Here is a 230,686-nt window from a genome sequence, read left to right as displayed (position 1 = left end):
GGCATGGTGCGGCACTTCGCCGACGACATCGCGGTGATGTACCTCGGCAAGATCGTCGAGATCGGCCCGTGGGACGCCGTGTCCGACGAGCCGCTGCACCCCTACACCCGCGCCCTGCAAGCCGCCGTGCTCATCCCCGACCCCACCCGCGACGCGGCCGTCGCCGAAACCGGCGTCACCGGCGAGGTGCCGGACGCGGCCGCGCCGCCCACGGGCTGCCGCTTCCACCCGCGCTGCCCGCTCGCCGAGGACGTGTGCCGGACCGAAGAGCCCGTGCTGCTCCCCGTCCCGGTGCTCCGGAAGGACGGCAGCCGGCCGTCCGGGGAACACCGCCTCGCCTGCCATGTGGTGCGCCGCCGGTTCGCCGACGCGGCGGAGGCTGCACAATCACCTGCGCAGGCGACGGCGCACACGGCCGCACCGGCCGTACGGGTTGGGAAGGAGACGGGGGAATGACGAAGGCTACCGCGCGCAAGGGGGCATCCGCGGATCCCGCCGCGGAGGACCGGGCACCGGCATCCGGCACCCGGACGGGCTCACCGTCCGGCCGCCACGATCTGCTCACGCGACTGCGCGGACTGGCACCGTCGCTGGTGCCGTCGAAGCGCCGGGTCGCGGCGTGCATCCTGCGCGACCCGGCGACGGTCGCCGCCCAGACGATCACCGAACTGGCGCGGGCCGCACAGACGTCCGAGACGACCGTGCTGCGCCTGTGCCACGAACTCGGCCTGCAGGGCTACCGCGACCTGCGCGTGGCCCTCGCCACCGAGTCGGGGCGCGAGCAAGAGCGCGCCGACGGCAAGCGCACGGTCGGCGGCGACATCGGCCGCGACGACGACCTCGACGCCATCATCGACACGATCACTTACCACGACCGGCAGGCGATCGCCGACACCGCACGCATCCTCGACCGCGCGGCGATGGCCGAGGCGGTGCGCCTCACTTCCGCGGCCCGCCGCATCGACATCGTCGGGGTCGGGGCCAGCGCCGTGATCGCCCTCGACCTCCAGCAGAAGCTCCACCGCATCGGGCTCATCGCTTACGCCTGGCACGACACGCACGCCGCACTCACCGCGGCGGCCCTGCTCGGCCCGGACGACGTCGCCATCGGCGTCTCGCACACCGGCGCCACGCTCGACACCGTCGACGCCATCGGCGAAGCGGCCGCCCGCGGCGCCCACACCATCGCCTTGACCAGCGCACCGCATTCGCCGCTCGCCGGCGTCGCCGATGTGCTGCTCACCACCGCCGGCCGCGAGACGACGTTCCGCTCCGGAGCGACCGCCTCGCGGATCGCCGCCCTGAGCGTCGTCGACGTGCTGTTCGCCGCCGTCGCGCAACGCAACTACGACCGGGCGATCTCCGCGCTCGAAATCACCCGCAGGGCCGTCGTCAGCCGCCGCGCCGACATCGACGAAGGCCCCTGGGAGGAAGACCGCACGTGAAACAGACCCGCATCCGCGTGATCTCCCCTACCGAGGAGGTCAACACCCGCACCCACGACCTGGACATCGTGCCGACGCTCGAACTCGTCCGGCTCATCAACGCCGAGGACGATCGCGTGCCCGGCGCCGTCGCCGCCGTGCTCCCCGAACTCGCCGCGCTGGTCGACGTGTCGGCCGCCCGCGTCCAAGCCGGCGGACGCGTCCACTACTACGGCGCCGGGACCTCCGGGCGCCTCGGCGTCCTCGACGCCGCCGAGCTCACCCCCACCTTCGGCAGCACCGGCACGGTGGTGGCCCACCAGGCGGGCGGCGCCCGCGCCTTCGTCACCGCGGTCGAAGACGCCGAAGACGTGATGGACGGCACCGACACCGACGACATCCGCTCGGGGGACGTCGTCATCGGCCTGGCGGCCTCCGGCCGCACGCCCTACGTCGGCGCGGCCTTGACCGCCGCCCGGGCCCTCGGCGTCCCCACCGCCCTGGTGACCTCCAACCCGTCCGCGCCGCTGGCCGACCTGGCCGACCATCTCCTCGTGGCCGACACCGGCCCCGAGGCGCTGACCGGCTCGACCCGGCTCAAGGCGGGCAGCGCCCAGAAGCTGATCCTGAACACGTTCTCGACCGCGCTGATGGTGCGGCTCGGGCACACGTACGGGAACCTCATGATCGACCTCCAGGCCACCAACGCGAAGCTGCGCGGACGTTCGCTGGAAGTCCTGGGCCAGGCCACCGGCGCGGACCGGGGGGAGGCCGCCGAGGCACTCGACGCGTGCGGCGACATCAAGACCGCCGTCGTCTACCTCCTGGCGCGCCGCTCCGATGTGCCCGCACCGAGCCCCGAACGCTGCCGGGCCGCGCTCGCCGACGCCGGCGGCTACGTCCGCCGGGCACTGGCCGTGTTGGAGGGACGGCCCGCCCCGCTCGTCCCCCCGGCGAAGCAGACATGACCGTGCCGCTCGCCCACCGCCGCGGGCGACGGTCCGCACCCGACCGCCCGCTCACCGGTCTCCCCACCGCCGATCCCGCCCTGCGGGACACCCTCGACCGCGTACTGCCGGGCGCCGTCGCGGCGCGGGCGAGCGACCGGCTCGCCGCCGCGCACGACGCGTCGCACTACCTCATCGTGCCGCAGGCGGTGGTCCGGCCCCGGGATGTCCCGCACATGGCGGCCCTGTTCCGGGCCACCGCCGCGCACGGCGTGGCGGTGACGTTCCGCTCCGGCGGCACCAGCCTGTCGGGGCAGGCCGGCGGCGACGGGGTACTCGTCGACACCCGACGCCACTTCCGCGGCATCGAGGTCCTCGACGACGGCGCCCGCGTCCGGGTCCAGCCCGGAGCGACCGTCCGCGCCGTCAACACCCGGCTCGCCCGGTACGGCCGGAAGCTCGGCCCGGACCCGGCCAGCGAGACGGCCTGCACCATCGGCGGGGTCGTCGCCAACAACTCCAGCGGCATGGCCTGCGGCACCGAGAGCAACACATACCGCACCCTCGAGTCGGCCGTCCTCGTCCTGCCGAGCGGCACGGTCGTGGACACCGGCGCGCCGGACGCCGACGACCGCCTCCGCGCGCTCGAACCCGCCGTCCACGCGGGACTCGTCCGGCTGCGCGACCGGGTCCGCTCGAACCCGTCGTCGCTGGCCACGATCCGCCGCCTGTACGCCCTCAAGAACACCATGGGCTACGGCGTGAACTCCTTCGTCGACCACACCCGCCCGGTCGACATCCTCACGCACCTGGTGATCGGCAGCGAAGGCACGCTCGCCTTCGTCGCCGAAGCCACCTTCCGCACCGTGCCGTCCCATCCGCACACCGCAACCGGCCTGCTGCTCTTCGACGACCTGACGGCCGCGACCGCCGCCCTGCCGGACCTGGTCGCCGCCGGGTTCGCCGCCGTCGAACTCCTCGACACGACAAGCCTGCGCGTCGCGCAACGCGACCCGAAGGCCGCCGACCATCTGCGCCGCCTCGACCTCCGCACCCACGCGGCCCTGCTCGTCGAACACCAGCAGCCCACCACCGAAGCCCTCCGGGAACGGGTGGACGCAGCCGACCGGCTCCTGCGCGAACTCCCGCTCGCCGAGCCCGCCGCCCTGACCGGCTCGGCGGAAACCCGCGCCGCCCTGTGGCACATCCGCAAGGGCCTGTACGCCACCGTCGCGGGCGCCCGCCCCTCGGGCACCACCGCGCTGCTCGAAGACATCGCCGTCCCCGTCGACCGCCTCCTGCCCGCGTGCACCGAACTCACCGAACTGTTCGGACGCCACCGCTACACCGACAGCGTCATCTTCGGCCACGCGAAAGACGGCAACATCCACTTCCTCCTCAACGAGGACTTCGACGACCCCCGGCTCGTCGAGCGGTACCTGGCGTTCACCGAAGACATGGTCGACCTGGTGCTCGGCCACGGCGGCACGCTCAAAGCCGAACACGGCACCGGCCGCATCATGGCGCCCTACGTCCGCCGCCAATACGGCGACGAGCTGTACGACGTCATGCGCGAAACCAAGCAACTCATCGACCCGCAAGGCCTTCTCAACCCGGGCGTCCTGCTCTCCGACGACCCGGCCGTACACCTCGGCCACCTCAAATCCACCCCGACCGTGGAAGCCGAAGTGGACCGGTGCGTCGAATGCGGTTACTGCGAACCGAGCTGCCCGAGCCGCGACCTGACCGTGACACCCCGGCAACGCATCGTGCTGCGCCGCGAGATCGCCCGCGCGCAGGCGGCCGGGGACACCGAACTGGCGGCCCGCCTCGAAGACGAGTACCAGTACGACGGCGTGGACACCTGCGCGGTGGACGGCATGTGCCAGACCGCCTGCCCCGTCCTCATCGACACCGGCGACCTCACCCGCCGCCTGCGCGCCGAACGACTTGGCCGCACCGCGCAGAAGCTCGGCACCACGGCCGCCAAGCACTGGGACGGCGTCACCCGAGCCGCCGCGGCCGCCCTGACCGCCGCCGACGCGCTGCCCGCCGGCCTGCCCCGCACGGTCGCGGCCGCAGGCCGGGCGGTGTTCGGGCCGGAAGCGATTCCCGCCTGGTCGGCCGAACTGCCGCGTGGCGGGACCGCGCGCCGGGCGCGCCCCGTGACCGCCCCGCAAGCCGTCTACTTCCCGGCGTGCGTCACCACCATGTTCGGCCCGGCCGGGGCCGACGACACGGGCGGCGGTGTCCGCGACGCCTTCCTCGTGCTCTGCGAGCGGGCCGGCATCGACATCCGCATCCCCGCCGGCATCGCCTCGCTCTGCTGCGGAACCCCCTGGAAGTCCAAGGGCCTGACGGACGGCCACACCGCCATGAGCGACCGCCTCGTCCCCGCCCTGCGGCATGCCACGGACAACGGAGCACTGCCGGTCGTCGTCGACGCGGCCTCGTGCACCGAAGGCCTCACCCAGGTGCTCGCGGAACACGGCATCATCGTGGTCGACGCCGTCGCCTTCACCGACACCGTCGTCCTGCCGCGCCTGCCCCGCGCGCGGCGGCTTTCCTCCGTGGTGGTCCACCACACGTGCTCCGCCACCCGCCTCGACCTCCGCGCGGCATTCCTCCGCGTGGCCGCCGCGACGGCGGACGACGTCGTGGAACCGGACGACTGGGACTGCTGCGCCTTCGCCGGCGACCGCGGCCTCCTGCACCCGGAACTGACGGCATCCGCAACGACCGCGGAATCCCGTTCCGTCGCCGCACACCCCGGATCCGCGCACGTGTCCCTGAACCGGACCTGCGAACTCGGCATGACCCGGGCCACCGGGCACCGGTACCGGCACGTCCTCGAACTCCTCGAGGACGTGACGCGCCCGATGCCGTAGGGCAGGACGGTCCCTTGCCGTACCCGTCGGCGATCGGCGACGGCCCGGGGGACCCGCGCGTGTCGGCCCGGAAGCGGGCAGATATGACTGTCCGCGTGGCCGATCAGAGGAACACCGCGCGTTTTGTCATGGCAACGTCCTCGCTCGTCCTCGCCGCCAGCGCGGTCGCGGTGGCGGTCAAAGTGGTGGGCAGTGACTTCGGTTCGCCGCCACCGCCGCGCCTCATGGACCCCGGGGCGCTGCAGCAGCGGGTGGCCGACCAGGTCCAGGGCTACCGGGACACGCCCGTCACCAGGGTGAGTTGCCCCGCCTCCATCGTGGTGAAGGTCGGCACCCGGTTCACCTGCCACTTCTGGGACGGACGCATGGGCGAAGTCCCGGTGACGATCTCCACCGACCAGGGCGACATCACCCTGGGCGAACCGACGCGGTTCTGACACCGGGCGTTCCCGGCGGTATCCCGTATGCGCGGCAATCGCCGCGGGGAATGGACATCGCGGGAGCGGCAAGGGGGGCACGCTATCGTCGGGAACCGTGACTCAGCCGCCCGCCCCGCCGCCCCATCCGCCGGGGAACCCGCCTGGCGGCGCCACCCCTCCGCCGCCCGCGGGACCGCCGACGGGACCGCCCGCGCCTCCGCCCCGCCCGCCTGCCGGGCGGCCGCCCGGCGGGCCGCCCCCGAGGCCGCGCCGCGGGCGCGCGATGGCGATTGCCGCGGTGGTCGTGGTTCTCGCGGTCGTCGCCGGGGTCCTGGTCGTCGTGCTGCGCGACGACGACGCGGAGCCGGCGGCGGGTATCCGGGCCGCCGACGTGCTGACCGAGCGTCAGTTGGCGCTCGTCCGCAAAGCCGTACCCGACCCGAAGTGCGACGCCGGTGCCGGACGGGCCGCCGGCGACCCGTCGTCGGTCGCGCTCGATGTGATGCGCGTGGACGGCACGTGCCTGAAGGTCACCACCGAGTACCTGCCCGCCGACCGGGTCGCCGCGCGCCGCGCCGAACTGGCCAAGGACCCCTCCGTCGTGGAATCCGCGGTCGCACCCCTGATGACGACCGACGCCACGCCGCTGCTGCCGGCCGTCGAGGACCACCGCGACGACCAGTGGCCGCTGGACATCCTCGGCGTGCCGAAGGGCGCGGACCGGATGCCGTGGCCGGACGGCACGGGCGCGGTGGTCGCCGTCCTCGACACCGGCATCGACGCCGCTCATCCCGACCTGGCGGGCGCGGTGATCGCCCGCCGCGACTACCCCGGCCAAGGCGCACCGGACCCGGACGGGCACGGCACCCATGTGGCCGGCATCGTCGCCGGCCGCAGCGGCAACGGCGGCATCACCGGCGTCGCTCCCGCGGTGTCGCTGCTCGACGTGCCGGTCCGGCTGGAACAGGCGAACGACACCGGGCCTTCGTGGCTCGTCGGCCTGCCTTGGGCGGTCAACCACGGTGCCGACGCGGTCAACATGTCGTTCGGCATCGCGTACGCCGAGTACACCAAGCCGGAGAACGACGGCGCTCTCGCACTCGGCGCGGCAGCCGTCGAGTTCGCGCGCAACTCGCAGGTCGTGGTGGTCGCCGCGGGAGGCAACTGCGGCGGCGGCGCGAGCACCCGGGACCCCAGCTGCGAGGCCCGCGACGAGCGGCAGCTGCCCAGCGGTTACGACGACGTCGTGGCCGTGGGCGCGGTCGGCCCCGGCCGCGACCTCTCCGCCTTCTCGAGCAGGAACGACGACATCGACCTCGTCGCGCCGGGCGGCAACCACGGCAACCGCCCGCCGAACATGTCCGGCAACGAAGTACTCTCCGCCAAACCGGGCGGCGGCTTCGCCCGGATGGAGGGCACGTCGCAGGCGGCCCCGCACGTCGCCGCGGCCGCGGCGGTCGCCCGGTCGCTCCGGCCCGACGCCACCGCCGACGAGATCGCCGACGCACTCGTCGGCACCGCCGACATGAACGGCATCGCGAAGGACGACCGCGGCAAGACCGGCTCCGGCCACGGGCTCCTGAACATCCCGGCCCTGGTCGACCGGCTGCGCAGCGGCCCGACGGCTTCGCCGTCCGGGCCGGCGCCGGGCCCCGGCGCCTCCGGATCGCCGGGAGCCGCCGCCGCGCGCACCCAGGCCGCGTACGTGCACGACGGCACGCTCTACGCCTTCGACGGCACCACCTCGAACCCGGTGCGCCGCGTCGATCCGCAGTCCCCGCTGCGGTGGGTCGCCTGGTCGTCCGACCACACGCTGCTCGTCGGCGCCGACGACACGACGCTGTTCTCGTGGGCAGGACCGGGCAGCCGGATCGTGGAGAAGCCGTGCGACTGGTGCGGCGAACCGCGGGAGAAGCCGGCACTCGTCGACGACGCGGTGATCGCCGACCCGCTGGCCGGAACACCCACCGCGGACCTGGTGATGCGGGTCTCCTACGACGGCACGCTCACCCGCTACAGCGCCCGGACGCTGGAGGAACTCGGCTCGGCACGGGCAGTCTTCCCCGACGGCGAGGCCGGCGACAAGTCGCTCCAGGGCACCGTCGCCGGGAAGCTGATCGTGCACGCGTCGGGCGGCGCCCACGCCTCGGAGCGGCTGTGGCTGGTGGACCCGGTGTCCGGGCAGGCCGGCGCGTTCCACGACGTCACCGGATCGGTGCTCGGCGGCGCCGCGGTCTCCGCGGACGGCGGCAAGGTCGCGCTCGTCACCGGATACGGCACCTGCGGTCGGCCGGACGGGATGTACGTCCTGGCCGGGAACGACCTGCGGGAGATCGCCAAGCCCACCCCGCCCCCGGGCGTCATGGTCGACGAACTGTTCTTCAACGGCGGCACGTTGCTGGCGAGCATGGCGACCTACACGATGGCGCCGGGGACGCCGTGTGTGCGGCTCGCCTCTGCGGGCCTGTGGCAGCTGAACGGCACCACATGGCAGCGCGTCGACCCGTCCATGACCGCCGGGCGCCCGCTGGAAGGCCGCCCGGGGACGTTCCCGACCGGCTGGCTCACCGTCCGCGGCACCGCGGGCGCCGTCGAACCGGCCGCCGCCATCGACCTCGACAAGGGCGACCTGGGCACCGTCCAGGGCCGCGTCTGGGCAACGCCCACCCGTACGGAGGTGCCGATCCCGCCCCCGCGCTGACCCGATGGCGTGCCTCGCGCGCCGGTGGTCGACTGCGGCTTCGTTGTTCCCGCGGGGGTCGCACGCACGCGAAAACGGTCCGGTCGGCAGCCGCCGACCGGACCGTCGTTTTCAGGGCCTCGGACCGCCGCCGGCGGCTCCGGCGGCGGTCCGCTGGTCACGCCCGAGGGGTCACGCGGGGGTGCCGCCCGAGTTGCGGCGCCGGCTCCAGAGCAGGGCACCGGCTCCGCCGACCAGCAGCGCGCCGGCGGAAACGCCCACGATCAGGGAGGTGTTGCTGTCCCCACCGGTCTGCGCGAGGGAGGCCGGGGCGATGTCCGTGACCGGCGGCACCTCGGGCTTGCCCTCCGGCGGCGTCGTCTCGCCGCCGCCCGCGGCGGGCGCGGTGGTGCTGCTCGTCGGCTTGACCGTCGCGGGCGCCGACGTGGCCGGCGCGGACGTGGTGGGCGCCTCGGTCGGCGGCTTCGACGTGGCCGGGGCCGTCGTCGGCGGCTTGGCGGTGGTCGGCGGGGTGGTGGGAGTCTCGCACTTCTCACCGCCGTTCCACGCGGTGATCAGGTCGTTCGGGAAGACCCCGTTCGGGTATTTCGGGAGCGGGTTCTCGGTGCCGTCGAACTTCTTGCCGTTCCCGTACAGGTCGACCTGGCCGAAGCACTTGGGCACGAACGCGCTCACGTCGAGCGTGTCCTCGCGCTGGTCCCGGCTGAGCTTGGTGGTGTCCCAGCCCAGGAAGGTCTGCTTGCCCGACTTCGCCCAGGTCGGGCCCTCGGTGCTGTAGGAGGCCAGCGAGACCGCGTATTCGCACGTGTTCTCGACCGGCGTCTTGAGACGCACCTTGATCTTCGTCACCAGCGCACTGTCCATGCGGCCGGCCGTGGTCCAGGTCTTGCCGTCGTTCAGGGAGTACTCGATTGCGGCCTTGCCGCAGCGTTCGCCGCCGCTCGCGAAGGCGGCGCCGCTCGCGAGGACGGGGAGGGCGACGCCGACGGCGCCGACGCCGACCGCGCTCGCTATGAACTTCTTCATGCCTTGTCGCACAGGACACTCCGGTTGTTCGGCACGACGGCCGAGGTTGACGGATACCGTTCGCCCTTGGGGGAACCGGGGCTTCGGTCAGGCGCCGCGCATCGCGATCCGGCGACCGCGGCGCACAGGATTATGCCGCCTCCGAGGCATCGCCCGATCCGCAGGTGTTCGCGGACGGGATGTTGACCCTCCCGCCTCCGACACCCGGCAGCGCCGCAACCCACCCCCCCGGTGCACCGCGACCGGGGAGTGGTGTTCGCCCATCACGACGTCAATCCTCGTCCGCGTACAGCCGCATGACGTCCTCGGGTGTGACGTTCGGCGGGAGAATCACATGCGCCCAATATCCTTCGTCCGCGAACACGACCTCGATCTCGTCCGGCACCAGCTTGCGGAACCAGGCCGCGAATTGCGCCACAAGCTCGTCGTCTCCGTCCAGCACGATCGCGTTGTGCGGCCGCTGCAGCCAGCCCTCGACCGCGAGGTCCCGCTCCGCGTACGTCCAGGTGGCGTCGCGCACACCGCCCGGGCGCGCGTCGCCGATCGGGTCCACGACCGCCCGCGGCCATGCGCGGGCGAGCCGGTCCAGTAAGTCGTCGCGGTCGACCGACCAGCCGTCCGCGGGCGGCTCGAAGCCGCTGACATGACGTGGCATCGGACGACGGCTTTCAGGGTCCTTCGGGGAGCGCGGCGAGGGCGGCCGCCGCGCGGGATTCGAAGTGCGGGGCGCGGGCGGTCCGGGCGAGGGCGAGGGCTTCGGCGTAGTGCGCGGCGGCGGTGCCCGGGTCGCCGAGATACGCGGCGACATCGCCCAGGTACTGCGCGACCGGTGCGAGGGTGATCGATCCCGACACGGCCCCGGCAAGGTCGGCGCGGTGCGGTTCCAAAGCGGCGTACGCGGCCTTCGCCGCCTCGGGGAGATCCAACGCGATCGCGATGCGGGTGCGCAGCGCATGGCACATGTGCGCGAAGAAGTCGCGGGGAACCGGGGCGTCGGGCAGCCAGAACCGGCGTGCCTCGGCGAGGTCGCCCACGGCGACCAAGGCCATGGCGAGCGGCTCGCGCTGGGTGAGCGGTGCCTGGGCGTGCAGGGCCCGGAGCAGGGGGAGTAGTTCGGCGACGCCGCCGGCGGTCTCGCGGACGGCGAGGCGGCCGAGGATCGCAAGGCCGAAGCCGCCGTGGCCGCCCTGCGCGTCCATGAGCCGCGCCAGTTCGCCGTATTCGTGCTCGGCCTCGGCGGTTTGTCCGGCCAGTGAGGAGCGCAGCGCGCGGGCGGCTTGGAGGGGCTGCGCGGCGCTGCCGAGCCGGTAGGTCCGGGCGGTCGCCTCGACTTGCGCGAGGTGCCGGTCGAATTCGTCGATACGCCCGCGTGCGGCGGCGGCCTGATAGGCGCTGTAGTGGCCGAGTACGAACATGTGCGGGCGCCCGTGCCGCCGGCCGGCGTCGAGGAGGCGCTCCGCGACGGCGCGGCGTTCGGCCACCGGTTCGGAATACGTGACGCGCAGCCGCGCCGCCCCCGCCAGCCCGATGAGGTCCGGGTCCCCCGATTCGGCGGCGAGGACCTCGGCCGCCAAGGCGGCTTCCGACATCGCCGGATCGCCGGCCGGCTCCAGTTCGTTGACCAGCGCGCACAGCAGCCGGCAGCGGTCGGACGGGTCCTGGACGTCGGCCAGCAGGCCGCGGATCTCGGCGATGAGCACCGGGTCGTGGTCCCGGTAGCGGCGGTGCATCCACGGCGTCGGCACACTCCAGGCCGTGACCGCCCGGGTGAGCAGGTCGCGGTCGCCCAGCGGCCGGGCGAGTTCCAGAGCCTGGTCGCGGGCCTGAATGGCACCTTGCGCATTGCCCCGCACACCCTCGGCCCGGCACAGCGCCACGAGCAGCGGGAGCCGTCCCGCGGGGTCGGCGGTCGCGGCGACGGCCTGCCGCCACAAGGCGGCGGCTTCGGCGAACGCCGATCTGCTCTCGGCCTGTTCGGCGGCGCGCACCGCGTGGGCGCGCGCCCGGTCGGCATACGCGGGGCCCGCCGCGGCGTAGTGGCGGGCGAGCGCGGGGGAGTCGTCGGACCGCAGGCGTTCGAGGGCTTCGGCGACCTGGGCGTGCCGACGGGAGCGGCGGACCGGCGACGTCTGCCGGTACAGCGCTTCCTGGACCAGCACGTGGTGGAAACGCAGCCGGTCGCCGTCGGCCTCGACGAGCCCGGCGACGTGCGCGGCATCGAGGGCGTCCAGCACGTCGTCCTCGGGGAGGCCGGACAATTCGGTGAGCAGGTCGACGTCGATGTCGCGCCCGGCGATGGCGGCCAGCCGCAGGACCACCGGGGCGCCGGAAGGCAGCCGGGCCACCCGGTGCGCGACGACGTCGCGGATGCCCTCAGGCACGTCGTCGAGGCTGCCCTCGGCCGCCAGCACCCGGCCCAACTCCTGTGCGTAGAAAGGGTTCCCGTCGCAGCGGGCGGCAGCCGCGGCCACTATCGCGGCATCCAGCGGCCGGTCCGCGGCGTGCCGGACGAGCACGGCGATGTCGGCGTCGGGCAACGGGCCCAGGTCGATGCGCAGCGGGCGCCGGTCAGCCAACGCGGCGAGGACGGCGCGGAACGCGTCACCGGCCGCGGTCGCGCGGTATGTCAGCAGCAGGCGGACGGGCACGTCGGCAAGCGCACCGAGAACGTGCGCCAGCATGCCGAGCGTGTCCTCGTCGGCGCGGTGCGCGTCGTCGACAACCAGGAGCAGAGGCTGCCGACGGGCCTCGGCGCCGAGAAACGCGGCGGCGGCCTGGTGGAGGCGGTAGCGGCGCGCCAGCGGGTCGGAAGCGTCGGCCGCGGCATCCGCGTCGGGCGCCTCCGGTCCGAGAAGCGCGGAGAGACCGGGAGTCGCCGCGTCGGCGCCGAGGGAGCGCAGGAGCGCGGGCCACGGGCCGAGGGCCGGGGCACCCTCGACTTCGGGGCAGCGGCCCCAGGCGACCCGGCAACCGGCCGCGGCCGCCCGCGCGGACACCGCCTCCGCCAGCACCGTCTTCCCGCACCCGGCCTCGCCGGTGACCAGGCCGATGCGGACGGCCGGAGACATCGCCGTGGGGGATACCGGACGGGAGCCGCCCGCGGGCCCCTCGCCCCCGCCGAGCGCGAGGTCCACCAGCGCGGCGAACGCGGTGTCGCGGCCCACGAGCCACGGCTCCGGAACGGAAGGAACCCGCGGTGGGGTGTCCGCGGACGCAGGCGGCACGTCGGGGGCCAAGGACGGAGAAACGGCGGGCGCGTCCACGGGCCGCCAGTCCAGATCCGGAGCATGGGCCAGGACCGCGGCTTCCACGGCACGCAGCACCGGCCCGGGCTCCACCCCCAGTTCGTCGGCCAGGACCGCCCGGCAACGGCGCAGCGCGGCCAACGCCTCACCTTGGCGCCCGGCGCGGTACAGCGCCAGCACGAGCAGTCGCCAGCGCTCTTCGCGCAGCGGCTCCGCATCCGCCATCTCCGTCAACTCCGGTACCAGCAGAGCCGACTCGCCCGCGGCAAGCCGCGCCTCGGCGACCGCTTCGCGGGCCAGCAGACGCAGCTCCGCCAGCCGGGCCGACTCCGCGGCGGCCCACGGGTGGTCGGGGCAATCCGCATACGCATCGCCGCGCCACAGGCCCAGCGCCGCGGTCAGCGCGGCCCGCGTCGGCCCCGGAGACGCGGCGGCCCGCCCCGCCCAGTGCGCCACGGCGTCCGCGAAGCACCACGCGTCCACGGCCTCCGGGCCGGCGAGAAGCACGTAACCGGGAGCCCGGCTGGCGATGAGGCCCCCGCGGGAACGGGCCGGCCGGTCCGGCTCCAGGGCACGCCGCAACCGCGACACATAGGCGTGGAGCGTTTCCAAGGCCCGGGCAGGCGGGCTGTCCCCCCACAGCGCATCGACCAACCGCTGCGCCGAGACGACGTCCCCGCGTGCCGCGACGAGCATCGCGAGGACCGCGCGCTGGCGCCGCCCGCCGAGATCCAGCGGCACACCGTCCCGCCGAGCCCACACCGGCCCGAACACGCCCATCCGCAGCCCGGAATCACCGACCGACACCGTGCACCCCCACCCCGCGCCCACCCCCGAGCGCGTCGACAATAGCGCCGCCCCGCCCCGCCCACCTGCGATGCAAGCAACCTGCAAGAACCCCGCAAGGCGCCCGCAACCGACCCGCATGGCGCGGCACGCACCGTGGATCCCGCACCGGCCGCCGAGGCCGCCCGATCGGGGGGTACCCATGAGCACCGCATCCGAGACCGACCGGCACGTCGAACCCGACCTGACCGCCTTCCTGATGGCGCACGCGGGATTCCGCACCGAGTTCGGCCTCCTCGCCGAGGTCGTCGAACGGCCGCGGGACGAGGCACACCGGGCGCTGATCGAGGACCAGATCACCTTCGTCGTGTCCCACCTGCATCATCACCACCACGAGGAAGACACCTTCCTCTGGCCGCTGATCGTGAGCAGGGCGCCGCAGACCGCCGCACTGCTCGACGTGCTCACCGAACAGCACGAGGAGATCGACCCGTACGTCACCGCCGCTACGGACCGCACCCGCCCGGTCGTGGAACGCGCCACCGCCATGCGCCGCCTGCACGACGCGCTGGGACGGCACCTCGACGACGAGGAGCGCATCGCCGTCCCGCTGATCCGGACGCACATCACCGCGGCGGAGTGGAATTCACACGGCGAGCAGGTGATCCGCTCCTTCGGACGCAAGGGCATCCCGATGCTGTTCGGCTGGGTGTGCGCCGCGTCCGACTCGGCGGCGGTGCGCCGCAGTGCCGACCAACACCCGCTCCCTGTACGCCTGTTGTTCCGCTTCGTATGGTGGCCGAAGTACCACCGCCGGCACACCGCTTTGTACGGCCCCGGCCTGCGCCGCAGCCCGGACCGCGGCTGAGCGCACGCCGGGCCGCCGCGCTGGGGGAGGGAGACAGCGCGTCGGCCCGGCAGGCACCTCCCGGCCGTGGAAACCCGTGAGGGCGGTGCGGGCCATCCGGCCCGGCACCGCCCTCACGGCTCGGCTCGACTCGAACCCGGTAGCGCACCGGGTCCTGCCGGCCTCGTCGCCGCTCCCGCGGCGGTCGGTGCGCTTGTCCGCACCCGCCGAAGCCCGTCGCGGCCGGCCGCGCTGCAGACCTGGCAACGCTGGTGGGCCGTCGCCGCGCTCGGGTGCGGCAGCCTGTGGATGACGGCGGCCTTCCTCGTCGGGCCTGACGCGATGGCCGAGGCCATCGGCTTCACCCGCAGCCCGTTCCAGTTCGAGATCGCCTTTGCCAACCTGGGCTTGGCCGTCATGGGCTTCCGTGCGGCCTCGCGCTCGTCCACGCCCCGCGAGCGCATCATTACCGGCCTCGGCGCCGGCATGTTCCTGTGGGGCGCGGCTGTCGGTCACGTCCACCAGTGGTTCGCCCATGGCGACCACCAGCCGGGCAACACCGGCGGCGTGCTGGCCACCGACATCCTGATCCCCGCGGTCCTGATCCTCCTCGCCTGGCGGGAGCAGCGACTCGGCGCGGCCGAACAGCCTGCCGGGCAGGCCGCGGAGCAGTCCCACGGCGCCCCGGGCCCTCCGCCGACGCGACTCGCCCACCGCGCGTGACCATGGCGGCGCCCGCAAACCCGCTCAGGGCGCGGGCGCCGCAACCGGCCGCGGTTCGCCCGCCGCGCCGGGGCGTTCGCGTCGCGCGGCCGACCGCGCGGCGTTGGCGCGCGGCGAGCCGACGGGTGGTCTCCGGCACATGCGGCCGCGTTCCGTTCGCCCGACGCGTAGCCGGTTCAGCCCGTCGCGACGGCGAAAGGCCCGTCGTTCGCGAAGACGCGCTTGGCGAAGTTCTCGCCGATGCGGCGGTGGCCTTCGGGACTGGGGTGGATCGCGTCCGGCAAGGGCAACTCGTCGTGGTCGCTCTCGCCGTAGAGGTCGAGTCCGTCGAGGTAGTGGAGGTGGGGGTCCTCGGCGGACCGCTGCCGGACGATGTCGGCGAGGACGTCGCGGATGACCGTGAGCGTCAGTCGTCCGGCGGCGGTCTCGACCGGGTCGCCGGTGGCCTTGAACTTCAGGGTTCCACCGGAGAAGTCCGGCATGAGAGGTCCGGGCGTGTGCTCGTGGGTCGGACACAGGAGGGGGGAGACCACGAGCAGCGGGGTGGTGGGGTGGCCCTCGCGGATGGTGTCGAGGAAGCCGTGGACGGCCGGGGCGAAGGCGCGCAGGCGCATGGCGTCGCTGTTGACGACGTTGATGCCGAGCTTGACGCTGATCAGGTCCGCGGGGGTGTCGCGCATCGCGCGGGCGGTGAACGGGTCGACCAGCGCGCTGCCGCCGAAGCCGAGGTTGATCAGGTCCACATCGCCCAGCGAGGCGGCCAGAGCGGGCCAAATGCTGCTGGGGAACACGGCGTTGGATCCGTGGCTGATCGAGCTGCCGTGGTGCAGCCACACCCGGCGCCCCTGGTCCGGGAGGGGCGCGACCGGGGCGTCGGTGCGCAGGGCGATGACCTCGGTGATCTCCGTATGCGGGAGCCAGATCTCGATGTCCTTCTCACCGGCAGGCAGTTCGCCGAAGCGGGCGGTGCCGGCCGGGCCCGGGGTGAATTCCGCGGTCTGGGCCTGCATGTCGGTGATGGTGCGGAGATTCCCGCCGTCCACGGTGGCCTGGGCGGTGAGGCGGCCGTCGACCAGGAGGTCGTAGACGCCGTCCGGCAGGGGCGGGACGCCCCGGTAGGCGCGTTTGGTGGGCAGGGTGTCCAGCCGGACCGTGGTGGCGCTGGTGCGGAAGGCCAGCCGGACACCGGAGGGCTGGGCCTCGGCCACGGCCAGCAGGTCGTCGGGGATCTGGCGGCGCGCCCGGGCGGGCAGCCGGTGCGGCAGCAGGCCGTGCGCGGTCTCTTCCACGTCGAGGTGCCCGCGCAGGAAGTCGGCGGTGACGGGGGTGGTGATCAGGTTCTCTTCGGTGCTCACTGGCTCAAGCCTTTTGCTTCCGGGGTGGGGCGGCCGGTCAGGGGGTGGGCCGGCTTCGCAGGGCGGTGTCGAGGCAGTCCAGGGTCCAGGCCCAGGACTCCTCGGCGGCGACGTCCGTGTGGGCGAAAGCGCCGGCCGCTTCCAAGGAGGCGTAGCCGTGGAACACGCTGCCCAGCATGCGGACCGCGTGCGTCTGGTCCGGCTCCGGCAGGTCGTAACCGCGCAGGATCGCCCGGGTCATCTGCGCGTGCCGGACGCCCGCACTGGCCGCGGCGGTCTGCGGGTCGAGCCGGTACCGCGCGGCCTCGTACCGGCCGGGGTGCGCACGGGCGTAGTCCCGGTAGGCGTTCGCGAATGCCGTCAGCGCGTCCTTGCCCGCGCGCCCCGCCACCGCGTCGGCGACCCGGTCGGCGAGTTCCTCCAGCGCGAACAGCGCGATCCGCGTCTTGAGTTCGTGGGAGTTCCGCACGTGCGCGTACAGGCTCGCCGGCTTCACGCCGAAACGCCGGGCAAGCGCGGACAGGGTCACCTGCTCGAATCCGGCCTCGTCGGCGAGTTCCGCCCCGGCGAGCGTCAGCCGCTCCGGACTCAGCCCTGCCCGAACCACAACCATCACCTACTCTCAGCTTGCCTATGTCTAGTATGCATTTACCTACATCCTATAGGCAAATGCCGCAGCAAAATACCGCTGCGGCTAGGAGCCCCCCTGCGCTCGCCGACCACACGCCCAGGTCGCCGCTGGCGCGAGCCAGGGCGGGCCTGGGCGTCTACACCGACGAGGAAGCCCGAACCGCTGGGACCTGTCCCCCCGACACTGCACGGCCCCGACGCCTACCGGAACAACCACCCGTCGGCCACGCCCGACGAACCGCGCGAACTCGTATCTGCATTCGCGGGGGAACCGCACGGAGAACCGCGGCATCCGCGGCCCTGTGGCCGCCTCAGCCCCGGGCCCCGCCAGGCTGCAGTGCGGCGGCGCGGGTGAGGCCGTAGCCGCCGGCGCGGGGCTCGGTCGCGTGGGAAGGCTGCGGGTTGCGGCGCTCGGCCCACCCGGGCGGCACGTCGAACACCGATGGCGCGGACCACAGCGGACCCATGCCCAACGCGGCGACGCCGAGCGCGCGGCGCTGTTCCACGGCGGGGAGGATCTTCGCCTCGCAGGTCTCGACGAACTGTTCCCGGGCCATTTCGCCGGTGCCCAGGATTTCCCTGGCCCTGTTGATCCGCCCAGTCATATAGAGCGAGCTCTGCTCGATGTGGCGCAGCGCTTCCGAGCGGTTCATGTGCGCGCACCGGCTGGCCAGCCTGACAGTCTGCTTGAGCGGGAGAAACATCTTGCGAAACGTCTCCCAATGGGGCACGTTCCACCGCAGGTTCGCGGCGACCTCGGGTGACGCGATGGTCTGCGCCCGGTGCACCATGCGTTGTCTTTGGTCCGCAGGGCTCAGGCCCCACTCGACCGAGGTGGCCAGCGCGTCATGCGGATCGTGCCAGCCGACCAGCTCCGGGTCCCACAGAAACGCGTGCCCGTCTTTGATGCCGACGTTGCTTCGGTGCATGTCCGGGTAGGCGGGCCTGAGCGACCCGTCCCGCATACGGGAGACCGCGTCGCGCGCCGGAGCGGCGGGATCGAGGGTGAGTCCGAGCGCGGGAAGCAGCCCGTCCCAGCGGAGGTGGAGGAGTCCGACGGTGGCCTCCATCTCGGCGAGGTGCAGACGGCGGTATTCGTCGGCCGTCTTCGGTACCGCAACCGAGGCGTTCGGATCCTGGCTTGCGAGGTACCGCACGAAATCGGGCGGCATGAGGCCGGACGGCTCGCGCAGCGGGATGCTCTGCAGGCGGTGCCAGATGTCCACCATCTCGTCGGCGATCCGGTCCGGAAGCGCCGTCCCGCTGGGCGGAAGGCGCCCGACGTCGGTTTCGTACCGCTGCAAAAGGACACTGCCGTCGGCCGCCGCGTAGTACGTGACGGGGATGTTGGTGAATCGTCCGGCGAGCGCCTGGTAGATCTCGCCCTCCTGGTAGCAGGTGCGCCAGGCCATCGGCTCCCGCTCACCGACCGGCAGGGGCCGGCGGACGTTCACCTCTTCGCCGAGGTCCGGGTCCGACACGGCCACGTTGCCGTTGAACAACCCCGATTTCTCGGTGTCCGGATCCGCCGCTATCCGCTCGTCGGCCCGGCGCACGAACCACCGCACCCGGTCATCGGTGTACACCGGCATCGGTGAGCGTTCCTGCCCCGCCACAGCGCGAGGCTAACACCCCCAGGTCGCGCGGTCAGTGGTCCCGGTTCGCGGTCCAGGCCGGCAAGTGCTCGAAGAACGTCGCCGCGTCCGCCCGCCAGCGCCCGTGCCAGGTGGCCGCGACCTCTGCCGCCTTGCGGGCATGCCGGTCCGCTTCGGCCTGGACGGACCGGTCGACGCCGTGCCGGCGGGCGATGCGGCGGACCCGGTCGATGGTGTCCTCGCCGCTTTCGGCATCCCCCAAGACAGCCTCCAGATAGGAGCGTTCGGAGGGGTCTGCGGCGGCCAGAAGCTCGCGGACGGCGTAGCTGCGACGGCCGGACCTGATGTCGGCCCCGAGCGGCTTGTCCACGGTGCCGGGGTCCCCGAACAGGTCGAGCCAGTCGTCGCGGAGCTGGTTGGCGATGCCGAGCGCGGAGGCGTAGCGGCGCAGTTCACCGTCGTACGGCGCCGGATCGACACCCGCGGCGAGCAACCCGAGGCGCAGCGGCGCGAGCACGGAGTACCGGGTGGACTTGAACTCGGTGACCGCGTGCAGCAGGTCCAGATCGGGCACCGGGCCGAAGTCGCGTTCCAGGTCCAGGAACTGCCCGAGGACCGCGGCGGCGCCCACGTCGGCCTGCACGGCGGCCATCGCCGCCGCCCGGTCCGGCGGCAGTCCGGAACTCAGCAGCACCCGCTGCGCGAGGAACGCCGCAAGGTCGCCGGCCAGAACGGCCAAGGCCAGGGCGGTGTCCTGCTGGTCCGGTAACCGGTCGCGGTAGGCGTAGTAGACCGACCGGCCGCCGCGGCGCATCGGCGAGTCGTCGATGATGTCGTCGTGGATCAGACCGTGGGCCTGCAGGAGCTCGACGCTGATGGCGGCCTCGTCGAGGCCCGGCACCGGCTCGTCGGCGACCAAAGCCGCGGCCTCGTGGAGGAGGGCGACGCGCAGACGCTTCCCGCCGCGCATCGCCATGTCCCGGAGGAGCGCGAGCGCATCCCGGGGGAACTGCCCGCGCGGCGGGAGTTCGAGCGCGCCGCCCGCGGGGTCGGTCAGCGAGTCGAAGTACGCCGCGAACCGGTCGTCGAACCGGCGCTGATGCCCGGCCGCACGCCGCCGGGCTGCAGTGATCGTGTCGTTCACCGGTCCAGCTTTCCAGTGGTCGGGTCGTAGGCGGCGCCCGGACCGGTGACCGTGCGGCGAAGCCGTCGGCGAGAAGGTTCCGCGACCGGCTCGGCCGGGCCTGGTGTCAGGCCCCCGCGGCTACACTTCTCGTGGCGTTGCGGGGCGCCACCGGTCCGCGGACAGGGCTGAGCCCACCCGTCGGTGTTGCCTCGTCGGTACGGCCTCGTACCTCCTTTCAGCTCGGCGTAGCGGACCGCGGGCGATGGAAGGAGGTCGCGCCGACTCGGTGCACGCGGCTGCCGCCGCGGCCGACCCCCAAACGCTGGGCTCGGGGGCACCACGCGTTCGTGCGTATCAATCGGCATGCACGGCATCCCTCGGCTGTCAATCCGGCCCCGGGAACGCCACCAGGATGCAGGCGGCAAGATCACGAGAAACCATGGGAGTGATGTGGTGTCGGCCGTGGCCTGAAGCCCACAGCGGGAGATCCCGCGTTGCCGGGCGCGTGCCGGCCTTCCCGACAGCAAGGAACCCACCATGTCCGCACAACCCGCACGACCCGCACAACCCGTGGAACACAAGCGCAGGGGCGTCACCGCGAAGCTTGTGGTGGCCGTGCTGCTCACGGCCGTCGCGCTCATCTTCATCTTCCAGAACACCGGGTCCCAGGAGGTCCACTTCCTGGGCTGGTACTTCTCCATGGCCACCTGGCTCTGGATCCTGGTGATCTTCCTCCTGGGGGCCGTGGTCGGCTCGATCTTCCCCTGGCTCCGGTCGCGCAGACGCTGAGCGACCCGAGGTGTCCCCGCACGGCTGAAGGCGCGAACGCCGCCTGCCCGCAAGACCCGAACCCGAGACCCGTCCCGCACGGGCGTGTAGCGATGCCCGCAAGGCCCCAACCCGCTCCGCAGCGGGCGTGCGGGCGTATCGCCATGCCTGCGCCCGTCCTCCCCATGTGCCGCCGTTCGGGCGAACCGGCCTGCCGCAAGCGGCGATTGGGGCACACGGGTGAGGGATTCGGCATACGGGGGATCCCGGGGCCCCGTCACCGCGACGGCCGGTGTCTCGGCTGATATGAAGTTGTCTGGGCGTTTTGTCCCAAGCTCTCGTGTCTGAGGAGGCATCCTCATGGGTGCTGCAGCGACCACCGCCTCCGATACCGACGTGGTGCACATTCTGTGGATCAACGCCGGACTCAGCTGTGACGGCGACTCGGTGTCACTGACCGCCGCGATGCAGCCGAGCATCGAGGAGATCGTCACCGGCGCGCTGCCAGGCCTGCCGCCGATCGCGGTGCACTGGCCGCTGATCGACTTCGAATGCGGCCCCGTCCAGGGCGCCGACAACTTCGTCGAGTGGTTCTTCAAGGCCGACCGCGGCGAACTGGAGCCGTTCGTCCTCGTGGTCGAAGGCTCGATCCCCAACGAGTCGATCAAGCCCGAGGGCTACTGGTGCGGCTTCGGCGACGACCCGGAGACCGGCCAGCCGATCACCACCAGCGAGTGGCTGGACCGGCTCGCCCCCAAGGCGACCGCGGTCGTCGCGATCGGCACGTGCGCGACGTACGGCGGCATCCACGCCATGGAGGGCAACCCGACCGGCGCCATGGGCGTTCCGGACTACCTCGGCTGGGACTGGACGTCGAAGGCTGGCCTGCCGATCGTGTGCGTGCCCGGTTGCCCGATCCAGCCGGACAACTTCGCCGAGACGCTGACCTACCTGCTGTACCAGCTCGCCGGGTCGGCGCCGATGATCCCGCTCGACGACAAGCTGCGTCCGCGCTGGCTGTTCGGGGCCACCGTGCACGAGGGCTGCGACCGCGGCGGCTACTACGAGCAGGGCCAGTTCGCCGACGAGTACGGCAGCCCGGAATGCCTGGTCCGGCTCGGCTGCTGGGGCCCGGTGGTCAAGTGCAACGTGCCCAAGCGCGGCTGGATCAACGGCGTCGGCGGCTGCCCCAACGTGGGCGGCATCTGCATCGCCTGCACGATGCCCGGCTTCCCGGACAAGTTCATGCCCTTCATGGACGCGCCGCCCGGATCGATCGTGTCGACCGACGCCAGCTCGGCGTACGGCGCGGTCATCCGCCGCCTGCGCGCGATGACCCTCAAGACCGTCGACAAGGAACCCAAGTGGCGGCACACCGGCGAGCGCATCACGACCGGCTACCGCCCACCCTGGTGACCGCCCCGGCGACCGCCGCCACGCACGCAGCCGTGGCGGCGGTCGCCGCATACCCGAGTCATCTCGCGCACCCGAAGCACTCCGCGGACCCCACCGGCTCCGCACGCTGACACTCCCGGCACGAAAGGCAGCACGAACGCAATGGCACCGACGACCACGGCCGGGGACGGCAGCGGCCTTGTCGAGATGTCCTGGGATCCGATCACCCGGATCGTGGGCAGCCTCGGCATCCACACCAAGATCGACTTCAAGCAGAAGAAGGTCGCCGAGTGCTACAGCACTTCGTCGGTCTTCCGCGGCTACAGCGTCTTCATGCGCGGCAAGGACCCGCGCGACGCGCACTTCATCACCAGCCGCATCTGCGGTATCTGCGGCGACAACCACGCCACGTGCTCGGTCTACGCGCAGAACATGGCGTACGGGGTGAAGCCCCCGCACCTCGGCGAGTGGATCATCAACCTCGGCGAGGCCGCCGAGTACATGTTCGACCACAACATCTTCCAGGAGAACCTGGTCGGGGTCGACTACTGCGAGCGCATGGTCCGCGAGACCAACCCCGGCGTGCTGGAGCAGGCCGAGCGCACCGAGGCGCCGCACGCCGCCGAGCACGGCTACCGCACCATCGCCGACATCATGCGCTCGCTCAACCCCATCGAGGGCGAGTTCTACCGCGAGGCGCTGCAGGTAAGCCGCTACACGCGCGAGATGTTCTGCCTGATGGAGGGGCGGCACGTCCACCCGTCCACGCTGTACCCGGGCGGTGTCGGCACGGTCGCGTCCGTGCAGTTGTTCACCGACTACCTCACGCGCCTGATGCGGTACGTCGAGTTCATGAAGAAGGTCGTCCCGCTGCACGACGACCTGTTCGACTTCTTCTACCAGGCGCTGCCCGGCTACGAGGAGGTCGGCCGCCGCCGGATCCTGCTCGGCTGCTGGGGCAGCCTGAACGACCCGGACCACTGCGACTTCACCTACGCGAACATGACCGACTGGGGCCGGCGCATGTTCGTCACCCCCGGCGTCGTCGTGGACGGGAAGCTGGTCACCAACGACCTGACCCGCATCAACCTGGGCATCCGGATCTTGCTGGGCAGTTCGTACTACCAGGACTGGGAGGGCCAGGAGCAGTTCGTCACGCACGACCCCCTCGGCAACCCGGTCGACCCGCGGCACCCGTGGAACCAGCACACCATCCCGGCCCCGCAGAAGCGCAACTTCGACGAGAAGTACAGCTGGGTCATGTCGCCGCGCTGGTTCGACGGCACCGACCACCTGGCGCTGGACACCGGCGGCGGCCCGATCGCGCGCCTGTGGTCGACGGCGCTGTCCGGGCTGGTCGACATCGGGTACATCAAGGCGACCGGGCACAGCGTGCAGATCAACCTGCCGAAGTCGATGACCAAGCCCGAGGTCACGTTCGAGTGGAAGATCCCGCAGTGGAGCAACGCCATCGAACGCAACCGGGCGCGCACCTACTTCCAGGCGTACGCGGCCGCGGCCGCACTGCACTTCGCGGAGAAGGCGCTCGCCGAGGTCCGCGCCGGGCGCAGCCAGACCTGGGAGCGGTTCGAGGTCCCGGACGAGAGCATCGGCTGCGGCTTCACCGAGGCGGTGCGCGGAGTGCTGTCGCACCACATGGTGATCCGCGACGGCAAGATCGCGAACTACCACCCGTACCCGCCCACGCCGTGGAACGCGAGCGTGCGCGACAGCTACGGGACTCCGGGGCCGTACGAGGACGCGGTGCAGAACACCCCGATCTTCGAGGAGAACAGCCCGGAGAACTTCAAGGGCATCGACATCATGCGCGCCGTGCGCAGCTTCGACCCGTGCCTGCCGTGCGGCGTGCACATGTACGTCGGCAACGGCCGCACGCACAAGCAGCTCCACGTCCCCACCGGCCTCAGCGGACTCGGCGGATGACGGCCGAGCAGACGGGCCTCCGGGTCCAGGAGGCCCTGGACCGGCTGACCGGGACCGGGGCCCAGGCCGCCGCCGAGGACCTGGTGCGCGAGATGATGGCGTTCTACGGCGAAGGACTGGCGGCGGTCGTCCGGCTGCTGCCGGGCGACGCGCTGGAACCGCTGCTGGACGACCCGACGGTGGCCGGGCTGCTGGTGCTGCACGACCTGCACCCCGAGGACGTCGCCGCAAGGATCACCCGGGCGATCTCGGCGCTTCCCGAACAGTCCCTGGACATCGCGGAGTTCGACGCGGACACCGGCGTTCTGCGGCTGCGTCGGCGAGGCGGCGGCGAGGGCGGATGCGGCTGCGGCGGCGCGGCGGAGCGCGAGGCCGTCGAAGGAGTCCTCGCGTGCCATGCGCCGGAGGTGGCCTCCGTCGAGATCGCCGAGCCGCCGAAGCTGCTGCAGATCGGTGTCCGGCCGCCGGAGCCGGCGCGCCGCGGCGAGCCCGTGGACGCCGCACACCGTGCCGTGGAGAGCGCTCGGTGAGCGGCAGCTCTCCCGGCTCGGGGGCCGCGCTCCTGCGCCGGCTGCGCACCCCCGCGGCACCCCCGCACGACGCCTGCGCCTTGTGTGGTGTTCAACTACCTTCCGAACACCGGCACTTGGCCGACGTCGAGCGTCGGGCCCTGGCCTGCTGCTGCGGCGCCTGCGCGATGCTCTTCGACCGGCCGGGTGCGGCCGGCGGGCGGTTCCGCTCGCTGCCGAACCGCGTCCTGGTCGACCCCGACCACCGTCTCGACGCCGCCGTTTGGGCCGCGCTCGGGATTCCGGTGGGGACGGCGTTCGTCCTGCGCGACGCCGCGCAGGACCGCGCCGTCCTGTTCTACCCCAGCCCCGCCGGGGCCACCGAAAGCCAAGCCGACGACGACGCCTGGCGGAACCTGCGCCAGGCCACGCGCCTGGCCGGGCTGCTGGAACCGTCCGTCGAGGCGCTGCTGCTGCGCCGCGACGGCGACCGGGTCGACTGCTACCTCGTGCCTGTCGACGCCTGCTACGAACTCGTCGGCCGCATGCGGCTGCACTGGCACGGCTTCGACGGCGGCTCCGTCGCCCGCTCCGAACTCGACGCGTTCTTCGGCCGGCTGGCCGACCGCGCCCACCACCTCGCCGCTCGGGAGTCCGCGTGACCGGCGTTTCCTTCGCGTGCACCGAGGTGCGCGCAGATCCGTACGCGGCCGGGCCCACCCTGGTGTTCCGGCTGCGCATCACCGCCTCCGAGGGCGAGCGCGTGCACGCGCTGGCGCTGCGCTGCCAGTTGCGCATCGAACCGGCACGGCGCTCCTACTCGGACACCGAAGGCGCGGGACTGGGGGACCTGTTCGGCGAGCGCTCGCGCTGGGCGACCTCGATGAACCCGGTGCAGTTCGCGCAGGTCTCGCTGATGGTCCCGTCGTTCACCGGCGAGACCGACATCGACATGCCGGTGCCGTGCACGTACGACATGGACATCGCCTCGACCCGCTACCTGCGCGCCCTGGAGGTCGGCGACGCGTCGCTGCTCCTGCTGTTCTCCGGCACGGTCTTCTCCGGGCCGGCCGGCTTCCAGGTCGCGCCCGTCGGCTGGGACCAGGAAGCGCGTGTCCGCATGCCGGTGAAGGTGTGGCGCGACATGATGGAGCAGCACTTCCCCGGCTGCGGCTGGGTGCGGCTGCCGGCCGACGTGATGGACGCACTGATGGCCTACCGCTCGCGCCGCGCCCTCCCGACGGTGGAGGCGGCCGTGTGCGAACTGGTCGAGGCGAACGCCCGGTGACCGCCCCCGTGCTGCCGCCCGATGTCGAGGAACGCTTCGCCGCGGCCCGCCAGATCGCCGACGCGGTCCTCTTCGAGGGCTACGTCCTGTATCCCTACCGCGCCTCCGCGGCGAAGAACCGGCTGCGCTGGCAGTTCGGCGTCCTGGTCCCGCCCGGCTACGGCGCCGACCGGGCCGAGCACGCGTACCAGCGCACCGAATGCCTCGTCGAGCCGCGCGGCGCGGACGCGCGGCTCGCCGTCGAGCTGCGGTTCCTGCGCGCCCGGCGGCGCACCGTGCAACGCGTCGCCGAGGGCGGCACGTTCGGCCCCGTGGCGGCGCTGGAGCTGCGGGACCGGCGCCTGGTGCCGTGGGACGAGGGCGTCGAGGAACGCGTCGTCGTCGACGTACCGGTGGCCGGTCTGCACGGAGACGGCATCGAGCACCCCTTCTCGCTCGCGGCCGCCGACGACGAGGAAGCGGTGCACGAGGACGGCGTTCTCGTCGGCCGTCTGCTGTACCGCCGCGAGCGTATCGACGGCGTCATCCGCCTCACGGCCACGGAAGTACCAGGCCCGTACGCGGCCTTGCGGTTGTCGGCGGTGGTCGCCAACACCTCCGCATGGGCTCCGCACGACGGTGCGGAGCGCGACGACGCGCTCGCGCACTCCCTCATCTCCGCCCACGTGCTGCTGGGCCTGGCGCCCGGCTCGTTCGTGTCGGTCACCGACCCGCCCGAGTGGGCCAAGGCCGCGGTCGCCGAGTGCCGCAACGAGCACTGCTGGCCGGTGCTCGTGGACGGCCCGGGACGCGACGACGTCATGCTCGCCTCGCCCATCATCCTCGAGGACCGCCCGCAGGTGGCGCCGGAGAGTCCCGGCGTGCTCTACGACGCCACCGAGATCGACGAGATCCTCGCCCTGCGCACGGCGGCGCTGACCGACGAGGAGAAGCGCGAGGCACGCGGCACCGACGCGCGCGCCGGCGCGGTCGTGGACCTCGCCGACTCCCTCCCGCCCGAGGTGCTGGACCGGCTGCACGGCGCCGTCCGGGCGCTGCGCGAGGTCACCGACACCCGGGCGGCCGCGACCGAACGGCCGGAGACCCCGTGGTGGGACCCGGGCGGCGACCCCCATGTGGACCCGGAGACCGACCACGTGGTGGTCGACGGCGTCCACGTGGCCGCGGGCAGCCGCGTGGTCCTGCGCCCGGGGCAGCGGCGCACCGACGCGCAGGACGCGTTCCTGCACGGGCGTACCGCGCTGGTCGAAGCCGTCCTGCACGACGTGGACGGCGCGGTGCACGTCGCGGTGACCGTCGACGGCGACCCGGGCGCCGACCTGTGGCGCGCCCAGGGACGGTTCCGGTACTTCCAGCCCGACGAGATCGCGCCCGTGCCGGAGGCCGCCGGATGAGCGCGTCCGCCACGCCCGGCCGCGTCCTGGTGGCCGGGATCGGCAACATCTTCCTGAGCGACGACGGCTTCGGCGTCGAGACGCTGCGCAGCCTGTCCGCGGGCGAACTGCCGGACCACGTGGAGGCCGTCGACTTCGGCGTGCGCGGCGTGCACCTCGCCTACCAGGTTCTCGACGGGTACCACACGCTCATCCTCGTCGACGCGGCCGCGCGAGGCGGCCCGCCGGGCACCGTGTACCTGATCGAACCCGAGGCGGGTCCCGTGGAGTCCGCGGCCGACGAGCCGCTGCTCGACGGCCACCGCATGGGCCCGGACGCCGTCCTCGCCCTCCTCGGCACGCTCGCCGCCGGAACCGGTACCGAGCCGCCCGCGCGGATTCTGGTCGTCGGGTGCGAACCCGAGTCCCTCGACGAGGGCATCGGCCTCAGCCCGGCCGTCGCGGCGGCCGTCGGCGAAGCCGCCGCCCTGGTCCGCCGGCTCCTGCACGGCGACGTACCGACCCCGGACACGCCGCGCGGCGACGTGGCGGTCGCGGAGACCGAAGCAGAAAGAAAGGCAGCATCGTGCTGAAGAAACTCGTCGTCCTGAGCGTCGCCGCCGCGGCCGCCGTCGCTGTCGTCCGCAACCTCCCCGAGCTGAAGCGCTACCTCAAGATCCGCCAGATGTGAGACCGCGTGCGTCCCCCTGCTGCGAACGGGTGGTGCTGCGGGCGTGGCGGACGCGTCGTGGGGGTCGGAGGGCGGGCGGACGCCTCTAATAGACGCGTCCGCTCGCCGAACCGCCCAGGGAGTGAGGCCGATGCACGAGATGTCCGTCGCGCTGGCCCTGGTCGACCATGTCGCCGAGGCGGCCCGGGCCGACGGCCGGGAGCGCGCCTTGGCCGTGCACGTGCAGATCGGCGAGCTGGCGGGCGTCGTGGCGGACGCCTTGGACTTCGCGTTCGAGCTTGCGCGGGAGGGCACGCCGTTGGAAGGTGCCCGGCTGGTCGTCGAGACGGTGCCCGCACGGGCACGGTGCCGCGACTGCGCGGCCGAGTTCGCGGTCGGGGCCCCGCCGGATCTGGCCTGCCGCGGCTGCGGCGGGACGAACGTCGAGTTGTCGCACGGACGCGAACTGCGGATCACCGCCGTCGAGTGGGCCGACGGGCCGGCGTACGCCGCGTCCGCGGACCGGAAGGGCTGAGCCATGTGCCGCACCCATGAGCTTCGGCTGGCACTGCTGGCCCGCAACGACGGAAGCGCCGCCGAGCTGCGGGAGGAGCTGGCGGCGCGCGGGACGGTGGTGGTCAATCTGCTGTCGAGCCCGGGGAGCGGCAAGACGGCACTGTTGGAGGCCGAGCTGACCCGGGCGCGGGAGCGCGGCCTCGCGGTGGCGGCACTGACGGCGGACCTCGCGACGGAGAACGACGCAACGCGGCTGTCCCGCTCGGGAGTTCCGGTCAAACAAGTGCTCACCGATGGGCTGTGCCACCTGGAAGCATCCATGCTGCGAGGCCAGTTGGACGGCTGGCTGCCGGACGGCACGCGGCTGGTGTTCGTGGAGAACGTCGGGAACCTGGTGTGCCCGGCCTCGTACGACCTGGGCGAACGGCTCCGCGTGGCGCTGATGTCCGTGACCGAGGGCGAGGACAAGCCGCTCAAGTACCCCACGGCCTTCGGGCTGGCGAACCTGGTGGTGGTGACGAAAGCGGATCTGGCCGCGGCGGCGGAATTCGACGAGGCGGCCTTCCTGGCGAACGTCCGGCGGGTGAATCCCGGTGTGGAGGTGGTGTTCACCTCGGCACGCAAGGGGCAAGGCATCGGGGAACTGCTGGAGCGCGCCGTCGCGGTGGCGGAGGGAGCCGAACCGCACCACCCGGTGATGGCGAATGAGCCGGTGCCGCACACAGGCTGTACGGACGCGCACGGCCACGAAGCCGACCACGTCCACGCGCACTCCCGGCCGCGGCCGAACCTGGCGGTCGGGGAACTGTCTTGACGCTGAGTCAGGAGCGCGGACCGGCAGTCCGCGAGCGCCGCCGGGTGGCCGTCGGCGGTGTGGTGCAGGGCGTCGGCTTCCGCCCCTTCGTGTACGCACTCGCCACCGGTCTCGGGCTGGACGGACACGTCACCAACACCGGTGACGGGGTCCTCGCGGAGATCGAAGGCCCGGCCGAGATGCTGGACCTCTTCTGCACGCGCGTCCGCTCCGAGGCCCCGCCGTTGGCCCGCGTCGTGTCGGTGGTCGCCGAGCCGCTCGCCCCGGTGGGCGCAACAGGATTCTCGATCGCCGCGACCGTCCAGGGGACCGCGCGGACGCTGTGCCCGCCCGACACCGCCACCTGCGCGGACTGCCTGGCCGAACTCGCCGATCCCGCCGACCGGCGGCACCGCCACCCCTTCATCACCTGCACCAACTGCGGGCCCCGCCACACGATCGTGACGGGGCTCCCGTACGACCGCGCGGCCACCACGATGGCCGGCTTCGCGATGTGCCCGGACTGCGCGCGCGAGTACGCCGACCCGGCCGACCGGCGGTTCCACGCCCAGCCGATCGCCTGCCACGCGTGCGGCCCGCGTCTGTCGCTCGTCGTTCCGGACGCCTCCGTGCGGGAGGGAGACGCCGCCGTCGTCGCGGCGCGGGCGATGCTCGCCGACGGTGCGATCCTCGCGGTGAAAGGCATCGGCGGCTACCACCTCGCGTGCGACGCCCGGAACCCGGATGCCGTCGCCGGGCTGCGGCGCCGGAAGAACCGCGGCGACAAGCCCTTCGCCGTTCTGGCCCGGGACCTCGACGAGATCACCCCGTGGGTCGAGGTCGACGAGACCGAACGGGCGCTGCTGACCGGCCCCGAGCGTCCCATCGTCCTGCTGCGCCGCCGGCCCGGGACCGCCCCCGCGAGCCGCGACACGCGTACGGCCGCCGCCCTCGACCACGTCGCGCCACGCTGCCCCGACCTGGGCGTCATGCTGCCGTACGCCCCCGTCCACCATCTGCTGCTCGGCCTCCCCGGCGATGCCCCGGGGCCGACCCTGCTGGTGCTGACCAGCGCGAACCTGTCCGGCGAACCGATCGTCACGGACGACGACGAGGCCCTCGACAAGCTGGCGCCGATGGTCGACGGGTGGCTCACGCACGACCGGCCCATCCACGTCCCCTGCGACGACTCGGTGGTGCGGGTGGTGGACGGCGCGCCGTCGCCGGTACGCCGCTCGCGAGGCTGGGCTCCGCTGCCCCTCGCGCTGCCGCTCCCTGTGGTCCCGTCGCTCGCGGTGGGCGGGGACCTCAAGTGCGTGCTCGCCCTGGCCGAAGGCGAACGCGCCTGGCTGTCCGGCCACATCGGCGACATGGACGACCTCGCGACGCTGCGTGCGTTCGACCGCGCGGTGGAGCAACTCGGCGCGGTCACCGGCGTCGTCCCCGAACGCGTGGTCGCCGACCTGCACCCGCGGTACCGCTCCGCGCAGCGGGCGCAGCGCCACGCCGGCGAAGGCCTCGTGCGCGGAGTCCAGCACCACCACGCGCACGTCGCGTCCGTCATGGCCGAGAACGGGCTGGACGGCCGCTCCCCGGTCGTCGGCGTCGCCTTCGACGGCACCGGGTACGGCACGGACGGCGCCGTGTGGGGCGGCGAGATCCTGGTGGCGGACTACGCGGGCTTCGACCGCTTCGCGCACGTGGCGTACGTCCCGCTCCCAGGCGGCGACGCGGCGGTGCGGCGGCCGTACCGGATGGCCCTGGCGCACCTGTACGCCGCGGGCCTCGACTGGGCCCCCGACCTGCCCTGCGTCCAAGCCTGCCCTGCCGATGAACTTGTGCTGCTGAGAAAGCAGTTGGACCTCAACCTCAATTGCGTGCCGACGTCGGGTATGGGACGCCTTTTCGACGCCGTCTCCTCGCTCGCCGGGGTCTGCCACCACAGCGAGTACGAGGCCCAGGCGGCGATCGAGCTGGAGGCGGCGGCGCTGCGCAACGGCGCGGGAGAACGCGGCGCCGACGGCGCCGCGGACGGCTACCGCTTCGAACTCCGCTACGCGGAAACCCCGTTGCGTGCCGATCCCGGGCCGCTGCTGGCCGCCGTCGCGGCGGACGTACGCGCGGGCGCGAGAACCGGCGAGATCGCGACGCGGTTCCACACGGCCGTCGCGGACCTGGTGGTCCGCGTCTGCCGGGCCGCCCGCGAACGGTACGGGACCTCGATGGCCGCGCTGTCCGGCGGCGTCTTCGGCAACGCGGTCCTGGCATCTGCCTGTGCGCGTTTGCTGCGTGCGGACGGGTTCACGGTGGTGCGGCACCGGGCTGTCCCGCCGAACGACGGAGGACTGGCACTCGGCCAGTTGATGGTGGCGGCCCGCGCGGCCGCCGACGAGGAGGAAAGCCCATGTGCCTGGCAGTGCCCGGCAGGGTGAAGCGGATCCTGGAGCGGGACGACGGCACCCGCATGGCGGTGATGGACTTCGGCGGCGTCGAGAAGGACGTCTGCCTGGAGTACCTGCCGGATCTCCAGGTCGACGAGTACGCGATCGTGCACGTCGGTTTCGCGCTGCAGCGCCTCGACGAGGAGTCGGCGCGCAAGACCCTGGGACTCTTCGAGGAACTGGGCTTGCTGCAGGAGGAGTTCGGCGATCCGTGGGAGGCGGCCGAGTCCGCCGGCCCGGCCCTGGAGTGGGCCGCGGCGGATGCGGTGGCGGCGGCAGAGGGCGCGGGAGCGGCGTCGGCCGCGACGGCGAGTGCGGAGGCGGACCGGTGAAGTACCTTGCGGAGTTCCAGAATCCCGACCTCGCCAAGGGCCTCCTGGACGACATCCGGGCCACGGTCACCCGGCCGTGGGCCCTCATGGAGGTGTGCGGCGGCCAGACGCACACGATCATCCGGCACGGCATCGACCAGTTGCTGCCGGACGAGGTCGAGCTGATCCACGGCCCGGGCTGCCCGGTGTGCGTGACGCCGCTCGAAGTCATCGACAAAGCCTTGGAGATCGCCTCCCGGCCGGAGGTGATCTTCTGCTCGTTCGGTGACATGCTGCGCGTGCCGGGCACCGACCGGGACCTGTTCCGGGTGCGCGGCGAGGGCGGCGACGTGCGGGTCGTGTACTCGCCGCTGGACGCGCTGGACATCGCGCGCGAGAACCCGCACCGCGAGGTCGTGTTCTTCGGCATCGGGTTCGAGACCACGGCGCCGCCCAACGCGATGACGGTCCACCAGGCCCGCAAGCAGAACATCCGCAACTTCAGCATGCTGGTCTCGCACGTGCGGGTGCCGCCGGCGATCGAGGCGATCATGACCTCGGCGGACTGCCGCGTCCAGGGCTTCCTGGCCGCGGGGCACGTGTGCAGTGTCATGGGCATGGCGGAGTACCCGGGGCTCGCTGAGAAGTTCCGGGTGCCGATCGTGGTCACCGGGTTCGAGCCGCTGGACATCCTCGAAGGCGTGCGGCGGACCGTGCGGCAGTTGGAGCGCGGCGAGCACACCGTGGACAACGCGTACCCGCGCGCGGTCCGCCCCGAGGGCAATCCCGCGGCGCGCGCGATGCTCGAGGACGTCTTCGAGGTGACCGACCGGGCGTGGCGCGGCATCGGCGTGATCCCGCAGAGCGGCTGGCGGCTCGCCGACAAGTATCGCGACCAGGATGCCGAACACCGCTTCGACGTCACCGGGATCACCACCTGCGAGCCGAGCGCGTGCCGCAGCGGCGAGGTGCTGCAGGGGCTGCTCAAGCCGCACGAGTGCGAGGCGTTCGGCACGACGTGCACGCCGCGTACCCCGCTCGGCGCCACGATGGTGTCCAGCGAGGGCGCGTGCGCCGCGTACTACCTGTACCGGCGGCTCGGCACCCCGACGGCGAACCGGGAGGCGAGCCCCGTTGGCTGACACCACAGTCGGCACCACAACCGGCACCACAACCGGCACCGTGTCCGCTACCGCGACCGTCCCCGGGGCCGCGCCGGCGCCGGATTTCTCCGGCTGGAGCTGCCCGGTCCCGCTGCGCGACCATCCCCGGGTGGTGATGGGCCACGGCGGCGGCGGCGCGATGTCCGCCGAACTGGTGGCCAACCTGTTCGCCCCGGCGTTCGGCGGCACGACCCTGGCGGCGCTCGCCGACTCGGCAACCGTCGACCTCGGCGGTGCCCGGCTGGCGTTCTCCACCGACTCGTACGTCGTCCGGCCGCTGTTCTTCCCCGGCGGCTGCATCGGCGACCTCGCGGTCAACGGCACGGTGAACGACCTGGCCATGAGCGGGGCCCAGGCGGCGTACCTGTCCTGCGGGTTCATCCTCGAAGAGGGCGTCGAGACGGCCGTGGTCGGCCGGATCGCCGAGACCATGGGTGCGGCGGCGCGCGCGGCCGGGGTGGAGATCGTCACCGGCGACACCAAGGTCGTCGAATCCGGGCGCGGCGACGGCGTGTACGTCAACACGGCCGGCATCGGGCTCGTCCCGGCCGGCGTCGACATCCGGCCGCAGCGCGCGGTGCCGGGAGACGTGGTCATCGTGAGCGGCGAGATCGGCCTGCACGGCGTGGCGATCATGAGCGTGCGCGAAGGCCTGGAGTTCGGCGCGGGGGTGGAGAGCGACTGCGCCGCGCTCGGCGGCCTGGTCGAGGCGATGCTCGCGGTCACGCCGGACATCCACGTCCTGCGCGACCCGACCCGCGGCGGGCTGGGCGCGGCGGTCAACGAGATCGCCTCGGCGGCGGGAGTCGGGGTCGCGCTGCGGGAACGCGCGATCCCCGTCCCGGACCAGGTCGCCAGCGCGTGCGCGATCCTCGGCCTGGACCCGATGTACGTCGCCAACGAAGGCAAGCTCGTCGCCTTCGTGCCGCGCGACCAAGCCGATGCCGTCCTGGCCGCGATGCGGGCGCATCCGCTCGGTGCCCGCGCCGCGGTCGTCGGCGAGTGCGTGGACGACCACCACGGCATGGTCGTGGCCCGGACCGCCTTCGGCGGCACGCGCGTGGTCGACCTCCCGTTGGGGGAGCAACTCCCGCGGATCTGCTGAGCGCAAGCCCGCCGCGCGGAGCGCGATCGCAGGGGCGGTACGGCCGAGACCGTACCGCCCTTGCGCGTGCGGGGCCGTCACACGTTGGCGCGGTTCGCCCGCAGGGACGGCTCGGGGGAAGCGGGGGAGGGCTGTGCGGGGTAGGTGTCGGCGGCCGTCCGGTCTGCCAGCGCCCGCGCGAACGCCGAGACGGCGGCGGACGCACGCACCGGCCTGCCCGGCCAGACCAGGGCGAGTGCGGATTCCGGCAGACCGTCCACCGGCACGAAGGACAGGGCCCGCCGGGCGTGGTACTCCGCGGTGGTCTGGCACAGCAGCATCACGCCGCGGTTCGCCGCGACCGCCGTGAGCCCCTCCTGCAGGGTCCGCACGGCCGGGCCCCGCGGGATGTCCCGCCCCCGGGGCGTACGCGCCGGGGCGTTCGCCCGCCGCCAGTAGTCGGGGGCCGGGCCCTCGAATCCGATCAGCTCGAAAGCGGCGATGTCCTCGGCGTCGACCGACGCCCGGCCCGCCACGGGATGGCCGGCGGGCACCGCCAAGCTCTGCTGCCGACGGGAGAAGACCGGCCCTACCGCGATGTCGGGCTCCTCCGCCGGGAGCAGGACGATCGCCGCATCGACCTCGCCGCGGCGCACCCCTCCGAACGGGTCGCTCAGCGGCACCTCGGTGATCTCCACCGTGCTGCCGGGGTGCCGGGACTCGAAGAGCGCGACCGCGTCCATGACCTGGTCGTCGGCCGTCCCCTGGAAGCCGAGGCGCAGCACTCCGCCGCCCGCCGCCGCCCAGCGGGCGTCGTCCACGGCGGCGTGCAGCGCCGTGTACGCGGGGGTCAGCGACGCGAGGAAGCGCACGCCGAGCGGGGTCAGGCGCACGCGACGGCTCGTCCGCTCGACCAGTTCGCCGCCGGTGCGGCGCTCGAGCGCACGGAGGAGCTGGCTGACCCGGCTCTGCGAGATGTACAGGCGTTCCCCGGCGCGCCCGAAGTGCAGTTCCTCGGCCAAGACCAGGAACGCCTCGATCTCCCGCATGTCGATGCCTTGGGCCACGGCGTCCCCTTCCTGGAGTTCCTGGAGTTCCTGGAGTTCCTGGAGTTCTGGAGTTCTGGAGTTCTGGAGTTCCTGGAGCCGCCGACCGGCGGCACGGTCACGATCGATGAGCCGCGCTTATGGAAAGCATGAGAGATCGCCCGTTGTTCCTCCGCTCGGCGGCCGGTTGCCTGGGGACATGGTTCTTGTCGATCAAGTCGGTGCATCCGTGGGCCGCGGCTGGTCCGCCGTCGCGGTCGTGGCCGCCGCCACGTTCACCGTGGTCACCTCCGAAATGCTGCCCGTCGGCCTGCTCAGCCCGATCGGCGCGTCGCTCGGCGTGACGGAGGGCACGGCCGGGCTCGCGCTGACCGTGACCGGCCTGTCGGCGGCCGCCGCCGCGCCGTCCCTGGCCCCGCTGTTCGCACGCCACGACAGGCGGCGGCTCCTGTGCCTCCTCATGGCGCTGGTCGGTGCCGGCAACCTGCTGAGTGCGTGGGCGCCGGGATTCGCGGTCCTGACCGCGGCGCGGCTGCTGGTCGGCGTCGGCATGGGAGGGGTGTGGGCGCTCGCGGCGGGCATCGCGGTGCGTCTGGTTGCGGCGAAGTCCGTCGGTACCGCCACCTCGCTCGTGTTCAGCGGCATCGCCGTGGCCTCGGTCCTGGGCGTGCCCGCCGGCGCGTACGTGGGGGAACTCCTCGGGTGGCGTGCCGCCTTCGTGGCGGCCGGGATACTCGGCCTGGGTGTCGCCGCGGCGCTTGCCGCGGTCCTCCCGCCGCTTCCTCCGGAGGACGCACGCCCGCGGCTGACCGAGCCGCTTGCCGAGGGCCGGGTCCGGGTCGCCTTGGCGGTGGTCGCGCTCTTGGTGACCGGGCATTTCGCGGCGTACACGTACGTGCGCCCGGTGCTGGAGGAAGTGTCGGGCGTCCGGAGCGGACTGGTGGGCGCACTGCTCCTGGTCTACGGAGTCGCCGGTATCGCCGGCAACTTCGCGGCCGGGTACGGCGCGACGCGCTCCGCGCGGGGCACGCTCCTCGTCCTGGCCAGTCTGCTGTCCGTCACTGTCGTCCTCGTCCCCGCGCTCGGCGACTCCACGGCCGCAGCCGCCGGGCTACTGGTGCTGTGGGGGATCGCCTACGGCGGTGTCTCCGTGTCCGTGCAGACCTGGCTGCTCGCCGCCGTGCCCCACGCCCGCGAGGCGGCTTCCGCCCTGCTCGTCGCCGTCTTCAACATCGCCATCGCCGCGGGTGCGTTCGCGGGCGGCCGGATCGCGGACGGCCGCGGCGCCGCCTCGGTCATGTACCTGGGCGGCGCACTCGCCGCCGCGGCCGCCGCGACGCTGGCGGTCACGCGCCGCCGCACCACCGACACGTGACCGGCGCAGGGCCGCACCGGACCGCCACGGACAAGCCGACCGTGGACAACCCAACCGTGGACCGGTGCGTCCCTGCGACACCCCGGCCGCCCGGCCGTGTCCTTCCCCCGCCTCCCGGCCGACGCGTGCGAGCATCGGTGCCGTGGTCTGCGTGATCTTCGCCATCCTGACCTCGCTCAGCAACGGCACCGCCTCGGTGCTGCAGCGCCGTGCCGCGATGACCGTGGGCGACGACAAGGCGCTGCATGTGTCGCTCATCGGCGCACTGCTGCGCCGTCCCGTCTGGCTGGCCGGGATCTTCCTGGTGGTCCTCGCTGCGGCATTCCAGGCGGTGGCGCTGGCGACCGGCCCGATCTCGGTCGTACAGCCGATCTTCGTCATCGAACTGCCGGGCACGATCCTGCTGGGCGCCTGGGTCTTCCGGCACCGCCTCCGCCGCGGCACCTGGTGGGCGATCGCCGCGGTGACCGGCGGGCTCGCCCTCGGGCTGGCCGCCGCGGCGCCGAGCGGCGGGACGGCGGGCGTGCCCGGCTGGCAGTGGGGTCCGGCGTTGGTCGGCACCGGCGGCGCGATCCTGGTCCTGACGGCCGCCGGGATCCGCTTCCCCGGGGAACCCAGGGCCGCGCTGTTCGGGCTTGCCGCGGCATTCGGCTACGCGCTCACGGCCGCGCTCCTCAAGGACGCCACCGCGCAACGCCACGGCGGTATCGCCCACCTCGCCACATCCTGGCAGGTGTACGCGACCGCCGCGGTCGGCCTGGGCGCGGTTTTCCTGCTGCAGAACGCCCTCCAGGCCGGGTCGTTGGTGGCCTCGCAGCCGATGCTGACGCTCGGCGACGCGCTGCTCAGCACGGTGTTCGGCGTGGTGCTCTTCTCCGAACACATTCGGCTCGGCTGGTGGTTGCTGCCCGAGATCGCGGCCTTGGCCGCCATCGCGGCGGGTTGTGCCACGCTGGCACGGCAGTTGCCCCGGCCGGCCTCCTGAGCCGAGTCGCGCTCGTCGGCCGAAGACCCACGCGATGCGGCTTCCTCGGCCGCTTCGCGTCAGCCGTCGTGTCCACCCTGTGGGCGCTGATCCACCGGCCGATGGCTTCCGCCATCCGCGGACCAGCTCTGCGACGGACTGACCGGTGCCGCCTTGTGGGCTCTTCGTTTGCCGAGCAGGCCAGTGAGGAGCATGACGAGCACGCCGATCGCCACACCGCAGAACGTCCACAGCACCCGGTAGCCCTCGGCCTGATAGTCGGAGGGCTGCGGCAGGTCCATCAGAATCAGCACCCCGGCGGCCACGGCCGCGGTGTAGGCCGCGTAGTTCCAGAAGCGCACGGCCACCGCGTGCATGAACAGGACGAGCGCGACCATTTCGAGCCCGCGCTCGACCACCAACAGCTTCGCTCCGTGCTCGCTCGCGGGAATCAGCAGCAGCAGCGCGGCGGCCACGGCGCCGACCGCCGCGCCGATCAGCCGCTGCGCGCCCACCAGTGCGGACTGCTCCAGGCTCGGCTTCATCGCGATGATGGCCGCGATCGGCAGCCACAGGCCGTGCGACAGCTCCAGCCCGAACGCGAGCGCGACCGTGCCGAACATGACCAGGGCGCGGACCGCCGCGTAGACGACCATCGGCGCGGTCAGTTTCCGGCGCGCGGTGTCGCCGGGGATTTCCTGGACGGGCGGGGGACGGTCCGACCGTCCCCGGATCAGCCATTCGAGGAACGACGCCGCGATCCACAGCGCGGCCCCGCCGGACCAGGCGGCCGTCTGCGCCCACGTGTAGCTGCTGATGTGGGCGTCGTGGTGGAGGCCGGAGGAGACCGCGAGGGCGATGACGAACCAGATGTTGAGCAGCAGGGCGCTGGCGTACCGGTGCGCCCCGAACGCGGCCGCGAGCCCTGCCACCAGCGTGATTGCGAATGCCGCCAGAGCCAGCCAACCCCAGGACTGCGCCCCGACGTAGAACCCCAGCGCCGTCAGCCCCGCGCCGATGAGCCCGAACAGGGCCGTGTGCGACACACGGCGTGGGAAGCTGCCGCCCGGGTCGGCCACGACCGAGAAGAGCAGGCCGAACAGTGCGCTGAGGAGGTACTGCTCGTATCCGGTCGCCCACAAGACGATCAACGGCACCAGCGCAATGTCCAGGACCAGGACTCCGCGCGCCCAGTAGAGCCCGGCGGGGTTGCACTGGATCACTTTCGACCACCAGGTCGTGAGCTTTCCCTTGGGCGCCCGGTGAACTTCCGGTTCGCTCGCCGTGGCCATGGCCCTCTCCGCTCGTCACCTGCTAGTGGTGGAAGCCGCCGCGCTTGGCGTCGTGGGGGTGCCCGCTGTCGAGCTGCTTGATGGCGCGGCGCATGTCGTCGGCGAGGAGGTCGATCTCGTCCCGGTCGACGCCGTGGCGGATGAGCACACGTTGGATGACGGTGTCCTGCCGGTCGGGCGGCAGCGGATACGAGGGGACCTGCCAGCCGCGCATGCGGAGCCGGTCGGACAGGTCGTACAGGCTCCAGCCGACCGCGTCGGGGTCGGTGAGGCTGTAGGAGACGCCGGGCAGGGCGCCTTCGCCGTCGTAGAGCAGGGTGAAGGGACCCATGTCGGCGATCTGCCGGGCGAGGTGCTGGGCGGTGTGCGCGCATGCCTCGTAGACCCGGCGGTACCCTTCCCGGCCCAGGCGCAGGAACAGGAAGTACTGGGCGATGACTTGCCCGCCGGGGCGGGAGAAGTTCAGGGCGAGCGTGGGCATGTCGCCGCCGAGGTAGCTCACATGGAAGACCAGGTCGTCCGGCAGCGCCGCCGCATCGCGCCACAGAGCCCAGCCGACGCCGAGCGGTGCCATGCCGTACTTGTGGCCCGAGGCGTTGATGGAGGCGACCCGCGGAACCCGGAAGTCCCAGGCCCGGTCGGGGTGCAGGAAGGGGGCGATGAACCCGCCCGAGGCGGCGTCGACGTGCAGGGGGATGTCGAGTCCGGTGTCCGCCTGGATCCGGTCGAGTTCGGCCGCGATCTCGGCGACGGGCTCGTACGTGCAGGTGTAGGTCACGCCGAGGATCGCCACGACTCCGATGGTGTTCTCGTCGACGTAGTCGCGCAGTTGGTGCGGTAGCAGGCCGGTCGCCCCCGCCTCCACCGGGACTTGGCGCAGCTCGATGTCGAAGTAGCGGGCGAGCTTCTCCCAGCAGACCTGGACCGGCCCGCACACCAGGTTCGGCCGGTCGGCCGGCTGCCCGGCCGCGCGCCGGCGTTCGCGCCACCGCCATTTCAGGGCGAGGCCGCACAGCATCGCGGCCTCGCTGGAGCCGGTGGTGGAACAGCCGACCGCGTTGCCGTCGGCGGCCGGGGCGTGCCACAGGTCCGCGAGGATGTTGACGCACCGCGCCTCGATCTCCGCGGTCTGCGGGTACTCGTCCTTGTCGACGATGTTCTTGTCCAGGCACAGGTCCAGCAGATGGCGCACTTCGTCGTCCGCCCACGTGGTGCAGAACGTGGCGAGGTTCTGCGCGGCGTTGCCGTCCAGGAGCAGTTCGTTGCGCAGCACCTGGTAGACGATGCCGGGGGGCGTGGGGAGGTCGGGCATGACGCGTTTGGACAGGGCGCGCTCGCTCAACGGAGAGGCGAAGACGTCTTCGGCCGTGTCGACGTCCGGTTTGCGGGTCTTGTGGAGAGCCATCGGGCGAACCTCGCCTATCACGTATTTGTCCCTTTTCCGACCATACGTAGGGAGGCTGATGCCCGACACCGGGGCGGCTCCGGCCGGGGCGTCCGGATCTGACACGCGCGCGCCGCCGTGCGAGGGTGGAGGGAGACCGCAACCCCGACGCATGCGTGTCGCAGCCGCGCGAGGGGTTCCAGTTGATGGCCCATCCGGGTGGTCATCCGGGAGGTCGCCATGCGGGCGAGGCACAAATCCCCCGGCAAGTCGCGGCACAGGCAACGGGTTGCCGGGAAGTCGCGGCGGTGGTCGCCGTGACCGCCGACGCGGGTGCGGAGGGCGGGTCCGGGGTTCGGCCCTCGTACCGCAGGATCGTCTGGACCGCGCTGCGCGTGGTCGGCTCCGTCGTCGTGCTCGGGACGCTGTACTACGTGCTGCCGTTGGACCGCTCGTCCACGGCGGCCGTTGTCACCATCCTCCTCATCGGTCTTGCGGGTTTCCTGGCCTTGGTCGTCCTCCAGGTCCGCTCGATCGTCCGCTCCCCACACCCGGCGCTGCGGGCCCTGGAGTCGTTGTCCACCAGCGTTCCGTTCTTCCTGCTGCTGTTCGCGGCCGTATACGTGGCCATGGCCGCGTTGTCGCCGAACAGCTTCGGGCAGCCTCTCTCGCACACCGACGGGCTCTACTTCACCGTCACCGTTTTCTCCACCGTCGGGTTCGGCGACATCACCCCCAAGACCGAGGCCGCACGGCTGGTGGTCACCATGCAGATGCTCGCCGACCTGGTCATCCTCGGCCTGGCCGTCAAGGTCATCCTGGGCGCGGTCCGCCGCGGCCAGGAGTACCGGGCGGCAGAGTCGGATGGGAGTGCGGACCGGAACGAACCGCGGTGAGCCGAGACGCGAAGCAGCCGTCGGATCCGACGCGCGGACGAAGTCCGGGCGGTTTGGTGCCCGTCGGGCGGCTTCGGACGGCGTGGGCGGGGTAGGGCTTGGTCAACTTCGAAGAGGGGGACCGTCATGCCGCAGATTCGGATCGTCAGGCGCCCTGCGCCGCGCCGCCCGTCGTCTCCGCTGGATCTGCGGACCCCGTCCGGGCGGCCCATGCCCTACTGAGCGGACTTCGCGGAACCCGGTCCGGCCGGTTCGGGAGCCGGGCCGGCCGTGTGGTTGCGGCGCGGAGCGGCGGCTCACTCGGATGGCTGCCGCCCGGACGGCCGCCGCCCGGTCGCGGGGCGGAGGGCCGGTGCCGAGACTCGAATGTCAGGGCCCCCGTGCCCGGGTGCCCATCGACAGGGGAGTCGCCGCCATGCCCACCGCCCGTACGCGCGTTGTCGCGGCGCCTGCTCGTCGCCGGAACCGCCGTCGGGGCTGCCGCGTGCGGCAGCGACGACGGCAAGAAGAGCGGTAGTACCCCGCCGGCCTCGGCACCGTCGGCGCCGCAGACCGCGGGGACCTCCGCGTCCGCCCCGTCGGGGCCGACCGTCGGGCAGCCGTTCGACCTGACGACGGCGAACTCCGCCGGGCCCGCCACGTTCCGGATCGTGGTGGCCGAGGTGCTGGCCAACACCACGCCCGACCCGGCGATCGTCCCGCAGTACCGCACCGCCGAGCCGACCCTGCCGCCCGGGCAGCAGTGGGTGATCGCGAAGTTCTTCGCGACGAACACCGGCCAGTCCCGGACCTTCTGGCAGACCTCGAACATCACCCTGAACGTCGGCGCCGACCGGTTCGCGCCCACCCCGGAAGCCCTCCGGGTCGCCCAGGACTACAACAACTCGCTGACCGAGTCCGGGGTGCCGACCACCGCCTTCGACGGCGTGGAGCCCGGCGTGACGGGCACCGTCTACGGCGCCTGGCAGATCCCGCTCGGCGCGAAGCCCGCGTCGATGACGATTCCCGAGACGATGATCGCCGCGAACGTTCCGACGACTCCGGCGGTGACGGTCGCCATCCCGTGACGGTCGCCATTTCGTGACGGCGCGAAGGCTCGGGTCGGACCGGGCGACTGCCGCCGCGCGGTGGTGTGAGCGGAAGATCCGCTTCCCCCCGGGCTGTTCATCAAGTGAGGTATGCCTTACCTTAGTCGAATGTCTGTCGAAGTCGCGGCCGGCCCTGTGCGGCGCCGGGGGACGGTCGTGTTCGGGGTGCTCGTCCTGGCGTTGCTCGCGGCGGTGTTCGCCTCCCTCGCGGTCGGCACGCGGACCAATCCGCCATCGGACGTGTTCGCCATGCTCGGCGGCGACCGCACCGGAACCGCCGGCCTCATCCGGGACCTGCGCGTGCCGCGCACGCTCGTCGGCCTGATGGTCGGTGTGGCGCTCGGCGCCGCCGGTGCCGTCGCGCAGCAGATCACCCGCAATCCACTGGCCGATCCCGGGCTCGTCGGCGTCGCCTCGGGTGCCGCGTTCGCGGTGGCGTCCGGGGTGGCGGTGCTGGGGCTGACCGGGCCGTACAGCGCGGTGTGGTTCGCCTTTGCGGGCGCCGCCGCGGCCGGGGCGCTCGCGTACGCCGTCGGCGGCCGCGGCCGCGGTGGGGCGACCCCGGCGAAGCTCGCGCTGGCGGGCGTCGCGGTGTCCGCGCTGCTGGACGCGGCGACCGGGGCGATGGTGCTGTCCGATCCCGAGGCGCTGTCCCGCTACCGCTCCTGGGCGGTCGGCTCGCTGACCGGCCGCGACGCCGGGCAGGCCTGGCAGTTCGTGCCGTTCGTCGCGGCGGGCCTGATCATCGCCCTCGCCCTGTCCGGTCGGTTCAACGCCCTGGCGTTGGGCGACGACGTGGCCACCGCGCTGGGTGCCCGCGCCGGGGTCACCCGGGCGCTGGGCGGGCTTGCCGTCGTCCTGCTCACTGGTGCCGCGGTGGCCGCCGCGGGGCCGATCGTGTTCCTGGGCTTGGCCGTGCCGCACATCGTCGGCGCGTTCACCGGGCCGGACGCCCGCAAGCTCATCCCGGCGTCCGCGCTCGGCGGCGCGGTGCTGCTGCTGTCCGCCGACGTGGTCGGGCGCGTGGTCGCGCGGCCCACCGAGGTCGAAGTCGGCGTCGTCACCGCGTTCCTCGGCGGGCCCTTCCTCATCGCCCTGGTCAAAACCGGACAACTGCGGGAGCGCACCCGATGACCGCGACGAACCCGGCGACGGTCGCCACGACGCACACCACTTCCACGCGGATCGCGGACTCGGCGAAGGGGCCGAGGAAGAAGGGGCCGAGGAAGACGGGCCGGGGGAAGCTCCGGTTCGCCGCCGGACCCGTCGGCTTCGCGGTGCGCCCGCGCGTGCTCGGCGCCGGCGTGCTACTGCTGGCGCTGATGGGCACGGCTTTCGTCGCATCGCTCGCGATGGGCGACTACGAGCTGTCGTGGGCCGACGTGGTGAAGAGCCTGTTCGGCACCGGGCCGTCCGACGCCGAGCTGGTCGTGCACGAACTCCGGCTGCCGCGCGCCTTGGTGGCCGTCCTCGTGGGCTTCGCGCTGGGCCTCGCGGGCGCCGTCTTCCAGGCGGTCACCCGCAATCCGCTGGCCGGGCCCGACATCGTGGGGATCACCGGAGGCGCGAGTGCGGGCGCGGTGGTCGCGATCCTCGCGGGCGGTGTCGGCACCGGCGCGTCGGCCACCTACGGGCCGGTCCCGTTCGGCGCCCTCCTGGGTGCCCTCGCCACCGGTGCGCTGGTCTACCTGCTCGCGTTCCGCCGGGGGACGGTCTCGGGCTACGGCTTCATCCTCGTCGGGGTCGCCGCCAACGGCATGCTGGTCGCCTTCACCCGCTGGGCGTTGGCCCGCGTCGACATCGACGCGGCCACCCGCGCGACCGCGTGGCTGACCGGCAGCCTGGAGAACCGCGGCTACACCCAGGTGTGGTGGATGGTGATCGGGCTGGCGGTGCTGGTGCCTCCGCTGGTCGCCTTGGTCCGGCCGTACGGCCTGCTCCAGCTCGGCGACGAGATCGCCACCGGCCTCGGGGTGCGGACGGGCGCGGTGCGCACCGTCCTGCTGGTGCTCGGGACGTGCCTTGCCGCGCTGGCCACGGCCTGTGCCGGGCCCGTGGTCTTCGTCGCGCTGGCCGCGCCGCAGATCGCCCGGGGGATTGCCGGGACCGCCGAAGTGCCTTTGCTCACCAGCGGTTTCGCAGGTGCCGCGATGGTCGCGGGGGCGGATCTCGCGGCGCGGACGGCGTTCCCCGAGACGGTCCCGGTGGGGATCGTGACCGGCCTGGTCGGGGCTCCGTACCTGCTGTGGTTCCTCAGCCGCACCAACAAGGTCGGGCGCGGCGGCTGACCGGACGCCTCGCGGCGGGCGTGCCGGGCGGGGAAGAGCCCGGCACGCCCGCCGTTTCCCGGCCGGACACGCCTAAACGGCGGGAACCAAGTGCCGTGCCACCGAGCGGAGTTTCTCGCAGGTCTCCTCGAACTCCCGCTCCGGCACCGACTGCTCGACGATGCCAGCACCGGCCTGCAGCCAGGTGCGGTCGCCGCGCCGGAACAGCGTACGCAGCACGAGCGCCGCGTCGATCGCCCCGGTGTGGTCCGCGGTGACGACCGCCCCGCTGTAGAGCCCGCGCGGCTGCGGTTCGCGCTGGTGGATGACCTGGTACGCGGCCGGCTTGGGCACCCCGGACGCGGTCACCGCGGGGAACAGGGCGGCGAACGCGTCCCACGGGTCCACCCGGTCGGCGAGCCGGCCGGTCACCGCCGAGGCCAGGTGCTGGACGCTGCCGCGTTCCTTGACGTCCATGAACTCGCGCACCACCACCGAGTCCGGGGTGCACAGCGGCAGCATCTCGTCGTAGGCGACCTTGACCGAGATCGCGTGCTCGAAGATCTCCTTCGCGTCGGACAGCAGGTCGGCACGCCGTGCGGCGTCCCGGCCGTCCGCCTCCAACGCCCGTGTGCCCGCCAGCGGTTGGGTGACCACGCGGCGGTCCGAACCGACCGAGACGACGATCTCCGGGCTGAAGCCGGCCGCGTGGAGGCCGCCGACGCCGAGCAGGAACGAGCGTGTCGGGGTGTTGGCGCGGCGCCCGGCGAGGTAGGTGCCGACGAGGTCGACATCGTGGGGGACCGGGAGAACGCGGGACAGGATGACCTTCTGGAGGCGCCGCGACCGGATGTCGTCGACCGCGGCCCGGACCGCCGCCTGGTAGCCCTCCGGATCGGTGCCGGTGACGTCCAGCGGTTCGGGCGCCTTCCGCACGATGGTCTGATGCCCCATCAGAACAGCTGCGGCGGCGTCGAGTTCGTCCGCCGTCGCGGAGCGGATCGTGGCGCCGCCGGCGGTGAGGCGGACTTCGGTGCGCGGCACGACCAGGTGCAGCAGCTTGTGGTCGGCGACCAGCTCGGGCATTCCGGCGTGCACGTAGGCGAGTTCGAACCCGGCCCAGCCGTAGGCGCGCCACTCGGGCACCGGAAGTCCCGCCAGCGCGGCCGATACCGCGGGCAGCGGTGAGTCCGTCCACGTCGCGCTCCGCGTGACCGGCGGGTGTCCCGCGGATTCCGCACCGTCCGGGACGCGGGACACGACCGTCGTCGGGGTGGCCTCGACCTCCGCGAGTGTGCCCAACGCCACCGACCAGCATCCGTCGCGCTCGTAGACGACGTGCGCGCCGGCGCCGAGCGGCGACTCGACGAGTGCCGCTGCGAGTTCCAAGGGGTCGGCGGTTATGGAGAGTTCGCGATGGTGATAGGGCACGGCGGCCTCCAGGAAGCGGGCAGGCAGGGGCCAGAGAAGTTAGGTGAGCCTATCCTTATTTCCGATCCCGCGACAGGCCTGGTGACCGTTCTTTTCTTAGGTTAGCCTCACCTTCATGCCTGACCATCACCATGCGCCGGAATCCGTACGTGACTTCGTCGGCGTCGGCTTCGGCCCGTCGAACCTCGCCCTGGCCGTCGCGGTCGCGGAGCACAACGCGGCAGTGCCGGACGACGACCCGATTGACGCCCTGTTCCTGGAGAAGCAAGCGCAGTTCGGCTGGCACCGCGGCATGCTCGTGGACGGCGCCACGATGCAGGTGTCCTTCCTCAAGGACCTGGTGACGATGCGGAACCCCACCAGCGACTTCAGCTTCGTGTCCTACCTCCACGCCGCCGGCCGCCTGGTCGAGTTCGTCAACCACAAGGCGTTCTTCCCGCTCCGCGCCGAGTTCCACGCCTACCTCGAGTGGGCCGCCGGCCGGGTCGCCGACTCGGTCCGCTACGACGCCGAAGTCATTGCGATACGACCGCTCGTGACGGACGGTCAGGTCGACGGCTTCGAGGTCGACGAGCGCGCCGGCGACCGCACGGTCCGCACCCACCGGGCCCGCAACGTCGTCCTCGCACCCGGCCTGACCCCGTTCCTGCCCGACGGGGTGGCGCGCTCGGCGCGGATCTGGCACAACAGCGAACTCGTGCCCCGCCTCGCCGCCGCCGACCCGTCCGGGATTCGCACGGCCGTGGTCGTCGGCGCCGGGCAGAGCGCCGCGGAGAGCGCCGACTACCTGCACCGGCGCCTGCCCGATGCGGAAGTCCACGCGGTGTTCTCCCGCTACGGCTACGCGCCCGCCGACGACAGCCCCTTCGCCAACCGCATCTTCGACCCGGCCGCGGTGGACGACTACTTCGACGCGCCCGGCGACGTCAAGGACATGCTCACCGCCTACCACCGCAACACGAACTACTCGGTCGTCGACGGCGACCTGATCGTGGACCTGTACCGCACCGTCTACGAAGAGCGCGTCCTCGGCCGGGAACGCCTGCGCATCCGGCACGCCTCGCGCATCACCGCGCTGCACGACGGACCCGACCACGCGAACCTCGACATCGAGTACCTGCCCACCGGCAAGACCGAGACCCTCGGCGCCGACGTGGTCGTGTACGCCACCGGCTACCGTCCCTCCGACGCCCTCGGGCTCCTCGGCGACGCGGCCGGCATATGCCTGCGCGACGACGCCGGACGCCCGCGTCTGGGCCGCGACTACCGGGTGGCCACCGCTCCGCACGTCACCGCCGGCATCTACCTGCAAGGCGGCACCGAGCACACCCACGGCCTCAGCTCCACGCTGCTGTCCAACATCGCGGTCCGCGCCGGGGAGATCCTCGGCTCGGTGCGCGACCGCCGCGGCGCCGGCACACCGCACGCCGCCGCGTACGCGTCGACCGGGCAGCGCTGACCGTGCGCGTGGGGGAAATCGCCGCGGACGTCGCGCCGCTGCGGGAAAGCCGGGAATTCCGCCTGCTGTTCGCCGCCTCCGCGCTGTCGATGCTCGGCACCGCGCTCACCTCGGTGGCGGCCAGCCTCCAGGTGTACGACATCGGCGGATCGTCCCTGCATGTCGGCATGGTCAACGTGGTCATCGCGGTGAGCCTGTGCATAGGCCTGCTGACCGGCGGCGTCGTCGCCGACCGCGCCGACCGCCGCGCCGTCATCCTCTCCACCCGGGCCGGGGCCGCGGTGGTGGTCCTGGCCCTGGCCGGGAACGCGCTCATGGACCGGCCGCAGCTGTGGGTGATCTACCTGCTCGCGGTCGCCGCCGGACTGGTGAACGGGCTCGGCGCCCCCGCGCTCATGGCGGTCACGCCCGCCCTGGTCGGCCGCAAGCACCTCGCCGCGGCCGGCGCCCTGCTGACCCTCACCACGCAGTTCGGCGCCATGGTCGGGCCCACCGTGGCAGGCATCGTGGCGGCCGGACCCGGCGTCGCGACGTGCTACCTCCTGGACGCCGGGGGCTTCGCGGTCGGCGCCGTCCTGCTGTGGCGGCTGCCGGAACTGCGCCCGGAACGGCGGGTCGAGGAGTCCGCGGGAACCCCGGAGGGCACTCCGGCGGGCATCCCGGTCGGCACTGCGGTGCCGGGCACCGCGGAAGCCGGCAGGGCGGACGCCGGCAAGGCCGAGGAAGCGGCCGGGCACCCGCTCCGCGACATCGCCGACGGGCTGCGGCACCTGCGCGGACAGCCCGTCATCCGGGCCCTGATGCTGGTCGACCTGTTCGCGGTCCTCCTCGCCATGCCGTACGCGCTGTTCCCGCAGATCGGCGAACGCGTCTTCGACGGAGGGCCGATGACCGTCGGCCTGCTCTACAGCGCCCCGTCCGTCGGCGCCTTCCTCGGCGCCGCCACCAGCGGCTGGACGGGACGCGTCCTCCGGCCCGGCACGGCCCTGGCCGCCGCCGCGGCCGGATGGGGCCTCGCGGTGGCCGCGTTCGGCGCGAGCGGCGTCCTGTGGCTCGCGCTGCCCCTGCTCGCCGTCGCGGGCTATGCGGACACCATCTCGGAGATCCTCCGCCGTGCCCTCATCCAGACCTACACCCCCGACCACCTGCAGGGCCGGGTGGGCAGCCTGTGGCTCGCCCAGGCGACCGCCGCCCCGTCGGCGGGCAACGCGCTGGCCGGCCTCGGCACCCGGCTCGTCGCCCCCGGCACCGTCCTGGTCGCCGGCGGCGCCGCCTGCGCGGCGGTGGTCGGCGTGGTGACCGCGGGGTCGCCCGAGCTGCGGAACGCGACCCTGCGGTCCGAACACGAAGCCGAACCGGACCACGGACACGCTCGCGAAACCGAACCCGGCAAGCACGGCGCGCCGGAACCCGCGGACATACCCGAACCCGTGTCCGGCGCCGTACCCGAACCCGTCTCCCGTACCGAAAGGCAGGACCCCGATGACCGCCACCAACCCGTTTGACGACGAGGACGGCGAATTCGTCGCCGTGGTCAACGACGAGGGCCAGCACGCCTTGTGGCCGACGTTCCTCGACGTCCCGGCCGGCTGGCGGACCGTGCACGGCCCCGGCACCCGCGCCGCGTGCCTGGAGTACATCGACACGCACTGGACCGACCTGCGGCCGCGCAGCCTCGTCGCGGCCACCGCCGCCGCGTCCGGCCCCGGACCCGCGAACCCCGACCCCACCCAGGACTGAGGAACGACCGTGCTGCGCAACCTGCTCTCCGGCAAGATCCACCGGGCCCGCGTCACCCAGTCCGACCTGCACTACGTCGGGTCGCTGACGGTCGACGAGGACCTCCTCGACGCCGCCGGCATCGTCGCCAACGAGGTCGTGCAGGTCGTCGACATCGACAACGGGGCCCGCCTCACCACGTACGCCATCCCCGGCCCGCGCGGGTCCGGGGTCATCGGCGCGAACGGCGCCGCCGCCCGGCTGGTGCACCACGGCGACCTGCTCATCATCATGTCGTTCGCCCTGGTGGACGACGCCGAACTCGCCGCGCACACCCCGCGGGTCGTGCACGTCGACGCGGCGAACCGCATCGTGGCGCTGGGCGGCGACGCCGCCGAACCCGTGCCCGGGGTCCCCGACCAGATCCCCGGCACCACGGTCGCCGTCGGCTGACCGTCCGCCTGCTCCGCATCGCCGGGGCGGAACAGGAACACGAAGAGGGGCGGCTCCCGATCCGGGAGCCGCCCCTCGGCCGTTGCGCCGGCCGCGGATCAGCCGCGCGGCGCCTTGGCGGCCTGCGAGATCCGCGGCATGACCTTGTCGATCACGTACTCCACGGCCAACGGGGTCGGTGCACGCAGCGCCCAGAAGTCGTTGGAGTCCAGCGGGATGTACGAACCGCGCGTGACCACCTTCAGCCCGGCGAACTGCGGATTGGCCTCGATCGCCTTCTGCAGCGACGCATCGGCGTTGTAGTTGCTCAGCAGCACGTCGACCTCGAGCACGTCCAGCCGTTCCATGCTCAGTTCCGCCGCGAACCCGGCGCCCGGCAGGTTCGCGACGGTGTCCGGGAAGGTCATGCCGAAGCCGCCGAGCAGCTTGACCGACGTGTCCGCCTTGTCCTTGAGCACCGCGATCGTGCCCGCGTTCTGGGCGTTCGTCAGGGCGAACGACTTGCCCTTGATCTCCGGGTAGGTCGTGCCCACCGCGGCGATCTTGCCCTCCAGGCCGACGACCAGCTTGTCGGCTTCCGCCGCCTTGCCGAGCGCCTTGCCGACCTGGCGCGTCACCTGCTGCCAGGTGTCCTGGGACGGGCCGGTCTCGAACGCGGTGGTCGGCGCGATCTTCGAGAGCTTCTCGTACTCCTGCTCGACCCAGTAATCGGTGTTGGCCAGGATCAAGTCCGGCTTGAGCGCCAGGACCTTCTCGATCGGCGCGCCGTTGTCGCCCATCACGATCAGCTCGGGCTTCGACCCGTCGAGCTTGGCCGCCGCCCACGGGGCTATGCCGTCCGGCGGCGTCGTCTCCACCATGCCGGTCAGCTGCGCGGCCAGCGCCAGCGCGGCGTCCTGGTCGCCCTCGCCGAGGGCCACGATCCGCTTGGGCGCCGATTTGATCGTGGTCGTGCCGAGCTTGTGGGTGATCGTCACCGGGTACGCGGCGGCGTCCGGTGCCGAGGCTGCGGGCGCACTCGCGGCCGGGGAGCCCCCGGAGGCCTTGCCGCCCTTGTCGTCCTTGTCGTCGCCGCACGCGGCGAGGCCCAAGGCGAGAGTCGCGGCGATTCCGGCCGCGGCCAGGCGGCGCAGGCCGCGAGGGATACCGGTTCTGTGCATGACGTGAGATCGCCTCTCTGAGGTGGAGTGCAGTGCAGCAAGAAGGCGGCGGTACGGCGGTGGGCCCGGTGGGGGCCGCCGCACCGCCGACGGCGTCACGGCGTGTCGCGGTGCGCCAAGGCGTCGCGCAGCAGCGGGCCGATCCGGCCGACTGCGTCGCGGGACAACAAGTCGTCGTGGTGATAGGGGACTTCGTGAGAGCTGACGGTGCCGGTCACCCGGTCCCGCCAAGCGGCCGCGCCGGTGCGCCGGGCGTTGCCCTCGGCGACGACGCACAGCACGTCGCCGTCGAATGCCGGCAGCGGCGCTTCGGGGGCCAGGAACTCGTGCAGCCTGCGGGCCGCGATCAGGCGCGCGACGACGTCGTCTCCGATCCCGGCCGGCACGTCGACGTCCCCGCCCGGCACCGCGCGGGCCAGGTGGTCGAGGGCGGCATCCGTGCCGAACCCGTCGGCGCCGGAACGGCCTTCGCCGGACGGCAGCGGCGTGGGCGGCTGCGCGTCGAGGACCGCCAGGAACCGGACGTCCTCGCCGGCCTCCCGGAGGAACGCGGCCAGCGTGAACGCCATCTCCCCGCCGAACGACCAGCCCAGCAGGTGGTACGGCCCCCGGGGCTGCACGCGCCGGATCCGCGCCAGGTAGTCCGCGGCCAGCGCCGCGAATCCGGCGGCGGGTTCGGCGCCCGCGACCACCGGCGACTGGAGGCCATAGACAGGCCGTTCCGGCTCCATGTAGGGCAGCAGCGCCGCGTACGGCCAGGCCAGTCCGAACCCGGGGTGCACGCAGAACAGCGGCGGCAGCGCGCCGTCCGGACGCAGCGCCAGCAGCGGCGCGAGTGCCGCGTCGGCGCGGGGACGGCCGTCCCGCAACCGGGCGGCGAGCGCGGCCGGCGTCGTCGCGGTCAGCACCGTCGCCACGGTCACCGCGGCCGGGTCGCCGGACAGGCCCGCGCCGCGGATCAGCGACACCAGGCGCACCGCCAGCAGCGAATGCCCGCCCAGTGCGAAGAAGTCGTCGTCCACGCCCACCCGCGGCAGGCCGAGCACCGCGGCGAAGATCCGGCACAGCTCGGCCTCGTCCTCGTCGCGCGGTCCGCGGGCGGAGACGGCGTCGGCGAGGTCGGGTTCGGGCAGCGCGTCGCGGTCGAGCTTGCCGTTGACGGTCAGCGGCAGCGCGTCCATCGGCACGACGGCGCTCGGCACCATGTAGTCGGGCAGCCGCTCGGCCGACCACGCGCGCAGCGCGGCCGGTTCCACGGCCCCCACCACGTAGGCGACCAGCCGCAGCCGGTCCGCCGTCGGCACCACCGCGGCCTGCGCCACGTCGGGGTGGTGGGTGAGGACGGTTTCGATCTCGGTGGGTTCGATGCGGTGGCCGCGGATTTTGGTCTGGTGGTCGGTGCGGCCGAGGTAGTCGAGGGTGCCGTCGGGGCGGTGGCGGGTGAGGTCGCCGGTCCGGTACAGCCGCGTGCCCGGCGCACCGAAGGGATTCGGCACGAACCGCGCGGCGGTCTGGGCGGGGGCGCGGTGGTAGGCGCGGGCGAGGCCGGCGCCGGACACGTACAACTCGCCGGGCACGCCCGGCGGCACCGGGCGCAGGTGCTCGTCCAGGACGTAGACCTCGGTGTTGTGGATGGGGCGTCCGAGGGCGGGTGTCGTGGATTCGTCGGTGCCCGCGCCGAGCGTGTTGATCGTGTACTCGGTCGGGCCGTACAGGTTGTAGCCGAGCACTCCCGGGGTCTCCCGCAGCGCGGACCACACGTCCCCGCCGACCGCTTCGCCGCCGAGCAGCACCAGGCACGGCCGGTGCCCCGCGTCGAGCAGCCCCAGTTCGACGAGCTGCGCCGCATAGGTCGGCGTGATGTTGACGACGTCGATGTGGTGCGTGTCGAGGTAGGCGGTAAGGGCGTGGGCGTCGCGGCGAAGTTGTTCGTCGCAGATGTGGACTTCGTGGCCTTCGACGAGCCAGAGGAGTTCTTCCCAGCTCATGTCGAAAGCGAAGGACACGGTATGGGCGATGCGCAGGCGACGCCCGGCCTCCCGCACCACCGGGTCGAAGATGTGGCGCCGGTGGTTGTACTGCATATTCGTCAGACCCCGGTACGGGGTGACCACACCCTTCGGCCGGCCCGTTGTCCCCGACGTGTAGATGATGTACGCCGGGTGCTCCATCCGATGGGCGTCCGCCCGGGTGAAGCCCGGGCGTTCGTCGTCGGTCGGATCCGCGTCCGACAGCGCGGCCAGGCGCGCCGCCGTGTGGGGATCGTCCAGGAACAGCGCCGCCGCCTCGTCGGGCAGCCGGTCGGCGGCCGATCGGGTGCCGAGGACGCACACTGGCGACGTGTCCTCGATCAGCAGCGCCAGGCGGTGTGCGGGCAGGTCGAGTTCCAGCGGGAGGTACGCCGCGCCGGTTTTGAGGACGGCGAACAGGGCCGCGACCATGTCGGGCGTGCGCGGCAGCCCGAGGGCGACGACGCGCTCCGGGCGGGCCCCCTCCGCACGCAGCAGCCGCGCAATGCGGTTGGCCCGAGCGTTCAGGTCCCGATAGGTCCACACGACGGCGTCCGGAGTGCCCGGCCGGAACACCAACGCCACGGCGTCCGGTTCGGCGGCAGCACGCTCCTCCAGAAGCTCCGCGACCGTGACGTTCGGCAGGTCGTGCGCGGTGGCATTCCATTCGGCCACCACCTGCCGGTGCTCCTCGGCCGTCAGCAGGTCGTACGAGCCGATCCGCTCGTCCGGAGCGGCGGCGACCCGTTCCAGCACACGCACCAGCCGGGACAGCAGCCGTTCGGCGGTGGCGTGGTCGAACAGGTCGGACGCGTACTCGATCGCGATCTCCAGGGGGCCGACCGGTGCGTCGGTCTCGCTGGTTTCGCGGAACACGAAGTCCAGGTCGAACTTGGCGGTCGGCGGCGTGAACCGCGCGCCTTCCACCCGCAGACCGGGGAAGTCGACGGTGCCGACGGCCTGGTTCTGGTAGCCGACCATCACCTGGAACAGCGGATTGCGGCCCTGCGAGCGCACCGGGTTGAGCGCCTCGACCAGCCGCTCGAACGGCAGGTCCTGGTGGGCGAACGCACGCAGGTCGGTGTCCCGTAGCCGGGCCAGCAGCTCGCGGAATGTCGGATTGCCGGAGACGTCCGCGCGCGCCACCACCGTGTTGACGAAGAACCCGATCAGTCCCGCGAGTTCCTCCTCGTCGCGGCCCGCGACCGGACTGCCGAGGGGAATGTCGTCGCCCGCCCCCATCCGATGCAGCAGCAGCGCCACGGCGCTCTGCATCACCATGAACGAACTCGCCCCGGCCGAGCGGGCGATGCCGCGCAGCCGGTCGGCGACGGCGACGTCCAGGAGGGTCTCGACCGTGCCGCCGCGGTAGGTCGCCCGCGTCGGGCGCGGTCGGTCGGACGGCAGCGCGATCTCCTGCGGAATGCCGGACAACTCGTCTTTCCAGTAGGCGAGTTGTCGGGAGTGGCGGCTTGCCGGGTCGGCCGGGTCGCCGAGCAGGTCCCGCTGCCACAGCGTGAAGTCCGCGTACTGCACGGGCAGCGCGGCCCACTCCGGCGCGCGACCGGCCCGGCGGGCCCCGTACGCGGCCGCGAGGTCGTGGGCGTACGGCCGGATCGACCACTCGTCGACGGCGATGTGGTGGAACACCGACAGCAGTACGTGCTCGTCCGGGGCGACCGTGAACACCGACACCCGTAGCGGCGGATCGGCGGCCAGGTCGAACGGACGCCGCACGGCCTCGCCGATCAGCGCGGTCACCCGGGTCTCCGCCTCGGCCCGCGAGCCCGCGGCCACCTCCACGAACTCGGCCTCGAAGGCCGGGTGGTCTATGGGCACGAGCCGCTGCGTCAGATGGTCGCCGGGGTCGTGGCCGACAGCGGCGTCGGGCGCCTCCTCCGCGGCCTCGACGCAGATGGTGCGCAGCGCCTCGTGCCGCGCCGCCACGTCGCGGACAGCCGTTTGCAGCGCGTCCCGGTCGAGCGGGCCGTGCAGCCACGCAGCGACCGGTTCGTGGTAGGCCGTCCCCGCGTCGGCGAACTGCCCGAGCAGCCACAGACGCCGCTGCGCATACGACAGCGGCACGGCGTCCGGGCGCGGACGCGCCGCGAGCACAGGCCGGGCATCGGCCCGGTCGCCGTCCGCGAGCGGGCCCATGCGGGCGGCGAGCGCGGCCGGCGTCGGCGCCCCGAAGACGTCCCGGATGGCCAGGTCGACGCCCAGCACGGAGCGGGCCTTCGCGGCCAGCCGGGCGGCGAGGAGCGAGTGCCCGCCCAGGTCGAAAAAGTCGTCGTCCGCGCCGACGTCGGCCACGCCGAGCACCTCGCCGAACAGTGCGCAGACGGCCTTCTCCTCGGCCGTCTCCGGGGCCCGGCCGACCGGCCGCGCCGCGGCGTCCGGCGCGGGCAGGGCGCGCACGTCGAGCTTTCCGTTGACGGTCAGCGGCAGCCGGTCCAGCACCACGAAGGCGCTCGGTACCATGTAGTCGGGCAGCCGTTCCCGCAGGTATTCGCGCAGCCGCGGCACCAGCGTGCCCGCCTCGCGGGTCGCCGCCGGGTTGTTCGTGTACGCCGACAGCGACGGCTTCGGCGTGCCGGGTGCGTACGCGCCGAACAGCGGCGCGGCGGCGTCGCGCGGTGCGAACACGGCGTCGCAGGTGCCGTCCGGCCGCGCCGACCAGGTCACCGAGACAGGGCGGCCGTGCCGGGCGCCCAGTTCGTGCAGCGCGTCCGGTTCGACGGCGTCCGGGTGGGCCGCGTCGCGGGCGGCGCGTGCCTCGGCGACGGTGCCGCCGTCGGCCAGCACCCGCGCGGCGGCGGCCTCGCCGGCCAGCCGGGCGTTGGGGATGCCGGTGACCCGCACGGTGTCGGCGGGGCCGTCGTCGAGGAGCGCGGCCACGGCCGCGATGCCGGTGTCCGCCCAGGAGACCTCCACCGCTCCGCCGGCCGGGACGGGCGCCGGCAGCGTGTCGGCGTCGTCCGCGCGCGGATCGGCCTCGCGGTAGAGCACCGCGTCGTACCGGTAGCGGGACAGTTCGTTGTGGTGGCGGCCGCGCTTGATCCGCACATCGACGCCGGCCAGGCCCGGAACATGACGCGGAAGTGCGGTGAAGTAGCCGGGGTCGACCAGAAGCTCCTTCTCCCAGACCAGCGACCGTTCGATCGCCGCCCGGACGTTTGCGTCGCCGGTGTCGCCGGTGTCGCCGGTGTCGCCGGTGTTGTCGGTGTCCGTGCGGGCGAGCTGGATCGCGGTGTGGAAGCTCCGCGCGAGCCGCAGGTCGCGCAGGTCGCCGAGGAAGACCGCGCCGCCGGGGACCACGAGGTCGAGCGCTTGCCGGACGACGTCGGTGAGGTAGCCGGCGTCCGGGAAGTACTGCGCGACCGAGTTGACGACGACCGTGTCGAAGAACCCGCGGGGCAGCCCCGACAGGTCGTGCGCGGGCTGGGCCCGCAGCTCGACCTTGGCGGCCAGCTCCGGGTCGCGGGCGAGGTCGCGGCGCAGCTTGGCGATCACCGGTGCGGCGAAATCGGTGGCCCAGTACGCCGCGCAATCCGGCGCGAGACGGCCGAGCAGCAGCCCGGTACCGACGCCGATCTCCAGGATGCGCCGCGGCCGCGCCGCGTCGGCGGGGACGAGGCCCTCGATGCGGGCGACGGTGGCGTCCCGCCATTCGCGCATGTGCTCCACCGGGATCGGCAAGCCGTCGTAGCTGCTGTCCCATCCGGCGAAGTCCTCGCGGAACAGCGCGGTGCCGATCTCGCGGTACTCGGCGTCGTAGATCTGCTGCCACTCGGCCAGTTGCTCGGCGGCGGCGTCCGCGCCGGCCGAAGCCTCCGGGTCCGCGACCACGTACGCAACCAGCCGCGGCGTGCCGTCGGGGCCGGGCGACGGCACGACGGCGCTGTGCGTGACCCCGGGGTGGTGGGTGAGGACGGTTTCGATTTCGGTGGGTTCGATGCGGTGGCCGCGGATTTTGGTCTGGTGGTCGGTGCGGCCGAGGTAGTCGAGGGTGCCGTCGGGGCGGTGGCGGGTGAGGTCGCCGGTCCGGTAGAGGCGGGTGCCGGGAGGTCCGAACGGGTTGGGGACGAACCGTGCGGCGGTCTGCGCCGGGTTGCGGTGGTAGGCCCGGGCCAGCCCGGCGCCCGCGACGTACAGTTCGCCCGGGGTGCCCTGGGGCACCGGCCGGAGATGGTGGTCGAGGACGTAGACCTCGGTGTTGTGGATGGGCCGTCCGAGGGCGGGTGTCGTGGATTCGTCGGTGCCCGCACCGAGGGTGTTGATCGTGTATTCCGTCGGCCCGTACAGGTTGTAGCCGAGGACGCCGGGCGTGTCCCGCAGGGCCGACCAGACCGTGTCGGAGACGGCTTCGCCGCCGAGCAGCACCAGGCACGGCCGGTGCTCGCCTTCCAACAGCCCTTCGTCCAGCAGGTGTTGGGCGTACGTGGGAGTGATGTTGACGACGTCGATGTGATGGGTGTCGAGGTAGCTGGTGAGGGCGTGCGCGTCGCGGCGGAGTTGCTCGTCGCAGACGTGGACCTCGTGGCCTTCGACGAGCCAGAGGAGTTCTTCCCAGCTCATGTCGAAGGCGAACGACACGGTATGGGCGATGCGTAGGCGTCGTCCTGCTTCGCGTACCACCGGGTCGAAGATGTGGCGGCGGTGGTTGTACTGCATGTTCGTCAGACCCCGGTACGGGGTGACGACACCCTTCGGCCGACCGGTCGTGCCGGAGGTATAGATGAGGTAGGCCGGGTGTTCCATCCGGTGGGCGTCCGCGCGGGTGAAGCCCGGGCGTTCGTCGTCGGTCGGGTCCGCGTTCGACAGGCGGAGCAGGTGTTCGGCCGTCGCGGGCGCGTCGATGAGCACGCGTGCGGCGGTGGGGTGTTCGGGGACGTCCTGGGCCACGCCTCGGGCGGTGAGCACGCAGACGGGTGCGCCGTCGTCCAGGAGCAGCGCCAGCCGCTGCGCGGGCAGGTCGAGTTCCAGCGGGAGGTAGGCCGCGCCGGTCTTGAGGACGGCGAACAGGGCCGCGACCATGTCGGGTGTCCGGGGGAGTGCGAGGGCGACCACCCGCTCGGGTCCCGCGCCGTGGGCGGCGAGCAGCCGGGCGATGCGGTTGGCCCGGGCGTTGAGTTCCCGGTAGGTCCAGGTTGCGGCGTCCGGGGTGCCGGGCCGGAACACCAAGGCCACGGCGTCGGGTTCGGCGGCGGCGCGCTCCTCGAGGAGTTCCGCGACGGTGACGTTCGGCAGGTCGTGGCCGGTGGCGTTCCACGTGGTCAGCGCCTGGTCGTGCTCGGCCGGGGACAGCAGGCCGATCCGGGCGCACGCGGCGTCCGGGACGTCCGCGAAGCCGGCCAGCACCCGGACGAACCGGTCCGCCAGCAGTTCGACCTCGTCGCGGTCGAAGGCCCCGGTGTGGAACATCGCGCGCAGGGTGGTCTCGGCGCCGGGGGTCACCACCATCGAGACCGGGTAGTGCGTGGCGTCGCGGACTTCGTGTCCGCGCACCCGCAGGGCGCCGTCCGGGCCGTACCGGGTCGCGGTGTCCGGGAGCGGCAGGTTCTGCACCACGAAGAAGGTGTCGAACAGCGCTCCCAGGCCGGTGGCCGCCTGGAGTTCGGCCAGCCCCGGTTCGGGGTGGTCGAACAGCTCGGACTTCTCGTCGTGTACCCGGCGCCACAGTGCCCGTGGCGACTCGCCCGCGCGGACCCGCACCCGTACCGGCACGGTGTTGAACAGCAGGCCGACGGTGGTCTCCACGCCGGCCACGTCGGGGTGGCGGCCGGACACCAGGGCACCGAACACGCAGTCGTCGCGGCCGGTCAGGCGGGCGAGCAGCAGCCCCCAGGCGCACTCGTAGACCGTGCCGAGCGTGACACCGGCTTCCCGGGCCCGGGCGGCCAGGCGCTCGGTCAGGTCGGCGGGGAGAGTCCGGACGAACTCCTCGGCGGACGCGGCGGACGCCGCGGCCCCGCCGTCCGCGTCGTGGCCCGCGGGCGCGAGCCGGGTCGGCTCGGCGATCCCGTCGAGGTACGCGGCCCACACGGCGCGGGACCGCTCGGCGTCGCGCTGCCGCAGCCAGTCGAGGTAGGTGCGGAACGGTGTGGTGGGGCGCCGGAGTTCCCGCTGCGCGTCGGTGTAGGCGGCGAGCAGCGACGTGAGCACCACTCCGCTGGACCAGCCGTCGATCAGCAGGACTTGGGACGTCATCACCAGACGGTGCGTGCCGGCGCCGGTGCGGGCGAGCCCGAAGCGGATCAGCGGCGGCCGGGCGGGATCCCACGGGCGGTCGCGTTCCGCGGCCGCGAAGGCGTCGAAGGCCGCGTCCGGTTGCGGATCGGCGTCGGCGTCGGCGGCGGCGGACGGTGCCTCGGTGAGGTCGGTGTACCGGAACGGCAGTTCCCACCGCTGCGGAATCACCTGCACGGTGGTGTCGTCGAGCGGGACGAATCCGGCGCGGAGGTTCGGATACTTCTCCAGCACGGCGCGGACCGCGTCGGCCATCGCCGCCGGGTCGACCGGGCCGTCAAGGTCGAGGACGACCTGCTGGGTGTAGATCCCCTGGGCGGTGTCGTCGGCCAGGTCCATGAGGAAGTGGAACAACAGGCCCTCTTGCAGCGCCGACAGCGGCAGCACGTCGGCGACGCCCGCGCCGCCCAGCGCCCGGTCGAGTGCGCGGAGCTGCTCCGGGGCGAGGCCGGGGGCCGCGGCGGCGCCGTGGGCGGCCTCGGGTGACGCTTCGTCCGCGGTGGCCCGGTTGGCCGCCGCGGTCCGCGCGAGCGCGGCCACGGTCGGGTGGCGGAACACGTCGCGGACCGTGAACGGCAGCCCGGCCGTCCGGGCCCGGGAGGCGAGCAGGGTGGCGCCGATGCTGTCGCCGCCGAGGGTGAAGAACCCGTCGTCGACACCGACGCGCGGCAGGCCGAGCACCGCGGCGAACACCTCGGCCAGGGCGGCTTCTTCGGGTGTGCGCGGGGCGGTGTGCGGGCCGGTCGGCGCGAGGTCGGCGGCGGAATCGGGCAGCGCGGCCCGGTCGGTCTTGCCGTTCGGCAGGAGCGGGAGTGCGGCCACGAGCACCACGACCGCGGGGACCAGGTGTTCGGGCAGCCGGTCGACCAGGTGTGTGCGCAGCGCTTCCGCGTCGGGGGCGGCGGCGGCCGGGTCGGGGACCGCATAGGCCACCAGACGCGGTGTGCCGGACGCGGCCCGGCGGACGGCGACCACGGCGGCGGCGACGTCCGGGCGCGCGGTCAGGCACGCTTCGATCTCGGCGGGCTCGATGCGGACGCCGCGGATCTTGACCTGGTCGTCCGTCCGGCCGAGGAACTCCAAGGCACCGTCGGCGCGTCGGCGGACCAGATCGCCGGTGCGGTACATCCGGGTCCCGGGAGGACCGAACGGCGACGCGGTGAACCGCGATGCGGTCAGCCCCGGACCCCCCAGATAGCCGTCGGCCAACTGGGCGCCGGTCAGGTAGAGCTCGCCCGGCACCCCGGCCGGGACCGGCGCCAAACGCCCGTCCAGCACCAGCGCGCCGGTGTTCCACACGGGAGCGCCGATCGGCACCGTCCGCGCGTCTTCGGCGCCGTCGTCGGCGGGCGGGGTCCACGAGGTCGCGGTGATGGCCGCCTCGGTGGGGCCGTACGTGTTGTGCGGCCGGACGCCGAGCACCTGCGCGGCCCGCCGGGCGACCCCCGGCGGCAGCGCTTCGCCGCCGCACAGCAGCAGCCGCAGCCGGGCACCGGACGCCTGCGCCCGGCCGGCGGGCGGCCACTCGGCAAGCAGCGCGTCGAGCATCGGCGGGACGAAGTGCGCCGCGGTCACGCCCTGCTCGTCCATGAGCCGGGCGAGGTAGGCGGCATCGCGCTGGCCGCCGGGCTCGGCGACCACCACCGTCGCCCCGGCCGTGAGCGGCCAGAACGTCTCCCAGATCGCCACGTCGAATCCGGCGGGCGCCTTGTGCAGGAACCGGTCGCCGACAGCCAACGGGAACGCGTGCTGCACCCACGCGAGCTGGTTCGCGAGGGCACGGTGGGACACGACCACCCCCTTCGGCCGTCCCGTCGAGCCGGAGGTGTACAGGACGTACGCCGGATCGCCGGCCGTCGCCGGGGAACCGCCGGTCGTCGGCGGCGCCGCGTCCGCCGGGAACGCCGCCACCGCGGGATCGTCGACGGCGATCACCCGGACACCGGATCCGGCGAACCGGGCGGCGTCGCCCGACGTGGTGACAACGCACCGGGGCGCCGCGTCGGCGAGCATGTCCGCCAACCGCGCATCCGGATGCTCCGGGTCGAGCGGCAGATAGGCCGCGCCGCTGCGCAGCACGCCCAGCAAGGCGGCGACGAGCGCCGTGGAGCGCGGCACGGCGACCGCGACGACGGCCCCCGCGCCGATGCCTTTGGCGGCCAGCAGACCGGCCAGGCGGTCGGCGTTGCCGAGGAGTTCGCGGTAGCGGACCTCCGTGCCGTCCGGCCCGACCAGGGCGACGGCCTCGGGTGTGGCGCGGGCTTGCGCGGCGATGCGTTCGTCGACGGGGAGGTCCGGGACGGGATGCGCGGTCGGCGTTGCCGTCAGGGCGGCGTGCTCGTCCGGGGTGAGAATGCCCAGCGCGGACACGGGTGTGCCGGCGGCCGCGGCGGCGTCGGCGAGGAGCCGCACCAGCCGGTCGAGGAGGTCGGCGACCGTGCCGTGGTCGAAACGATCGGCGGCGTAGCCCGCCTGGATGCGGATCCCGTCGCCGTCGGTCTCCACGCAGCGCAGGTCGAGGTCGAACATCGCCGCGCCGGTCGGCGGCGGATATGCCGCGGCCTCGATCCCCGGCAGCGCAAGCCGGACTTCGTCGGCCCGGTGATGCGCCACCGACACCTGGAACAGCGGATGGCGGCCCAGTACCCGCGGCGGGGCCAGCCGGTCGACGACCCAGGCGAAGGGCACGTCCGCGTGGGCGAACGCGGCCCGCGAGGTGTCGCGGACCCGGTCGAGCAGCGTGCCGAACGCCGGGTCGCCGCGCAGGTCCGCGCGCACGACCACGGTGTTGACGAACAGCCCGACGACGTCGTGCAGGTCCTCGTCGGTGCGCCCCGCGACCGGCACGCCGAGGGCGATGTCGTCCCCGGCGCCCATCCGGTGCAGCAATGCGGCGACACCCGCCTGCAGGACCGCGGCCGGTCCGACGCCGTGGGCGCGGGCCAAGGACCGCAGCGCGGCGGTCACCGTGGGCGGGACCAGTGCCTCGGCGACGCCGCCGCGCAGTGTGGGGTCGGCGGGGCGGGGCCGGTCGGCGGGCAGCGCCGCCTCGTCCGGCAGGCCGTCCAGCGCCTTGGACCAGAAGTCGAGCCGGCGCACCGCGATGTCCGTCGCCGACCCGGCGTCGGCGCCCAGGAGCGCGCGCTGCCACGCCGTGTACTCGGCGTAGGTGACGAGGGCGGGCGCCGCCACTGCGGACGGTGCGGTGCCGGCGGCCCGGGCCGTGTACGCGGCGGCGAGGTCGGCCAGCAGCGGCCCGTACGACCACCGGTCGGCGGCCGTGTGGTGCAGCGTGAGCACCAAGTGGGTCGCGTCGGAGGCGGCGAACACGGCCGCCCGCACGGGGAGGTCGTCGGCGAGCCGGAACGGCCGGGCCACTGCGGCAGCGGTCTCCGCGGCCAGTCGCGTCCCCGGTTCCCCGGCGAGGTCCACCACGTCACAGCGCAGCCGGGTGGCCGCTTCGGCGGGAGAAAGGACCCGCTGGACGGGCAGGTCGCCGTCGTCCGCGACGAGCAGCGTACGCAGCGCCTCGTGCCGTCCCACCACGTCCGTCAGAGCGGCGCGGAGCGCGGCGAGGTCCACGGTGCCGGTCAGCTTGAGCCCCAGCGGCAGGTGGTAGGCCGCCGACGGCCCGCGCAGCTGCTCCTCCAGCCACAGCCCGGCCTGGGCGAACGACGCCGGGACCGGGTCGGGCAGTTCGGTGCCGCGCACCGGAGGACGGGCCGGCGCCGCCCGCGCGGCCGCGGCGGCGAGGGCGTGCGGGGTCGGCGCACGGAAGACGTCCGCAAGCGACACCTCCACGCCCAGGACGGCGCGCACCCGGTTGGCCAGCCGCGCGGCCAGCAGCGAATGCCCGCCGAGGGCGAAGAAATCGTCGTCCGGGCCGACCTGCGGCACGCCCAGCAGGTCCGCGAACAGCGCACAGACCGACGCTTCGCGGGCGTCCACCGGAGCCCGCCCGGCCGGCCCGCCGTCGCCGGGACGCGGCCGCGGCAGCGCCCTGCGGTCGACCTTTCCGCTGGCGTTGCGGGGGAGTTCGGTGAGGACCGTGAACGTCGCCGGGAGCATCGCGGACGGCACCAGCGCGGCGAGCGCGGTGCGCACGTCGCCGATCTCCAGGGTGTGCCCGTCCGCCGGGACGAGATACGCGGCCAGCGCCCGCGCGCCGTCGCCGCCCGCGACCGGGGCGACCGCGGCCCGCGCCACGCCGGGCAGGTCCAGCAGGCGCGCCTCGACCTCGCCGGGCTCCACGCGAATGCCGCGGATCTTCACCTGCTGGTCGGTGCGGCCGAGGAACCACACCGCGCCGTCCGCGTCCCGGCGCACCCGGTCGCCGGTGCGGTACATGCGGGTGCCGGGACCCGCGAACGGGTCCGGCAGGAACCGCTCCGCGGTCGCGGCCGGGCGGCCGAGGTAGCCGCGGGCGAGGCCGCTGCCCGCGAGGTACAGCTCGCCGGGCACGCCATCCGGGACCGGGCGGAGCGCCGCGTCCAGCACGTACGCGCGGGTGTTGGCGATGGGACGGCCGATCGGGACGGATCCGGCCGCGGTCCGCGCGTGCGCGAGGCTGTCGCCGGCGGCTTCGGAGCAGCCGTACAGGTTGACGATCCCGGCGTCCGGCCATCGGGCGGACACCGCGTCCGCCAGCGCCGCGGGCAGCGCCTCGCCGGAGCTGATCCAGGTGGTGACGGAAGCGAGCGAGCCGGGGGCCGCGGTGTCCAGGAGCGTGGCGAGCAGGCTCGGCACGACCGTCACGACCTGGACGCGGTGCCGGTCCACGAGCGCGGCGAGCGCCGCGGGATCGGCCGCGGTCGCGTCGTCGGCGACGACGACGGTGTCCCCGGCCACCAGCCCGCCGAGGAGCTCGGTGGTGCCGTCGATGAACGCCAGCGCACTCTTGGCGACCCGCACGCGCGGGGCATCACCGCGCCCCCACCACAGCCGGTTCGCGAGCGCGGCCTGCGTGCCGACAACGGCCTTGGGGCGGCCGGTGGATCCGGAGGTGAAGATCACGTAGGCGGCGGCGTCGGGCGGCGCCGGGCACGCCGGAGCCGCGAACACCGCGGCGGCGGACGGCCCGTCTATCCGGACGCGGGGGATGCCGTCCGGCACCGGCAGGTCGGCCGGCGTGGCGGCGTCGCACAGCACCGCGTCGGGGCGCGCGTCGCCCAGCATGAGCGCGGTGCGTTCGTGCGGCTGATTGAGGTCGAGCGGCAGGTAGGCGGCACCGGCGCGGAGCACGGCGAGCAGCGCCGCGGGGAGATCCGCGGAGCGGGAGAGGGCGAGAGCGATCACCGGTTCGCGGCGCCCGCCCGCGGCGCCGGACGCCGTCCCGAGTGCACCCTGCGGCAGCAGCGCGCGGATCTCGTCGGCGCGTGCGCCGAGTTCGCGGTAGGTCAGGGCGCGGTCTGCGATCACGGCGACCGCCTCGGGGGCCGCGGCGATCCGGCGGTCGATCAGCGCGGCCACGCCGCCGTCGGGCACCGGCACCGGGTCGGGTTGGGCGGGCGGGGCGACCGCGTCGAGCAGCGCGAGAGGGGTGTCCGGGGCGTCGAGCGCCGAGGCGAGCAGTGCTTCGAGGTGCGCCAGCAGGACGTCGACGCTGTGGGGAGCGAGCAGGCCCTGCCGGTAGGTAGCTTCCACGACGAGGGAACCGGGGCGCAGGAAGCATTCCAACGCCAAGTCGAACTGCGTCGTCCCGTTGTGGATGTGACGCCATGCCGCTGTCACGCCGGGGAATTCCGGCGCCGCGAGTTCGTGGGCGAGGAGCCCGAACATGACGTCGAACAGTGGCGTCCGGCCCGGGCTTCGCGCGGGACGCACGGCGTCGAGGACCCGGTCGAAGGGCACCTCCTGGTGGGCGAAGGCGCCGGAACAGGTCTCCGCCGTCCGGCCAACGAGCTGACGGAACGTCAGAGTCGGAGTCCGGCCCGCCGGTTCGGCGGTGTCGCAGCGCAGCACGACGGTGTTGTTGAAGTTGCCGATCAGGCGGGCCGCCTCCGCACGGCTGCGGTCCATCGTCAGGGTGCCGATCGGCAGGTCGTCGGCGCCGGTGTGCCGGTGCAGCACGGCGGCGAACGCGGCGAGGGCCGCGGTGAACGGCGTGGTGCCCGCCTCCGTCGCGAACGCGGCCAAGTAGTGCGCGAGTTCGGGAGCGAAGTGGCGGGTCCGGCGGCCGCCGCGTTCGTCTCCGACAGGCGGCCGGGGACCGTCCGCGGGCAGTTCGGCGGCCTCGGGGAGCGATGCGAGACGCTCGTGCCAGAAGGCGACGCCCTCCGCGTCGGCACCGGCCTCCGGCGCGGCGTTGTCGCGGGCCCGCTCCCAGGTGGCGACGTCCGCGTACTGGATCTTCGGGGCGGCCGGAAGAACCGAGCCTTCCGCGGTCGCCCGGTAGAGCGCGGCGAGATCCCGGGACAGCACGCCCCAGGTGCCGCCGTCCCACGCGATGTGGTGCACGACCTGGACCAGCGCGTGGCGGTCGGCGGCGAACCGCAGCAACTCCCAGCGCACGGGCTGGTCGTGGGCGAGGTCGAAGGGCCGCGAGGCAAGCTCCGCCGCGGCGGCGTCGGCCACCTGCACCCACGCGTCCGCGGGTATCGCGGTGAGGTCCCGCAGCGGGACGTCGAGCCGGGGGACCTCCGCGACGATCTGGCGGGGCTCGCCGTCGTCCGCCACCCGGTAGACCGTGCGCAGCACTTCGTGCCGCACGACGAGCGCGTGCAGCGCGGTCCGCAGCGCCCCGGCGTCCAGCGGGCCGGCCAGGTCGACGACGAGGCAGCCGTTGTACGACGTGCTGCCGGGGTGTGCTTGGTGGTGCAGCCACAGACTGCGCTGCGCGTACGACAGCGGGGCCGGGCCGAGGGCCCGATCGCGGGCCGGGATTCCGCCGCCGGCGTTTCCGCCGAGACCCTTCCCGGCGAGCAGACGCTTCATCAGTTCCCGGCGGCGGTCGGCCGGTTGGCCGTCCCGAGCGGAGGTTTCCTGTCGCAACGTGCCGCCTCCTGGGCGCACCCGGCCCGCCGCACCGGGCGGCGGGGAGAACTTCGGAAAGCCTTGCCTTAGTTAGGTTTGCCTACCCTATATTTGTGACGCCTGCGTGGGGTGTCAACCCACTGCCCGCGGGCTGGACCATTGCCGGGCGGAAGGGGAACACGGTGGACTGGAGCGTCGGCGCCATACGCGGCGAGGTGGCCGAACTACTCGAATGCGCACCCGACTCGGTGCCCGTCGACGGCAACCTCATCGAGCACGGGCTCGACTCGCTCCGGCTCATGCGGCTGGCCGGCGGGTGGCGGCGCCGCGGCGCGGAGATCACCTTCGCGGAACTTGCCGAGCACCCCAGCATCGCCGCCTGGGCCGGGCTCCTGGCCGCCGCCGCGGCCGGTCCCGCCGACGCCGACGCGCCGGCGGCGACCGTCGCGCCGGGTGCCGCGGGAGCGGACGGCGGCACGGCCGATGCGGACCCGCCGACGGATCCGCACGCACCCTTCCCGCTCGCCGCGATGCAGCACGCGTACTGGGTCGGACGCGGCGACGACCAGGTCCTCGGCGGCGTGGCGGCCCACCTCTACACCGAGTTCGACCGGCCCGCCGACGCCCGGGACCCGCTGGACCCGGCGCGGCTGGAGACCGCGGTCCGCGCCCTCGCCGCCCGGCACCCGGCGCTCCGCACCCGCATCACCCCCGACGGCCTGCAGCAGGTCCTCGCCGCACCCCCCGGGCCGCTGCTCACCGTGGAAGACCTGCGCGGCCTCGCCCTCGAGGCGGCCGCCGCCCGGCTCGCCGAACTGCGCGACGCCTGCTCGCACCAAATGCTCGACATCGAAGCCGGGCGCGTGTTCGACATCCGCCTCACCCTGCTGCCCGACGGCGCGACCCGGCTGCACGTCGACGTCGACATGGCGGCCGCCGACGCGCTCAGCTTCCGCCTCCTCCTCGCCGACCTCGCCGCGCTCTACGCCGCACCCGGCACGCCCCTTCCCCCGCTGGCGTACGACCACCGCGCCTACCTCGCCGACCGGCCGCCGCTGCGCGCCGCCGCCGCGGCCCGGGCCCGCGCGCACTGGGACGCCCGCCTGGCCGACCTGCCCGGCGCCCCCGACCTGCCGCTGCGCGCCGAAGCCGAACGCGGCGACCCGGCCCGGGTCACCCGCCGCCACCTCTGGCTCGCGCCCGACGACAAGCAGCGGTGGCTGGAGCGCGCCCACCGGCAGGGCGTCACCCCGGCGATGGCACTGGCCGCGGCCTTCGCCCATGTGCTCGCCGGGTGGACCGCCGAACCGCACTTCCTGCTGAACCTCCCGCTGTTCGACCGCGAAGAGATCCACCCCGACGTGCCCCGCCTGGTCGGCGACTTCACGGGCTCCGTGCTGCTGGACAGCGACCTGGGCCGGCCCGGCACCTTCCTCGACAGCGCCCGTGCGCTCCAGGCCCGGCTGCACGACGACGCCGCACATGCCGACCGCGCCGGACTGGAGGTGCTGCGCGACCTCTCCCGGGCCCGCGGCGGCCAGGTCGTCGCGCCCGTCGTCTACACCAGCGCGCTCAACCTGGGCGAACTGTTCGCCGACGACGTCCGCGCCTTGTTCGGCGAGCCCGAGTGGATCATCTCGCAAGGCCCGCAGGTGCTGCTCGACGCCCAGGTCACCGAAGTGCGCGGCGGACTCCTCGTCAACTGGGACATCCGCGAGGAACTCTTCGCGGACGGCGTCGCGGACGCCATGTTCGACGCCTACCGCACCGTGGTCACCCGCCTCGGCGCCCCCGACGCCGACTGGGACCGGCCGATCGGCGACCTCCTGCCGGACACCCAGCGCACGGTGCGCGCCCGGGCCAACGCCACGACGGCCCCCCGCAGCCGGCGGCGGCTCCACGACCCGTTCTTCACCCGTGCCCGCACCCGGCCCGACGCCCTCGCGGTCGTCGCCGGATCCGACGTGCGCTGGACTTACGGCGACCTCGCCGACCGCGCGCTGCGCGTCGCCGCCGCCCTGACCGCCCGCGGCATCGGCCGGGGCGACACCGTCGCTGTCACCCTTCCCAAGGGTCCCGACCAAGTCCTGGCGGTGCTGGGCGTGTTGGCGGCGGGAGCGGCGTACGTCCCGGTCGGTGTCGAACAGCCCGCGGCACGCCGGGCGCGGATCCACGCCACCGCGGGAGCCCGCCTCGTCCTCGACGCGGACGGCGGCACCGGAGCGTCCCCGCGCGCGGCGGCGATCGCCCTCGCCGAGGCCGCCCGGCACGCCGAGCCGCTCGCCGCACCGGCCGCCGGGGACGAACGGGACGCCGCGTACATCCTCTTCACCTCCGGCTCCACCGGCGAGCCCAAAGGCGTCGAACTCCCGCACAGCGCCGCCGTCAACACCATCGACGACCTCGTCGCCCGGTACGCGCTCGGACCGGACGACCGCACGCTGGCCCTGTCCGCCCTCGACTTCGACTTGTCGGTCTTCGACATCTTCGCGCCCTTCGCGGCGGGCGGCGCCGTGGTGCTGCCACAGGCCGACGAACGGCACGAACCGGCCTACTGGCTGCGCCAGTTGAGCGACCACGGGGTCACCGTGCTCAACTGCGTGCCGGCGCTCCTCGCGATGCTGCTGACCGCCGCCGAGGACGGCGCCGACCGGATCTCCGACACATTGCGCGTCGTCCTCCTCGGCGGGGACTGGGTCACCACCGACCTGCCCGGCCGCCTGCACGCCCAGGTCCCGGCCTGCCGGTTCGCCGGACTCGGCGGCACCACGGAGACCGCCATCCACTCCACGCTGTACGAAGTCCCGCCCGGCTCCCGGCTGCCCGCGTGGTGGCGTGCGGTGCCCTACGGCCGGCCCCTCGCCAACGTGCGCTGCCGCGTGGTCGACACCCTCGGCCGCGATCGGCCCGACCACGTCCCCGGCGAACTGTGGATCGGCGGTGACGGCGTCGCCCTCGGATACCGCGGCGACCCGGCGCGCACCGCCGACCGGTTCGTCGAACACGACGGCGAACGCTGGTACCGGACGGGCGACTTGGCGCGCTATCTGCCGGACGGGACGCTGGAGTTCCTCGGCCGCCGCGACCATCAGGTGAAACTCCGCGGCTACCGCATCGAACTCGGGGAGATCGAAGCCGCGCTCGCCGCGGTCCCCGGCGTCCGGCAGGCCGCGGCCGGCGTGGTCGGCACGCCGGGCCGGGCCCTGGCCGCCGCGGTGGTGGCGGAGCCGGGGCTGACGGAGAAGCAGATTCTCGCGGTGGTGCAGGAGTTGCTTCCGCCGCACATGCTTCCGGACACGGTGGCGGTGCTCGCCGGACTCCCGCTGACGCGCAACGGCAAGACCGACCGGGCGGCTCTGGCCGCGCTGTGGGAGCGCGGCCGGGGCGGCCTCGCCCACCGGCCGCCGCAGGGGCCGGTCGAGGAAGTCGTGGCGGCCGTGTGGCGCGAGGTCTTGAGCCGCGCGGGCACGGCACCGGCAGTGGTCGGCCGCGACGACGACTTCTTCGCGCTGGGCGGGGATTCGGTGCTCGCCACCGCGGCCGTCGGTCGTCTCCGCGAAGCACTCGACACCGACGGCCTGTCGGTCCGAGCCCTGCTCGCCACCCGCACGGTCGCCGCCCTCGCCGCCCGGCTCGTCGCGGAGGAGGGGGAACCGGGGCGCACCGCCGCGGTCGCCGAGGTGTACCTCGCGGTCGCGGCGATGAGCGACGAGGAGGTGGAGGCGGCGTTGGGGTGAGGCGGGCGGCCGGGTGGGGGGTGTGCCCTGGCCGGTGCTTTCGGTGCACCAATGCGGTCGGCCATGTCGCGCCGCCTGTCCGACCGCCGATCGGATGGGGCGCCGAAGCCGCTTTCGCTGCCTCGGACTTGTCGGCGGACAGGGGTCCGTCGGCCCATCGGTGCCCCGGTCTCGGCTTCGCCTCCACCTGCCGATGCGGTGCGGAGCCGCCGGGTCGCTCAGCCGCGTGGCCCGTGCGGTCTCGCGTCGTGCCTGAGGGTGCCGGGGCGGTCTCCCGCGCCCGCGGCAGCCGCCGTCCGGTCCGCCACCGGCCCCGAGTGCTCCGACCCGCCCACCGTCCGCGTCCTTCCCTTCCGCCGCCTTCCGCCCGGCGTCCGACACCCCTCTTCCGGCACCGCTCCGCCGACGCCGGTGCCCCCCGTCACCAGCCCGCACAAGCCAGCAAAGGACAACTCCCGATGCCTTCCGCCGCCGCACCCGATGCCGAGCCGACCCTCGGATCCGAACTCCTCGACGGCTGCACTCCGTGGCCCGCCGACGCCGCCGCCCGCTACCGCGCGGCCGGATACTGGCGCGGCGACACCCTGGGGGAGCTGCTGCGGGGGTGGGCCTTGCAATGGCCCGAGCGGACGGCTCTCGTCGACGACGCCGGGCGGACGTCGTTCGCCGAACTCGACCGGCGCGCCGACCGGACCGCGGCCGGGTTCGCCCGTCTCGGCATCCGGCCGCGCGACCGGGTCCTCGTCCAACTGCCCAACACCGCCGACTTCGTCGTCGTGCTGTTCGCACTCGCACGCCTCGGCGCGGTGCCGGCGCTGTGCCTCCCCGCGCACCGGGCCCACGAGATCGGACACCTCGCGGAGCTGTCCGAAGCCGTCGCCTACGTGGTCCCCGACACCCACGCCGGCTTCGACCACCGTGCGCTGGCCGGCGAGATCCGCACGCGGGTGCCGTCGCTGCGGCACGTCGTCGCCGCCGGCGAGCCCGGACCCGACGCGCTCGCCTTGGCCTCCGTCGACGCGGACCCGGCCGGCCTGCCCCCGGGCCCGCGACCGCACGACGTCGCCCTCCTGCTCGTGTCCGGCGGGACCACCGGGCTGCCCAAACTGATCCCGCGGACCCACGACGACTACGCCTACAACGCCCGCACCAGCGCCGAAGTCTGCGAACTCACCTCCGGAGACGTGTACTTGGCGGTCCTGCCCGCTGCCCACAATTTCCCGCTCGCCTGCCCGGGCATCCTCGGCATCCTCGGAGTCGGCGGCACCGCGGTGCTCGCCTCGGGACCGAGCCCGGACGCGGCGTTCCCGCTCATGGAACGCGAGAAGGTCACCGTCACCGCCGTCGTGCCGCCGATCGCCGACCTGTGGAGCCAGATGTGGGAGTGGGAGCCCGGCGACCGCTCCGCGCTGCGGCTGCTCCAGGTCGGCGGCGCGCGCCTGCCCGCCGCGCTGGCCCGCGAGTTGGGCCCGGGGCTGGGGTGCCGGGTGCAGCAGGTCTTCGGGATGGCGGAGGGGCTGCTCAACTACACGCGGGCGGAGGACGGGGACGACCTCGTCGCAGAGACCCAAGGGCGGCCGCTCAGCCCCGACGACGAGGTGCGGATCGTCGACGGCGACGGTGCCGACGTCGCCGACGGGGAGATCGGGGAACTGCTCACGCGGGGCCCGTACACGATCCGCGGCTACTACCGGGTGCCCGAGCACAATGCGAACGCGTTCACACCGGACGGGTACTACCGCAGTGGCGACTTGGTGCGGCAATTGCCGTCCGGGCACCTCGTCGTCGAGGGGCGGGTGAAGGAGGTCGTCAACCGGGGCGGCGAGGGCGTGCCGGCCGGGGAACTCGAAGAGCAGCTGGCGGCGCACCCCAAGATCCGCCAGGCGGCGGTCATCCCGCTCCCGGACAAGGTCCTCGGCGAACGGGTCTGCGCGGTCGTCGTCCCCGCCGACCCGGCGGACCCGCCGACGCTGCCGGACGTCAAGACGTTCCTCACGACCGCGGGCTTGGCGCCGTACAAGATGCCGGACATCCTCCGCGTCGCCCCGGACCTGCCCCGCACCCCCGTCGGCAAGATCGACAAGCGCACCCTCGCGGAGTCGGCGGGGGAGCCGGGGGTGGGGTAGCGGGATGGCGTGAGCGCCACGACTGGACGGGACCGCGCGCCGTACGGGGCTCTTGTGGCGCTGACATGCACAGATTCCCGTAATCGGCAGCGGATGATCGAAGATGACTTGAGACGCCTTGATTTGAAGGGAAACGTTCCATTATTTGCCGTTGCGCAGCTACCTTTGCGTCGTTGGTACGGCATGGCTCTCTGGAAATCACCGTGCCGACTGGGGGAGTGGATGCTGGTCCCTCGCGCCGCTCTGCCCGCCAAGTCGCGCTGCGCGCGCCTCGAACGCGGGGGCGAGAGCGTCCTGCTTCGCTACTGTTCCGCGGACATCGAGAAGTTCGCCGCGGACATGCTTGTGCTGGAGGGCGACTACGCGCGCCGTCTCCGCCCGTTCGCGGGCAGTCCTACTCTCTCGAGTGAATGAGCGAGTCGTCCCCTGTACGGCTACGACTACGCCCCCTTCGACCAGTCCATCGTGTGGCTCCCTCCGCGTCGCGAGGCGGGCGGATCGGCAGCGGGCAAGCCCGAGTTCGACGGTTCCCTACAGACAGAACAGGACCAGCATCGTGATATCGGGACCGACTCTTCCCGACTGCCGGACGGGTCGCACGGTGACGCCCACGCCACCGTCCCCCTGCAGATCGGCCGAGGCCGCCCCCGGAGCCACCGCCGACCCCGTCGGCGATGGCCCGACGGCCCGGCCGAACCGATCGCGGACCGGCGCGGCCTGACCTGGCTCAGCCGCACGCTGATGGTGGTGAACGTCGCACTGGTCGCGCTGGTCGCCGTCCTCGGCGCGATGGACACGCTGGAGCCGTTGAGGCAGACGTCCGCGCACCGCACCCCCTCGCGATGGTGGCCCGTCCTCGTCTACGGCCCTTGGGCGGTCGCGGCGTTGTCGATCCTGCGGGCGGGCATCTACCGCCGCCACGCACTGCATTCCTGGATCGTCGTCCTGACCTTCGCTGCTCTGTCCATGGCACTGTCCGTCCCCTACGCCTCCACCGACGCGCGTGCCGTCGTCGCCGCGGTCCTGCCCGCCACGGCCATGACGGCCTGCCTCCACCAGCTCGTACGCCAAACCACGCTCACCCGCCCGCCCTTGACCAAGATCCCGGCACAGCGCCGCTGGCGGCCCTAGCCGAGGACTCGGCCACGGCAGGGGCCCGCAGCACGGCGCGGCGTCCGTCGGCGGTGCCGACGGACGTCGGCTGCCGCGTCGGTCGACCAGGTCGACCAGGTCGACCAGGTCGACCAGGCCGACCAGGCCGACCAGGCCGAACCGGCCGGGCGCCGCGCCGTGTTCGTGGTTCAGCCACGGAGCCGTCCGCGGTAGCCGACCGGGCCTTCGCCGGGGAACTGCGCGGTCCCCGGAAAGTTGTTGCCGCCGTCGAAGAACGTCACCGAGCCCCGCAGTCGACCACGAGCGGCTGGTGCGCGCCCGCACCACTCCGCCCACCGCCCCGGACAGGATCCGACCGTGTGTTGTGTGCGGCATCGCACACATCACCCGAGCGGTCGAGCTTTCCCTTTGCGCCGCCGGAGCCTCACGAGGGGGTGCGCACGGCGAGCAGGGCGATGTCGTCGTGGCCGTCGCCGGGGTGATGGGCGGCGAGCGTGCGGCAGAGATGGTCAAGGGGTTCGTCGGCGTGGGCGGTGGCGAGGGCCGCCAGGGCGTCGAGGCGGTTGTCGAGGCTGTGGGCGGGGTGTTCGACCAGCCCGTCGGTGAAGAACAGCACGGTCGCGTCGGCAGGGAGCGGGAAGGTGTGGTCCGGTCGCGGTTGGTCGGGGTCGACGCCGAGGGGCAGTCCCGGGTCGGCGTCCAGGTAGCGGGGGCCGTCGCGGGTGAGGAGGAGCGGCGGCGGGTGCCCGGCATTGCTCCAGTGCAGGGTCCACGGGCTTCCGGCGGGTTCGATGCGGGCCAGGCAGGCGGTCGCGGGCGGCAGGTCGGTGATGGCGTGGATGGTGCGGTCGAGCTGGGTGAGGACCGCGCTGGGCGGGGTGCGCAGGTCGTAGAGCAGGGCGCGGAGCATGCTGCGGATCTGGGCCATCGCGGCGGCGGCGTGCAGGTCGTGGCCGACGACGTCGCCGATCACCGTGGCGCAGACATGGTCCGGCAGCAGCACGGCGTCGTACCAGTCGCCGCCGATGTGCCCGGGAGCGGTGGCCGGTCGGTACACGGCGGCGGCGTCGAACGGGGCCAGGTCCGGCAGGGTGGGCAGGAGCAGGTGTTGGAAGCGTTCGGCGTCGGAGCGGATCCGGTCGACCAGCCTGGCGTTGTCGATGGCCACGCCCGCGGCACCGGCCAAGGCGGTGACGAGGGCTTCGTCCTGGGCGTCGAAGGGCCGTCCGTCGTGGCGGTCGGCCAGGTACAGGTCGCCGTAGACACGGCCGCGCACCCGGATCGCGACGCCAAGCAGCGTTTTCATCGGTGGATGGCCGGGCGGGAATCCGGCCGCGTCCGGATGTGCCGGGATGTCGTCGACGCGCAGGGGCTCGGGGCTGCGGATCAGGTGCCCGAGCAGCCCGCGCCCGTGCGGCAGCGGGATGCCGTCCAGGGCCTTCTTCTCCGCGTCGGTCAGCCCCATGGGGATGAACTGGGCCAGCAGACGGCCGTCCTCGTCCAGGATGCCCAGCGCGCCGTAGCGGGCGTCGACCAGCTCCATCGCGGTCGTGACGATGCGCCGCAGCACGGTGTCGAGTTCGAGATGCGAGCCGATCGCGGTGACCGCGTCCAGGAGGCCGTCCAGTTGGCCCCGGGCTTGTGCCAGCGCATCGACCAAAGGGCCGCTGCGCTCCGGCTCGGCGTCCCTCCGCGGCCGATCCCGGGCACTCTCGTCCGGAGCCATCGCACGATCCCGTCACCGGTTCTTCCCGGGCCGTCGGAACCCGGGGTCTGGCACGACGCGATCCCGTACCGCCGTCGGCGCACACGTGCGCCGCGCATACGAGACCTGCGAGGTGGGCTCCCTTCGCCGGCATTGTCCGGATCAGGTGGTGGAGGTCGCTGTCGGGTCTCTCGACCTTTCAGCCTCTCAGTCCGCTCACCTCGAACAGGGTCGGCGTGGAACCGTGGTTCCTCGTCGTCCACCTCGGTGGTCGAACTCCCTCGCTCGCCCCGCAGGCCACTTCTCACAGTACTCGCGCACCAAAAGGAATAAAACACCCATAGCGGATTGAAGTGGCGTTGCTTGTGCGGCTTCGGTGCGCTGCCCTACAGCTGGGTGGCGCACGAGCGCCGGCACCGGGGCGCCACCCTTACTCCGGGCCCGGTTGGCTGCTCCGGAGAGCCGTGTCGAGCTCGCGCAGCAGTTCCCCGACGCGGCCTCCGCCGGGCGGTGGCGGAGGATAGCGCCGGAGCACGTCGAGGACGCCCGGTGCCGCGCGGCGGCGGGCCTTGCCCACGTGCGCGGCGCCGACCGCCCGATGACCGCCCGCGGCCAGTTCGGCCGCCCGCGCCGCGTGGGCCGCCGCCCCGAGAATGTGCTTCACCTGATGGGCGTCCGCCAACGGATGCAAGTACGCGGCGGATGCCGCGCTCATGGCCGCCCGCGCCGCGTCGCCCGCAGCCGCGGTGTCCGCGTCTCGGGCCGCCTTGTGCGCCGCCCATGCGGTATCGCGCAGTGCCTTCCCGCGTTCGCCGCCCCGGGCGAACGTCCAGGCGGCGTCGATCGCGTCGCGCGGACGCGAGTCGGCCGGATGTGCGCCCTCGAAGATCTCCAGGACTTCCTGCGCGCTCACCGCGGCATAGCGGGTGACTTCACGAAGATCCTGCTTGCTCAGCACGATCGTGCGGGTGTCGTCGGCCACGAGGCGCATCCTCGCCGATGAGGCAGGGGTGCCGCCACCGAACCATCCGGCCGGTCAGTGGACGGGAGCCGGTTCCTTTCCGATCGAGGGCTTCCCCCCGCGCACCAGGAAGGAGACCGCGACCACCGCGAGCCCGAGGCACGCGCCCCACAGGAACGCATCCTGGATCCCGGTGGCCTGGGCCTCGACGGGCGTGGCCCCGGAGTCGGCGCTGCTCTTGGCGCTCTTCGTCATGACCGTGATGAAGAGGGCCGTGCCCGCGGCGCCGGCGAACTGCTGGAGCGTGTTGAGGATGGCGCTGCCGTGCGAGTACAGCTGGGCATCCAGCGACCCCAGCGCCGACGTCATCAGCGGGGTCATGGCGAAACCGATGCCCAGGCAGGTCAGGACGTGGGTCGCGATCACGTAGGCGAAGTGGGTGTCCGAGTCGATGGCGCTCATCATTCCGAGGCCGAGCGCCATGATCATGGTGCCGGGGATGACGAGGGGCCGGGGGCCGAAGCGGTCGGAGAGGCGGCCGACCACCGGTCCGCACAGCCCCATGGCCAGGCCGCCGGGCAGCAGGATCAGGCCGGTCTTGAGGGTGCTCAGGTCCCGCACCTTCTGAAGGTAGAGCGGCAGCAGGATGAGCGCGCCGAACAGGGCCGCCATGGCGAAGACCAGCACGATGATGCCGACGACGAACGAGCGCGTGCGGAACGCGCGCAGGTCCAGGAGTGCGGCGTCGTCGCGCTGGAGGCGCATCTGCCGCAGGACGAACAGCGCGAGTGTCGCCGCACCGATGACGAGCGGAACGGCGGGCGGGACCGGGGTGTGGCCGGCGGCCGACTCGCCGATGGCGCTCAGGCCGTAGATCAGACCGCCGAACGCGACCGCGGACAGCAGCACGGAGAGCACGTCGAATCGGACGGGCTTCGGCTCTCCGGCGTTGCGGACCATGAGCGCCCCGACGACGACCGCCAGGATCGCGATCGGCAGCAGGGACAGGAACAGCCAGCGCCAGCTGAGGGACTTCAGGATGAGTCCGGAGAACGTCGGGCCGATCGCCGGGGCGACGGCGATCACGATCGACACCAGGCCCATGGTCCGGCCGCGCCGGGCGACCGGCACGAGCGTCATGATCGTCGTCATCAGCAGCGGCAATATGAGCGCGGTCCCGGAGGCCTGGACGACGCGGGCGACGAGCAGCACGGCGAAAGCGGGGGCGACGCCCGCGAGGAGGGTGCCCGCGGCGAACAGCGAGGTCGCGGTCAGGAACACGGCCCGGGTGGTGAAGCGCTGGAGGATCAGCCCGCTCGTCGGGATGACCACGGCCATCGTGAGCAGATAGCCGGTGGTCAGCCACTGGGCGGTGGAGGCGTTGACGGAGAACTCGTCCATGAGCTTCGGCAGCGCGACGCTCATGACGGTTTCGTTGAGGATCATCACGAAGGCGGCCATGATCGGCAGGCCGATCGCGATCTTGATGTGGCGGGGCATCGCCGAGTCCGCCTCGGCGTACTCCTCGGTTGCCACTGCCGGACGGACACTTTGTTCCACGGGCGTGCTCGCCTTTCGTTCGTACGCGGTCGAGGCCACCGGCACCGTGCACAGACGTGGACCCGCAACCCCGCGAGAGGCAGTTTATGTCCGTGCTGTCAGTGACTGACAGCCGGGGTGCCGATCCCCGGAATCACCCCGTGCCGGATGCACGTAAATTTGTACGTATCAACTCTCTCTGGATGGCAGTCTCTGCCGTGGTTGTCTGCTGCTAACGTTCCGGTCATGAGCAGTCTGCGCGAACTGTCCCGGCAAGCCGTGCGCGACCGTATTGCCGAGGCCGCGGAGGCGCTGTTCCTCGCCAAGGGCTTCCACGAGACGACGGTCGACGAGATCGCGGCGGTCGTCGGCATGTCCCAGCGCAGCTTCTTCCGGTACTTCGCCTCGAAGGAGGCCGTCGTCCTGGAACGGTTCGAGCGGCAAGCCGAGGAACTGTTCGCCCAGCTGAACTCGCGTCCCCTGGACGAGCCGGAATGGGACTCGCTGCGGGCGTGCTTCGACGTCTTCGTCGCCCATCTCGCCGACGACACCCGTCCGGACCGGGCCACCCAGGAGATCATCGAGAGCTGCCCCTCCCTGCTCGCCGCGCAACTGGCGCGCGTGGACCGTCTGAAGGAGGACCTCGCCCAGCGCCTCGCCGCCCGCGCCGTCGCCCGGGACCCGAAGGCCCGCCCCGACACCTTGGTCCTGAACGCCTTGGTGGGCGCGGCGTTCGCGTGTGTCCAAGCGGCCGTCCGCCACACCCTGTGCGGCGACGACGACCCCGGGCAGCTGGGTGCCTCCCTCGACCACACGATGTGTGCGCTGCGGCCCGTCGGGCACGTCACCGTCGACCGCTGACGCCGCGCGCCGGCCTGTGCGCCAACCCGGCACCAACCCGCCGAGGCGGCACTCGCCCGATGGGTCACGTAGCCCCGGATACGTCGGGTGGGGGCCGCGCGCACGCGCCGGGCGTCAGCCCAACGGGCGACTTCCGCGCGGGGATTCGGGCGGGGGCCGTGTCCGGCTTGCTCGGCGCCGCGGGATTCCGCACGCTCGGTGGATGACTCTCACCGGACGCGAGCTGACCCTTCGCCACGACGACCACGAGGCCGTGGTGGTGGAACTCGGCGCGGCGCTTCGTTCCTACACGATCGGCGACCGGCAGCTGCTCGACGGGTTCGGCGCCGCGGAACGGATCACCGGCGGGCGCGGGCAGATCCTGGTGCCCTGGCCGAACCGGGTGCGCGGCGGCCGGTACCGCTGGCAGGGCGAGGAACTGCAACTGCCGCTGACCGAGCCCACGCACGGAAACGCCATCCACGGGCTGCTGCGCTGGAACGCCTGGGAGGTGCTCGACGCGGGCCCTCGGGACGCCGTGCTGGAGAGCGGCGTCTGGCCGCAGCCCGGTTACCCGTTCGCCCTGCGGGTCCGCGTCGAGTACCGGCTCGGCGACACTGGCTTGGACGTCACGCTGACCGCGTGGAACGTGGGCGGAACGGCGGCACCGTACGGCGTCGGCCAGCACCCGTACCTCACCGTCGGCACCGCCGCGATCGACGAGGCGCTGCTGACCGTCCCGGCCGAGATCCGGCTGCGCACCGATGCCGCGGGTCTGCCGGTCGGGGAGGAACCGGTCGCCGGGACGCCGTACGACTTCCGCACCCCGCGGGCGATCGGCGACCTGCGCCTGGACACGCCGTTCGGCGCGCTCGCCCGGGACGCGCGCGGGCGGACGACCGTGCGTTTGTCCCACCCGTCAGGCGGCCACGGCGCGGACCTGTGGATGGGCGAAGGCGCGAACTACGTGCAGGTGTACACCGGGGACACGCTTCCGGAGGCTCAGCGGCGGCGTGCGGTCGCCGTCGAGCCGATGTCCTGCCCGCCCAACGCGTTCGCCGATGGCAGCGCCGCGGTGCTCGAACCGGGCGGCAGCCACACCCTGCGTTGGGGGATCACGCCCTGGGAGCAGTAGGAGACGAGGCCGGCTCACCCGGCGGCGTCGTGCCAGGCATCGCCGGCTGGGGGCAGCGCGTCGGCCGGGCAGCTCGCAACGTGGGGAATTTCAACGGATTGGCGCTGCCCACCACGAGAAGACCCGGACCCTCTACGTGGCCGGCCTCCACATCGCGGGAACCTTCCCCTGGTTCGCCCGCTGATCCAACGAAACTGCCTGGCTCAGTTCCACGTTGCCCGGTCCGCTGCTGCCGTGTCGTCGTGGGACGGCCGCAGCAGAGCGTCCTTGACCGATCGGTCAGTGCGACCGTACGGTGGCAGTCCTGACCGATCGGTCAGGGTCTGATCGGATCGGAAGGTGGTGGCCGGCATGACGACGATGCGAGCAGCGGTGGTGTTCGTCTCCGGTGGCCCGGAGGTGGTGCGGGTGGAGGACATCGACCGCCCGGCTCCGGGGCCTGGTGAGGTCTTGCTGGAGGTGCATGCCGCGGGGGTGAACCCCTCGGATTTTCGGGGCCGCAGCGGGTTCGCGGATCTGCCGCCGCAGTACCGTCCATCGGTTGCACGCCCGTCAGTTCCCGGCTCGGACGTCTCCGGCGAGGTCGTTGCCGTGGGTGAGGCCGTCGCTGAGTTCTCGGTGGGGGACCAGGTGTATGGCCTGGTGCGCTTTCCGCCCTTCGACGGTCGCGGCCACGGCCGCACGCATGCGGAGTATGTGAACGCTCCGGCCTCCGACTTGGCACCGAAACCGAAGCGACTCAGCCATGTCGAAGCCGCGGCTGTACCGATGGCGGCGCTCACCGCCTGGCAGCAGATCCACCGGCATGGCGCGGTTCACCCGGGAGAGCGTGTCCTGGTCGTCGGCGCAGCGGGCGGAGTCGGCCACTTTGCGGTGCAGTTGGCGCGACTGCAGGGCGCGGATGTCGTCGCGGTCGCGTCAGGTCGGCACGAGAAGTTCCTCGACGCGTTGGGAGTTGAGACGTTCATCGACTACACCGCGGGGGATCCGGTCGCGGCCGCAGGCAAGGTGGACGTGGTGATCGACTGTGTCGGCAGCACTGGGGGACTCGATGCGGGACGATGGCTGCCGGCCCTGGTCGATGGCGGCCGTCTGGTTCCCATCAACCTGGCGTTCTACCCGCCCGAGGAACTTCGGCAGCGCAGTATCACGAAAGCCGGGGGGCAGGTGCAGTCCGGCGGGGCGGACCTGCGCGAGCTGAACAAACTGTTCGAGGCCGGCACGCTTACGGTCGCCATCGACAGTGTCTACCCGCTGGAAGACGCGCGCGGTGCGCACGAGCGCGGGGAACGCGGACACCTCCAGGGCAAGATCGTCCTGACAACGGCGGCGAGCCTGCGGTGACTTCGCGCCGCCGTGAGGAGATCCTGGCTGCCGCCCGTGAGCTGTTCCTGCGCAAGGGGTATGCCGCGACATCGATCGCCGACATCGCCGCAACCGCGGGTGCCAGCAAGGCAGTGGTCTTCTACCACTTCAAGACGAAGGAAAGTATCGCAGCCGAACTCCTCGAATCGCCGTTCACGGCCGTATCCCGGCTGATCGAGCGAGCGGAGGCACGGCAGATGAGCGCAGCTCAGATCCTCACTGAATACATCGACGGCGCAGCCGAAACCGGCGCTCTGTTCGTCGCCTTCGCAACCGACCCCTCGACGGCCGAGCTCATCCCGGAATACGACGCCGATGCCGCATGCCGACGGATCATCGAGCTACTCGCCGGCCCGGCGGCGACGCCGACGGACCGGGTTCGCGCCCGTGCCGCCTTTGCTGTTGCTCAGACCATCGTGCCCGCATTGCAGGAATACGGGGGCCTGCTCGACGACGCCACGCGCTGGGAAATCCGCGCTGCCGCGCTGCGGGCGCTCGGCACCGGATCAGGCACCTGACACCCGCGGGCAGTCCTCGGGGCGGCCGTCTTCGTAGATCTCCCCAGCAACGGCGCCCGCACAGCCCGCGGAATCGGAGGATGCTACGCACGTGGTGCCGGCCTCTTGACCGGGGTACTGCCGGACAATTAATTTTCGACCAAAGCCGACCCATGGTGACCGAAGGAGGCGACCGGCAGATGGATACCGTCTCCGATCTGGGCCGCCTCGCCCGCAGCACGGTCTGGGTCTCGGGCCGCATAGCCCACGGTTGCTGAGCACGTCGCTCTGACGTGCCCGCCTGCGGCACATTCCGGGATTGCCCGCCGTCACTCTCCTGGCACGCCGTTGCCGCGTGCCGTTTCCACGCCCGCCCATGTGCCGCGGCGCGTCCGAACGCAGAAGGCTGCCTGAATTGGCGAACATGATGAATCGATCGATCGCTTACCGAATCGAGGGCTCCTCGTGGTAGCGGCGCGGATCACGGTCAACGGGAAAGAAGCACCGATCGCACCGGCTGCGCCGCACACCACGGCGCTGGACTACCTGCGGGAGCGCGGCCTCACCGGCACCAAGGAAGGCTGCGCCGAGGGCGAATGCGGGGCCTGTTCGGTCCTGGTGGCGCGTCCGGGCGTGCACAAGCCCACCGACTGGGTCGCGGTCAACGCCTGTCTGGTCCCGGTCGCGGCGCTCGACGGCCAGGAGATCGTCACCTCCGAAGGCCTGGCGACCGCCGGTCGCCCCGGGACGCCGCCCCTTCTGCACCCGGTGCAGGAGGAGATGGCGGTCCGCGGCGGATCCCAATGCGGTTACTGCACACCGGGGTTCGTCTGCAGCATGGCCGCCGAGTACTACCGCCCGGGACGCTGCGCGCCCGCGGACGCCGCCGCCGGCCACACCGCCGAGCACGGTCCCAACGGGTTCGACCTGCACGCGCTGAGCGGAAACCTGTGCCGCTGCACCGGCTACCGTCCGATCCGCGACGCCGCGTTCGCCGTCGGCATGCCCGTCGAGGACGACCCGCTGGCGCGGCGCCGGGAACAGGCACCGCCCCCGCCGGCCGCCACCGAGTACACCCAGGGCGACAGCAGCTTCGTGCGGAAGGAAACCCTCTCCGAGACACTGGAGTTGCTTCGCGATCGCCCGGACGCGGTGCTGGTCGCCGGTTCGACCGACCGGGGGGTGGAGGTGAACATCCGCTCCCGCCGGGCCGATTGCGTGATCGCCCTCGACCGGCTCGCCGAACTGCGCCAACTGCGCATCGAATCCGACCGCCTGGAGATCGGGGCGGCGCTCACGCTCACCGAGATCGAACGCCGCCTCGACGGCCGTGTGCCCCTGCTGGCCGAGCTGTTCCCGCAGTTCGCGTCCCGGCTCATCCGCAACAGCGCGACCCTCGGCGGCAATCTGGGGACCGGTTCGCCGATCGGCGACAGCCCGCCGGTGCTGCTCGCCCTGGAGGCGTCGGTGGTGCTCGCCGACGCCGACGGCGAGCGCGAAGTCCCCCTGGCGGACTACTTCACCGGCTACCGGCAGAGCGTGCGCCGCCCGGGCGAGCTGATCCGCGCGGTGCGGATTCCGCTGCCGCTCGCACGGGTCACCGCCTTCCACAAGATCGCCAAGCGGCGCTTCGACGACATCTCCAGCGTGGCCGTCGCCTTCGCGCTCGACCTCGACGACGGGATCGTCCGCAAGGCGCGCATCGGCCTGGGCGGCGTGGCCGCCACCCCGATCCGCGCCCTTCCCGCGGAAGCGGCCCTGGAGGGCCGGGCCTGGTCGGCGGAGACCGTCGAGGCCGCGGCCCTGCTGCTGGAGGCCGAGGGCACGCCGATGAGCGACCACCGCGCCAGTGCCGGCTACCGCTCCGCGATGCTCGGCCAGAGCCTGCTCAAGCTGTACGCGCAGACCACCGAGGCGGTGGCGTCATGAGCGAGCGAAGCGAGCGAATCAACAAGAGGCTGCGTTTGGCGAATGCGGCCGCCGAGCGTAGCGAGGTGGCGGCATGAGCCATCTGTCCGAGCGTCCCGACAAGCCCGCCGTCGGGGTGTCGATGCCGCACGAGAGCGCCGTTCTGCACGTCACCGGCACCGCGCTCTACACGGACGACCTGGTACACCGCACCAAGGACGTGCTGCACGCCTACCCCGTCCAGGTCATGAAGGCCCACGGCCGGATCACGGACCTGCGCACCGAGCCCGCGCTCGCCGTGCCCGGGGTGGTCCGGGTGCTGACCGGTGCCGATGTGCCCGGCGTCAACGACGCCGGCATGAAGCACGACGAGCCGCTGTTCCCCGACGAGGTCATGTTCCACGGCCACGCGGTCGCGTGGGTGCTCGGCGAGACCCTGGAAGCGGCCCGGCTCGGCGCCGCGGCCGTCGAGGTCGAGCTGGACGAACTGCCTTCCGTCGTCACGCTGCGCGAGGCGATCGAGGCCGAGAGCTTCCACGGCGCCCGGCCCCTGATGGCGACCGGCGACATCGACGCCGGATTCGCCGACTCCGCGCACGTGTTCACGGGCGAGTTCCAGTTCTCCGACCAGGAGCATTTCTACCTGGAGACGCACGCCGCGCTGGCCCTCGTCGACGAGGCCGAGCAGGTGTTCGTCCAAAGCAGCACCCAACACCCTTCGGAGACGCAGGAGATCGTCGCTCACGTCCTCGGTCTGCACAGCCACGAGGTGACCGTGCAGTGCCTGCGGATGGGCGGCGGTTTCGGCGGCAAGGAGATGCAGCCGCACGGCTTCGCGGCCGTCGCGGCGCTCGGTGCCAAGCTGACCGGCCGGCCGGTCCGGGTGCGGCTCAGCCGGACCCAGGACCTGACCATGTCCGGCAAACGCCACGGCTTCCACGCCGCATGGAAGATCGGCTTCGACGCCGACGGCCGCATCCAGGCCCTCGACGCCACCCTGACCGCGGACGGCGGCTGGAGCCTCGACCTGTCGGAGCCGGTGGTGGCCCGCGCGCTGTGCCACATCGACAACACCTACTGGATCCCGAACGCGCGCGTCGCCGGCCGCATCGCCAAGACCAACAAGGTGTCCAACACCGCCTTCCGCGGCTTCGGCGGTCCCCAGGGCATGCTGGTGATCGAGGACATCCTGGGCCGGTGCGCGCCGCTGCTCGGCCTGGACCCGGCGGAGCTGCGCAAGCGCAACTTCTACCGGCCGGGCCTGGGGCAGGCGACGCCGTACGGGCAGACCGTCGCGCAGGCGGGCCGCATCGCCGCGGTCTGGCAGCAGGTCGAAGACAACGGCGCCCTCGCCGACCGCGCGCGGGCCATCGCCGCCTTCAACGCGGAGCACCCGCACACCAAACGGGCGCTGGCGATCACCGGCGTCAAGTTCGGCATCTCGTTCAACCTCACCGCCTTCAACCAGGCCGGCGCGCTGGTGCTGATCTACAAGGACGGCTCCGTCCTGATCAACCACGGCGGCACCGAAATGGGCCAAGGCCTGCATACCAAGATGCTGCAGGTCGCCGCGACCACGCTCGGCATCCCGCTGGACAAGGTGCGGCTGGCCCCGACACGGACCGACAAGGTGCCGAACACTTCGGCCACCGCCGCAAGTTCGGGAGCCGACCTGAACGGGGCGGCGGTGAAGAACGCCTGCGAGCAGCTGCGCGCGCGACTGCTGCAGGTGGCGGCGAGCCGGCTGGGCACCAACGCCGCGGACGTGCGCATCAGCGAGGGCGTCGCCCGCGCCCTGGGCAGCGAGACGGAGCTGGCCTGGGACGACCTCGTGCGCACCGCCTACTTCCAGCGCGTCCAGCTCTCCGCGTCCGGGTTCTACCGCACCGAAGGCCTGCACTGGGACGCGAAGACGTTCCGGGGCTCGCCGTTCAAGTACTTCGCCTACGGCGCCGCCGCGGCCGAGGTGGAGGTGGACGGCTTCACCGGCGCGTACCGCATCCGGCGGGTCGACATCGTGCACGATGTCGGCGACAGCCTGTCGCCGATGATCGACATCGGCCAGGTCGAGGGCGGCTTCGTGCAGGGCGCGGGCTGGCTGACACTCGAGGATCTGCGCTGGGACGGCGGAGACGGCCCGAACCGCGGCCGGCTGCTGACCCAGGCCGCGAGCACGTACAAGTTGCCGAGCTTCTCGGAGATGCCCGAGGAGTTCAACGTCACGCTGATGGAGAACGCCACCGAGGAGGGTGCGGTCTACGGGTCCAAGGCGGTGGGCGAGCCTCCGCTGATGCTGGCGTTCTGCGTGCGCGAGGCGCTGCGCCAGGCGGCCGCCGCGTTCGGGCCGGGCGGGGTGAGCGTCGAGCTGGCCGCGCCCGCGACGCCGGAGGCAGTGTTTTGGGCGGTCCAGGCGGTCCAGGCGGCCCAGGCGGCCCGCGGTGCCGGGCTGCCCGGCACCGATGCGGCCGGCGACGAGGTGTCCGGCAACGGCCGCGCGGTGACCGGGAACGCCGGCAACGGCCGGGTCCCCGCCGATGCGGAAGCGCTGAGCGGTGCCTGACAGCACGTGGGTCGCGGCGGTCGCGGGGCTGCGGGAACGCCGGGAGGCCGGCGTGCTCGTGACCGTCGCGGCCGTCCGCGGCCACGCCCCGCGCGACGCCGGGGCGAAACTCGTCGTGGGGCGGGCCGGCACGTGGGGCTCGATCGGCGGCGGCAACATCGAGGCCGTCGCGATCGATCGGGCCCGGGAGATGATCGCCGCGTCGGTGTCCGAGCCGGAGCTGAGGGATTTCGCCCTGAACGACAAAGCGGTCAACCGGCACGGTGTGCAGTGCTGCGGCGGCACGGTCGTGGTGCTGCTAGAACCGCTGCCCGTGACCCAGGCGGTGGCGGTCTTCGGGGTCGGGCACGTCGGCCTGGAACTGGCGCGCATCCTGGCACGGCACGACCTCGACCTGCATCTGATCGACAGCCGGGCCGACATGCTCACCGACGAGCGGCTCGGTGTGCTGGCGGACGCGGTGGCGAAGGTGCACGTCCATCACACGCCGCTGCTGCCCGAGGAAGTGCTGGCGCACCTGCCACGCGGCACCCACGTCCTGATCATGACCCACGACCACGCCGAGGACGCGGCTCTGTGCGACGCGGCCCTGCGCACGACCCATCTCGGATCCATCGGGCTGATCGGGTCGGCGGCCAAGTGGGCGCGGTTCCGCAAACGCCTGTCCACGGAAGGGGGGCACGACGACGTCGTCATCGACCGGATCAAGACCCCGATCGGGCTGCCCGACATCACGGGCAAAGAGCCCGCGAGCATTGCCGTGAGCGTGGCGGCCGATCTGCTGCGCGCGTTCGAGAGCGCGCGGGACTGACCGTCCGGCCGGGGCAGCCCGGCGAGCCGAGGCCCGCGCCGTCGGTTCCGGGCGCCCCGACGGCGGCCGCCGTCGGGGCGGGGCGCCGTCCGCCTGCCGCCGTGAGATGCGCCGCGGATATCCGATCATGGAGTGATGCGCCCCCGTCAGCCATCGCCCGAGCCGCCCGCCGGGACGCCCCGCCGGCCCGACTCTCCGGAGTCGGCCGAGCACGCCGCGCCGCCGCCGCCCGTGCGGAGCCCGGAACCGGGAAGCCCGCGGCATGTCCCCGGCCCCGGCGAGCCGGGCCCTCCCACGCTCGGCCGCGTCCTCGACCTCGTCGGCGGCGGTGTGCTCGACGTGGTGCGCGCCCCGCACGGCCTCGGCACGCCGGTGCGCGGCGTGGCGCTGTACGACGCGGGGGAGCCGACCTGGGAGGCCGCCCCCGACGCCGCGTCCGCGGCCCTGCCCGCGCGCGGTCTGCTGCTGCTCGCGGTCGGCGTGGACGTCGCCGAGGCCGCCGCCCCGGACGTCCTGCTGGCCGCCGACCGGGCCGGCGCCGCCGCCGTCGTCATGCGCCGTGGCACCCGGCCCCCGACCCGCGCGCTGACCGAGACCGCACGCGGTGTGGGAACGGCCCTGCTGACCCGCGGCCCCGGCACGGACTGGACCGAACTCCTCGCGCTGCTGCGCGCCGGTGTCTCCTACGCCGACCAGGTCGGCCGCGACGACCCCGAGACGGCGGAGACCCCCGGCGCCCGGCAGGGACTGGAGCACGTCCGGCTCGGCGACCTGCCCGCGCTCGCCAACGTCCTCGCCGACCTCGTCGGCGGCGCGATCACCATCGAGGACACCCGCTCGCGCGTGCTCGCCTACTCGCGCACCGACAGCGGCGCGGACCCGCTGCGGCAGCTGACCATCCTCGGCCAGCGCGTTCCCGAATGGCGGGTCGCCCAACTGCGCGAGAGCGGGTTCTTCCGCGAACTGTGGACGTCGTACGACGTGGTCCACCGGCCCGCCGACGGCGAGTTCGCGGAGCGCCTCGCGGTCGCCGTCCGCGTCGGCGACGACGTCCTCGGCTCCCTGTGGGCCGCCGCGGCGGACGGACGGCCGCTCGCCGAGGGCGCCCGCGCCGCCCTGCGGGCCGCCGCCCGCGCCGCCGTCCCGCACCTCATCCAGCACCGGGCCCACACCCGCCTCAGCGCCCGCCGCCACGAGGAGGCCCTCCTCGGCGTGCTCACCGGCCGCACCGCACCCGCGGACCGCGACCCGGCCCTCGGCCTGGACGACGCGCGGCACTACGCCGTGCTGGCCGTCGCCGCCCCGCCCGGAACCGAGGCCGCCGTCGACGGCACGGCCTGGCACCGGCTGCTCGACGTCCTCGCCCTGCAAGCCGCGGCACTGCGCACGTCCGCCGACGCGGGCCCGGCCCTGTCGGCGCAGACCGGCGGCCGCATGTACCTGGTCGTGCCCGCGGATCCGGAGCGGCCCCGCGCCGTCGCCGCGATCGCCCGCGAACTCGCCGCCACCGCACGGACGGTCCCTCCGGGAGCCGTCCACGTCGCGGTCGGCCGCGCGGAAGCCGGGGCGGCCGGGCTCGCGGCGTCGCGGGCGTCCGCCGACCTGGTGCTGCGCGTCCTCGCGGAACGGTCGGATCCCGCCGCGAGCGCCGTGGCCGGCCAGGACGACGTGGCGGTGGAAGCCGCCCTGCTGCAGGTCCTCGACCGGGTCGAACCCGTGTGGCGGGAGGCCGCCGACGGGCCGGTGCACCGCATGCTCGCGCACGATGCCGAACACGGCACCGCGTTCGGCACCACCCTGTCCGCCTACCTGGCAGCGTTCGGCGACGTCGGCACAGCCGCCGCCGCGCTGACCGTGCACCCCAACACCCTGCGCTACCGGCTGCGCCGCATCCGCGACCTGTTCGGCCTCGACCTGGCCGACCCGGCGGCCCGGCTGCTCGCCGACATCGGGCTGCGCCTCGCGGCCCGCCACGCCGCCGGAGGCGGCCCCGGAGGCCTTGGAAGCAGCCCTGGGGGCCTTGGAAACAGCCCCGGGAACCGCGACAGGCCCACATGACCGCCGATTGTCGGATCGGCCAACGGGCTCCCGTCGACTTGGTGCGATCGGATGAAGACGCACCGACAGCGCCGAGCCCATTCTTCTCGGGTACGCGGCAGTGGGGACGGCCCAGAGCTCCCGCCGCAGACCCGCCACCGGTCCCGCCCGCACGCGGGCCGCGCACCCGGCACCGTGCCCAGCGCACGGCCGCGTGCCGGCCCCGCCGAAGGACCGCCGACAGAGCCGAGGTGTTCTCTGTGATTTCCGGCCACTCCGCGACGCCGCATCCCGCCGCCCCCCGCGGCCCCGGCGCCGGGCGCCGCGCGGTGCTCGACCGGGCGGTGCGCGGCGCGGTCCGCGCCGGGCTGCTGGACGCGCCCGCCCCGGTGGTCGGACTGCTCGACGTCGACGGCATCCGCGGCACCGTCGCCGGTCTGCACGCCGCCTTCGACACGCCCGCCCCCGTCCTGCACACGTTCGCCGCGAAGGCGTGCGGCCTCGTCCCGGTGCTGCGCCTCCTCGCCGACGCCGGCATGGGCTGCGAGGTCGCCAGCCCCGGCGAACTCGAGCAGGCCCTCGCGGCCGGCTTCACCCCGGACCGGCTGGTGTTCGACAGCCCGGCCAAGACCACCGGCGAACTGCGCCTCGCCCTCGACCGCGGCATCGCCGTCAACCTCGACAACTGGCAGGAACTGGAGCGTGTCGACGCCCTCCTCGCCGCCCGCCCCGAGGACCGGCGCACCCCCGCCGGACCCGTCGGCCTGCGGATCAACCCCCAGGTCGGCGCCGGGTCGATCGGTGCGATGAGCACCGCCACCGACACCTCGAAGTTCGGGATCGCCCTGCGCGACCCGGGCGCCGAAGACGCCGTGGTCGAGGCGTTCGCGGCGCGCCCGTGGCTGACCCGCCTGCACGCGCACGTCGGCTCCCAGGGCTGCCCGCTGCCCCTCATCGCCGCGGGCATACGCGCCGCCTACGATCTGGCCGAGCGGATCAACGCCGCGGCCGGGCGGCGGCAGATCGACAGCCTCGACATCGGCGGCGGCCTGCCGGTCAACTTCGCGGGCGACGAGATGTCCCCCACGTACGGCGACTACGTCGCGCAGCTGCGCGAGGACGTGCCGGGCCTGTTCGACGGCCGCTACGCCCTCGTCACCGAATTCGGGCGCTCGCTGCTGGCCAAGCACGGCCTGATCCTCACCCGCGTCGAATACACCAAGTCCGCGGGCGGCCGGCCCATCGCCATCACCCACGCCGGCGCGCAGGTCGCGTCGCGCACCGTGTTCATGCCCGCGTCCTGGCCGCTGCGCGTCGGCGCGTTCGACGCGGACGGCACCCCGAAGTCCGGACCCGCGGTGGTGCAGGATGTCGCCGGACCGTGCTGCTTCGCCGGCGACCTGACCGCGCAGGCCCGCGAACTTCCGCTGCTCGCCCCCGACGACGTCGTCGCCCTGTACGACACGGGCGCCTACTACTTCTCCTCGCACTTCGCCTACAACTCGCTGCCGCGCCCGGCGGTGTACGGCTTCCGTACCCGGGACGACGGCACCGACGGCGAGGTCCGCTTCGCCCTCGTGCGGGAGGCCCAGACCCTCGCCGAGATCGTGGCCGAATCCGGCGCGCAGTACGCGGATTCGCTCGTCGGCCTCGGCACGGAAACCGCCGCCACGTCCACGCCCGATTCCGTCCCGGTCCGTGCCGCGGACGGTGCGGAACCGCCGAAGGAGGCCCCGGCATGCGCGTCCTGATCTCGGCCGACATGGAGGGCGCGACGGGTACCGTGCTGCCCGCCGACGTCACCTCCGGCACACCCCGCTACGAGCGCTTCCGCCGGATGCTGACCGGCGACGTCAACGCCGCCGTGGCCGGCTTCACCGCCGCGGGCGCCGACGAGGTACTGGTCAACGACGCGCACTGCGGCATGGACAACGTCCTCCTCGAAGACCTCGACCCGCGGGCGAACCTGATCGTCGGCCGGCACAAGCCGCTCGGCATGATGCAGGGCATCGAACTGGGCGTGGACGCCGTCGCGTTCGTCGGCTACCACACCGGCGCGGGGGAGCAGGGCGTTCTCGCGCACACCTACCTCTCGCACAGCATTCTGGCCGTGCGCGTCGACGGAGTCCCCACCGACGAAGGCCGGTTCAACGCGCTCGTCGCCGCGGAAGCGGGCGTGCCCGTCGTGCTCGTCACCGGCGACGACCTGACCTGCGCGGCGTCGGCCGACTGGGCACCCGGGGCGCGGACCGTCGCGGTCAAGACCGCGCTCAGCCGCCACGCCGCGATCTGCCGCCCGCCCGCGGCGACCGCCGCCGACATCCGCGCCGCGGCCGAGGCGGCGCTGTCCGGGCTTTCCCCGGGTCACGCCGGGTTGCCGGAAGGGGCGGCGGGTCGGGGGGCCACGTCGGGTCCCGCCGGCTCGGGGCCGCGGACCGTCGCGGTCGACGTGGACAGCCCCTACCTGGCCGACCGCGCCTCGGCGATGCCCGGCGTGCGGCTCGACGGGCCGCGGACGGTGTCGTTCGACGCCCCCGACATGCGCGGCGCACTGCGTCACTTCCGTGCGCTGACCTGGGTGATCGGCGGAGGTCGGGAGGCGGAGTGGACATGAGTTCCGCCATGGTCGTCCGCCGTTGGCCGCTGCCCGCACCCGCCTGTCCGCCGGGGACGCACCGCCGGTTCGCCGGGCCTGCGGACCCGTGCAGGCATGTGCCTTGACCCGTGCTTTGACCCGTGCGTCGAGCCGTGCCTTGAGCCTGCGTTCTCTCGCACTCCCTGATACCCACCCCATCGCGGCCTCCCCGGGACCGGCCGTCGGGTCCCACTCGGCCTTGCCGCCTGCGCCGTCCGACGGCGTCGCACCGGCCGGCCGTCCCCGGATCCACCGCCCGCTCAGGCGGGGCGACACGTCCCCAAGTCGTTCCGTGCCGCGTCGCCCGCGTCCCCCGCGTCCCCCGCGGTCCACGTCTCCGCCTACGGCCCGGTCCCGAGGCCCCCGCATCACGCCAGGAGTTCCCATGAGCCACTCGCCGACGAGCCCCCCGACACCCCGCAGCGGCGGGCAGGCGGACACCCCGCAACTGAGCCGGTCGCTGCGCAACCGGCACATGTCGATGATCGCGATCGGCGGCGCCATCGGCGCAGGGCTGTTCGTCGGCAGCGGCTCCGTGATCAAGACCGCCGGACCGGCCGCGATCGTGTCGTACTGCCTGGCCGGCGCGCTCGTGCTGTGCACGATGCGGATGCTCGGCGAAATGGTCGTCGCGAAGCCGTCGTCGGGGTCGTTCTCCGACTACGCCCGGACGGCGATAGGCCCGTGGGCCGGCTTCACCATCGGCTGGCTGTACTGGTACTACTACGTGATCATCGTGGCCGTGGAAGCGGTCGCCGGCGCCGCGATCCTCCACGCGTGGATCGACGCGCCGCTGTGGCTGCTGGCCATGGGCCTGATGTTCGTCATGACCGCGACCAACCTGCTGTCGGTCAAGTCCTTCGGCGAGTTCGAGTTCTGGTTCTCGTCCATCAAGGTCGCCGCGATCATCGCGTTCCTCGTCGTCGGCACGCTGTTCGTCGTCGGCGCATGGCCCGGTGCGTCCTTCGACTTCTCGAACCTGACCAGCCACGGCGGCTTCGCCCCCAACGGCTTCACGTCGATCTTCTCCGCCATCGTCGTGGTCATCTTCGCCTTCGGCGGCGCCGAAATCGTCACCATCGCCGCGGCGGAGAGCAAGGAGCCCGAGCGCTCGGTGGCCCGCGCGACCACCGGCATCATCTGGCGGATCATCCTGTTCTACGTCGGGTCGATCTTCCTCGTCGTCACCATCGTCCCCTGGGACGGCGCCGAGGTGCTCAAGAGCCCGTACGTCGCCGCGCTGAACACCATCGGCGTCGACGGCATCGGCACGGTCATGGACATCGTGATCCTCACCGCCGTCCTGAGCGTCCTCAACTCGTCGGTGTACGTGTCCTCCCGCATGGTCTTCGCCCTGGCCGAGCACGGCGACGCCCCCCGCTGGCTGGTCGCCACCAACCGGCGCAACGTCCCGGCCCGGGCGATCCTGGCCGGCACCGCCGTCGGCTGGATCTCTGTCCTGCTGGCCTACCTGTCGCCCGACAAGGTCTTCACCTACCTGGTCAACTCCTCGGGCGCGATCGCCATCTTCATGTACCTGCTCATCGGCGCCTCGCAGCTGCGCATGCGCCGCAAGCTCGAACGCGAGGCACCCGAGCGGCTGACGCTGAAGATGTGGCTGTACCCGTACCTGACGTGGGTCGTCATCCTGGGCTTCCTGGGCGTGCTCGTCGCGATGGCCGTCATCGACGACCAGCGGACCCAGCTGTTCACCAGTATCGGCAGCCTCGCGGTGGTCCTGGCCGCCTACGGCATCCGCCGCGCCCGCGGCACGCACCGCCCATCGGCCGGAACACCCTCGGCGTCCACGCCGGACACCGAGACGGCGGCTCTCACGACACATTGATCCGCCCGTCTCCGGGACCGCAACGGCCTCGCCCCCGTGCCATGCGCACGGGGACGAGGCCGTTGGCGTCGGCGGGCGGCCGTGGTGGGGGGATGCGTGCCTTGGGGGTCACCGGACTCGTTTTGCGTGTTCGCCGGAGCGCGGGGTGCGGTCGGTGTTTCGGCTAGGGGGTCGTAGAGGGGGGGAAGGTTCGTCTCGGGAATCTGGCGCCCAGGGTGCTGTAAGGGATTGACTCGGCGTAGACGGCCAGGTGTTCGAAGGAGCCGCAGAATCCGCCGCCTTGTTCGGCGGCCAGGAGCTGTCGTTCGGTCCGAATGTAGGGAGCCACGGCACGCCAGATGGTCTTGATGCCGTTGTAGTGCATGGCGACTGCGGCGTCTTCGTCGATCACGCCGACCACGACCAAGGCTCCGAGTTCCTGGTAGAAACCGGCGACGGGGCCGCAACCCCTTCGGGCGATCCGGCCGCGCTGCCGCCATCCGTCACCGCGGCGGAAGTCGCCTCACTCGAACTCCGCCTCGGATTCCCGCTCCACCCTGAACTCCGGACGCTTCTCCACCAGTACGACGGCCGCCACGACCCGCTGGGTGGGGAGGACAAGCGCGTCCAAGCGGAGTTCCTCCCGTTCGGACTGCATCTCATCGACGCCGCCGGCATCCGGGACCTGGCCGAGGAAGCGAAGGAGGACTACCCCGCGGACCCTGCGGCTTACCCGGGTATGACCGAAGCCGACGAGGCCGAAGCCCATATCGGCTCCTGGGTGCCGTTTGCGGCCGACCACGACCGCGGCATCGCTTTCGTCGACCACCGTCCGGGGCCCACCTACGGCGACGTGTACGTCTTCGCCGAAGCATCCGGCGGCTGGCCACCCCTGGAAATCGCCCGCGGCCTGACGGACTTGTTCGACGGCCTTGCAGGGCCATCCGAACCTGCCGAGGCCGGTCCGTAGGCACTGCAGCCTGGCCCCGCCAACTGGGCTCAGCCGAAATTCCGGGTCGGTGCCCGCCGGCTGTGGCAGCCTGCCGTCATGCCGGCAGAGCTACGAGAACACGCAGGTCGTCACTACGCCGTCCAGTTCCACTACGCCTTGCCCGACGATTCGTGGGCTGTGGAACTGAGCGAGGCTGTGCCGGCGCCGGCTGCGTGGGCTGGGGTCCCCGGCGCGGCGACCCATCTGCCCGGCCCCGCCTTCCTGGTGGCTTTCGTTCCCGACGAGGACCGTGATCTGGAGCCGACGGTCCACATCCACAGCCATGACGAGCATGTCATTCCCTACGAGATCATGCGTTGGTTCATGGAGCTGGTTGCTGAGGAGGTGGACCGCTGCCGTCTTGCGTTCGAGCAGGGGTGTACCTGACGCGGCGGAAGGATCATGCCGTGGCTGGTGGGATCACAGCGTCGGAGCCGTCCTGGACTGCCCCTTGCGCCGGGCCGGCCCCGGGCCGGTGCGGCGAGCTGATGAGCGCATTGCGACGCGAAGGAGCCGACCGGGCTGGTGAGGGGCGAACGTTGAACTCGCCTCGGTGGCACGCGCGGACGCGTGTGGGAACGCAGGTCTACGCTCGCCGGTCGTGACCGAAACCGAGCACCTGAGGCGTCAGCAGTTCCTCGATGCGCTCGCCGGAGCGTTGATCGAGGAGGACGACATCTGGCAGATCGAGACGTCCTCGGACGGGACCGCGGTGGTGGCCCGCGCCGACGATCCGGACGGTGCGGTGGTGGCGCTCATCGAGGCGGGGTCGCTTGACGAGGCGGTCACCGTCGACGACGTCCTGCGCGTGGAGAGCCTGGCAACCAGAGTGGGAGCGGCGGCTCTTGACGGGCGGCCCGCCTCTTTCATGTGCTCGCGTCGCGAACCGGCCGAGGGTGCCATGCAAGCCGCCTACCTCCGGAACATGCGGATCCTGCACGTTCGTTCCATCGGTGCGGACACCTGGGGTCGTGACGTGGCCGTCCTGTCCCATCAGCGGTTCACCCAGCCCCACGACGCCCCCGTTCTCGACGAGAGGGAGTGGCAGGCGCTACACGACGGCAGTGACCGTGCGGTCTTCCACGACCGGGAACAGAACCCGATCGCGACTTTCGCGGGTCTGCGCGCCGAGCTGGTGTGGCACGAAGAGACAGAGGTCGCTTCCTGGGGAAGCGCCTGGGGGAGTGGGCAGTTCGAGATGCCCGCCGGCACGGTGATGATCGTGCCCGGACAACCACCCGTACCCGTCACCGGCGTCACCCTCCGGTTCCACAAAGAGATACGCCCGCTGCGCGCGGCAAGCGAGCCAGGCGCCTTCGCCGACCTGGCCACGGTCTGGCTGTGGGGGTGACCTCGGCTGAGCTGACCAAGGCCGTCCTTCCCATCGCATACCTGCCCACGGCGCTGATCGTGGCCGGCCGATGGAAGGAACTCGTCGACCTCGAACGGCACGGCTTCCCGCCGGAGAGCCGCAGCGCCGTCAACCTGGCACTGGCCGCGGCGATGCTCGCGAGCGACACCGCAACCCAGCGTCCGACCGACGGCGAGACCGACCTCGCCGGCTCCGGAATCGCCGCCGCCCGACCCGGCCCGCACCGCTGGGCGGTCCTGAGCGCCCTGGCCCGCATGACCGCCGACCGGCGAGAGCAGTTCTGGGCCCGCACGCCACCCGCTGACGCCGCCGAGCTGCGCCGGGCGCAGCACATCGCGACCCTGCCGATCACCGCGGAGGCGTTCGACGCCCTGCTCGCCGCCGACACTCCGGCCACCCTGGACCGGGACGCCGCCACCGTGCTCCTCACGCGCGCCCTCCACACACCGCCGCCTCGGCACCACCGCCCCGACCCGGCCCTGGTCGACCGTATCTGCGCCCTGGCTGCCGCGGCCGAGCGCGTGGGCGATGTCGTCGAGCTGCTCGACAGGGCCGCGGGCGGCCGCTGGGCGGACTGGCGTACCGCCGAGCACGCCGGCCGGCAGTGGCCGGCCGGCCATCGTGGCACGGGGCTCGGGGGCAAGCGGTGATGGCGGGGCGGTAGATCGCGGATCGCGGCTTCGGCTGACGTGAGCACGGACCGGTGGCGGCCGCCATCCGGTCCGGTGCCGCCACTCCGACGGGTGGTCCTTCGACGCGCGTCGTCCACGCCCAGCGCGTCCGGAGCCGTCCACGAAGCCGCCGTGCGCGCGAACGGCGTTTCCGGGCGCCGCATCGTCGGATTGATCGTGATCAGCCGGCGCGCTTTTGATCCGACAGTGATTCCAATGCGTCATTTCATCGGGCCCGGGTGCGCCAATATGTGACGCGGCATCGCTTGGGTGTTCGACGGAAATACCATGCCACGCAAGGCTTTGGCAACGGCGCACACCAACCGGTTCGGCGCATCGTTGTCGTGCAATGGCGGCGGGAAATACCACCGTGCGCCGTTGTCGCCAATCGTGCCGCCGCCCAAGAATTCATATCGTCACACCATCTTCTGAACGCAGGCCGCATTGTGACGCCCCGTCAGAATGCGCCGGCCGGCCGGGCCGCCCTATTGGGCCCACCGCCGTTTCACCCGCACACCCGCACATGCCTCGCTCCCGAGGAGGGTTCCGGTGGACAACCGCTACGAGGCCTACGCCTACGCCGATCCGCTCTTCTACGACTCCCCGCGGCGCTGGGGCGCGCCCGAGGAATTCGCTGCCGTGGGCGCGCCGCTGCCGGCCGGCTGGGAGCGCGGTGACCTGGAGATTTGGGCGGTGGTGCGCCCCGAGGGTGTCGAACTTCCGTCGCAAGGCTGGAAGATCCACGTCTCGTCGTGCGCGGAGGACGCCGAGGCGGTGCTGGCCGAGGTCTACGACTACTGCCTGCACGAGCGCATGACCTTCAAATTCCTGCGCGGCCTTCCCATCCTCCAAGTGCAGAATTCCAAGTACGCGCCCCGCAGCGCCAGCGGCAAGTTCTGCACGCTGTACCCGGCGGACGACGGGGAGTTGGCGAAGTGCCTCGACGTGCTCGGGCGCCGCCTTGCCGGGCGGCGCGGCCCGTACATCCTCAGCGACCTGCGCTGGGGTGAAGGCCCGCTGTACCTGCGGTACGGCGGCTTCGCCGAGCGGTACTGCCGCAACGAGGCCGGCGACCGGGTGCTCGCCCTCGAAGAACCGGACGGCCGACTCGTTCCGGACGTCCGCGGCGCGGGATTCTCCCTCCCGCCCTGGGCTCCGGTCCCCGCGGCCATCGCCTCCGCGGTCGCCGAACGGGCTACGCAGAGCGACTCCGGACTGCCCTACACGGTCGAGCAGGTCCTGCACTTCTCGAACGCGGGCGGGGTCTACCTGGCACGCGGGCGCGACGGCGGCCCCCAGGTGGTCCTGAAGGAGGCACGCCCGCACGCGGGCCTGGACCAGCGGGGCGTGGACGCGGTCACACGGCTGCGGCAGGAGCACGACATGCTGTCCCGGGTGGCCGGCCTGCCCGGCGTCCCGGCCGTCCACGGCCTGCTGAAGGCCTGGGAACACCACTTCCTGGTACAGGAGTTCGTCGAAGGGGGCGCGCTCAGCGAGTGGCTCACCTCCCACTACCCGCTGATCCACCCGGACGCCGACGAAGCCGCAGTCGCCGCGTACACCCGCGAAGCCCTCGGCATCGTGGAGCGCGTCGAGCGGACCCTGGACGCCATCCACGCCCGCGGGGTGGTCTTCGGGGACCTCCATCCGCGCAACCTGATCGTCCGCCCGGACGGTGACATCTGCTTCATCGACTTCGAACTCGCCAGCCCGGTCGAGGAATTCCTGCGTCCGGCACTGGGTGCGGCCGGATTCGCCGCACCTCCCGGATACACCGGGACGCAGATCGACCGGTACGGCTTGGCCGCCCTGCGGCTGTGGCTGTTCTTCCCGCTCGCGCAGCTTCCGGCCCTCGACCCGGGGAAAGCCGCCGAACTGGCCGACGCCCTCGAACGGCGCTTCCCCGTGCCGCCCGGGTACGCGGACGACATCCGCGCGCTGCTGGGCGCCGTACCGACGGACGGCCGCATGGCGCGGCCGGAGCTGGGGCAGCGCCGTGCCGAGGCGAAGGCCCTGCTGTCCGCGCCGGACGCCGACTGGCCGCGGATCCGCGATTCGCTGGCCGAAGGCATCGCGGCGATGGCGACACCCGAGCGCGTCGACCGGCTCTTCCCCGGCGACGTCGCCCAGTTCACGCACGGCGGGCTCGGACTCGCCCACGGGGCGGCCGGCGTCCTGTACGCCTTGCACGCCACCGGGGCCGCGATCGACCCCGCGCACGTGCGGTGGCTCGTCCGTGCGGCGCGCAGCCGACCCGTCCGCCCCGGCCTGTACTTCGGCGGGCACGGTGTCGCCTACGCCCTCGACCTGCTCGGGGAACGTGCCGCCGCGCTCGCGCTCCTCGCACGCGCCACCGAGGCTTCCGAGACCGACGCGGGCCCGTCTCTCGGCACCGGAAACGCGGGCATCGCCCTGACCCTGCTGCACTTCGCCGACGCCACCGGCGACTACCGGTTCGTCGACGAAGCCCGCACCCACGCCGAGCACGCCGCGGACACCCTGGAGAAGACCGGCACGGCGGACCACAGCCGACGCGCCGGCCTGCTGGCCGGCGCGTCGGGGCCCGCCCTCGCGCTGGTCCGCCTGTACGAGCACATCGGCGACGACACCCTGCTCCACCGTGCGGAGGCCCTGCTGGAACTGGACCTCGACCGGTGCGCGACCGTCGCGGACGGCACCCTGCAGGTCGTCGACGGACGGCGGGTGCTCCCGTACATCGAGACGGGCAGCGCCGGGATCGGCCTCGCGCTGGCCGCCCTCACCGCACACCGGCCCGACATCGCGGCGGCTGCCTCCACCGCGCCCATCCGGCGCGCGGCCGAACCCGAATTCATCATCCAGCCCGGACTGTTCAACGGACGGGCCGGGCTCCTCGGATACCTGGCGGTGACCCGGCCCACCGCGGACCCCGCCGGACCAACCGATGCGGTCCTCGACCGGCACCGTCGGCTCCTCGCCCTCCACCAGATCACCTACCGCGGCCATCTCGCCTTCCCGGGCGACCAGTTGCTGCGTCTGTCCGCGGACCTCGCCTCCGGTTCCGCCGGGGTGCTGCTGGCCCTGGGCACGGCACTCGCCGGAACTCCGTTCCTGCCCTGGACCGGCATCCCCGCGGGAGCGCCGCCCGCGTCCGCCGGCCGCGGCTGACCGCGGAACGCACGGTCCCCGGAAGCACAGTCCTCGGAACCACCCGCACGTCCCCACCGGCGCGTCCCGCGCCACCCCGGACTCCCGGCCGCCCGGCCGGGTGATGCACCACCCGTAGCGAAGGAGAACGGCCATGGCCATCCTCGACCTCCAGACCCTCGAAGTCGCCGAGACCCAGGCGACGCCGATCGACGACAGCCTCGCGAGCGTCAGCTCGCTGAGCGTCCTCAACTGCGGCGCCAGCACGCTCAGCACGCTCATCTGCCTCTGAGCCTGCCGCCGCCGGCAAAGGCGGCCCGCACCGCGGAGCCGACCGGGCGGTGACGCCCGGTCGGCGTGAGGGCCGGGGCAGCACTGCTGCCCCGGCCCGTTCCGTGCGCTCGAACCGTCGAGCCTTCGCGCCCCTGAACCTGGCCTTCCGACCGCCCGACCGCTCACACCCGCCCGGCGCACGCCCCTTGGCCGCCGCAGCACCAGAGAGGCTTCCCGTGGCCGAACCGCCCCCCGCCACCGCCCGCCGCGCTCCGGGCCCGGTCCGGCTCCGCCGGGAACTGACCGCCGAGTCCGGCCGGCTCGCCTGGGCCCTCCTGCTCGCCGTGGCAGCCGCCGGGGCCACACTCGCGCTCCCGCTGCTCGTCCGCGAGATCATCACCGACTTCTCCAGGCACCGGCCTCTGGGCACCGACGTCGCCCTGATGTGCGTCGCGGCCGTCGGCAGCGCCCTGGCGCAAGCCCTGTCCGGCTTCCAACTCGCACGCATCGGCGAACGCATGGCCTACCGGCTGCGCATGCGGATCATGGAGCACACGCTGCGACTTCCGCTCGCCGTCGTACGCGCGGAAGGCGCCGGCGACCTCGCCGCCCGGGTGACCTCCGACGCGATGCTGCTGCGCCAAGTCGTCGACGTGGCCACGCAACTGCCGCTCGCCGCACTGACGATCGCGGCGACCCTGGGCATCATGCTGTGGATCGACTGGCTGCTGACCGTCGTCACCGTCGTCTCCTTGGCCGTCCTGACCGTCCTGGTGCTGCTGGTGCTGCGCCGGATGCGGGTCAGCATGGCCGGACAGCAGACCGCGGTCGGGCAGCTCGCCCAACGCTTCACCGCCAACCTGGACGCACTCACCACCATCAAGGCCTACCGCGCCGAGCCGGTGGCCTCGCGCGCCCTGGCCGCCGACGCGGAACGCCTGCGCGCGGTCTCCCTGGAAGGCACCCGGCTGGGCGCGCTCATCCCCGCGGTGCTGACCCTCGGCAACCAGCTCGCCATGATCGCCGTGATCCTCACCGGCGGTACGCGGTTGGCGCGCGGCGACCTCCAAGCCGCCGCCTTCGCGGCCTTCCTCCTCTACCTGCTGCAGACGGTCCCTTCGGTGAACGCTCTGGCGAGCGGCTTCGGCCGCCTCCAGGCGGGGTTCGCGGCCCGCGACCGCTGCAACGACGTGCTGCTCATGCGTCCCGAGGCCGATCCCGACGACGCGGACCGGCCGGTCCCGCGGCCGCTGCCCGACGCACCCGCCGTGCTGTTCCGCTCGGTCTCGTACACGCACGCAGGTGCCACCGAAGCCGCCCTGCGCGACGTCTCCTTCACGGTCGAACGCACCGGCCTGACCGCGATCGTCGGACCGTCCGGCGCCGGAAAGACCACCACGCTGGCACTGGTCGACCGGTTCCTCCGGCCCGCGTCCGGATCCGTCGAAGTCCTGGGGCACGACGTGCGCGACTGGCCGTTGGACGCGCTGCGCGCTCGCATCGCCTACGTCGACCAGGCGTTCACGCTCCTGGAGGCGACCGCCCGCGAGAACCTCCAGCTCGGCCGCGCCCGGCCCGCACGCGACACCGAACTCGCCGCCGCCCTGGCGGTGGTGGGCCTCGCCGACGACATCGCCCGCCTACCGCAAGGCCTCGACACCCTGCTCGGCCGTGAGTCCGATCTTTCCGGCGGCCAGCGCCAGCGCATGGCCCTGGCCCGGGCGCTGCTGTCCGACGCCGACATCGTCCTGCTCGACGAACCCACAAGCCAGCTCGACGGGATCAACGAGCAGCGCTTCCGCACCATCGTGGAGGACCTCGCGCTGACCCGGGCCGTGATCGTGGTCGCGCACCGCCTCTCCACGGTCCGGCACGCCGACCACGTGATCGTGATGAGCGCCGGCGCGGTCGTCGACGCGGGAAACCACACCGCACTCGTCGCCCGCTGCACGCCGTACCGCGAACTCGTCACCAGCCAGGCGACACTGCCGCACTGAGCGCAGCGCCGCGTAGCCCGACCCGCCGCACCTGTCGGCGCACGACGTGCCGCCGGTTCCCGACCCGTGGCCGAAGGCTTCTCCCTCAGGCCGAGTTGCCGGGTCCTGCGGAGCCGAGGTGCTGGTGTTCGGTGAGTTCGAGGGCGATGAAGGCGCCGATCATCGCGCGCCACACCGCCTCGGCGACCTCGGGGGCGAGCCCGGCGGCCGTGGCCCGCTCGCGGACGGCGGCGATCACCTGCTCCACGCGGTCGGGCGCGCGCACCGCCTGTTCGTCGGTCTTGAACGCCGCGGCGGCGCGGACGAGCGACTGGCGGCGGGTCAGCAGCGCGACGAGTTCGGCGTCGATGCCGTCGATACGGTCGCGGACTTCGGCCAGGCTGCGCGGTGCGGCTTCGGAACGAGGTTCGGCTGCGGAACGAGATTCGGCTTCGGGCATTCCGGGAGTCTAGAACGGACTTCCGTCCGGAGTGTCGGCTGCCGCAGGCGGTCCTTGCGGTGCGCCGCCCGGTGCGCGCACCGCGAGGATGGCGACGTCGTCGGTGCTTTCGGGCGGGCGGACCCGGTCGAGGAGCAGGTCGCAGAAGGTGCTGAGACGCTGCCGACAGAGGGCGGCCGCGTGGCGGCGGAGGTTGTCGAGCCCGATGTCGATCGCCTGTCTGGGGACCTCGATGAGGCCGTCCGTGTACAGCACGAGTGTGCTGTCCGGCGGAAGCCGGACGTTGCCGTCGGTCCGGTGCAGGTCGAGGTCGCTGCCCAGGAGGACGCCGTGTCCTTCGTCGAGGAAGCGGGTCCGCCCGTCGCGGGTGACCAACAGCGGGGGAGGGTGCCCGGCGTTGGCCCAGGTGAGGTCCCAGCCGCCGTCGTCGGCGGCTTCGAGCCGGGCGAAGACCATCGTCGCCATGGCCGCATCGGTGATGTTGAGGAATGCCTGGTCGAGGCGGCGGACGACGAGGCTGGGGGGTTCGCGGTGGTCCCAGGCGAAGGCGCGCAGCATGTTGCGGACCTGCGCCATGCCCGCGGCGGCATCGAGGTCGTGGCCGGCGACGTCGCCGATGACGAGGGCGACGGACCTGTCGGGAAGCAGGAAGGCGTCGTACCAGTCCCCGCCGACCTGCGACGCGTCGGGGGCGGGCCGGTAGCGGGCGACCATGCCCATGCCCGGGACATGCGGCAGTTGGGGCAGGAGGTGGCGTTGCATGGTCTCGGCGACCGCGCGCTGGCGCTGGTAGAGCCGGGAGTTGGAGAACGTCAGCCCGGCTCGGCGGGAGATGTCCTCCAGCAGCGTGAGGTCGTCCGGTCCGAAGGCGTCCGGCCGCTCGCTGCGGCCGATGGTCAAGGCGCCGAGTACTTCGCCTGCGCCGCGGATGGGGGCGATGGCCACGGAATGCATGCCCGTGGCGTCGAAGAGCTCGCGTTGGGCCACCGCGATGCCCGAGTCGGGCGGCCCCTGGTAGTGCCCCGGCCCGGCGAGGGACGCGGCTGCTCCGCGCAGGGCCCGCGACAGCGGCATGGGGGAGCCCTCGGGGACCGGGGGCATCGGGCCTTCGAGGTCGTGGCGGCGATGCCGTGCGCCGTCGATGTGGTGGACGACGGTGTCGCGCCGGACTTCGCCGCTTTCGGTGATCAGGTCGACCACGGCCCAGTCCGCGAGCCGCGGGACCAGCAGCCGCGCGAGCAATTGCACGCCTTCGTCGATTTCCAGCGTGCTGGTGAGCGTGGTCGTGGTTTCGGCGAGGAGCGCCAGGCGGTCGAGCTCGGCCAGCACGGACGCGTCGACGGCGGCGGTGTTCGGGACACCGGTCGCCGCTTCGTGGAAGACGACGAACGCGCCGAAGCTCCCGTCGTCCGTCGTGTAGGGCGCCACCAGCCAGGCGACGTGCAGCAACGTGCCATCGCCGCGTTCGAGCCATACCGCGTCGCCCTGCGCGGCGCGCCCCGCGAGGTAGGCCCGCATCATGGCGCACTGGGAAGGGGGCAGGTGCCCGCCGTGGCTGTCCCGGTGCAGGAACTCGTGGGCGTCCTGCCCGACGAGGTCCTCTGCGGAACGGGCCAGGAGCTGTCGGCCGCACTGGTTGACCTCGGCGATCCGGCCCCGGTCGTCGATCGCGTACATGCCGACCCCCGCGGTCTCCGCCATGAGCCGGAGCAGTCGTGCCGCGGGTGTGGGGGCATGGCCGGTGGGCTCGGCGTCCATGGCGACTCCTCCCGTGGCTGGGGACCGTACGACCAGTCTTCCCCAGACGGGGGCGGGAGCGCGGCGGCGTGCCGCGATGCCTCGGATCCGGGGCACCGCGGGTCTCACACCCGTGCGCCGTCGTCCGGCCGTCTTTCCCGCGGCTCCGCATCCGTCGGCGCGCACAGCTTCCCTTAGGTGCACTGCCCCTGCGTGTCCTCCCGATCGCACCGGTGACGGTGCGCAAACATCGGATCACCGAGAGGCACGAGTCGGCCTCGCGGCGGACGGGACTGCCCCGCCGGCGCGGGCGCCGCTCCCCGCGGGAGCACCGAGACAGGAAGAAGGGCGGACGTGTCCCAAAGCGAGAGCGAAAATCCGGCGATCCCCTCACCCACCCCCGCGCCCACCCGGCCCAAATCGAACCGGGACTGGTGGCCGCAGCAGCTGGATCTCCAGGTCCTCCGCCAGCATGCTCCCCAGCCGGAGCCGCCGGGCGGGGACTTCGACTACGCGAAGGAGTTCGCGGACCTCGACGTCGACGCGCTGAAGCGGGACGTCTTCGCGGTGATGACGACGTCCCAGGAGTGGTGGCCCGCGGACTACGGCCACTACGGACCGCTCTTCATCCGCATGAGCTGGCACGCCGCGGGGACCTACCGGATCGCCGACGGCCGCGGCGGCGCGGGCGCCGGCGCGCAGCGCTTCGCCCCCCTCAACAGCTGGCCGGACAACGCGAGCCTGGACAAGGCGCGCCGGCTGCTCTGGCCGGTGAAGCAGAAGTACGGCCGGAAGATCTCCTGGGCCGACCTCCTGGTCTTCGCCGGGAACTGCGCCATGGAGTCGATGGGGTTCACGACGTTCGGCTTCGGCTTCGGCCGTCCGGACGTGTGGGAGCCGGAAGAGATCTTCTGGGGACCGGAGGACACCTGGCTCGGAGACGAGCGCTACAGCGGCGACCGGGAACTCGCCGGCCCGTTCGGCGCGGTCCAGATGGGGCTGATCTACGTCAACCCGGAGGGACCGAACGGCAACCCGGATCCGCTCGCCGCCGCGCGGGACATCCGCGAGACCTTCGCGCGCATGGCGATGAACGACGAGGAGACGGCCGCGCTCATCATCGGCGGCCACACCTTCGGCAAGTGCCACGGCGCCGTCGACCCCTCGTACATCGGCCCCGAGCCCGAAGCCGCCCCGCTCGAACAGCAGGGCCTCGGCTGGCGGAACTCCTACGGCACGGGCAGCGGGGGCGACGCGCTCACCAGCGGCCTGGAAGGCGCCTGGACCTCCGCACCGACCACATGGGACAACGGCTACCTGGACAACCTGCTCCGCTACGACTGGGAACTGACGACGAGCCCCGCGGGCGCGCACCAGTGGACCCCCACGGACCCGGCCGCCGCCGACACCGTGCCCGACGCCCACGACCCGGCGAAGCGGCACGCGCCGATGATGCTGACGACGGACCTGTCCCTGAAGCTGGACCCGGTCTACGCGCCGATCGTGAAGTCCTTCCACGAGAATCCGGCCAAGCTCGCCGAGGCCTTCGCCAAAGCCTGGTACAAGCTGCTGCACCGTGACATGGGACCGCTCTCGCGCTACCTCGGCCCCTGGGTCGCGGCGCCGCAACTGTGGCAGGACCCCGTCCCCGCGGTGGACCACGAGCTGGTCGGGGACGCCGACATCGCCGCCCTCAAGGCCCGGGTCCTCGACGCCGGGATCCCCGTCCCGCACCTGGTCGCGACCGCCTGGGCGTCGGCGGCGAGCTTCCGCGGCACGGACAAGCGCGGCGGGGCCAACGGAGCACGCATCCGGCTCGCCCCGCAGAACAGCTGGGAGGTCAACGACCTGCCCGAGATCGCCGGCACCGTACAGGCCCTCGACCGGATCCGGCAGGAGTTCGACGACGCCCAGTCCGGCGGCAAGAAGATCTCGCTCGCCGACCTGATCGTCCTGGCCGGGTGCGCCGCCGTCGAACGGGCCGCAAAGGACGCAGGACACGACGTCACGGTCCCGTTCGCGCCCGGGCGTACCGACGCCTCGCAGGAGCAGACGGACACGGAGTCGTTCGCCGTCCTCGAACCGCGCGCGGACGGGTTCCGCAACTACCTGCGGCAAGGCGAGAAGCTGTCGCCGGAGACGCTGTTGCTGGACCGCGCCAACCTGCTGACGCTCACCGCATCCGAGATGACGGCCCTCCTCGGCGGCATGCGCGTCCTGGACACCGGCTTCCGGCAGTCCTCCCACGGCAGGTTCACCGACCGCCCGGGGACGCTGACGAACGACTTCTTCGTCAACCTGCTCGACATGGGCACCGAGTGGAAGCCCTCGACCACGGCGGAGAACGTCTACGAGGGCCGGAAACGCGGCACCGACTCCGTCACGTGGACCGCCACCGCGGCCGACCTCGTCTTCGGTGCGCACTCCCAACTCCGTGCGATCTGCGAGGTCTACGCGTCCGAAGACGGCGCCGCGTGCTTCGTGCGCGACTTCGTGGCCGCGTGGGACAAGGTGATGAACCTCGACCGGTTCGACCTGCACTGACCTCGCGCGGGCCGGCCGGGGTCACCCCCGGGCGGTCCGGGACACCGTTGCCGGTGTCCTGGACCGCCCGAGGGGTGCCCGGGCCGGGGCGCCGGATCGCTCAGACGGTGAGGTCGTCGGTCTTGGCCGCCTTGTCCACAGGCAGGAAGTCCGCCGGGACCGGGTATTCACCGAGCAGGTAGTGCAGGGTCGCGGCGTGCATGGCCTCCACAGGGGCGATCGTGGCGGCCGTCTCGATCCCCGCGGGGGCGGTGACGTTGAACTCGGCGAACAGGTACGTCTGTGCGGCCTGGTCCTCCAACTGCAAGGCGAGGCGCGCCACACCCGGGATGTCGGTGACCTTGCCGAGCGCGTCGGCAACCGCCGCCTGGCTCTTGAGCGGCACGCCGGTGATCGGCGGTTTGCCTGCCTGGGTGAGGACGTTGTTCCACACCTTGGCGTGGTCGGCGTGCTGCGCCATGGCGGTCGTGGCGAAGTTCGCGACCGCGGGCGGCACCGTCCCGAGCTTCCCGGCGCCGGCCGCCTGCACCGCCGCCTGGTAGGCACCCACCGCCTGGTTCTCCAGCGCGACCGCCAGAGCGACGACGAGCAAGTCGCCGGTGTACGTACCCGCGGCGGGGGCCGCCTGCCCCGAACCGGGCGCGGTCGGCGTGGACGGGGTGGAGGATTTGCCGTTGTCGCTGCTGCACGCCGCCAGTGCGAAGGCGCTCAGTCCGACCACGCCGACGCCGCGCAGGAACCGGCGTCGGTCCAGGGCCGGCTCGGACATGGCTGCGGTTGCCCTGGACGGCTCCCGGATCTGCTCGGACAGCTCGGCCGCCGCCGCGTACATGTGCGGCAGCGTCGCGCGGTGTACTTCGTCGACCTGCGCGGTGAGCGCCCGCAGTTCGGCCTCGGAGCCCTGGAACGCCTCGGGCTTGCGGTTGCGGCTCACTTCACGGCCCCTTCGGTGATCGGGGAAGCGTCCTTGGTCGGGTAGAACGCGTCGGGGAACCCGACGGACCCCGCCGCCGCGGGCAGGGCGGCGGCATCCGGCGGCAGCTTGATCTGCGCCGCGAGATCGGCGGCCAGCAGCGCCTGGACGGCGAGCAGAACCGCCTTGTGCTGGGCCTCGACCGGCGCCACCGATCCGAACAGCTGCCGCAGCGCGGGGTCGGACACCTGCGAGACGTTCTTCGTGTAGGTCTGGGCGGCGACGTCCTCCAGCGTGATCGCCAGCTTCACCACGTCCGCCGGGCCCTTGATCGTCGGCAGGGCCTGCTGCACGATCGCGGCGTACTTCGGGTCCGGGCCGGTCTGCTCCTTGCCGCCCGCCTTGACGGCGGCGGCGTTGAACGCCTGTGCGTGGGCCCGGTGTTGGGCGGTCGTCTTGTCGATGAACGCGACCACGACCGCGTTCCCGCCCTTGATGAACGGCAGTCCCGCGGCGGTGGTGTAGACGTTCACCGCGAGGTTCTCGATCGACGCCGCGGTCTGCAGCGCCATCACGTCGTCCGCGGTCGCCGCCGCGGCACGGGAGTTGCCCAGCAGCACCGCACCCGCGGCGGCTCCGCCCAGGATCCCCGGGCGCCACCAGCGCCGCGTCCGCACCGGCCGGCCCTCGTGCGCTTCCTGTGTGTTCTCGTGGAATTCCTCCAGCGCGGCGCGGGTCGCCCGCGTCGCGTCGCTGTGCAGGTCTTCGGACTGCTCGGTCAACTCCGTCAGCAGCCGGGTGTCGATGGATTTGCCCACCGCCGCGGCTCCCTTCGTCCCACCCGCCGAACGCGGGCACTCGGCACGGCATTCGCAGCGCCGGCCCGCGCGGCTTGGTCCGGTCGGGAAAGTCGCCACCGGATCACCTGATCGAGTGAATCGCCGGCGATCCCGCGTGCGCCGGCGCTGCGTGAGCATCGGCGATTTCGGGCACGTGCCCCCACGTCGCCCGCACGCACGGAGGCCGCAAGGAGGTGGTGCGCATGGCACGCCGTACCGAGTCCGATGCCGGCGACCGCTTCGACGCGGTCGCCGACGACCTGTACGGCCTGCCGCCCGCCGATTTCACCAAGGCCCGCGACGCACACGCCGTCGAGGCCCGCAACGACGGCGACCGTCCGCTTGCGGAGCGCATCCGGGCGCTGCGGCGGCCGACTCTCGCCGCGTGGGCGAGCAACCTGCTGGTGCGAGCGCAGCCGGACGAGGTGCGCGGTGTCCTCGAACTCGGGGAAGCGCTGCGCACGGCACACCGGGACATGGACGGCGCGCGGCTCCGTGACCTGTCCGCCCAGCAGCGCACCCTCACCGTGGCACTGGCCCGGCAGGCCCGAGCCCTCGCCGCCGACGCCGGGCAGACGTTGAGCGACCAAGCCCTGGCGGAAGTGCGCGACACCGTCGCCGCCGCCCTCGCGGATCCCGACTCCGGCACCGCCTGGGCATCGGGGCGGCTGGCGCACACTCTCACGCCTCCGGCATTTCCCACCGTCGCCCCTGAAGGCATCGCACGACGCTCCGACCGGCAGAAGCCGGCGAAGGCGCAACCCGCGGCACCCGGCAAGGTCCGCGATCTCGGCCGGGCACGGGCGCGACGCGAAGCCCGCGAACGGCTCGCCGCGGCACGCCGCGCCGCCCGCGAGGCCGCCGCGCACGCGACCCGACGCGAACGCGCCGCCGAGACCGCCCGTACCCGAGCGCAGGAAGCCGGCCGACGCCATCAGCAGGCGCGCGACCACCTCGCCGAGCTGCGGCGCGACCTCGCCGCCGCGGAACAGGCCCGACACGATGCTGCCGACGCCGAGCGCCAGGCCCGACACGAGGCGCAGCACGCCGAGCGCGAGGTGGCCGAGGCCCGCCGCACCGCCGACGACGCCGCCGCCCACGCGGAACGCCTCGCGGCGGAGACCGACGACACGGGGGACACCGACGACACGGGGGACACCGACGCCCCGAACGCCAGGTGACGCCCGCTCGGCCGGTGCCACCTGCCGCTGCCCGAACATGCGGGTCAATCGGGTGCGGGGCGCGGTTCACCGGCCGATCGGCGGGTAACTGCCTGGCGCGTCCGGGCGTTGCGTTGAGCGACGAACGCCGGGACCCGCGTGATGCGCGGGTTTGCCGGGACGACGGCCGATAGTCGGGTGAGCGGGTATGCACAGCGTCATTGACTGGCTCAGGGGATTGTCGGGCCCGCTGGTGTACGCCGTCGTGGGTGCCCTCGTCTTCGCCGAGGACGCGCTGTTCCTGGGCTTTCTGCTGCCCGGGGAAACGGCGGCGGTGGTCGGTGGAGCCATCGCGTCCGGCGGGCGGGACGTGCTCTTGGTGCCGATGATGGCGGTGGTGTCGTTCGCCGCGATCGCGGGCGACAGTGCCGGATACGCGCTGGGCCGTCATTTCGGGCCTCGGCTGCTCCAGGCCGGGTGGGTGGAGCGGCACCACGATCGCGTGGAGCGTGCGCAGGGCGTGATCGCCCGGCGGGGCCCGTACGCCGTGTTCCTCGGCCGGTTCGTTGCGGTGCTGCGTGCGCTGGTCCCGACCTTGTCGGGGGTCGCGCGCATGCCGTACCGCCGCTTCCTGGTCTTCAACGTCCTCGGCGGCGTCCTCTGGGGCTGCGGATTCGTGCTCCTGGGATACGCCGCGGGGGCAGCGTACGACCGAATTGCCCGCGAGGTCGGCGCGGTCGCCGCCGGACTCGTCGCCTTGGTGGCCGTCGTCGCCTTGGCGGTATGGGCCTGGCGGCGGCACCGACGCAACGAGTAGATCCGGCGTCGCACCGACAGCGAGATTCCCGTGGGGAGATTTCCCCGCGTCGAAAAAACGCGTGTTTCGCCGCGACCGCATCGGTTATGACGCGCGAGACTCGTCCCTTCGCTCCCTCCGCATTCCGTGCTCCTGCCGCCGGCGGCTTTCCGCCACCACGGAAATCAAACCCTGCCGGCCTCCCGATTTCCCCCTGACCTGCGGTGTTGTGACGTCGGTCGACGATTTGTCGATGGGCGGCAGGCATGGTTGCGTGGCGACGGGGCAGTTTCGTGGCACATCGGGCCGCAAGGCGCGTCCCAGCCGACGAACAGTCGGTGACATCCGCAAGGAGCAGAGAACCGTGCGCTTCAGAATGGGCGTGGAAGAGGAATTCCATGTAGTGGACGCGGAAACCGGGCTCCTCGTACCGGAGGCACCGGTTCTGCTCGACGACCTGCCCAGCGATCGCTTTACCGGGGAATTCCAACTGGGCGTGATCGAGTCGCAATCCGGAGTGCACGACTCTCCCGCCGCGCTGAGGGCGGATCTGGTCGGCACGCGCCGCACCCTCGACAAGGTCGCCTCGCAACGCGGGCTGACGGTGGTGGCGGCGGGAACCGTGCCGCTCGTGCCGGCGAGTTCGCGCGGATTCGGCCCCGACATCCGCTACACCGAAATGGCCGGCGAATACCAGGCGCTGGCCGACGAGCAGTTGATATGCGGCGCCCAGGTCCACGTCGACGTCCCCGACCGGGACACCGCCGTCCGCGCGATGCCGTGGCTTTCCCCCTGGCTGCCGGTGCTGCTCGCGCTGTCCGCCAGTTCCCCGTTCTGGCAGGGCGCCGACACCGGATTCGCCAGTTGGCGCACGATGGTGTGGCAGCGCTGGCCCAGCGCGGGGCCCGCCGGGACGTACGCGTCCGCCGCCGAGTACGACGCCGCCGTCGACGACCTCATCCGCTCCGGTGTCATCACCGACGCCGGCATGATCTACACCGACGTCCGGCCCTCGGCCCACCAGAAGACCCTGGAACTGCGCATCTGCGACGCCTGTCCCGACGTGGACACCGTCGTCCTCGTCGCCGCGCTCTTCCGCGCCATGGTCGTCGACGCCTGCGAAGCCGTCGCCCGACGGGCTCCGCTTCGCCCGGTCACCCACGAATGGCTGCGCGCGGCCACGTGGCGGGCCGCCCGATCCGGCCTGGAGGGCGACCTCCTCGACCCGACCACCCTGGAGCCCGCGCCCGCGCACCGGGTCGTCTGCAGCATGCTGAAGCACCTGCGTCCGACCCTGACGGCGTTCGGCGACTGGCATTCCGTCGCGGCCGCCACCGATGCCCTCCTCGCTTCCGGCAGTGCCGCGCGGCGGCTGCGCACGGCGGCCTTCGACAGCTCGTGGCGCGACATCGTCGGGCTTCTCGCCGACCTGACCCACGCCGCCGAAGACGAGTACGAGCCGCGTCCATCCGCACCGATCACGGAGGCAAACACATGTGTGGCATAGCCGGGGAAATACGCTTCGACGGAGGACGACCGGACCTGGCCGCCGTCGAGCGCATGACCGACCGGCTCGCCGCGCGCGGACCGGACGGCCGCGGCATGTGGTCGCAGGGCGCCATCGCCCTCGGACACCGCCGCCTGGAGGTCATCGACCTGTCGGAGCGCGGCGCGCAACCCATGACGGACGCGCACACGGGGCTGACCGGCGTCTTCAACGGCTGCATCTACAACTACCGTGAACTGCGCGCCGAACTGGAGACCGCAGGGCACCGGTTCTTCTCCACCTCGGACACCGAGGTGATGCTCAAGGCGTACCACGAGTGGGGCCTCGCGTTCGTCGACCGGCTCTTCGGCATGTTCGCCTTCGCCATCGCCGAACACGCCACCGGGCGCCTCGTGCTGGGGCGCGACCGGCTCGGTGTCAAACCCCTCTACATCGCCCCCCAATCCGGCCGGCGCAGCGGGGGCCTGCGCTTCGCGTCGTCCCTGCCGTCGCTGCTGGCCGGCGGCGGTGTGGACACCTCGATCGACCCGGTGGCGCTGCACCAGTACCTCACGCTGCACGGCACAGTTGCCGCTCCCCACACCATCCTGGCCGGGGTGCGCAAACTCCCGCCGGCAACCGTCCGCGTGGTGGAGCCGGACGGGAGCGAACACGACACCCTGTACTGGCAACCGCGGTACGAGCGCCTGCCCGAGCACGTCGGGATGGGCGCCGACGACTGGCGGGACGCGCTCATGGGCGCCCTGCGGACGGCGGTGCGCCGCCGCACCGTCGCCGACGTCGAAGTGGGCGTGCTGCTCTCCGGCGGACTCGACTCCAGCCTGATCGTCGCCCTGCTCGCCGAACACGGCCAGGACGGCCTGCAGACCTTCAGCGTCGGCTTCGAAGCCGAAGGCGGCGAGGAGGGCGACGAGTTCGTCTACTCCGACATGGTCGCCCGCCAATTCGGCACCGACCACCGGCAGCTCCTCGTGCCCTCCGACCGGTTGCCGGAGGCCCTGGAGGGGGCGGTGTCGGCGATGAGCGAGCCGATGGTCAGCCACGACGTCGTGGCCTTCCACCTCCTCGCCGAGCAGGTCTCCAAGTACGTCAAGGTCGTGCAGAGCGGCCAGGGCGCGGACGAGATCCTCGCGGGCTACCACTGGTACCCGGCGCTGGCCGCGGTGCCGCGCGACGAGGAACCCGAGACGTACATGCGCACCTACTTCGATCGCCCGCACGGCGATCTGGCGCGCATGCTGCAACCGCACATGCGTGGCGCCGACGCCTCGGGCGACCTCGTCCGCACGCACATGGCCGCGCCGGGGGCCCGGACGGCGCTCGACGCCGCGCTGCGCCTGGACACGCACGTCATGATGGTCGACGACCCGGTCAAGCGGGTCGACAACATGACCTCCGACTGGGGGTTGGAGGCGCGCGTCCCCTTCCTCGACCACGAGTTCGTGGAACTCGCGGCGGCATGCCCGCCCGAACTCAAGCTCGCCCAGGGCGGCAAAGGCGTGCTCAAGGACATCGGGCGGCAGGTCCTGCCCCGGGAGGTCGTCGACCGTCCGAAGGGCTACTTCCCCGTCCCGGCCATCCGGCACATGGCCGCCCCCGTGTTCGAACGAGTCCGGGACGCCCTGTCGGCCCCGGCGGCGAAGAACCGCGGCATCTTCCTCCCGTCCTATGTGGACGAGTTGCTCGCCGCCCCCGACCGGCATCGGACACACCGGGGCGCCAATGCGCTCTGGCAGGTCGCGCTGCTGGAAATCTGGCTCCAGGCCCACGGAATCGACTGAGCGACGCGACGGCCCCCCGAGAGGAGCACTGACGGAGGAACATGCGACAACCGCACGATCTGGCCGCGGATACCCGTCCCCGCGTGGTGCGGCTTGCCGACGCCGCAGCGGACGGCGGCACGGTGCGGACCACGGCAGCGCACCGGTGCCTGGAGCCCGCGGCCGCCCCGACCGGGGGAGCCGTCGCCTTCATCTGCGACCGCGCCGGCGTCCCCCAGCTCTGGACGGCCGCGTCCGCGGGAGGGCCGGCACGGCTGCTGGACGCAAGCCCGGATCCGGTGACCGAGGTGTCGTGGTCCCCGGACGGCGAATGGATCGCCTACACCACGGCGCCCGGCGGCGGGGAGCACACCCGGGTGCTGTGCGTCCGCCCCGACGGGACGGAACGGCGCGCGGTGGCCGGGGCGGTCCCCGGCCAGACCGCCCACCTGGGGGCCTGGCGCCGGAAAGGATCCGCGTTGGCCGTCACGGTGGCCGCCTCGCAGGTACGGGACCCGGCGTACCGCGGCCTGGCGGTCTTCGTCCTGGACCCGGCCGGGCTCGCGGACCCCGAGCTGCTCACCACCCAGGCCCGCGCGTCGTCGCTCCGACTGTGCGACTTCAGCCCGGACGGGCACCTCGCGCTCCTGCGCTGCGGCCCGCGCGGCCATCGCCGGGCCACCGTGCTCGACACCCGGACCGGAGCCGTCGCCACGGACCTCCCGGCCGCGGACGGCGACCCGTGGATCGGGCGCTTCTCCGCCGACGGCAGGACGGTGTGGCTCCGCAGCGACGCCGACCGCGAGTTCGCGGCGCTGCACGCGGCCCGGCTCACCGACGAAGGCACCTGCACGTACGTCGCGGTCGCGGCCGAACGCGACGGCACGGACCTCGAGTTGCTGTATGTCGACGACGACGGGCGGAACGGCGTCCTGGTGTGGAACGTCGACGGGCGCAGCGAGGTCGAAACCGTGGCCCTCGGCACGTCCACCGTGGGCGTGCGGAGCCCGGTCGCGATCCCGCACGAGGTCGTCACGAAGGTCACCGAGCCCACCGAGGGCGGCCGGTTGCTCGCCGTGTCCGGTTCCGCCGCTCGGCCCGGCGTCTGCGCGTACCCGCCGAACGGTGGCACGGCGGCGATGACGCCCTGGTCGTCCCGGGACCCGGCCGCCTCGCCGGGCGGCCATCCGCCGGTCCGTCCCGAACACCTCCGCTTCCCGGCGCGGGACGGGCTGCCACTCGACGGCTGGTACTACCGGCCGCCCGGCGAGGAGCAGCCGGGTCCGTGCGTCGTGCACCTGCACGGCGGCCCGGAGTGGCAGGAGCGCCCGGTGCTCAATCCGATGTACCAGGCCTTGACGCAGCTCGGCATCGGCGTGTTCGCCCCCAACGTGCGCGGCTCCTCCGGGTTCGGCCGCTCGTTCGTCGAAGCCGACCACGGGGAGGGGCGGTTCGCGGCCATCACCGACGTCGCGGACTGCACGTCGCACCTGATTCTGCACGGCATGGCCGACCCGAACCGCGTGGCCGTGATGGGACGGTCGTACGGCGGCTACCTGGCGCTGGCGTCGCTGGTCTGGCACCCCGACCTGTTCCGCACCGGCGTCGCGGTGTGCGGCATCTCCGACTTCGCCACGTTCTTCGCCGGCACGGAGTCCTGGATCGCGGAGTCCGCGGCCGCCAAGTACGGCCACCCCGAAGACGACCGCGACCTGCTGCGCCGCCTGTCACCCATGACCCGCATGGACGCCTTGCGCGTCCCCTTCCTCGCGGTGCACGGCGAGCACGACACCAACGTGCCGCCGGGCGAGTCCGTCCAGGCCGTACAGGCGGCCCGCGGACGCGGCATCCCCGCGGAACTGCTCGTCCTGCGCGACGAGGGCCACGAGTTCCTCCGCGCCGGAAACCGCGCCAGATACCACCGCGCGGTGGGTGAATGGCTCGGCCGCCATCTGGTGCCCATGCGGGCATGACCGGGCGCGCCATCGAGGTACCGCCGCCCTGCTCGGCCAACGCCCGGATCGCGGTTGGCGGACATCCGTGGTCGCTCGTCACCACGCGCGGAGGCCGGCCCAAGGTCCACCGACCGGCCCGGTAGGTCGCGGCGGCCGCAACCCGGGCAGCCGCCGACAGCGTCGGCGGGCTCGCTGCCCGCCGAGGCCGTCGGCGTCAATCCTCGCCGGGCGTAGCGCCGTTCGCCCTACTTCCTGGTGGGCTTGCCGCCCTTTCCTTTGTCGGCGCCGTAGGCGTTGCCTTTGTCGCTGCGTCCGGTTTTGTCCGCGGCGGTGGTCGCGAGCGGGCGGGGTGTCGTGGCCCGCGGGCTCGCGACCGGCGGCGTCGCCGCGGGTGTGGTCGGATCGCCGGTGGCCGACGGTGCGGAGCGGGGGAGATCCGCGACCGGTAGCGGTGCCGGTGGCGGCTGGGTGCGGTCTGCTGCGGGGGCGGAGCCGACGCCGAGGACGAAGGGCACCGTCGCCCCGCCGGCCCCCAGCGCGAGCCCGGCGGCCAAGGCGAGGGCCGGAGTGCGATGCCGCCGCCTGCGCACCGCTGGCGCTGCCGACGTTTCGGACGCGGCCGACGTCGCGGCGGGACCTGAGGCCCCGGTGCCGACCGCGACCGTCGCGGGCGACTCGGCGGCGTGGGTCACCTCCGCTCCCTCGGACGCGGCGGCGGCTTCCAGGAGGCGGACGCATTCGGCGGCGTCGGGGCGGTCGGCGGGTTCCGCGTGGGTCATGGCCTCGATGGCCGACGCGAGCTCCGCCGGTGCCCACGGTGGGATGCACGGCGGACGCAGGGCGCGGGCCGTTCCCGCTGCCAACGGACCCCCGGGGTACTCCTTTTCGCCTTTCAGGGCTTCGAGGAGGACCAGGCCCAGGGCGTGGATGTCGCTGGCCGGGCCCGAACCCCGGCCCAGGAGCTGCTCGGGGGCCAAGTACGGGATGGTGCCGATCAGGGTGCCGGGAGCGGAGCGGGTGGGCTCGTCCACGAGACGGGAGATCCCGAAGTCCGCCAGGTAGGGCGCGTCGTCGAGCCCCACGAGGACGTTGGACGGCTTGACGTCGCGGTGGACGACGCCGGCCGCGTGGACGTGCGCCAACGCCGACGCCAGCCGTGTCCCCAAGCGCGCCACCCGGTCGGCGGGCAACGGGCCGTCGAGGATGTGCTCCCGCAACGTCACGCCTTCGACCAGCCGCATGACGACATAGACATGGGTGGCCTGCCTGCCGACATCGTGGACCTCGACGAGCGCGGGATGCGCCAGACGGCCCAGCAATTCCGCTTCCTGGCAAAACCGTTCCGGTGTCACCGCGCAGGCCCCGGGCCGGAACACCTTGACCGCGACATCCCGCCGCAGCCGCAGGTCCACGCCGCGGAAGACGTCCGCGGTCCCGCCCGCGCCCAGCGGCTCCGCCAGACGGTACCGATCGTCGAGCACCACGCCGCTGCGCGGGACGGGGGGCGGTATTCGGCGAGGCAATGCCGTCATGCTCTCTCCCTGCGTGTCCCGGCCGTGCCTGGGTCCCTACCCGGGTGGGCGCACCGCATGCCCGCGAGATCGGCGACACGACCGGGCGCGTCGACGCATGTCCACCGTCGGACCGGGCATCGGGAGTTGGGAGCCAGGCCGCGGCGCGGCCGGGCCGCGGACATCCGTCCTGGCGGCCGACCGCGGGTCGCTCCCTCGCCGAGTCGAGGAAGGTCTGATGGACACCAGGCAGCTCACCCCCACGAACCGGCCCTTGATCGGCTCCGGCCCACAAGGCCGTGCGGTGCTCGCCCCCGCCGGGGAACTCGACGAAGCGGCATCGGCCGTGCTGCGCGCGGACGCGTGCGGCCTGGTCGCCCACGGCCACCGGAATCTGGTCGTCGACCTGTCCGCGGTCACCTTCTGCGACGCGTGCAGCCTCAGCGCCCTGATCGGCATCCGACGCCACGCCCTGGAGGCGGGCGGATCTCTGGTGCTGGCTGCCGTTCCGGACCAGCTCCGCGAACTGCTGAGCCGCACCGGCCTGGACACCGTGCTCACCGTCCATCCCACCGTCCACGACGCCCTGGCCCACCCCGGCCGACCGCTTGCCGCCCCGCCGCATGGGCACGCCCCGGTGTGAGGAGCGCTTGGGGCGGGCTGGGAACCGCTGACGGCATCAGGACACAGCGAGGTCATCCATGCAGATCAACGCCCTCATCGTCGACGCCGCCGACCCGGAGCGACTGGCCGCGTTCTGGTCCGAAGTGCTCGGCAGGCCGGTGGTGGGCCGCGGCGGCCCGTACGTGTGGCTGCGCCGGGAGAACGACCTCGGCCTGGGTTTCCAGAAGACCACGGATTCCAAAGCCGGCAAGAACCGCATGCACGTCGACATCGCCTCGCCCGACCCCGCCGCCGAACAGCAGCGGGTGGAGGCACTCGGCGGACGCCGGCTGGAGCAGTACGCCGACGGGGGCTTCTTGGTGATGGCCGACCCCGAAGGCAACGAGTTCTGCATCATCCCCGACACCCCCTTCGAACTGGACGACGAAGGCCGCGCCCACTACCTCCCCTGACCGGCGCGACGGCAGCTCACACCCTGTCGACCGCGCGCCGCAACGCCTGCGCCGTGTCCGTCACGGCTCCGGCTAGCGTGCGATCCCGAACGGGACGTCCCGAATGCGCGGCCGCAGTGCCGTGCCGACAGCCGTCATCAGGCCCGCACGGTGCCCTCGGCCGCCGCGGACTGGGGGTTCCGGCTCCACAGGCTGCGCATCTCGGGCGGGGCGATGAACACGGCCGTCGCCTCGGCGGTGACCTTGCCGTCGGCCAGGATCTCGCCGGTGGCGAAGCTCTTGCGGCCCTCGCAGTGCGTCCAACGGGCCCGGATCTCCAGGGGCACGTCGTACGGCGTGGCGGCCCGGTAGCGCACGTCGAGTCCGGCGGTGAAGCCGGGTACTCCCGCGGCCGACGTCGCCAGGCCGAGTACGTGGTCGAGGAGCGTGGCCACCACGCCGCCGTGCGCCCGTCCGGGCGGGCCGCTGTGCGCGGCGGTGAGCCGGCAGTCCGCCACGACCTCCACGGACCGCGGCTCGACCGAGTCGTCGAACGCCTGCGTCGCCATCTCGGGGGTCTCCCGGAAGACCAGCCGCGGCGCCTGCGGGTTGAGCAGCCCGGACCCCGCCTGCGTCAGCTGGTCGATGCGGCCTTCGGAGGTGCGGACGAACCGCACGACCTGGTCGTGCGTCGCGGCCCGGAGCAGCTCCGCGGCCCGGCTCACCAACTCCGCGGCCTCGGCCCGTACCTCCGGTCCGACATCGGTACGCACCGTCGCCTCGACCAGGTCCCGGATCCGCTCGACCAGATCCAGCGAGGCGTCCGGAACGTCCGCGACCTCGGGAATGCCGCCCTCGGCAAACCGCTCGAACGCCGCGGCGAACACCGTGGCCCCGTTGTCGGCCGGTCCAGCCATCGACGTGCTCCCTTGCTGCGGCACGAGCCCTTCGAGGGCCGCACCATTTACATGACCATGACAAGTAAATCCGGTCGATCATACCGCTGACCGCCCCGCCGCCCCCGCCCCGGTGACCCCCGGCGGTGACCCCCGGCCCCGCTCCGGGACAGGGCCGAACGGCTCCTGCGCCGACGGCGGCCTGTTCGGATGATGGGGGCAGTGGGTTCCGCGGCCGCCCGCTCCCCGGTGGCGGCCCCGGTGCTCGCATCGCAGGGTGGGAAAGCGGGGTGGGAAAGGGGCGGGCGGTCGCAGGCGCCGCCCGGACGCCCCGCCGCGGGATCGCCGAGGAGCGGCCATGGACAGCGACGAAGACCCGAAGGTCCGGGAAGTCCCCTCCGAGCACCTGGCCGCGCACCGGCACGCCCGGATCGTGGTGGGCGTGGACGGTTCGTTCGGCGCCGAAGCGGCGTTGCGCTGGGCGATCCGGGAAGCCCGGGAGCGCGACCTGGTGCTGGACGTCGTGGCGGTCTGGGAGGACCTCGCGGGCGAGGCCGGCGACGGCCACCTGGCCGTCGCGCGCGAGCGGCTCGACCGCGCGTTGGAGCACGTGCTGCGCCGCCGCGACCTCCCGAAGCAGGTGATCACCGCCCCGCTGCACGGGGCGCCCGGCCTGCAGCTCGTGGAGCGCGCCCGGGAGGCGTCGCTACTGGTCCTCGGCACCACGGGCATCAGCTCACCGGAGATTCCCGGCGGCATCGGCCTGTACTGCCTGCGGAACAGCAGCGTCCCGGTGGTGTTCGTGCCGAGTGCGCCGTGACGTGGCACTTCCCGGGTAGGCCGTGACGTGGCACTTCCCGGGTACGCCGTGACGTGTGGGAGATGGTCATGAGTGAAGCCCCAGGCAACCAGCCGGTGGTGGCCGGCCTCGACGACGACGGGGAGGCCGGACGACGGGCGGTCCGGTGGGCCGCCCACGAAGCCGCGCTGCGCGGCAGACCGCTCCACATCGTGCACGCCCTCGACTGGCCGCCGGTCGTCGACCCCGACCCGGCGCATGCCACGCCCTGGGAGGAATGGCGCGCCCGGTTCCGGGACGAGGGCAGGCGGCTCCTGGACGGGGCACGCGAACTCGCCTCGGCCGCCGAGCCGGGCCTGGCCGTGACCGGCGCCCTCGTCGACGGGAAGCCGAAGACGGTGCTGACGAAGGCCACGGCCGGCGCCGCCTTGGTGGTGCTCGGTTCGCGGCGGCTGTCGTCGTTGCAGGAGGCGCTGACCACGGGCGGCGGCGTCGCCGTCCCGGTCATCGCCCATGCGCGGTGCCCCGTCGCCGTCGTCCGGCAGTCCGGACCCGACAAGGCCGGGGCCGGGCCCGTCGTGGTCGGGTTCGACGGGTCGCCGGGTTCGGAGCGGGCCATGGCGTACGCATTCGAAGCCGCGGTCGCGCACGGTGCCGAGGTGCTTGTGGTGCGTGTGTGCCACATGCCGATGACGGTGGCCGGGGCCGTTGCCGCCGAGGCCGCCATGCGGGACGCGCTCGCCGCCCTGGAGCACGAACTCGCGCGATGGGCCGAGAAGTACCCCGACGTCCGGGCGCGCGGCGAGGCCGGATTCGGCCACCCGGTGCGCGTGCTCGCGGACGTGTCCGGCGATGCGCTCTGCCTGGTCGTCGGGACGCGCGGCCTCGAGGGCTTCCGCGGCATGCTCCTGGGTTCCGTGGGCGGCGGCCTCGTCCACCACGCCGAATGCCCGCTGGTGGTCGTGCCGGGGGACCGGGACCGGGCGTAGACAGGACGCGCGCCGACGTCCGAGGTCCGCCCGGAAAGCCCGGAACGGGCGCCCCCGCTGGACAAGGCGATGCGCGCCGAGAACATCGACAGCGCCCACGAGCTGATCAAGCGCCTGGAGTGTGATGCCGCCGGAGCCCCGCGGCCGGTGCCGGACCGGGACCACGCCGCGGCCGCTCCGCCCACGGATATTCGGAAGGCGGCGGAACCTGCCGCGTTCTGGTGCGGACACGCAGACGACCCGATCACGCAGCGCCTGTTCTGCCGGCGATCCCGGTGGGGGTGCCCGGCTGGAGATGCGGGCAGAGGTCGCGGGTGGTGAGGGGCCAGTGGGTGAAGGTCGCGTCCGGGCGCTGCAGGTAGATCTCGTGGTGGTGGGCGATGACTCCCCGGGTGGGCTCGTCGAGGAGCCGGGCGAGGACGTAGGCGGCTGCGAGGCCGGTGACGTCGCGGACGGTTCCCATCGGGAGAAGGGAGCGGGTTTCGGCGATGGCCTCGTGGTCGCCTGCGCGGATGACGACGGGGGTCGCCGGTGCCACGCCATGGGCGGCGATGGCGACCGCGATGTTGTCGAGGTCGTCCGAGCCGACGGCGGCGAGGGCCCGGGCTTTGCCGAGACGGAGGTGTTCGAGGACCGCCCGGTCGCCGCCGTGGCCGGTCATGACCGGGATGCCGAGGGAACGCGCGAGGCGTGCGGTGGCGGCGTGCGGGTCGCGTTCGACGCCGACGACGGGGACACCGTGGCGCCGGAGTTCGGCGCAGAGTCGCATCCCGACCTGCCCCATGCCGACGACGATGACGTGGCCGCTGCGGGGCAGGGTGCGCGGTCCGATCAGGCCGATGAGCCGCGGCCCGAGCATGCGTTCGATGACCCCTGCGGTGAACAGCGCGCTGAACACGAGGGTGGCCAGCATCGCCGCGCTCGCCGCCAGTTGGTAGCCGTGCGCGTCGTCGGGCGCGGTGGCGGGGCCGACCGCGGCGACGACGCGGGTGGCGTGGAAGAGCGCTTCGGCGGGGTGGTGGCCGTGGCCGACGAGCCACGTCCAGTCGCCGAGGAGTACGCCGAGGATGCCCAAGAGGCCGATGACCAGCAGGCGGGTGCCGCCGTCGTGGGGACGCAGCTGGCCGGCGAAATGGCCCAGGCGCCGGCGCAGTCGGGTGGGGTGGGATTGCCAGGGGCCCGCGTGCGGGCCGGTGTCCCGCACGGTGACGGCGCGTGTGCCGAGCGCGGACTCGTGGTGGACGGCGGCGTTGGCGGGGTCGATGCAGGGGCCGGCGAGGGCCGGGGCGGCGAGGTCGGCGGGGGAGGTGACGTCGCATTGCGGAAGCAGGCGCCGGAGTTCGTCGGCGACGGTACGGTCGAAGACCGTGACGGTGATGGCGGCTTGCGGCGATATGTGGGCCACGGCAAGGGCGTAGCGCAGGGCGGCGACGTCGTCGTGCAGGAGGATGGCCACCCCGTCGGGCGCGTCCCGGAGCGCGGCGCGCAACTCGCTGTCGCGCGGCTCCTTGAGGTGGTGGACGGTGTGGTTGCGGGCCTTCGAGGACGCGCACACGCGGCGGGCGAGGTTGGTCTCGCCGATGACCACGAAGGTGCGGGCCGAAGTGGGTGAACCGGGTCGTGTGGTGGTCACGATGGGTGGGGTCCCTGAGGGTCGGAGACTGAGCCGTCAGGGCAGCACGGAGCGGCGGACGGCGCGCGCGGTGGGAGTCGTGATGACCCTAGAGGGTTCCCAAATGCGCGAATAGCCAGTCGGCGTCCGCTCTCGTCCCGAACGCGTAACCGGATGGGAATGGTGCCGGGGACCCACCCGCACACGTCGCCGCGGTCCCCGTGCCTGTGGGAGGGCAAGCCTGTCCCGCCGCTCGGCGAAATAGGCGGCGCCACTGCACTGTTCGCCTCGTCCGGCTGGGACGGTGGTGTGTCGAGGGGATACCGTCCGTGCTTTATCGGACACGATGGCTCAGAGGGTGCCTGTGCATTTGGGCGGGGACGAAGCTGTTGTCACGGGGAGTTGAGTTGGTGTGGTCGTGAAGCGTGGGTCGTTACTGGCTGTGGGCGTGGCCATGAGCGTGGCCGTCGTCGGATGTTCCGATTCCGGTGGGGGGAGCCCGAAAGGGGCCTGGCCAGGCGGCTCGTCCGCGGCCGGCACGCCGACCGCGGCCGCGTTCCCGGGGGATGTGCCGCCCGGCGTACGCGGCGAGCCGGTGTGGTCGGCACAACTGTCCGGCAGTGGTGCGGTTGCCCGACCCGTCGGATCGAGCGTCGCGCTGATCACGCCGCACGACGACGGCAGCACCGTGGAGTTCCGCGACGCGGCGACCGGAGCCGGCCATGCGACGGTCGAGATGCCCGACAAGCCGGTCGCGACGACGTGGCACGGCCGTCCGGCGTTGGTGGCCAAGACCGTGAAGAAGACTCCCTCCGACGGGATTTCACCGGAGAAGACCGCCTGGCTGATCGACGCCTTCGACGAACAGGGCCGGCCTATCGCCCACAAGGAAGTCCCCGGCCGGGACGAGCCGCGGATCGTCGACGGCCGACAGATCGTCCAGGAGAAAGGGAAGGGGGACAGCCCGGGCGCCCTGGTGATCAGCGACGCCGGCGGCGACGCACCCGCTTGGCGGATCCCCTGCAAGGGCTACTCCTGCATGGACGACGATGCCACCGTCGCCGCCGGCGTCGTCGTCCACCGCCGAGACGGCGCCAAGTCCACGGACCCCGACACCCTGACCGGATTCGACGCCGCCACCGGCACCGTCCTGTGGAGTACGCAGAACCTCGCCCGGCCGGCGGGGGCGACGCCCGCCGCGGCCCCGGAGGTCGTCGACCAGGACAGCGGGAAGCTCGTCGTAGCCTGGCACGAGGGCGAATCGGGCACACCCCAGCCCCACACCGTGACGTACACCGTGAACGATCCCGCCACGGGTCGGCTGCTGACGACCGGCCCGAAACTCGCGAGCCGGCACATGTCCGGTCTCGCGAGCACCGACGGCACCGTCCTCGTGGTCGCCACCACGGCCACCACCGCAGCCTGGGAGACGGGCACCGGCAAACTGCTGTGGCAGCAAACCGAAGACGAGAAGCGCTTGGCCCCGGCCGCCGTCGTCGGACCCGTCCTGTACTCCGGAGACCCGTCGGTGGCGGTCGACTTGCGCACGAAAGCAGTCCTCCAAAGCGCAGTCGCGGAGATACCCCGGCCGGTGGGGCCCGGTCACGCCCTCGTGGTCGTTTCCGGGAACGTCTACGTCTTCGCCGTCAAGCAGAGCTGACCACCCGATCACAGGACGAGAGGCACGAAGCGCCGGCGGACCGAACAGGACCTGCTCGCCCCTCGTCCGACCCCGGGTGCACGCGCACCAGCGGGTGCACCGTGCGGATGCCGTTGCCGTGGAACGCCCGCATGTCGGCGCTCGGGCCGTCGCCGCGGCGATCGGCAGGGTGTTCTCGTGCACGGTGGTCAGGTTGTCGACGAGGTTGCGGAGCGGTTCGGACAGCGTCGCCCACGTTGATCGGGACGAGGGTGTGGGGCACGGTGGCGGCCGGTCGGACCTCGTGAGCGGGTGGCCGGAGCGTCACAGGGGCGGGGGCGCCAGGTCGGGGACGGCGGCCACGATCGTCGTCAGCGGGGTTCCGCCCATCCACGCGCGGAGGGCGTCGCGGTCGACGAGGACGATCGCCTGGGACAGGGCGAGTTCGGCGGCGGGGGCGGTGAAGCGGCAGGTGGTCACGAAGACCGCGGCGTCGGCACCGTGGACCGGCCGTGCGGTGCCGACGAAGCGCTGCATGTCCGGGCTGCCCACGCTGCGGTCCGGCGCGTAGCGCTTGCACTGGACGACGACCAGGCGCCCGTCCGGAAGGTACCCGGTCACGTCCGCGCCCAGGTCTCCCGCGCCGCCGTCGACCCGTACGTCGGTGCACCCGTCGCGAGCGCACAGCGCGGCGACGTGCCGTTCGAACTCCGGGCCGTCCATGGCGTCGACGACCGCCAGCGCGCGGGCGAGGCCGCGGGAGGAGGTGCGGCGGGGCAGGCCGCGTCGTATCCCGTCGCGCAGGCTGTGCAGGCCGACGGCGAGGACGACGACGATGCCGGCCGCGGCGGCGATGCCGAGGAGGGTGTGCCATGCGCGCAGGAAGGCGGCCACGCCGGCGGCGAGGCAGAAGACGACGGTGAGTTGGCCGTACAGCCGGGCCAGCCGCGGGCTGGGGTGCGCCGGCGTGCGACTCGGCCGCGGGCCGGAGCCTGCCGCCGCGGCGGCCGTACGCCGCGCGGTGCGGCGGGTTCCGCGGCGTCCCCGTCGAACGTGGCCCCGGGCCGAATGACCGATGGTGCTCATGTACCGCCCCTTTCGTCCCCGACCGCGGCGCCGCCGCCGTCTTGATCATGGAGCGCTTCCCCGGAAGCGCCTTTTGACACAGACGAGTTGGGCGGACGCGATATTCGGGCCGGCCATTGCCGTGGGGAACCGGCTCGGCTGCCTCCTGGCCGGGAAGTTCCCGAGCACCGCGGCCGTCCGGGACGAAGCCCGCTTACGCCGTGCTCCCACGCTCCAGCAGGGACCGCACCGGCATGCCGGTGACCTTGTGCCAGCCTGCCGAGCCGTACGCCACCTCGACGGCAGGCGCCGTGTCCGGGAGGCACCGCCAGACGACGAGGGCCCCGCTCGGATCGATCTCGTACTTGTACTCCACCGGTGCCTCGGACCCCACGACGTCGTTGAAATTGACCGGGGGATCGGTCATCGGGGGCGGCATCTGGGAGTTCGGGCCGGGCGTCAGGTACACGGACACGCTCATGGGGGGCCTCCTGTTGTGCGATTCCCTCCTTCGATCGTCTGCCGGGGCGTCCGTATGCGCATGCGGACGCGTTTCCCCGGGGTCGCGCCCTTGTGCGGTCAGCCGCCGGGACGGATCTCGACCAGCGCACCGCATTCCGCCGCCACCCAGACTGATTTTGTTCATGGGAACCGAGAGCACCTCGACGGGGGTTTTGGTGCGCGCCGGGATTCGCCAGGGGTGACGTTCACGAGTTCCGAGAACACCTGCCCTCTTGCGTTGCGAGCATGGGAGTGCTCGGCGTGGTGAGGGGGCGGTGTGCCTCGGGATTCGAAGGTCGATCTGTATGCGGCGATCCGGCGTGACTATCGCGCGGGGGCGACGAAGCGGGCCTTGATGCGGCGGTACAACGTCGGTTGGGCTGCGGTGTCGAAGGCGTTGGATTCGGCGTGGCCGCAGCCGCGGAAGCCGATGCCGCGGCGCCCGACGCGGTTGGACCCGTTCAAGTTGGCGATCGATGGGATGCTGCGGGCAGATCTGGATGCGCCGCGCAAGCAGCGGCACACTGTGACGCGGATCTTCCACCGGTTGTTGGACGAGTACGGTGCCCAGGACATCTCGTATCCGATGGTGCGCCGGTACGTGGAGGAGCGCCGCCCGCAGATCCGGGCCGCCGCCGGCCTCGGCGTCGACGAGGTGTTCATCCCGCAGTCGCACCCTCCCGGGATGGAGGCCGAGGTCGACTTCGGGGACGTGAAGGTGTGTCTCGGCGGCGAGCTGGTGACGTGCTTCCTGTTCGCGTTCCGGTTGTCGTACTCGGGCAAGTCGGTGCACCGACCTATTGACCGCACTAACGGCGTGTCCTGTGTGAGGTTGGCCGGGTAGTCCAGAACGCTCCGTCCGAGGTGTGATCGCGCGGACGGAGTACTGGTGGAACAGCAACAAGTAGTGCCACAGCGGGACGTGTCCGGGCTCGTGGTCGCCAGGGCTGGGAGCGTGACGGCGACGACCGATCCGACGCTCCCTTGGGAGGTACGCGACGATGTCGGGATGCCGGTCGAGCCGGTCAGCGAGTTCTTGCGGGAGTTGTTGGCGTGCGGGAACAGCCCGGCGTCGTGTCGTTCCTACGGCTACGACTTGTTGCGGTGGTTCCGGTTCCTCGCGGCGGTCGGCGTCGTGTGGAGTCGTGCGCAACGGGTGGACGTGCGGGACTTCGTGCTGTGGCTGCGGACCGCGCACAACCCGGCACGGGACCGGCGACGCGCAAACGCACCGGCTGCTGGCTCGGTGAATCCGCGTACGGGCAAGCCGTACTTGTCCGAGGGCTATGCCCCGGCCACCGTCAACCACGCCCTGTCGGTGATCTCGGCGTTCTACGACTTCCATCTGCAGACTGGGGAGGGGCCGGTGGTGTCGCCGGTGCCACCGCAGTCGCGGTCCGGCCGCCGTCCGAACGCCCACCACAACCCGCTGGAGCCGTTCCATCCGCAGCGCCGCGGCGCCTACCGGCAGAAGCAGCCTGATCGACCGCCCCGGGCAGTGCCCGACGATGTGCTGGACGAGGTGTTCGCGCGGCTGGGGTGCAACCGGGACCGGGCGATGTTCAGCATGTTCTTGTCCAGCGGCGCGCGGGCGTCCGAGCTGCTGGGCATGGCCGTGGGCGATGCTCACCCCGGCGACGGCCGTATCTACGTGCGGACCAAGGGCCTTGGCGGGATCAAGCAGGCGTGTCCGGCAGCACCGGAGGCGTTCGCGTGGATGGCTGTCTACCTCGGTGAACTCCTGGACGCGGGGCACCGGCCCGAACCGGACGAGCCGTTGTGGTGGACCAGGCGTCATCCGCTGCGGCCCTTGACCTACACCGCGCTGCGGGCCGTCCTGACGCGGATCAACGACCGGATCGGGGCCAACGTGAGCCTTCACGATCTGCGGCACACGCTCGGTTTGCGGCTGATCGCCGACCCCAACGTGACCCTCGTCGACGTCCAGCAGGTGATGCGGCACCGGCAGATCACCACCACCGGCGGCTACCTGCGTCCGCGGACCGACGAGGTGATCGCGAAGGTCCACGAGCACTACACGCGCCCGAAGCCGGCGCCGCAGCCGCTGCACGGCTGGTCCTACGACCCGCAGGACCTGGCCGACGTGTTCGGCGGCAACGGCTGATGGGCAGCCGGCACGGCAAGGTGGCCCGCACGCCGGTCAGCCCGCGTGATCCACGCGTGCTGGCGGGCCTGCCGTCGGCACGATCGGCGGGGACGGCCGCTTCGCCCGGGCGGGCTGCCGCGACGCGGGCGCAATTGGGCACGCTGGCGGAAGCGCTCCTCGACCAGCCGTCCTACCAGCAGCGGTGGAGGCAGAACCTGGCGCTGACGCGCGTCCTGGACTGGTTGGAGACCTTCCCGGGCGAGGACTGGCAGGACCGCTGGTTGCTGAGCGGGGCCGAAGACCAGGGCAGCCGATGGGGCCCGCAGGATCTCACCCCCGCGCTGCGGAACCGGCTGACGGCCGGGCTCGGGATCATGATTGCGCTGCGGGCCGTCCGCCCGTCCTACGCCTGGCTGTCGCGCAGCAGGCTGCTGGGCGTCTACGCGTCGTTCCGACGCCACAACCAGGCCGGCACCTTCGCCGACGTCGAGCGGTACGCCGCTCGCCACCAGGGGCACGAGTACGCGGCCGAGGCGGTGAACGTGCTGACCCGCATGGTGATCGTGACCGGCAAGCCGCTGCGCGAACTCGACCTCGCCGACTTCGGCGAGTACACGGCGGCCCGCCAAGCGTGCGGCAGCAAGGTCGCCGCACTGCCGATGGCCTACGACCTGTTGCGCGCGGTCGGCGGACTGGAGGACCTACCGCCGACCCTGCGGGAGGCCCAGGCCCGCGGGCAGATGTCGGTGGCCGAACTCGTGGACCGCTACCCGGTCGCGAACAAGGAGATCCGCGACGTCCTGGTGCACTACCTGGTCGAGCGTTCCGCCGCGCTCGACTACGGATCGCTGGTCAACCTGGTCCAGGTGCTGGTGGACCTGTTCTGGCGCGACCTGGAACGCCACCACCCGGGCATCTGCTCGCTCCATCTGCCCGGACCGGTGGCCCAGGCATGGAAGCAGCGGATCCGCACACTGCCGAACGGCCAGGCCCGGCGCACCTTCCACTCGGTGCTGCTTGCGGTCCGCGCGTTCTACCTCGACCTGCTGCAGTGGTCGCTGGAGGACCCCGCCCGTTGGGCCCGGTGGGCCGCACCGTCCCCCGTCGGCGAGGCCGACATCCGCGGCTACATCAAAGAGACCCGGCGCCGCCAGGCCCGCATGCAACAACGGACCCGCACCCTCATTCCCGTGCTGCCGCAGCTCATCGCCGCCGCGGAGGACGAACTCGATGCGGCCGGACGGATGCTGTCCGCTGCCCGTGACGCCGCAGCCGGCGAAGAGTTCACCATCGACGGCCAGCGTTATCGACGCACCGGTCGGGGCTCCAGCACGTGGCGACCGAGCGCGCTGTTCGTCACCCCTGCCGATCAGCCCGGCCCCCGCTTCGACGCGGAACGCCTGGAGGACAACGCCTTCTGGACCTTCGCGGCCATCGAGGTGCTGCGCAGGACGGGGACGCGCATCGAGGAGCTCCTCGAACTGACGCACGTGAGCCTGCGCCAGTATCAGGCCCCGACCGGGGAGATGGTGCCGCTGCTGCAGGTCAGCCCGTCCAAGACGGACGCCGAACGGGTCATCCCGGCCGCCCCGGACCTGGTCGCGGTGCTGGCCCGGATCATTCGCCGGATCAAGCGCGACGGCACAGTGCCGCTCCTCAGCCGCTACGACGGCTACGAGCGCACCTTCGGCCCGCCGCTGCCGCATCTGTTCCAGCGCACCACCCACCACCAGCTACAGGTCATCCCGCCGGACCGCATCCGGGAACTCCTCGCCGGCCTGGCCCGGCGGGCAGGCATCACCGATGTCGACGGCACCCCGCTGACGTTCACCCCGCATGATTTCCGAAGGATTTTCTCCACGGAGACCGTCAACGGCGGACTGCCCATCCACATCGCGGCGAAGCTACTGGGACACCTGGATCTGAATACCACTCAGGGGTATGTCGCGGTCTATCCGGAAGAGGTGATCCGCCACTACCGCCAGTTCGTCGACCAGCGCCGGACCCATCGGCCGAGCGAGGAATACCGCGAGCCGACCGACACCGAATGGGACGAGTTCCGGGACCACTTCAGCCTGCGGAAGGTCGCGCTGGGCCGATGCGACCGTCCGTATGGGACACCGTGCCAACATGAATCAGCGTGCGTGCGCTGCCCGATGCTTCACATGTCGTTGAACCAGGTCCCCCGACTGCTGGAGATCGAACGCAACACCCACGAACGACTGGACGAAGCCCGACGGCTGCAATGGCTCGGCGAGGTCGCCAACCTCCAAGAAAGCCTGCGGCACATCGCGGACAAGAAACGCCAGGCCGAACGCCTACGTCAACAACAAGCAGATCAAGGCGAGTTGCGGGAAAACGCACTCAGCTGATCGAGCCCTTGCCGGCCCTCTCCGGGAGCCCCCGGTGGCGCTCACGCCACAGCGCTGCCGCCCGGGAATCCTCCACGAGCACCCAACTGTCGAAGTCCTCGCGCACGAAGCCGTGGTCAAGGGGCATGAGCCTGATCTGCGGACGGTCGTCCATCCACCAGATTTCGAAGTCCGTCGCCGTGCCGACGGCGGGCCAGCGCGTCGCGTCCCGCGCCAGCATGAGCACGTCGACGAAGCCAGCGACGGCAAGCCCCAGGTCGATACCGATCCCGGTGACGCCGGGACGGTGAACCCACGCCACTGTTCCGGCGAGCCGCTGGCCCAGCCGAAGCTGTCCGCGCAGTTCGTCCCAGTCGTTATCGAGGGAAGTCATCCCAACCATCTTCCCGTATTTCCCCTCGGGTTCTCCATCGGCCCTGTCAGCGGTCACGCTTTTCCCCACGATCTACACGATCAGCGTCACGCAATTCCCCACCCGTACGGTCACGCTCCCCATGGGAATGGCGGTTGCGAGTGGATGCCCAACGGCAGGGAGGGCCCAACCCCGTCTCTCCCTGCCGTTCACATGGACAGCGGGTCGACCGGAGGCCATGGGTAGCCCAGTTGCTCGGCATCATGCGAACCTCCCCAGACCTCGGCGGTGGCACGGGGATCGCCTGCGGTCAGCCGCGCTTCAAGGCGCTCGGTTTGGACCGGTGGGGCGTCCGCGGAGATCGGGAGGGTCATCCCGAACTGGAGCCAGGGCAGATCGGCGTCGGCCCGGTTACGGGGATGCGTCAGGACGACGTGGATTCGATCGGGTTCCTTGCGGGAGGCCCAGACGCCTTCCAACGCGCAGTCCCACCGGACGAGCCAGTCCTCGCGTCCGCTCAGCCCCGCCTCAAGCAGCCGCGCAACCGCTCCTGCCGGCGACTCCCAACTGCGGTCCTCTCCGGCTCGCAGGACCTCGGCCTCGTACTGACCTGCGGTGAACCGAAGCTCCGGCAGGTCGAAGTCCTGATTGGCCAGGTCGCGCCAGCCAGCCCAGACAACATGATCCCCGTTACGCGTGACCGTCATGTACAGCGCGCCGCAGCACTCCTCCACGCCGCACCCGGACCAAGCGAGACGAACCTCGTGGGGCGTCGCCGCGGCATGCAACGGCCTGTCCTGGCCCAGCAGATATCTGGGGCTCACTCCCAGATACCGGGAGCCTCCCACGCCACCGGGGGCCACCTCTGCCAGAAGATCCCGGCCGTTAACAATCGGGCGGACCTCCACGCCGCCCTCGTCGGGTGGAGGGCACGCGATGCTCAGGCTGAGAACGTCCGGTCTCATGGTCATCGGCCAACGATCGCGGAGTTGGCTCGCAACTGTCATGTGAATTCGCGTAGCCGCTCAGGGAGGGCGGTAGTTCGGACCACCTTCAGGCACGCTGGCCCCGGATACCCCTCCGGAACGACGGGATGGCAGCCTGGGGAAATTAAGTGATCGTCCACAGGCCCCTGATCAGTAGTGCGGAGAAGGGTGTTCGCTTCGGGCGGGCAGGAGGCGTTCTTCGAGGGCCACGCGCACGCGCTTCGGACGCTGGGCGGGGTGCCGCGGGGGAAGGTGCGGTACGACAACTTGAAGGCGGCTGTCGCGCAGGTCCTCGGGTTCACCCGGCACCGGGTCGAGACGGCGCGGTGGACGGCGTTCAAGTCGCACTACGGCCTGGACAGCTTCTACTGCCGCCCCGGCTTGGCCGGCGCCCATGAGAAGGGCGGGGTGGAGGGGCAGATCGGCTGGTACCGGCGCAACCACTTCGTGCCGGTCCCCGAGGTCGCCTCGCTGACGGAGTTGAACGCGCTGGTCGAGCAGTGGGACGCGGCCGACGACGCACGGCGGATCGGGACGCGGCCGCTCACGGTCGGCGAGGCCTTCGAGCAGGAACGCGGTTTGCTCGCGCCGTTGCCGGAGGAGGAGTTCGAGACGGGGTTGCGGCTGTTGCCGCGGGTGGACCGGTACAGCCAGGTCACGGTCCGGATGAACAAGTACTCGGTGCCGGTCAGGTTGATCGGGCGTCGGGTGGAGGTGCTGCTGCACGCTTCGCACCTGGTGGTCTACGACGGCGATGTCGAGGTCGCCCGGCACGAGCGGCTGACGGGCAAGTGCCGGTCCCGGCTGGAGCTGGACCACTACCTCGAAGCGCTGGTCCGCAAGCCCGGCGCGCTGCCGGGAGCGACCGCGTTGGACCAGGCGCGCGCGGCGGGCCGGTTCACCCCGCTGCACGACGCATGGTGGGACGCCGCCCGCGCCGCGCACGGCGAGCGGGAGGGCACCCGGGCGCTGATCGACGTACTGCTGCTGGGCCGGTCGATCGGCCACGAGCACCTGGTCACCGGGCTGGCCGCCGCGCTGCGGGTCGGCGCGCTGACCGCGGACGCAGTCGCCCTGGAGGCCCGCAAGGCCGCCGAAGCCGACGACGAACCCGCCTTGCCGCCGCCGGACGATCCGGCAACCACAGCAAACGTGACGTTCCTGGCGGCGTGGCGGTTGACGCACCTGCCGCCCGACACCCGGCCGCTGCCGTCGGTAGCGCCGTATGACCAGTTGCTGCGCCGCCGCTTGGGCGGCGTCCGCCGCGAAGGAGAATCCGGATGACTGTGCCACGACAGCGCGGCATGACCGAGCAGGCCGCCGACGCCGCCATCGACCAGGCGTGCAAGGTGCTGCGGCTGCCGACCGTCCGCGCGGAGTTCCGCGACGCGGCATCCCGCAGCGCCAAGGACCAGCTGACCTATATGGGCTACCTCGCGGAGCTGCTGCTGGCGGAGTGCGACGACCGCGCCCGCCGCCGCTCGGACCGGCGGATCAAGGCCGCGGGCTTTCCACGGGAGAAGTCCCTGCGGATGTTCGATTTTGAGGCGAATCCGAACATCGACCCGGCGGTGATTCACACCCTCGCCAAGTGCGAGTGGGTCAGGAAGGGCCAGCCCCTGTGCCTGATCGGGGACTCCGGTACCGGCAAGTCGCATCTGCTGATCGCGCTCGGCACCGAAGCGGCGATGGCCGGGCACCGCGTCCGGTACACACTGGCGACGAAGCTCGTGAACGAGCTGGTCGAGGCGGCCGACGACAAGCAGCTCGCCAAGACGATCGCCCGCTACGGCCGCGTCGACCTTCTCTGCATCGACGAGCTGGGCTACATGGAACTGGACCGCCGCGGGGCCGAGTTGCTGTTCCAGGTGCTGACGGAGCGGGAGGAGAAGGCGAGCGTGGCGAGCGCCTCCAACGAAGCCTTCGGAGGATGGACGAAGACGTTCACGGACCCGCGGCTGTGCGCGGCGATCGTGGACCGGCTGACCTTCGGCGGCAACATCATCGAGACCGGCACCGACTCGTACCGCTTCGCGCAGACCCGCGCCCGCGCCGAACAGGCCAGCACCGCCTGACCTGCCGCCCAAGCCCCGCCCTATCCGGTTGAACACGTCGCAGCAGCCTGCCGGCGAAGTGCGGACATCGATGCAGGCGCCTGCCCGCTACGGTGCCTGGGGACGAGGGCAACCACGGCCCGGACACAGCGCACAGCCGAGTCGAGCGGCCATGTTCTGCGCGTCGGCGCAGGTGAGGGGGCGGCACGTGCACGGGATCACGGACCAGGATCTCGATCGGATCATCGAGGCCCCGGACGTCACCGCGCTGGGCGAGATGCTCGCCGAGGAGATCCCGTCGGTCCAGTCGTCCGGGCAGGTCCGCAGCTTCCACCTGAGCGGTGCGCATTTGCTGTCCGCGAAGGAGGCGGCGGTCGGCGCTGTCCATGCGGAGCGACTCGCCGAAGCAGGGCTCGCGCCGCCGCCACAGTGGCGCAGGCTCATCGTCACGGACATGACCAAGATGGACTGGTTCGTCGACGCGGTGGGTGGTCCCGACAACGCGCGCAAGGTCCCCGCGCTGACCACGACCAACGGCGACATGATCTTCAACGCCACGAAGCTCGGCGCCGACGCGCGCTGGTACCTCATGTACTCCATGCAGGAGAACGACTCGCGCGGCCACCGCCTCGGGGAACTGGGCCTGGGCGCAACCCCGGTGACACTGCACGAGATCACCCACACCTTCGACCCGCAGGCGGCCTTCCTCCGCGCCGAGCACGCCGCCCGCCGGGACGAAGCCATCGCCTCGATGGGCCGGTACTCGACGCAAAACCACGAGGCCTACGCCGAATCCGGCAAAATGGTCTACCTGTACGGCGCGAAGGCCCCGCAGTTCGCCAAGGACGCATGGGCGATGAACTTCCCCATGACCCCGGCGACGTGGTCCGCCGCCACCCAGGCAGCCGACAACGTCCGCCGATCCGTTCACCGGCTCCACGCGTCGGTCGACCGCGACGGCCATCAGCTCGCGCCCGAGGCGGCACGCCAAAAGCAAGCCCAGATGGCGGCTCTCCAGGGATTCACGAGCGTCAGCCCGACGACCATGCGCCCGGATCCGTCCCAAGTCCGGCACAGCGCTTCCCTTAGCCCGGGTTCGCAGCTTGCGGCACAGCGCGAGGCACCCTCGATCGGCCGCTAACGGGGATGTAGCTCCCCCGGGAGGGCTCACACGCCCCGTGCTGCTGAGCCCCCACAGAGTGGTCCGGTCGAGCGGACCCACCATCCGCGTTGGTGGAGCGCCTCATTCGGGCCACTGCGCGGGGGAGCACCGCGACATACGCGAACCGCTTGGCCAGGTGCTGCGGCTGCTGGTCGCCGCACCTCGCCTCGGCCGCGGGCAAGTACCTGGCCCGGGAACGCCAGCCAGCTCCGCGACCCCCTGACCACCCCGATGCCGGTACCCGACGACATGGCCGCGTTCCTTCGCGACGCGGGCATCTCACCGGGATCAGCCATCTGAACTTCTCGGGCAACCCGCGAAAGGCAGCTCAGTGACGGCGGAACAGCTCTGGTGTTCTCAAAACTCGTGAACATCGCGGCCTCTCTACCCGGGGCCCGCGCACCATAACTTCCGAACAAACGGTCTCGGTAGTCATGAATGAAGCCACCCAGACGCTGCCGTCCGGTCCGGTGGTCAGTCCGTGCGGTTCGGCGCCGGGCTGAGGCATCGCGATCGGGTCGAGCAGACGGCCGTCCGGGGTGATGCGGCCGATCCGGTTCCCGGCCCATTCGGTGAACCACAGCATGCCGTCGGGGCCGGGGGCGATCGCGTGGGGCCGGGCAGCGCGGTTCGCGAGCGGGAACTCGTCGATGCGGCCGTCCGGAGTGATACGGCCGACTGCTCCCGCACCGATCTCGGTGAACCAGAGCGCACCGTCCGGTCCCGCCGCGATGCCGACGGGAGCGGCGCCCGCGGTCGACAGCGGATGGACGGTCGCCTTCCCCTCGCATGTGATGCGCGCGATCGCGTTCGCCGCATTGAGGGTGAGCCACAGCGCCCCGTCCGGACCTGCCGCGATGGCCGACGGGAAGGCGTCGTCGACGGGCAGCGGGAACGCGCTGGTCTCCCCGTCCACGGCCATGCGGCCGACGGCGGACGCGGCGGTCGCGGTGAACCACAGCGCACCGTCCGGGCCCGCCGTGATGCCGAACGGCCCGGCCAGGGATGCCGGGAGCGGGAAGTGCGCGGTCTCACCGGACGTGGTGATGCGACCGATGCGGTGACCGCGGTATTCGGTGAACCACAGGGCGCCGTCCGGGCCGGTGGTGACGACGGTCGGCCCGGTGTCGGTGCGGTCCAGGGCGAACTCCCGCAGGCCGTCCGCCGCAGTGAAGCGGGCGATGCGCCCGGCGTGTACGAGGGTGAACCACACGGCGCCGTCGGGGCCCGCGGCCACGGCGTACGGTCCGGCATCCGGCGTGGCGACGGGGTGGTGGTGAACGACGGTCATACGCCGCCTCCTCTCTAATGCAACTTGTTCGCGTTAGCATGAGAGTGGCGGATGAGGAGCACTAATGCAACTGGATAGCTTTTGAGTGCGGGAGAGGCCGGTCGGGAAGCCCACCCCGGGCCGCCCGGGAGCGTGCGCCCCGGCGGCCGTACCGCGCGGACCCGCGACGCCGTGCGCGCGGCCACGCTCGCCGAACTCGCCGAGCACGGCTTCGCGGGGCTGACCGTGGAAGGTGTCGCGGCACGGTCCGGTGTGCACAAGACGACGGTGTACCGGCGGTGGGGCACGGCGGCCGCGCTCGCCGCGGACGCCCTGGACATCACGTCCGCCGAGCCCTGGCCGCTGCCGGACGACGGCAGTCTGCAGAGCGACCTGCGCGCTATCGGCCGCCAGGTCGTCGCAGGGTTCACCGACCCCCAAGGCGGGCCGGTGGCCCGGTCGCTGACCACCGCGGCCCTGCACGATCCGGAGGCGGGAAGAGCACTGCACGCCTACCTGGCGACCCGGCACGAGCAGGCCGCCGCGGTCGTCGACCGCGCGGTCGCGCGCGGCGAGGCGCCGGCCGGGACCGACGGCGTCGACGTGGTGCGCTGCGCGGTCGCGCCCTTGTACTACCGGCTGTTCGTGACCGGCGAGACAGTGGACGAAGCGCTCGCGGACCGCTACGCCGACGCGGCCGCGACGGCGGCCCTGGCCGGCGTCTTCTGCCAGGAGGCATCCTGACGGGCGGTCGAACACACCCAGGCGAGGTGGCCTGCGCTGCGCCGGCGCTCGCCCCCTCGCGGGGCGACCCCTCGACGCGGCAAGGCCGTCCGCCCGGTTGGCCCCGGCGACCTCGACGACGACCACGGCCCCGCACGCCCTCGCCGCCCTGACCGACTACGCCACGGGCGCGGTCCAGGCCCCGACGTCGGGGACGGGTGCCGGAGAGGTCTGAACAGGCGCTACACGGCCAGTCGGCGGACTCCACCGCGTCCGCTGATCACCATGTGCAGGCGTCGGGGGAATGCCGCAAGCACGCTGGGCACGCTGAGCACCGCTCTCGGTCGCCACCCGGTCGGGCCCTCGATGTCACCGAGCTGTCGACTCGTCGGCGGGTGTGCCGGAGAACGACCTGACCAAGGACACCCCCAGCGACCGCCTGCCCTGCGACGACCGCTACACGATCCGCCAGCACCTGCACGCGCGGGGCGAATCACCCGGTGCTCGTCGCCCCCGAACCGCACCCGCGGGTGCGAATGGCGGGATGGGTGCGTGGCGCTATGTACCTTATGCAGTTGATGTCACAGTCTGGAAGCGGCTCGTCACTGCCGCACCCCGCGTCCCCCGACCCGGCCGAAGACCTCTCCGAGGCCTCCTCGGAAAGGAGGCTCTCGCGGCGCCGCGTCTTCTCCGGCGCGGCCGTTCTCGCGGGAGCCTCGGTGCTGCCGCCGGGCCTGTCCCGCGCGGTGGCCGCGCCGCGGTCCGGGCCGCAACCCGGGCCGTCGACGCGCCAGATCGGACCGGTCGACCCGGAGCAGAGCCAAGTGCTGATGGTGCCGGGCGGCAACGGCGTGATCTACAGCGTTCAGTCCGACGGCCGCCTGAAGTGGTTCCGCCATCTGGGCCGCGACACCGGCGCGGCGAGTTGGGCCAGCTCCGGCATGAGCCGCGACATCGGCGTGGGCTGGCAGGCGCACACGCAGGTGCTGGCCGCGGACGACGGCCAGCTCTTCGGGCTGTGCGGCGACGGCACGCTCGTGTGGTGCAAGTACACCCTGACCAATCCGGACACCGGCGAAGGCACCTGGCACCCGAACACCAACAACATCATCCACCGCGGATTCGGGAGCTACAGCTCCATCTTCGGCGGCAAGCAAGGCGTGATCTACGCGATCGACGCCAACGGCGACATGTACTGGTTCCGGTACCTCGCCGGGGACGGCACCGGCGCCCCCGGCGCGTGGGCCAACGGCGGGGTGGGATCCCGCATCGCCACCGGGCGCCGCCTGTACAGCTTCCACTTCGCCGATTCCGACGGCGTGATCTATGCCGTCAAGGGCAGCGGCGACCTGCACTGGTACCGGTACCTGGCCGGCGACGGCAGCAACGGCCCGGGCGCGTGGGCCAACGGCGGGGCGCCCATCACCATCGGCGGCGGCTGGGAATGGGCGTTCTCGGTGGAGCGCTTCGCCGACGCCGGGGCGTTCTACTCCGTGTGGGTCGACCGCGCCGACCCGAACGCGTCCGACCACCGCCTGTACTGGTACCGCCTGGCGAACTGGCGCACCGTCGACCAGGACGGCCGACCGGTGTGGAGCAGCGGCAACGGTGCCTTGGTCGGCACCGGGTTCACCACCACCCGCACCGCAGGCCTGCAGGGCTACACCGACAAGTGGTCGGCGGCGCCGGGCGAGTCGGTCGCGGTCTCCGTCTCGACGGCCTTCGAGCGCTACGCCGCCACCGTGCTGCGGTTGGACGGCCCGCTGACGCCGGGAGCCGGGTCCGACCCCAACGCCCAAGTGGTGCTCGGCCCGACGACGTACTCGGGACGCATGCGCCGACTGCCGGCGGGCTACCGCGGCAGCGGCTGCGGATGGCCGGCGGACTTCGCCGTCACCGTCCAGCCGGCCTGGAAGTCCGGCTTCTACGCGATCCGCCTCGACGGCGCCGACGGCATGCGCCGGTACATCCCGTTCGTCGTGCGGCCCGCCGCCCCCGCGACCCGGATCGCCGTGCTGCTGCCCTTCCTGACGCACAGCGCCTACAACTACTGGGGCGGGCACTTCCAGTACAGCTGCGACAGCTATCCGACCCGCCGGACCCACACGATGATGCGGCCCTTCTCCGACTCTTCCCCCGAACCGCCCGGCCGCATCGACATCCGGTTCTACGGCGACTTGCTTCTCCTGCGCTGGCTGGCCGACAACAACATCGCCTACGACTGCTACCAGGACCTCGACCTGCACCGCGACGCCGCCTGGCTGGGCAACTACAAGGCGGTGGTGCTGGGCTCCCACGCGGAGTACTGGACGCCGGCCATGCGCAACGGGCTGGAGGCGTACCTCACCGGCGGGGGACGCGTGGTCAGCACCGGCGGCAACTGCATGTACGAACGGGTCGACATCAGCGCCGACGGGACCGCGGTGCTGCACCGCGACTCCACGGGCAACCGCTGGCTGTGGCGCGACCAAGGACTGCCGGAGCGCAACGTGTTGGGCGTTGCCTACAACGGGTCCTACCTGGACTTCGCTCCCTACCAGGTCGACACCTCCCACCCGTTCCTGGCCGGCACCGGCCTGGGCCCCGGCGACCAATTCGCGCAGGACGGCTACAACTTCGGCGGCAGCGGCTGGGAGCAGGACAGCAGCGATGTCGGCGGGCCGCCCCTCCCGGGCGTCACCCGCATCGCCCACGGCACCCAGTCCTTGGGCGCGCACATGGTGCACTTCGACCGCGGCAACGGCGGCTGGGTCTTCTCCACCGGCTCGGTGACCTTCAACGGCACGCTCGCCAACGACACGGCCTCCTCCCGCATCCTGCGCCACGTCATGACCGCGGCCGTCGCGTGACTGGGCAGGACCGGCTCGACGCCACCGCGCGGCTGCGGGACATACGCCGGAGCGCAGCCTCGACGACGTGACGTCGGAAACCGGCCCCTCCGCCGGCTACCGGACATCACCGGCAGCGCCGGCTGCCGGCCGCCGTTACGGAGCCTCGGCGACCGGGCGGGCGTCGAAGAGGGCGCGGAAGGCCGCGGCGGGGTCGTCGTCCGGCGGGAGGCTCCCGCCGAGTTGCAGGGCGGCGAAGCCGTGGGCCAGCGACCACGCGGCCAGTCCCGCGCGCCGGACGTCGGGGCCGCGCCTGGCGGCAGGGAATTCCTCCACTCCCGAGCGCAGCGCGTGGGAGGCGCGCTCCTTGGCGGCGATCAGCTCCGGGGCGTCGCCGTGGAGCAGCCGCGGCTGGAACATCACCTCGAAGTGGGCCGGATGGCCGACGGCGAACTCCACGTACCGCGCGCCCATTTCGCGCAGCCGGTGCGCGGTGTCGGCCGGCACCGCGGCCAGCGCGGCGGCCAGCGCATCGAAACCCTCGGTGGCGATCGCGGTCAGCAGCCCGGCCTTGTCCCCGAAATGGTGGGCGGGGGCGGCGTGCGAAACCTCGGCGCGGCGGGCCAGGTCGCGAAGGCTGATCGCGGCGACGCCGTCACTCCGGATGACCTCGAGCGCGGCGGACAGGATGGCTCGGCGCAGATCTCCGTGGTGGTACGTGCGTGTTGCGGCCATGGACAGCAGGCTATCCGATATCTAGTCGCCGACAAGTAGTCATTGACAAGATGAAGGCGGTGTCGCAATCTAGTCAGTGCCAAGTTCGCGGGGTGCGCGAGGAGCAGTGGAGGAAACGGCATGAAGCACAGCCTGGGCACGATCCGGCAGATGTGGCAGTTGCTGGAGCCGGTGCACGCCACGCTCTACTACGCACCGGAGGCCTTCGAGGAGGCCGCGGCTCTCGGCTACGCCACCGACGAACGCTGGCCGAGCTACTTCGCCTACCGCGCCGCGCCACTCGGCCCGGTCGACCCGCAGGTGGTGAACGCCCTCTTCTACAGCCTCAGTCCGCAGATGGTGGAGCGCTACACCGCACCGGCATGGCGGACCGCCGCGCCCGAGCGGGTCCTGGCGGCCCGGACCGCGGCCGTGGACCGCGCGCTGCGGACGCTCCTCGGTAACCGGATCGGCTCGCCGGAGCTGCGCGAGGCCGCCGACCTGGCCCGCCGCGCCGCCGAGGCCGCGGACACCGCAGGCCGCCCCCTGGCCGCCGCCAACGCGGCACTGGCCTGGCCCGCCGAGCCGCACATCGCGCTCTGGCAGGCCGCCACGATCCTGCGCGAGCACCGCGGCGACGGCCACATCGTCGCCCTCCAGGCCCACGGCCTCGGCCCCGCCGAATCCCTCGTCTCGCACGCCGCCGTCGGCGCCGCGCCGGAAGAGGTGTTCGGCAGCCGGCAGTGGACCGACGCGGAGTGGACCGCCGCCCGCGAACGACTGGCCGCCCGTGGCCTGGTGGAACCCGACGGCACGGCCACCCGCGAGGGACTCCGGGTCCGCACCGCGGTCGAAAAGCTCACCGACGAACTCGCCTCCGCCCCGTGGGACGCCCTCACGCCCCAGGAAGTGGCCCGGCTGGCCGAACTGCTCGTGCCGCCGGTGCTCGACATCGTCGGCGCCGGACTCCTCCCCTCGCAGAGCACCCTCGGCATCGGCATGACGTACGTCTACGCGTGACGATGCCGGCGGACGGGAGTCCGGTGAGCGGGGCATCCCGCCTGGCGCCGCCGCGGTGGGCCCGGCGACGGGAACGCGGTTTCCGGAGGCGGGGGTTGGCCGCGGCTCTCACACCCCCGTGCGCTGTCGTTCGGGCGGCGCAGGGGCGGGCGACGCGGCGGTCGGCCGGTTCGGGAGGAGGAGGGCGGCGGCGGCGCCCGCGGCGGCGATGACCGCGGCGGCGAGGAGGGCGTGGTGCAGGCCGTCGACGTAGGCGGCGGGGTCGGTGCCGAACGGGCCCGCGGCGGGCAGGAACGCACCCAGGGCAGCCACGCCGACGGCGATGCCGGTCTGCCGGAAGGCGTCGTTGATGCCGGCGGCGAGACCGAAGTGCTCGGCGCGGGTCTCGCCGAGGACGATGCCGCTCATCACCGGGTTGAAGACGCCCGCGCCGACGAACGCTATGACGGTGCCGGGCACGAGGGCCATCCACGAGTCGTCGGCGCCCGCACGCACGGTGAGGACCAGTCCGAGGGAGACCAGGACCAGCGACCCGGCGACCGCGTACCGCGGCCGGAGGCGCGGCCCGAGCGACGAGGTCGCACCCGCGACGACGAACATCGCGATCGTGCCGGGCAGATACACCAGACCCGCCCGCAGCGGCGACAGGCCCACCACCGTCTGCAGGTACAGCGTCGTGTAGAGGAAGACCGCGAACAGCGACGCGGAAATGGCGAACGTCGCGGCTTGTGCCGCCGCAAAGGCGCGGTTCGCCAGCATGCCGAGCGGCAGCATCGGTTCGCGGGCCCGGCGCTCGCGGACGAGGAACGCCGCACCGCACATAACCGCGACGACGAATGCGGCGGCGGTGACGCCATTGCTCCAGCCGTGCCCGGGCGCGCGCAGGAGGCCGAAGACGAGGGCGGACATCGCCGCGGCCAGGAGAAACTGGCCCGGCCAGTCGGCGGAACGCGGCCGCGGGTCCCGGGACTCGGCGACCCAGCGCCGCGTGCCGGCCAGGCAGGCCAGGCCGACGGGAACGTTGACCAGGAAGATCCAGCGCCAGTGCGCCCATTCGGTGAGCATGCCGCCCGCGAGCGGGCCGAGGGCGAAGGACGCCCCGATCGTCGCGCCGTAGGCGGCCAAGGCCCGAGCCCGGCCGCCCGGATCCGGGAAGGCGTGCGCGAGCAGGGCCAGCGACACGGCGAACAGGACGGCAGCGCCCACGCCTTGGACGGCGCGCGCGGTGTCGAGCACCACGATGTCCGGGGCGGCGGCGCAAGCGGCCGAGGCGGCGGTGAACAGGACCAGCCCACCGAGGAATACCCGGCGGCGGCCGAGCCGGTCGGCGAACGACCCGGCGCCGAGCACGGCGGAAGCCAGCGCGAGGGTGTAGGCGTCGACGACCCACTGGATTCCGGTGAGGCCGGTGTCGAGGTCGTCGGCGATGGCGAAGAGCGCCGTGTTCACCACGGCGATGTCGAGCATGAGCATGGCTGTCGTGATGCACACCACGGCCAGCGTGCCGCGTGCGGCGGTCATGGAAGTCCCCCCTCGGGTGGTGCGTTCAGCGCGCTGTTGCGGCCGCGGAGCCGAGTGCGGCGGCGAGGATGGCGTCCAGCAGTGGTTGGCCGGGCGCCGGCACGACGGGTGCGCCGGCCATGGCGTGGGTCATGGCGTAGGCGTGGTCGAGGAGTTCGCCGCGGAGTACGGGACCGTGGCAGGACGCCACGACCTCGACCGGCAGCTGCCGCAGCGTGTCGAGGTGGCGGCCGTACGCCACCGGGTCGAGCCAGCCGTGCCACGGGTTGGCCGTGCTGTTGAACGGGACGAAGGACGCGTCGAACATGCCCGGCGGGAGGTCGCGCGCCTCGTGGACCGGGCCCGGCGCCGGCGCGGCGAACGCGTCCGCGGCCCACATCACGCCGCTGGTGCCGTCGACGAGGCCGCGGGTCGCCGGGGAGTCGAACAGCGGCGGCAGCACCGCATGGAGCGTCCGGTCGCCGGCGTCGAGGCTCTCGCCCGGGTTCAGCCAGCGCATGCGGTGCAGCGGCATGTCGAAGTCGACGGAAAGCCGCTGCCAGGTCTGGAAGTCCGTGAGCAGCGTCGCCGACGGGCACTGGTCCAGGGCCTCGCGCAGGTTGCCGACGTGGTCGGTGTCGTCATGCGACACGAAGATCCATTTCACGTCCTCGGGCGCGACGAGACCGAACACGTCGGCCAGCCACTGCTCGCGGTGCAGCGGCGCCCCGGTGTCGACGACGACCGGCTCCCGCCCGGTGATCACCATCGAGTTCACGGGGACGAACCCGAGTTCCCCGGCCGGCACCAGATGCGGTACGAGATAGGTGTCCTGGGCGATCCGCTGCGGGCGGGTGCGGGGCGTGTCGGGGTGCATGGCGGCCTCCTGGGGCTCGGCGTGGGACGGGGTGTGCGGTGCGTCCGGGGGCAGCCCCGGACGGCACACCACGACTGTCTCGCCCGGTACCTACCGGCTGGTTACCGTGCACTTATCGGCGACCTATCGCGCACTTACCGCCCAGCTACGGCCCACCGACGTCGCCAACGGCGCACTTACCTCGCGCTTTCCTGCCGAGCCGCCGAGCCGCCGAGCTGCGGAGCTGCGGAGCTGCCGAGCCCCGGCAGGTGCCGCGCGCCAGGGGCGGTCGGCTGCCATCATGTGCGGCGGGGGAGGTACGCAAGGTCTGCAGGGCCCGCAGGGGGTGCGGGGCCTGCATGGGGGGCAAGGGGTGGGGGAGTGGCCGGGGAAAAACCTGTGCCGGGCATCGGTGTGCTGGGGACGCTGCGCGTGGCTGTCGGCGGCCGTGCGGCCGAGGTCGCCGGGAGGCGGGACCGGGGCCTGCTGGCGTTGCTGGCCGCGCGCTGCGGCGCCGCGGTCGCGGCCGAGCGCCTGGTCGACGAACTGTGGGGCGACGACGCGCCGCCGTCCGCGGCGGCCTCGCTGCAAGTCGCGGTGTCGCGGCTGCGCGCCGTTCTGGAACCCGGCCGCAAGCCGCGCGCACCCGCGGCGGTGCTCGTGAGCACGGAACGCGGCTACGCCTTGAGGCTCCCGGACGGCGCGCTCGACGCGCAGGTCTTCGCCCGGACGCTGGCCGAGGGCCACGCCCTGCTGCCCACCGACCCGGCGGCCGCGCTCGCCGCGTTGGACGCCGCGCTGGCGCTGTGGCGCGGCGACGCGTACGCCGACTTCCCGGACCTGGCCGCGCTGCGCGAGGACGCCGACCGCTTGGACGAACTGCGGTTGCTGGCCGCCGAATCGCGGCTGGATGCCCTGACGGCGTTGGGGCGACACGGCGAGGCCGCCGCGGACGCGGAATCCCTGGTCCGCCGCCACCCGTTCCGCGAGCGGTTCACCGAGCTGCTCGTGCTGTCGCTGTACCGCGGAGGCCGCCAAGCGGACGCGCTCGCCGCACTGCGCGCCGCACGGGCCCGTCTTGCCGAGGAGCTGGGCGTCGAACCGTCGCCCGCGCTGCGCAGACTCGAACGCGATGTCCTCGAACACGCGACGCACCTCGCAGACGGCATGTCATCCGCTGCCCGCACCCGGGACGCCGTGCCCGTGCCGGCGCCCGCAGAGACGACGCCACCCCACGACGTGCCGTCCGACCTGCCCACGGCGCGCACCCGGACCGCGGACTCCGGGGAGCCTGCCGCACGTGCTGCCGCGCCGCTGCCGCCGCCGCTGCCAGCGCTCGTCGGGCGAGACGCCCAGCTGGCCGCCCTGCACCGCGCCTTGGACGATGCGGCGGCGGCCCGGGGCGGCGTCGTGATCGTCAGCGGCGAACCCGGCATCGGCAAGACGCACCTGGTCGCCGAGTTCGCGCGCCGGGCGACCGCGAAGGGCGTCCGTACCGTGTGGGGCCGCTGCCACGAAGCCGATCCGGCACCCGCGTTCTGGCCGTGGACCGAGGTCCTGCGCGCGGTTCAGTCGCCGGCCCGGGCAGGTGCCTCGGGGCCCTCGTTGCTCGGCCGCGAGGCCCGCGGCCGGGGTCTCGACCTCGACCTGGATCCGGCGACGGCACCGCTGCGCGTGTACGAGGAGACAACCCGCCACCTGCTGGCCGTCGCCGGAGAGCAGCCGTTGGTCGTGGTACTGGAGGACCTGCACTGGGCGGACCCCTCGTCCCTGCACCTCCTGCAATACGCCGCCGAACCCCTGGCGCACACGCCCGTGCTGCTCGTCGCGACGCTGCGCGACACCGAGCGGCGCGAGAACACCGCGCTGGACGCGTGCCTGGCCGCCGTGGCCCGCACCCACCCGGTGCGGCTCCCTCTCGAAGGCCTGGGGCCGGCCGACACCCGGACGCTCGTCAGCCGCGTCGTCGGCGCCGACATCGACGACGCGACGGCCGCGGCCGTGTACCGGCGCGTGGCGGGAAATCCTTTCTTCACCCGCGAACTGGCCCGGCTCATGACCGGCCACACGGCCGCCGGGCCGACCCGCACGGCAGACCGCGTATCCGGCGGCCCCGCATCCGACCCGGACGGCACCGACACGTGCGGGCAACCGGGGACCGTCGCGCCGGGCATCGGGTGGGAGATCCCGGACGGCGTCCGCGACGTCGTCCGCCGACGGCTCGCCCCGCTGCCCACGGACGCCCGAACCGTCCTCCAGGCCGCCGCGGCATTCGGCCGTGACTTCGGCGCCGACCTCCTCATCCCGGTCGCCGGGCTCGACCTCGCGGCGGTCGCCGACGCTCTCGACACGGCCACCGGGCACGGCCTCCTCGACGAAGTGCCGTCCCCGCCCGGGCACTACCGGTTCACCCATGCCCTGGTCCGGGAAACCGTCTACGAAGACCTCGGCCCCGCCCGGCGGCGCGCCCTGCACGGCAGGATCGGCACCGCGCTGGAAGCCCGCCTCGGCGACGCCCCCGACCGGGCCGCCGAGATCGCCCACCATCTGCTCCTCGGCGCCCAACTCGACCCGGCACTGACCGAACGGGCGATCCTGCGGTGCGTCGCGGCGGCCCGGCACGCGGACGAGCAATTCGCCTACGACGAGGCCGGCGCCCTCTGGCGGCGCGCCGCGGACATCGTCGCGGCATCTCCCGAGACACCTCCGGCCCTCCGGTTCGACATCCTGCACGGCCTCGGCGTCGCGCTGCGCCGCACCGGCGACCTCGCAGGCTCGCGCGAAGTGCTGCGCGCCGCACTGACGTTGGCCCGGGACGTCGGCGAACCGGCGGACATGGCCGCCGCGGCCGTGGCGTTCGGCGGCCCGGAGCTGTGGAACTGGCGCGAGTACGCCGAAGTCGACCACGACGTCATCGCCGTCCTGGAGCACTGCCGCGCCGCGCTGCCGGACGGCGACCTGCACGCGCAGGTCACCGCGGGGCTCGCCGTGGAACTCGTCTACACGTGGGACGGCGAGCGCGCCGACCGGCTGTCGCTCGAAGCGGTCCGGCAGGCCCGCGCCGGCGGCGACCCGCAGACCCTGGGCTTTGCGCTGAGCTGCCGATTCCTGGCCATCTGGCGGCCGGGGACCGCCGTCGAGCGTCTCGCGATCGCCGAAGAACTGGCCACCGCCGCCCAGGCGACCGGCTCGCCGCACACCGGACTCGTCGCCCGCTTCCTCCGCGCCTGCGCGTTGCTCGAACTCGGCCGGACGGACGAAGCCGACGCCGACATCGCCCGCTGCGAAGACCTCGCGGCAGGCCAAGGCCAGACGAGCGCCGCGGTCCAACTGGCGTGGTGGCACTGCATGCGGCACATCATGGCCGGACGCGCCGCCGACGCGCGGGCGGGCATCCCCGGGGCGAACCGCCTGCACCGGCAGACGACCGTTGCCGGGCCCGACGAATGCGAGGGCACCCTCCGCGCCGAATCCGCGACCGCGGCCGGAACCCTCGCCGACGAACTGCCGGCTCTCGCGGACCTCGCGCGGCGGTCACGCCAGCCCGTCTTCCGTGCCGTGATCGCACGCGCCGCCCTGGCCGCGGGCGACCACGCGCTCGCCGCCGAACTCGTGCCCGAAGCGACCGACCCCACGGTATCCGGCACGTGGTCGTCGCTGGCCCTGGACTGCCTCCGTACCGAAGTCCTGGCCGGCCTCGGCCGCACCGCGGAACTCCCGGCGTGCATCGGCGTGCTCGCCCCTCACGCGGACGCGATCGCCCTCTACGGCAGCATCGACATGCTCGGCTCCGTCCGCCACTTCCTCGGCATCGCCACCGCCGCACTCGGCGACTCCGCCGCGGCGGCCGCGCACTTCACGGCCGCCGCGGCCTGCAACGACCGCATCGGCGCTCGCTTGTGGGCCGACCGCTCCCGCGCCCGCCTCGCCGCGCTCCGCGACGACGGCCGACGGGTGCCGCGAGGGGGGTCCTAGCCGGGGAGGACTCCGCCGACGAATCGGGGCGCCGTGCCCCGAGTACAGCCGGCAACCTGCACAGCCATCTCCCTTGCCGTCGCCGCTCGCCTGCTCTAGCTTCCGCAGCCCACCGGCTTCGGAACCCGCGGAGGACGTCGTCATGAGCAACAGGCTGCAGCGCAGGGTGGCATTGGTGACAGGGGGCGCGTCCGGTCTCGGCCTGGCCTGCGTCGAGCGTTTCACCGCCGAGGGCGCCACCGTGGTCGGCCTGGACCTGGGCAAACCCGAGGGCGCGTTCCCCGGCGCGGAGCTGATCGAGGCCGACGTACGGGACGAAGCAGCGGTAGCGGCCGCCGTCGAGCGGATCGCGGCCGAGCACGGGCGCCTCGACATCGTCGTCAACTCCGCCGGCGTCTCCGGCGGGGGAGTGGTGCACGCCCTGGAAACCGCCGAGTGGGACCGCGTCATCGACGTCAACCTCAAGGGCACCTTCCTCGTCGCCAAGCACGCGCTGCGCGTCATGATCGGCCGGCAATCCGGCAGCATCATCAACATCGCCAGCGTCGAGGGCCTCCAGGGCACCGAGGGCGGCAGCGCGTACAACGCGTCCAAGGGCGCGGTCGTGACCCTCACCAAGAACATGGCGATCGACTACGGGCGCGCGGGCATCCGCGTGAACGCGATCTGCCCCGGCTTCATCGACACGCCGATGTTCCGCGCCGTCATGGGCGCGGGCAACATGACCGCCTACCGCGAGCAGTACCGCGAGCTTCAGATGCTCGGGCGCTTCGGCCGCCCGGACGAGATCGCCGCGGCGGCGCTGTTCCTGGCGTCGGACGACGCGTCGTTCGTCACCGGCCAAGCGCTCGCGGTCGACGGCGGCTTCCTGGCCGGTACACGCACAGGCCTCAGCGACCTGATGGGGAAGGCGCTGGGCATCACCCCGTGACTGCCCGGCACGAGGTCTTCCGGCGGGCGCACCGCATGGAGATCGCCGACGATCCCGGCCAAGCCGAGAGACCCCGCAGGTCCGCTCGTGCGGCCGACGGACGGTGTCCAGCATCCGGGTGAAGCGGGCGCCCGGCGGGATTTCGGCTCGACGTGGCGGGAACGGGCACTGCGCTTCTGTCACCGTCTCATCGAGCGGAGCACCGCATGTTCGTCCAGGTGATTCAGGGCGGCGTTTCCGACGCCGCGGCGCTCAAGGCCGCGCTTGAGCGGTGGAAGACAGAGCTGGCCCCCGGGGCGGCGGGCTGGCTCGGGTCGACCGGCGGGGTGACCGACGACGGCAAGTTCATCGCCCTCGTGCGCTTCGAGTCCGTGGACGCGGCGCGGCGCAACAGCGAGCGGCCGGAACAGGCCGCGTGGTGGAACGACGTGTCGAGCCTGTTCAGCGACGTGGTCTTCCACGACTGCGCCGAGGTCGAAACGCACCGGGCGGGCGGCTCGGACAGCGCCGGTTTCGTCCAGGTGATCCAAGGACGCGTCACCGACATGCCGCGCATGCGGGCGCTGAGCCGGGAGATGGACGAGAAGTTCGGCGATTTCCGACCGGACGTCATCGGGGGAATCACCGCACTGCACGGCGACGGCGGGTTCACCGACAGCGTCTACTTCGTCTCGGAGGCGGAGGCCCGCGCCGGCGAAAGCCAGGAGGTGCCCGCCGAGCTGCGCGAGGTGTGGGACGCGTCGACCGCGTTGATGGAGGACGTGTCGTACTTCGACCTGCGGGATCCGTGGATGATGTCGCCTTGACGGTCGGCGTCCCGAGGTGTCCCTGGGCAGCAGCCGGGTGGATCATCCCCCGAGTCCTACGGAGCAGGGAGAAGCATCGTGAGCGACGCCGCGGGTGAACCCGGCGACGACGCCCATCGTCGTCCGGACGGTGTCGGCGACGACGCCATCGACGCCCTGGGCAGGGTGTCGGAGGCGTGGGAGTACACCGTCCGTGCCCGAGGGCACCTGTACGCGTTCCATCAGCTGACCGGAAGCGCCGACCGCATCCTGCACGACGCGGTCGCCATGCTGCGCAACGCCGGCCACCACGACGCGGCCGCATTCCTGGCAGCCGAGATAGCCGGCCGCAATGTGATTCCGGGCCACTGGACCTTTCAGATCGTCGAGGAGTACGACGACACCTACTACCGTCCGTTCGCCGACGCCGAGCAGCGCCTGCGAGACGACCTCGTGGGCGGTCGGCGCCACTTGCGCGAGGCGGAGCTGAAACGGCGCCTGCGTACCCGCGGCCACCCCGACCACACATGGGACTGACCGCAGGCCGTACATCTCCTTCATCCACAGCGCGGTACGGTCGCGGGTGGCGTCGCGGCACGACACCACCCGGCGGCCCGCCGGGCATGGCAGTGTGCCGGTCCGGCGCCGGCTATGCCGCAGGCATGGGGTACCCGCGCGCCTGGCAGACTCGGCCCGTGATGGATGTCGAGGAGTTCTGGGCTCTGATAGACGACGCGTGCGCCGAGGTCGACGCGCGGGAAGCGGACTTCGACGATCGGCGCGACGCGATCGAGCGCGCGTGCGAGGAGCGGCTCGTGGGCCGCACGCCTGCCGAGATCGTCGGGTTCTCGCTGCGCCAGTGGCAGCTGCGTGATCACGCTTACCGGTACGACCTGTGGGCGGCGGCGTTCCTCATCGAAGGCTGGTGGTCCGACGACGGGTTCATGGACTTCCGCGACGGCCTCATCTCGCTCGGCCGGAACTGGTACGAGCGCGCGCTCGCCGATCCGGACGCTCTCGCCGACCATCCGGCGGTGCGGGACGGCGGGGACGTGCTCATCGGGAACGAGGACTTCAACCGGGCGGCCCACCGGGCCTACCAGCGTCTCACCGGTGAACCGGACGGGCTCGACGCGGCGCTGGAGGCTTCCCCGGAAGCCGGTCCGCTCCGTGTCATGACCGAGCCGGCCGGAGTCCGGTGGGACGTCGCCGACGGCGACGAGGTGCGTCGTCGGCTGCCGCGCCTCGCCGGGATCTTTCTGGACTGACACTCCGGCGGTGGATCACCAACACGCCGACGGGCGCGGGTGTCGGCGCGGTGCCGCCAGGCGGCGGTGTTCGCGGCCAACTTGCGCGGGCGTGAGGCGGTGGCCCTCGGTAACGGCGTGGTCCCCCGACGAACCGGCTACCCTGCCCGAGCACGAGGCAGGCCGGGGGAGCGGATCGCCGACATCCGCGACGGCAGTCGTCCCCTTGATCGAACCCGGTCCGCCCCGAGCACCACACGACGCGCTCGGCCAATTAGTCTTCGTGCGTCATCTAGATGCCTGAGTAGGCTCCGCATCCGTCGAACGGTTGGGGAGCCCAGTTGTGCTTGTGAGGAACCTGTCATGAGTGAGCCGCGCGGGGGCGCCGGCCGGAACCATTTCGCTCGACCGTGCCGCCTGCGGTGGGATCCGTGCCGCGGCGGCCGGCGTTCGGACGCGTCGGCGGCCGCATCGTGACGGCGGCCGTCGGCACCGCCCCCGGCGAACGGCGCGGTGGTCGGCTTGGCCGGGTGCCCCGTCCGCGGCAGGGCGGGGACCGCGAGCCCGCGAAGCCGTCCGGTGCGTCCCCGTCCCGGTGGCGGATATGCCATGTGGCGGCTGCGCTTGTGCTGCCGCTGTATGTGGGATGGGGCCTCCTGTGGGCCACCGGGGGCGGTGATCTCGCGGCTCAGTACTCCTGGGCGGAGTTCGCCGTGCGGCATCCGGGAACTCCGTACGGCCTGTTCTGGTTCGGCGGGATCGACGTCGGCAGCTACAGCGTCCTCTCGCCACCGCTGATGGCATTGGTCGGGGTCCGTACGCTCTCCGTCCTCAGCGGGCTGGTCTCGACCTGGCTGTTGGCCGCGCTGCTGGTGCGCACCACCCGGAACGTGCCGACCTGGCCGGCGCTGATAGGGGCGCTGGCGCTGTGGGCCAACGTGGTCTCGGGCCGCGCCACGTTCGCTCTCGGTGTCGCCAGCGCGCTGGGCACCTTGCTGGTCCTCGTGGGGCGGCACACGCCCGTGTGGCGGCTCGTCGCGGGGGTCGCGGGGACGGGGCTGACCGTGCTGTTCAGCCCCGTCGCCGGCCTGTTCCTGCTCGTCGCGGGCGCGGGGTTCCTGCTCGACCGGCAGTGGGCGAGAGGCCTGGCTCTGATCGTACCGACGGGTGTGGTCGGCGGGTTGGTGGCCCTGTTGTTCCCGTCGCAAGGCCAACAGCCCATGGCTGCCGCGCGGATCATCCTGCCGGTCCTGGCCGGCGTCGTGGTGGCATTGACGGCACCGCGCGACTGGCGCGTGCTGCGGGCCGGCGGTGCGGTCTACGCCGTCGGCGTGGTGCTGACCTGGCTGATTCCTTCGCCGGTGGGCACCAACGTCGAGCGCCTGGGCGCGCTGTTCGGCGCGCCCGCGCTGCTGGCCATCTGGTTCGAGCGCAGACGGCGAAACCCGCAGCCCCTGCGGTCCTTGCTCCGCGTCGGTCGTGGCGCGTCCTTCCGCACGCGCTTCTGCGCCGCGGGGCTCGCGATGTGCGTGATCTGGACGGCGGTGGCGACGGCCCGAGACGTGGTGAATCACACGGATGTGCCCGGCTGGTCGCGGCACACCGCCGGGGTCATCGCCGAGTTGGACCGGCTGGGCGCGTACCGCGGCCGTGTCGAAGTGGTCCCCACCGGCTCGCACCGCGAGGCCCGGGTGTTCGCCCAGTACTTCCAGGCGGTGCGCGGCTGGAACCGCCAACTCGACATGGAGCGAGGCCGGCTGTTCTACGCCGACGAGCTGGACGCGGCCAGCTATCGGGCGTGGCTGAACGACTGGGCGGTCGGCTACGTCGTCCTGCCGCACGCCCCGCCGGACAGCTACGCCAAGACCGAGGCCGCGTTGATCCGGTCCGGCCGCCTGGGCTCCTGGCTGCAGCCGGTCTGGAACGACACCTATTGGACCGTCTTCCGCGTCCAGGACGCCGTGCCCCTGGCCACCGCCCCCGCCGAAGTGGTCCGGGCCGGCGACGCCGACATCGTGCTCACCATGCCCCGCCCGGGCACGGTCACGGTGCGTGCCGCCTACTCGCATTGGCTGTATGCCGACGGTGCCTGCCTGCGTGCGAGCGGCCCCTGGATACAACTGACCGCTTCACGCCCCGGGACCTACCGGATCACCTCCAGCTACTTCCCCCCGGACGACTGCGAAACGTGAGGGTCTGCGGCCGACCGGCAGGGCCACCGCACGCGAGACTTCCCGGGCGGCAAGCCGGCTGGGTGGTCCCTGCCGCGGGGCTGCCGCGCCGCCGGCGGACCGCCGGTGCGCCCCCGCCGCCGAGCACCGGCAGGGGGCGTGCACCGCCCGCCTGGCACGGCCCGGTCAGCCCGCGGATTTCGGTCGGGACCCGGCTCGGATGTGGTGGCGGAGGTGCGACACGGTCAGGGAGCCGGTCCCGGGTGCGGAGGCCAGGTCTTTCGGCGGGCCTTCGGCCACGAGGCGTCCGCCGTCGTCGCCGGCCCCGGGCCCGAGGTCGACGAGCCAGTCCGCGGCGGCGATGGTGCGCAGGTCGTGTTCGACGACGACGACCGTGTTGCCGGCGTCGACGAGGTGCTGCAGGCGGGCCACCAGCAGGTCGATGTCGGCCGGGTGCAGCCCGCTGGTCGGCTCGTCCAGCAGGTACAGGGTGTGGCCGCGCGGCGCACGGTGCAGCTCGCTGACCAGTTTGATGCGTTGGGCCTCGCCGCCGGACAGGGTCGTGGCGGACTGCCCGAGGGTCAGGTAGCCCAGGCCGATGTCGGACAGCAGCCGCAGAATCCGGTTGGCCGGCGTCAGGTCGGCGAGGAAGACGGCGGCGTCGTCCACCGTCATCGCCAGCACGTCGGCGATGGTCTTGCCGGCCACGCGGACGGTCAGCGTCTCGGGGTTGTAGCGCGCCCCTTCGCAGACCGGGCAGGGGGCCGTCGCGGTGGGCAGGAACAGCATCTCGATGCTGACCACGCCGTCGCCGAGGCAGCGGGGGCAGCGGCCGGCGGGGACGTTGAAGGAGAACCTGCCGGCGGTGAAGCGGCGCTTCTTCGCCTCCGGCTGGGCGGCGAACAGCGCCCGGACGCTGTCGAACAGGCCGGTGTACGTGGCCAGGTTCGAGCGAGGCGTGCGGCCGATGGGCTTCTGGTCGACGCGTACCAGCCGGTCCACGGCGTCCAGCCCGTCGGCCGCGGCGACCGTCACCACGTCGTCGTCGAGGCTCCACACCGCGTCGCCCGCCGACGGCTCGGTGGGACCGGCCGCTCCGGGACCGATCTCGACGGTCTCGTCCTCGTCGCCCGCGGAAGGCTCGATCCGCAGGTGCCGGCGCACGGTCTCGGCCAGAGCCCGCTCGACCAGCGTGGACTTCCCCGAACCGGAAACCCCGGTGACGGCGGTGAGCGTGCCCAGCGGGAAGGACACCGCCAGATCCCGGAGGTTGTGCCCCGTCACGCCTTCCAGGCGCAGCCGCCCCCGCGGTTCGCGGGGCGCCTCGGGATGCGGGGCGACGGCCGCCCCGGGACGCAGATACCGCGCGGTCACCGACCGGTCCGCGGAACCGATGCCGTCGGCCGTGCCGTTGTACAGGACCTCGCCTCCGAAGCGGCCGGCGCCCGGGCCGAGGTCCACGATCCAGTCCGCGGTCGCGATCACCTGCGGGTTGTGCTCGACGACGAACACGCTGTTCCCGGCCCGGCGCAGCCGGCGCAGCGCGGCCAGCAGCATCTCGGTGTCGGCGGGATGCAGCCCGGCCGAGGGCTCGTCCAGGACGTACAGCACGCCGAACAGCCCGCTGCGCATCTGGGTCGCCAGGTGCAGCCGCTGCAACTCGCCGGCCGACAGCGTCGAGGTGGTGCGGCCCAGCGCGAGATAGCCCAGCCCGACGTCGATGAGCGTCCGGACCTGGCTGCGCAGACCGTTCGTCAGGGCCTGCGCGGCCTGGCGGCGCTCGGCGGGGAGGAGCGCCGTGTCCGGATGCGCCGGGACACCTTCGAGGAACGTCGCCAACTGCGACAGCGGCATGGCGTTGGTGACGGTGATGTCCTGCCCGCCCACCGTCACCGCCAGCGCTTCGGGATTCAACCGCCGCCCGTCGCAGGCGGGGCACCGGTCGTCGGTCAGGAACGCGGCGGCCCGCGCGCGCATGGCCGCCGACTTCGTCGTGGCGAACGCGTGCAGGACCCAGGAGCGCGGGCTGGTGTACGTGCCCTCGTAGGAGCCTTCGTAGCCTTCGCCGCGGTCCGGATACACCGTGACCGTCGGATGCTCCTCGGTGGTCAGCAGCCACTCCCGCTGCTTCTTCGGCAGCGTGCGGAACGGCACGTCGACGTCGATGCCCAGGACGTCGAGGATGTCCCGGTAGTTCTTGCGCGCCCACCCGAACGGCCACGCGGCGATCGCCCCGTCGCGGATGCTCAGATCCGGATCGCCCACCAGCAGCGATTCGTCCACGCGGTGCAGCCGCCCCAGCCCGTGACAGGTCGGGCAGGCGCCGGCGGCCGTGTTCGGGGAGAAGGCGTCGGAGTCCAGCGGTGCCGCGTCCCGGGGGAAGGTCCCCGCCAGATCGCCGGGTCCGCGTCCGACCGGGTACGTGCCGGCCCGCGAGTACAGCATCCGCAGGACGTTCGACAGCCGGCTGACGGTCCCGACCGTCGACCGCGTGCTCCCGGCGCTGTGCTGTTGACGCAGCGCGACCGCCGGCGGCAGCCCGGTGATGTCGCCGACCCGCGGCGCCGGCCCCTGGTCGATCAGCCGTCGCGCATAGGGCGCGACCGACTCCAGGTAGCGCTGCTGGGACGAGGCGAAGATCGTCGCGAACGCCAGTGACGACTTCCCGGACCCCGACACCCCGGTGAACGCGACGATCCGGTCCCGGGGGATCGCGACGTCGACGTGCCGCAGGTTGTGCTCGCTCGCGTCCCGGACCCGGATCATCGGGTCCGGCGCCGCGGCGTCGTCGTCGGGGGGCTGCGTCGCGTCCGGCCGGTCTCCGGAGGCCGCATCACCCTCGCGGGTGCGCCTGTTCCGCCTGCCCGCGTCAGTAGGGCCCATATTCGGGATGCTAGGCGCGCATCCCCCAGGGCGCTCCGTGGCCGGGCATCCGGGCTACGCCACGGCGCCGAGCCGTGCGCGCGGCGTTCGGCCGTGGCGGAGGTTTCCCGGCCCGCAGCGAAACCGCAGGTCGGAGCATCGTTGCAGGTCAGAGGGGGTGGCGTAACGTGCCGGAAATGCGCGGCTCCTAGGCTGGACGGCGAAAGACACCGTTCTGTACCGGAAAGCGAAGGGCTGTCCATGGCGGACGAAGCAGCGGGGGAGCCGGGCGGCACCGCGGTGCCGCTGCGTGCGGATACCGCGCGGCGGATCGCCGGAGTGCTGCGCCGGCAGATCCTCCGCGGCGCGTTCGGATCCGGGCTGCTGCCCGACGAGCGAGCCCTGGGGGTCGAGTTCGCCGCGTCCCGCAACGCCGTCCGGGACGCCTTGCGCGTGCTGGCCGACGAAGGCCTGGTCGAGCGGCGCCGGGGTGTCGGCACCGTCGTCCGGTCCCGCCCGTACCGCCATCCGATCGACGAACTCGCCGGTCTGGCCGAGGCGTTGCGGCGACACGGCCAGGTGGAGAACCGGGTCCGCGCCGCCCACCGGCTCCCGGCCCCACCCGCCGTGGCCCATCGCCTGCAACTGCTCCCGGACCACGAGGTCGTCTACCTCGAACGGCTGCGGCTGCTCGACGGGCAGCCGGTGTCGCTGGACTGCACGTATCTGGCGCCCGAGGTCGGCACGCCGCTGCTGCGACTGCCCTGGCGGGAACTGGAGGACAACGACGTCTTCCACCTCATCGAGACCGTATGCGGCCACCCCCTGGGCACCGCGGACGTCACCGTGCAGGCCGTGACCGCCGACGCCGCCACCGCGCGCGTCCTGGGCATGCCCGCACCCGGCGCGGTGCTCCTCGTCGAGCGCCTGACCCGGCTCGGCGGCGGGCGCCCGGTGGACCTGGAGTACCTCCACGTGCGCGGCGACCGCATCTCGCTGCACGGCACCCTCGCCCGCGGCGGGCAACCGCCGCGGACCTAGGCACTTCCGGCCGGACCCCGCCGGCTGACCTCTTCCTCGCTTCCCACCACGACGGACCGCCCCGGAGTCCGCCGCGCGGCTCGTGCGTGCCCGCGCCCGGCCGCGTCGCCGACCCCTGGAGCACCGCCATGGATATCCGCCTGCGCCCGTTCGCCGACACCGCCCGCCCGGCCGCATCCGCCGCCTCGCCACGGCACGGCCGCGGACTGCTGACCTTGGCGGCGGGGCTGTGCGTGACGCTGGTCGTCGGCGCGGTCTCCGCCGTCAACCTGGCCATCCCGGCACTGTCCACCGGGCCGTCGGCACCGTCCGCCCGCGAAGTGCTGTGGGCGGTGGACGGCTATGTCGCCGTCTTCGCATGCCTTCTCGTCCCGGCCGGTGCCCTGTCGGACCGTGTCGGCCGAAAACGCGTGCTGCTGACGGGCCTTGGCCTGTTCACCGCCGGCTCGGCGATGTGTGCGTGCGCGCCCGGCATAGGGCAGTTGATCGCGGGCCGGGTCGTCAGCGGTGTCGGGGCCGCCGGAATCCTGCCCAACACCCTCGCCTTGATGACCCACGGAGTCTCGGGCGCGGTCCGGCAGCGGGCCGTGGCCGTGTGGGCGTCGATGACCGGACTGGCCGCGGTCGCCGGCAACATCGGCGGCGGAGCCGCACTCGAACTCGGCTCGTGGCGCACGCTGTTCGTCGCCATGGCAGTGCTCGGGCCGTTGGCTGCGGGCGTCGTCGCCATCGCGGCGCCCGCACCGCCTCGCCACCACCGCAGCCTTCCGGCCACCGGCACGTGCCTGCTGGCCGGGGGAGTGCTGGCACTGCTGTACGCGATCCTCGGCGGTTCCGAAAGCGGTTGGTCGAGCCCGTCGATCGTCGGCGCGGCCGTCGCGGCCTGCCTCGCGCTGGTGGCCTGGGCCATCCACGAACTCCGCGTGCCGCAGCCGCTGTTGGACCCTCGCCTGTTCGTCCGCCCGGCGGTCGGGGCAGGTGCCTTCGGTATGGCCGTGGTGTTCCTCGGCCTGTTCGGCCTGCTGTATATCAACGGCCAATACCTTCAGTACACCAAGGGCTACGGGCCGTTGTCCGCCGGACTCCGCCTTCTCCCGATGGCCGCCGCCCTCCTGGCCGGACCACGCTGCGCGCCGCTGGTGCGCCGCATGACCGGAGCACGCACGACCGTCTGCCTGGGCATGCTCGTCATGGCCACGGGGCTCGGCGTCGTGGCCACCGTCACCCCGGACACGCCCTACTGGCGGTACGCCGCCGGCGTGACCGTCACCGCGCTCGGCTGCGGAATCGCCACGCCGGTCCTGTCCCACGCCATCGTGGTCGCGCTCCCGGAGGAACGCGCCGCCGCCGGCTCCGCGCTGCAAAGTCTCAGCCGCGAACTGGGGAGCGCCCTGGGCATCGCCGTCACGGGCAGCGTGATGGCCGGCGCCTTCGTCCGACGCCTGCCCCCGGCGATCGGGGACGGCGGCAACCCGCCCACCACCGTTCCGGCAGCCCTGGCCCGACCCGGCGGGGCGGTCGCCGAGCCCGCGATCACCCACGCCTTCACCGGTGCGCTCGGCGTCGCCATGCCGGTGCTCGCGGTGCTCACCGCGGCCTCCGCGGCCCTGCTGGCCGGGTGGTTCCCCCGCAACGTGGCGGAGACCCGGGACTGAGCGGCGCCGACGAACGCCGCCGCCGCGGCAGGGCCGAACTACCCGGTCGCCGGGGTCAATCGTCGAACGGGTACGGCAGGACAGGTTCGAGGCTGAACATCACCGGGCCGGTGCCGGCGGTCCGGCGCGGGCGACGGGGCCGGCCGGCCAGGACGGCGACCAGGTCGCGGGCGGTCAGCAGACCGACGAACGTGCCGGCGGAGTCGAGCACGGCCAGCGCATCCACGCCCAGCTCGGTCATGTGCGCGGCGGCCCGGGTCACCGGCGTGTCGTCGTGCACCAAGGGAGGACGGTGCCCGGCGACCAGTTCGTCGGCGTAGCGCTCGCTGAGCGAGGCGGCGGGCTGGGCGCAGACGACGGCCAGGTCGGAGCGTTCGACCAAGCCGATGCACCGCCCCTCGCCGTCCACGACCGGCAAGTGGTGGAATCCGGTGCGCTCGAGGATTTCCCAGGCCATCAGCACGGACTCCTCCTTGCCGACGGTGACCAGCGCGACGCTCATCACGTCGCCGACGCGGACGTCCCCGGGGCCTTCCGACGATGCGGCCGGGGGTGCGGTCGAGGTGTCCGGAGTGTTCATGAGAGCCACCTCCGTGGCGGGCGTCGTGGAGACACTTCCAGGATGAACCCCGGCACGTCCGGTGGGGTGGGGCCGAACGGCCCGCGTCCCGTTCTCCCGCCGCGGCGGGGTGCTCACGCTCGCGGCGGCAGCGCGACCCGCCGGCTGCCGCCCGCTTCGACGACGCGTTCCTCCGTCCCGACACGTACCCGGATCGGGGCCGACTGGCCGTGCCCGAGGGATACGGACACGCCGCGGTGGGAGACGTGCACGCGGACACCCCAGTGGTCCCGGTACCGGAGGTGGAACTCCAACGGACCCACGTCGGGCGGCAGCACCGGATCGAGGACGAGGACGTCGTCGCGGACTTCGAGGCCAGGGTACCCGCGGCTCAGCAGGTCCAGGCAGCCGGCCATGGCGCCCAAGTGGATGCCTTCGGCCGTGGTGCCGCCTTGGACGTCGTACACGTCGGAGGCCAACGCCTCGCGCAGGAACCGCCCCGACGCGGCCCGGTCGCTGCGGGCCAGGACCCACGCGTGGACGACCGCGCTGAGCGTCGACCCGTGGGCGGTGCGCTGCAGGTAGTAACGCATCGTGCGGTCGAAGGCGTCGGTGTCGACGTCGTAGCCCAAGTGTGCGAAGAGGCCGGCGAGTTCGGCGGGCGGGAACAGGTAGGCGAGCATGAGCACGTCGGCCTGCTTGCACACCTGCGGGGAGTGCAAGTACTGCGCGGCGGGGCGCGAGAACCTGTGCCCGAACTCCGCGTACACGGGCTGGGACGCGGACGGCGGGTTCGCGGAACATGCTCTCGTCCCCGAGGAGTTCGCCTACCCGCTGCCGAACGGCACGGACCCGGAGCGCCTCGCCCCGCTGCTGTGCGCCGGAATCATCGGCTACCGCGCCCTCGAACGCGCCGAACTCCCGCCCGGTGGCCGCCTCGGCATCTACGGCTTCGGCGCCTCCGCGCACCTGGCCGCCCAAGTCGCACTCTCCCGAGGCGCCACCGTCCACGTCATGACCCGCGCCGAACCGGCCCGCCGCCTCGCCCTCGCCCTCGGCGCCGCGTCCGCCCAGGACACCTACGACCCACCACCCGAACTCCTCGACTCCGCAATCATTTTCGCCCCGGTCGGCGACATCGTCCCGGCCGCCCTCGAAGCCCTGGACCGCGCGGGGACCCTCGCCCTCGCCGGCATCCACCTCACCGACGTGCCCGTGCTCAACTACCAGCGGCACCTCTTCCAGGAACGCCAGATCCGCAGCGTCACCGCGAACACCCGCCACGACGGCACCGAATTCCTGCGCACGGCGGCCGACATCGGCCTTGAGGTGACGACGACGCCCTACCCGCTCGCCCGCGCCGACCGGGCTCTTGCCGACCTCGCCGCCGACCGGGTGCACGGTGCGGCGGTACTGCTCCCTGACTGAGCCGTTTGCTTGCCCCGGCACCGGAGAATCGGCTGTCGGGCCACCGCGGCGGTGGCGTGGACATCGGGGCGCATCAGATCGCCGGGGAGGCTGCGGTCGCCGTGTTCCACCGGAAAGGTCAGTGTGGAACGACAGGGTGTCGACCCGAGCCTCGACGTACAAGGAGGCGACACCATGGCCACGCATACTCAGCGAACAGGCGGGGCGGGCGCGTCAGGTTGGACCGCGGTTGCCGCGGTGCTGATGACGATCGGCGGGGTGCTGGCGGTCTTCCAAGGCATCGCGGCCATCGCGAAGGACGACATCATCGTCAAGACGCGGAACTACTCCTTCGCGTTCAGCTCGACCGGCTGGGGCTGGATCCACCTGATCCTGGGGATCGTCATCTTCCTGGCGGGCATCGCGCTGTTCAGCGGCGCCGCCTGGGCCCGCTTCCTCGGGGTACTCCTGGCCGGGCTGAGCGTGATCGCCAACTTCACCTGGCTGCCCCACTACCCGGTGTGGTCGATTGTGGTGATCGCCATCGACGTCGCCATCATCTGGGCCCTGTGTACCGGCCCGAGCCGCAGCAACTGGTGAAACGCGTCAGGCTCGGCAAGCAGCGGCTAGCGACCAGCCGGTGCGGGGACCTTCGGCAGCGAAAACGCGGCCCGTGGGGTCCTGTCACACATTTGCCGGTCTTGTGGTGCGGGACGCCGGAAAGTGGCGGACTGTGGAGTGGTGAAGAACAACCACTCATCGCACCGGCTCGACGTCGACACCCGTCTCGTCACGGTGGGCACCGCGCTCACCGCCGCGGGCTCGATCGTTGCGCTGACCGGCCTTGCCCTCACCGCATCCGCGCTGCTCGGCGCGGCGCGCAAAATGATTCGGGACATGGAAACCTCACCCGGCGACATGGCGGGCGCGAGGCTGCGGCAAGCCAAGCACGCGTCTCGGGCGGGGCTGGCGGCGTGGCAGGAGGCCGCGGACGGCCATGCGGCCAGACACACGTAGACAACGGAGAACCGTTCTGCCGTGAGGGTGTCCGGCGGCAGTGCGCCTCGGAAGTGATCATCATGGTGGGCATCGTTCTGTACGGGGTCGTGGTCCTGTCGATGGTTGCCACCGCCGAATGGATGCGCCGACGCCGCCGTCGTCGTCCGGAGGCGGAATCCGCGGCCGACGGGGACACCGCCCTCGATGCCGGGGCGGCCGACTTGGAGCAGAGTGAACGTGTACTCGTCGAGGCCCGCCGTGCCGACGCCCTCGACCGGTCGGCCTATCGCGAAGCGATGAGCCGTTTGGCGGCTCTGGACGACGCACGCCGCCCGGTCCGGGTGCCTCCGGCGCGGAACTGACGGAGAAGCCGTCGTGCCGGGAAGCCCCGTCGGATATCCGACGGGGCTTCGGCGTTCCTGCGGCGGGAGCTACTTGCCGTAGCTATCTTCTGGAGCTATTTGCTGTTGAGCGACGTGTTGTTCCACCAGCCCTGGCGGCCGGCGGTGAAGGTGACGGTGCGGTCGCCGATCCGGCCTTCGTAGGTGGTGCCGGTGGTCAGGGGACTCTTCTGCAGGACGCCGTGGGCGTCCTTGATCGCGGGGACGGTGACGGTCGCCGCCGGGAAGAGGTCGCTTGCCTCGAAGCCCTTCGGGTTCACGGTGGTGATCACCTCGTCCCAGTTCGGGGCGGCGGCCAGCCGGTGGGCGAGGTGGACCTCGTCGTCGCGGCCGAAGGCGAGACAGGTCAGGTAGTCGGGGTAGGAGCCGTCGGGGTCCAGCGGCACGTAGTGGACCACGTCCTGCTTGCGGCAGGTGGCGTCGACGGCGGGGAGCAGCGGGGTGAACGTGCGTCCGCCCGAGGCGTCGACGGTGACGCGTTCGAGTTCGACGGGCAGGGAGGTGCGGGTGCCGTCGACGATCTCGCTGAGCGGCCAGTGGCCCTCGGTGAAGAGCGAGTAGTAGACCTGCTGGTTCTCGTGTTCGGCGAGGTCGGCGAGGTAGAGCGACCGCAGCTGGTCGGGCAGGCCGAAGGTGGTGATCATCTGGAAGGCGTGGATCGGGACGTAGTAGAGGCCGAGGTGGTAGCTGAAGATCGTCTTCTTGCCGATCAGCAGGAACCGGTGGCCGTGCCGCGGGGCGGCGGAGTCGGCGTCGGCGGTGAGGTCGGTGTGCATGCGGGGGTCTCCTCAGCGGTGGGGGAGCGGCGGCGTCGCGACGGCCGGCCGACCGGGTGCCCGGACCGCGGCTCGTCGAGGGTGATGAACACGCCGTCCTCCTCCCGCGGTTGGCGTACGCCGGAGATCGGCAGCGCCGCGCGCACATCGTGACGAACGGCGAGCCCGGCATGCAACCAAACAGATGGACTTTCACTCGCAGGGTGCAGCGCTGCGGCTTCTGTTCGAGAGCCAGGACGCGGATGCCGGCCGGCGGTGCCGGCGGATGGGCGCCGGATGCAGGGGAGTCCATCGGGTGCTCCGCGTAGTCGGGGCCGAACGTCGCGTCCGCGGTGACTCCTCGAAGGCAGGGCGAACTGCTGCTGGGAAATACACCGCGTATACAATATCAATTGTACGGTGAAGCGGTCGGTGTGCTGCAGCGGACGAGGACGCCACGTGGGACAGCCGGACAGGCGAAGCCCCGATGACCGAGGCGATGTGCGCATAGGGGAGGGAACCCTGTGACGAACGACAAGATCTATATCCACGAGTTCATCGACATCATCGGCCACAACCGTGCCAACTACATGCACCACATGACCGCGAACTGGAGCCCTATCGCCCAGGACGAGCGGCACCAGCTCTGCTACGGCGTCTGGGGCGTCGTCGGCACCACCCGCGACTGGCCGTCCGTGGTCAACATCTGGGAGGAAGACGGCTTCGACGGCATGGCCGCGTCCTTCCGCCACGAGTTCAGCGGAGCCGCCCTCCAGGACCCCAAGCTGGCGAACTGGTGGGCGGAAGCCGCCAAGTTCCGCTCGCACGGCGAGGACCGGCTCCTGGTCCCCGCGCCGTGGACGCGCACCATCGAGGAGCTGTGCGCGGACGGCGTGCGCGGCGAGACGTATGCCCACGAGCAGATCCGTACCACGCCCGGCAAGGCACGCGAGTTGCTCGAACGGGTGGCGGAGGGCGGCGAGCCCCTGCTGTCGGAGTACGGCTGGGTGCTCGCGGGCGCGTGGGAGACCGCGATGACCGGTGACTCCGAGGTGTTCCTGCTGTGGGCGATTCCGACGTGGGAGCAGTGGGCGGAGGCGGAGAAGGCCGAACGCGCCGACACGAAACTGGCCCGCTGGCGCCGGGACTTCCACGGCCGGATCGGCTCCCTCCACCGCTTCCTGCTGGCGGACTCCGAACTCTCGCCGTTCCGGACCGGCCGGCAGCCGAGGCGCGAGGACCGCAAGACCGACTGGACCGAGTGACTCCGAGCCGGTCGACGCCGCCCCGGCCGCGGGCGCGCGGTCGTCCGGACTCTCCGCCCCGACGGGGGGCTTTCGGAACCTGATCCACTGCTGGTAGGAGGAGACATGGGGTTGCTGGAAGGCAAAGTTGCGATCGTCACGGGCGCGGGTCACGGGATCGGCCAAGCCCACGCACTGGAGCTGGCGAAGCAGGGCGCGAAGGTCGTGGTCAACGACCTGGGCGGGTCGGTGCGCGGGGAAGGCCGTGGGAACGCCGCCGATGCCACGGTGGCGCTCATTCGGAAGAACGGCGGTACCGCGGTTCCGCACTACGGGGACGTCGCGGACCATGACGATGCGGGCGACCTGGTCGCCACCGCCGTGGACGCCTTCGGCGGCCTGGACATCCTGGTCAACAACGCGGGGATCGTGCGCGATGCGGCGATCTGGAACATGCCGCGGTCCGACTTCGACGCCGTGCTGCGGGTGCACGTGGCCGGCACCTGGTCGCCGTGCCACCACGCGGCCGCGTACTGGCGGGACCGCGCGAAGAGTGGTGTCGCAAACCGGGCCAGCATCGTCAACACCACGTCCGGCGCGGGGCTGGGTGGCAACTTCGGGCAGAGCGGCTACGCGTCCGCCAAGGCGGCGATCGTGGGTCTCACCCTGACGCTGGCGTTGGAACTGCAGCGCTGCGGTGTCACGGTCAACGCCGTCGGACCGTCCGGTCTGACCCGTATCACGGCGACGATGCCGGGTGCGGGTGAGGTCATCGAGGCCGGCGCGGTCCCCGAGGACGGCTGGGATCCGATGGATCCGGCCAACAGTTCGCCGCTGGTCGCGTGGCTGGCGAGTGACGAGGCGCAGTACGTCACCGGTCAGGTGATCCGGTCCATCGAGGACCGCATCATCTGGATGCAGGGCTGGCGGGAGAAGAAGACGATCGCGGCCGGCGGCCGGCGTTGGGACGCCGCGGAAATCGGCGCGCGTATGGCCGTGGACGTGTTCGGCACCCGCGGCGGGGGCCTGTCGTTCGAGCCTGCCTGAACCACTTGCGAGGGCGGGGGCATGGCCGACGCCACGATCCTCGAACTCCTGTGAACCGAGAGGCTTTCATGCGTGACGTTGTGATCTGTGAACCGCTGCGTACTGCCGTGGGCGGGTACGGCGGTGTCTTCAAGGACGTGCCGGTGACCCGGTTGGCGGCCACCGTGATCCGGGCCCTCGTGGCCAGGACGGGGATCGCACCCGAGGACGTGGACGACGTCATCCTCGGCCAGTGCTACCCGAACGGTGAGGCACCCGCACTCGGCCGGGTCGCGGCTCTGGACGCCGGGCTCCCGGTCGAGGTCGGCGGATATCAGATCGACCGCCGCTGCGGCTCGGGACTCCAGGCCGTGCTCAACGCGGTGGCCCAGGTACGCGACGGCGGCAGCGAGGCCGTGATCGCCGGCGGTGCGGAGTCCATGAGCCAGGCCGAGTTCTACACCACCGGCGTCCGCTGGGGCGCCCCCGGCGGCGGCACCATGCTGCACGACCGCCTCGCCCGCGGCCGGGTGACCGCGGGCGGCGAGCACTACCCGGTGCCGGGCGGGATGCTGGAGACCGCGGAGAACCTGCGCCGGGAGTACGGCATCGGCCGCGACGAACAGGACGCACTCGCGCTGCGCTCGCACGAACGCGCCGTCGCCGCCCAGCGGGACGGCCGCTTCGCCGAGGAAATCGTCCCGCTCACCGTCTCCGGGCGCGGCGGCGACGTGGTCGTCTCCGCGGACGAGCACCCGCGTGCCGACACCTCCGCGGACAAGCTCGCGAAGCTGCGCCCGGTGATGCGCCGCGAAGACCCCGGGGCGACCGTCACCGCGGGCAATGCCAGCGGGCAGAACGACGGCGCCTCGGTGTGCCTGGTGACCACGGCGGAGAACGCGGAACGACTGGGCGTGCGCCCGCTCGTCCGGGTCGTTTCCTGGGCCTTGGCCGGCGTGCCGCCGCGCACGATGGGTATCGGTCCGGTGCCCGCGACCGCACGGGCCCTCGACCGGGCGGGGCTCATGCTCGCCGACATGGACCTCGTCGAGATCAACGAGGCGTTCGCCGCCCAGGTCCTCGCCTGCACGCGCGAGTGGAAATTCGGGCAGGCCGATTGGGAGCGCACCAACGTGAACGGATCGGGGATCTCCTTGGGGCACCCGGTCGGGGCCACCGGGTGCCGGATCCTCACGACCGTCGCCCGCGAACTGGACAGGCGTCAGCAGCGCTACGCCCTGGAGACGATGTGCATCGGCGGAGGCCAGGGCCTCGCCGTCGTGTTCGAACGCGTATAAGCGCCGACATGGGTGGCCGGGGCTGCCGGGCATGACCGCGACGCGGTCACCCAGACGCACCCGGTCGTCCGCACGCGGCGGGTGAGCACGCGGTGGTCGGCGACACCGGCGGGGCGGAGCGCGTCCTGCACCGCGTCACCATCGCGGGCGACCGTCCGCGATGACCATCGGGCGGTCGCGCACCGCCGTGGAGGAGGGGTCGTGAACCGAATACCGCCGATCGTGGACGTCGACGCCCACGTGGTCGAGCCGCCGGACGTGTGGTCGTCCCGGCTGCCCGCGAAGTACCGCGAGATCGGGCCCAGGGTGGTGCATCTGCCGGCCGGGACACCCAAGCTGGACGGTGGCGGCTACATCGAGGAGCCGGGCACCGAAGGGCCCGATGTGGCCTGGTGGTTCTACGAGGACCACAAGTACTCGGTGAAGCGCCTGATCGCCGCCGCGGGCTACCCGGCGGACGAGATCACCATGGCGGGGGTCACGTACGACCAGATGCGTCCCGGCTGCTGGCAGCCCGCGGCGCGTGTGGCGGACATGGAACTCAACGGCGTCGAGGCGCAGTTGTGCTACCCGAACTACCCGCGGTTCTGCGGCCAGATCTTCCTTAGGGGGAAGGACCGCGAACTCGCGCTCCTCGGGGTGAAGGCCTACAACGACTGGATGGTCGAGGAGTGGTGCGGCGGCAGCGGCGGGCGGCTGATCCCGCTCTGCCTCGTGCCGTTGTGGGACGCGGAACTCGCGGCCGCGGAGGTCCGGCGCAACGCGGCCCGCGGGGTGGGGGCGGTGGCGTTCTCGGAACTGCCCACATACCTGGGTCTGCCGAGCATCCATTCCGGGTACTGGGACCCGTTCTTCGCGGCGTGTGCGGAGACGGGCACGGTTGTGTGCATGCACATCGGTTCGGGGACGAAGACGCCGCAGGCGTCGCCGGACGCGCCCGACGCGGTGGCCGCGACGATCATCTTCGGCAATTCGGTGGCGAGCATGGCCGACATGCTGTTCTCCGGGGTGCCGCACCGGTTCCCCGATCTGAAGCTGTTGTACGCCGAGGCGCAGATCGGGTGGATCCCGTACCTGCTCGAACGGATCGACGACGTGTGGGAGACGCACCGGGGCTGGAGCAACGGGCAGGCGGCGTGCCCGGAGCCGCCGTCGACGTACTACTACCGGCAGATGTACTCGTGCTTCTTCAAGGACTCCGTGGGCACCGAGCTGCTGCACCGTGTGGGGGTCGACAACGTCATGTTCGAGACCGACTACCCGCATCAGGACGGCACGTGGCCGCACTCGGTCAAGGCCGCCGAGGACCAGTTCGGGCACCTGGACGCGGACGTCGTCCGCAAGATCGCCCGGGGGAACGCGATCCGGGTCTTCGGGCTGCCGCTGACCCCGTGACCTGACGGATTCCGTGGGCGGGCGTCCTTCGGGATGCCCGCCCACGGCGTGTTTGCCGCGGCCGGGAGATCAGGTCAGAAGGTCGCGCGAGCGCAGCAGGCTGACGACGTTGTCCGCCTGGGTGCGCAGCATCCCGGCGAGCTCGGCCTCCGCGGCTGCCCCGTCCCGGGCGACGACGGCCTTCGTGACCACCCGCAGGCTCCGCTTCTGGACGCGCATCACTCCGGGCACCTCCTCGAAGAAGTTGCCCGGCACCAGGTTCGTCGTGAACACGCGCACCATCGCGGAGATTCGCCGGGACTGTGCCATCGCCACGAGTTGGCGGAGGTAGGCGTTGTTCCGCTGGAAGAACTCGGCCGGGTTCTCGGCGGCCTGCAAGGTGCGGTGGATCGAGCGCAGCGCCTCGAACGATTCGTCGGTTCCGCGCTCCGCCGCGCGGCGCGCCGCGAAGCCGTAGAGCAGGCCCAGCATCTCGTAGTGGTCCCGCGTGGAGTTCTCGTCGAGCCCGTTCACGAACGCGCCGCGGTGCGGCTCCAGGGTCACCCAGCCCTCGCGGTCGAGCGCGATGACCGCCTCGCGGACCGGCACCCGGCTGACCCGCAGATCCGCCGCGATGTCGTCCTGGGGGAGGCGGTCCCCGGTCTTCAGCGTCTTGTCGAAGATCATGTGCCGGATGTACTCGGTCACCTGCTGCGCGCTGGTGGGACGCGACAGGCCCTCGGGCCCCACGACAAGGGAGCCGGCCCCGACAGCGAAGCGGTCGACTTGCTTGGCGATGCTGGCCTCCCCGGCACGTCGGCACCCGATGCCGAACCTTGAACAAAGTATATGTGCCGGAATTCCGGCGTCCGGCGGCTCAGCCTGTCGCGCTGCGCCGGTATCGCGCCGGGGGTGATGGGTCGTCAGCCGGTGACGGCGACAGGGGCGTCCCAGGCGTTGTGGTCGACGGTGAGGGTGGCGCCGCCGTAGTTCTCCCTTGAGTTGACTTGGTACTGACGGCGCGGTTGAACGATTGTTTCCCCGCCGGGTGTTCGCCTTCAGTGCGTGAGGCCGCCGATGGCGTCGCCGACGTACTTGGCGCCGAGGATGATGAGCAAGGTGGTCATGATGGCGGCGTTGTGCCTTGCCATCCACGTCTTCCAACCCGCGAGCACGTGAGTGGATCGGTCGCCGCCGAGGAGGTAGACGGCGAGGGGAGCGAGTGTGCACAGCGAGGCGATGAGCACCATGAGGATGGCAGCGACGGCCATGCTCCCGGCCGAGGCGCCGCTGCTCGCGATCGACACGGCGCCGCCGACGGCGAGGACGAGGTTCTTGGGGTTGGCGACGGCCAGGGCCGCGGCGAGTCCGGCGGCCTTGCGGGGAGTGAAACGGTCGATGGCGTTCATCCATCCGGGTGGCGCGGGTTCGCTGTCCTCGTCCGGCCGGTCGCGCCACTGCTTCACGCCGAGCAGCAGGAACAGCAGGCCGAGCGCGAGCTTGAGCCACAGCGTCCAGGTGGCGGGGCCGCCGTCCGAGGCGTCGGCGCCGGAGCCGGCGAGGATCACCACGGTCACCAGGAGGGCCAACGAGGCCACCCAGCTCAGGGTGAACGCGATGCCGTTCGTGCGGCCGCGCGGTGTGGCGAGCATCAGTACGACGGCGATCAGGGGGAGAGGGCTGATCGCGATGCCTACCGCCGAGGCCAGCATCTGGCCGATGGCGTCAGCCACCTGAGACCTCCCGATCGACGGTTCACGGTTCACCACTATTGGACAAAATTGAACAATTCATACGTCGAGGCGCGTCAAGCGGCCACCCGGGGGTTCGGTCAGCGGTGGCGGCGCACCAGTCGCGGGCTTCGCCGGCGGCCACGGCGGCCTTGAGTCCGCACGGGGTCTGTGCTTGCCTTCTGATGATCTTGTCACCCAGGGTCACACGTCGTGCTGCTCCAGCCGCGCGAACCGGCCACGCCGAACTCGAGGTGTCCTCGCATGTCGCAAGCGCTTCCCCGTCCGCAGTTGTCCATGGGCCTGACCACGTTCGCCGCGGCGGATCCGGGCGGTTGGGAGCGGCTGTTCGACCACGCGCGCTTGTTCGACCGCGCGGGCGTGGACCGGCTCGTCGTGTCCGACCACGTCGCCTTCGGCGAGAACCTCGAGGCTTACGGCCGACCGGAGATCGGCGGCGTCCAAGGCGGCAAGCAGCCCACCGGCCCGGACGGGTTGTGGCTCGAGCCGCTGACCGTTCTCACCGCGGTCGGCGCGGTGACGTCGCGCGTCCGCTTGGGCACGAACATCCTGCAGGCGGCGCTGCGCCGCCCCGCGGTGCTGGCCAAGACGGCGTCGACGCTGGATGTGTTGTCCGGCGGGCGCCTCGACCTCGGCGTCGGTGTCGGCTGGCAGCGCGAGGAGTACGAGGCGGCCGGTCTGTCGTTCGAGGGCCGCGGGCGCCTGCTCGACCAGACCCTGGAGGTGCTGCAGACGTTGTGGCGCGAGCAGCGGGCGTCCTACGACGGTGACGGACTGCGGTTCGAGAACATCCACCAGATGCCCAAGCCCGTGCAGCCGGGGGGAGTGCCGATCTGGGTCAGCGGCACGGTCAACCGCAACGTCGCGCGGCGCCTTGCCCGGTTCGGCAGCGGCTGGATTCCGTGGGGCCCCGCCGCCGCCGACCCGCGGGCGGGCATCGCGGCGATGCGCGAAGCCGTCGCCGCCGAGGGCCGGACCGCGTGGGACATCCAGGTCGTCGGCACCTTGCGGGCAGCACGCAACGACAACGGCGAACCGGACGTCAAGGCCACGCTGGAGCGGGTGCCGGACCTGGTCGAGGCGGGCGTCACCGACGTGCGCGTCACGTGGCCCATCCCCGACGACATCGACATCGCCGAAGAGAGCGTGACGGCACTCGTCCAGGGTTTCCGCGCCCTCACGCGGTGACGACGGTCAGGCGTCGGCCTCGGGCAGTTCCGGGCGGGTGATCGAGCGGGGAGCGAGACCGAGGCCGCGGACGTGCTCCGCGATCTCGCCCAGGGAGGCGACCCAGACATCCGTCGCTTCGACGGCGCTGCGGACGAGTTCCTCCAGCGCCGCGGCCCGGGCCGGTCTGCCGGAGAGGAAGGGATGGTTCGTGAGGACGAAGCAGCCGCCGGCGGCCCGCAGCGCTTCGAACTCGTCCGTCCACATCTCCAGTGCCTTGCGCGGGCTCTCGATCAAGCCGCTGCCGGACAGGTCGGGGATGTAGCAGTACTGCTCCCAGTCGTCGAGGCCCCAATGGATCGGGATCTCCACGAGAGATCCCGAGCCTTCGGGCCCGTCACCGTCGACCGCGAGTTCGTAGGGCGCATCGGCGTCCATGAGGCTGCTGTCGTAGCGGAAGCCGCGGTCGAGCAGCAGCCGCGGCGAGTGCCAGTTCAGCTCCCACATCGGGGCGCGGTAGCCGATCGGCCGCACCCCGGCCACCTCTTCGAGGGCATCGAGTCCCCGGTCGAGGATCGCCGCTTCCTCCTCTTCCGAGACGCCGACCAGGGTTTCGTGGAGGTAGCCGTGGTGGGCGATCTCGTGTCCGGCCGCGGCGATGTCGCGCACCGTGCCGGGGTGCCGGTGCGCCGTGTAACCGGGCACGAAGAACGTGGCGCGCACACCTTGCCGGTCGAGCAGGTCCAGCAGCCGGGGTACCCCGACGAGCGGGCCGTACGCCTGGTGGCTCATCACCGACATCCGGTCCGCCGCCGCGGGGCTCGCGGACAGCACCGCGGACTCGGCATCCACGTCGAACGAGAAGGACGCGGCCGCGTGCGCACCGTCGGGCCAGGCGACCGGGCCCGCCGGGACCATGCCGCCGCCGGTCACGACGCGCTCCGGGCGCACAGGGCGACGAAGTCGTAGGCGAGATTCGCCGCCGCGACCGCGGTGACCTGCGCATGGTCGTACGCCGGGGCCACTTCGACGACGTCCGCGCCGACCAGGTTCACGCCCGCCAACTCACGCACGATGCCGAGTAGTTCGCGACTCGTCATGCCGCCCGCCTCGGGTGTCCCGGTGCCCGGGGCGTGGGCCGGGTCGAGGACGTCGATGTCGACGGAGATGTAGAGCGGGTGGTCGCCGATGTGCTCGCGCAACTGCGCGGCGACGTCCGCGGAGGTGCGGGATTCGAATTCGCGGCAGTGCACGATCGTGAAGCCGAGCGCACGGTCGTCGGCGAGGTCGCCCGCGCCGTACAGCGATCCGCGAATGCCCACGTGGGCGCTGGCGCCGGGGACGAACAGGCCTTCCTCGGCCGCACGCCGGAACGGCGTCCCGTGGGTGAGGGGAGTGTCGAAGTAGGTGTCCCAGGTGTCCAGATGGGCGTCGAAGTGCAGGAGCGCGACCGGCCCGTGCACCCGATTGACCGCCTTGAGCAGGGGATAGGCGATGGTGTGGTCGCCGCCGAGCGTCACGATCCGGGCGCCGTCGCGGATCAGTTCGTGGGCGGCGTCCTCGATCTCCTTGACCGCCATGCCGATGGAGAACGGGTTGCACGGGATGTCGCCGGCGTCGACGACCTGCTGCGCGTCGAACGGGTGCACGTCCAGTTGCGGGTGGTAGGGCCGCAGCAGCCGGGACGCTTCGCGGATCGCGGACGGACCGAACCGCGCTCCGGGGCGGAACGTGACGCCCGTGTCGAACGGGACGCCGACCACGGCCACGTCGTAATCGGGGACGTCCTCGCGCCGCGGCAGTCGCGCGAACGTCGTCAGGCCGGCGAAGCGCGGGCTGGTCTGTCCGTCGACCTGGCCGACGGGGCGGCGCCAGTCGGTGCCGGGCTCGGTGGTGTCGTGGTTCATGCCCGGCATCGTGTGCTGCCTCCGTTGATCTGGATGGTCTGGCCGGCGAGCGCGCCCACACCGAAGTCGGTGAGGAGGGACACGGCCGCGGCGATCTCCTCGGGTCGGCCGATGCGTCCGAAGGGGATCTCTTCCGCGTAGCGCGCGTGCATCTCGGCGAGCGGCACTCCCGCGTCGCGGGCATCGACGTGAAGCTGAGGGGTGTCGACGACGCCGGGGGCGACGGCGTTGACGAGGATGCCTTCGGGCGCGAGTTCCCGGCCCAGGCTCTTGGTCAGCGCGATCAGGCCCGCCTTCGAGGCGGCGTATGCGGTTGCGTTGGGCCAGCCGGTCACGCCCCACTCGGAGGTGATCAGCACGATCCGGCCCCGGCCGCGGCGGCGCATGCCGGGCAGGACGGCTTGGACCAGGTCGAAGGTGCCGGTCAGGTTGGTGTCGACGACGCGCCACCAGTCGTCCGGGTCGTGCTCGGCGAGTGGCGCCATGGTCATGTAGGCCGCGTTGCCTACCAGGACGTCGATGTCGCCGTGCGCGTCGGTCAGTTCGTCGACCATGGCGCGGATCTGCTGCCGGTCGGCGACGTCCGCCGGGGCGGGAATCGCGCCGATTGCGGCCGCGGCCTCGGCCACCCGGGTGCCTTCGGGCCTGCCGCCGACCGCGACGCGCATCCCGTCGGCGGCGAGCCGGGCGGCGATGGCCGCGCCGATGCCCTGGGTGGCGCCGGTGACCAGAGCCAGCGGTGCTTCGTCGGACCGCGCGGGAGCGGTGACCGGTGCGGTGTCGGTGCGCTCGCTCATCAGATGACTGCTCCACTGTTCGGGGAGACGACTTCGCCGGTGCAGAACGACGCGTCGTCGAGGAGGAACCGGGCGACGGCCGCGACCTCGTCCGGCCGGGTCAGCCGCCGGGTGGGCAGCGTGGCCAGGTAGGCGGGCTCGCGCCACGGCGAGTCGGCGGCGAGGAGCGGGGTGTCCGTGGGCCCGGGGGCGACGGCGTTGACGCGGACGTTGTGCGCCGCGCTTTCCGCGGCGAGGCTGCGGACCAGGCCGATGATCGCCCCCTTCGCGGCGGAGTAGTGCGAGTCCGCGTCGCCGCCGCCGACCGCCAGTTCGGAGGTGACCGCGACAATCGCACCGCGGCGGCGTTCGAGCATGCCGGGCAGGACCGCGCGGGCCGTGTTGAAGAGGCCGCCGAGGTGCACGCGGAGCATGCGGTGGAACTGCTCGTGGGTCACGTCGCCGACCGGCAGGGATTCGTAGTGCCCGGCGGCGGTGACCAGGCCTTCGATCGGGCCGAGTTCGGCTTCGACGCGGGAGGCTGCCGCGGCGACCGCCGCGCGGTCGGAGACGTCGGCGGACAGGGCCAGGGCCAGGCAGTCCGGGGCTCCGGCGGTGCGGGCGTCGAGGCCCGCAACGGTCCAGCCGCGCGCGTGCAGGCTTTCGGCGACGGCGGCGCCGATGCCGCCGGTGGTCCCGGTGACGAGGACGACGCGGGGTGCCGGATCGGGGGTGGTGCTCACACGTTCTCCAGGTCGTTGCGGGTCGTGCTCCCGGATGTCGGACGGGCGGTGCCGGCCGGGCCGGGTTCGGCGGTGCCGGCCGCCGGACTGTCGGTGGTCGGCCCCTCGGGGATGTCGGCCAGCCGGCCCGCCAGGGGGCCCTTGATGCGGCCGCGCACGAAGGTGTGGATGAGGATGCCCACCACGGCGAGCATCGCCGAGGTCAGCACCATGCTCCAGCGCATGTACCACGTGTCGCCCGCGCTCGACCGCGGCCAGGCGATGTTCACCGTCTGCAAGACGCACCACACCGCGGCGGCGTAGGTGACCGGCGCGCCCCAGCGGCCGAGGCTGAACACACCGGGCTGCCAGCGTCCGCGCAGCCGGGCCAAGGCGACGCCGAGCACCGGGATACCGAAGGCGATCTGGAAGCCCATGCTGGTGAAGTTCACGAGGATGCCGTAGAAGTCCGACCCCGACATGAGCAGCAGGAGCGCGGCGACGACGCCGGTGACGGCGATGGCGTTGACCGGCAGGCGCTCGCGCCCGGCGAGCTTGCCGAGGAACGTGGGGGCGGGGAGCGCGTGGTCGCGCGCCGATCCCCAGATGCACCGGGACACGGCCGCCTGGACGGCCAGGAAGCTGGACAGGAAGCCGATCACGAACATCACCAGCAGCGGTTTGCCGACGGCGTTGCCGAGTTGGGAGGTCAGCGTCAGCGTCACCGGGTCCCCGGGCTGGTCCGCCATCATCGTGTCGAGGTCCGGGATCGCCAGGATGAGCGAGGCGCTGGAGAACATCACGATCGCGGCCACGCACACCAGCGACCAGATGATGGCGCGCGGGACGTTGCGCTCCGGCTTGTCGACTTCCTCGGCGATCGATCCGGCGGCCTCGAAGCCGACGAAGGACCAGCCCACGTAGGCCATGGCGGCCAGCGCCGGCCCGGTCAGCCAGGTCCCGGCGCCGGCGGTGCCGAAACCGTCGAACAGCACGCTCAGCGAGTTCTCCCGGTGGAAGATCAGCAGGACCAGGCTGAGCCCGACCGACGCGACGATCTCGCAGATGATGCTGGCGACCACCATGACCTTGAGGACCGACCGGCCCACCATGTTGGTGATGCTGCCCGCCACCAGGATGAGCAGGGCGACACCGATCGTGGTGTTCCGGCTCGGATCGGTGACGCCGCAGGCCTGGAGCAGGAAGCCCGACGCCCCGTACGACAAGGTGGCGAGCGCGATGGTCAGGCCCCAGATGTAGGCCCACATCGCGGCCCATCCCCAGGTGGTGCCCTGGACGTGCCGGGCCCATTGGTACACGCTGCCCGCGAACGGCCACTTCGACGACAGCTCGCCGAACACCAGAGCGACCAGGAGCTGCCCGACGAGGACGACGGGGAAGGCCCACCAGAACGCGGGCCCGGCCGCGAACAGCCCGAGGGCGAAGATCGCGTACAGCGCCACGATCGGCGATACGTCGGCGAACGCCAGCGAGAAGGCCGAGCGCAAGGAGAAGCTGCGGTTGAGCCGGTGCTCGGGAGCGGAGCCCGCGGGTTTCGCGGTTCCGTGGCGGGCGGACGGATCGTGTCCCATGCGTCGGCCCTCCTTTCGTGGCGGCAAGGGGTGTGTGGGGTGTGCCGCGCTTGGGGCGCTGGTTCCGCAGACCGCCGGACTTGTCGGCCGGCAGGTCCGCGGCTGGGCGCCGCGCGGCCTTGTGGAGAGAGCCTGGTCCGTCCCCGAGGCCCCGTCCATGTGTCGATCACGCAAAGCAACCGTTGCGCTTTATTCGATCGTCTATAAGATTTTCGCCACCAGAGGGCCATTATCCGGACATAGATGCGCCCCTCGTCAGTCGCGGCCCGCCCGTCCGAGGAGGCCGCGGCGCTTCACCGGAGGAGGGCGACATGCGCGCGACGGTCGCCGGTCTGCTGGAGACGCCGCACTTGCAGTTGCGCCTGCTCGCGGGCGCCTCCGGAACCGACCGCGTGGTCGGCTGGGCGCACGCCTCGGACCTGGAGACGCCCTGGGAGTTCCTGGCCGGCGGAGAGCTGCTGATGCGCAACGGCCGCACGCTTCCCCGTTCGGCGCCGCGGCAGCGGGCTTTCCTGCAAGCACTGGCCGACGCGGGCGCGGCCGGATGCGTGATCGGGGAAGACCCGGACACCCCGCGGCTTCACCCGCAGGCCGCGGAAGCCGCGGATTCGCTGCGGTTCCCCGTGCTCGCCGTCCCCTATTCCGTGGGCTTCGTGGCGATCGCCGTCGCCGTCGTCGACGCGAACGCGGGACACGACACCATGCGCCTCGCCCGGATCGAACGCATCTACCGCGCGGCCCGCGAAGTGATGGCCGGGCGCTCGACCGACCCGATGACGGCACGGCTGCGCCGCGAGCTCGACTGCGGCCTGATGCTGGTCGACGCCGCGACGGGGCGGCCGGTCGGCGACTACCCGGACGATCTCGCGGCGGTCACCGGCTCGGCGGTGCGGGCCGCGGTCGCCGCCTACCCTTCGGGCCTCCCCGCGGTCCTGCACGGCCGCTTCCCGGACGGCCGCGACCTGCTGGTGGTCGACGTCCCCGCCGAGGAGCCGACCGTGCTGGCGGTGTTCGACGTCCGCGGCGAGCCTCCGGACGCGGTGCTCCTCCAACACCTCGCAACGGCGGCCGCGGTCGACGTCGCCCGCGAAGCCATGCTCCTCGAGCACCGCCGTCGGCTGGGCGCCGAGCTGCTCGCCCACCTGTTCCAGGGCCGCATCGACGACGCGGCGGGCGACCTCCACGACCTGCCGCCCGGCGACGCGGTACTCCTCGCGGTCCGCGGCGCCCGAACCGAGGACTGGGGGAGCCTGCACGTCGCCTTGGCCCGCCGTCGCCTGCCCGCGCTGCTCCTCTCCCGCAACGATGTCGGCTTGGCGCTGCTGCCCGACACCCCGGAAGCGGTCGCCGTGGTCCGCGACCGCCTCGACGCCGGCACGGACGGCAACGTCACCATCGGCCTGAGCCGTCCGCTCGGCACCGCGGAACGCACGCCCGCCGCTCGGCGCGAGGCGTTGTGGGCCCTCGGCTTGGCCGCGGGCCGCCCGGCCCGCACCGCGCGCTACGGCGACGCGTCCGCCCGGTCGATGCTGCACGGACCCGACGAGGCCCAGGCCCTCGTCGACCGGGTGATCGGCCCGGTCATCGCGTACGACCGCGAGCACGGCACCGAACTGGTCCGAACCCTGTCCGTGTACCTGCGGCAGCGCCGGTCCTGGCAGCGCACGTCCGACGCGCTGAACGTGCACAAGCAGACCGTCGTCTACCGCATGCAGCGCGTGGAACAACTCACCGGCCTCACCCTCGCCGAGACCGCACACCTGGCCGAACTGTGGACGGCCGTCCAGGCGTACGACATCCTCCGCGAGATCGGCCCGCAAGACTGAGAGCCGGCCGCCGACCTCGGCGCCGGGGCGCGGCGGGCGCGGGGTGTGCGAGGGAAGGGCGCCGTTCGCTGCCGACCAGGCAGCTGGGACGATCTGGCCGTGCGATTCTCACGTCATCATGCGAGCTATGAACTGCGGGTCCACTGGACGTGGACAAACGGCGTCATGGCTCTCGCCGGTGTCGGACTGCTCTGCGGCGCCGGGTGGGGTGTTTTCGCGGCGGAAGCGCTGGAGAGCTGGCAGGGCATCGGCGCGGTCGCCCTGGCAGCCGCCCTGGGAGTGCTCTTCGCCTTCGCAGGCACCGCGGCGTTCCACGGGCCGGCCACGCGTCTGCGTGTCGATGCCTCGGGCGTGGGGTTCACCCGAGGACGTTGGCGCACCCGAACGCACCACGACGTGATCGCGTGGGAAGACGTCGAAGCCTTCGTCACCTGGCAAGGCAAGAGCACCTACTGGATCGGCGTTGCGGCTTCCGAAGCCCACCGCCAACGCAAGGGTCTGGGCCGGAGGCGATTCGACCGTTGGCTCGACAAGACAATCGGCCTCCCCGTCTCCGGGACGGTCACCGGCTGGACCGGGCCCGCACACGAGCTGCAAGCCCTGCACGACACCGTTGCCTCCCTTGCCCCGCACGTCCCCTGCTTCGACCCGACCGACGACACGCACCGGCGGCGGCTGCGCCCGGAGTTGGCGTGACGATCGCGGAAATGGCGTTGATGTAGACGGCGGCTCGATGCGACTCGGCGGGCGCCCGCCCCGGTATTGACGGCTAAGGGCATTAGCTTTACGCTCGACACCATTAAGCTAATGACTTTAGCCAAACAGCTTATGGAGTGAGCCGTGGCGATCGCTCCGCCCGCCGCGCCCACACATACCCAGAGGAGTTCCTCATGACCGCCATTGCCGCCCCGCGTCCGGCCGCCGTCTCCTTCCGCCACCGCGGCGCCGCCGGAGGCTACCTGCACGCCGGGGCGTGGGCCGCAGGGCTTTCGATCGGCTGGGGCGTCCTGCCCGAAGCCGGAGACAGCACCTCCGACATCGCCGCGAAGTACGCGGCACACCAGGGCACGGCCATCGCCCAATCCGTCCTGGTGCACGGCCTGGCCGCCGTGGCCGTCGCGCTGGTCGCCGCCGCGCTGGTCGGCGCCGGACGCCGCCTGGCGGGCTACGCGGCCTTCGCCGCGTCCGGGCTGGCTCTGGGGCAACTGGTCCTCGAACAAGTCGCCGTCCACAGCTCGGCCGACACCACGACCGCGGCCTTGTTCAACGCCGCACAGCACGTCGACGGCGTCAAGATGCTGCTCTTCGCCGCGGCGGCCGTCGCCGTCGGCCGGGCCGCGACCGGGCGCTGGGCAGGGCTGTTGAGCTACACGACCGCGGCCGCCATCGCCGTCTCCGGGGTGGGCTATCTCGCCGGTGCCGCGCCCCTTCGCGCCGCCGCGATGTTGTCCCTTCCGCTGCTCCTGGTGTGGATGATCGCGGCGGGACGCGGCACCGGGCGGGACGCCTGACGAAGCCCGGACCGCCGTACGGCGGCTCTGGCCTGATCACCGCCTGGTCTCTCTGCTGACGCCGGGCCGATGGCCGTGGTCCGCATGCGCATTACTCCACGTGCGGAGACGAGTGCGGTCTACGCTTTCCAAGCGTCGGCGAGCGTGGGGGGGCGACATGCAGCGTGTTCTGAACGGGCGGTACGAGCTGCTGGAGGAAGTGGCTCGCGGCGGCATGGGTGCGATCTGGCGGGCCGCCGACCGGCTCATCGAACGAGAAGTCGCCGTGAAGCTGATTCCGCTGTCCGCGGATGATGCGGACGTACGGCTGCTGGTGGCCGAAGCGCGTGCGGTGGGCGCGGTGTCGAGCCCCTACGTGGCGGCCGTCTTCGATTGCGGACGCGATGCGTACGACGGGTACGTGGTGATGGAGCTGGTGCGCGGACGATCGCTGGAGCAGCTGCTCACGGAGGAGCAACTTCCGGATCTGCGCCGTGTGCTGATGTGGACCGACCAGATCTGCGCCGGGTTGGAGGCGGCGCACGCCTGCGGCGTGGTCCATCGGGACATCAAGCCCGCGAACGTGATGATCACCCCCGACGACCAGGTCAAGATCGTCGATTTCGGCATTGCCCGCAACGTCGGCCAAGTCCATACCCGCGGGGCCGCGCTCGTCGACACCGACGGATCCGGCCCGGCGTTCGGCACGCCTTCGTACATCGCGCCCGAACAGATCAACTCCGAACCCGCCGATGCGCGGACGGACTTGTACTCCCTGGGCTGCCTGTTGTTCCAGTTGCTGACCGGGGACACCCCCTTCGGTCGCGGCAGCCTCGTCGAGCTGATCATGCGCCATGTCCGCACACCGCCGCCCACCCTCGCGCAGCGCGGGCGGGCGTTGCCGCAAGAGTGGGAGGACTTGGTCGCGGACCTGCTGGCGAAGGACCGTCGGTACCGCCCCGCCGACGCCGACGAAGTACGTCGCCGGCTCACACGTATTGCGACCGGAATAAACGACGTTGCCCCCGCGGAGGTGCTCACACAGCCGGTTCCGTTACCGGCACCGACGCTCCACGAGGCGACCCTGGCGCGACGGGCGGGCCTAGCGGAAGCCATCCCTTGGTTCCGGTGGGTGGACAACGAGTCATCGCCAACCGGTGAGGACCACCGCGGGGCGTGCTGCGACCCTCTGCGGCCCCTCGGCTATCTCGCCTATCCCGCATTCAACAGGACGATCGGCGACCGATCGTGGATCGTGGGGCGTGCACCGGACGGATCCAAATTCGTCGCGGTCGGTCGGGGACTGTTGGCTCACCCGCGCAGACAGCCGTCCGGGCCGGTCATCGATGCCATCGCTACTGCCGCGATCACCGCCGCGATGCGATGGAACGGCCTGGCCGAGCACTGTCTCGCGCTGCAGCCAGTCCGAGGAGTGGCCGCAGCCAGATACGCCTCGGCAGGCTCGGGTCTGTCCTGCCTTTGGTCGGTCCACGAGCTCCCCGAGGGCGGGGTGGCCGACGCCGAGTGGCCCTGGCTGTTGGGGCGACCCTTCCATCACCACCATCTGTACACGCCTCCACGTGTCCCGGCGCGGTCGGTCGCCAGTGGCATACGTATGGCACTGAGCCTGCTGAACGCTGTCGCCGCGGTCAACGGCGCCGGGTTGCCCGGCATCGCGGCCACGCCCACGACGATCCTGCCGGGTCCCGAACGCGACGAGTTCCGGCTTCTGGGGCTGCCCGTGGCAGTCGAGGACCTGCCCCGCGAGGCGTTCGACGATGTCGACCGCACCATTCACCCGCTGATGGGGTGCTGGGGCAGAGGCGAGGACATCCTGCGCGGGCCCAATCCCACGGTCCCGAACGACAGGCGCGTGTGGGACTTCATCGCCCGGGAGACCGACAACACTCTGCTTCTGCACCAGGTGGGTGCGCTCCTGTACCTGTGGCTCGAGGCGCCCACGGTCGCGGAGTTGCCTCGGAAAGGGATCGACGGCCGGTCGCTCGGGTGGCGTCCGAAGCGCCTGACGCACGGACCGGCCGCACTGTCGAACCTGATCGCCGCACTGACCCACCCCGACCCGCACAACCGGCCCACGCCCGAAGAGGCGCGGACGGCTCTCCGGCAAATGCAGTGACCAGCACGGCATGTCAGAGGGAACATGGCGGAGTTGCGCAAGGTGATCCGCGCGACCGACTGAGATGCCACCCATCCGGACGGCGGCTTCAGCGCGCAGATGATGACGGTGGGGTGGGTTCGAACCCGTGCAGATACACCGCGATGTCGGAAACAGGCCTCTCCGTGGGGGCGTTCGTCGCTGCCTCGGCCGTGACGCGGGGGGAGGTCAACCGTTCGGAGCGCGGCTGTGGCACAAGAGCGAACGGGATGTCGTCCTGGAGAGGGCCGTCCAGGGGCCGATCGTGCCACCGGACGCTGTATCCGGGCGCGACGAGGTGGACCTGGGTCAAGTCGGGGCAGCGCGCGAGCGGCCGCAGGTCCATCGCTTGGGGAGTGGGTACGGTGACGACCGCGCCCTTGAGGCCGCTGACCTGGCACAGTCGGTCCAGTAGATCGCGGTCGCCGTCCAGTTCGACCCACGGGAGGCAGGGGAGCACTGCCGCGGCGGCCAGTCGGCGCGGGGACGTGATGGCCACCCCGGTCCGCGGAGGGATGCGGCTGAGAACGGATCGCGCATACCCGACGTCGTCGAACGCGTCCCACGCGGCGTAGAAGGCTCGGGAGAGCCGGGGATGCGGAAGGCCGTCCCTCGCCGCCGCCGCGGCGTACCGGGCGAGCACGGCCATCGCGGACTCGCCGCCGATCTCCGCCAGCAGACGGATGAGGTGCACCGACCCGGGGCCGGCCTCCGAGGGCGCATCGAGGCATTCGGGAAGCAACCCGAGCAGGGGCTGTCCGATCTTGGCGAGCGCGACAGCCTCCTCGGGCGACGTCGGCGGCAGCAACTGCGCGGCGATCCGGGCGACTTCGATACGCAGAGCAGGATCGACGTCCGGTACTTCACCGACTGCTTCGGCTGCGAGCAGGACGAGGTCGGCCCGTACCGATGTCCCCTGCGTAGCGCGGGCCAGGAGTCCGTGGACGAGTCGGTTGCGGTCGTGCTCGAGAGCGAGTCTGACCGCCATGACGAACATCTCGTGCCACTGGTCGTCTTCGCCTGCCCGATTGACGATCTGCCCGAGATCGCGGTGGGCGAGCGCCTGCTTCGCCGCCAGGAACCTCTGGAAGGTCGGATGGACGAAATCGACGCGGCCGATTCCGGGTTCGCACAGGATTCCGGAGCGCAGGAGCAGCATCCGCACCAGGTCGTCCGGGTCCGCCGTCCCGCCGAACGGGCGCGCATAGTGGGCGACGCGTTCCACGGCTTCCTCGAACGTGACTTCCGCATAGCCGTTGCGGGTCATCCAGTAGGCAAGCTCGCCGAGCAGGGCCTTGCGCTGTGCTTCACCGAGTCGGACCTCGGCGGACGCGGGGACACCGCGAACCTCGTCACGGCTTGCGAGAAGCATGGCGATGGCGTCGTCGTACAGGCGGATCCGGTCGTTGGGGAGCGTGAGACGCTGCTCGTGGTGCAAGGTGCAGATCAGCGCGCACAGCAGGGGGTTCGCGGCGAGTCTCCGCAAGTCCCGGTCCAGCAGGAGCCGGTTCAGCAGATCGTGTCGCCGGTTGGCGAGATCGACGGCCCGGTCCGGTTGTTCCTTCGCCACGGCACGGTGCCAGTGGGCGATGAACGCGCGTTGGTCGGCCGGACCCATCGGTTGAAGCGCCGCTTCGGGCAATCCGGCGTGCCCGTGCCGGCCCCCGGACAGCGCGGCGGGGCGAGACGCGACGATCATCCGGACACGGGGGTACTCGCCGAGCAACTCCGGCAGCCACACGCCCCAGAAGACATCGCGCTCGGCAGCCGTCAGCTCGTCGACACCGTCGACCAACAGGACGGCACGGCCTTGGTCCATCAGCCCGCGGATCCAACCCGGCGGCAGTTCGGCGCGGAGCAGCGTCCCGATCTGGTCGAGGAACCGTTCGGGTTCGGGGCCGTTCGTCTCGAAGAAGAAGTGCCGAAGGACGAGGAAGAACGGGACTGCTCCTTCCCAATCCGCCAGGGCTTCCGGAAAGCCGTCCCGCGCGGCCCACAGGGCGACTCGCCGCAGCAGCGTGGTCTTGCCGGATCCCGCTTCGCCGGTGACCAGCATGCGGCGTTGGCCGCAGAGCAGATCCTCGATGCGCAGGGGACGGTCCGAGTCGGGCAGGATCCGGCCTCGGCTGTGCGCTTGGAGGCTCATGTACGCGCTGCCGATCGAGTAACGGAAGTCCCGGTCGCGCAGCCTGACCCCGAACAGCTCCAGCTTGTCCAGACGCTTGGCCACCGCGGAGCAGTACCGCGCTTCGAAAACAGCAAGCGCTTCGTCGCCCGGCGCCGAGACGTGCCGCTCGATGCGTTCCAGGCGGGAGAGCTGCTCGATCTCGATGCGTTCCGGGAACTTCGGGTGCTTCGCCACGAATGCGACGACATGGATGCACACGAGGACGGAAAGCTGTTCGTACGCGCCGCGGCCGGCGAGCGTCAGTTCACGGTGGGCCGGCAGTTCGGGAGCCGTCGCTCGGAGCCAGGCGGCCAGGCGTTCGGGATCCATGGCGTACCGGAGGGGCAGCCGGGAGTCGACGACGCCTATGTGGTCGAACGCGGCTTTGACGCAGTCGGCCGCGGCGGCCCATTCGTGGTCCGCAAGGCCGCGGAACTCGGTCGCGCGGAGTTCCTTGGCTTCGCGGGCGACCTTGTCCACGAGCCTGCCGAACGCCGTGCGGTCGATCTCTTCCTGGTTGAGACGGTGCCGCTGATGGAGTGCGGTCGCCGCGCGCTGCACCACCAGGGCGGCCAGGCGCACGCTTGCCGGATCGGCCATGGGCGTTCCCCCGAGGTCGCTTGCCGTCCGTCTCAGCATAGGCAGGAGCGGACGCTGCCGTGGCCTCGACGGACTGCTCGCGGCGGTCACTTCGGCCCGGGCGGCGGGCGGAGCCCGGCGACGGCCCGCACACGGTGCCGCGGCCGGGCCCCCGGTCTCAAGGGGCGGGCTCCCGGGGGCCGTCGCGTGGGGGCGCTCGTCAAGACCGGTCTGGGGCCGCACGGGTCAGGTCACGGAGTTCGGCGGCTTGGGCCAGGGCCGTTGCGGCGTTCTCGCGGTCGGTGGGGGAGAGCGCCAGGCGGTCGAGTTCGTCCAGCCGGGCGTGGGCTTGTGCGGGATCGTCCAGGCGCAGGTGGAGTTCGGCGAGGAAGGCCAGGGCCTCGACACGGTCTGCCGGTGTCGCGGTCGGGTCCGAGCGGTCGAGCGCGCCGGAGAGGGACTTCGCCGCCTGTGCGACATCACCGCGGGAGTCCGCGGTGACCACGGCGTTGGCGTGGGCGGCGGCGAGCCTACTGGCGGTAGCCGGTGCGGACTCCGCCTCGGCGCTCGCGTCGGAATCTGTGTCCTGGGGCACGTCGGGCTCGGCGCGGACCACGCGGATCCAGTTCCCGGACGGGTCGATCAGGCTGAAGCCGCTCAGTCCGCCGTAGTTCTTCCGGCGCCTGGGGCGCGTGATGCGGGGGAATCCGGCGAGTGGGAGCCGGCCGTACTTCGTGCGCAGGCCCGCGGCGAACGCCTCGAAGAGCGGCTCGGTGTCCGGGACGGCGAGCAGGCACGAGCCGTAGGAGTCCTCGGCGCGGAAGCCGGCGATGCCGTTGTAGTGGAGTTCGACACTGCCGCGCCGCAAGGCGACGTAGGGGTTCGGCCGGGTCTGCCGGTAGGTGACCGCGAACCCGAGGGCGGTGTGGAAGTCGGTGATCTCGTCGATCGAGGCGCAGGGCAGGATGGGAATCACTCGTGCGTCGGCCATGATCTTGATCCAACCACCGTGCGAAGCATCCTCGCGGCGCGCGACGAGGACCGTGGTGCAACCGCGACGGCGACAGGTCCGACATCGTCTGCTCAGGGATGGTCGCGGAGCAGCTCGCGGGCCGCGCGGGCACCGGAGGCCAGGGCGCCTTGGACGGAGCCCGTGGCGCGGTGGTCCCCGCACAGGTAGCGGCCGGGCGCGATACGGGTGGTGCGCGACAGGGGGAGTCCGGCAGGCATGGCCGGCAGCGCGTCCGCGATGGTGGCGGTGTCGACGAGTTCCCAACCGGCGGTGTCCGCCTGGTAGATGTCCGCCAGCGCGGCCCGCACGCGGGTGTGCGCTCCGGGCGGGTCGCCGCCGAGCACGGAGGCCTGCACCAGGTGTGCGCCGGGCGGGGCGTAGGTCGGGGCGATGGTGCTGAGCACGCAGGTGTTCTGGAGCCGCATGCGGGTGTCGGTGATCAGCATCGGCTCGTCGAGGGGCTTGTCCGGTGCGGCGAACTGGTAGGTCGTCACGGTGCGGTACGCCGGAAGTTCCGCGTCCGGTACCAGACGGGCGGCAGCCGCCGGTCCGGTCGCGACGACGACCGCGCGGGCGCCCAGTTCGGTGCCGTCCGCGAGCAGCACGCCCTGCGGGGTCAGGGCCTGGACGGGGGCGTCGGTGGTCACCGTGCCGTCCGGCAGCCCGGCGGCCAGCCGGCGGGGGATCGCACCGATCCCGTCGGCGGGAAGGCACAGGCTGCCGCGCAGCATGCTGCGCCACACCAGGTGGAAAACCCGCGCCGAGGTGTCCAGGCCGTCCTCGAGGAACACCCCGGACAGGAAAGGCCGGAAGAACCGCGCGACGAAGTCCTCGGTGAACCCCCAGCCCGCCAGCGCTCGGGCGGCCGTGGTGTCCCGGGCGGCCGAGGGAAGGGCCTTGAGCGCGCGTGCCGGCGGCAGGACGGTCCACGCGGACAGCGCGGCCAGCGCGGCCATGTCACGGGGACCGACCCCGCCGCGCACCGCGGCCACGGCATCGTGCCATCGGCGGGTGGGGTCCGCGACCCGGAGCGGACCGCCCGGTCCGTGCGCGAGCACGCCCGGGTAGAACGGCCGCAACCGCAGCGCGCGCAGGTCCAGACGCCGACGGACCTGCGGATAGGAGGTGTTGAACACCTGGAATCCGCGGTCCAGGACGAATCCGTCGCGGCGTTGCGACCGCATGCGGCCGCCCACCGTCCCGGACGCCTCCAGGACGCGCACGCTCCGGCCCGCCGCGACCAGGTCCGCGGCGCACGCCAGCCCCGCCATGCCCGCGCCGACCACGACGGCGTCCACGCCCGGCTGCATCTTCGGTGCCATCGCCCGTCCTTCTCCCCATTGCTCGCCATTGCCGGCCTCGGTGGGTCCGCCGCCCACTTCCCGGGCGGTGTGGTCACGCCACGGCGTCCAAGGCTTCGTTCATGAACGGACGGATGACGCAGACGCATGGGTCGCGGCCCGGAACGGCGGGCGCCGTGAGCCGCGCACGCGCTCCGACGGCGATGGTCCGGGCGCCGAACACCGCCGAGGGGCGGGTGTTCGTGCGTGCGTCCGTGCGTTCCACCCCGCTCCGTGTCGGTACACGGACACACTCCGGCATGTGCGGGCGCGCCGACGGGTGTCGGCGCGGGAACCTCGACAAGTTCACCCGGCCGGGCGACCACCGGGCGACTCCGTGTTCCGCCCGGCCCACGGCCGCGTTGCGTCGGACTCGGCGCCTGCGTCACCAGGCGACGAGGTGGGACAGTCCGGCGCCGACGGCGTTCGTGGCCGTGCCGATCCAGCGTCCGGCGAGGACGAGGCCCGCGGACCAGGCGACGGCTCCCGGAGCTGCCCAACGAACGAAGTGCGGGTAGCTGGTGGGGCCGAGGCCGACGAGCCGGGGGACGAGCGTCCTCGGCCCGGTGAACCAGCGGGCCGCCGGCACGACCGACGCGGACGGCGTGCGGGACAGGGCGCCGGGCATGCGGTGTACGGCACGGGCCATACGACCGGGCACCCCGTTGCCGGTACGGGCGGCCCGGCGCCCTGCCGCGAAGCCGAGGCTGTCGGCGCACAGCCCGGCCAGGGCGGCGCAGAGAACAGCGCATGCCGGCGGGACGGCACCGGATGCGGTGAGGTGTCCGAGGGCCAGCACGGTGGCGGTGCCGGGGACGAACATGCCCGCGAGGCTGACGCCTTCGGCGGCCAGGACGAGTGAGACGAGGGCGTAGGCGAGGGGTGACGGCAACGCGTCCAGCCGCGTCGCGGGGTTCACCGGGCCGTCCGGCGGACGGGTTCGGCGGTCAGGTGGTGTACCCAGGCGGGTGGGATGTTGCCGGTCACCAGGGTGCGTTCGATGCCGTACTGGGCGACGAATCCGCGGACGATGTGCCGGGTGAGTGCCAGCCGACGACGTCGGGCGGGGCCGGACACGGCGGCATGCAGCGTCGGGAGGCCCGCATAGGCGAAGAAGGACAGGTGCCCGCGCGGGCGCAGTGCGGCGAACAATTGCTCCAGGATCGCTTCGGCCGTGTCCGGGGCGGTGCCGGCGAAGGGCAGGCCGCAGATGACGACGTCGTAGCGGGCTTCGCCGATGTCGAGGTCTTCGACGCGACCGGTGAGGACACGTGTCTGCGCCCCCAGACGGGCCAGGGGTGCGGCCGCCGCGGGAGTGACGGCCGCGGAGGAGCCGGCTGTCGGCCTGTCGGCGAGGGACGTGCGGTCCCCGAGGTGGTGCACGAGCAGGTCCGCGAAGCGCGGGTTCGCATCCACGAGGTCGAGCCGGTCGGTGCCGGTCATGGCGGCGGCGATGTGGCGGGTCACCGATCCCGTCCCCGGGCCGACCTCGAGGATGGTCCGCGCCGTGCCCGGGGCGGCACCGCACACGGCCCGCGTGAGTTCGTGGGCCAGGGCGCGGGCCGTCATCGAGAGCGCGGTCGTCGGCACGGTCCTCGGCGACGTCCTGCTCGCCGCCATGCGCCGACTCGCCCAGGAGCAGATGTCCGCTGCCGCCTTCCGCCCTCCGGGCCCGGCGTCGGCGCACCCGGAGTAGCGGCATAGAGCGACACCCGCAGAGCGGCGGCGCCGAGGACGGCGGGTGTCTGCCTCCGGGGGCGCCGCCCGGACCGTGGCCCTGTCCGCCGTGGTCCCCGGCGGACCTAGGATGGCGGGGTGACGGCGAGGACCAGTGACATCGAGAAGGCCGCGGGCGTGCTCCGGGCCGGCGGTCTGGTGGCGTTCCCGACCGAGACGGTCTACGGACTGGGTGCGAACGCCGAAGACCCCGCCGCGGTCGCGCGGATCTACCAGGCCAAGGGGCGCCCGCCCTCGCACCCGCTGATCGTCCACCTCGGCGGCGCGGAGCAGCTGGGCGACTGGGTCGACGGGGTGCCCGAGACGGCGCGGCTGCTGGCCGAGCGCTTCTGGCCGGGGCCGCTCACCCTGGTCCTGCGGCGCGGCGGCCGCGTTTCCCCGGCGGCGACCGGCGGACTGGACACGGTGGCCGTGCGCGTGCCGGACCACCCTGTCGCACGCGCACTGCTGGCGGAGTTCGGCGGCGGCGTGGCGGCCCCGTCCGCGAACCGCTTCGGTTCGATCAGCCCCACCGCCGCCGACCACGTCCGAACCGAACTCGGCGATGCCGTCGACTTCGTGCTGGACGGCGGCCCGTGCGAGGTGGGCGTGGAGTCGACCATCGTCGACGCCACCGGCGACGTTCCCGCCGTGCTGCGGCCCGGCGGGGTCGCGCGCGAGGACCTCGAAGCGGTGCTGGACCGCCCGCTTGCCGTGCACGCCACCAGCAGCGTGCGCGTGCCCGGGCAGCATCCGTCCCACTACGCGCCGCGTGCCCGGCTCGTCCTCGTCGAGCCGGAGAAGGTCGTCGTCGAAGCCGAACTCGCGCGGGAGCTGGGGCATCGGGTAGGCGTCCTCCTCCCGCCGGCCTTCGCCGACACCCCGGTCAACGCGCACGCGGTCGTCCCGGTCCCCGACTCGGTGCAGTCCTACGCACAGGGCCTGTACGGCTATCTCCGCGAACTCGACCGGCAAGGCTGCGACCTCATCGTCGCCTCGCTGCCGGACGAGGACGGCCTCGGGCTCGCCATCGCCAACCGCCTCGGCCGTGCCGCCGGACCACGGCCTGCTTGAGCACGGGCGGGTGCCCGCGATGCTGCCCGCGCGGCTGGTGACCATGGGTTTGGGGAAGGCTACGCTCACCCTCCCATGGGGATAGCGAATGTTCGAAGCGCCGTGACGGCGCTGGCTGTGCTGTGTCTCTGCGGGATGACCTCCGCGTGCGGTACCACCACGGACCCGGGGCCGACCGCTGAGCAGAAGAAGTGGGCCGACACCCTGAGGGCGACGCTCGACGCCAAGCCGAGTGACTGTGTTGCGGTCGGCCCGTCCTGTTCCGGCTTCATCACCGCGCTCGACCAGCAGATGACGGCGCTCGACAGCGTCGTCCAGTCGTGGGACGCCCCCGACCGCTTCCCGTACGTGCGTGCGGATGCGGCGACCACGCATGAGAAAGCCAAGGACTTCCACGACCAGGGCTGCGTGAGGATGCCCATGACCGATAGGAAGTCCTCCGACTGTGCCTTCGATCTGAGCGACGCGATGAAAGCGGTGAGCGATACGAAGGATCGCTTGACCACCCAGGGCCGGGCTTAGAGACGGGGCCGGGCTTAGAGACGCGACTCCCGCGCGCAACTGCGGCTGTTCTCGGACCACGACGGTGCGGAGACGCATGTCCGGCCGGGGGCTTCGCCGGATTCGGTCAGCGCACGGCGTCGTTGGTGCGGGCGGTCCAGATCGCCAGGGCGGCGATCAGGGCGCAGGCGCCACCGAGCCACAGCACGCTCTGCAGCGTCAGCGTGTCGACGATGATGCCGCCGGCCAGCGCTCCACAGCCGATGGACAGGTTGAACACCGCCACCCACAGCGCGGACGCGGCTTCCACGGCCTGCGGAGCGGCCTTGAGCATCCACGTCTGGAGCCCCACGGACACACCGCCGAAGGCCAGACCCCAGACGATCAGCAGGATGGCCCCGCCGACTGCGGTCCTGCCCAGAAGCAGGAAGAGGGGCATCGCGGCCGTCATGGCCGCGGCGATGGTCAGGACGCTGCGGTGCACGTGGCGAGAGAGCGCCGCACCGGCGACGAAGTTGCCGATCATGCCGGCCGCACCGAACCCGAACAGCAGCGGACCGACATAGCGCTCGTCGATCCCCGACAGCTTCTGCAGCGCCGGGCTCACGAACGTGTAGGCGGCGAAGTGCCCGAACACGAGCAGCGCGGTGGCGATGATGCCGACGCGTACGCCCGGGTTGCGGAGTTGCTCCATCAGCAGCTTGGGCCGGACGGCCTGGGAAGCGACCAGCTTCGGCAGTACCGCGAGCAGGGCGACCAGGGTCACGAGAGCCAAGGCGCTGAGCGACGAGAAGGCGATGCGCCACCCGGTCAGGTCGCCGACCAGGGTGCCCAGCGGGACACCGAAGACGTTCGCGGCGCCGACGCCGCCGAAGATGACCGCGGTGGCGCGGGGCACGTCCGGGGGCGCGACGAGCCGGACCGCCAGGCCGGCGGCGACCGCCCAGAAGCCTCCGACCGCTATGCCGACCAGCACCCGGGAGGCCACCAGTACCGCGAAGTTCGGTGCCAGGGCGGAGCCGAGGTTCGCGACGGTCATCAGGGCCATCAGCCCGAGCAGCAGGACGCGGCGGTCCAGCGACCCGACGAGCATCGGGACCAGCGGTGCCGCGAACCCGGCGACGATGCTGGGCACCGTCACCATCAACGCTGCCGTCCCCTCGGAGACCGACAACGCGGACCCCACGGAGGTCAGCAGGCCGATCGGCAGTTGCTCGGCGGTCACCAGCAGGAAGGTGCCCAGCGCCACCGCGGAGACCGCCGTCCAGCGGCTCTTCGCTGGGGTTTCTGGTTGCCGTGTCCGGGTGGGGGTCTGCTCTGCGGTCGTCAACGGGTCCTCCTCCATAATTCGGGAGCGATCGCTCCCGAATGGGGAGGTTAGTATGGGAGCGAACGCTCCACAAGTTGGTTAAGGTGAATCCATGGCACGCCCCAGGCAGTTCGACGAGGAGAACGCGGTCGATTCGGCAACCGAGCTGTTCTGGCGGCGCGGCTACCACGCCACCTCGGTGCGCGACCTGGGCGACGAGCTGAAGCTCACGCCCAGCAGCCTGTACCGGACGTTCACCGACAAGCACACGCTGTTCCTTCGCGCGCTCGACCACTACCGGGCCACCGAGTCCGTCGAGGCACGCCGGCGACTGAACGCAACGGACCGCCCGGTCCAGGACGTGCTGCGGGAATGGATGCGGTGGCTGGTCACCTGCCAGGCCGACGGCGAGCCCGGCCGCGGCTGCTTCGTGGTCAACACCGCGACCGAACTGGGCACCACCGACGATCAGGTCCAGCAGCGGACCGAGGCCGCATTCGAGGTCACACGCCAGGCCTTGCGCTCGGTCCTGGCCGAGGGGCGCGATCGCGGCGAGCTGTCCGATGACCTCGACACCGACGCCGCCGCCGAGCTGCTGTTCACCACGGTTCTCGGCCTACGGGTACGGGAACGCGCCGGCCACGACCTCCAGCATCTGACCGCCGCCATCGATCTCGCGATCCGGGGGCTGGGGCCCACACCCCCGGGACCTGCCTGACGGCGTGGAGCGGGTGGAGCCGGTCCGGCCCGGCACCTGCTCAACTGCCCGCACTGAGCAACGAGAACGCGCCGGGGGAGCAGGGACATGGGCGTGGGGACGAGTCCGAGCAACGCGGTGGATGGCGAGTCTGCCCTGATCTCCGCGCTCCGGGCCGGGGACACGGAGTTGGTGGGGATCCTTCTCCACGAGGGCGGTGGTCCTGATGCCCTGGACGCCGCGTTCGGTCTGGCCGTCCGGATGCGTGCGCCGGGCACACAGCCCAACTGCTGCTCCGGCACGGTGCGGTTTCCGGCCCGAGCAGGCCGGCGGACCTCCTCCCCCTGACCGAGGCAGTCCACTCGGGTTCGCCTGCTCTGTTCGAGGCGCTCTTGGACCACGAGATCCGGGGCAGGTATCCCGAGTCCGAACTCCTGGAGGCGCGGGACCTGGCACGCCGCTGGTACGAGACGCGGGTCGAGGCCGAACTGCGACGCCGTACGGGTTCCGGGGATGCCGTTGTCCGTAGGGCGGTTCAAGACGACGAGAACTACAGCGTCTCCCGCCGAAGCAGGGCGGACAGTCCACCGCCGGGCCGAATGCGTGGCGCAGTGCGGCCCCGCCCGTCCTCCCGCCAGCGGCGGCCGTGGTCGTCGACGCCGACTGGGGCCTGTTGCGGGCGGTGCTGTGTCGTGGTCGGGGGTGGTCACCGTGGTCATCGTGCCGACCCTGGCCGGCCCCCGAACCCGGACGTGGTTCGGTGGCTCTGGGCTAGTGCGCCGCCGTCTGGGGGAACCGAGCATCCATGAACTCGGCGAGCCGAGCGTGCTGTTCGGGGTTGAATGCGCTCGCGGGGACCGTGGCGACGCAGCGCGGCGCGGTGCGGATGACCGGCAGCCCGTACTGCCACCGCATCTCCAGCGTGGCAGACCACCGCATCGTCGCGGTGGTCTTGCCTGGCTGCTCACGTGTGAAGCCGTCGTCGTCGAGCACGATGTCGATGGCCCCGTGCTTGATCAGATTGCGTATCTGCAGGGCATGCCCGACCAGCATGAGGAGCGGTCCGAGGGTCATCCAGGCGAGCATGGTGCCGTGCTGCGTCGCGACCGCGACCACCGGCATGAGCACAAGCACCGGAACCAGCATCCAGCGAATCCGCTGCGGATACGCGGCGAACACCGTCGCGGCACCGGATCTCCAGGTATGGGTGAACGTCGTCTTGATGATCATGCGCGGATCGTACGAGGCACCGCGGACCCTCGACGAGGGGATTCCACTGGGGAGTCGGGGTGTTCGGGTCCCCAAGCTCAGAACGGGGGGCGTCGGTCCCGCCGGCGAGCCAGTCGACGGGTTCCGGGATCAGGCCGCGGGTCTCGTGGCCCCACGCCTTGATCGTGTGGCAGGCCCGGGCTTGCCGGGCTTTGTAGGCGCGGTAGTCGACCTCCGTCAGGATCACCCGGGTGCGGGCCGCCAGGTGGCCGCGGTGGAGGGCCAAGTCGGGACGGGCCACCAGCATGACCGCGGCCAGGACCGCGTTCTCACGCGCTTCCGGCTCGGGGGACGTCTCGCCGTACAGGGTGAGCCGTTGACGAGCAGCGCACCAGGTGCAAAGCAACCAGGCGAGTAATACCGCAGTCCCGGGCTCGGGTTGGAGGCAGCCGACGGTCAAGGGCGTTGCTTGCTTCGGCCCCTGTCGACGTCGTCGCGGGCAATCCTGATCCAGGGGGTACATCGTCCGCCGTGGCCAGGCGCGGCCAGCACGGGATGGCGCGGCCGTGCAGCAGGGCGGCCCGGTTGCGCGGTCGCCTCCCCGGCCGGCCGGGGGCGCCGCCCGTCAGGCCCGCGCGGCGGCCTGAGCCAGGCGGTCGCGGAGTCGGGTCAGTCGGGCGATCTCCGCGTCCAGTGCGGCGAGTCGGTGGGTGACGGCGACCGACGCGGGGGAGTTCGCGTCGGGAGCCGACGCGCAGCGCGGGGCGTCGACGCCCGCCAGCAGGTCCACGCGGGACGCGAAGGTACGCACATCCTCCACCGTCAGGCCGAGCCGCAGCAGATCACGCACGGTCCGGATCCGGGCCACGTCGGCCGCCTCGTACTCGCGCTGGCCCGACGGGCTGCGGCGCGGCTCGGGGAGCAGCCCGCGCTGCTCGTAGAACCGCAGCGCCCTCGGCGTCGTGCCGGCCGCAGCGGCCGCGTCCCCGATCCGCATCCGTGCCCGTCCTGTCTCGTCGACGCTAGAGCGCCACCACGACCGTGCCGAAGTACCGCCCCTCCACCAGTCCCTGCAACGCGGCGGGCGCGCTTTCGATTCCACCCGACAACACGTACGGGAACCGGATCGCACCGTCGCGCAGCCACGCGCCGAACCGGGCCTCCCACTCGGCCGGCACGTCCGGGTGGTCGGCCCCGCGATAGCCGCGCACCGACACGCCCTGGACGATCAGCCGGAACGTGTCGAGCTCCGCCGGCGAGCTCCCGCCGGGCCGCTCGGCGGACATCTGCCCGGACAGCGCGCCCAGCAGCGCGAACCGCGCCCCGGGACGCGCCGCGTCGACCGCCGCCGTCAGCTGCTCGCCGCCGACCGTGTCCACGACGACGTCGACCCCCTCCGGCGCGGCGGCTGCGAGCTGCGCGGCGACCGATCCGGAACCGCGCAGCACCACCGCGTCGAAGCCGAACTCCGACCGGAGCCGTTCGGCCTTCGCCGCCGAACCGGTGCTCCCCACCAGCCGACCCGCGCCCGACAGCCGGGCGATCTGCCCCGCCAGCACACCGGTCGCCCCGGCCGCGCCGGTCACGAACACGGTGTCGCCCTCGCGGACCGGAGCGAGGCGGGTCAGCGCGCCGTACGCCGCCGAACCCGTGGACAGGTACGCCACCGGATCGGGCAGGGAGTCGTCCACGACCAAGCACTGTTCGGCGGGAACGAGCGCGAACTCCCGCCATCCGGCGAAGTGCACGACGGTGTCGCCGGGCTTCGGCCCGGCGCCCTCACCGGCGGCGACGACCTCGCCGAGTGCTGGGCCGAACAACGTGTCCCCGACCCGGAGGGGCGGCAGCGGGAACCCCTCGGACTCCGTGCCCATGAGGGTGCGCAGGCCGGGGAACACCAGAAAGTACCGGGTCCGGACCAGAACTTCGCCGGGGCCCGGAGCGTGCACCGGCGCTTCGGAGACCCGCAGGTCCGCGGCGGTCGGCAAACCCTGAGGCGCGGCGACGAGCCGTACTTCGCGGGCGGTGCGGGGCAGGATCGAACTCATCGGTGGACTCCTCGAACGCGTGTGCCGTGCCGCGCCACGACACCTCCGGCCGCGACGCCGAAGGGACGCTAAACCCTGACGCGCACGTCAAGGTCAAGCCGCCGAGCCGGAACGAGGGATGAGCCCAACGGCGGATCGGACAGCGCGCGGCGCAGGCCGAAAGCGGCGGAACGAGATCGCACGCGGCCACGAACCGGGTGCGGGTGCTGGGCACCGACCACCCGGACACCCTGGCCTCCCGCAACAACCTCGCGAGCGCGTACGAGTCGGCCGGGCGCCTGACGTCCGCCATCGAGCTCTACGAGCAGAACGTGAACGACGCCGAGCGAGTCCTCAGTGCCGGTCATCCGTGGATCGCAGTGTTCCGGGAGAACTTGGATCAAGCGCGGGCCGCGCAGCAGTTCGACTGAGTTGGCAGGTGCGCCGGTTCGGAAGGGTGGTGCGCACTCCGATCGAATGACATTGGAGACCACATCGGGCCCCGCGCGGAGGCGGCCCTCTTCCCCGCATCGGCCTCCCGAGTCCCGCGTACGGCGTGCGGTGGCAGAGGGGTACCACGGATGGTCCTCGCGGCCGGCCTTTTCCTGCGCTGCTCGCGCGGCGCTGCTGCGGCTGATGACAGATCCGGACTCGGTGGTTCGGGAGACCGCCTGCATCACGATCGCCGTCGGCAGGGACTACGATCCCGGCTTTGCCGATGCCATGGCCGCTTTCCTGGATGATTCGGACCGGTTGGTCCAGCTGGCTGCCACCCCTGACGTCCCTGCCTCGGCCGATCAGGACGACGGCTTCAGTCCGTCTTCCCTGGGGCGGTCATGCCGCGAAATGACGGGCCTACTGCGCAGGGGCGGATGTCGACGCGTTCCCAGACGTTGCCGGTCACGTACGGCTCGACCGCGTACCAGGTGTCCAACTCGTCACGGCTCGGGAAGTCGAGGACCAGCATGGATCCGATCATCCGGTGCTCGTCGTCGAGGATCGCCGTGCCGAACAGCATGCGCCCGGAGGCGACCATCTCATCGCCGAGCTTGATGTGCGCCTCGCGAGCCGCGAGCCGCCGTCCCGCCGCCCCCTCGTCGACGCCGTCGAAGGCGATCAACAAGAACTGCACCTCATGCCCCCTCCGTACAACCGACTGCCGGAACCACGGCCTGCGTCGGCCCACGGAATCCTTCCGGCACCGAACGGCGGCCGGCTGCCCGAAGCCTCGATCGCGCCGCATGTTCACGCGCAACGGCTACTGTCCAGAGCGTTCCGGGGTGATTGCAGACCTTGTGCCCGATCGCGTGCTCGGGACGGTAGCGCGGTGGGACGAGCCCACCCCGGCCTGAGCCCGTGCCGCCGGATCACCGGATCACCGGACACGGGCCATGTACACCTGAAACGCCTTGTGCAGCGCCGCGTTCAGTCCGAACTCCCATTCGCCGACGTGCTCCACGACGTGGCCGCCGGCGCCGAGCTTCCACCGCAACACCCCGAACCTGGGATCGCCGGGGTCGATGACCGGGCTGACCATGCGCATGTCGTAGACGGGCAGGCCGCGCGCGTGGGCGTCGCGGATCATGTGCCACTGGAGCGCGTGGCTCGGGCGCACGTCGCGGCCGTGGTCGGCCGACGCGCCGGTCTGGTACCAGACCCTGCTCGCGGTGGCGACCATGGTGTGTGCGGCGAGCAAGCGGCCGTTGTGGCGGGCGAGATAGAGCTTCATGCGGCCGGGTTCCTCGGCGTTGAGCACTCGGTACTGGCGGGCGTAGTAGTCCAGTGTGCGGCCGAGCCGAAAGCCGTTGCGGGCCTCGGTGGTGCGCAGCAGGTCGAAGAACCGCGGCAGGTCGGCCGGGCCGCCGATGCCCGTTTCGACGCCTTCGCGCTCGGCTTTGGTGAGGGCGCGGCGCCATTCCTGGTTCATGCCGTACCGGATGTCGTCGAGGCTGCGGCCGTGCAGGGGCAGGTGGAAGACGTGGCGCGGCTGTGCGTCGTCTCCGCCGCTCGATGCCGCGGCGCGCCAGCCGAGGCTGTGCAGCCGGGCGGCGACGGTGGCGCCGACCGGGTCTATGGCATCGGGAGTGACCTGGTCGAGATGGACCAGGCCCTGCTTGACGGCCGTCTTGACGGTGGAGCCGGACCAGATGCGGTGGGCGGGTGCCGGACCCATGCGTGCCGTGAAGACGCCCTGCCCGCGCAGGTGCGCGAGAAGCGGATCCAGCCACCGTTCCAGGTCGTGGTCCGACCAGTCGATCACCGGCCCTTCGGGCAGATAGGCGAACCACATGGGCAGTCTCGGCACTTTGCGGTAGAGCACCAAAGCCACGCCGACGACAACGCCCCGCGCGTCGAACCAGCCGAGGCTCTCACTGCGCCATTCGGCCTTCACGTCGGCCCACGCGGGGTACTGGAGAAACGCCGCATCGGGCCGCGTTCCCAGGTACGCGAGATGCGTCGGGCGGTTGATCGGCAGAACCGTGAGCGTGCGTGTGGGCGTACGCACCGACGTAGCCATATCCCATCCCTCCGTCGCGTCCGCCAGGTCGGACACCTATCCGACGCCGCGTCGCAACGTCGGCGTTGCTCCGTTCCGCCGACGGAAATTTCGCGCCGACGATGTGCAACGAACCGCCGGCGTCATGGCGTCAGAGAATGCGGACAGGTGCGCCCACGACATTCGGGATGGGCCGGAAACAGGGCCGGAGACAGCCTGGGAAAAGCCGACACGGGCGAAAGGAGCCCCATGCCGACTGCCGCGGGAACGGCCGTTCTGGAACACACGGCGGAAACCCCGCAACCCCGGCGGCGTGTCGCGCGGCGCGGGCGAAAGTCGCTGGTCGGCGGCGGCGTAAGCCTCGCGACCGGCTCGGTGGTGTCCCGCCTGACGGGATTCGTGCGCAGCGCGATTGTCGTCGCGGCGCTGGGCACGGGCTTGTTCGCGGACGGCTACAACGTGGCCAATACCGTGCCGAACATCCTCTATATCCTGCTCGTCGGCGGCGCACTCAATTCGGTGCTGGTACCGCAACTCGTGCGCGCCGCCCGCAGGGACCCCGATGGCGGGGCGGCTTACACCGACCGCCTGGTGACGGCCGTGTGCACCCTGCTTTTGGTGCTGACCGCAATCACGGTGGTGTGTGCCCCGTGGATCGTGGGCGCCTATGCGCATTTCGAGGGCGCGCAGCGGAACATCACCGTGACACTCGCGCGCTATTGCCTGCCGCAAATCTTCTTCTACGGTGCGTTCGCGTTGCTGAGCGAAGTCCTCAATGCGCGCGGCAAGTCCGGGCCGCCCGCGTGGACGCCGATCCTGAACAACATCGTGGTGATCGCGGTGTTCGCGGCGTACCTGGCGGTGGCGCGCGGGGCGGACGAGGCGGGCGAAGTCACCCCGGACCAACTGCGGTTGCTGGGCATCGGGACGACGCTGGGCATCGTCGTGCAGGCCTCGACACTGCTGCCCTATGTGCGCGAGGCCGGCGTGCGGCTGCGCCCGCGCTTCGACTGGCGTGGCCACGGCCTCGGCGCGCCGCTGCGGATGGCCGGGTGGGCGGTCGCGATGGTGGGCGTGTCACAGCTCGCGTACTGGCTGACCACCCGCCTTGCGACGACGGTTTCCGAGCGTGCGGCCCGCGACGGCATCGGGCACGGAGTCGGATACACCGCTTACGCGAACGCCCAATTGCTGTGGATCGTGCCCCACGGGGTGGTCACGGTGTCGCTGGCGACGATGCTCATGCCGAGGGTCAGCCGGGCGGCGGCGGACGGGGAGCTGGAGGCGGTGCGGGCGTACGTCGCGCGGGGCCTGCGCTTCAATGCGGCCGCGGTCGTGCCCTGCGCGTTCGTATTCCTCGCGCTCGGCCCGCAGATCACCGCGGTCGTGTTCCAGCACGGCGCGACGGATGCGGCGGACACGCGGGCGATGGGGTTGATGCTGTGCGCCTTCGCACCCGGTCTCATCGCCTACTCGGCGGGCTACCTGATCCAGCGCGGCCTGTACGCCGTGCAGGACGCCCGCGCGCCCTTCTGGGCGAACGTGGCCATGGCGGCGACGTGTTCGGCCTTGTCGGTCGGCGCGTACCTGACGCTCCCGCTGAGATGGTCGGTCACCGCGATGGCGGCGGCGTACAGCCTGTCCCAGGTGGTGGGCCTGGTCTGGATGGCGGCGGTGCTGCGGCGGCGCCTGGGGCACTTGGACTCCGCATCGGTGATCCGCACGCACCTGGCTCTGGGGACCGCGTCGGCAATGGCCGCCGCCGGCTCGTGGGTACTGGCGGCGATCTGCGTCCGGGAGCTGGGCGACGGCCCGGCGGGGGCGACGGTCGCGCTCGTCCTCGGCGCCGTCGTCTTCGCGGCATTGGCCGGGCCGGTGGTGCTCCCGACCCTCAAGGCACCGCGGCGGGCGCCGACCCGGCCCGCGCGGCCGACCGCGCGGGCACCCGGCCGCCATCGGAGCTGACGTGGACGGCGACGGCTGCCTCGTGGGCTGTCACCACATCACAGCCCACGAGGCCTTCGCCCAGACATGTCAGGCGATGTCGGGTGACGTCAGGCGATGTTGGAGACGGGGAGCAGACCGCGCTCCGCGAACACCTTCTTCGCCACCAGCGTGGCGTTGATTGCGCGCGGCATCCCGCAGTACACCGCCGAGTGCAGCAGCGCCTCCGATATCTCCACCGGCGTCAGGCCCACGTTCAACGCGGCGTTGATGTGGACGTCCAGCTCGATCTCGCAGCCGCCCAGCGCCGTCAGCACGCCCAGGGTCACCAGCTGGCGTTCGCGCGCCACCAGCTCGGGGCGGGCGTACATGTCGCCGAACGCCCAGGCGACCACCTGGTGCCCCAGCTCCGGCGAGACGTCCGCCAGCGTGTCGACGATCCGCTGTCCGGCCTCGCCGTCGACCTGCAGCAGGACGTCCATGCCCCAGGTGTAGCGGTCGGCGCGGGAGACGGCGGTGGTGGGGGTGGTGGTCATGGGGTGTTCCTCCGAGTCGTGTCCGGGTGATGGACCAAGGTTCTCCCGGCCATGCGCCGGGACTGCCCATTAGGCTTGGAAATATCCTTGTCCCATGCTCGGGAGGCATTGATGCTTGACTTGCGGCTCCTCGGCTACCTCGTGGCCGTCGCCGAGGAGGGCGGAGTGAGCGGCGCCGCACGGCGCCTCGGCCTCACCCAGCCCACCCTCAGCCGTCAGCTCCGGGACCTCGAACGGCGCCTGGACGTCGAACTGTTCGAGCGCGACGGCCGCAACCTCACGCCCACCGCCGCAGGAGCCGCACTGGTCCGCCGGGCCACGGTGCTGCTCGCGCAAGCCGACGCCGCGATCGAAGACATCCGGCTCGCGGCCGAAGGCCGCAGCGGGCACCTCACCGTGGCCTTCGCCGGTTCGGGCATCAACGGCGCCCTGGGCGCGGCGCTGGGCCGCGTACGCCGCGAACTGCCCCGCGTGGCCCTGCGCCTGGAGGAGAGCTTCAGCGATGCCGAGATGTCCCAGGGGGTGCTGGACGGCCGCTACGACATCGCGGTCCAGCGACTGCCCCTGCGCGACGCGCGCCTGGCGGCCGAGGAGTGGTGGCACGAGCCCCTGACCTTCTTCCTGCCCGAAGGCCATCCCCTCGCCCACCGCCCCGGCCCGGCCCCGCCGGAGGACCTGGGCCGGATCCCGCTCGTGCTGTGGCCCCGGGACGTGTCCCCCCAGTCCCACGACGAGATCCTCACCCTGTGCGCCCAGGCGGGCGTCGTCCCACGGATCGGCGCGGAAGGACGCAGTGTGCAAACCGTCCTGGCCCTGGTCGCCGCCGGTTTCGGCGGGGCGGTCATGTCACAGTCGCACCGGGCGCTGCGCCGCATCGGCGTCGTCCCACGCGACGTGGCCGGCACCCGCACCACCCTGCACCTCGTCCGGCGCGCCGCGGACCACAACCCGCTGGTCACCCGCTTCCGCGACGTGCTGGCCGACGCCGCCGCCGGCCGCCGGACACCGCCCCAGTCGACCGGAGACACGGACTGACCACGGCCCCCGGATCGCGGGACTGCCCTGAGCACGCGGCGTCCGGTACACAGGGCAGCAGTTCGTCTGCGTGGGCCCAGCTGTGCGGACGCGGGCGCAGGAGGCGCGCCAGGAACGGCGATGTCCCCGGCGGCAGGGTGGCCGCCGGGGACATCGCGTGGAGCGCCAGCCTGGATTTGAACCAGGACCTCCCGCCCGGAAGACGGGTGTGCTTGCGGTTGCACCACCGGCGCGTGACGGTCGGATGCGCTGCTGCTCAGGACATCCGGCCGATAACGACGACTCTACCTCACTCTTCGTGAGGATGCATCACGTAACGTGACTATGGGGCCGTCTGGGGTACGCGTCCGGCGCTCCGACCCGTCGAGGAACGCTGCATGCCGAACGAATGCCGAACGAGCTGGACGGGTGGGGTCTATCCGGAGAACACTTCGTGGTCGGCCGCCGCAGTGCCCAGGCGTTGGAGGAGGACGCTGGTGATCGCGGGGTCGACTTTGAGGGTGATGCCCCAGAGGAAGAAGCCGTGGATGATGCCTTCCCGCACGCCGAGCCAGGCGTCGTCCCAGGTCGGGGCCGGGACGCCGGCAGCGGCCAACTGGTCGAGGTAGTGGCGTAGCAAGTCCCTTTCGGTGCGCCGTCGGTCCTCGACCGTGAGCACGGATGCGATGTGGTAGGCGACATCCAGGTACCAGGGTCCGCGTTGGACGAGCTGCCAGTCCACGAATGCGGGGAGTCCGTCGCCGTCGAGGAAGAGGTTGCCGACGTGCGTGTCACCGTGGATCACCGTGGCCGGCGAGGCGTCCGCGGTGCGCGCATGAACGTCGAGGTAGGCGGAGAACAGCCGCTCGGCATCGCGTACTTCGTCGGGGACCCCGGCGCCGATGGCACTTTCGAAGTTGCTGCGGATCTCGGGGACTCCTCGCCGGCGCGCGTACTCGTCGAGCCGCGGAGCCAGCCATGGCGCGTGGTCGGTCACGAAGTCCGCGCCCCATGCGGACGCGTGCAGCAGGGCGAGCTGGGTCAGGCTCTCGGCGGCGAGGTCCGGTGTGTAGTCGCTGCTGGCGTCGAGGAATTCCGCGCCCCGGCACAGCACATCCTCGGTGATGACCACACCGTGCTCGGTCTCGGGGTCGACGTCGGCATACACGCTGCGCAGCGTGCGCACGCCGGAGCGCGCGGCCAGGTGGCGGTAGAACGAGACTTCGTGGAGTCCGGCCTGGCGGAGCGGCCATCCGGTGTCGGAGAAGTACCCCTTGACCCACAGGTTCGGCGACAGGCCCTCGGGTACGCCGTCTCGGCATTCGATGGCGAACGAGGCGTTCGTCGCCACGCGGCTCACCACGGGGCCTGGGTGCACGGCGGTCACCTCGATGCCCGGGAACCGCGGGGCGAGGGCTGCACTGAGCCAGTCGGGCGTCAGCACATCGGGGAGTGTCCGGGGAACGGGAGGGAGCTGGAGCGCGGGCATGAAAGACGCCTCTCGCTAAGATCACAGCATGATGGTTGGATCTTAGCGATCTGTGGGGAGTCGTGGTAGAGGGCCTCGGGGTGCGCGTCACCAAGGTGCGGCGACGGCGTTGTGGGTTTGGCCCGGCCAGGCCTCGATGGTGGTGCTGGACGGCACCACCTTCCCGGTGCACAGTCCCCGGTCGGCGAGGCCCTTGACGATCGCCGGGATCGCGGCGGCGGTCGCCGGGTATCCCTCGTGCAACAGGATGACGCCGCCGGGCTGGACGGCGAGTGCGTTGCGGGTGATCTCGTCCGCGGGGATGCCCTTGTAGTCGGAGGAATCGGTGGTCCACAGGACTTCGGTCATTCCGAGCCGGCGGGCATCGTCGCGGATCTGCGCATTGGTGCGGCCGAACGGCGGCCGGAACAGCGTCGGCGCGGAGCCGGCCGCCGACTTGACGATCTGATTGGTGCCGAGCAGCTCGTTGAAGGCTTTCGGCTCGCCCTCTTGGTCGAGGTACGGATGCGAGTACGAGTGGTTGCCGACCGCGTGGCCGGCCTCCACCAGGGCGCGCACGGTGCCCGGGTCCTTCTCGGCATGGGCACCGGTCAGGAAGAACGTCGCGCGGGTGTTTCCGGCGGCGGCGAGGGCCTGGACGTACGCGGACGTCATCGGCGTCGGCCCGTCGTCGAACGTGAGGGCGACATACCCGGCCGCGCACCGGTCAGGGCCGGCGGTCGCCGCGGCGGCTGCCGAAGCCGGCGGCGGCTTGGGCGTGTCCGCGGCCTTGTCGGACGAGGCACACGCCGACAGGGACGGGACGGCTGCGAGGATGCCGGCACAGATCAGGGCGGTGCCTATCCGGCGGCGGGGTACGGACCGCTTGACTGCCACGGTTCACCTTCTCGGCTCGTTCTCGGCTCGTTCTCGGCTCGGCGATCGGCGGGAAGCGGCATGGAGACGTTCGGAAGACCGCGACCCGGCGCCGTGGGATTTCGCTCCTCGGCGCGAAGCCGAGGCGCCCCGCCCGAAGATGCATGATCATCTTGGATCCCCTGCCGGTTTGCAAAACCGGAAATCACCGCACCGGAATCCCGGGGCGAATCCCGCGCGACCCACGCGGCATTTCGGCGGCAGCCAGTCGACCGGGAAACGTCCGACTCTCGGCGCCCGGCCGCCGCGCCGGATCGGCTCCGTTCGGTGCCTGCGCCGCCAGGCCCGTGTCGGTGGTGTGAATGCACCCCGACGCATATGCCCGTCGTGCCCGACGGTACGTTTCCTGCGATTTGTTGCGGGGCGTATCGCCGTCGCCCGGTCATGTCCTTCAGGAGCACCAGTGCGCGTTCGGGTCGTTGCAGCCGTCGGCCCTTTTGTCGCCGCGGCGTTGACGGTTGCGGGATGCGGCGGCGGGGAGTCCGCCCCGGTGGCACCGGCGTCCGCGGCAAATGCCGTGCCGTCGGAAGGTCCTCCCGATGCGCCGGCCGGCCCGGTATCCGCGGGTGCGGACCACGCACCCCCGGGTGTCTCGCCGCAGCTCGACACCCGCACGGTGGCGAATGCCGCGAAGGTCGTCGGCGTACCGGCGCCCAGCTCCGACGCTGTCGCGGCCTACGTTGCCGAGCTGGACGCGATCGACCCGGCCATCGTGGCGGGGCGCCCCACGGCGATGTCCCTGATGGTGAACGGCTTGGGCACCTGCCGGGCACTGGCCGCCAACCGCGACCCGCAGCACCTCCTCGTCGAGACGATGCTGAGTTTCGGCAACGAGCAGATCGAACTGACCCGCGAGCAGGGCACCCGGGTCGTCGACGCGATCCGGCGCACCCTCTGCGCGGGGTAGCGTCCGGTCGGGCGAGGGGGCACAGCAGTGGGCCTTTGGGGTGGGTTGGTTGTTGTCCGCTGTGCGGGCGACGCACTGGACCTGGAGGCCCTGCGGCAGAACGAGCGGGAGTGGCCCGATGACGAGCCACCGCCCCGGGAGACCTGGCATCGTGCCGGGCAAGGCTGGCAGGTGGTCAATCTCGCGCGTGACCTGCCCCACGATCGCGAGCAGTTCCTGCAAGGACTTGCCTTGGAGACGGGCTCTCCGACGATGCCGGCCCTCATATACGACAGCGACACAGCCCAGGTGACGGCGTTCGGTACGTCGTCGGGCGTATCCGAGGGGTGGATCGAAGCGCGCGCCGCTGCCGGCTACGCCGCCCAAGGACCCCCGCTGCCGGGTGGGCCGGACGCGGGCGCCGGGGAACGCGAGTGGTCCGCCTGGATCGATGCGCGGCTTCCGGCGCACGCCGACGACCTCGTCGCCTGGGCCGACGCCGCGGAATCGACCAGCGACCGCGAGCAGGTCCTGGCGGTGATGCGGGGCCACCACCGGTGTGCGGAAGACCGCTTCCTGGGACTCCTCGCCGCCTTGGGAATTCCGGTCTGAAGGAACGCCGTCGTCGGGAACGCGTGAAGATCAAGAAGATCACTGCGCGTTTCGGGGCTGTCGCCGCGCTCGCGGGTGCCGCTTGAAATCCGTGGAGGTGTGCGGTGGGATGCGAAAACCGTCCTGTGCCGCGGTGATCGCGGCGTCGGCGGCGGGTCAGGCGGTCTGCGTTCGGCCGCACCAGGCGGATGCAGTCCGCGGATGCCCGCGGCCGGGGAGGGACATGACACGAAGCAGCGTGCACGCCGGGGAACTGTTGGCCGGCCTGACGTTTCCCGAGGCGCCACGGTGGTGGGATGACCGCTTGTGGTTCTCCGACTTCCACACGCATACCGTGCGTTCGGTCGGCGAAGACGGCGTCGGGCGCGTCGAGCTCACCCTCGCCGGTCCGCCCAGCGGCCTGGGCCGGCTGCCCGACGGCGGCCTGCTCGTGGTCGACATGCACGGGCGGCGCGTGCTGCGCCACGGGCCCGGGGGACTCGTCACGCATGGCGACTTCTCGGCGCACGCGGGTGGCGACGGCAACGACATGGTGGTTGCCGCCGACGGCACTGCGTACGTCGGCAACTTCGGTTTCGACCCGTACGCCGGCGAACCGCCCGCCCCCGCGGCGCTGTTCCGGATCAGTCCGGCGGGGGACGTCTCCACTGCCGCCGACGGGCTCATGTTCCCCAACGGGGCCGTGATCGTCGACGCAGGACGCACCCTCGTGGTCGCCGAGACATACGCGGGCCGTCTGACCGCCTTCGCCATCGGCCCGGACGGCGAGCTGACCGAGCGCCGCGTCTGGGCGGAGCTGCCCGACGGGCTGCGCCCCGACGGAATCGCCGCCGATCCGGCCGGCGGCATCTGGGTCGCGTGCCTGACACCCGAGGTGCTGCGCCTGACCGGTGGCGGCGTGGTCACCCACCGCGTCGTCTGCGCGGGACGGGCCCTTGCCTGCGCGGTCGGCGGTCCCGACGACGGCCGTCTCTTCGTGTGCACGACCGAGCACATGAACACCGCAGAAACCCTCCGCGCCCGCAGCGGCCGCATCGAGGTGGCCGACATCCGCGTGTGACGTCCGATTGCCGCCGTGCCGGACCGCCACGATGGCCTGATGACCGGAGAAAACCCGACACACCCGAGCCCGGCCGCAGCAGCGGGGACCGGCACACCCACGGGCGGGCACGCACGCGGCGACGCGTTGGCCGTGCTGGAGAAGTTCTATGCCGCCGAAGCGGACTACATCGCCGCCGGAGGCCCGGGCAAAGCGAGCTTCGACGAACTCGCGGCTTGCCTCGATCCCGACGTGGTGATGTACCACGCCCGGGTTGCCTTACGGGGGCACGTGGCGCGGGCCGCGCGGCATCGAGGAGTTCATGGCCGCGATGAGTGAGGCGTGGCAGTCGCTGGAGTTCGTGGAGCAGAAATTCGTGGTCGACGGAGACAGCGTCGCGGTGTTCAACCGGGGCCGCCTGCAGGCCCGCGCCACCGGTCGGATCCTCGACACCGCGGTCATCCAGCTGATCACCGTCGAACGCGGGCTCATCACCGAGATCCACCCGTTCTCCTGGGACACCATCGCCGTTGCCGAGGCGTTGGGGGTGAAGCAGGAGCGCCGGTGACGGGACAGCCGCCCGCGGTTCGTGATCTCTCGTGCGCGAGCCGAGGCGGCCCCGGAGGAGTGCCGTCACACAGTCGGGGACCCCGCGCGGCGCCACGTCAGCTGGACCTGGATGTGGCCCTGCACCCCGGTCCGCGCCAGCACCGCCCCGACCTCGGCGTCCAATTGGATGCCGAACTCCAGGGTGACCTCGTCCGGTTGCTGCGCGAGGGTGCTCATCTGCCGCAACGTCGCCGCCGCGGCGTTCCGCACCCCGTCGAGCGCGGCGTCGAACGATCCCGCCGCCCGCCGCACCACGTCCCCGGCGCTTGCCGCCGCGACCACCCCCGGACCGGCATGGTCCACCTGCGCGACGACACTCCCGCCGTCCTCCAGCTCGAAACGCAGCAACTCGGCCACGACAGCGCCCCCTTCACGTCCGACCACCGGAGGCCCACGCTAGCGAACCACCCCCGCCGTCCGCTGAACACGTCACGAAATGCCTTGAAATGACGGTGAGTTCAACCGTGGTGACAGTTATCTCCTTTTCGCTGGGCTTCCGGTTGGGCCACTATGGGAAGGAGCCTGTGCATTGGACGCAATGTCACCGACTTCGGCACACCGACAGGGGGCAACGGGACGTGACGACACCAACCATCGAAATCGAAACCGGACTGGTCGACCTCAGCAGTTGCGCGCTCGGCGACGTGATGGCCAACCAGGACCCGCCGTTCGTCGACGCGCTGTGGTCGCTGGTCCACGACCTGGGCCAAGGCGCCGCCTCCCAGGCCGCGGGCGGCGGTGGCGGCGTGACCCCCTGCGACGGCGACGACATCTAGAGCCGGCAGGTGCAGCAGCCGCCGGCCCCTCGACCGGGCCTGGCCCGGTACCGGATCCCGGCATCGGACATCGACGCGCTCGCGCGGGGGCGGGTCCCGCTGGGCACCGGCCGCCGTCTCTCCGACACCGAGCGCGGCAGGCGGATGCTGATGCTCCGGGCGGTCGCCGACACCGCGCGGGACGGCGCGGCGGACCTGCGTTCGCCGCTCCTGCCGATGCGGCACGCGCTCGGTGTCCTGGTCAGGGTCGAGCAGATCCGGCCGGACGTCGTCCGCGACATGCTGGAGCACCCCGGCACCGGCATCTGGGCGGTCCGGGTCCTGGACCGCCTCGCGGCCGAACGCGGACCAGGTCCCGCGGCGGGCGCCGCGCCGCCGCTGTGGGTGGAACTCGGCTACCTGCACAGCCTGGCCGCCACGGCCCTCCTCCGCTCCGGACTCGAAGGGACCATCCGGGTGCCGGTCCGCGACGGCGCCGTCGCGCTGCCCACCCTCGGCCGGGTCCGGCTGGCCGCCCCCGTCGTCGGTACCGAGGACGACCGGTACGGCTGGGCGACACTCCACCTCCCGCCGCCCGGCGGCGGCCCCACCGTGCTCACGGCCGCGGACCGGACCGTTGCCGTTCCCGCCGACCTGACCACGCGTCAGGAACCGTGGCTGCCCCTGCGGGTCATCCCGCTCGCCGCCGAAGGCAGACGCGTCCCGACCCGCCTCGTCCTGGAGGACTCCGACCCCTACCGGGACTTCCGCGCGGACGCCCGCACCCCGCCGAGCCGCTACCTCACCGACCACGAGGCCGGCCGCTGGCGGAAGCTCGTCTCCGAGGCGTTCGACATCCTCACCACACGGCACCCGCACACGGCGGCGCTGGTGACCGCGGCCCTGCGCGTCCTCGTCCCCCTCCCCGAGGCGCCCCGCTTCCGGATCGCCAGCGCGTCCCACAACGAGGCGTTCGGCAGCGCGGTCATCGCCCTGCCGCCCGATGCCCGGGATCTGGCGGTGACCATGGTGCACGAGGCCCGCCACTCGATCCTGAACGGGCTGCTGCACCAACTCCCGCTGCTCGCCGACACCGCCGCAGCCGAACCGCGCCACTACGCGCAATGGCGCACCGACCCGCGCCCGCTCTCGGGCCTCCTGCACGGCGCCTACGCCTTCGCCGGCGTGGCCGAATTCTGGCGCACGGAACGCCACGCCGTCAGCGGCCCGCAGGCCGACCTGGCGCACTTCGAGTTCGCCGTGTGGAGCCGCGGCGTGCTGGCCGCCCTGGACACCCTGTGCCTGTCTCCCGGCCTGACCCCTCTGGGACGGCAGTTCGTCACCGGCTTGGCCGACGAGTCGCGCCCGTGGGCCGACGAGGCCGTATCGGCCCGCGCGCACGCCTGGGCCCTCGACGAGACCGCCGACCTGAAAGCGGTGTGGCGGGCCCGGCACCTGCGTCCGCCGCGCGGTGCCGTGGACGGCTGGGCCGACTGCTGGCTGCGCGGCGCCGACCCCAAGACGGCGCCCGCCATCAGTTCCCGCCTGCGCCCCGACCCGAACGCCGGATTACCCGACGCCCGGGGCGAGTTCCGCAGGATCCTGCTGGCCGACCCGGGACTGCTGCCGGCCCGCGTCCGGGAGACCGCCGCGTCCCGGCGTCCGCCCGCCATGACCGCCGCCGACATCCACCTGCTGCACGGCGACCCCGCACGGGCCGCCCAGGGATACGTCCGGGTGCTCGCCGCCGCGCCCGGCCTGCCGTCCGCGTGGGTGGGACTGGGGCTGGCCGCGGAACACCTCGGCGAACCGTCCGCCGCGCGCGCCCTGCTCCGGCACCCCGAGGCGGTTCGCGCCCTGCACGGCAACCTCGCCGAGACCACCCGGCGCGCCCCGGACCCGCTCGCCCTCGCCGACTGGGTCGGGCGCGTCCCCGAGGCGGCCGGAGACGACTGACGCGGGCGGCGCCCACGGCACCGCCCGCATCCGCCACACCCGCCCGCGGCGGCGCCGCTACAGCGGCATCGGGTCGATGTCGCAGTTCGCCGGGACACGCTCGCCGGCCGCGATCGTGCCCGGGTGGTCCTCGCCGAGGATCCGGATGTAGCGCTCCATCGTGTCCGCGTGCAGGGCTTCCGCTTCGGCGTCCTGGCCCAGGTGCGGAAGGCCGAGGCTCAGGTTGTTCGCCACGGCCAGCGTCGCCGGGTGGTCCGAGCCCAACTGGCGCTTGCACGTGGCGAGCGTCTTGGTGGCGAGATCGACCGAGGCCTGGACGTTCCCGAGGGCCAGCAGGTCCGCGATGAGGTTGCTCGCGCAGGCCAGCACGCTCGGGTGCTCCTCGCCCAGCTTGGCGCCCAGTTCGCCGGTCAGCCGCACATTGAGGTCGCGCGCCTCTTCGACGCGCCCCATCAGCCGGAGGCACACCGCGTGGTTGACCAGCGCGCTCAGCGCGTGCGGATGGCCTCCGCCGAAGAGCCGCTCGTAACCGATGCAGGCCTGCTCGCTCAGCTCCAGCGCGTGCGAGAGGTCACCGTTGTGCCGGACGTCGATCGAGTGCGCCAGCAGCGCGCTCAGCGTGTCCGGGTAGTTCTCGCCGTAGCGGTTCCGGAACTCGGTGAGCGCGCTCGCGGACAGCTGCAGGGCTTCCTCGTGCCTGCCCTGCCGCCGTTCCGTCACCGACAGGCTGCGGAGGCTGGCGATGGTGTTCGGGTTCTTCGGGCCGAAGATGTACGCGCAGCGGCTGGACACTTCCTGCTGGGTGTCGCGCGCCAACTGGTAATTGCCGGTCTCCATCTGGTCGATGGCCAGCGCCGCCAGAGTGTTCAGCGTGTACAGGTCGTTCTCGCCCAGCTCTTCGAGCTTCCGGCGGTGGGTGTCCTCGTCCAGCTCCAGCGCGGCCTGGGCCGATCCGGTCAGGCGCAGGTTCAGGGCGACGCGGTGCGCGACGACGAGCGAGGCGAGGTCGTTGGGGCCGAACTTGCGCAGGCTGACCTCGTACACCTGCCGGTCCAGATCCGCGGCGGCCGCGAAGTCGCCGCGCATCCGCAGGTCCCACGCGAGCATGCTGGTGAGCTCCAGCGTCATCTCGTGCTCGTCGCCGAGCGCGGCCACCATCGCGTCCCGGTTGCGCAGGTCGAGGTCGTACGCCTCGTCGTAGCGGCCGAGGATGCGCAGGGCGTTGGCGTACTGCTGGGCGACCGTCATCACGTCGCCGTGGTCGTCCCCGTCGTCCCGCCGCCACTGCTCGTAGGCGCGCCGGGCCAGGTCGCGGGAGCCGTCGTGGTCGCCCCACGAATACATGTACTGGATCTCGTTGCGGACCAGCTGGCGGACCCAAGGCTCGTGGGACTCCACGGCGTTGCTGCTGAGAACGTGCGGCAGCAGCTCGCCGTAGCGGGGCCACTGGCCCGGGTCGGTGGGCGCGTTCGGGTCGCCGTTGGCGAGCAGCGCGTGCGCCCCGCGCCGCATCTGGTCCTGGAGGCTCTGCGGCATCTGGTTGATGAGGACCCGTTGGACCAGGCGGTGGAGCTGGAGGGTGTTGGTGCTGTGGTTGATGCGGGCGAGCGCGTAGCGGTTGATCTCGCGGATCGCCCGGCTCAGCCGGATCGGGTCGCCGAGCGCGGCCGCAAGTTCGGGCGGCACCGGCGCGTCGCGGACCCCGGTGAGCAGCCGCCGCGAGATGGGCTCCGGCGCGAAGAACGCGCAGACCTGCAGGAGTTGCAGCGCGGCGGGGTGGTTCTGTTGGAGGCGTTCCAGCGACACGTTCCACGCCGCGGCCACCGACAGCGGGTAGTCGGCGGGTGGGGCGCTCACCATGAGGTCCGCGGCCTGCTGTTCGAACAACCGGAGGTACTCCTCGGCCGGCATGCCCGTCTCGGCCAGCCACACAGCGGCCTGTTCGATGCCCAGCGGGAGGTCGCCGAGGGTCTCCGCCAGTCGGTCTGCGGTGGCGTCGTCGAGGTTGGGCGCGCGGAGCTGGAGGAGCTGGCGGCTTTCGTCGCGGGCGAACACGTCCACTTCGAGGGGGCGGGCCGCGGTGCTCCACTGGGCGTTGCGAGAGGTCACGAGAATTCGTCCTGGGCCGTTGGTCGGGAAGAACTCCCGCACTGCGTCAAGGTCTTCCGCATTGTCGAAGATGAGGAGCCAGTTTTTGTACGGCTCGCCTATCCGCAAGGCCTCTATGACGGCCGGGACCGCGGCGTTCGCCTCACCGCTGCCGACCTCCAAGTGGAGCCTCCGGGCCAGTTCGACGAGGACCTGCCGGATCTGCTGCGGCTGCTCGGCGGAGATCCACCACACGACCTGGTACTCGTGCATGTGCTTGTAGACGTATTCGACCGCCAGCTGCGACTTGCCGACCCCGCCCATGCCTTGGAGCGCCTCGGGAAGGACCGCGGTGGTCCCTTCCTGCAAGCGGGCGTGCAATTGCTCCAACAAGAGCCCGCGCCCGGTGAACGCGCGGTTCCGCGGAGGCACGTTGCCCCAGACCGGCGGCGGCTTGAGCGCCATTTCGGTGGACCTGGCGGCCATCGGCTGCACGCCACTCACGGACACGTTCCCTCCAACTGATTCTGTCGTTTCCTCCGCGAGGATCGACGGGGGGTCCCCAGGTGAGACGGGGACGTCAGCCGATTCCTCAGGGTAGCCACTGTTCGTGTCGATCGTGCGACCATCAGTGACCGCGGCCGCCCCTGGCGCGGGGTGGTTCACTCGGGTAGGCGAAGGGGCGGCGGCGAAGGCGCCCGCGGCCATGCGCTCCCGCAGCAGGCCGACCATGGCGCTGTGCTGCCCGTCCAGCGCGGTCAGCGCGGGCAGCGCCGGGGTGAGCCAGGCTTCCACGGCGTCGAGCGCGGGCAGGCGCGCGGCCGTGCCGGGACGCACCACCACGTCGCTCAATCGGCGGAGCGTCTGGCCGGCGCTGCCGGGCACGCAGTCGGCGAACTGGTCGAAGGCCAGGCGCAGCGCGAGCACGGTCTCGCGCCGGGTGCCGTCGGCGAGCAGGTGCTGCCTGACGCCGGCCGGGAACTCCAGGTCGACGCGGGCGGCGGCGGGCAGCGAGGCGTCCGCGGGGGCGGCGTGCAGGAGTCCGCTGAGCAGCAGTTCCGCCAAGTGCCAGGGCCGGGCCTCGGGGAGCAGGCGCTGCTGGAGGAGTTGCAGCACGGTCAGGTTGAGCGGTATGGCCGCACCCAGACGTGCCAAGTGATAGGCCAAAGGGCTCAACTGTGCCTGGAGGCGGCGGACGTCGTCGGGCGCCTTCGGCGCGTCGGCGGCTGCCTCGGGGATCCGGATCGCGGGGGCTGCCGGGGGGAGCAGGACGGCCTTGGCGGCGTATCCGGCGGTGTCGTCGCGGCGCACGAACCGGGCCCACCCGGACAGCGCCTCGGGGGTGAGTTCGAGGACGGGCACGGGCGTGTGGTGCGGGTCGGGGAGGCCCGGTGCGTCCGCGTCCGGGTCCCGCGCGAGGAGGCCGAACGGGTCGTCGCGGCACGACCAGTGCCGGTTCGCCGCGGCCGGTGCCGGGCTGTGCAGCAGGGTGCGTTGCGGCACCACGGGCATACGGGACCACAGGTACTCGGGCAGCAGATTGACGACGGCCACCGGTACGTCGTCCGCCCAGCGGGCGAGCTGCCGCAGCGCGGCCCCGTCGCGCCAGTGGCCGGCGTGCATGTCGCTGAGCACCATCACCATGTGCCGGGCCCCGTCGTGCGGCGCCCCGCCGGGGGCCGGGCCGCCGGGCGCCGTGGCGCCCGCCGCGCCCGGGACCGCCGCCGCGGGCCACGCGCGGACGACGACGTCGCGGAACGCCCCGGAGCCGGACAGCGCGGCGGCGAGCCGTTCCGCGGTGCGGGACCACAGGGCGCGGGCCTCGCCGGTGTCCACGACGAGGGACATCGTCAGCCACCGTTCCCGCGCGGGCCGGAACCGGGGCATCCACATGCCCTGCTCGGCGCGGGACTCGGCGGTGGCGGCCTCGTCCAGGACGACGTCGACCCGGGAGTCGAGCCTGCGGCGCAACGGACGGAAGGCCTGTTCGATCTGGCGGGAACGGTCGAGCGCGCTCGCCGCGCCGCGTCCGGGCGCCGCCTCGGCCGGCAGTGCCCGGGGAGGTCCTTCGCGGGGAGCCGACCCGTAGACGGCCCCGATCTCGGGTGCGGGGGAGTCGGGTGGCCCGTGCGGACGGTTCCCGGGCGCGGGCGGGACGTCTTCGGGGTCGGGGCCGGGCGGATCGGACGGCGCGGCCGCCGGATCCGGGGGGTCGGGAGCGGGGAGGGGGACGTCGGGTTCCGTCGCTGTCGCCGTCGGCGCGTGGGGTGGCTCGTCGGCAGCCTGGTCGCCCACGGGCTCGCGGGCCTCCCGCAGCGCGCGCATGCGGAGTTCCCGCTGCGCGGCAAGCCACAGCACTTCGCCCGCCTCGTGCACGTGGAGCACGGCACGTGTGTCCCCACGCGAGGCGATACCCGGGTCAGTACCGTCACTCGCCCTACCGCGGTGGGAGGGCGGCAACGTCATGCAGAACCAACTCCGTCCAGCCTCTGCCACAACGCGTGCAGTAATCGGTTCCAGGAGTCGGTGTCGAGGCCCGAGGTGGAGAGGCGCAGGTATTCGGCGTTCATGAGCTGGTCGGTCGGCAGCGGCCCGGAGGACTGCGCGCGGATCACGAAATCACGGATCATGCGCGTGCGTTCGTCGTCGTCTCCGGCGGTGGCGAACTGTGCCGCGAGGATCGCCGCCAGCTCGTCCTCGGCGGGCGGCTCCATGGTCAGCGTCAGGCAGCGGCGCAGGAACGCCGGGGGCATGGTGCGTTCGCCGTTGCTGGTGATGACGACGAACGGGAAGGCCCGGCACCGGATCCGGCCGTTCCGGACGGTGTACGCCCCGTCCGGATCGTCGGTGTGCACGGCGGCCTCCGGCATCCGGGAGCGCACGCGGGACAGCTCCGGGATCGCGAACTCGCCTTCCTCGAAAGCCCCGAGGAGGTCGTTGGCAAGGTCGGTGTCGGCTTTGTCGAACTCGTCGATGAGGAGGACGCGCGGGATCTCGCGGGGGACGAGGGCCGTGCCGAGCGGGCCGAGCTGGATGAAGTCGCCGATGCCGACCGCGTCTTCCGCCGCGCCAGGGGCTCCTTCCGCGGCGGCGGCGCGGGCCTGCGCGTCCCGGGCGGTGGCTTCCTGGATCCGTCCGACGGCGTCGTACTCGTAGAGGCCCTGGCGGAGGGTCGAGCGGCTGGTGATGGTCCAGCGCAGGACCCTGCCGAGGCCGAGTTCCCGGCTCACCCGGTGGGCCAGGCTGGACTTGCCGATGCCGGGAGGTCCGGTGACGATCAGCGGGCGGCGCAGGAACAGCGCGGCGTTGACCATGTCGGCTTCGCGGGGTGAGCCGAACGCCGCCGTGACGGCGGGATTGCCGAGGCGTCGGCGTATTTCCGCGTCGTCGTCGGGAGGCGGTCCCGCCACGACGGGTCCTCCGTCGAAGTCCCGCCAGGGCGGGGGTGGTGGCAGCCGGTCGGAAAGTGTTTCGCCGTCCGGGAGTTCGCCGTTCCCCCGGTAGATCCACCAGGCGCCGCCGGTGGAGTCGGCCGCCGACGTGAACGCGTCGGCGGAACCGCGCGCTCCGTTCGGGACGCCCCCGTTCACTGCCACCCCCCGGAGCATCGTGCCGATCGGCCGTCGTGCCGATCGACGACCTTGGTCTTTCTTCAGCGGTGCGGTGCCCGCGGGCCTTCCGCACGCCTGGCCGTGGTCAAGCGATCCGTTCCGGAACCTCGGGCAACCTGGTCGGGTCGTCCCACAGCACGGCGAAGCCGGGCCGGGCACAGCCCCCGCGCGTATCGTCCCCCGTTCGGGATGCGGAGCGCAAGCGGGCCATCTGGCAAGAGAGTTCGCCGAGATAGTCGCCGAGCTCATCCGGATCATTCTCGATCATCGACGTATCGGAATCGGTCGCGTCGGAACGGAAGGGCCAGGCCACCAGGGGTACGCCGGCCACCAGCGCGGCGCTCAGCTCCTGCGCCCCGTGCGGGTCGTCAGGCGGGGCGCTGAGGCCCAGAACCGCGATCGCCGGGTCTCCCGCCAGCCGCGCGTACAAACCGTCGTGGCGGGCGCCCTCACCGCGCCGGCAGCGGTGCATGCGCGCGCCCCCGTGAGCCTCCGGAGCCTCCCAACGCATGCGCCAGGCGCGGTGCCAATGCAGGGTGTCGATGCGTTCGAGGCTCCGCACATAGACGGTGTAGTCGTAGTGGAGAGGCGGGCCGCCGAACTCCGTGTCCATGATCTTCCTGCCCGCGAGAACGCCGTGCCGGGACCAGAGGTGGACCGGTTCGTGGATCATCGACAGCGGCAGGATGAACTCGACCACGAGGTTGCCGCGATGAGTGTGAAGGTGCGCCTCCTCGCGGTCGAGGACGGTGGCCACGTATGCGCGTACCTGGTCCGCGTCGAGCGAACGGTCGTCGCGCCGCCGAGGCTCCCAGCCCGTCCCGTAGTTCGTCCAGTACGTGACGTCGATCCGGTTGCCCGACGAGGACGGCGACAACCGGATCAGCAGGTACGCGGGCGACTTTGCCTCCTGCCGCCATCCGCTGACGCCGCGCAGCAGGTCGTCGAGCACGGCCTGCGCCGCCTGCGGCTCGGGGGCCGATGCCCGCACTTGGCGGCTTATCCACGTCCGCAGCGCGTCACCGCGGTCGGAGGGGACCACCGCGGCGAGGTCGGTGAGAAAGCGCAGGCTCCGGGCGATCCCGTCGGCGGGAAGGTTGATCCGGGCGAGATGCTCGTAGGCCTCGGCGGCCGTGCCGACGACGCCCGGGAGCACCGCGAAGGCGTCACCCGCCGCGTGGCGGTGGATCGCCTCCAGCCGCGGGACGCTCGACTTGTCCAACCCGTCGAGCAGCACGAAGAGTTCGTCCGTGGCCGGGGTACTGTGCGCGGCCTCGATCGGATCCACGAGACTCGCGGCATACTCCGCGTGATGGTCCTTGCCGGACACGATCCAGACGGCGTGGGTCAAGGCCCGCCAACCGTCCGGGACGTCGCCGAAGGCCTGCACGATGTGGAAGAGATGAAGGTGAGGGTTGCCGGAGTCCCTGACCCTGATGTGCTTCCCCAGGATCTCCTGCGCGTAGCTCACGCACGCCCGTCGACCGTCGGCGTCGTCGAGGATGTCGACCCTGCCCAAAGCGTCGACCAGTTGTTCGGTGACGCTCGGGGGCCGACCCGCAAGAAACCTATCCATCGTCGTCCACACGGGTCGGCCACGCTCGTCGCGCGTGCGCGGTGAAATCGGCTGCGGCGGCGGTGTCCCCCTCGACCTGCCGCACGGCGTCCACCAAGGCCCGGGGCCCGTGGGCGAAGGCGTCGCACCGCGCGACGATCTGGAAGAACCCGAGCCTCGGGCTACGGGACCGGGGCACCGTCGCGGCGATGTCGGACGGCAGGACGGACAGCAGATCGGCGCCCCCGTCGACCCGGAACGACTCGACGGCCAGCAGCAGATCGACCAACGGCCAGATCGCCGCCGGGGGCAGCGGCGCGGGGGGCGGGCCGGACCTCGGCCGCGGTGCGCTCTGCGGGGGGAGCGCGAACGCGGTCCCGTCCAGGGTGTCGAGCGGGATCATCCACGAGACGCGGGCCGCGGTTCCCTCGAACACCTCGGCGAGGACGCCCGTGACGAGCCCGCGCGCTTGGTCCCACACCCCCGCGCCGCTGAACCCCCGCTCGACCGCGGCGCCCACCGCGTCCAGGCCGTCGACCTGCCGCCAGTCCGGGTACGAACCACCAGCGGCCACGACGCGGCCGCGCGACCACAGCCCGCCCGGGACCGACCGGGGGTGCCCGAACACGAGGACGGGCGTACCGTCGCCGTCGGCACCGGCGGAGCCGTCGCCGCAGCGCCCGAGCGCGGGCGGCACCGCGCCGGGCGGCGGCGGTCCGGCGAGGCGCAGCACGGCGAGGTCGCCGGCCGGGGCCTTCCGCAGCCATCCGCCGGGGGCGACGTGCGCGAGGATCCGGGGCGTGCCGCCCACCGGCGCCGGCCCGCCCGGCACGCCGGGGAAATCCACGGGGACGGCCCCGTCCGGAGGGTCCGATTCCGGCCGCAGACCGAACGCCGCCTCGACCACGTGGGCGCACGTCAGGACGGCGCCGTCGGGCAGCAGCACACCCGCTCCCGCGATCTCCGCGCCCCCGTGCGACCACACCCGAACGCGCCACGGTGCGGCGCCTGGCGATGCGGAGCCCCCGAACTCGCGCAACCCCACATGTCCCCCTTGCTCTCGCGGCGGGACCATCAGGGTAAGCCGAACGACTGCTCGACGGCACGGGTTCGTTGCCCGGGATTCGCCGTGGCCCCGAGGCGGCAGGCGGCCGCGCCGTCCCGCCGTCGATGCCCCGCCCGCCGCCCGGCGGCCCTGCTTCGCAGGGCGGCGATATCCGGCGCGGTGCCGCCTCCGAACCCCCCGCACGCCGCACCGATAGGCCGCTCCGACCGGGGCCCTCGAACGAACGGCCACGGCACCGCTTGTCACGTGCCGAGCCGCGTGCCCCCGGCCAACTCCACGGCGGTCGAAGGCTGCCGGGGCGGGCCCTGCGGAATCACAGCCACGCCCACCCACGGATTCGCCGCCTCTGCGCGCGCCGGGTGCCGCACGGTGCGAGTCGTCGAACGCGGGACCGCGTTCACCTTCCCCAGGCCCTTGGTCGCCGCAGACGCCATCGGGGCCACCGTGGGTACGTGCTTCGGCGCGGGCAGGTGCGGCACGTCGCTCCGCGGGGCGGGCACGCCCAGTTCTTCGTTCCGGCGCGCCGCCGCGTTTCCCGCCGCGCGTCGGCCGGGCTCCTTCCGGTCGTCCTTGGCGATCGGTGTCGGATGCGCCGCCGACGTGCCCGGCAGGCGAGTTGCGGGGGCATCGACGACCGTGCGCACGGTGCGCGTCCGACCGTCCCTTCCCTGGTAAGGGACTTCGTAGTGGGGAAGCGGAGAGGCTCCGCGATCGGTGTGCTGCTCCGCGTGTTGGTCACGGGCGGCCGGACGGTCCGCCGTCGCGTGATCCGACGGCGAGGGCAGCAGCTCGGGGCGGACCTCGGGCCTGACCTCGGGCCTGACCTCGGGCCTGACCTCGGGCTTGGGGGCCACCGGCGGCGAAGACCGACGTATGGCCACGCTGCCGGCCCACGACGTTGCCACGCCCTGCGCACGCCGCGAAGGCATGACCATCGGCGGGATCCAATCCCGACCCGACCTGTCCAGGCCTTTCGCGGATGCGGTCGCCTCATGACGCACCGTCTCGGACCGCGCCGGGACGAGCAGGGCGCCGTGCGAACCGGCCGACGATGGGGCGCCGGGCGCCCTCGTCACCGTGCGCCGGCCGACGGCGTCCATAGCGAACTTGCTCGGCCCGCCCGTGTCGCCGCCGAGTCCCTTGGCAAGTGCGTCGCCGGCGAGTCGGACGGGACGCGGAAGCTGAAGACCGCCGATCACGAACACCGGGACCTTGCCGTAGTCCATGCCCCGAAAGTCGCGCAATACCGTGAAGCGCGGACGCCCGGGGCGCGCCTCGGCGTTATGCCGCGTGATCATCCTGCGCCTTGCCGGGCGGCTCGCCCGTTCGGCGGCCGTGACGCGGTCCTCCCGCGCCTGGGCTGCCGCAGCGTCGTTCGCGGCCCGCAACTCGGCCGGGGTCATGTTGCGACGTGCCGCCTCGGCGTCGAAAGCGGCCATGTACTGCCGCATGCGCTCATCGAAGCGGGCGGCGAGCGCCGTCGCGCCACCGGTGTCCTGGCTGTCCTGCGAGCGTGCAACCTGCCGCTTCCGCCACTGGTCCAGATCGCTGCGGACCGCCTTGTCGCGCCGCGCGACCTCCCTCCGCCGCGCCCGCGGACTTGCGGCGAACTGGCCCTCGCGACTTGCGGACGGCTGCGTGCGGGCGACGCGCGGAGCGTTGTCGGGCTGCATCAGTTCCGTCGCCACGTGCTTCGCGTGTCCGGCTCCCTGGCCGACCGCACCGGTCACTGCCCGATATGTGGCGCCGATGCCCCGCACCATGGTGATCAGAGCCGCGGTCGCGGCGTCCTGCGCGGCTTGCCTCGCGCCGTCGTGCGCGGGCCCGGAACTGTCTGCGGCCATGGTTCACCCGTCTTCGCTCAAGATCCGCCTCAGCCTACGTGCGCGGGCGGCTCCCAGACGGGGGGAACGTCCCTCATCTTGCCGTCTGAACCCCCTCAAGTCCTCCGCAACGAGGGGGACGTCCAGGAAGCGGCGCAGCTGCTTGGCGAACGCCTCGGTCGTCAGCGAGGCACGGCGATGACGTACAGCGAAACACCGCACGAGGAGAGACCCGGCGTCGGCAGACCCGCCCCGACCCGCGGGCGGACCCCGCTGATCGCGGTGGCCGCCCTGCTCGGCTTCACGTCGTCGGCAGTGTCGTTCAGGCTGTCGCCGCTGCTCCTCGTACTCCAGGGAGAGTCCCATCTGACCGTCGGCGACGTCGCCTGGGTGCTCACGCTGCTGCTGATCGGCGGTGGGGTCAGCACCATGCTGCTGCGCGGCTGGGGTGGCGGCGGGGTGAGGGCGGATTACCCCGTCGACTCATCCCCGCGTGTGCGGGGACCACGACTGCTTCGAGCAGCACGTTTTCGGCAAGGGCGGCTCATCCCCGCATGCGCGGGGACCACGGCGGGGATCCACCGCTCCTCGGTGACGTCCGCGGCCCACCCCCGCTTCCGCGGGGTCCAGTCGCTCGGTACGCGAACTCCGCTGCCTGCCCTCCGACATCGCTCCGAGGCCAAGCAGCTGTCCCCAGCCTAACGCGGGGGGCGAACCCTCTTGGCAACCCTCGGCCTCGCCACGGCCACCTGGTCGGCTGCGCCGGCCCGGCGGTGCAGACACTGCCAACGCCGGGTCCGCCCGTGAACACCCGGCTTCCGGGGCGCCGCGCGGGGATTCGCGAGTCCCGGAACCCCGCACGCGCAGGGCCGACGAAGAGTTCAGCGCTCAGGTCGGCGATGCGTCCGAGCAATCCCCGCACGTACCGGGTCGGCATGTGCTCTCGGGCGAAGTCACCACGCCTGCGGGGCCATCCGCCTTCTCGATCCGACTCTAGCCCCGGATTGGGCAGAGCCGCATTTGACGCGGGAGGAGTCGAGCGGTCGCGCCTGGGGCGGGCATGACTCAGAAGCCACCGCCCAGTTCGGGGTCCACGTCGGCACGTGGGCTCCGGGATCGCTCACCGTCGGGCCGGCCACCCGTCACGCCGGGCCCGTGTTTGGGAGCCCGCGCCGGGGTCGCGCGCGACGCGTCTATGGGAGGCGTCGACGCGATCCAGGCGGGGGTGGGTGTGTCACCGCGAGAGGGGCGAGCGGTCGTCGCCGGTCCTGGACTCCAGGACGGCCGCGTCAGGTCCGGAGCCGCGTTCCTCGCCGATGCGAGGTCCGAACCCGCGATCATGGCCGGGTTGCGTGGGACTGTCGCGGCGAGTCGGTCGCGCACCCAGTCGGGCGTGACCTCAAGGTCGCGGCCGTAGGTGAGGGCGGGTGCCACCACTTTGTGGATGCGGGCGGTCCCGTCGTCGAGTGCCCGGTCGAGGCCCGCGCGGTCGTGCTCGGCCGCCCCCCGGACCTCGGCGATGACGCTGGGGACCACGACCGCCGCCTGGGTAGCGCCCACGACGGCCATCCCGGTCGGCAGATCCCGTTCCACTCCCGCGGTGTGGGCCGGCCCGAGCCGCTCGGCCCAGCCGGCGGTGAGGTCGACGACCTCTTGCATCGTGCAGTCGAGTTTGACGGCGGCCACCGCAACGTCGAGCACCGGATCGGCGATGGTGACGAACTGGAGGTCCAGCAGGCAGACGTCGCTGTGCGCCGACCCCAGCCGTGGAGCCACCCGCAGCAGCAGGTTGTCGTAGTCCAGGTCGTTGTGCACGACACCGGGCGCCCGTGGGGTGAACCCGGCGGTCTCGGCAGTCAGAGCTTCGTAGAGCGCGTCGTCGATGCCGAACGTCGCGGCCTCGTGCAACTGCTCCTCGCTGTACCGGTCGGCGCGCACCCGTCGGGCGCGGGCGATCATCTCGGTGCCGGAGTCGATCCGTGGGTGGCGGCGTGCTTCGGGCGGAATGTCGATCGTGGCGAACGCCGCCAGGGCGTCGGGCAGGCCGCGCAGCAGCAGCTGACGCATGAGCGCACTACCGGGGGAGTCGTCGTTGGCTGCGTGGACACCGAACTCGAAGCTGGTCACCATCAGCCGCTCGCCGTCGTTGTGGAGCAAACGCGGTGTCAGCCGCGGCCGTTGGGCGTTCGCGATACGCAGCGCGTCCGGTGTCGTGAGGACCGGTTCCGGCATCAGGGTCGGGCGCGTGGTGCGGTAGTTGTCGGAAGTCCGTTGGCCGACCACGAATCCCTGCGTGGTCATCGCCACCACCCCGGTGCTGAACGCGCCGCGCACGGGCGGCCGTCCCGGCAACGGGAAGTTACTCAGTCCCTCGTTCGCATAGGCGTCGCCGACGAACCCGGCGACCGCGTCCGACGTGCCCACACCCGGGGGAAAGGTTCCCGCGCCGCCGTGGGTCGGCATTCCCAGGCGGTGCCGGACGAGGTCGATGTCGAGCGGCGACAGAACCGACGGCCCGTCAGCCGCGAACCGATCGCTCACTGCACCAGCTCCGCTTGCGGCTTCGACATGTCCATTCTGGAAATCTGTCTACTGCATCGTGCCGCGTGGCCTCGGCTTTGCCCATGGGACGGCGCTTTTCTCCGCGCGTTTTGCCGCTTTCCCCAGACCCCGGTAAATCTACGGATCCCCGTCCGAGGCGAGGTACTTAACATCGGGAAACTGGCAATCGATTGGATCAGTGCATGCCCGTCTTCAATCTGGTCGACGATCCGTGGCTGCATGGAGAGTCGGCGGTACCGTCGTCCACCGTGGCGGCCGGCCTCGACGGACGCGGGTACAGCCTTCGGGAGTTGCTGCTCGCCTCCCATCGTCTCGCCGGTGTGACGGTCGAAATCCCGACGATGTTTCCGGCGTTGCTGCGGCAGGTTGTGCTGCCGGTAGTCGTGGACGCGCTGGGACATCCGAAGACCACGGCGGACTGGCTCGGCCGTTTTCGGCAAGGTGAGTTCACCCCGGCCGAGCGTGAGCGACTCGACAGCTACCTCGACGAATGGCGCGCCCGCTTCGACCTCTTCGATCCGATCGCACCATTCGGGCAGGCCGGGGGACTTCACACGGCCAAAGGCGAGACAAAGGGGGCGGCGCTTCTCGTCGCCACCGCGGCGACCGGGAACAACGTGCCGCTGTTCTCATCTCGCACCGAGGGCGACACCTTTGCCCTGACCCCGGGGGAGGCGGCGAGGTGGTTGTTGCACACGCAGTGCTGGGATACCGCCGGCATCAAAACCGGGGCCGTGCACGATTCCCAAGCCAAGTCCGGCAAGACAACCGGGAATCCGACGGGTCCTCTGGGGCAGTTGGGTGTCGTCGTGCCCATGGGCCGAACCCTGTACGAGACCGTCTGGCTGAACATCCCGATCCGTCCGGACGGAAGAGCCGACCGGGATGTGCCCCACTGGCGGCGTGCGCCCCAAGGCGCCGAGTGGAAGGTCAGGTCCGCCGACGGAGTCCTGGACCTGTGGACATGGCAGTCGCGCCGGATCCGGTTGTTCCCCGAAGACACCACCGAGGGGATACGGGTGACTCGGGTCATCGTGGCCGCCGGTGACCGGCTGCGCGAGTTGCCGGAAGGGGAACCGCACACCGCCTGGACACTTCCCGCCACCGGCCGGGCCAACGCGGCCTCGGCGCCGATGGCGCGTCGGCCGCGGCGTCACCAGCCGGGGAAGGCCACATGGCGGGGACTCGATGCGCTGCTCGCCGCCCGACGTCCGGAAGCGCCTGCCACCGCTCACAAGGACGGATTCGCGACCAGCCTACTGGTGGCCCAGATGCGCAGTGTTCTCAGCAGTCTCCCACCGGACTACCCCCTCCGCATCGACCTGACAGGGGTGTTCTACGGCAACCAGTCCGCCGTGGTCGACGACATCTTCCACGATGCAACACCCTTGCCACTGCAGGCGCTTTCCCCGGATTCGTCGACCCGCGCCGCGATCCTCGACGCCGTCGAGAAGGCGGAACAGCTTGCCCGCGCGGTCAACATCCTGTCGGCGGACCTGCGGCGCGCTGCGGGCAGCGAGCCGATTCCTTGGGACCGGGGGCAGCGGCCGGGTGAACTGGTCCTGCACGGGCTCGACCCCTTGATGCGGCGCATGCTCACCGGCTTGCGCGCTGTCGACGAGGACGAAGCCTTGATCCAACGCGGTTGCCTGGCGTGGGAGCAGCTTGCGTGGCGCTGCACCTGGCAGATCGCCGACCGCGTGATCTCGACGGCGTTGCCGAGCGCGTTCGGCGGGCGGACCGTCCAGCAGAACGGAAGAGACGTTGCCTTCCATCTCGGCTCCGCCGTCACCGACTTCCGCCGCCGCATGCGGGAGATCCTCCACCGGGCGGCCGAGGCCCGCGCCGCGGCGCAAGCATCGAACCCCGTGCCCGCTTCGACCGAGGAATCCGTGCATGCCTGACACCCCGGGAAAGCCCCTGCGCTACTGGAACCGCTTCACGGCACCGGACGGCACCTGGCGCAAGAACCCCGTCACCGGACTGGCCGGACCTCCGCCCGGTGCGGACCTGGCCGCCCTGCGCAGGGGATTGTCCGTGCCTCCGGGCACGTCTCTGCCTGTCTGGCGGCTGTGCTCGGCTCCTGTCGACGACCGGTTGGCGCGCCGGGAGCAGGTGACCCCTGAGCAACGAGCCGAGCACGCGGCGCTGGCGCTGTACGGACTGCACCAGCAGTCACAGCGCACTCCCATGCACAAGCGCGGCGTCTCCGCCGGCGCGGCGCTCCGAACCATGCGCGGCACTGGTGCATACAGCGGGGACGCGGTCGACCGTCGGGTGAACGCCGCCGTGACCGCCACCAGTACGCGGGTGTTCTTGGCGCGGCTGCGCGGTCTGGTGACGCAACTCCGCGGACAAGGTCTGCCGTTGGACTACGACCTGCTGCTCCGTGACCTGATGGCTTACGAACGACCGGCAGGCCGAGCCGCGGTGCGCGAGCGCTGGGCCGTGGCCTACTACAGCCGACGGTCACGGACGACGCCCGGATGAACACGACGTCTCCCTCTCCCCACGCATCTCGGAGCCCTGCCATGAGTGAAGCGCGCCGCGCCTACGTGGATGTCCACATCCTTCAGACGGTGCCGCCCGCAAACCTGAACCGCGACGACCAGGGCAACCCCAAGGAGGCATACTTCGGCGGAGTCCGCCGTGCACGGGTGTCCTCACAGGCCTGGAAGCGCGCCACGCGGATGGAGTTGGCGTCCCGACTCCCCGAGTTGGAACAGGGCACACGGACCAAGCGGATCGTCGCGGAACTGGCCGGCAGACTGCGCCGCACCGGAGTGGACGACGAACAAGCGCAACGCCTTGCGTCGTTCCTGCTGGTGCCGTTGGGGATCAAGGCGGGGAAGAAGGCAGGGGAGACCGCGTACCTGCTGTTCTACGGGCACCGTCAACTTGAGGACATCGTCGATCTTGTCGCCGGCGATGCGGTCGAACTGGCCGGGTTGGACGACGAGGCGTTGACCGCGCACGTCAAGGAACTACCGGTCGTGGACAAGCTCGGCGTCGGCCACCCGGTGGAGGTGGCGCTGTTCGGCCGTATGGTCGCGGCGATCGCGTCTCTCCATGTGGATGCTTCCGTACAGGTTGCGCATGCGCTGTCCACGCACCCGGTCGACTTGGAGTTCGACTACTACACCGCCGTCGACGACCAGAACCCGGTGGGGGAGACCGGCGCGGCGATGATCGGGGACGTCGGCTTCAACTCGGCGACGCTGTACCGGTACGCCACAGTCGGCCTCCACCAGTTGCACCGCAATCTCGCCGACCCCGGAGCCGCGCTCACGGCCGCGATCGCCTTCGTCGAAGGCTTTGCCCGTACCGTCCCCGGCGGCTATCAGAACGCGTTTGCGCACCGCACCCTCCCGAGCACGGTGGTGGTGATGGTACGGACCGATCAGCCGGTCAACCTGGTCTCCGCGTTCGAGGAACCCGTCACGGCCACCGACGGGATCGCGGCTGCCTCTGCCGTGCGGTTGGCCGAAGAGTACGCGCGCGTGACCGAGACTTGGGGCGGTGCTCCCAGGCATCTGGCCGTGTGCCATACCTTCGATGAGAAATCACCGGCGGCCGGCCGGCTCCGCGAACTCCTCGGTCCGCAGGTGCCGTTTCCACAACTGACCCGTGGCCTCGCACGGCCGCTGGCGGACGCGATGGGATGGGGTCCCGGCGCATGACCGCCGCCGAAGACCCCCGCGGGCAGGCCGTGCTGGTGCTGCGGCTGGCCGCGCCGCTTCAGTCATGGGGATACGCCAGCGCGTTCAACCGCCGCGAGACCCGCCCCGAACCGACGAAGTCCGGGATCGTCGGTTTGCTCGCGGCTGCGCAGGGACGGGCCAGGGAAGACGACATCTCCGACCTGGCAGCCCTGCGACTCGGCGTACGAGTCGACCAGCCCGGCACGTTGCTGCGCGACTTCCACACGGTGTCCGACTACCGGGGCCGCCCGCTCCTCCAGTCGGGGGTGACCGCGAAAGGCGTTCAGAAGCCGACCTCCCCGGCCAAGTACACGCACGTCACCCAGCGGTACTACCTCCAGGACGCGGTCTTCCTGGCAGCGGTCGGCGGCCCCGGGCCGCTGATCGAAGCATTGGACGACGCGGTACGCAGCCCGGCGTTCCCGCTTGCGCTCGGCCGCAGGTCCTGCGTGCCGACCCAACCCATCCGTCTGGGGCAACGGCGCGGCGGAGTGGAAGCGGCGTTGCGTGACGAACCGTGGCAGGTTTCCGAGCACGCCCGGAACGCGCACTGCCGCCGTGCCGGTGGCCGCCCTGCCCGCGTCGATCTGAACGCGACCGTGGACGACGACTCCGGAGACGACGTCCTCGGCGACGTACCCCGCTCCTTCGACCCACTCCGCCGGGGATTCACCCGCCGCCGTATCCGGCACGTGCGGCTGTCCGTCCCCACGGGTATTCGGAATCCCGACAGCCCGGACCCATTGCCGTCCGGGCACGACCCGTTTGCGCTCCTGGGATGGTGACCACGGCATGACTCGTCTTTCCCGGATACGCATCAATCCCCTGCGCGCCGCGAGCCGCAAGATCCTTGCGAACCCGCGCGCCATGCGCGGACTGGTCATGGGCGGGATCCCCGGCAATCCGCTGGACGAGCGCGTCCTGTGGCGGCTCGACCACGACAACCCGAGACGGCCGCAGCTCTACGTCCTCAGCACATCGAAGCCGGACTGGACGCATGCCGTCGAGTCCGTCGGCTGGCCCGACGCCGACGGCGACCACGCACTGGTCACCGACTACACCCCGCTCCTGGCGCGCCTCGCAGTCGGACGCCGGTTCGCCTTCCGGCTGACCGCAAACCCGGTCCAGAACACCTATGCCCCGCAGAAGCCCTCCGCCCGTCAGCAGCTCAGCCTCGACGTCGGCCGACCGGAACGGGCATTCCGCATCGGGCACCGCACCGCCGCGGCCCAACTCCGGTGGTTCCTCGAGCGCACCGAGCGATGGGGCTTCACCGTCCCGCCGGTCCGCGCCGATCCCATGGCGTCGGGACCACAAGAGCCCTCCCCGGAGGGGCACGAGACTGTGCCGCGGGAGGTCCGCTTCGTGTCCCGGCAGCGGATGAGCTTCCGCAAGGGGCCCGGCAAACCCGTGGTTCTGCATACCGCCACCTTCGAAGGGGCCCTTGAGATCACCGACGCCGCAACGTTCACGACCTGCCTGACCGAAGGCATGGGGCCGGCCAAGGCATACGGTTGCGGACTGCTCACCCTCGCCCCGCTGCCCCCCTCCGGCTAGGAAGCGCGCACGGCGCGGCCGCCTCCGAACAGGTCGGCCGCAGGTGCGCCGCGATTGCAGATTCTCATCCCTCTCGTAGGTCCACGATGCGCCACGCTTCGTCGCCGCCATCCCGCCGAAGGGACACGAAGACCACCGTTGTCTGCGTGTCGCCGCGCCAGCCATCGCGCCCTACCGGGGCAACGGTGACGGTCCAGGTGCGGAAGGCTTCGAGGGTATTGTCCTGCGGCTGCCCCAGGTCGGCGGACTGCTCCGCTTCGGTCACCGTCGTATAGGCGCGATGCGAAGCCATCACGCCCCAGTCCCCGCCTTGGACCGGGCGCGGCCGTTCCTCGTCGAGCCGGGCGAAATAGGCGCGGTCCAGGAGGGGGGCGGTCCGCAGGAGGGCATCGTAATCCGATGTGTCGACGTCGGTGTCGACGAGGCACATCGTCAGCGCGGCGGCCTTGGAGACGGCGTCGGCGTCCCCACCGTCCACCTGCACGTCGGCCGGGACGCCGCCCGCGGGCGGACCCGCTGCCCGGGTGCGGGCCGGTGTCGCGGGAGGGCTGCGCCGCACCACCGGAGGACCGCCGCCTGCTGTCGTGGCCGGGTTCACCGCGGCGGGTGCGGCGTCGTCGCCCGACGAACCGGTGGTGCTGCACGCGCCGGTCAGGAGCAGCGCACCCGCCACGAGTGCGGCCGCACGGCCGGTCCGTGTCCTGCTCACGAGTACCGCACGATGGTGAAGGTCTCGCTGCCGTACTGGCTGAGGAGGGTGCTGTTCCGCACCTTGAGTCCAGTGTGCGGCGCTTCGACGATGCCGTAGTCGTCCTTGCCGCGGTTGTCCTTGGTGCGCCCGGTGAAGATCACGACGTGGTGCACTCCTGCCGCTTTCGTCGCCATGTAGATCGCGTCACCCGGCACCATCGAGTCCAGATTCGGGACGAGCCTGGCTTGGGACGACAAGTTGTTCACCGCGATGACCTGTGTGCCCGTGGTGCGCGGGATCGGCGCGTTCGGTTTGATCTTGAACGTGGTCCGCGCCTGGTAAACCGCGTACTGCACAAGGGCGGAGCAATCGAACCCGCCGCTGGTCGGACCGGTGATGGACCCACCACCCCAGACGTACGGCTTGCCGAGCTGGGTGCGGGCTTGGCGCACGATTTCCAGGCCGAACGACGCCGCGCGGGCGTCGACCGCGGGACCGCTGACGTCGAGTGTGTACGTGTCCCGTTTCGCGAGCACGTTGTCGACGTACTTCTTCACCCCGGGGATGTTGTCGACGCCTCCGGCCTTTTTAACGTTGGGGACCCCGGTGTTGTAGGCGCCGATCGTGTTCCGCAGCAGGTCGCCGGGGACGTTGTTCGCCTTCACCTCGTCGCGCAGCGTGCACAGGTACTTGGCGGTCGCGGCGATGGCATCGTACGGGTTCTTGATGTCGGTCTTGCCATCGCCGTTGCCGTCGACCTTCGCCGCCTGTTGGCCTCCGCTGCCGTTCCACGTAGCCGGCATGAACTGGGCCACGCCCTGGGCGCCCGCGGAGCTGTCCGGGGTGTTGACGTTGCCTCCCGATTCCACCCACACGATGCCGGCCAGCACGGGTTCGCTGACAACGCCCTCGCACGGGTAGAGCCGCACGGCGTTATTGATCGCCGACAGCACATTGGTGTCCGGGATTTCCTCTGCGGCCGTATGGTTCAAGCCGAAGTAGTCAAGGCCTATATCGAGCACGTCGGCGGCGTTCAGCCGCCACGCCGCACACCCCGTGACGACCGTCGTGCCCAACGCCAGCGTGAGGGCAGCCATGGTGGCGTGCGCCGTTGGCCGTCGTCCTCGTCGCGGATATAGTTCCGTCTTCACAGTCCTATTCCCTCCGTCCGCGCCGTCTTCGACTCCGCTTCCCGGGGGTCGGTCTCATGTCCGGCTTGGGCGCCCGGTACGCCCATGTGGCTCTGGAGGCCGTGTGCAACGGCCAGACGCACCGCAAGCGCGGAATTGGCAGAGGAGGCGTTGTCTCGGCTCTGCCGGGAATGACGGGCAACTTCCTTCTGTAAATCCCGAACCGATCTCGCGCCTTGCGCTGCCGCCTTCGTGGGCGTGAGATGCCCCGCGGCAGCCTTGAAGAGCATCCTTCGTTTCCCCTGCGCGGCCGTCTGCAGCCCGTCCAATGCCGCATCGACCATCGCAAATATGTCCTCGGACATCCTCGTCCCTCGTTACGCAGTTCCTGTAGCTCTTGGTCACGAGCGACGTTTACAGCACGAACCACCCGGCGATCGACGTCGCCGAGCCGGCCAGCACGGCCGCGAAGACCACCCATCCCAGACGGTTGAATTGCAGGAGCCCCGGCTCGCCCGTGTACCACGACCTCGCCATTCCGACGCCGACACCCACCACGCCGATCCATACCGCGCAGGACGCGGCAAGCAGGGCCCAGCCCAGGAAATCGTTAAGCTGGGCGCTCACTTGCTCCGAGGTCGGCGCGGCCTTGGCGTTCTCGGTCGCCAGGGTCTCGCAATCCTTCTTGGTGGCGCCGGAGAGGAACTCGCATCCTCCGTCGTCGGCCGATTCGGCGGCCGTCTGCTGTTTGAAATCCGGGTGATCTTTGAGGCAGCCGGTCCGCATATCGGCAACGAGTGTGGGATTGCTGCCGTTCTGGAACTGGCCGGTGCCGATCAGCAGGCACGGGTTCTGGTTGACCGAAGTGCGGCATACGTTGAGGTGCCGGTCGGACCGTTGGTCCGAATCGTAGATTCCGTTGCAGGGGTTCTCTTTGACATCCGCTGTGATCGACTGCCCGAGCCCGTTGCTTGCCTCGTGCTTCTGCAGGAATTCGAGCATGTGCTTCTTGATGCACTCGGTCAGCGAGCCGCTCTCCCCGGCCAAGGGCCCGATCATGTCATGGGTCGCCTGGGAGAAGAACGCCATAACGGTGTTGTCGTAGAGATGGTCGCAAGGCAGGCCGCCGTTCTTGTATTCACCGCGGTGGCCCATCACGGTGGACGAGCCGTGGTAATTCTTGGTGACGCCCTTCTCTTCCTTGTCGACGCAGTAGAAGGTGAAAAGGAATCCCCAGATGTCTTCGGGGATGTACAAGCATGCTTTGCGCTCCGGCCCCTTCATGTGGTCTTGGTCGTCCGCGGCAGCGACGGTTGCCGACCCCACTTGGGCGGCGAAGCCCAGAAGGCAGGCGGCCAGCACCGTGATCACGGCGCGGGTGACGGGTCCGCGGCGGCGCGGCGCCGACGTGCCGCGCCCGGTCCGCTGCCGGAGGCGCGTCATCGGGCCCACCTGCGATTGGTGTCGTTGATGTCGCGTTCGGCTTCGGTGAGTTCGACGCGGACGGGGATGCCGGGTCGGCCGCCGACTTTGACCATGAACTTGCCGAGTCCGGGGGGCGGTGATTTGCGTCCGCTGCCGGTGTCCCAGGCGGGCGGGGTGGACCAGTCGGTGATCATCCGCTGCTCGGCGCCGGTCATGTTGACGACCTGGGTCAGTTCCGGCATCTCCGCGGCGGGCAGTCCGCCGCAGATGACCATGCCGGCGCGTTCGACGAACCCCTTGGCCTTCATGCGGTCTTCTTCGTAGGCGAGGGCCATGAGGTCGGACATGGTGTGGGTGATCATCGCCATGCCGACGCCGCGCTGGCGGTTGAGGCGGGTGAGGGCGTCGACGCGGTCGACGAGGCCGCGTCCGGCGCGCAGGACGCGCCACAGTTCGTCGAGGATCACGAAGTAGTGGCGCTGCGGCTCGAGTCCGGCGTCGGCGAGGGCCTGGGCGACGGAGACCGCGCCGAATCCGTAGCTCCAGCAGGCCAGCAGTGCCGCGGCCTGGAGGTTCATCTCGGAGTCGTCGATGCTGGAGACGTCGAAGCAGACGGGCCGGTCGCGGTGCATGGGTTCGGAGGTGGGGCGGGCGAACATGTCGCCGAGGCGGCCTTCGCCGAGGAGGCCGACGAGGGAGGCTTCGAGGTCTTCGACGGTGTCGCGGTATTTGGCGATGTCGCCGCGGTCCAGGACCGCGGCGCGGACCGGGTCGGGTGCGTCGCGGATCACGGCGAGGAGGTCGGCCATCACGGGGATGCCGGGGTGGCGTTCGTCGAGCACCTTCAGGGCGACGTTGAGGACGGTTTCCTCGCGGTCGGTGATCGGTGTGCCGCGGACGATGGTGAGGAGCGATCCGACGGCGTTGATGCGGCGGCCGTGGGCGTCGGCGATCAGCGCTCGGCGGGCGTCGCCGGTGAGCCGTTTGGCGGCTTCGGTGACTTCGCCGGGGTCGAGGACGTTGAGGAAGCCGCGGCCGCGGCCGAGGGTGATGACCTGGCCGCCGAGGGCGCGCACCAGGTCGACGTAGTCGGGTTTGAGGTCGCCGAACACGAGCGGGTTCACGCCGTATCCGGCCAGGCCGAGGGCTTGGCGGCGCACCACGGTCGACTTGCCGAGGCCGGGTTTGCCGAGGACGAACTCGCTCGGGTTGAGGATGAGGTTGGCGCGCTGGAACCAGCTGATGGGGTCGCAGCACAGTGCGGCGCCGCTGGTCATCGACCGGCCAAGCGGCACACCGACGACCGGTGTGCCGGAGCCTGCCCCGAACGGCCACAGGCCGCACACCTGGACGGTGGTGCCGCGCCACTCCGTCGGCGCCTCGATATGCGAAGCACGACCTCGGCCCCAGCCCATGAGGCCACGGGGGCCCGGACGATCCGCAGCTGCTCGACCCCCCTTGGGCGGGGACGGCGACCGCACTCCGCCGCCCGGCGGTGTGCTGTCAGAGGTGCCGTCGGCCGTTGGCTTGTTCCCGAACATCGCGCGTCCTCTCGTGTGTGCCGTGCCGATGGCCGTGCCACCTCGGTACCGACGGCCGGGTTTGCCGGCGCGATCGGCGGGGCGCCTGCCGCCAACCGCCCCAGCCGGTCCGTGCCGTCGTGGTCCGCTCTACATCGAGTTGCGGACGGTTTGCGGCACCCGCAGGTGGTCGCCGAGGTTCACGCCCAACGGCAGTGCCGCGGCGAAGGCCGCGGACTGGGAGCCGTACATGCGCCGCAGCCGGACCCGCGCCGTGGCGGCGAGGTTGTCCACGGCGGCGCCGGCCAGCGGCACCGCCGCCTCGTCCAGCACCGTCGCCGT

The 230,686-nt window shown here is 72.3% G+C and carries 185 protein-coding genes, 1 tRNA gene and 2 pseudogenes (1 of these 188 cut by a window edge); 116 read left to right on the top strand and 72 right to left on the bottom strand.

The features are described 5' to 3' along the window. The 6 genes from ACPA54_RS26440 to ACPA54_RS26415 form a co-directional block, all read left to right on the top strand. Positions 1 to 456, top strand: the 3' end of a protein-coding gene (locus tag ACPA54_RS26440; protein ID WP_423533812.1) for an ABC transporter ATP-binding protein. Its footprint begins 690 nt before the window's first position; the window shows 456 of its 1,146 coding nt (coding positions 691-1,146); its start codon lies off the left edge, out of view; its stop codon occupies positions 454 to 456. Beyond that, complete coding sequence (locus tag ACPA54_RS26435) at positions 453 to 1,445, top strand: MurR/RpiR family transcriptional regulator (protein ID WP_423533810.1); 993 nt, start codon at positions 453 to 455, stop codon at positions 1,443 to 1,445. Before ACPA54_RS26440 ends, ACPA54_RS26435 begins: the two co-directional genes overlap by 4 nt. Then, positions 1,442 to 2,392: an N-acetylmuramic acid 6-phosphate etherase gene (locus ACPA54_RS26430; RefSeq protein ID WP_423533808.1), complete on the top strand. Its 951-nt coding sequence runs from the start codon at positions 1,442 to 1,444 to the stop codon at positions 2,390 to 2,392. Before ACPA54_RS26435 ends, ACPA54_RS26430 begins: the two co-directional genes overlap by 4 nt. Then, the gene (locus tag ACPA54_RS26425; RefSeq protein ID WP_423533806.1) at positions 2,389 to 5,259 is read left to right on the top strand and encodes an FAD-binding and (Fe-S)-binding domain-containing protein; all 2,871 of its coding nucleotides are present in this window, start codon (positions 2,389 to 2,391) and stop codon (positions 5,257 to 5,259) included. The genes ACPA54_RS26430 and ACPA54_RS26425 overlap by 4 nt, the downstream gene beginning before the upstream one ends. 128 nt (positions 5,260 to 5,387) lie before the next feature. Further along, a complete protein-coding gene (locus tag ACPA54_RS26420; RefSeq protein WP_423533804.1) occupies positions 5,388 to 5,696 on the top strand; it encodes a DUF4333 domain-containing protein in 309 nt (102 codons plus the stop codon). Between the two features lie 265 nt (positions 5,697 to 5,961). After that, positions 5,962 to 8,379 carry a S8 family serine peptidase gene (locus ACPA54_RS26415; protein WP_423533802.1) on the top strand — a complete coding sequence of 806 codons (2,418 nt, stop codon included), beginning with the start codon at positions 5,962 to 5,964 and terminating at the stop codon, positions 8,377 to 8,379. Positions 8,380 to 8,550: 171 nt separating this feature from the next. Here the strand turns inward: ACPA54_RS26415 and ACPA54_RS26410 are convergent, their stop codons facing one another. The 3 genes from ACPA54_RS26410 to ACPA54_RS26400 form a co-directional block, all read right to left on the bottom strand. Then, positions 8,551 to 9,417: an LAETG motif-containing sortase-dependent surface protein gene (locus ACPA54_RS26410; RefSeq protein WP_423533800.1), complete on the bottom strand. Its 867-nt coding sequence runs from the start codon at positions 9,415 to 9,417 to the stop codon at positions 8,551 to 8,553. A gap of 259 nt (positions 9,418 to 9,676) precedes the next feature. Continuing rightward, a complete protein-coding gene (locus ACPA54_RS26405) occupies positions 9,677 to 10,060 on the bottom strand; it encodes a hypothetical protein (RefSeq protein WP_423533798.1) in 384 nt (127 codons plus the stop codon). A 13-nt stretch (positions 10,061 to 10,073) separates the two neighbouring features. Then, complete coding sequence (locus tag ACPA54_RS26400; protein ID WP_423533797.1) at positions 10,074 to 13,457, bottom strand: ATP-binding protein; 3,384 nt, start codon at positions 13,455 to 13,457, stop codon at positions 10,074 to 10,076. A 181-nt stretch (positions 13,458 to 13,638) separates the two neighbouring features. Here ACPA54_RS26400 and ACPA54_RS26395 point away from each other — a divergent pair, with 181 nt between their 5' ends. Next, a complete protein-coding gene (locus ACPA54_RS26395) occupies positions 13,639 to 14,304 on the top strand; it encodes a hemerythrin domain-containing protein (RefSeq protein WP_423533795.1) in 666 nt (221 codons plus the stop codon). 66 nt (positions 14,305 to 14,370) lie between these two features. After that, entirely contained in the window at positions 14,371 to 15,006 is a 636-nt protein-coding gene (locus ACPA54_RS26390; RefSeq protein WP_423533793.1) for a DUF6790 family protein, read from the top strand. 176 nt (positions 15,007 to 15,182) lie between these two features. Here the strand turns inward: ACPA54_RS26390 and ACPA54_RS26385 are convergent, their stop codons facing one another. From ACPA54_RS26385 to ACPA54_RS26370, 4 genes are all read right to left on the bottom strand, one after another. Further along, positions 15,183 to 16,361, bottom strand: a complete 1,179-nt coding sequence (locus ACPA54_RS26385) for a GDSL-type esterase/lipase family protein (RefSeq protein WP_423533791.1) — start codon at positions 16,359 to 16,361, stop codon at positions 15,183 to 15,185. 37 nt (positions 16,362 to 16,398) lie between these two features. Next, a complete protein-coding gene (locus ACPA54_RS26380; RefSeq protein WP_423533789.1) occupies positions 16,399 to 16,968 on the bottom strand; it encodes a TetR/AcrR family transcriptional regulator in 570 nt (189 codons plus the stop codon). A 334-nt stretch (positions 16,969 to 17,302) separates the two neighbouring features. Beyond that, on the bottom strand, positions 17,303 to 18,583 hold the full coding sequence (locus ACPA54_RS26375) for a hypothetical protein (protein ID WP_423533788.1): 1,281 nt from the start codon (positions 18,581 to 18,583) through the stop codon (positions 17,303 to 17,305). Positions 18,584 to 18,638: 55 nt separating this feature from the next. Continuing rightward, entirely contained in the window at positions 18,639 to 19,730 is a 1,092-nt protein-coding gene (locus ACPA54_RS26370) for a polyprenyl synthetase family protein (RefSeq protein ID WP_423533786.1), read from the bottom strand. A gap of 519 nt (positions 19,731 to 20,249) precedes the next feature. On the opposite strand from ACPA54_RS26370, the gene ACPA54_RS26365 reads away from it, so the two are divergent. The 15 genes from ACPA54_RS26365 (at position 20,250) to hypE (ending at position 33,988) form a co-directional block, all read left to right on the top strand. Next, positions 20,250 to 20,501, top strand: a complete 252-nt coding sequence (locus ACPA54_RS26365) for a lipopolysaccharide assembly protein LapA domain-containing protein (RefSeq protein WP_423533784.1) — start codon at positions 20,250 to 20,252, stop codon at positions 20,499 to 20,501. Positions 20,502 to 20,840: 339 nt separating this feature from the next. Next, entirely contained in the window at positions 20,841 to 21,896 is a 1,056-nt protein-coding gene (locus ACPA54_RS26360) for an NADH-quinone oxidoreductase subunit B family protein (RefSeq protein ID WP_423533783.1), read from the top strand. A gap of 141 nt (positions 21,897 to 22,037) precedes the next feature. After that, complete coding sequence (locus tag ACPA54_RS26355) at positions 22,038 to 23,819, top strand: nickel-dependent hydrogenase large subunit (RefSeq protein ID WP_423533781.1); 1,782 nt, start codon at positions 22,038 to 22,040, stop codon at positions 23,817 to 23,819. Then, complete coding sequence (locus ACPA54_RS26350; protein ID WP_423533779.1) at positions 23,816 to 24,349, top strand: thioredoxin; 534 nt, start codon at positions 23,816 to 23,818, stop codon at positions 24,347 to 24,349. Before ACPA54_RS26355 ends, ACPA54_RS26350 begins: the two co-directional genes overlap by 4 nt. Continuing rightward, entirely contained in the window at positions 24,346 to 24,990 is a 645-nt protein-coding gene (locus ACPA54_RS26345) for a DUF5947 family protein (RefSeq protein ID WP_423533777.1), read from the top strand. The genes ACPA54_RS26350 and ACPA54_RS26345 overlap by 4 nt, the downstream gene beginning before the upstream one ends. After that, positions 24,987 to 25,616 carry a DUF6084 family protein gene (locus ACPA54_RS26340; RefSeq protein WP_345680943.1) on the top strand — a complete coding sequence of 210 codons (630 nt, stop codon included), beginning with the start codon at positions 24,987 to 24,989 and terminating at the stop codon, positions 25,614 to 25,616. The genes ACPA54_RS26345 and ACPA54_RS26340 overlap by 4 nt, the downstream gene beginning before the upstream one ends. Further along, positions 25,613 to 27,010, top strand: coding sequence for a hypothetical protein (locus ACPA54_RS26335; RefSeq protein WP_423533775.1), 1,398 nt, complete (start codon positions 25,613 to 25,615; stop codon positions 27,008 to 27,010). The genes ACPA54_RS26340 and ACPA54_RS26335 overlap by 4 nt, the downstream gene beginning before the upstream one ends. Next, positions 27,007 to 27,582: a hydrogenase maturation protease gene (locus ACPA54_RS26330; RefSeq protein ID WP_423533773.1), complete on the top strand. Its 576-nt coding sequence runs from the start codon at positions 27,007 to 27,009 to the stop codon at positions 27,580 to 27,582. The genes ACPA54_RS26335 and ACPA54_RS26330 overlap by 4 nt, the downstream gene beginning before the upstream one ends. Beyond that, positions 27,576 to 27,680 (top strand): DUF6893 family small protein, encoded by a 105-nt coding sequence (locus ACPA54_RS26325; protein ID WP_423533771.1) that lies wholly within the window; start codon positions 27,576 to 27,578, stop codon positions 27,678 to 27,680. The genes ACPA54_RS26330 and ACPA54_RS26325 overlap by 7 nt, the downstream gene beginning before the upstream one ends. A 130-nt stretch (positions 27,681 to 27,810) precedes the next feature. Further along, a complete protein-coding gene (gene hypA, locus ACPA54_RS26320; protein ID WP_423533769.1) occupies positions 27,811 to 28,194 on the top strand; it encodes a hydrogenase maturation nickel metallochaperone HypA in 384 nt (127 codons plus the stop codon). A 3-nt stretch (positions 28,195 to 28,197) separates the two neighbouring features. Continuing rightward, positions 28,198 to 28,989, top strand: a complete 792-nt coding sequence (gene hypB, locus ACPA54_RS26315; protein ID WP_423533767.1) for a hydrogenase nickel incorporation protein HypB — start codon at positions 28,198 to 28,200, stop codon at positions 28,987 to 28,989. A 2-nt stretch (positions 28,990 to 28,991) separates the two neighbouring features. Then, on the top strand, positions 28,992 to 31,400 hold the full coding sequence (hypF, locus tag ACPA54_RS26310; protein ID WP_423533863.1) for a carbamoyltransferase HypF: 2,409 nt from the start codon (positions 28,992 to 28,994) through the stop codon (positions 31,398 to 31,400). After that, positions 31,373 to 31,741 (top strand): HypC/HybG/HupF family hydrogenase formation chaperone, encoded by a 369-nt coding sequence (locus tag ACPA54_RS26305; protein WP_423533765.1) that lies wholly within the window; start codon positions 31,373 to 31,375, stop codon positions 31,739 to 31,741. Before hypF ends, ACPA54_RS26305 begins: the two co-directional genes overlap by 28 nt. After that, complete coding sequence (hypD, locus tag ACPA54_RS26300; RefSeq protein ID WP_423533763.1) at positions 31,738 to 32,862, top strand: hydrogenase formation protein HypD; 1,125 nt, start codon at positions 31,738 to 31,740, stop codon at positions 32,860 to 32,862. Before ACPA54_RS26305 ends, hypD begins: the two co-directional genes overlap by 4 nt. 136 nt (positions 32,863 to 32,998) lie before the next feature. Beyond that, positions 32,999 to 33,988 carry a hydrogenase expression/formation protein HypE gene (gene hypE / locus ACPA54_RS26295; protein WP_423533861.1) on the top strand — a complete coding sequence of 330 codons (990 nt, stop codon included), beginning with the start codon at positions 32,999 to 33,001 and terminating at the stop codon, positions 33,986 to 33,988. A gap of 77 nt (positions 33,989 to 34,065) precedes the next feature. On the opposite strand, the gene ACPA54_RS26290 is transcribed toward hypE, so the two are convergent. After that, positions 34,066 to 35,016: a LysR family transcriptional regulator gene (locus ACPA54_RS26290; protein ID WP_423533860.1), complete on the bottom strand. Its 951-nt coding sequence runs from the start codon at positions 35,014 to 35,016 to the stop codon at positions 34,066 to 34,068. A 9-nt stretch (positions 35,017 to 35,025) separates the two neighbouring features. On the opposite strand from ACPA54_RS26290, the gene ACPA54_RS26285 reads away from it, so the two are divergent. The 3 genes from ACPA54_RS26285 to ACPA54_RS26275 all read left to right on the top strand — a co-directional run bounded on the left by ACPA54_RS26285 (position 35,026) and on the right by ACPA54_RS26275 (position 37,373). After that, positions 35,026 to 35,166, top strand: coding sequence for a hypothetical protein (locus ACPA54_RS26285; RefSeq protein WP_423533761.1), 141 nt, complete (start codon positions 35,026 to 35,028; stop codon positions 35,164 to 35,166). 46 nt (positions 35,167 to 35,212) lie between these two features. Continuing rightward, positions 35,213 to 36,388, top strand: a complete 1,176-nt coding sequence (locus tag ACPA54_RS26280) for an MFS transporter (RefSeq protein WP_423533759.1) — start codon at positions 35,213 to 35,215, stop codon at positions 36,386 to 36,388. A gap of 142 nt (positions 36,389 to 36,530) precedes the next feature. Next, positions 36,531 to 37,373, top strand: a complete 843-nt coding sequence (locus ACPA54_RS26275) for a DMT family transporter (protein ID WP_423533758.1) — start codon at positions 36,531 to 36,533, stop codon at positions 37,371 to 37,373. A 59-nt stretch (positions 37,374 to 37,432) separates the two neighbouring features. On the opposite strand, the gene ACPA54_RS26270 is transcribed toward ACPA54_RS26275, so the two are convergent. Both ACPA54_RS26270 and gad read right to left on the bottom strand, forming a co-directional pair. Next, positions 37,433 to 38,644, bottom strand: a complete 1,212-nt coding sequence (locus ACPA54_RS26270; protein WP_423533756.1) for an FUSC family protein — start codon at positions 38,642 to 38,644, stop codon at positions 37,433 to 37,435. A gap of 22 nt (positions 38,645 to 38,666) precedes the next feature. Further along, complete coding sequence (gene gad, locus ACPA54_RS26265) at positions 38,667 to 40,049, bottom strand: glutamate decarboxylase (protein ID WP_423533754.1); 1,383 nt, start codon at positions 40,047 to 40,049, stop codon at positions 38,667 to 38,669. A 296-nt stretch (positions 40,050 to 40,345) separates the two neighbouring features. Between gad and ACPA54_RS26260 the strand changes: the two genes are divergently transcribed. The 4 genes from ACPA54_RS26260 to ACPA54_RS26245 all read left to right on the top strand — a co-directional run bounded on the left by ACPA54_RS26260 (position 40,346) and on the right by ACPA54_RS26245 (position 44,300). Beyond that, positions 40,346 to 40,924: a potassium channel family protein gene (locus tag ACPA54_RS26260; protein WP_423533752.1), complete on the top strand. Its 579-nt coding sequence runs from the start codon at positions 40,346 to 40,348 to the stop codon at positions 40,922 to 40,924. Between the two features lie 437 nt (positions 40,925 to 41,361). Then, positions 41,362 to 41,991: a hypothetical protein gene (locus tag ACPA54_RS26255; RefSeq protein WP_423533750.1), complete on the top strand. Its 630-nt coding sequence runs from the start codon at positions 41,362 to 41,364 to the stop codon at positions 41,989 to 41,991. 129 nt (positions 41,992 to 42,120) lie between these two features. Then, complete coding sequence (locus ACPA54_RS26250) at positions 42,121 to 43,146, top strand: FecCD family ABC transporter permease (protein ID WP_423533748.1); 1,026 nt, start codon at positions 42,121 to 42,123, stop codon at positions 43,144 to 43,146. Next, a complete protein-coding gene (locus ACPA54_RS26245; protein WP_423533746.1) occupies positions 43,143 to 44,300 on the top strand; it encodes a FecCD family ABC transporter permease in 1,158 nt (385 codons plus the stop codon). Before ACPA54_RS26250 ends, ACPA54_RS26245 begins: the two co-directional genes overlap by 4 nt. Positions 44,301 to 44,372: 72 nt before the next feature. Here ACPA54_RS26245 and ACPA54_RS26240 read toward each other — a convergent pair whose 3' ends face one another. Next, positions 44,373 to 45,710, bottom strand: coding sequence for a salicylate synthase (locus ACPA54_RS26240; protein WP_423533744.1), 1,338 nt, complete (start codon positions 45,708 to 45,710; stop codon positions 44,373 to 44,375). A gap of 115 nt (positions 45,711 to 45,825) precedes the next feature. On the opposite strand from ACPA54_RS26240, the gene ACPA54_RS26235 reads away from it, so the two are divergent. Genes ACPA54_RS26235 through panD form a run of 4 tightly spaced genes read left to right on the top strand, consistent with a single transcriptional unit; the run spans position 45,826 to position 49,341 of the window. Continuing rightward, the gene (locus ACPA54_RS26235) at positions 45,826 to 47,169 is read left to right on the top strand and encodes a lysine N(6)-hydroxylase/L-ornithine N(5)-oxygenase family protein (protein WP_423533742.1); all 1,344 of its coding nucleotides are present in this window, start codon (positions 45,826 to 45,828) and stop codon (positions 47,167 to 47,169) included. A gap of 2 nt (positions 47,170 to 47,171) precedes the next feature. Next, complete coding sequence (locus tag ACPA54_RS26230) at positions 47,172 to 48,674, top strand: MFS transporter (protein WP_423533740.1); 1,503 nt, start codon at positions 47,172 to 47,174, stop codon at positions 48,672 to 48,674. Further along, positions 48,652 to 48,909 carry an MbtH family protein gene (locus tag ACPA54_RS26225; protein ID WP_423533738.1) on the top strand — a complete coding sequence of 86 codons (258 nt, stop codon included), beginning with the start codon at positions 48,652 to 48,654 and terminating at the stop codon, positions 48,907 to 48,909. The genes ACPA54_RS26230 and ACPA54_RS26225 overlap by 23 nt, the downstream gene beginning before the upstream one ends. Positions 48,910 to 48,918: 9 nt before the next feature. Next, a complete protein-coding gene (gene panD, locus ACPA54_RS26220) occupies positions 48,919 to 49,341 on the top strand; it encodes an aspartate 1-decarboxylase (protein WP_345675537.1) in 423 nt (140 codons plus the stop codon). Positions 49,342 to 49,439: 98 nt separating this feature from the next. Here the strand turns inward: panD and ACPA54_RS26215 are convergent, their stop codons facing one another. Then, positions 49,440 to 50,501 (bottom strand): ABC transporter substrate-binding protein, encoded by a 1,062-nt coding sequence (locus tag ACPA54_RS26215; protein WP_423533736.1) that lies wholly within the window; start codon positions 50,499 to 50,501, stop codon positions 49,440 to 49,442. 95 nt (positions 50,502 to 50,596) lie between these two features. Then, complete coding sequence (locus tag ACPA54_RS26210; protein ID WP_423533734.1) at positions 50,597 to 65,749, bottom strand: amino acid adenylation domain-containing protein; 15,153 nt, start codon at positions 65,747 to 65,749, stop codon at positions 50,597 to 50,599. A 164-nt stretch (positions 65,750 to 65,913) separates the two neighbouring features. Here ACPA54_RS26210 and ACPA54_RS26205 point away from each other — a divergent pair, with 164 nt between their 5' ends. The 4 genes from ACPA54_RS26205 (at position 65,914) to ACPA54_RS26190 (ending at position 72,725) form a co-directional block, all read left to right on the top strand. After that, the gene (locus tag ACPA54_RS26205; RefSeq protein ID WP_423533732.1) at positions 65,914 to 69,468 is read left to right on the top strand and encodes a non-ribosomal peptide synthetase; all 3,555 of its coding nucleotides are present in this window, start codon (positions 65,914 to 65,916) and stop codon (positions 69,466 to 69,468) included. 458 nt (positions 69,469 to 69,926) lie between these two features. Continuing rightward, positions 69,927 to 71,594, top strand: a complete 1,668-nt coding sequence (locus ACPA54_RS26200) for a (2,3-dihydroxybenzoyl)adenylate synthase (RefSeq protein WP_423533730.1) — start codon at positions 69,927 to 69,929, stop codon at positions 71,592 to 71,594. A 222-nt stretch (positions 71,595 to 71,816) separates the two neighbouring features. Next, positions 71,817 to 72,008: a hypothetical protein gene (locus ACPA54_RS26195; RefSeq protein WP_423533728.1), complete on the top strand. Its 192-nt coding sequence runs from the start codon at positions 71,817 to 71,819 to the stop codon at positions 72,006 to 72,008. A 333-nt stretch (positions 72,009 to 72,341) separates the two neighbouring features. Continuing rightward, a complete protein-coding gene (locus tag ACPA54_RS26190) occupies positions 72,342 to 72,725 on the top strand; it encodes a hypothetical protein (protein ID WP_423533726.1) in 384 nt (127 codons plus the stop codon). 170 nt (positions 72,726 to 72,895) lie between these two features. Here ACPA54_RS26190 and ACPA54_RS26185 read toward each other — a convergent pair whose 3' ends face one another. From ACPA54_RS26185 to ACPA54_RS26170, 4 genes are all read right to left on the bottom strand, one after another. Continuing rightward, positions 72,896 to 72,988 carry a hypothetical protein gene (locus ACPA54_RS26185; RefSeq protein WP_423533724.1) on the bottom strand — a complete coding sequence of 31 codons (93 nt, stop codon included), beginning with the start codon at positions 72,986 to 72,988 and terminating at the stop codon, positions 72,896 to 72,898. A gap of 143 nt (positions 72,989 to 73,131) precedes the next feature. Continuing rightward, a complete protein-coding gene (locus tag ACPA54_RS26180) occupies positions 73,132 to 74,433 on the bottom strand; it encodes a PP2C family protein-serine/threonine phosphatase (RefSeq protein WP_423533722.1) in 1,302 nt (433 codons plus the stop codon). A gap of 409 nt (positions 74,434 to 74,842) precedes the next feature. Further along, entirely contained in the window at positions 74,843 to 75,403 is a 561-nt protein-coding gene (locus ACPA54_RS26175; RefSeq protein WP_423533720.1) for a putative immunity protein, read from the bottom strand. A gap of 45 nt (positions 75,404 to 75,448) precedes the next feature. Next, positions 75,449 to 76,909 (bottom strand): MDR family MFS transporter, encoded by a 1,461-nt coding sequence (locus ACPA54_RS26170; protein WP_423533718.1) that lies wholly within the window; start codon positions 76,907 to 76,909, stop codon positions 75,449 to 75,451. Between the two features lie 249 nt (positions 76,910 to 77,158). Here ACPA54_RS26170 and ACPA54_RS26165 point away from each other — a divergent pair, with 249 nt between their 5' ends. The 18 genes from ACPA54_RS26165 (at position 77,159) to ACPA54_RS26080 (ending at position 100,955) form a co-directional block, all read left to right on the top strand. After that, positions 77,159 to 77,773 carry a TetR/AcrR family transcriptional regulator gene (locus ACPA54_RS26165; RefSeq protein ID WP_423533716.1) on the top strand — a complete coding sequence of 205 codons (615 nt, stop codon included), beginning with the start codon at positions 77,159 to 77,161 and terminating at the stop codon, positions 77,771 to 77,773. A gap of 202 nt (positions 77,774 to 77,975) precedes the next feature. Then, positions 77,976 to 78,887 (top strand): aldose 1-epimerase family protein, encoded by a 912-nt coding sequence (locus tag ACPA54_RS26160; RefSeq protein ID WP_423533715.1) that lies wholly within the window; start codon positions 77,976 to 77,978, stop codon positions 78,885 to 78,887. A 351-nt stretch (positions 78,888 to 79,238) separates the two neighbouring features. Beyond that, on the top strand, positions 79,239 to 80,231 hold the full coding sequence (locus tag ACPA54_RS26155; protein WP_423533713.1) for an NADP-dependent oxidoreductase: 993 nt from the start codon (positions 79,239 to 79,241) through the stop codon (positions 80,229 to 80,231). Then, positions 80,228 to 80,770 (top strand): TetR family transcriptional regulator, encoded by a 543-nt coding sequence (locus tag ACPA54_RS26150; protein ID WP_423533711.1) that lies wholly within the window; start codon positions 80,228 to 80,230, stop codon positions 80,768 to 80,770. Before ACPA54_RS26155 ends, ACPA54_RS26150 begins: the two co-directional genes overlap by 4 nt. A 444-nt stretch (positions 80,771 to 81,214) precedes the next feature. Next, positions 81,215 to 82,678 (top strand): xanthine dehydrogenase small subunit, encoded by a 1,464-nt coding sequence (locus ACPA54_RS26145; RefSeq protein ID WP_423533709.1) that lies wholly within the window; start codon positions 81,215 to 81,217, stop codon positions 82,676 to 82,678. A gap of 73 nt (positions 82,679 to 82,751) precedes the next feature. Beyond that, positions 82,752 to 85,217, top strand: coding sequence for a xanthine dehydrogenase molybdopterin binding subunit (gene xdhB, locus ACPA54_RS26140; protein WP_423533707.1), 2,466 nt, complete (start codon positions 82,752 to 82,754; stop codon positions 85,215 to 85,217). Beyond that, positions 85,210 to 86,028 (top strand): xanthine dehydrogenase accessory protein XdhC, encoded by an 819-nt coding sequence (gene xdhC, locus ACPA54_RS26135; protein WP_423533705.1) that lies wholly within the window; start codon positions 85,210 to 85,212, stop codon positions 86,026 to 86,028. Before xdhB ends, xdhC begins: the two co-directional genes overlap by 8 nt. Positions 86,029 to 86,163: 135 nt before the next feature. Beyond that, complete coding sequence (locus tag ACPA54_RS26130; RefSeq protein ID WP_423533703.1) at positions 86,164 to 88,086, top strand: PucR family transcriptional regulator; 1,923 nt, start codon at positions 86,164 to 86,166, stop codon at positions 88,084 to 88,086. A 242-nt stretch (positions 88,087 to 88,328) separates the two neighbouring features. Further along, complete coding sequence (locus ACPA54_RS26125) at positions 88,329 to 89,816, top strand: type III PLP-dependent enzyme domain-containing protein (RefSeq protein WP_423533859.1); 1,488 nt, start codon at positions 88,329 to 88,331, stop codon at positions 89,814 to 89,816. Further along, complete coding sequence (locus tag ACPA54_RS26120) at positions 89,804 to 90,679, top strand: M55 family metallopeptidase (RefSeq protein ID WP_423533701.1); 876 nt, start codon at positions 89,804 to 89,806, stop codon at positions 90,677 to 90,679. The genes ACPA54_RS26125 and ACPA54_RS26120 overlap by 13 nt, the downstream gene beginning before the upstream one ends. A 406-nt stretch (positions 90,680 to 91,085) precedes the next feature. Continuing rightward, on the top strand, positions 91,086 to 92,546 hold the full coding sequence (locus ACPA54_RS26115; RefSeq protein WP_423533699.1) for an amino acid permease: 1,461 nt from the start codon (positions 91,086 to 91,088) through the stop codon (positions 92,544 to 92,546). A gap of 280 nt (positions 92,547 to 92,826) precedes the next feature. Next, positions 92,827 to 93,495 (top strand): SMI1/KNR4 family protein, encoded by a 669-nt coding sequence (locus ACPA54_RS26110; RefSeq protein WP_423533697.1) that lies wholly within the window; start codon positions 92,827 to 92,829, stop codon positions 93,493 to 93,495. Positions 93,496 to 93,573: 78 nt separating this feature from the next. Continuing rightward, positions 93,574 to 93,903, top strand: a complete 330-nt coding sequence (locus ACPA54_RS26105; RefSeq protein WP_423533695.1) for a hypothetical protein — start codon at positions 93,574 to 93,576, stop codon at positions 93,901 to 93,903. 214 nt (positions 93,904 to 94,117) lie between these two features. After that, positions 94,118 to 94,867 carry a hypothetical protein gene (locus tag ACPA54_RS26100; RefSeq protein ID WP_423533694.1) on the top strand — a complete coding sequence of 250 codons (750 nt, stop codon included), beginning with the start codon at positions 94,118 to 94,120 and terminating at the stop codon, positions 94,865 to 94,867. Continuing rightward, a complete protein-coding gene (locus ACPA54_RS26095; RefSeq protein WP_423533692.1) occupies positions 94,858 to 95,538 on the top strand; it encodes a hypothetical protein in 681 nt (226 codons plus the stop codon). The genes ACPA54_RS26100 and ACPA54_RS26095 overlap by 10 nt, the downstream gene beginning before the upstream one ends. A gap of 570 nt (positions 95,539 to 96,108) precedes the next feature. After that, positions 96,109 to 98,706 (top strand): class III lanthionine synthetase LanKC, encoded by a 2,598-nt coding sequence (gene lanKC, locus ACPA54_RS26090; protein WP_423533690.1) that lies wholly within the window; start codon positions 96,109 to 96,111, stop codon positions 98,704 to 98,706. Between the two features lie 133 nt (positions 98,707 to 98,839). After that, positions 98,840 to 98,977 (top strand): SapB/AmfS family lanthipeptide, encoded by a 138-nt coding sequence (locus tag ACPA54_RS26085; protein ID WP_423533688.1) that lies wholly within the window; start codon positions 98,840 to 98,842, stop codon positions 98,975 to 98,977. A 217-nt stretch (positions 98,978 to 99,194) separates the two neighbouring features. Continuing rightward, on the top strand, positions 99,195 to 100,955 hold the full coding sequence (locus ACPA54_RS26080) for an ABC transporter ATP-binding protein (RefSeq protein WP_423533686.1): 1,761 nt from the start codon (positions 99,195 to 99,197) through the stop codon (positions 100,953 to 100,955). An 85-nt stretch (positions 100,956 to 101,040) separates the two neighbouring features. Here the strand turns inward: ACPA54_RS26080 and ACPA54_RS26075 are convergent, their stop codons facing one another. Both ACPA54_RS26075 and ACPA54_RS26070 read right to left on the bottom strand, forming a co-directional pair. Then, complete coding sequence (locus ACPA54_RS26075) at positions 101,041 to 101,394, bottom strand: chorismate mutase (RefSeq protein ID WP_423533684.1); 354 nt, start codon at positions 101,392 to 101,394, stop codon at positions 101,041 to 101,043. Between the two features lie 9 nt (positions 101,395 to 101,403). Continuing rightward, a complete protein-coding gene (locus ACPA54_RS26070; RefSeq protein WP_423533682.1) occupies positions 101,404 to 103,152 on the bottom strand; it encodes a SpoIIE family protein phosphatase in 1,749 nt (582 codons plus the stop codon). A gap of 333 nt (positions 103,153 to 103,485) precedes the next feature. Here ACPA54_RS26070 and katG point away from each other — a divergent pair, with 333 nt between their 5' ends. Further along, positions 103,486 to 105,675 carry a catalase/peroxidase HPI gene (katG, locus tag ACPA54_RS26065; RefSeq protein WP_423533680.1) on the top strand — a complete coding sequence of 730 codons (2,190 nt, stop codon included), beginning with the start codon at positions 103,486 to 103,488 and terminating at the stop codon, positions 105,673 to 105,675. A 100-nt stretch (positions 105,676 to 105,775) separates the two neighbouring features. On the opposite strand, the gene ACPA54_RS26060 is transcribed toward katG, so the two are convergent. Then, positions 105,776 to 106,609, bottom strand: a complete 834-nt coding sequence (locus tag ACPA54_RS26060) for a ferritin-like domain-containing protein (protein ID WP_423533678.1) — start codon at positions 106,607 to 106,609, stop codon at positions 105,776 to 105,778. Beyond that, positions 106,606 to 107,406, bottom strand: coding sequence for a ferritin-like domain-containing protein (locus ACPA54_RS26055; RefSeq protein WP_423533677.1), 801 nt, complete (start codon positions 107,404 to 107,406; stop codon positions 106,606 to 106,608). Before ACPA54_RS26055 ends, ACPA54_RS26060 begins: the two co-directional genes overlap by 4 nt. Positions 107,407 to 107,630: 224 nt before the next feature. Between ACPA54_RS26055 and ACPA54_RS26050 the strand changes: the two genes are divergently transcribed. The 5 genes from ACPA54_RS26050 (at position 107,631) to ACPA54_RS26030 (ending at position 114,623) form a co-directional block, all read left to right on the top strand. After that, positions 107,631 to 108,608 carry a hypothetical protein gene (locus ACPA54_RS26050; protein ID WP_423533675.1) on the top strand — a complete coding sequence of 326 codons (978 nt, stop codon included), beginning with the start codon at positions 107,631 to 107,633 and terminating at the stop codon, positions 108,606 to 108,608. Between the two features lie 187 nt (positions 108,609 to 108,795). After that, positions 108,796 to 109,404 (top strand): DedA family protein, encoded by a 609-nt coding sequence (locus ACPA54_RS26045; RefSeq protein WP_423533674.1) that lies wholly within the window; start codon positions 108,796 to 108,798, stop codon positions 109,402 to 109,404. A 343-nt stretch (positions 109,405 to 109,747) separates the two neighbouring features. Continuing rightward, complete coding sequence (locus ACPA54_RS26040) at positions 109,748 to 110,890, top strand: carboxylate-amine ligase (RefSeq protein ID WP_423533672.1); 1,143 nt, start codon at positions 109,748 to 109,750, stop codon at positions 110,888 to 110,890. Continuing rightward, complete coding sequence (locus tag ACPA54_RS26035; protein WP_423533670.1) at positions 110,878 to 112,671, top strand: N-acetylglutaminylglutamine amidotransferase; 1,794 nt, start codon at positions 110,878 to 110,880, stop codon at positions 112,669 to 112,671. Before ACPA54_RS26040 ends, ACPA54_RS26035 begins: the two co-directional genes overlap by 13 nt. A gap of 41 nt (positions 112,672 to 112,712) precedes the next feature. Beyond that, on the top strand, positions 112,713 to 114,623 hold the full coding sequence (locus ACPA54_RS26030; protein WP_423533668.1) for a S9 family peptidase: 1,911 nt from the start codon (positions 112,713 to 112,715) through the stop codon (positions 114,621 to 114,623). 227 nt (positions 114,624 to 114,850) lie between these two features. Here ACPA54_RS26030 and ACPA54_RS26025 read toward each other — a convergent pair whose 3' ends face one another. Beyond that, entirely contained in the window at positions 114,851 to 116,137 is a 1,287-nt protein-coding gene (locus ACPA54_RS26025; RefSeq protein ID WP_423533666.1) for a serine/threonine-protein kinase, read from the bottom strand. Between the two features lie 217 nt (positions 116,138 to 116,354). On the opposite strand from ACPA54_RS26025, the gene ACPA54_RS26020 reads away from it, so the two are divergent. Then, complete coding sequence (locus ACPA54_RS26020) at positions 116,355 to 116,759, top strand: STAS domain-containing protein (RefSeq protein WP_423533664.1); 405 nt, start codon at positions 116,355 to 116,357, stop codon at positions 116,757 to 116,759. Positions 116,760 to 116,817: 58 nt separating this feature from the next. Beyond that, entirely contained in the window at positions 116,818 to 117,192 is a 375-nt protein-coding gene (locus ACPA54_RS26015; RefSeq protein ID WP_423533662.1) for a VOC family protein, read from the top strand. A 137-nt stretch (positions 117,193 to 117,329) separates the two neighbouring features. Here ACPA54_RS26015 and ACPA54_RS26010 read toward each other — a convergent pair whose 3' ends face one another. Further along, positions 117,330 to 118,088 (bottom strand): PaaI family thioesterase, encoded by a 759-nt coding sequence (locus ACPA54_RS26010; protein WP_423533660.1) that lies wholly within the window; start codon positions 118,086 to 118,088, stop codon positions 117,330 to 117,332. A 337-nt stretch (positions 118,089 to 118,425) separates the two neighbouring features. Here ACPA54_RS26010 and ACPA54_RS26005 point away from each other — a divergent pair, with 337 nt between their 5' ends. Together ACPA54_RS26005 and ACPA54_RS26000 are read left to right on the top strand one after the other, a co-directional pair. Continuing rightward, positions 118,426 to 118,887, top strand: a complete 462-nt coding sequence (locus ACPA54_RS26005) for a universal stress protein (protein ID WP_423533658.1) — start codon at positions 118,426 to 118,428, stop codon at positions 118,885 to 118,887. Between the two features lie 68 nt (positions 118,888 to 118,955). Then, positions 118,956 to 119,855, top strand: coding sequence for a universal stress protein (locus ACPA54_RS26000; RefSeq protein WP_423533656.1), 900 nt, complete (start codon positions 118,956 to 118,958; stop codon positions 119,853 to 119,855). Between the two features lie 244 nt (positions 119,856 to 120,099). Here ACPA54_RS26000 and ACPA54_RS25995 read toward each other — a convergent pair whose 3' ends face one another. Further along, a complete protein-coding gene (locus ACPA54_RS25995) occupies positions 120,100 to 121,488 on the bottom strand; it encodes an NAD-binding protein (RefSeq protein ID WP_423533654.1) in 1,389 nt (462 codons plus the stop codon). A gap of 547 nt (positions 121,489 to 122,035) precedes the next feature. Here ACPA54_RS25995 and ACPA54_RS25990 point away from each other — a divergent pair. Beyond that, entirely contained in the window at positions 122,036 to 123,127 is a 1,092-nt protein-coding gene (locus ACPA54_RS25990) for an outer membrane protein assembly factor BamB family protein (RefSeq protein ID WP_423533652.1), read from the top strand. A 303-nt stretch (positions 123,128 to 123,430) separates the two neighbouring features. Here the strand turns inward: ACPA54_RS25990 and ACPA54_RS25985 are convergent, their stop codons facing one another. The 3 genes from ACPA54_RS25985 to ACPA54_RS25975 form a co-directional block, all read right to left on the bottom strand. Next, a complete protein-coding gene (locus tag ACPA54_RS25985) occupies positions 123,431 to 124,192 on the bottom strand; it encodes a restriction endonuclease (protein WP_423533650.1) in 762 nt (253 codons plus the stop codon). A gap of 193 nt (positions 124,193 to 124,385) precedes the next feature. Then, positions 124,386 to 124,652 (bottom strand): hypothetical protein, encoded by a 267-nt coding sequence (locus tag ACPA54_RS25980; RefSeq protein WP_423533648.1) that lies wholly within the window; start codon positions 124,650 to 124,652, stop codon positions 124,386 to 124,388. A gap of 344 nt (positions 124,653 to 124,996) precedes the next feature. Further along, positions 124,997 to 125,137: a hypothetical protein gene (locus tag ACPA54_RS25975; protein ID WP_423533646.1), complete on the bottom strand. Its 141-nt coding sequence runs from the start codon at positions 125,135 to 125,137 to the stop codon at positions 124,997 to 124,999. A gap of 16 nt (positions 125,138 to 125,153) precedes the next feature. On the opposite strand from ACPA54_RS25975, the gene ACPA54_RS25970 reads away from it, so the two are divergent. The 3 genes from ACPA54_RS25970 (at position 125,154) to ACPA54_RS25960 (ending at position 129,151) form a co-directional block, all read left to right on the top strand. Further along, positions 125,154 to 125,516: a hypothetical protein gene (locus ACPA54_RS25970; protein WP_423533644.1), complete on the top strand. Its 363-nt coding sequence runs from the start codon at positions 125,154 to 125,156 to the stop codon at positions 125,514 to 125,516. A 165-nt stretch (positions 125,517 to 125,681) separates the two neighbouring features. Next, entirely contained in the window at positions 125,682 to 126,797 is a 1,116-nt protein-coding gene (locus ACPA54_RS25965) for a tyrosine-type recombinase/integrase (protein WP_423533642.1), read from the top strand. After that, on the top strand, positions 126,797 to 129,151 hold the full coding sequence (locus tag ACPA54_RS25960; RefSeq protein ID WP_423533640.1) for a tyrosine-type recombinase/integrase: 2,355 nt from the start codon (positions 126,797 to 126,799) through the stop codon (positions 129,149 to 129,151). The genes ACPA54_RS25965 and ACPA54_RS25960 overlap by 1 nt, the downstream gene beginning before the upstream one ends. On the opposite strand, the gene ACPA54_RS25955 is transcribed toward ACPA54_RS25960, so the two are convergent. Further along, positions 129,144 to 129,524, bottom strand: coding sequence for a hypothetical protein (locus ACPA54_RS25955; protein ID WP_423533639.1), 381 nt, complete (start codon positions 129,522 to 129,524; stop codon positions 129,144 to 129,146). The two genes, ACPA54_RS25960 and ACPA54_RS25955, sit on opposite strands and share 8 nt — an antisense overlap. 188 nt (positions 129,525 to 129,712) lie before the next feature. Beyond that, positions 129,713 to 130,474, bottom strand: coding sequence for a hypothetical protein (locus tag ACPA54_RS25950; protein WP_423533637.1), 762 nt, complete (start codon positions 130,472 to 130,474; stop codon positions 129,713 to 129,715). 183 nt (positions 130,475 to 130,657) lie between these two features. Here ACPA54_RS25950 and ACPA54_RS25945 point away from each other — a divergent pair, with 183 nt between their 5' ends. From ACPA54_RS25945 to ACPA54_RS25935, 3 genes are all read left to right on the top strand, one after another. Next, positions 130,658 to 131,773 carry a Mu transposase domain-containing protein gene (locus ACPA54_RS25945; RefSeq protein WP_423533635.1) on the top strand — a complete coding sequence of 372 codons (1,116 nt, stop codon included), beginning with the start codon at positions 130,658 to 130,660 and terminating at the stop codon, positions 131,771 to 131,773. Beyond that, a complete protein-coding gene (gene istB, locus ACPA54_RS25940) occupies positions 131,770 to 132,564 on the top strand; it encodes an IS21-like element helper ATPase IstB (RefSeq protein WP_423533633.1) in 795 nt (264 codons plus the stop codon). The genes ACPA54_RS25945 and istB overlap by 4 nt, the downstream gene beginning before the upstream one ends. A gap of 187 nt (positions 132,565 to 132,751) precedes the next feature. Beyond that, the gene (locus tag ACPA54_RS25935; RefSeq protein WP_423533631.1) at positions 132,752 to 133,684 is read left to right on the top strand and encodes a hypothetical protein; all 933 of its coding nucleotides are present in this window, start codon (positions 132,752 to 132,754) and stop codon (positions 133,682 to 133,684) included. Positions 133,685 to 134,033: 349 nt separating this feature from the next. On the opposite strand, the gene ACPA54_RS25930 is transcribed toward ACPA54_RS25935, so the two are convergent. Continuing rightward, a complete protein-coding gene (locus tag ACPA54_RS25930; RefSeq protein ID WP_423533629.1) occupies positions 134,034 to 134,996 on the bottom strand; it encodes a Vgb family protein in 963 nt (320 codons plus the stop codon). 171 nt (positions 134,997 to 135,167) lie between these two features. Here ACPA54_RS25930 and ACPA54_RS25925 point away from each other — a divergent pair, with 171 nt between their 5' ends. Further along, positions 135,168 to 135,719 (top strand): TetR/AcrR family transcriptional regulator, encoded by a 552-nt coding sequence (locus ACPA54_RS25925; RefSeq protein WP_423533627.1) that lies wholly within the window; start codon positions 135,168 to 135,170, stop codon positions 135,717 to 135,719. A gap of 557 nt (positions 135,720 to 136,276) precedes the next feature. After that, positions 136,277 to 138,547 (top strand): N,N-dimethylformamidase beta subunit family domain-containing protein, encoded by a 2,271-nt coding sequence (locus ACPA54_RS25920; RefSeq protein ID WP_423533625.1) that lies wholly within the window; start codon positions 136,277 to 136,279, stop codon positions 138,545 to 138,547. A gap of 135 nt (positions 138,548 to 138,682) precedes the next feature. On the opposite strand, the gene ACPA54_RS25915 is transcribed toward ACPA54_RS25920, so the two are convergent. Then, positions 138,683 to 139,261 carry a TetR/AcrR family transcriptional regulator gene (locus ACPA54_RS25915; RefSeq protein ID WP_423533623.1) on the bottom strand — a complete coding sequence of 193 codons (579 nt, stop codon included), beginning with the start codon at positions 139,259 to 139,261 and terminating at the stop codon, positions 138,683 to 138,685. Between the two features lie 120 nt (positions 139,262 to 139,381). Here ACPA54_RS25915 and ACPA54_RS25910 point away from each other — a divergent pair, with 120 nt between their 5' ends. Continuing rightward, positions 139,382 to 140,260 carry an SCO6745 family protein gene (locus tag ACPA54_RS25910; RefSeq protein ID WP_423533621.1) on the top strand — a complete coding sequence of 293 codons (879 nt, stop codon included), beginning with the start codon at positions 139,382 to 139,384 and terminating at the stop codon, positions 140,258 to 140,260. Between the two features lie 108 nt (positions 140,261 to 140,368). Here ACPA54_RS25910 and ACPA54_RS25905 read toward each other — a convergent pair whose 3' ends face one another. Both ACPA54_RS25905 and ACPA54_RS25900 read right to left on the bottom strand, forming a co-directional pair. Continuing rightward, positions 140,369 to 141,781 (bottom strand): MFS transporter, encoded by a 1,413-nt coding sequence (locus ACPA54_RS25905; protein WP_423533619.1) that lies wholly within the window; start codon positions 141,779 to 141,781, stop codon positions 140,369 to 140,371. Between the two features lie 25 nt (positions 141,782 to 141,806). After that, on the bottom strand, positions 141,807 to 142,637 hold the full coding sequence (locus tag ACPA54_RS25900) for an oxygen-binding di-iron domain-containing protein (protein WP_423533617.1): 831 nt from the start codon (positions 142,635 to 142,637) through the stop codon (positions 141,807 to 141,809). Positions 142,638 to 143,015: 378 nt separating this feature from the next. Here ACPA54_RS25900 and ACPA54_RS25895 point away from each other — a divergent pair, with 378 nt between their 5' ends. The 6 genes from ACPA54_RS25895 (at position 143,016) to ACPA54_RS25870 (ending at position 151,746) form a co-directional block, all read left to right on the top strand. Next, a complete protein-coding gene (locus ACPA54_RS25895) occupies positions 143,016 to 146,591 on the top strand; it encodes an ATP-binding protein (protein WP_423533615.1) in 3,576 nt (1,191 codons plus the stop codon). A gap of 142 nt (positions 146,592 to 146,733) precedes the next feature. Continuing rightward, the gene (locus tag ACPA54_RS25890; protein ID WP_423533614.1) at positions 146,734 to 147,522 is read left to right on the top strand and encodes an SDR family NAD(P)-dependent oxidoreductase; all 789 of its coding nucleotides are present in this window, start codon (positions 146,734 to 146,736) and stop codon (positions 147,520 to 147,522) included. A 206-nt stretch (positions 147,523 to 147,728) separates the two neighbouring features. Then, positions 147,729 to 148,328, top strand: a complete 600-nt coding sequence (locus ACPA54_RS25885) for a hypothetical protein (protein WP_423533612.1) — start codon at positions 147,729 to 147,731, stop codon at positions 148,326 to 148,328. Positions 148,329 to 148,406: 78 nt separating this feature from the next. Continuing rightward, positions 148,407 to 148,844, top strand: coding sequence for a hypothetical protein (locus tag ACPA54_RS25880; protein WP_423533610.1), 438 nt, complete (start codon positions 148,407 to 148,409; stop codon positions 148,842 to 148,844). Between the two features lie 161 nt (positions 148,845 to 149,005). After that, entirely contained in the window at positions 149,006 to 149,575 is a 570-nt protein-coding gene (locus ACPA54_RS25875; protein WP_423533857.1) for a DUF4240 domain-containing protein, read from the top strand. A gap of 590 nt (positions 149,576 to 150,165) precedes the next feature. Beyond that, positions 150,166 to 151,746, top strand: a complete 1,581-nt coding sequence (locus ACPA54_RS25870; protein ID WP_423533608.1) for a hypothetical protein — start codon at positions 150,166 to 150,168, stop codon at positions 151,744 to 151,746. Between the two features lie 165 nt (positions 151,747 to 151,911). On the opposite strand, the gene ACPA54_RS25865 is transcribed toward ACPA54_RS25870, so the two are convergent. Then, positions 151,912 to 154,491 (bottom strand): excinuclease ABC subunit UvrA, encoded by a 2,580-nt coding sequence (locus ACPA54_RS25865; RefSeq protein ID WP_423533855.1) that lies wholly within the window; start codon positions 154,489 to 154,491, stop codon positions 151,912 to 151,914. A 357-nt stretch (positions 154,492 to 154,848) separates the two neighbouring features. On the opposite strand from ACPA54_RS25865, the gene ACPA54_RS25860 reads away from it, so the two are divergent. Both ACPA54_RS25860 and ACPA54_RS25855 read left to right on the top strand, forming a co-directional pair. Further along, complete coding sequence (locus ACPA54_RS25860; RefSeq protein WP_423533606.1) at positions 154,849 to 155,628, top strand: GntR family transcriptional regulator; 780 nt, start codon at positions 154,849 to 154,851, stop codon at positions 155,626 to 155,628. 128 nt (positions 155,629 to 155,756) lie between these two features. Next, complete coding sequence (locus ACPA54_RS25855; RefSeq protein ID WP_423533604.1) at positions 155,757 to 157,283, top strand: MFS transporter; 1,527 nt, start codon at positions 155,757 to 155,759, stop codon at positions 157,281 to 157,283. 55 nt (positions 157,284 to 157,338) lie between these two features. On the opposite strand, the gene ACPA54_RS25850 is transcribed toward ACPA54_RS25855, so the two are convergent. Together ACPA54_RS25850 and ACPA54_RS25845 are read right to left on the bottom strand one after the other, a co-directional pair. Then, positions 157,339 to 157,863, bottom strand: coding sequence for a CBS domain-containing protein (locus ACPA54_RS25850; protein WP_423533602.1), 525 nt, complete (start codon positions 157,861 to 157,863; stop codon positions 157,339 to 157,341). Positions 157,864 to 157,976: 113 nt separating this feature from the next. Further along, entirely contained in the window at positions 157,977 to 158,549 is a 573-nt protein-coding gene (locus ACPA54_RS25845; protein WP_423533600.1) for a glycosyl hydrolase family 65 domain-containing protein, read from the bottom strand. Here ACPA54_RS25845 and ACPA54_RS25840 point away from each other — a divergent pair. The 4 genes from ACPA54_RS25840 to ACPA54_RS25825 all read left to right on the top strand — a co-directional run bounded on the left by ACPA54_RS25840 (position 158,524) and on the right by ACPA54_RS25825 (position 160,610). Further along, positions 158,524 to 159,270, top strand: coding sequence for a zinc-binding alcohol dehydrogenase family protein (locus ACPA54_RS25840; protein ID WP_423533599.1), 747 nt, complete (start codon positions 158,524 to 158,526; stop codon positions 159,268 to 159,270). The genes ACPA54_RS25845 and ACPA54_RS25840 overlap by 26 nt on opposite strands. A 174-nt stretch (positions 159,271 to 159,444) precedes the next feature. Then, on the top strand, positions 159,445 to 159,849 hold the full coding sequence (locus ACPA54_RS25835; protein WP_423533597.1) for a DUF7144 family membrane protein: 405 nt from the start codon (positions 159,445 to 159,447) through the stop codon (positions 159,847 to 159,849). Positions 159,850 to 159,990: 141 nt separating this feature from the next. Further along, on the top strand, positions 159,991 to 160,266 hold the full coding sequence (locus ACPA54_RS25830) for a hypothetical protein (RefSeq protein WP_423533595.1): 276 nt from the start codon (positions 159,991 to 159,993) through the stop codon (positions 160,264 to 160,266). 62 nt (positions 160,267 to 160,328) lie between these two features. Continuing rightward, on the top strand, positions 160,329 to 160,610 hold the full coding sequence (locus tag ACPA54_RS25825; RefSeq protein ID WP_423533593.1) for a hypothetical protein: 282 nt from the start codon (positions 160,329 to 160,331) through the stop codon (positions 160,608 to 160,610). A 95-nt stretch (positions 160,611 to 160,705) separates the two neighbouring features. Here the strand turns inward: ACPA54_RS25825 and ACPA54_RS25820 are convergent, their stop codons facing one another. Beyond that, positions 160,706 to 161,425 carry a hypothetical protein gene (locus tag ACPA54_RS25820; RefSeq protein WP_423533591.1) on the bottom strand — a complete coding sequence of 240 codons (720 nt, stop codon included), beginning with the start codon at positions 161,423 to 161,425 and terminating at the stop codon, positions 160,706 to 160,708. Between the two features lie 503 nt (positions 161,426 to 161,928). Here ACPA54_RS25820 and ACPA54_RS25815 point away from each other — a divergent pair. From ACPA54_RS25815 to ACPA54_RS25800, 4 genes are all read left to right on the top strand, one after another. Then, positions 161,929 to 162,669, top strand: a complete 741-nt coding sequence (locus ACPA54_RS25815; RefSeq protein ID WP_423533589.1) for a hypothetical protein — start codon at positions 161,929 to 161,931, stop codon at positions 162,667 to 162,669. Between the two features lie 105 nt (positions 162,670 to 162,774). Next, positions 162,775 to 163,695, top strand: coding sequence for an SDR family NAD(P)-dependent oxidoreductase (locus ACPA54_RS25810; protein ID WP_423533587.1), 921 nt, complete (start codon positions 162,775 to 162,777; stop codon positions 163,693 to 163,695). 68 nt (positions 163,696 to 163,763) lie between these two features. Then, complete coding sequence (locus ACPA54_RS25805; protein ID WP_423533585.1) at positions 163,764 to 164,972, top strand: acetyl-CoA C-acetyltransferase; 1,209 nt, start codon at positions 163,764 to 163,766, stop codon at positions 164,970 to 164,972. Between the two features lie 201 nt (positions 164,973 to 165,173). Continuing rightward, complete coding sequence (locus ACPA54_RS25800; RefSeq protein WP_423533583.1) at positions 165,174 to 166,367, top strand: amidohydrolase family protein; 1,194 nt, start codon at positions 165,174 to 165,176, stop codon at positions 166,365 to 166,367. A 69-nt stretch (positions 166,368 to 166,436) separates the two neighbouring features. On the opposite strand, the gene ACPA54_RS25795 is transcribed toward ACPA54_RS25800, so the two are convergent. The 3 genes and pseudogenes from ACPA54_RS25795 to ACPA54_RS25785 all read right to left on the bottom strand — a co-directional run bounded on the left by ACPA54_RS25795 (position 166,437) and on the right by ACPA54_RS25785 (position 168,079). Further along, entirely contained in the window at positions 166,437 to 167,054 is a 618-nt protein-coding gene (locus ACPA54_RS25795; RefSeq protein WP_423533581.1) for a GntR family transcriptional regulator, read from the bottom strand. A gap of 215 nt (positions 167,055 to 167,269) precedes the next feature. Then, positions 167,270 to 167,362 (bottom strand): annotated as a pseudogene (locus tag ACPA54_RS25790) (glycoside hydrolase domain-containing protein); the annotation flags it as partial. 42 nt (positions 167,363 to 167,404) lie between these two features. Further along, positions 167,405 to 168,079: a GAP family protein gene (locus ACPA54_RS25785; protein ID WP_423533579.1), complete on the bottom strand. Its 675-nt coding sequence runs from the start codon at positions 168,077 to 168,079 to the stop codon at positions 167,405 to 167,407. Positions 168,080 to 168,340: 261 nt separating this feature from the next. Here ACPA54_RS25785 and ACPA54_RS25780 point away from each other — a divergent pair, with 261 nt between their 5' ends. Next, entirely contained in the window at positions 168,341 to 169,285 is a 945-nt protein-coding gene (locus ACPA54_RS25780) for a TIGR03619 family F420-dependent LLM class oxidoreductase (RefSeq protein WP_423533577.1), read from the top strand. Between the two features lie 6 nt (positions 169,286 to 169,291). On the opposite strand, the gene ACPA54_RS25775 is transcribed toward ACPA54_RS25780, so the two are convergent. The 5 genes from ACPA54_RS25775 to ACPA54_RS25755 are packed head-to-tail and all read right to left on the bottom strand — an operon-like array spanning position 169,292 to position 174,261. After that, positions 169,292 to 170,197 carry a polysaccharide deacetylase family protein gene (locus ACPA54_RS25775; RefSeq protein ID WP_423533575.1) on the bottom strand — a complete coding sequence of 302 codons (906 nt, stop codon included), beginning with the start codon at positions 170,195 to 170,197 and terminating at the stop codon, positions 169,292 to 169,294. Beyond that, the gene (gene speB / locus ACPA54_RS25770) at positions 170,194 to 171,171 is read right to left on the bottom strand and encodes an agmatinase (RefSeq protein ID WP_423533573.1); all 978 of its coding nucleotides are present in this window, start codon (positions 171,169 to 171,171) and stop codon (positions 170,194 to 170,196) included. The genes ACPA54_RS25775 and speB overlap by 4 nt, the downstream gene beginning before the upstream one ends. Beyond that, positions 171,168 to 171,968: an SDR family NAD(P)-dependent oxidoreductase gene (locus ACPA54_RS25765; RefSeq protein ID WP_423533571.1), complete on the bottom strand. Its 801-nt coding sequence runs from the start codon at positions 171,966 to 171,968 to the stop codon at positions 171,168 to 171,170. The genes speB and ACPA54_RS25765 overlap by 4 nt, the downstream gene beginning before the upstream one ends. After that, positions 171,968 to 172,690: an SDR family NAD(P)-dependent oxidoreductase gene (locus tag ACPA54_RS25760; RefSeq protein ID WP_423533569.1), complete on the bottom strand. Its 723-nt coding sequence runs from the start codon at positions 172,688 to 172,690 to the stop codon at positions 171,968 to 171,970. Before ACPA54_RS25760 ends, ACPA54_RS25765 begins: the two co-directional genes overlap by 1 nt. Next, positions 172,687 to 174,261 carry an APC family permease gene (locus ACPA54_RS25755; RefSeq protein ID WP_423533567.1) on the bottom strand — a complete coding sequence of 525 codons (1,575 nt, stop codon included), beginning with the start codon at positions 174,259 to 174,261 and terminating at the stop codon, positions 172,687 to 172,689. Before ACPA54_RS25755 ends, ACPA54_RS25760 begins: the two co-directional genes overlap by 4 nt. Positions 174,262 to 174,572: 311 nt before the next feature. Between ACPA54_RS25755 and ACPA54_RS25750 the strand changes: the two genes are divergently transcribed. The 4 genes from ACPA54_RS25750 (at position 174,573) to ACPA54_RS25735 (ending at position 179,714) form a co-directional block, all read left to right on the top strand. Then, positions 174,573 to 176,087 carry a PucR family transcriptional regulator gene (locus tag ACPA54_RS25750; protein ID WP_423533565.1) on the top strand — a complete coding sequence of 505 codons (1,515 nt, stop codon included), beginning with the start codon at positions 174,573 to 174,575 and terminating at the stop codon, positions 176,085 to 176,087. A 99-nt stretch (positions 176,088 to 176,186) separates the two neighbouring features. Further along, positions 176,187 to 176,783, top strand: a complete 597-nt coding sequence (locus ACPA54_RS25745; protein WP_423533563.1) for a hypothetical protein — start codon at positions 176,187 to 176,189, stop codon at positions 176,781 to 176,783. A gap of 194 nt (positions 176,784 to 176,977) precedes the next feature. Continuing rightward, positions 176,978 to 177,598: a hypothetical protein gene (locus tag ACPA54_RS25740; RefSeq protein WP_423533561.1), complete on the top strand. Its 621-nt coding sequence runs from the start codon at positions 176,978 to 176,980 to the stop codon at positions 177,596 to 177,598. Positions 177,599 to 177,755: 157 nt separating this feature from the next. Continuing rightward, positions 177,756 to 179,714 (top strand): serine/threonine-protein kinase, encoded by a 1,959-nt coding sequence (locus ACPA54_RS25735; RefSeq protein WP_423533559.1) that lies wholly within the window; start codon positions 177,756 to 177,758, stop codon positions 179,712 to 179,714. A gap of 88 nt (positions 179,715 to 179,802) precedes the next feature. Here the strand turns inward: ACPA54_RS25735 and ACPA54_RS25730 are convergent, their stop codons facing one another. The 5 genes from ACPA54_RS25730 to ACPA54_RS25710 all read right to left on the bottom strand — a co-directional run bounded on the left by ACPA54_RS25730 (position 179,803) and on the right by ACPA54_RS25710 (position 186,297). Beyond that, positions 179,803 to 182,499, bottom strand: coding sequence for an NACHT domain-containing protein (locus tag ACPA54_RS25730; protein ID WP_423533558.1), 2,697 nt, complete (start codon positions 182,497 to 182,499; stop codon positions 179,803 to 179,805). A 199-nt stretch (positions 182,500 to 182,698) separates the two neighbouring features. Then, positions 182,699 to 183,469: a VOC family protein gene (locus tag ACPA54_RS25725; RefSeq protein ID WP_423533556.1), complete on the bottom strand. Its 771-nt coding sequence runs from the start codon at positions 183,467 to 183,469 to the stop codon at positions 182,699 to 182,701. Positions 183,470 to 183,561: 92 nt separating this feature from the next. After that, the gene (locus ACPA54_RS25720; protein WP_423533554.1) at positions 183,562 to 184,812 is read right to left on the bottom strand and encodes an NAD(P)/FAD-dependent oxidoreductase; all 1,251 of its coding nucleotides are present in this window, start codon (positions 184,810 to 184,812) and stop codon (positions 183,562 to 183,564) included. A gap of 403 nt (positions 184,813 to 185,215) precedes the next feature. After that, entirely contained in the window at positions 185,216 to 185,749 is a 534-nt protein-coding gene (locus tag ACPA54_RS25715) for a DedA family protein (protein ID WP_423533552.1), read from the bottom strand. Then, positions 185,746 to 186,297 carry a hypothetical protein gene (locus ACPA54_RS25710; protein ID WP_423533550.1) on the bottom strand — a complete coding sequence of 184 codons (552 nt, stop codon included), beginning with the start codon at positions 186,295 to 186,297 and terminating at the stop codon, positions 185,746 to 185,748. The genes ACPA54_RS25715 and ACPA54_RS25710 overlap by 4 nt, the downstream gene beginning before the upstream one ends. Before the next feature lie 70 nt (positions 186,298 to 186,367). Between ACPA54_RS25710 and ACPA54_RS25705 the strand changes: the two genes are divergently transcribed. The 3 genes from ACPA54_RS25705 (at position 186,368) to ACPA54_RS25695 (ending at position 188,142) form a co-directional block, all read left to right on the top strand. Continuing rightward, entirely contained in the window at positions 186,368 to 186,526 is a 159-nt protein-coding gene (locus ACPA54_RS25705; RefSeq protein WP_423533548.1) for a hypothetical protein, read from the top strand. 119 nt (positions 186,527 to 186,645) lie between these two features. Next, a complete protein-coding gene (locus ACPA54_RS25700; protein ID WP_423533546.1) occupies positions 186,646 to 187,620 on the top strand; it encodes an L-threonylcarbamoyladenylate synthase in 975 nt (324 codons plus the stop codon). Between the two features lie 102 nt (positions 187,621 to 187,722). After that, positions 187,723 to 188,142, top strand: coding sequence for a hypothetical protein (locus ACPA54_RS25695; protein ID WP_423533544.1), 420 nt, complete (start codon positions 187,723 to 187,725; stop codon positions 188,140 to 188,142). A gap of 106 nt (positions 188,143 to 188,248) precedes the next feature. Here the strand turns inward: ACPA54_RS25695 and ACPA54_RS25690 are convergent, their stop codons facing one another. Next, complete coding sequence (locus ACPA54_RS25690; protein ID WP_423533542.1) at positions 188,249 to 189,451, bottom strand: MFS transporter; 1,203 nt, start codon at positions 189,449 to 189,451, stop codon at positions 188,249 to 188,251. Positions 189,452 to 189,542: 91 nt separating this feature from the next. Between ACPA54_RS25690 and ACPA54_RS25685 the strand changes: the two genes are divergently transcribed. After that, entirely contained in the window at positions 189,543 to 190,148 is a 606-nt protein-coding gene (locus ACPA54_RS25685) for a TetR/AcrR family transcriptional regulator (protein WP_423533540.1), read from the top strand. A gap of 750 nt (positions 190,149 to 190,898) precedes the next feature. Here the strand turns inward: ACPA54_RS25685 and ACPA54_RS25680 are convergent. The 3 genes from ACPA54_RS25680 to ACPA54_RS25670 all read right to left on the bottom strand — a co-directional run bounded on the left by ACPA54_RS25680 (position 190,899) and on the right by ACPA54_RS25670 (position 193,384). Then, complete coding sequence (locus ACPA54_RS25680; RefSeq protein WP_423533538.1) at positions 190,899 to 191,357, bottom strand: hypothetical protein; 459 nt, start codon at positions 191,355 to 191,357, stop codon at positions 190,899 to 190,901. A 604-nt stretch (positions 191,358 to 191,961) separates the two neighbouring features. Beyond that, a complete protein-coding gene (locus ACPA54_RS25675) occupies positions 191,962 to 192,333 on the bottom strand; it encodes a MerR family transcriptional regulator (RefSeq protein WP_423533536.1) in 372 nt (123 codons plus the stop codon). Between the two features lie 25 nt (positions 192,334 to 192,358). After that, positions 192,359 to 193,384 (bottom strand): MDR family NADP-dependent oxidoreductase, encoded by a 1,026-nt coding sequence (locus tag ACPA54_RS25670; protein ID WP_423533535.1) that lies wholly within the window; start codon positions 193,382 to 193,384, stop codon positions 192,359 to 192,361. A gap of 134 nt (positions 193,385 to 193,518) precedes the next feature. On the opposite strand from ACPA54_RS25670, the gene ACPA54_RS25665 reads away from it, so the two are divergent. Then, positions 193,519 to 193,794 (top strand): tetratricopeptide repeat protein, encoded by a 276-nt coding sequence (locus tag ACPA54_RS25665; protein WP_423533853.1) that lies wholly within the window; start codon positions 193,519 to 193,521, stop codon positions 193,792 to 193,794. Positions 193,795 to 194,174: 380 nt separating this feature from the next. Here the strand turns inward: ACPA54_RS25665 and ACPA54_RS25660 are convergent, their stop codons facing one another. Together ACPA54_RS25660 and ACPA54_RS25655 are read right to left on the bottom strand one after the other, a co-directional pair. Further along, positions 194,175 to 194,495 carry a YciI family protein gene (locus tag ACPA54_RS25660; protein ID WP_423533533.1) on the bottom strand — a complete coding sequence of 107 codons (321 nt, stop codon included), beginning with the start codon at positions 194,493 to 194,495 and terminating at the stop codon, positions 194,175 to 194,177. A 243-nt stretch (positions 194,496 to 194,738) separates the two neighbouring features. Next, the gene (locus ACPA54_RS25655; protein ID WP_423533531.1) at positions 194,739 to 195,881 is read right to left on the bottom strand and encodes a lipid II:glycine glycyltransferase FemX; all 1,143 of its coding nucleotides are present in this window, start codon (positions 195,879 to 195,881) and stop codon (positions 194,739 to 194,741) included. 228 nt (positions 195,882 to 196,109) lie between these two features. Here ACPA54_RS25655 and murJ point away from each other — a divergent pair, with 228 nt between their 5' ends. After that, on the top strand, positions 196,110 to 197,825 hold the full coding sequence (murJ, locus tag ACPA54_RS25650) for a murein biosynthesis integral membrane protein MurJ (RefSeq protein WP_423533529.1): 1,716 nt from the start codon (positions 196,110 to 196,112) through the stop codon (positions 197,823 to 197,825). 89 nt (positions 197,826 to 197,914) lie between these two features. On the opposite strand, the gene ACPA54_RS25645 is transcribed toward murJ, so the two are convergent. Next, on the bottom strand, positions 197,915 to 198,340 hold the full coding sequence (locus ACPA54_RS25645) for a carboxymuconolactone decarboxylase family protein (protein WP_423533527.1): 426 nt from the start codon (positions 198,338 to 198,340) through the stop codon (positions 197,915 to 197,917). Between the two features lie 111 nt (positions 198,341 to 198,451). Between ACPA54_RS25645 and ACPA54_RS25640 the strand changes: the two genes are divergently transcribed. After that, positions 198,452 to 199,375: a LysR family transcriptional regulator gene (locus tag ACPA54_RS25640; protein ID WP_423533525.1), complete on the top strand. Its 924-nt coding sequence runs from the start codon at positions 198,452 to 198,454 to the stop codon at positions 199,373 to 199,375. A gap of 158 nt (positions 199,376 to 199,533) precedes the next feature. Here the strand turns inward: ACPA54_RS25640 and ACPA54_RS25635 are convergent. The 3 genes from ACPA54_RS25635 to ACPA54_RS25625 form a co-directional block, all read right to left on the bottom strand. Next, positions 199,534 to 199,608: transfer RNA gene (locus ACPA54_RS25635), tRNA-Gly, on the bottom strand. Positions 199,609 to 199,790: 182 nt separating this feature from the next. Continuing rightward, a complete protein-coding gene (locus ACPA54_RS25630) occupies positions 199,791 to 200,798 on the bottom strand; it encodes an aminoglycoside phosphotransferase family protein (protein ID WP_423533523.1) in 1,008 nt (335 codons plus the stop codon). A gap of 132 nt (positions 200,799 to 200,930) precedes the next feature. Beyond that, positions 200,931 to 201,719, bottom strand: a complete 789-nt coding sequence (locus tag ACPA54_RS25625) for a polysaccharide deacetylase family protein (protein ID WP_423533521.1) — start codon at positions 201,717 to 201,719, stop codon at positions 200,931 to 200,933. A gap of 655 nt (positions 201,720 to 202,374) precedes the next feature. Between ACPA54_RS25625 and ACPA54_RS25620 the strand changes: the two genes are divergently transcribed. From ACPA54_RS25620 to ACPA54_RS25600, 5 genes are all read left to right on the top strand, one after another. After that, entirely contained in the window at positions 202,375 to 202,665 is a 291-nt protein-coding gene (locus ACPA54_RS25620) for a hypothetical protein (protein ID WP_423533519.1), read from the top strand. A 171-nt stretch (positions 202,666 to 202,836) separates the two neighbouring features. Further along, positions 202,837 to 203,256, top strand: a complete 420-nt coding sequence (locus tag ACPA54_RS25615) for a hypothetical protein (RefSeq protein ID WP_423533517.1) — start codon at positions 202,837 to 202,839, stop codon at positions 203,254 to 203,256. A 223-nt stretch (positions 203,257 to 203,479) separates the two neighbouring features. Further along, entirely contained in the window at positions 203,480 to 204,316 is an 837-nt protein-coding gene (locus ACPA54_RS25610; protein WP_423533515.1) for an SMP-30/gluconolactonase/LRE family protein, read from the top strand. A gap of 39 nt (positions 204,317 to 204,355) precedes the next feature. Further along, a complete protein-coding gene (locus tag ACPA54_RS25605; RefSeq protein ID WP_423533513.1) occupies positions 204,356 to 204,634 on the top strand; it encodes a hypothetical protein in 279 nt (92 codons plus the stop codon). Then, a complete protein-coding gene (locus tag ACPA54_RS25600; RefSeq protein WP_423533512.1) occupies positions 204,618 to 204,863 on the top strand; it encodes a nuclear transport factor 2 family protein in 246 nt (81 codons plus the stop codon). The genes ACPA54_RS25605 and ACPA54_RS25600 overlap by 17 nt, the downstream gene beginning before the upstream one ends. Before the next feature lie 65 nt (positions 204,864 to 204,928). Here the strand turns inward: ACPA54_RS25600 and ACPA54_RS25595 are convergent, their stop codons facing one another. Further along, positions 204,929 to 205,261, bottom strand: coding sequence for a CU044_2847 family protein (locus ACPA54_RS25595; protein WP_345675658.1), 333 nt, complete (start codon positions 205,259 to 205,261; stop codon positions 204,929 to 204,931). Positions 205,262 to 205,482: 221 nt separating this feature from the next. Here ACPA54_RS25595 and ACPA54_RS25590 point away from each other — a divergent pair, with 221 nt between their 5' ends. After that, positions 205,483 to 205,680 carry a hypothetical protein gene (locus ACPA54_RS25590; RefSeq protein ID WP_345675659.1) on the top strand — a complete coding sequence of 66 codons (198 nt, stop codon included), beginning with the start codon at positions 205,483 to 205,485 and terminating at the stop codon, positions 205,678 to 205,680. Between the two features lie 9 nt (positions 205,681 to 205,689). Further along, positions 205,690 to 207,615: an aKG-HExxH-type peptide beta-hydroxylase gene (locus ACPA54_RS25585; protein ID WP_423533509.1), complete on the top strand. Its 1,926-nt coding sequence runs from the start codon at positions 205,690 to 205,692 to the stop codon at positions 207,613 to 207,615. Between the two features lie 57 nt (positions 207,616 to 207,672). Here ACPA54_RS25585 and fxsT read toward each other — a convergent pair whose 3' ends face one another. From fxsT to ACPA54_RS25555, 6 genes are all read right to left on the bottom strand, one after another. Continuing rightward, positions 207,673 to 212,088, bottom strand: a complete 4,416-nt coding sequence (gene fxsT, locus ACPA54_RS25580; protein WP_423533507.1) for an FxSxx-COOH system tetratricopeptide repeat protein — start codon at positions 212,086 to 212,088, stop codon at positions 207,673 to 207,675. A 77-nt stretch (positions 212,089 to 212,165) separates the two neighbouring features. After that, positions 212,166 to 213,299: an AAA family ATPase gene (locus ACPA54_RS25575; RefSeq protein WP_423533505.1), complete on the bottom strand. Its 1,134-nt coding sequence runs from the start codon at positions 213,297 to 213,299 to the stop codon at positions 212,166 to 212,168. 100 nt (positions 213,300 to 213,399) lie between these two features. After that, positions 213,400 to 214,890: a VMAP-C domain-containing protein gene (locus tag ACPA54_RS25570; protein ID WP_423533503.1), complete on the bottom strand. Its 1,491-nt coding sequence runs from the start codon at positions 214,888 to 214,890 to the stop codon at positions 213,400 to 213,402. Continuing rightward, the gene (locus ACPA54_RS25565; protein ID WP_423533501.1) at positions 214,883 to 215,815 is read right to left on the bottom strand and encodes an effector-associated domain 2-containing protein; all 933 of its coding nucleotides are present in this window, start codon (positions 215,813 to 215,815) and stop codon (positions 214,883 to 214,885) included. Before ACPA54_RS25565 ends, ACPA54_RS25570 begins: the two co-directional genes overlap by 8 nt. A 362-nt stretch (positions 215,816 to 216,177) precedes the next feature. Next, positions 216,178 to 217,779: a hypothetical protein gene (locus ACPA54_RS25560; protein WP_423533499.1), complete on the bottom strand. Its 1,602-nt coding sequence runs from the start codon at positions 217,777 to 217,779 to the stop codon at positions 216,178 to 216,180. Positions 217,780 to 218,823: 1,044 nt separating this feature from the next. After that, positions 218,824 to 220,299, bottom strand: a complete 1,476-nt coding sequence (locus tag ACPA54_RS25555) for a phosphotransferase (RefSeq protein ID WP_423533497.1) — start codon at positions 220,297 to 220,299, stop codon at positions 218,824 to 218,826. Between the two features lie 203 nt (positions 220,300 to 220,502). Between ACPA54_RS25555 and casA the strand changes: the two genes are divergently transcribed. The 5 genes from casA to cas6e are packed head-to-tail and all read left to right on the top strand — an operon-like array spanning position 220,503 to position 225,578. Then, a complete protein-coding gene (gene casA / locus ACPA54_RS25550; protein ID WP_423533495.1) occupies positions 220,503 to 222,224 on the top strand; it encodes a type I-E CRISPR-associated protein Cse1/CasA in 1,722 nt (573 codons plus the stop codon). Further along, complete coding sequence (gene casB, locus ACPA54_RS25545; RefSeq protein ID WP_423533493.1) at positions 222,217 to 222,810, top strand: type I-E CRISPR-associated protein Cse2/CasB; 594 nt, start codon at positions 222,217 to 222,219, stop codon at positions 222,808 to 222,810. The genes casA and casB overlap by 8 nt, the downstream gene beginning before the upstream one ends. A gap of 41 nt (positions 222,811 to 222,851) precedes the next feature. After that, the gene (gene cas7e, locus ACPA54_RS25540) at positions 222,852 to 224,000 is read left to right on the top strand and encodes a type I-E CRISPR-associated protein Cas7/Cse4/CasC (protein WP_423533491.1); all 1,149 of its coding nucleotides are present in this window, start codon (positions 222,852 to 222,854) and stop codon (positions 223,998 to 224,000) included. Continuing rightward, positions 223,997 to 224,806, top strand: a complete 810-nt coding sequence (gene cas5e, locus ACPA54_RS25535) for a type I-E CRISPR-associated protein Cas5/CasD (RefSeq protein ID WP_423533489.1) — start codon at positions 223,997 to 223,999, stop codon at positions 224,804 to 224,806. The genes cas7e and cas5e overlap by 4 nt, the downstream gene beginning before the upstream one ends. Positions 224,807 to 224,813: 7 nt before the next feature. Further along, positions 224,814 to 225,578, top strand: coding sequence for a type I-E CRISPR-associated protein Cas6/Cse3/CasE (cas6e, locus tag ACPA54_RS25530; protein WP_423533488.1), 765 nt, complete (start codon positions 224,814 to 224,816; stop codon positions 225,576 to 225,578). 64 nt (positions 225,579 to 225,642) lie between these two features. Here cas6e and ACPA54_RS25525 read toward each other — a convergent pair whose 3' ends face one another. From ACPA54_RS25525 to ACPA54_RS25505, 5 genes and pseudogenes are all read right to left on the bottom strand, one after another. Further along, positions 225,643 to 226,287, bottom strand: coding sequence for a hypothetical protein (locus tag ACPA54_RS25525; protein ID WP_423533486.1), 645 nt, complete (start codon positions 226,285 to 226,287; stop codon positions 225,643 to 225,645). After that, complete coding sequence (locus ACPA54_RS25520; RefSeq protein WP_423533485.1) at positions 226,284 to 227,366, bottom strand: C40 family peptidase; 1,083 nt, start codon at positions 227,364 to 227,366, stop codon at positions 226,284 to 226,286. The genes ACPA54_RS25525 and ACPA54_RS25520 overlap by 4 nt, the downstream gene beginning before the upstream one ends. Before the next feature lie 447 nt (positions 227,367 to 227,813). After that, positions 227,814 to 228,842, bottom strand: coding sequence for a hypothetical protein (locus tag ACPA54_RS25515; protein ID WP_423533483.1), 1,029 nt, complete (start codon positions 228,840 to 228,842; stop codon positions 227,814 to 227,816). Then, positions 228,839 to 230,239 (bottom strand): ATP/GTP-binding protein, encoded by a 1,401-nt coding sequence (locus ACPA54_RS25510; protein WP_423533481.1) that lies wholly within the window; start codon positions 230,237 to 230,239, stop codon positions 228,839 to 228,841. Before ACPA54_RS25510 ends, ACPA54_RS25515 begins: the two co-directional genes overlap by 4 nt. A gap of 255 nt (positions 230,240 to 230,494) precedes the next feature. Then, positions 230,495 to 230,686, bottom strand: a pseudogene (locus ACPA54_RS25505) (SCO6880 family protein); the annotation flags it as partial.

Source organism: Uniformispora flossi (genome assembly GCF_049534875.1).
Taxonomy (GTDB): domain Bacteria; phylum Actinomycetota; class Actinomycetes; order Streptomycetales; family Streptomycetaceae; genus Yinghuangia; species Yinghuangia aomiensis.
The sequence above is the reverse complement of the archived record's forward strand: the minus strand, read 5'-3'. Positions and strand labels throughout refer to the sequence as shown.

Bases quoted from the DNA above. Each gene is read 5' to 3' on its own strand.
- ACPA54_RS26360 (WP_423533783.1), top strand. From the start codon at position 20,841: ATGGGTGCTGCAGCGACCACCGCCTCCGATACCGACGTGGTGCACATT.
- ACPA54_RS26175 (WP_423533720.1), bottom strand. From the start codon at position 75,403: ATGCGCCTCGTGGCCGACGACACCCGCACGATCGTGCTGAGCAAGCAG.
- ACPA54_RS25965 (WP_423533642.1), top strand. From the start codon at position 125,682: ATGCCGGTCGAGCCGGTCAGCGAGTTCTTGCGGGAGTTGTTGGCGTGC.
- ACPA54_RS26075 (WP_423533684.1), bottom strand. From the start codon at position 101,394: ATGCCCGAAGCCGAATCTCGTTCCGCAGCCGAACCTCGTTCCGAAGCC.
- ACPA54_RS26160 (WP_423533715.1), top strand. From the start codon at position 77,976: ATGACTCTCACCGGACGCGAGCTGACCCTTCGCCACGACGACCACGAG.
- hypB (WP_423533767.1), top strand. From the start codon at position 28,198: ATGTGCCGCACCCATGAGCTTCGGCTGGCACTGCTGGCCCGCAACGAC.
- ACPA54_RS26070 (WP_423533682.1), bottom strand. From the start codon at position 103,152: ATGGACGCCGAGCCCACCGGCCATGCCCCCACACCCGCGGCACGACTG.
- ACPA54_RS26235 (WP_423533742.1), top strand. From the start codon at position 45,826: ATGCCTGACCATCACCATGCGCCGGAATCCGTACGTGACTTCGTCGGC.
- ACPA54_RS25875 (WP_423533857.1), top strand. From the start codon at position 149,006: ATGGATGTCGAGGAGTTCTGGGCTCTGATAGACGACGCGTGCGCCGAG.
- ACPA54_RS25725 (WP_423533556.1), bottom strand. From the start codon at position 183,469: ATGGCCGACGCACGAGTGATTCCCATCCTGCCCTGCGCCTCGATCGAC.
- ACPA54_RS26290 (WP_423533860.1), bottom strand. From the start codon at position 35,016: ATGCGGGAGATCGAGGCGTTCCTGGTCTTGGCCGAGGAACTGCACTTC.
- ACPA54_RS26020 (WP_423533664.1), top strand. From the start codon at position 116,355: ATGGACACCAGGCAGCTCACCCCCACGAACCGGCCCTTGATCGGCTCC.
- ACPA54_RS26050 (WP_423533675.1), top strand. From the start codon at position 107,631: ATGGCACGCCGTACCGAGTCCGATGCCGGCGACCGCTTCGACGCGGTC.
- ACPA54_RS26005 (WP_423533658.1), top strand. From the start codon at position 118,426: ATGGACAGCGACGAAGACCCGAAGGTCCGGGAAGTCCCCTCCGAGCAC.
- ACPA54_RS25960 (WP_423533640.1), top strand. From the start codon at position 126,797: ATGGGCAGCCGGCACGGCAAGGTGGCCCGCACGCCGGTCAGCCCGCGT.
- ACPA54_RS26415 (WP_423533802.1), top strand. From the start codon at position 5,962: ATGGCGATTGCCGCGGTGGTCGTGGTTCTCGCGGTCGTCGCCGGGGTC.
- casB (WP_423533493.1), top strand. From the start codon at position 222,217: ATGCCTGACACCCCGGGAAAGCCCCTGCGCTACTGGAACCGCTTCACG.
- ACPA54_RS25645 (WP_423533527.1), bottom strand. From the start codon at position 198,340: ATGACCACCACCCCCACCACCGCCGTCTCCCGCGCCGACCGCTACACC.
- ACPA54_RS25730 (WP_423533558.1), bottom strand. From the start codon at position 182,499: ATGGCCGATCCGGCAAGCGTGCGCCTGGCCGCCCTGGTGGTGCAGCGC.
- ACPA54_RS26000 (WP_423533656.1), top strand. From the start codon at position 118,956: ATGAGTGAAGCCCCAGGCAACCAGCCGGTGGTGGCCGGCCTCGACGAC.
- ACPA54_RS25950 (WP_423533637.1), bottom strand. From the start codon at position 130,474: ATGACCATGAGACCGGACGTTCTCAGCCTGAGCATCGCGTGCCCTCCA.
- ACPA54_RS25850 (WP_423533602.1), bottom strand. From the start codon at position 157,863: ATGAACACTCCGGACACCTCGACCGCACCCCCGGCCGCATCGTCGGAA.
- ACPA54_RS26165 (WP_423533716.1), top strand. From the start codon at position 77,159: ATGAGCAGTCTGCGCGAACTGTCCCGGCAAGCCGTGCGCGACCGTATT.
- ACPA54_RS26435 (WP_423533810.1), top strand. From the start codon at position 453: ATGACGAAGGCTACCGCGCGCAAGGGGGCATCCGCGGATCCCGCCGCG.
- ACPA54_RS25750 (WP_423533565.1), top strand. From the start codon at position 174,573: ATGCGCGCGACGGTCGCCGGTCTGCTGGAGACGCCGCACTTGCAGTTG.
- ACPA54_RS25855 (WP_423533604.1), top strand. From the start codon at position 155,757: ATGGATATCCGCCTGCGCCCGTTCGCCGACACCGCCCGCCCGGCCGCA.
- ACPA54_RS25920 (WP_423533625.1), top strand. From the start codon at position 136,277: ATGTCACAGTCTGGAAGCGGCTCGTCACTGCCGCACCCCGCGTCCCCC.
- ACPA54_RS26155 (WP_423533713.1), top strand. From the start codon at position 79,239: ATGACGACGATGCGAGCAGCGGTGGTGTTCGTCTCCGGTGGCCCGGAG.
- gad (WP_423533754.1), bottom strand. From the start codon at position 40,049: ATGGCTCTCCACAAGACCCGCAAACCGGACGTCGACACGGCCGAAGAC.
- ACPA54_RS26250 (WP_423533748.1), top strand. From the start codon at position 42,121: ATGTCTGTCGAAGTCGCGGCCGGCCCTGTGCGGCGCCGGGGGACGGTC.
- ACPA54_RS26120 (WP_423533701.1), top strand. From the start codon at position 89,804: ATGCGCGTCCTGATCTCGGCCGACATGGAGGGCGCGACGGGTACCGTG.
- ACPA54_RS25910 (WP_423533621.1), top strand. From the start codon at position 139,382: ATGAAGCACAGCCTGGGCACGATCCGGCAGATGTGGCAGTTGCTGGAG.
- ACPA54_RS25820 (WP_423533591.1), bottom strand. From the start codon at position 161,425: ATGCACACCGACCTCACCGCCGACGCCGACTCCGCCGCCCCGCGGCAC.
- ACPA54_RS25735 (WP_423533559.1), top strand. From the start codon at position 177,756: ATGCAGCGTGTTCTGAACGGGCGGTACGAGCTGCTGGAGGAAGTGGCT.
- ACPA54_RS25825 (WP_423533593.1), top strand. From the start codon at position 160,329: ATGGTGGGCATCGTTCTGTACGGGGTCGTGGTCCTGTCGATGGTTGCC.
- cas5e (WP_423533489.1), top strand. From the start codon at position 223,997: ATGACCGCCGCCGAAGACCCCCGCGGGCAGGCCGTGCTGGTGCTGCGG.
- hypA (WP_423533769.1), top strand. From the start codon at position 27,811: ATGCACGAGATGTCCGTCGCGCTGGCCCTGGTCGACCATGTCGCCGAG.
- ACPA54_RS26030 (WP_423533668.1), top strand. From the start codon at position 112,713: ATGCGACAACCGCACGATCTGGCCGCGGATACCCGTCCCCGCGTGGTG.
- ACPA54_RS26025 (WP_423533666.1), bottom strand. From the start codon at position 116,137: ATGACGGCATTGCCTCGCCGAATACCGCCCCCCGTCCCGCGCAGCGGC.
- hypE (WP_423533861.1), top strand. From the start codon at position 32,999: ATGGGCCACGGCGGCGGCGGCGCGATGTCCGCCGAACTGGTGGCCAAC.
- ACPA54_RS25510 (WP_423533481.1), bottom strand. From the start codon at position 230,239: ATGGGCTGGGGCCGAGGTCGTGCTTCGCATATCGAGGCGCCGACGGAG.
- ACPA54_RS25740 (WP_423533561.1), top strand. From the start codon at position 176,978: ATGACCGCCATTGCCGCCCCGCGTCCGGCCGCCGTCTCCTTCCGCCAC.
- ACPA54_RS25835 (WP_423533597.1), top strand. From the start codon at position 159,445: ATGGCCACGCATACTCAGCGAACAGGCGGGGCGGGCGCGTCAGGTTGG.
- ACPA54_RS26365 (WP_423533784.1), top strand. From the start codon at position 20,250: ATGTCCGCACAACCCGCACGACCCGCACAACCCGTGGAACACAAGCGC.
- ACPA54_RS25720 (WP_423533554.1), bottom strand. From the start codon at position 184,812: ATGGCACCGAAGATGCAGCCGGGCGTGGACGCCGTCGTGGTCGGCGCG.
- ACPA54_RS25670 (WP_423533535.1), bottom strand. From the start codon at position 193,384: ATGAGTTCGATCCTGCCCCGCACCGCCCGCGAAGTACGGCTCGTCGCC.
- ACPA54_RS25685 (WP_423533540.1), top strand. From the start codon at position 189,543: ATGGCACGCCCCAGGCAGTTCGACGAGGAGAACGCGGTCGATTCGGCA.
- ACPA54_RS26330 (WP_423533773.1), top strand. From the start codon at position 27,007: ATGAGCGCGTCCGCCACGCCCGGCCGCGTCCTGGTGGCCGGGATCGGC.
- ACPA54_RS25980 (WP_423533648.1), bottom strand. From the start codon at position 124,652: ATGAGCGTGTCCGTGTACCTGACGCCCGGCCCGAACTCCCAGATGCCG.
- ACPA54_RS25905 (WP_423533619.1), bottom strand. From the start codon at position 141,781: ATGACCGCCGCACGCGGCACGCTGGCCGTGGTGTGCATCACGACAGCC.
- ACPA54_RS26215 (WP_423533736.1), bottom strand. From the start codon at position 50,501: ATGCACAGAACCGGTATCCCTCGCGGCCTGCGCCGCCTGGCCGCGGCC.
- ACPA54_RS25605 (WP_423533513.1), top strand. From the start codon at position 204,356: ATGACCGGAGAAAACCCGACACACCCGAGCCCGGCCGCAGCAGCGGGG.
- cas6e (WP_423533488.1), top strand. From the start codon at position 224,814: ATGACTCGTCTTTCCCGGATACGCATCAATCCCCTGCGCGCCGCGAGC.
- ACPA54_RS26305 (WP_423533765.1), top strand. From the start codon at position 31,373: ATGTGCCTGGCAGTGCCCGGCAGGGTGAAGCGGATCCTGGAGCGGGAC.
- casA (WP_423533495.1), top strand. From the start codon at position 220,503: ATGCCCGTCTTCAATCTGGTCGACGATCCGTGGCTGCATGGAGAGTCG.
- ACPA54_RS25560 (WP_423533499.1), bottom strand. From the start codon at position 217,779: ATGGCCGCAGACAGTTCCGGGCCCGCGCACGACGGCGCGAGGCAAGCC.
- ACPA54_RS25680 (WP_423533538.1), bottom strand. From the start codon at position 191,357: ATGATCATCAAGACGACGTTCACCCATACCTGGAGATCCGGTGCCGCG.
- ACPA54_RS26010 (WP_423533660.1), bottom strand. From the start codon at position 118,088: ATGGCTGGACCGGCCGACAACGGGGCCACGGTGTTCGCCGCGGCGTTC.
- ACPA54_RS26200 (WP_423533730.1), top strand. From the start codon at position 69,927: ATGCCTTCCGCCGCCGCACCCGATGCCGAGCCGACCCTCGGATCCGAA.
- ACPA54_RS25655 (WP_423533531.1), bottom strand. From the start codon at position 195,881: ATGGCTACGTCGGTGCGTACGCCCACACGCACGCTCACGGTTCTGCCG.
- ACPA54_RS25515 (WP_423533483.1), bottom strand. From the start codon at position 228,842: ATGACGCGCCTCCGGCAGCGGACCGGGCGCGGCACGTCGGCGCCGCGC.
- xdhB (WP_423533707.1), top strand. From the start codon at position 82,752: ATGAGCCATCTGTCCGAGCGTCCCGACAAGCCCGCCGTCGGGGTGTCG.
- istB (WP_423533633.1), top strand. From the start codon at position 131,770: ATGACTGTGCCACGACAGCGCGGCATGACCGAGCAGGCCGCCGACGCC.
- ACPA54_RS25970 (WP_423533644.1), top strand. From the start codon at position 125,154: ATGCTGCGGGCAGATCTGGATGCGCCGCGCAAGCAGCGGCACACTGTG.
- ACPA54_RS25900 (WP_423533617.1), bottom strand. From the start codon at position 142,637: ATGCACCCCGACACGCCCCGCACCCGCCCGCAGCGGATCGCCCAGGAC.
- murJ (WP_423533529.1), top strand. From the start codon at position 196,110: ATGCCGACTGCCGCGGGAACGGCCGTTCTGGAACACACGGCGGAAACC.
- ACPA54_RS25570 (WP_423533503.1), bottom strand. From the start codon at position 214,890: ATGGATAGGTTTCTTGCGGGTCGGCCCCCGAGCGTCACCGAACAACTG.
- ACPA54_RS26195 (WP_423533728.1), top strand. From the start codon at position 71,817: ATGCTGGTCCCTCGCGCCGCTCTGCCCGCCAAGTCGCGCTGCGCGCGC.
- ACPA54_RS26015 (WP_423533662.1), top strand. From the start codon at position 116,818: ATGCAGATCAACGCCCTCATCGTCGACGCCGCCGACCCGGAGCGACTG.
- ACPA54_RS25840 (WP_423533599.1), top strand. From the start codon at position 158,524: ATGAGCACGTCGGCCTGCTTGCACACCTGCGGGGAGTGCAAGTACTGC.
- ACPA54_RS26225 (WP_423533738.1), top strand. From the start codon at position 48,652: ATGACCGCCACCAACCCGTTTGACGACGAGGACGGCGAATTCGTCGCC.
- ACPA54_RS25930 (WP_423533629.1), bottom strand. From the start codon at position 134,996: ATGACCGTCGTTCACCACCACCCCGTCGCCACGCCGGATGCCGGACCG.
- ACPA54_RS26425 (WP_423533806.1), top strand. From the start codon at position 2,389: ATGACCGTGCCGCTCGCCCACCGCCGCGGGCGACGGTCCGCACCCGAC.
- ACPA54_RS25610 (WP_423533515.1), top strand. From the start codon at position 203,480: ATGACACGAAGCAGCGTGCACGCCGGGGAACTGTTGGCCGGCCTGACG.
- ACPA54_RS26420 (WP_423533804.1), top strand. From the start codon at position 5,388: ATGGCAACGTCCTCGCTCGTCCTCGCCGCCAGCGCGGTCGCGGTGGCG.
- ACPA54_RS26105 (WP_423533695.1), top strand. From the start codon at position 93,574: ATGCCGGCAGAGCTACGAGAACACGCAGGTCGTCACTACGCCGTCCAG.
- speB (WP_423533573.1), bottom strand. From the start codon at position 171,171: ATGAACCACGACACCACCGAGCCCGGCACCGACTGGCGCCGCCCCGTC.
- ACPA54_RS25520 (WP_423533485.1), bottom strand. From the start codon at position 227,366: ATGGCTGCCCTCACGCTGGCGTTGGGCACGACGGTCGTCACGGGGTGT.
- ACPA54_RS26115 (WP_423533699.1), top strand. From the start codon at position 91,086: ATGAGCCACTCGCCGACGAGCCCCCCGACACCCCGCAGCGGCGGGCAG.
- ACPA54_RS25600 (WP_423533512.1), top strand. From the start codon at position 204,618: ATGGCCGCGATGAGTGAGGCGTGGCAGTCGCTGGAGTTCGTGGAGCAG.
- ACPA54_RS26130 (WP_423533703.1), top strand. From the start codon at position 86,164: ATGCGCCCCCGTCAGCCATCGCCCGAGCCGCCCGCCGGGACGCCCCGC.
- ACPA54_RS25765 (WP_423533571.1), bottom strand. From the start codon at position 171,968: ATGAGCGAGCGCACCGACACCGCACCGGTCACCGCTCCCGCGCGGTCC.
- ACPA54_RS25805 (WP_423533585.1), top strand. From the start codon at position 163,764: ATGCGTGACGTTGTGATCTGTGAACCGCTGCGTACTGCCGTGGGCGGG.
- ACPA54_RS26085 (WP_423533688.1), top strand. From the start codon at position 98,840: ATGGCCATCCTCGACCTCCAGACCCTCGAAGTCGCCGAGACCCAGGCG.
- cas7e (WP_423533491.1), top strand. From the start codon at position 222,852: ATGAGTGAAGCGCGCCGCGCCTACGTGGATGTCCACATCCTTCAGACG.
- ACPA54_RS26405 (WP_423533798.1), bottom strand. From the start codon at position 10,060: ATGCCACGTCATGTCAGCGGCTTCGAGCCGCCCGCGGACGGCTGGTCG.
- ACPA54_RS25985 (WP_423533650.1), bottom strand. From the start codon at position 124,192: ATGAGCACCATCGGTCATTCGGCCCGGGGCCACGTTCGACGGGGACGC.
- ACPA54_RS26280 (WP_423533759.1), top strand. From the start codon at position 35,213: ATGGTTCTTGTCGATCAAGTCGGTGCATCCGTGGGCCGCGGCTGGTCC.
- ACPA54_RS26270 (WP_423533756.1), bottom strand. From the start codon at position 38,644: ATGGCCACGGCGAGCGAACCGGAAGTTCACCGGGCGCCCAAGGGAAAG.
- ACPA54_RS26045 (WP_423533674.1), top strand. From the start codon at position 108,796: ATGCACAGCGTCATTGACTGGCTCAGGGGATTGTCGGGCCCGCTGGTG.
- ACPA54_RS25780 (WP_423533577.1), top strand. From the start codon at position 168,341: ATGTCGCAAGCGCTTCCCCGTCCGCAGTTGTCCATGGGCCTGACCACG.
- ACPA54_RS25890 (WP_423533614.1), top strand. From the start codon at position 146,734: ATGAGCAACAGGCTGCAGCGCAGGGTGGCATTGGTGACAGGGGGCGCG.
- ACPA54_RS26180 (WP_423533722.1), bottom strand. From the start codon at position 74,433: ATGGCTCCGGACGAGAGTGCCCGGGATCGGCCGCGGAGGGACGCCGAG.
- ACPA54_RS26375 (WP_423533788.1), bottom strand. From the start codon at position 18,583: ATGCCGGTGTACACCGATGACCGGGTGCGGTGGTTCGTGCGCCGGGCC.
- ACPA54_RS26350 (WP_423533779.1), top strand. From the start codon at position 23,816: ATGACGGCCGAGCAGACGGGCCTCCGGGTCCAGGAGGCCCTGGACCGG.
- ACPA54_RS25755 (WP_423533567.1), bottom strand. From the start codon at position 174,261: ATGGGACACGATCCGTCCGCCCGCCACGGAACCGCGAAACCCGCGGGC.
- ACPA54_RS26395 (WP_423533795.1), top strand. From the start codon at position 13,639: ATGAGCACCGCATCCGAGACCGACCGGCACGTCGAACCCGACCTGACC.
- ACPA54_RS25915 (WP_423533623.1), bottom strand. From the start codon at position 139,261: ATGGCCGCAACACGCACGTACCACCACGGAGATCTGCGCCGAGCCATC.
- ACPA54_RS25810 (WP_423533587.1), top strand. From the start codon at position 162,775: ATGGGGTTGCTGGAAGGCAAAGTTGCGATCGTCACGGGCGCGGGTCAC.
- ACPA54_RS26245 (WP_423533746.1), top strand. From the start codon at position 43,143: ATGACCGCGACGAACCCGGCGACGGTCGCCACGACGCACACCACTTCC.
- ACPA54_RS25640 (WP_423533525.1), top strand. From the start codon at position 198,452: ATGCTTGACTTGCGGCTCCTCGGCTACCTCGTGGCCGTCGCCGAGGAG.
- ACPA54_RS25675 (WP_423533536.1), bottom strand. From the start codon at position 192,333: ATGCGGATCGGGGACGCGGCCGCTGCGGCCGGCACGACGCCGAGGGCG.
- ACPA54_RS26355 (WP_423533781.1), top strand. From the start codon at position 22,038: ATGGCACCGACGACCACGGCCGGGGACGGCAGCGGCCTTGTCGAGATG.
- ACPA54_RS25955 (WP_423533639.1), bottom strand. From the start codon at position 129,524: ATGACTTCCCTCGATAACGACTGGGACGAACTGCGCGGACAGCTTCGG.
- ACPA54_RS25885 (WP_423533612.1), top strand. From the start codon at position 147,729: ATGTTCGTCCAGGTGATTCAGGGCGGCGTTTCCGACGCCGCGGCGCTC.
- ACPA54_RS26035 (WP_423533670.1), top strand. From the start codon at position 110,878: ATGTGTGGCATAGCCGGGGAAATACGCTTCGACGGAGGACGACCGGAC.
- ACPA54_RS25865 (WP_423533855.1), bottom strand. From the start codon at position 154,491: ATGATCCGGGTCCGGGACGCGAGCGAGCACAACCTGCGGCACGTCGAC.
- ACPA54_RS25860 (WP_423533606.1), top strand. From the start codon at position 154,849: ATGGCGGACGAAGCAGCGGGGGAGCCGGGCGGCACCGCGGTGCCGCTG.